The following is a 228762-nucleotide window of genomic DNA, read 5'->3' as shown; positions in this document are numbered from 1 at the left end:
CGTCCTCGGTCTCGGCGAGACCGCGGTGGCCGTCTGGAACATCGCCAAATGGCCGGTCCTGGTGATCGCCGTGATGCTGGTGCTCGCCCTGCTGTACTGGCTGGCGCCCAACGTCGCGCATCCGGGGTTCCGCTGGATCACCCCGGGCAGCGCGCTCGCCGTCGTGCTGTGGATCGTCGCCTCCCTCGGCTTCGGGTTCTACGTGGCCAACTTCGGCTCCTACGCCAAGACCTACGCCGCCCTCGCGGGCGTCGTCGTCTTCCTGGTCTGGTTGTGGATCACCAACATCACCGTGCTGCTCGGAGTGGAGTTCGACGCCGAGCTCGCCCGCGCCCGGGCCATCGAGGACGGGCACCCTCCCGAGGAGGAGCCCTACGTCGAGCCGCGCGACACCCGCAAGATGGACGGCGAATGATATGAACACGGCCAAGACCGAGGAGTTCCACCTCCAGATCACGCAGGAAGGTCACGCCGCCGCGCTGGACGAGCCGGAGTCCCGGTGGCCGGACGCCGCGGTCTCCCGGCCGTCCGGTGCGGCGGCCAGCTCGACCCGGTCGCGGCCGCCGCGCTTGGCGGCGTAGAGCGCCTCGTCGGCGGCGTGCAGCAGGTCCTCGGGGTCCTGCCCGCCGGACAGGCAGGCGACGCCCGCGCTGAAGGTGACGTGCAGCGTGTGACCGCCGACGTGGACGGGTTCGCCCGCCACCCGCGCGCGCAGCGCCTCCACCATGTCGCGGGCCCGGTCCCCGGGGACGCCCGGCAGCACCACGACGAACTCCTCGCCGCCGTAGCGGGCGACGACGTCCTGGGGCCGGGCCTGCCCGGTGAGCAGCCCGGAGAGGCGGACCAGGACCTCGTCGCCGGCGCCGTGGCCGTAGCCGTCGTTGACCTGCTTGAAGTGGTCGACGTCGAGCAGGGCGAGGCTGAGCGGGGAGCGGTCGGCGACGGCCCGCGCCGCCTCGCGCCGGAGCGCCTCCATCAGGTGGCGCCGGTTGTGCAGCCCGGTCAGGGCGTCCCGTACGGCCTGCTCCGCCAGGTCGGCGCGGAGCGTCTCGATGGTGCGCAACTGCTCGTGCAGGCGGGCGTTGGCCTGCTCCAGCTCGTGCCGTTGCTCGTGCAGGCGGGCGTTGGCCTGCTCCAGCTCCCGCCGCTGCCGGTTGAGCGCGGTGACGTCCCGCATGACCATGACCCAGCCGACGCGCCCGCCCCGGCTGTCGAGGAGCGGGCTGCTGCGCACGTTCAGCTCGATCCTGCGCCCGTCGCGGTCGGCGAGGGCCAGGTCGGTCTCCCCGCCGTCGGCCGAGGGCAGCCCGCCGAACTCCTTCTCGAACGAGAGCCCGACGATCCGGTCGGGCAGGCCGTACGCCATCCGGCGCAGCAGGCGCTCGCCGGCGGAGTTGAGGTCGAGGACCCGGCCGGAGGCGTCGATGGTGGCGACCGTGTCACCGATCATGTCGAAGACGTGCCCGCGCGCCACCGGGATCAGCTCGGGCAGCGAGTGGTGGACGAGCGCCCAGTAGGTGACGACCGCGGTGACGCAGAAGCCGACGGGCGTCAGGTCGGTGGCGTAGTCGCCCCACCACAGGGCGATGATGTTGGCCACGGCCGGCAGGATGGCGCCGAGCAGGATGGCTCCGTACAGCTTCCGCTGGGCGCGCGGGCCCCGCACCCACGCGCGGATCAGGCGGGTCACGCCCACGGAGAGCAGGAGATAGCTGTAGGCGGTGTGCACCCAGAACAGCGGGCCGAAGTCGGGCCTGGTGAGGGTCATCGGGTCGGCCGGATCAGGCGGCAGGAAGAACAGGTGGTGCCAGGGGTCGGTCACGGAGGCGACCAGGACGAGCACCGGTTCGACCGCCAGCAGCAGGGCGGTGCGGCGTGAGAGCCGCCACATGCGGTCGACCACCGCCAGGGACAGGCAGAAGAACCCCGCCGGGATGGCGCACACGCCGATGAACTTGGTGACCCTCAGCAGGTGCCCGACCACGGCGTCCTGGACGAGGAAGGCCAGGGCGTCCGCCGCCGACCACACCACGATCGCCGCCGAGAGAAGCGCCAGCGCGCCGACCGCCGGAGCCGTCCGCCTGCGGCGCCAGCCGACGGCGGTCACCGCGGCGGCCACGGACGTGGCCAGCATGAAGAGCAGGACCAGGAACGGCAGCCCTAGCATCCTGCTCCCTCCGCGCGCTGTCTCGTGAACGTCCTGGCTTCCATCGGCACGGTGACCGTCCGACATGAGGGAATCACATTGCGCGTTCGTCTCGGACGCGGCGGATTCCCGTCGATGAGATGGTGAACCCTTGTCGAAAAGTAATGGCTTACTTATGGTGCTTGCATGAGCAACGGACTGTTCAAGGATGACGACCTGATCCGCGTGGTCGCGCGCGAGGGCATCCTGATCGCCGCCGGAGGGGCGGCGTCGCTGCTGCAGACGGCTCACCCCAAGGTGGCCCAGGGCGTGTACGACCACAGCTACACCGCCGACGACCCCCTCGGCCGGCTCCGCGGCACGATGCAGTGGGTCTACGCCGTCTCCTGGGGCACCCGCGAGGAGGCCGAGCGGCTGAGCGCCATCGTGACGCGGATGCACGACCGGGTGACCGGGCCGGACTACCGGGCCAACGATCCGGAGCTCCAGGTCTGGGTCGCCGCCACCCTCTTCGCCACCGGGGTCCAGGTCTACGAGAGCCTGTTCCGCCGGCTGGACGAGGCCGAACGCGCCGCGTACTACGACCAGTCGAAGGTCTTCGCCACCATCCTCGGCTGCCCGCCCGAGCTGGTCCCCGCCACCTACGACGACTTCCGCGCCTACTACGCGGACATGCTGGCCACGCTGGAGATCAGCGACGCCTCACGGGCCGTGGCCGAGCAGGTGCTCGACCCCGACCTGCCCTGGTACCTGCGGCCGGGGCTGCCGATGATCCGGCTCCTCACCGCGGGGCTGATGCCCGAGCCGATCCGCCGGCAGTACGGCTGGCACTGGTCGCCCGCCAGGCAGGTGCGCTTCACCGCGCTCATGCGGACCCTGGCCGCGGTCTACCCCCGCCTGCCCATGAGGCTGCGCACCCTGCCGCGCGACTACTACCTGCACGAGCTGCGCAAGCGGATGGCCAGGGGAGGCCCGCGGCCGGGCACGGCATGAGAGCGCAGGCGCCGGGTAGGGATCTTCTGACGGCTTCGGAGGCTGCGGCCCCGGAACGCGTGACCGGAGCCGCGCGGAGGAGGCGGAGATGGGTCCCGACGAGATCAGAAGGTCGGCACTGCCGCTGGACGCCCCGGACGACCTCGACCCCCTCATGGAACGCATCGGCGATGCCCGCTACGTCCTGATCGGGGAGGCCAGCCACGGCACGCACCAGTTCTACTCCTGGCGCGCCGCGCTCACCTGCCGGTTGATCTCGGAGAAGGGCTTCCGGTTCGTCGGCGTCGAGGGCGACTGGCCCGACTGCGACCGGGTGCACCGGTCCGTCACCCGTCCCGGAGCCGAGGACCCCTACGCCGCCCTGTACGGCTTCGCCCGCTGGCCCACCTTCATGTGGGCCAACGAGGAGGTCGTGAAGTTCTGCCGGTGGCTGCGCCGGTGGAACGAGGCCCTGCCGGAGGGCGAGCGTTGCGGCTTCCACGGCTTGGACGTCTACAGCCTGTGGGACTCGCTGCGGGCCGTCCGCCGCTACGCCGCCCGGCACCTGCCCGGGCAGGTGGACGCCGTCCTGCGCGCGGTCGACTGCTTCGAGGCCTACGGCCACGACCCGCAGCAGTACGGGATGGTCGCGCGGCTGATGCCCGAGTCCTGCGAGAAGGAGGTCGTCGGCCTGCTCGCGGCGGTGATCGAGGCTGCCCCCGGGGACGAGGAGGGCTTCGCCATACGGCAGAACGCCCAGGTGGTGGCCGGGGCGGAGGAGTACTACCGGAGCATGGTGGGCGGCGGCGCGCAGTCGTGGAACGTCCGCGACATCCACATGGCCGACACCCTCGACCGGTTGGCGGACTTCTACGGTGGCGCCGACGGGGGCGCGAAGGGGGTCGTCTGGGCGCACAACACCCACGTCGGCGACGCCCGTGCCACCGACATGACCGCCGCCGGGATGACCAACCTCGGCGAGCTGGTCCGCGAGCGGCACGGTGACGACGTGGTGCTCGTCGGCTTCGGAACCCATCGCGGCACCGTGGTGGCGGCGGAGCGGTGGGGTGCCCAGGCCGAGGTCATGCAGGTGCCGCCGGCCCGACCGGCGTCGCTGGAGTCGCTGCTGCACGCCGCGGAGCTGGAACGGGCGCTGTTCATCGTGCCTCCGGCCGCCGACCGGCCCGGCTGGTACGACCAGCCGCTGGGTCACCGGGCCATCGGCGTGGTCTACCGGCCCGACCGGGAGCGGTGGGGGAACTACGTTCCCACCGTGCTCGGCCGGCGCTACGACGCCTTCATCTGGCTGGACCGCAGCGAGGCGCTGCACCCGCTGCACGGGGAACCGCCCGAGGAGGAGGAGCTGGAGACGTTCCCGACCGCGGTGTGATCCGGGGTGGCTGGCAGAAAAGTCCCTTTCATGGTGGTTCGTCGAACCGAGGGAAAGCCATTGCTATTTGTCGGCATCTAGCGCGTCATCCGGCAGGCGGCGGGAACGGAAGGCCCGGAGAGGGGAGCGGGAACCGGCACGCCGGGCTCGCGACCCGCATCTCGGCGGCGCGGCCGTGACCGGCCTCGCGCGGTAGCCGTACCGGATGCCGTACAGACAGGAGAACACCATGACCGACCGTTCCGACCCGGACCTCGACCGGCTGTGGCAGGAGTTCCACGACTTCGTGAACATGACGTCGGAGGAACTGAGGGCCTTCCTGATGGCCTCCGGCTCAGGAGAGGACGCCTCTCCCTCCGACCCCGGCGAGTGGATGCCCGGCCTCGGCCGGGACGTGCTGAGGATCCTCGGAAAGCGCAAGGTCGACCTCACCCCTGACGACATCGAGACGATGCGGCGCGTCGTCGGCGTCGCCGAGGACGCCGAGGCCCACGCCTCCTCCAACGCCAGGGACGACGAGCGGCGGCGCGCCCTGATGGCGGTCGGCCACGACCCGCTCCGGCCGCCCAGGACGGAGGGCTGAGGCACTCGGCCTCGACCGGAGCCCACCGCGGCGCCCTGCTGCCCGGACCGGGCCGGTCCGGGCAGCAGGGAAGCGGTGACGGAACAAGCCCCTACCCGTCACGATGGCGTCGTCGTCGCGAGCGACCGGACCGCCACCGCGATCAGGCACCGGCTTGAAGGGACTGGGTCAGGTTGACCTTGTTTCCGTCGGGGTCGTGGACGTGGGCCACGCGTTCTCCCCACGGCATATCGGTTGACGGGCCGAGCACGCGCCCGCCGGCCGCCTCGACCCGGCCCAGCAGGCCGTCGACGTCGTCGACCCGCACGCTCAGCAGGATCCGCTGCGGTGCGGACAGGTCGGTCGCCGCCTTGTCGACCAGTCCGAGCTCCGAGTCACCCAGTTTCAGGCTCACGAAGAAGGTGGGGCCGTCGTCCGGGAAGCGGTTCGTCTCCACCGCCCCGAGCAGGCGCTCGTAGAAGGCCTGCAGCCGATCCAGGTCGGGTGTGGTGATGATGGGCTGGACAGTCGTCATGTCTCCGCTCCTCAGGTTCGCTTCGGGTCGCGTCCACGGTGATACGTGGTGGCGTCGTGAAACTCATCGGTGTGACGGAAGAACGCGTGGCGGCAGCGAGGAACGCGGCGGCAGCGAGGAGTCAGCGGGAGCGCCGAAGAGCGGGATCAGCCGGTCGGCATCCAGATATACGGTGATGCCGCCGATCAGACCCTCGGACACGTCGAGGATGACCAGCCCGAAGGGGACGTGGACACCGTCGGGGCCGGGTCTCGTCTGCCAGAACGCCGGCGAGCCGTTCGCCGCGGCCGGGACGAGACACGCGCCCGCGCAGGACGCGTCCGGGTCCAGGAACGCCTGCCTGATCCGGTCACGGCCGCGGAGCCACCAGGCGAAGGGGGGCATCGACATCGTCGCGTCCTCGTGCAGCAGGGCGACGAGCGCGGCGATGTCGTGACGCTCGAACGCGGTGCAGTAGCGGGTGAGCAGCTCGCGCTGGGCGGAGTCGGACGGCCGGAACGGCTCGCCGGGCGTGACGTCGACCGCTCTGAGCGTCGACCTCGCCCGCTGCAACGCGCTGGTCACCGACGCGACGGTGGTTTCCAGGAGGTCCGCGACCTCCTCGGCCTTCCACCGCAACACGTCGCGCAGGATCAGCACCACCCTCTGCCGGGGCGGCAGGTGCTGCAGCGCGGCGACGAACGCCAGGCGGATCGTCTCACGCTGCACGACCAGCTCCTGCGGATCACCGTCCACCGGCAGCACGCGACCGTCCGGAACCGGCTGGATCCAGCTCCGCTCCGACACCGGCTCGCCGATGCTCGACCCCACGTCCGCCACCCGGCTGATGTCCATGGCCAGGGCCCGGCGTTGCGAGCTGCGCAGCATGTCGAGGCAGATGTTGGTGGCGATGCTGTAGAGCCACGTCCGCAACGACGCCCGCCGCTCGTCGTAGCGGTCGAACGACCGCCAGGCGCGCAGCAGCGCTTCCTGCACCGCGTCCTCGGCCTCGAAGCCGGAGCCGAGCAACCGGTAGCAGTAGCCGGTCAGCTCGGCTCGGAACGGCTCCAGCAGGGAGCCCTCGCCGGTCAGCGTCTCCACCATCCCCCGACCATATGCGCCGTCACCGACACATCACGGGGGCACGGGACCGATGACTTTTCGGCTCTGCGCCCGTACTCCGTACAGGGATCGCATCGCGAACGGATGCGACGGACGGCATGGACAGGAGGTCGTGATGACCGGAGACCGCCTTCGGGACGCCGTGATCGCGGAACGCGGCGAACAGGTGGAGTTGCTCGCCGCCCTGCGGCCGGAACAGTGGGACGCGCCCACGTTGTGCGACGGCTGGAGGGTACGAGAGGTCATCGCCCACACGACGATGCCCTTCCGCACCTCACTCGGAAGGATGCTGGTGGAGCTGGTGAAGGCACGCGGAGACTTCAACCGCATGGCCGACCGGTGCGCGCGGCGCGACGCCGCCAGGCTGCCGCCCGAGGAGCTGCTCGCCTCGCTGCGGGACAACGTCGCGCACCCGTGGACACCCCCCGGCGGGGATGTCCGCGGGGCACTCTCGCACGACGTCATCCACGGACTCGACATCACGGTGGGCCTGGGGCTCGACCGCGGGGTGCCGCCCGAGCGCGTCGCCATGGTGCTGGCCGGGATGCGGCCGAAGAACATCGCGTTCTTCGGGGCCGACCTCGCGGGGGTCGCGCTGCAGGCGACCGACCTCGACTGGAGCCACGGTGCGGGAACACCGGTCCGGGGCCTGGCGCAGGACCTGCTGCTCGTCGTCTGCGGGCGCCGCCTGCCGGCGGGCCGGCTCACGGGTGAGGCCGCGGCGCGGTTCTCCCGACGCCCGTGATGACGATGCCCGCCAGCCGGGCGGCCAGCTGCGGGGTGACCGGCTCGCAGGCCAGGCCCACGTGGAAGAAGACCGCCCCGGCCAGCGTGTCGAGGACCAGGTCGACCGGGACGTCCCGGCCGATCTCGCCGCGCTCGGCGGCGCGGTCGAAGATCTGGACCATCCGCGCCCTGGCCGGAGCCAGGAAGCCCGAGCGCAGCCGCGTCCGCAGAACGGGGTCGGCGGCGAAATCGGCCAGCAGGCCGGGCAGCGCGGCCACGGCGGCCGGTGCCGCGAACTCCTCGATCAGCGCCCGGGCCAGCTCCGTGACGTCGCCACTCAGTGTGCCGGTGTCGGGCACCGGGCCGGTGTCGACCGTGGTGAACAGCGCCTCGTACACCAGCTCGGGCTTGCCCGACCAGCGCCGGTAGACGGCGTCCTTGCCCACCCGGGCCCGGGCGGCGATGGCGCTGATCGAGGCGCTGCCGTACCCCACCTCTCTGACCAGCTCTTCGGCGGCCCGGAGGATGGCCTCGTGGGTGCGCCGGTCTCGCGGCCGGCCCGGCGGGGAGTGCGTGGGTGCCATCCATTAACCTTACGGGACTACCCGTTTTGTAATCAAAGCGGAAGATGTTCCAAGGAGGCCGACCATGCCCGATCTCACCCGCTCCGCCGCCTTCGTCACTGCGACGGCTCTGCTGGCCGTCTCCGGTCTTCACGCCGTCTGGGCGACCGGCCGATACTGGCCCCTGGAGGACGCCACCGCATTCGCCCGCGGCGTGGTCGGCGTCGAGAGCACCGGCCTGCTCCCCTCCGGCGGCGCCACCGCCGGAGTCGCCGTCCTGCTGTGCTGCGCGGCGGTGCTGCTGCTCATCCGGGCCGACGCTCTGGGCCCGGGCGTCCGGCGGCTGGCCGTACGGCTGCCGCGCCGCCTGATCGCCGTGGGGTGCGGGGTCGTCGCCGCGGTCCTGCTGGCCCGGGGGGTCGGCGGCCTGGCGATGCACCTTCTCGGCGGGAGCGGTCAGACGCCGGAGGAGTTCGTCGCCTGGGACCGGGCCCTGTACTCTCCGCTCTGCATCGGACTGGGGATCGGGGCCCTGCTGGTGCTCCGCGGCAGGCGGGCGTGAGCACCGGCCGCGCCGGGTGACACGCGGTCCGTCATGGCGGGGGGAGGCGGCCTTCCCGGTGCCGGGGACGCACGCCGTCCAGGACGATCCGCGTGAGGCGCCGCGCGTCGGCCTCGTCCATCGGCGCCCCGAGCACGATCGACCGGAAGAAGACGGTGCCGCCGAGCGCCTCCACGAGGAGATCGGCGGGCGCATCGGCGGAGACCTCCCCGCGGACCGCGGCGCGGTGCAGCACCTGCCGGAGCGCGGCCGTGGTCGGAGCGAGGAACCGGTTCCGCACGTGGGCGCGGAAGGCCTCGTCCGCGGCGAAGTCGGCGAGCACGCCGTTGACCGCGGCCATCGCGGCCGGTGCCGACAGCTCGGCCCGCAGCGCGTCGACCAGCGCGGCCAGGTCCGCCTCCAGACTGCCGAGGTCCGGCACCGCATGCGGCCCGAGCTCGGTGAAGACCGTCTCGTACACCAGGTGCGCCTTGGTCCGCCAGCGACGGTAGATCGATGCCCGGGCGACTCCGGCCCGGCGGGCCACCAGGTCCAGCGACATGGTGCGGTAGCCGACCTCTGTCAGCAGCTCGACGGTCGCGGCGGCGATCGCCCGGTCCAGCGCCGGGTCGCGGGGCCTGCCTCGCGGGGCTGTCGTCATCGTATTAATATACGATACGTCTTGTATATTAATTACATGCGATCTACCCCGATCCGCCTGTCCGATCTGTGGCCGCGCAGGCCGGCCGGTACGGCGCTGCCTCCCGGCCAGCGGGAGCTGCAGGTGTTCCCCCGTTTCGCCGACGACCCCCGGCGGCCGTTGCCGCCCGTGCCGGCGGAGGCCACCCTGACCGTCGCCGGCGCCGTGCGCCGCGAGGTGACCTTCGCGGTCGCACAGCTGCCCGAGCTGGTGCCCACGACCTCGCTCACCGCGGACTTCCACTGCGTGACCACCTGGTCGGTGCGCGACCTCACGTGGGCCGGCGTGCTGTTCGCGGAGTTCTGGCGCGAGGTGGTGGTGCCGCGCTGCGAGCCGGAGGACGACGTCCGGGGCATCGTCGTGCGCGGCCTCGACGGCGTTCAGGCGGTCGTCCGGCTCGACGACGCGCTGCAGCCGGACGTCCTGCTCGCCGACCGGTTGGAGGGTGCGGCGCTGAGCGCGACTCACGGCGCGCCGCTGCGCTTCGTCTCCCCGGGACAGTACGGCTACAAGAGCATCAAGCACCTGTGCCGGATCGAGCTCTACCGCGACACGCCGCCGAGCACATACGGCGCCAAAGAGCATCCCCGGGCCCGAGTCGCCTTCGAAGAACGGCATTCCAGGATCCCCGGCACCGCCCTGCGCTGGCCGTACCGGCTGGCGGTGCCGGTGACCGCAGCCCTGGCCGAACGCACCGGCCGCCGTTCCTGACCCGGCCGCGGGGCGGGGACGAAGAGCCGGAATCGCCGATGAGGTTCTTCCGGCCCGCCGGGGTGAGCGGGGATCGGCGGCGCACCGCCGCCGATCCCGTGGGGTGACTACTACCGCCGGACCGGTGGTGCGGCGCGGTACCGGGCGGTGTTCTGCTCGGTGCCGGTGTGCGATCGCTGGAAGCCGGCCTTCTCCAGCACCCGGATCGAGGCGGGATTCGACAGCTCCACATCGGCGTGGACCGTGTGGACGCCCGGCGCGGTGAGGGCGAAACCGGTCAGGGCGCGGGCCGCCTCGGGAGCGTAGCCGCGCCCCCGCCGGGAGGCCACGATGCCGTACCCGATTTCGAGAGCGCCGTCGAGGGGCGGCCAGAACAGGCCGATCGATCCGACCACCAGGCCGCCGTCGCGCTCGATGACCTGACGGTGGCCGTACTCGCCCAGCCAGGCGGGGTGCTCTGCGAACAGGCCGGCGATGACACGGTCGCCCTCGGCGGGGAAGTCCTCGGCCCAGTGCACCGGCCGGGCCCCGTCCAGGACGGCGGTGACCTCATGAGAAGTCCACGACCGCAGGATGAGGCGGTCGGTGGTCAGATCGGCGGCGGTCGCCGCGAAGAAGGAAGACACGTGAGACTCCTGGTCGTTCGAATGACCCGGACCGCGGCTCTAGGCTCGCGCGGACCGGATGAGGGCATGCTGACGAGGGCTGCTCGCAGCCATATTCATCAACCTCCTCGTCACGTGACCGATCAGGCGCTCTCACGCCGGGCGCGACCTTAGCAACCCCGCACAGGCCGGGCAATCCGTTTCGACACCTCCCGGCGCCCATCACGACCTGATGGCGGCCAGTACGTCGCGGACCATGACGGGTATGGGGCCTTCGACGGTGACACCGTCCGGAAACCGGATCGTTTGTCCCCTGGCGGAGCAACATTTGGGGATCAGCGCCCATCTCGATATCTGACTCCGAACCCATGCGCCATCCTGGGTAGAAAGATCCACGCACATCCCCTCGCCTTCTGCAGGAGTCGCCGATGTCCGTCCGCCGGATCGTCCCCGACATCCAGTCCGAATCCCTGGAGGAGAGCGCAAAGTTCTACGGCCTCCTGGGCCTGGAGGAGGTCATGAACCACGGCTGGATCGTGACCCTCGCCTCCCCGTCCGATCCTGCGGCGCAGGTCAGCATCATGACCGGCGACAAGACGGCACCCGTCACTCCGGACCTGAGCATCGAGGTGGACGACGTGGACGCCGCCTATGCGGTCGTGCGCGACAGCGGTGCCGAGATCGTGCACCCGCTGCAGGACGAGGAGTGGGGCGTCCGCCGGTTCTTCGTCCGCGACCCGAACGGCCGCGTGGTCAACGTCCTGGGGCACCGCTGATCGCGGAGGTTCGATGGCGCTGGAACCCGCCGACGGCCCGTCGCCGCCGGCCGGGTGGTGACCCGATCCGAAGGCGCACCCACCGGTCCATCGTCAGCGCATCAACCCGGTCGCGCGGTACCCAGTGCACGTCCCGGGGCTCGTCGCTCGGCGTCGGCTCGCCCTCGACCGGGCGGTCAGCACGATGGAGAACTCCTGTCGCGCCGTGGCGGAGGTGTATGTCGCAGTGCTCAGAGGGCGATAGGGAGATCTCTCCGGCGGGCGGTCGCGGGGCCTGCCGAGGTGAGGTCTTGCTACGAGGGGTCGGCCGTTGGGAAGAGGGATCCCTGGCGTGCCCGGCGGTACCGGGCGCTTGAGCTCCTCGGCGAGCTTCCGACCAGTTCCACCGTGCCTTCCTCTCTCATGAGCGAGAGCCAGCGCCGTACTGTCTGATCGGTGAGCCCGGTACGGCGGGCCAGCTCGGCTCTCGAGAGAGTCTCGTCGCCGAGGGCATCCAGCAACTGCGGACGCCGGTCGGTCCGCGTGGAGGTCGGTGTTTCCGCAGAGGCACGGCGGCGCAGCCGCGGGGACAGCTCGTAGCGCGCCCATCGCCTGCTCCCTGTCTGGATGACGAGTTCGCGGGCTACGAGATCCTGCAGTCCGGCCGTGGCGACACGCGAGTCCACGCCGGCCGTATTCCGATAGGAGCGGTTGTCCAGGATCTCTCCGTCTCGAAGCATCGCCAGCGCGATGCACTGGCTGTCGGAGAGGCCTCTCTCACCGAGACTCTCGATCCATCTCACGGCCTCCTCGCTTAGCAGCGCATGGTTGGGGATGGTGACGGTGAAGGAGGCGACCCGGTCATCGAACTGCGGTGGGCTCATCCCGGCGGCTCGGAGGGCGGAGACCATCGCGCGGATTCCGGACCCGCGGTTCTCGCAGACGGTTCGCGTCTCGCCCGGGATGGGAACGTCTTCGAGGATTCTCATCAGGGTCGCGTTACGCGTGGAGGAGATTCCTTCGTCGGCGAGGTTGTCGATGGTCACCGGGCCGAACAACCCGCCTGGGCTCCGGATCGTCAGCTTGTCCGGGTACATCTCGATCTGGACCTGTGTGCCGCGGGCAGCGCTGGAGAGGTCCCTGTGTACGAGCGCGTTGACCACGGCCTCCCGGAGCGCAGTCTCCGGATATTCCCAGACGTCCTCCCGACCGGCTCCTCCGATGATCGCTCTGCGGGACATGTTCCGCCGTATCGCGGCCAGTGCGTCGCGGACCATGACGGGTATGGGGCCTTCGAGGGTGACATTGTCCAAGAACCGGGTTTCCGTTGCCGGTGCGTCACCGGCGGGCGGGGGATAGTGGACGAAGCTGATCATCAGCTGTGGGAAGTGCTCCTGAGGGTAGGAACCGAGCGCGATCAGTGCCGCCAGGGAGAGAACGCCGGCACCGTCAGGTCCGGTCACCAGTATCCTGGCCCGCCTGAGGAGAGCATCCCGATCAAGATCCTTGAAGGCGTACGGCCTGCTGATCCGGAGCCGCGCAATGAAGGTCTCCAGGATGACCGGATCGAGGAGTTCCAGACCGGTTCCTGGAACACCCTGTTCGTCCTCACGGGGCTGGCCTCGCGAGGACAGCATGATCTGGACCTCATAGCTGGACAGACGCCGGTCGCCGTCACCGACGCGGACGAAACTGCCTTTGGTCATCCCGGCGCCCCGGTAGAAGCACGGCCTTTGGGCCGGATCCAGCTCGGGAACCTCCGCGACGACGAGTTTCACGCCTTCGAAATCGTGGACATTGATCAACGGCCGCAAGGCGGGTTCCATGTCGGTGGAACAGAGTGAGGCCAGGTCGTTGGAGAGCTTCAAGGCATCGTGCACGCCGGTCGCCGCGAACCCCGTGGTCTCGTCCAAGCCGAGGATGAGCACTCCGCCATGGGTGTTGGCGAAAGCCGAGAGGGTCTCCCGGACCGTTTTCGGCAGCTCACGCTGGGACTTCTTCACCTCCACATCGGAGACGTCCCCACCCAGCGCGCGGAGGTTCGCGATGATCTCGAAGAGCTCCTCGCCCTGCATCGACATCCCCTGACCAGCTCAGACGGGACATGCTAACTAGCATGCTAACTAGCATGCTAGTTAGCATGTTGGCGGACGGGGCGGGAAACGCTCCAGCAACGTGGCTCCATCCGACTCGGGGCGCATCAGGCGGTGACCGATCCACGCGGTCCATTTCGGCCGGCCGCGTGCGGAAGGACTCACGCGAGAGGTCCTGACCAAGGAGGGCGAGGTCGGCGAGCGCCTCACCCCGTGCCTCGACTATGACCGGCTCGTCCAGGACGAGGAGATCAACGGCTCCTGCGACCTCGTCAGTCAGGCACGACGACCTCATCCCCGTCCTGTGGAAGAGGCGATGAGACGCCCCGCGGACTCCTCTCCGGCGCCCGCGGGGGCTTCCGATCAGGCCCGGCGCAGGTCGTCGAGCCTGGTCCGGGCTCGTTCCCGGTCTTCGTCGGTGAACAGCTCGGCGAACTCCTCCTTGACCACGTGGGCCTCCACGGAGAGATCGAGCCGCCCGTGACGCCAGAGGGTCTCGAACCCGTCCGAGGGCTGGTCGCTCCAGAGGAGCTGCCTGGCCGTCGCCAGCCCGCCGCGCTCGCTGACCATCTGCATGAAGCGGGTGGCGTTGTAGCCGAGTTCGCGCTTGGCGGTGAGGTAGATGTCCACCATGGCGCGCTCGAACCGTCGCTCGGTGTCGTTCATGGCTCAGGATCCCCCAGCCGGAGGAAGGCGTCCATGATCGAGATGTTCCCATGCCCCGCCGGTTGAGAGGCTGGCACCGGCGGGCGGCCATGAGCGTGATCGGATCATCGGGAGCCTCGCGGCGGTGACCGCTCGACGGGAGCGCCTAGTCTGACGGTCATGAGCGCGGGGAACGCCCACTACGTCGTCGTCGACCGCGGAGGGCACCGGGTCTGGTCGCGGTACGGCGGCACCGCCACGCTCTCCTCCCGTCAGGAGGAGGCCACCGGGTCCGCGGTACTGGAGTCGATCCCCTGGAGCGGGGCCTTCCTGGACGTCCCCGGCCGCCGCCTGGACTGGTGGTCGCTGGACTGCCTCCTCGATCCGGAGTGGCCGGCACACCTCTGGCGTGACTGGAGGCTGACCGATCACGGAGACGCCTTCGAGGAGGTCGCCGCCCTCGTCGGTCCCGAGTTGCTGCTGGACGCGGGCACGGACGACGACGCCCTGCGGCGGGTCGCGGACTGGTTCGCCCACGGCACCGCGGACCCCGGTGATCGCGAGCGCCTGCTCCGGATCCACCCGACCGGTTCCACCTCGACGTCGCCGAGCGCCTGACCGAGATCCACTCACGCCACGGGCCCGAGCACCTCGTCTCACGATCGATCACGGCGTCAACGCCCTGCATCCTGGCCGCGGTCCGTGCCGTAGAGGCGGCATCGATCGCTCGGGCATGATGGTCCGGTGCGCCTGCCGACTCCTCCGGACTATCAGATGATGGCGCTGGCCAAGCGCTACGTATTCCCCGACATGGGCAAGATCCGCCGCTACCTCAAGCTGCTGCACGGAAACTTCCTGAGGCTGCCTGAGCCGGTCTTCCTCTGGTTCGCCTGGTCACTGGCCAAGGACGCGCGAAAGATCACAGACGATGAGCTGCGGGTCCTGCTGGACAGCGAGTGGCGGGCACGGATGACGGCGGCGTGGCTGATCGGCCTGGATCGGCGAACACAGTTCCGCGAACAGCTCGGCACACTCCTCTTGGAGAGCGAACTCGTCTACGCCGGGGAGGGGTACTGCTTCGCGCTGGCCCGCTTCGGCGAAGAGCGTGACGCGGAGATTCTCACGGCGTACCTGGACCGGTGGCTCCCGGAGAGGTCCTGCCACTACAACCAGGACGACGCGATGGGGACTCTCCTGTACCTGGACGAGCTGCACGCGACCGAACACGCGGCTCGCTTCCTCACACCCGGCGGCCTCTGGGACAACTCGGCCATGGCGGGCTTGGACCCCACGGAACAGAAGGGGCACGTGGAGCTGATGTGCGAGTTCGCCGAAAACTGCATGAGCGGCAACCTCGTTCACTGGCTTCCGAAGAGACGGCTCGTCCTCGACCGGCGTTGATTCAGCCGATGTGCGGCGCTGCCCGGCCGGGCAGCGGCCGTTGCCGCTGCGGCGGATCGTCAGGATCTCGCCGACCTCGTCGGTGACCACGACGTTCACCGAGGGGACCCGGCTGCTGAGCGCGGTGGGGGCGTCGTAGAAGTCGATGCGGCGGACCGTGATCAAGACTCCAGGGGCTTGGCGCCGGCCCAGACGGCTTCGAAACTCTCCAGATAGGTCGAGACCATGTCCCCGCCCGCCACCTTGCGCAGGTGCATCACCGGGGCGTCGGCGGCGAACTTGCCGTAGATGTGGCTGTTGACGAGAAGCTGGTCGTCTCCGCGGTAGATGGAGTTGTAGAGGATCGTGTGATGCAGCCGGATCTCGACGCCCTCGGCCTGCCGTAGCGGCTGATACAGCATCAGGGCCATTCTGGTCTGCGCGGTCATGCCGTCGCCGACGCCTTCGTCGGCCCCACGCGGAGCGACTTCGAGCGCATCCGGGTCACCGAGCAGGATGCGCACCCTCACACCCGCTTCGGCCTTCTCTGCGAAGGTGCGCATGATGCCGGTGTCCTGGGCGATGAAGATGCCGCTGTAGACCAGCACGCCGATCTCTTGCCGGGCCTCCGTGAACAGCCGTCCCCAGGCGTCCCGGGGCACGGCCCAGCGGTGGGGGTAGACGGTGACGATCTCGCTCTCGGACGCGGCAGCGACCTGCTGCGGGGTCAGCGCCTCCGGCCACAGGTACGCCTCGTCCATTTTCAGGAACGACGCCACTGCGTAACGGTGCTTCCGGTACGGCTGGCGGCTCTGAGTGATCCACCGCTCCACGGTTTTCGGGTCGACCGCAATCGCCTCGGCCAGCTCGGCCGGAGACACCCGGCGCATCAGAAGGGCCGCGCGCAGCCGCTCGTTCGCCATTCCACCTGCCCAGAGGGGGACGTCCAGGGACGCGGCAATCGTAGACCGGACGTCCTGGACATGTCCCGTCCTGTAGTGATCTCGTCCCCCTCGATCGGCGCACTCTCGGTATCGCACGCCGTACCCGGCAACCGACCGAGAGGAGCGACGCCAATGACCACCAGCCTCAGCCCGATCGACGAGACCCCGACCTGTGAGTGCGGCGCGGCCCCGGAAGAGGGGCAGAGCCTGTGCCGCAAGTGCCGCGCCCGGGACCGTCGGACGCGCCGCCGGCTCGCCAGGCGGCGGACGAACACCCGAAGCGGTGAGATCCGGCGTCCGATCGGTCGTCCCGGTGACCGCACCGGGTCGCGGGTGAGGTGGTCATGAGCGCGATCCCCCTGGTCATCGGCCTCGTGCTCGGGGCGGCCGTGTTCGCCGGCTACGTGCTCGTCCTGGTCGGCATGCACCAGGAGGACCGGCGGATGCGTCTGGCCGCGACGCCGCCGAGTCGCGCGGCGGGCCTGGCGCGCCGGGTCACCGGCTGCCACGTCCGGGGCGAGAGCATCACCTACGGTCGGCCGGCGTCTGCGCGGCCTTCGCGAGTCGTCCCGGCAACTCGCACAGTGATGCGGATCTCGGCGAGCTCGTCCGAAGCCGGCGGGGCCGGCGAAGCGTCCTCCCGGACGAACACCCCTTGCCCTGCTGGCCGATGACCAAGCCCTCGTTGCGCAGGATCCGGACGGGTCATCTTCACCGCGCCCGGCGAAGCGTCATACGTGGCCGAAAGCCGCGCGGCCGTACGACCTGGGCCGCCCTCCGGGGTGCCGCTGTCGGCGGGTCAGCGACCGGATCGTGTTCGACGAACGGGTGAAGGTCCCGCAGTTCGGCCGGTTCGTCTCTGGCGAGTGCGGTGACATCAGCTGAGGCGCAGACCTCATGTTTCGGCGCGACGCCTACTGCGAGGACCGGCCGCCCCCGTTGTCCTCGAACAGTTCCCGGGTACGGCGCAGCAGAGCCTCCCGGACGTCGTCCGGGGAGAGGACCCGTAGTGGGGTACCCAGGCCGAGGAGGTACTGGGCGAGCTGCTCGGCGTCGTTGGCGCCGATTTCGACGATGGTGGCATCGGGCCCGTCCGGGTGATGGGTGCCGATCGTCGGTGGAACCAGCCGCAGGGCCTGGTCCATGGGGTGCGGGAGCCGGACTCTCCCGTAGAGGGGGTACACGACGCCCGCGATGCCTCGGGAGACGAGGAGAGCCGGGTCGGGCGGGTCGACGAGTTCGACCGGCTGCCCGGTCGGCTGTACTTGCACCACCCGGTCGGCCCGGAACGTCCGCCACTGGTCCCGGGCCACGTCCCGGGCGACGAAGTACCAGCGGAGGCCCGTGTGTACCAGGCGGTAGGGGTCGACGTCCCGGACACTGGCCTTGCCTGCATGGTCGCGGTACGACAGACGGGCGCGCTCACCACGGCGACAGGCGGCGGCCAGTTCCAGCAGCACGCCGGGGGAGATCTGACGCCCCTCGGGCCTGGGAGTGTGTACGAAGGTGGCGTCCATCTCACCCAGCCGGTTCGCGATCCGAGGCGGCAGGACCTGCCGCAGTTTCAGCAGCGCCGATACTGCCGCCTGGTCGCTGCCGAGGACGCCGCTGAGCGCGGCCTCGCGCAGTGCGACGGCCACGGCGAGTGCCTCCTCGTCGTCGAGGATCAGCGGCGGCACCCGGTTACCGCCACCGAGGCGGTAACCGCCCCAGGGCCCGGGGTCGGACTCGATGCAGTAGCCGAGTTCCCGCAGCCGGGCGACGTCCCGCCGCACCGTGCGACCGGTGACCGCCATCCGCTCGGCCAGCTCGTGGCAGGTCCAGGCCGGCCGTGTGGACAGCAGCGAGACCAGTCGCAGCAGGCGGGCGGAAGTGCTGATCACATTCCGTAGTGTTCCTCATGACCAGGACCGGATCTGTCCTGGTCTCGTCCTAGTGTCCCTCCCATGAGTACTGGAACCACAACCGCACCGGCGATCCGTTTGCTGTCCATCGACTTCGACTGCCCGGACCCCGTCGAGCTGTCCCGTTTCTACGGCGAGGCTCTCGGCCTGCCCGTCGTCTACTCCAGCGACGACTTCGTCCTGCTCGGCCGGGAGGGTTCACCGGGACTGGGTTTCATCCGGGTCGCCGACTACCGGCGTCCGACCTGGCCGGACCCTTCGCAGGGGAAGCAGGCACACATGGAACTGGGCGTCGACGACCTGGAGGCAGCCCAGGCACGGATGCTGGCCCTGGGCGCTGTGGAGCCCCCGGCCCAACCGCATCCCGAGGAGCGGAGGGTCCTGCTGGACCCCGCCGGCCACCCCTTCTGCATCTCCACGCAGAGCTGAGCGTCATCGGCCGACGAGAGCCACGATCACGCACCCCGCAGGACGGCGAACCCACCGTTGTCCCCATGGGGTTGTGACGGGCCGTAGGACTTTCCGAGCTGTGAGATCTGTCTGATCAGCCAGGACGGCGCCGAGCGGGCCGCGTATTCCCGTTGCCGCTCGGCGCGGTGGCCGTCACTCCGGACCGGCAGGCTGGCGGTGGGGTTCGGCCGGGAGACGGTGGTGCCGGTCCGCTGGTGACCGGATACCCGCGCCGCAGGTACGCCTCGGGGTGTCCGCCGAGTGGAGGCCGGTTCCCGGGGTGTGCCGGCGTTGCCTTTCAGGGGCGGCGGGGTCGGGTGTGCCAACGGTGGGTGATCCACGCCCGGCGGATCAGGCCGCGGATGGTGATGACGGTGTCGGCGAGGCCGAAGCAGGCATCGACGACGCACGGCGTTCAAAGCAGCCCGTGAGGCGGCGGAAGGCGTTCTGCCAGCCACGGGTTCGCTCGATGTGCTGGGCTTGATCCGGTGTGACGGACACCCGAGATCAGGGGCTCGTCCCCGGAAGGATGTCCATGATGGAGCACATGGGGAAGGAGAAACCGCGTCCTCGCCGCTCGTTCACCCGTGAGTTCAAAGTCGAGCGCCTGCTCAGTTCACCTTGCGGCCTTCGGCCGCCGCCACCACATCAACCGCTGCCACCACGACCGGGCGAGCCACTCCCGCTGCATCCCGAACACCTCCACCGCAGCTTCCATCCGCTGCTGACCGTCTCGCCCTCCGCGGAAATCCAATGCCGCGGTCGCCACCTGATAGCCGGCTGCGACGAGTTGCTCGTCGCCGCACATGCTCAGCTCCAGGAAGAGCGCGGCGATCCGTTCACCCTTGTCCAAGACGACCTGCAGCAGCTCTTTAGAGCCGGCGGCGTCCCGAGCGATGACTTGCTGGGAGGCGTTCCCGAGGCCTGCACACCACTCGCCCGTCCATGCTCGGCCCTGCAAGGTATGGGCGGTGAACGACGCTATTGTCAACCACCTGGACCGCGGTGACTCCCACGCCGCATGGTGTGCCGCCACGTAGCCACACAAGCCGATCGCCGCCACCAGCAGCCGATCACCTGTCTCGATCTTCCGTTGCCGCTTCACTGACTTCTTCACTCCGGCGTCGCTGGCCACCTTTAGGAGCGGTCCAAGCGATGAGGCGGCGACCTTGATCGCTAGAGCTTCAACGGGGGGCATCCTGGCATGTTCCCAGACCGCATCAGCTTCCGGTGGGCGATTACACGGCGTTCCCTGATCAACAATCTTGCGCGCCATGGGGCCCGGGTCGCCCCGGGGCTTTTCGTATTCTCAGGATGACCTGGGCAAGCGCTGGCGGGTCTGGTTCGCGCATGGCTCGCGATTCACTGCCCTACGGCTGCACGCGACGGCATCCGGCTGCACGTGATCGTCAGAAGAGGCCGCGCTGAGCCCCTGGTCGGGGGCCTAACGGCTGGTCAAGAGAGTGCCCCCGGCATGATTCGAACATGCGACACCCGCTTTAGGAGAGCGGTGCTCTATCCCCTGAGCTACGGAGGCAGGGACTGCATGTAAGAGTAGCGAAAATGGGGCGTGTGTGCGCGGTCGGGAGGGCTTCCAAGCAGAGGAACAGGTCATCGCTTCCCTGAACTGCGGCAAAGGGGTGGTAAGCAGGTGGGTGTCCGGAGTGTCGAGGTGACTAGCGTCACGGTTTGTGATCAGAGGACGGCAGGGGCGGGTCCGGGGGCGGCGGGTGCTGCGGCCGGTGGTGCTGGGCGTGGCCATGTGCGCTCCCGCGCTTCTGGCGGGCGGCCTCTTCGTGGCGGAGCTCGCCGGCTACGACATGGCACCGACCGGGATCGTCGCGAGCGAGAAGCCCCGCGAGGAGAGCGCGAGGACCTGGGAGGGAATCGCCGCTGCGATGTCGGTCACGATCGTGCCCGCCCGGGCGGAGTTCACGGAGCCGAGGCTGGTGCCGCCGCCTCCGCCTCTCTCGCCTGACCAGTGGTACGGCGGCTGGGTGCCCTCCGCCGGGACGGGCGGTTCTTCCCCGGGCTCGGCGGATGCGGTGCCCGACGGGAGCCTTGGGACGCCGTCCTCGTCCCAAGGCTCCCAAGGGTCCCAAGGGTCCCAGGCGCCCTGGGCGCGGTCGGTGCGGCGGGACACCGGATCCTCGAGCGCTGCGGAGAACGGGCCGGGGCAGCCCTCGTGGTGGGGTGAGCGGCAGGGGGAGAGGCCGTTCGAGAACTCGGCGGAGGCCCGTACGGGGGCGAAGCCGGGGACGAGGGCGGGGGCCGGATCGGACGGCGCCCGGACCGGGCCGGACGGCGCGAAGGCGGGGGCGGGAACGCAGGTGGAGACGGCCCCGGGGGCGGACGCGGAAGCCGAATGCTCGGCGGAGTGGCGGGACACCTGGTTGTGGGAGGTCTGCATGGAGAACTCCCGTAAGGAAGTGTGAAAAGCGCTGCCGGAAGGTTTGCCGGAAAAGTTGGCGTAATGGGGCGTTCGGCGCATAGCGGCTGGGCGGAGTGTGGCTCATGCACCCGTTGAGCTGTAGTAGCGTGCGTGGCTGACCCAGGTCACGAGTTCGCAAACGGAGGGGTCGAACGTGCTACCTCGTCGATCAGCGGGTCTGATCGCCGTCGTCGCGACGATGACTTCCCTATCGCCGGGAGCCGCCGCAGCGGAGCGGGCACCGGTGGAGGTCCAGACCGTCCTCACCCGGGATCCGGTGAACCTCGTGGAGCTCCGCCGGGAGGCGGAGAAGGCGGCGAAGGACCTCGAGGTCGCGACCAAGGCACTGGAGCAGCGGCGGGCCGAGATCCAGGCGTCCGAGAAGGTGCTCACCGCCAAGCTGCGGGAGCTGCAGGCCGCGGAGAGGTCCTTCGCGCAGGTACGGCAGCCGCTTTCGGACCTCGTCGGCCTGCTCTACCAGCAGCCGATCGGCGGTGACGCGGCGAGTTTCCTGTCCGGGGGCTCCGACGTCTCCATGCTGCGGGCCATGACCGACGCGACCCAGATCGTGGCGGAGCGGGAGCGGGTCCTGGAGGAGAGCAGCCGCCTGCACGCCGAGCGGGAACGGCTCGCCGCCGAGGCGCAGGAACTCCGGGCGGGCAACCTGCTCTCCGAGGCGCAGATGGGCGCCGAGATCCAGACGCTCCAGGCGCGCTCCGACAAGATCGTGAAGTCGCTGACCCGGGCGCTGGTGAAGCTGGGCGTGAAGGTCGACAAGACCGGCCAGGCGGCGGGCGGCTGCAACCCGACCAAGGCGGCCTCGATCGGTGACCTGCCCAACGGCCTGATCCCGAAGCTCTATCTGTGCCCGCTCCAGCAGCGCGGCCAGGAGCTCCGGGCCGACGCGGCGATCGCGTTCATCAGCATGAACGAGGCCTACCGGAAGCGGTTCGGCAAGCCCATCTGCGTGACGGACAGCTACCGGAGCCTGGCCGAGCAGCAGTCGGTCTACTACCGCCGTCCGGGGCTGGCCGCCATCCCCGGTCGCAGCAACCACGGGCTCGGGCTGGCGGTGGACCTGTGCGGAGGCGTGCAGAACTTCCGCTCGGTGGAGTTCAACTGGGTGGAGGCCAACGGCAAGAAGTTCGGGTGGATCCACCCGAAGTGGGCCTACATCAGCCCCTTCGAGCCCTGGCACTGGGAGTACGACCCGAAGCTCGGCTCACTGCTCTAGCCGTTCGCTCCCGATCCGGCCGGCGCCCCGCCGCGCCCGGTCAGGTCATCGGCGAGATCTGGGCGGTGCAGTGCGAGCAGCGGACCGCGGCCTTGGGGACCTCGGAGAGGCACTCCGGGCACTCGCGCAGCGTGGTCTCCTCCGGGGTGGAGAACCGGGCGGTCAGCTTCTCGTAGGGGGTGATGACGAAGAAGTAGACGACCGCCGCCACGATCAGGAACGAGATCAGCGCGTTGAGGAAGACGCCGTACTTGATCTCGCTGGAGCCCACGTGCACCACCAGATCCTCGAAGTGCGGCTGGCCGCCGATCGCCGCGATCAGGGGGGTGAAGACGTCCTTGACGAGGGACTGCACGATGGCGTTGAAGGCGGTGCCGATCACCACGGCGACGGCCAGCTCCAGGACGTTTCCTCGCAACAGGAACTTCTTGAATCCGCTCAGCATGCTCGCTCCTTACTCGGGGGTTCCGGTCCCGCACGTCTTCCCGCCCGTACGGCGAGGCTCTCATTACCCGGATCCGACCGGGTCATCACCTGGGCGTGGAGATGGTGATCGACAGCTTGCCTCCGGCCTGGGCGGAGGCCAGGTCGGCCGCCTGCTCCGGGGTGGTGGCCAGCACGATCAGCGCTCCTCCGCCGGACTCGCCCGCGGGCAGGGCGAGGACCGGGACCCCCTCGGCCACGGTCCTGGCCGGGGCGGAGCCGTCCCAGCCGTCCTGCGCGGCCAGGACGTTCACGACGTCGCCGGGGGACAGCAGGCGGGCGCTCTCGGGGTCGGCCACGCGGACCGGGGCGGCGACGGTCCCGGGGCGGTGCGCGGCCAGCAGGCCCGGACCGAGCAGGCGGACGTCGGTGAGGGGCTCGCCTCTGCGCACGGGGCCGGTCAGGACCCGTCCGGCGACAGGCGTGCCGGGTCCCAGCGCGCCGTCGGGAGCCGTGCCGGGCCGCAGGGCCACGGGTCTGACGTCGGCGGCGGCCAGGACACCCCCGGGGAGATCGCGGGCCGCCGCGAGCACGGTCACGGACGCGCCGCCGTCCGGCCGCGACCCGATCACGGCGCACGCCGTGGCCAGGGAGGCGAGGACGGCGGCGAGCATCCGGCGGCGCCGGCGGAGGAACCCGGGACGGAGGAACCAGGGACGGGCGAGCCCGGAGGGCGCCGCTCCGGGACGGGAAAGGTCCCGGCCCAGTGAACCACGGCCCGCTGAACCACGGCCCAGTGGACTCCGGCCCGGCGGGTCCGGGTCCGGAGACACAGGGTCCGGAGAGAGACGGAAAGCGCGCATGGCTGACTCCATGGCAGAGCAGCCGGGCGGCGCGGAGCCCGGGGACGGACGGGGGACAGACGGCGGGCGTGAGCCCGGGGCTTCGGCGCCCGGCCTCCGCGGCGGGCGGAGGCCGGTCTCCCGGAACCCCATGGCCCTCCGGGAGAGAGGGGCCGGGGTCGCGGGGGATTACTGGGGGAGCTCGAAGGGGAGCTTCAGCCCGTCGAGGGCCTCGCCGCAGGGACACGTGCGGTCCCGCGGGAGGGCGGTGATGAGGTCGGTGACCAGTGAACGCATCCGGGTGACGTTGGCGGCGAAGAAGGCCAGCACCTCCTCGTGGGTGACCCCCTCTCCCGCCTCGACTCCGGCGTCGTGGTCGGTGACCAGGGACAGTGACGTGTAGCACATGGCGAGCTCGCGGGCGAGGACGGACTCGGGGAAGCCGGTCATGCCGACGATCGTCCAGCCGTTCGCGGTGAACCAGCGGGACTCGGCCCGGGTGGAGAACCGGGGGCCCTCGATGACCACCAGGGTGCCGCCGTCGGCCACCTCCCAGCCGACACCGCGGCCGGTCGCCACGGCGGCGGCACGGCCGGTGGGGCAGTAGGGGTCGGCGAAGGAGACGTGGACCACGCCGCCGGCGTCGTAGTAGGTCTGCACGCGCCCGGAGGTGCGGTCGACGAGCTGGTCGGGGACGACCAGGGCCCCCGGGCCGAGCTCGGGGCGGAGCGAGCCCACGGCGCTGGGGGCGAGGACCTGGCGGACGCCGAGGGAGCGCAGGGCCCACAGGTTGGCGCGGTAGGGGATGCGGTGGGGCGGGAAGCGGTGATCGCGGCCGTGGCGGGGGATGAAGGCCACCGGCCGGGAGCCGACGTGGCCGACGGTGACGACGTCGCTGGGCGGGCCGTACGGTGTGGAGACCTCGATCTCCGTGGCGTCGTCGAGCAGGGAGTAGAAACCTGAGCCGCCGATGACTCCGACGTCCGCGCGAGTGACCATGGCGCAGACATTAGCGCCATGCGCCGCCCCTCATCGAGGGCGGAGCGCGAACCTGTGGATAAGCGTGTCCGCAATGTGACTGTTCGGTCGCTCTGGGTATGGAACGCCGTGCTGTCGATCGGGGGGCGGGATGAGCGTTCAGGAGTCCCAGCGGGATACGAGGAGTCTGGGTCTCATCCTCGGAGCCCTCATGCTCAGCATGCTTCTCGCGGCGCTGGACCAGACGATCGTCTCCACCGCGCTGCCGACGATCGTGGGTGATCTGGGAGGGCTGGACCACCTGTCCTGGGTGGTCACCTCCTACATGCTCGCCTCGACGGTCTCGACCCCCCTCTGGGGAAAGCTCGGCGACCAGTACGGCCGCAAGAGGCTGTTCGAGAGCGCGATCGTCATCTTCCTGGCGGGCTCGGCGCTGTGCGGCCTGTCCCAGGACATGGGGCAGCTCATCGGGTTCCGCGCGCTGCAGGGGTTCGGCGGCGGCGGGCTCATGGTGCTCGCCCAGGCGATCGTCGCGGACGTGGTGCCGCCCAGGGAGAGGGCGAGGTACCAAGGGCTGTTCGGGGCGGTGTTCGCCGTCTCCAGCATCGCCGGGCCGCTGCTCGGCGGACTGTTCGTGGACCAGCTGTCCTGGCACTGGGTCTTCTACGTCAACCTGCCGATCGGCGTCCTCGCGCTGGCCGTGGTCGCGGCCGTCCTCCCGGCCGGGGGCCGGCGCACCAGGCACAGCATCGACTACTTCGGCATCGTCTTCCTCGGCGGGGCCGCCGCCTGCCTGGTGCTGGTGACCACGTGGGGCGGGGGCGTCTACCCGTGGGGCGACCCCGTCATCATCGGGCTGGGGGCCGGAGCGGTGGCGCTGGGCCTGCTCTGGTGGCTGGCCGAGCGGCGGGCCGCGGAGCCGGTGCTGCCGCTGCGCCTGTTCCGGATACGCGCCTTCAACGTGGCGTCGCTGATCGGTTTCATCGTGGGCCTGGCGCTGTTCGGGGCGCTCACGTACATGCCGCTCTTCCTGCAGGTCGTGCAGGGGATCTCGCCCACGCTGTCGGGGCTCCACCTGCTGCCCATGATGGCCGGCATGCTCGCCACCTCGATCGTCAGCGGGCAGATCATCTCGCGGACCGGGCGGTACAAGCCCTTCCCGATCGCCGGCAGCGCGGTCGCGGCGTTCGGGCTCTACATGCTCTCGCACATCCACGCCGACATCTCGACCGCAGAGCTGAGCGCCTATCTGCTCGTCCTGGGCATCGGGCTGGGCCTGGTCATGCAAGTCCTGGTGATCGTGGTGCAGAACGTCGTGGACTTCGACGACCTGGGGGTGGCCACCTCGGGCGTCACGTTCTTCCGCTCGATCGGCGGCTCCTTCGGCGTCGCGCTCGCCGGATCGATCTTCACCTCGCAGCTCACCGACGACCTGGCGCGCCTGTCCCGGACGGTACGGCTCCCGCCGGGTCTCGCCGACGCCGTCCAGGGGGACCCGACCGTCATCCGGCGGCTGCCGCCGGAGACCGTCCGGGCCTTCCTGGAGGCGTACGCCGACGCGACCGCCCGGGTGTTCCTGTTCTGCGCGCCGGTGGCGCTGGCCGCCTTCGCCGTGGCCTGGCTGCTGCCCGAGGTGCCGCTGCGGGAGACCACCAAAGCGGCCGACCTGGGCGAGGGGTACGGGGCGGTGCCCACCGAGCGGTCGTCGCTCGACGAGGTGGAGAGAGGGCTGTGGCGGCTGGCCGACGCCGGGATGCGCGAGGACTACTACCGCAGGCTCGGCGACGCCTCGGGCCTGCCCGACCTGCCGCCCGGCTCGGTCTGGCTGATCACGCGCCTGGGCGCGCAGGGCCGGCAGGCCGGCGCCGAGCTCGCCGAACGGGCGGGCGTGACGGTCGAGGAAGGCCGGCCGTACGCCAGGGAGCTGATGGAGCGCGGCCTGATCCGCCGGACGGAGGACGAGTCCTGCCTGGAGCTCACCGCGGACGGGGAGCGGGCGGCCGACCGGCTGGTCGCCGGAGCCCGCGGCAGCCTGGCCCGGCTGGTCGAGGACTGGAGTCCTCGGGAGCATCCGGAACTGCGCGAGCTGCTGGACCGGCTCCCCCGGGAACTGCTCGGCGCGAAGGCCGACCGTCCCGGGGGCGGGTGACTCAGGAGGCCGCGGCGGCGGGGGCCGGGGCCGCGGCGGGCTTGGACTCCGCCGGGGTCGACGTCGACGTCGAGGACGCCGATGTGGTGGAACTCACCGTGCTGGACGAGCTCGACGACCGGTTGTCGGTCCGGTAGAAGCCGGAACCCTTGAAGACGATGCCGACCGCCGAGAACACCTTTCGCAGCTCGCCCTGGCAGCTCGGGCACACGGTGAGCGCGTCGTCCGTGAACTTCTGGACGATCTCGAACTGGTTGTCACAGGCGGTGCAGGCGTACTGGTAGGTGGGCACGCTCTCCTCCTCGTTCGGGCCGCGCCGATTGGCACTCGACTGACGCGACTGCTAATGGTAAGGCGTCGACAAGCATAAACGCGAGTGGGAGCCTTCACATTCCGTCCGAAGCCATCGGAGACCGGACGCCGCGTCACCGGGATCTCACGCACCGCGCTCGCCGAACCATCCGGCGAGCTTGCCCCTGCGGCTGATGGCGCGCATCCGCCGCTCCACGACCTCCCTGCACGCGGCGGTCGTCACCACGAGGAGCTGGTCGTCGGTCCTGATCCTGGTGGAGTCCGACGGCACGAACGTCCTGCCGTCCCGGACGATGAGCGTGACCTGGGCGTCGGAGGGCAGCCGGAGCTCGAAGACCTCCACGCCGTGCAGCTTGGACGTCGGCGGCACCTTGATCTGGAGGAGCTCGGCCTTGAGCTCCTCCAGCGGCGCCGACTCCACCTCCAGGTCGCGCGCCTCGTCCAGGACCGAGACCCCGAGGACCCGCGCGGCCCACGGCAGCGTGGGCCCCTGCAACAGGGTGTAGACGACCACGATGACGAAGACCTCGTCGAAGACGAACCTGGCGACGGCGTCATCGATCGAGGTGGCGGCCCAGGGAATGGTGGCCAGCACGATCGGCACCGCGCCGCGCAGCCCGGCCCACGACAGGAACGCCTGCTCCCGCCAGTTCAGCCGGTCGACGCCCGTGAGCCGTACGAGGAGGGCCGAGGCCATGATGGACAGCGGCCGCGCCACCACGACCAGGATCAGTCCCGTGACCAGGCCGGGGACGAGCGCCGACGGCATCTCCGAAGGGCTGGCCAGCATCCCGAGCATGACGAACAGGCCGATCTGGGCCAGCCAGGCGACGCCCTCGGCGAAACTCCGGCTGGCGGCGCGGTGCGGCATCTTGGAGTTGCCCATGACCAGCGCCGCCAGATACACCGCGAGGAATCCGCTGCCGTGCAGTTGCACGGCCCCCGCGTAGGCGACGAAGGCGAGCGCGAGCACTGCGATGGGGTAGAGGCCGGAGGCCGGCAGCGCGACGCGGCGCAGCGCGTAGGTGCCCAGCGGCCCGACCGCCAGGCCGACGCCCGCGCCCACCGCGAGCTCGAAGAGCACCTGGGCCAGGGCGGTCCAGAGGCTGGGCGAGGCGCTGGTGCTCAGCAGCATCACGGCGATGACGACGGGAGCGTCGTTGAAGCCGGACTCGGCCTCCAGGGTGCCTGAGAGCCTCCGGGGCAGGGGCAGGCGGCGCAGGACGGAGAAGACGGCCGCCGCGTCGGTGGAGGCGAGGATCGCGCCGAGCAGGAGCGCGGTGCGCCAGTCCGCGCCGAGCAGGAAGTGCACGGGCAGCGCGACGGCGGCGATGCTCACCCCGACGCCCGCGGTGGCCAGCACGAGCGCGGTGGGGATGGACTTCCTGACGTGGCTCCAGGTGGTGGTCAGGCCTCCCTCGGCCAGGATGATCGCCAGCGCGACGAGGCCGAGCTGCTGGGCGAGCTCGGCGTCGTCGAACTGGAGCCCGAAGCCGGACTCGCCGATGATCAGGCCGAAGCCGAGGAAGATGAGCAGGCTCGGCAACCCGCTCCAGTGGGCGACGCGCACCGCGACGACGGCGGCCATGACGATGCCCGCGCCGAGAAGCAGCCAGATGTTCCAGTCCATCAGGATCTAGTGAGAGAGCTGCCGAGTTCGTCCAACGGGTGAATCGCCTTCTTGCCGGTCTTCCAGTGTTCGGGGCGGGCGGGGCTCGTCCGCCGCCCACTCCGAACGGGGAGCGGGAAGCGCTCCCTTGCGGGGAGTGGAGGAGTCGCCTCGTCCCCTCCCTGATGCCGGGGAGCGCTCTGGCCCGGTGGACGGATCAGGCTGCTCCCACCCGGACGATACCTCCGGGTGACGCAGCGTAGCGAACCGGCCTGTCGTGGGGCTCGGCGGGAACCTCGTCGAGCAGTTCGCCCTGGTGGAGCAGCGCGACCGTCGGCACGTTCGGCCCGACCCGGGCCAGGGCGCGATCGTAGGATCCGCCGCCCATGCCGAGCCGTACCCCGGTGGACCGGCCGACCGCCAGGGCGGGGGCGATCACCAGGGCCGCGGTCCTGATCGCGTCGACGCCGCGCCGGGCGTCCACCGGTTCCATGATCCCGAAACGGCCGGGGGTCAGCGTGTCGGGGCCGTCGTACACCGCCCAGTCGAGGTCGAAGTCCTCGCGGAGCACGGGGAGGATCACGGTCGCGCCGTGCTTCCACAGTGCGAAGACCAGCCCGTGCGTCGCGGGTTCCGCCCCGGTCGACCAGTAGCAGGCGACCAGCCCGGCCATCTGCACCCACGGCTGGTCGAGCAGGGTCTCGCGAATCCGGATGGAAGACGCATACCTCTCCTCCTCCGGGATAGAGGCGCGCCGCTGCCGGATCAACGACCGCAGCTTCCGCTTATCCACAGGTCCCTCCACTAAGGTTTCGGTATGGCCGACTTCGATCCCGTGACGAAAGCCGTCGTTCCAGCGGCGGGTCTGGGCACCCGCTTCCTGCCGGCGACCAAGGCGACGCCCAAGGAGATGCTGCCGATCGTCGACAAGCCCGCGATCCAGTATGTCGTCGAGGAGGCCGTCTCCGCCGGGCTGCTCGACGTGCTCATGGTGACGGGCAAGAACAAGCGCTCGATCGAGGACCACTTCGACCGGGCGATCGAGCTTGAGGACGTGCTGGAGGCCAAGGGCGACGACGAGCGCCTCTCCCAGGTGCGCGAGCCCGCCGACCTGGCGACCCTCCACTACGTACGGCAGGGCGAGCCGCGCGGTCTCGGCCACGCGGTGCTCTGCGCCAAGCAGCACGTGGGCCGCAACCCGTTCGCCTGCCTGCTCGGCGACGACCTGATCGACCCCCGGGACGAGCTTCTCAAGCGCATGATCGAGGTCCGCGCGACCCACGGCGGCAGCGTCATCGCGCTGATGGAGGTCCCGCGGGAGCAGGTCTCCCTGTACGGCTGCGCCGCCATCGAGGCCACCGCCGAGGACGACGTGGTCCGGGTGACCGACCTGGTGGAGAAGCCCCCCGCCGAGGAGGCGCCGTCCAACTGGGCGATCATCGGCCGGTACGTGATCGATCCGGCGGTCTTCGAGGTGCTGGAGAACACCCCGCCGGGCCGCGGCGGCGAGATCCAGCTCACCGACGCCCTGCGCACGCTGGCGGGCCGGGGTGTCGAGGAGGGCGGGCCGGTCCACGGCGTGCTGTTCCGCGGCCGCCGCTACGACACCGGCAACAAGCTCGACTACCTGCGCACGGTCGTGCAGTTCGCCGCGGACCGCCCCGACCTGGCACCGGAGTTCATGCCCTGGCTGAAGGACTTCCTGGCCTCCCGATGAACCAGACGATCCCGATGAGGTCGGTCGACGACCACCTCGCCGACATCCTGAACACCGTGCGGACCCTCGCGCCGCTGGAGCTGGAGCTGGAGCAGGCCCTCGGCACCACGCTGGCCGAGGAGGTGACCTCCCCGGTCCCGCTGCCGCCGTTCGACAACTCCGCGATGGACGGCTACGCCGTACGGGCCGAGGACGTCGCCGGAGCCCCGGTGACGCTGCCGGTGATCGACGACATCGCGGCCGGCGACGGCCGCCTGCACGCCCTCGGCCCGGGCATGGCCATGCGGATCATGACCGGCGCGCCGATGCCCGCCGGGGCCGACACGGTGATCCCGGTCGAGTGGACCGACGGCGGCACCGCCCGGGTCGTGATCGGCAGGTCCGCGCCGAAGGGGAACGCGATCCGGACGGCGGGCGAGGACGTGCGCCCGGGCGAGCCGGTGCTGCCGGAGGGGAGCGTGATCGGCCCCGCCCAGCTCGGCATCCTGGCCGGCGTCGGCCGGCGGCGGGTGCTGGTACGGCCCCGCCCCCGGGTCGTGGTGATCTCCACCGGGGCCGAGCTGGCCGAGCCGGGCACCCCGCTGGCCCCCGGCCAGATCTGGGAGTCCAACAGCTACACCCTGATCGCCGCGGTCCGCGAGGCGGGCGGCGAGGGCTACCGGGCCGGGATCGTCGCCGACGACGCCGCCCGGTTCATCGACCAGCTCGACGCCCAGCTCGTCAGGGCCGACGCGGTGATCACCAGCGGCGGCGTCTCCATGGGCGCGTACGAGCCGGTCAAGGAGGCCCTCGGCCCACTCGGCACGGTCCGTTTCGAGCGCGTCGCCATGCAGCCGGGCATGCCCCAGGGGTTCGGCGTCGTGGGCGAGGACCAGGTGCCGGTGTTCACCCTGCCGGGCAACCCCGTCTCGTCCTTCGTCTCGTTCATGCTGTTCGTCCGCCCGGCCCTGCGGAAGATGCGGGGCCTGCCGTCGGGACCCACCCCGACGGTGCCGGCCGTGACCAGCGCCCCGCTCCGCTCGCCTGCGGGCAAGCGGTCATACCTGCGCGGCGTGCTCGGCCCCCAGGGCACCGTGGCCCCGGTGCTCCGCCAGGGCTCCCACCAGCTCGCGGCCCTGGCCTCGGCCAACGCCCTGATCGTCGTCCCCGAGGACGTCACCGAGCTGCCCGAGGGGGCTTCCGTGGAGGTCATCCCGCTGTGAGCGAGCGATTCGACGGGCACGGCGCACGCGCCGTGCCGCTGGGTGAGGGGGCGGTGTGACCGGGTTCACGCACATAGACGAGACGGGCGCGGCCCGCATGGTGGACGTCTCGGCCAAGGACGTCTCGGTCCGTACGGCCGCCGCCACCGGCAAGGTGCTGCTGTCGGCCGAGGCCGTGGGCCTGCTCCGGTCGGGCGACATCCCCAAGGGCGACGCGATCGGCACCGCGCGGATCGCCGGGATCATGGGGGCCAAGCGCACCCCCGACCTGATCCCGCTCTGCCACCCGATCGCCCTGCACGGGGTGAAGGTCGAGCTGACCGTGGCCGACGACGGGGTGGAGATCGCCGCCCGGGTGAAGACCGCCGACCGGACCGGCGTCGAGATGGAGGCCCTGACCGCCGTCACGGTCGCCGCGCTCGCGCTGATCGACATGGTGAAGGCGGTGGACCCCGCGGCCGTGATCACGGATGTCCGGGTCGAGGAGAAGACCGGCGGCAAGACCGGAGTCTGGACCCGGCCGTAGGGACGGGGCCGGAGAGCACGGCCAAGGCCGCCGGGCCCCGGGGCGGGGAAGTTCCGCAGGGCTCGATGCCCGCGGCCGGGAGACTGAGAAGATGGCCCCATGAGAGCTCTGGTGATCACGGCGTCCAACCGGGCCTCCGCCGGGATATACGAGGACAGGTCGGGAAAGCTGCTGGCCGAACTGCTCGCCGGGGCCGGGTGCGAGGTGGACGGCCCGCGGGTGGTCCCCGACGGCGACCCCGTGGAGGAGGCGCTGAGGTCCGGAGTGGCCGAGGGCTACGACGTGATCGTCACCACCGGCGGCACCGGCCTGACCCCCGCCGACCTGACCCCGGAGATGACCCGCCGGGTGCTCGACAGGGAGATCCCCGGCATCGCCGAGGCCGTCCGCCAGGCCAATCGCGACAGGGTGCCGACCTCGATCCTCTCCCGGGGCCTGGCGGGCCAGGCGGGGAGCACCCTGATCGTGAACCTCCCCGGCTCCTCCGGCGGGGTCCGCGACGGCATGGCCGTCCTCGCTCCCGTCCTGGCGCACGCCGTGGACCAGATCCGCGGCGGAGACCACACACGCTGACCTGCACCGTGGCACGGCGCCGGGTCTTCGGGAGATGATGAGGGCGTGGATCGACTTCGTGGCTGGCCGGTGACCCTGACGGAGGGCCCGGTGGGACTCCGGCCGCTGCGTCTGCGAGACGTGCGCGTCTGGCGTGAGACGCGGCTGCGGAACGCCGCCTGGCTCCGTCCCTGGGAGCCGAGCAATCCGGAGACGCCCCTGTTCCGGACCGGCCTGGGCCCCTACCTCTCGATGGCGAGCTCGTTGCGCCGGGAGGCCAGGCAGGGGCTCGCGCTGCCCTGGGTGGTGACCTACGAGGGCGCCTTCGCCGGTCAGCTCACCGTGGGCGCCATCGTCTGGGGCTCGGCCAGGTCCGCGCAGATCGGCTACTGGGTCGACGGCGCGCTGGCGGGCCGGGGGATCACCCCGACCGCGGTGGCCATGGCTGTCGACCACTGCTTCTTCACCACCGGCCTGCACCGGGTCGAGGCCAACATCCGGCCGGAGAACCACGCCAGCCGCCGGGTGGTGGAGAAGCTCGGCTTCCGGGAGGAGGGCGTCCGCCGCCGGCACCTGCACATCGACGGCGCATGGCGTGACCACATCTGCTACGCGCTCACGGTCGAGGACGCGCCGCGAGGCCTGCTCGCGCGGTGGCGACGTGATCGCGAAGCCGCGTCCCGCGGAGGCGCTTCCCACGAAGAGGTTTGAAGATCTCACGACACACCGCATTGGATGCTCGTCAAATAGTGACACGCGGTCTTACGGTGCGTGAGGTGAGCATATCGAGGGCGCCGAGGGATCCGGGGCGTCTTCGTGCTGCCCGGAGGTGGCCGTGAGCAGCGTCGTCCTGTATCTGGCCATCGTCGTCATGTGGTTGTGCGTGCTCGTGCCCATGTGGCTGCGCCGGGACCGCGCCGCCTTCGACGAGCCCCACAACATCGTGGATCCCTACGGCCAGGACGAGCAGCCCGCCGCGGCCGGGCCGGAGGACGACTCCGGAGCCGAGCCGGAGACCGGCTCGGAGCCCGAGACCGGGCCGCAGGTCAAGCTCGTGCCCGGCCGGGTGGAGCGCCGCCGGGCCGAGATGCGCCGCAGGGCGGTTCTCGTGGCCAAGCGCAGGCGGCTGACCTTCTGGTGCGTGCTGCTGCTGGTCGCCTCGGTGGTGACCGCGGCCGTCCGGGTGATCCCCTGGTGGGGCGTGACGCCCTCGGTGATCCTCCTGGGCTCCTACCTGGCCGTCCTGCGCGCCTCCGTCCAGATCGACGCCGAACGCCGCAGAGCCGCAGCCCAGGCCCGTGCGGAACGTGCCAGGCGCGCCCGCCGCCTCGCCGCCGAGCGGGAGGCGCAGCGCCCGGCGGCCGAGATCATCGATCTCACCGCGGCCCGCGACGAGATCTTCGACCAGTACGCCGAACCCCCGGCTCGCGCGGTCGGAGACTGAGTCACATGATCGGCGGGCCTATGGCGCGAACGCCCTTGGATGTTTGCTAACCTAGAGCACGTCTTGGGGATGTAGCGCAGTCCGGTAGCGCACTTCGTTCGCATCGAAGGGGTCAGGGGTTCGAATCCCCTCATCTCCACCCAGGTCAGAGGCCGCTTCCGAGAGATCGGGAGCGGCCTTCTGCGTCGCCGGGTAACCGCTTGAGTGACTACCGCTCACGGAGTGGCTGCGGCCTCCCAGCCGTCGTACTCGCCGTGATGGCGAGCGGCCAGGTCGTCGAACAGATCACCCGTCTCCCGCACGAAGCCGGGTGAGATCACCGCGTTCGCTTCACAGGTCACCGGCCAACTGCCCGGAGTCTCCGGAGAGGGCTTCCCGACCTCGGCGTACAAGCCGTAGCCGGCGCCGTGGGCCTCTTTGGCGATGCTCTGAGCGGCATCGAGGGTGGGGGCGTACAGGTAGAAGATCACATGACGCGGTTGCTCAAGATCGGCTCCTGCCTTGGTGAGCCGATGCATCACCATCAAGTCCTTGTACTTGATCCCCAGTTGCGGTGACCGCTCCTCCAGATCAACTTGGTCATGCCTTTTTCTTCTAAATGGCCACATTTTTAACCCTTTGGGTGCTTTGTTCGGATCGTGGCGATCCTAGCCTCCGTCGGGAAGGGCTTGTCCATGGCCTCTGCGCCTGCCGGAAGCACTGAGCGGAGCTGCTTGCGGCAGACGGTTTCCGCCGCCGGGGTGTTGCCGCGGCCGACCAGGCGGGAGATGTTCTCCGGGGGACACCGGAGTCGTACGGTTTCCCGGGGGTGCCCGCGGGCCGGAGCCGGCGAGGAGTCAGTCGCCGGGCAGGGCGAAACCGCAACCGGCCCGGAGTCACGGCCTCCGACGGTGAAGCTCGCGCCCCCGACGTCACGGCTGGGGGCGCAGGTGGCGCAGGTAACGTTCGGGTGCGTCGAGGAAGCCCCTGGTGATCTGGTAGCTGTCGGTGTCGGTGTAGCCGATCCGCTGCATGTCGGTGACGTCGTAGATGTCAGCGCCGGGCAGGGCCATCAGGATGGGCGAGTGCGTGGCCACGATGAACTGGGAGCCTTGCGCGGTCAGCTCCATGATCCGAGCGAGCAGGGTGAGCTGCCCGCCTGCCGACAGCGCGGACTCCGGTTCGTCCATCAAGTACAGCCCGCGCGGCTCGAACCTGCCCAGAACCACGTCGAGAAAGCTCTGACCGTGGGAGCGCTCGTGCGGGCTGTGGCCGTTGTAGGTCAGATGGCCGAGATGGCGCTCCATCTCGGTGGCCACGTTGTAGTAGGTCTCGGCGCGAAGGAAGAAGGCGAACGCCGGGCGGTTGCCCGGTACGGTCGACCACGCCAGGCGTAGGTGCCGGCCGAGATCGGACTCGCTGGCCCGGGTGGCGAAGTCGAAGTCGCCGCTGCCGCCCTCGGGGTTGAGCCCGGCCGCGACCGCGATGGCCTCAATGAGCGTGGACTTCCCCGTGCCGTTGTCCCCGGCGAGGAACGTCACGGGGGTGCGGAGCACGATCCCGCCCCGCTGTCGCAGGGCCTTGACCACCGGCAGGGCGAAGGGATAGAAGTCGCCCCGTGGAGCCGTGTCCTCGTCGACGGCCACCAACTGCATGAACAGGTCCGGATCGCGCATCTCCTCAGGCTATCGATCAAGGTGGGCTGAATTTAGTGATTCCTCCAATGTCATGACGCCCCGGTCTCGGTTCTCCTCTGACGCGTTCGCCCCGGAGGGGCCGGAGGCGCGGAGCCCTTCGTCTCCGCTAGGGTCAAGAGCCGTTCTCGGCGGCCGGGAGTGGCTCTTCCGATCTTCCGGGGACTGCGGACATGCGGCGGTGGAAGGGAGACCGCGATGGGCGAAGGGGTCCTCGAACTCATCCATCTGGCTGATGAGGAGAACGGTCTCGTCGTGAAGGTCCTCGGCCGGCACCGGGCCGGTGCGCTGTCCGGCCACGACTACCTCGATGCCGAACTCGTCGTGACGAGCGGGTTCGCCGGTGGGAGCCTGGCCCTCTGCCTCCTCCCCGAGGACCTGGACGACTGGGTGAGCGCCCTCGATTCGCTGGCCGCCGGGCAGGAGATCTGCTGGATGGACGGCGGCCGCACCCCCGAAGTCGTGATCCAGCCGAGCGGGCAGTCGGGCGGGGCGGTGGTGACCGTGAAGGACCATCCCGCGTCCGGAGCCTGGGTCCGCATACCGGTACGGCTGGCCGAGGGATGGGTCTCCGATCACCGTGACCGCCTCGAGCGGGTCCGGCAGACCTGGCCGAGCGAAGTCGAGGAGACCTCGCCGGGCGTGTCCGTCTGGCGCGACCACCGAGGCTGACTCCGGATCGGGCGTCAGGAAGGCTCAGGAAGGATCCGACCGGGTTTCGGCCCCGCCCGTCTGGTCCGGGCGGGCGGTCTGGAGGAACTCGGTGCAGCGGCCCAGCAGGGCGATCAGCGTCTCCCGCTCCTCCGCGCTGAACTCCGCGGCGAGCCCCCGCTCGACCCGCACCGCGCGGACGTCCCCGTCGGCCAGTATCCGCTCGCCCTTCTCGGTGAGCCGGGTCTCCAGGATGTTCTTGTGCCATTCGTGCGGGGTGCGCTCGATCAGGCCGTTCTCCTGGAGGTTCTTGAGCACGGTGTTCATGGTCGGCGGGGTGACGGCGCACGCCCGGGCGAGCGCGGCGGCCGAGATGCCGGGATTCTGCGACAGGTACAGCAGCGCCGCGTATTGCGACACCGTCAGGTGAGCCGGCTTCAGTGCGGCGTGCTTGGCCGCGCTGAGCGCCTGCTCGGCGCGCTTGAGATGGGAGCCCAGGCGCTCCGGGAGCGGCATCGAGGTCATCTCTGCATGTTAACGGCCTAGAAGGTTCGTACGTTGACGGATATTAGAGGTCTAATGCTAGTGTGACTTCATTGTATAGATAGACCTCTATCGTCAATGAGTGGTTGAACGGAGAAGTACCATGCCTCGAGCCCGCCATTCCGTCGCCCTCGCGACCGCCGCTCTCGCCGCCGCCCTCTTCTGCGCCCCGGCCGCCCAGGCGGCCCCGGTCGCCACGGCCACCGGGGTCACGGCCACCGGGGTCACGGCGGCCGTCCCGTCCGTGCCGGCAGGCCTCGGGACGCGCCCCCGCGTCTCCACGGCGTACGAGCTCCCGGGTGACCGCGTCTACCCCGAGGGCATCGCCGTCGACCCGCGTACCGGCGACCTCTACGCCGGGTCGTTCGCCGACGGCACGGTCTTCAAGATGACCCCGGGGCGGCGAACGGCCCAGATCTTCCTGCCTGCGGGCGCGGACGGCCGCCACACCGCGAACGGGCTGAAGGTGGACCGGTTCGGACGGCTCTGGGTGACCGACTCCACCACCGGAGTCTCCGTGTACGACACGCGCAGCCGCCGCCTGCTGGCCCGCTTCGAGGTGCCCGGGAAGGACGCGCGCTTCGTCAACGATCTCGCCGTCACCCCGGACGGCGGCGCCTACCTGACGGACAGCGTCCGGGCCCTGGTCTACCAGGTCACCCCCGACCAGCTGGCCGGGGCGGGCGGCGAGTCCGTGGAGCTCACCCCCCGTTTCGACCTGGGCGGTGTCCTCGACGCGCACGCGCCCGACGCGTTCACCCTGAACGGGATCGTCGCCGACCCGTCCGGACGCCACCTGCTGACCGTGGACATGACCGGCGGCGACCTCTACCGCCTCGACCTCGTCTCGGGCGCGATCCGCCGGGTCGCCCTGCACGGCGGCGACATGATCCACGCCGACGGGCTGGAACTGCAGAACGGCAGGCTCTGGGTCGTCCACAACACCACCAACACCATCAGCCGGTGGCGGATCGCCGGGGACAGCTCCTCGGCCCGGGTGGAGCGGCGGGTGACCGACGAGGCGCTGCAGATCCCGACGACGCTGGTGCGCGCCCGCGGGACGCTCTACGTGGTCCGCTCGCAGTTCGACAAGGGCGGCCCCCTGGGGGAGGGCACCCCGCAGACGCCGTTCACCGTCGCCGCCGTGCGCGGCGTCTGAGCCGCTGCGGGCCCGGACGGTCCGCCCTCGCCGGCCGTACCGCCTCTCCTCGGCCGGAAACGTCGGTGTCGGCCGGGTCTGCCAGGATGCGTAGCCATGGAACCCTCGCGAATTGTTCATCAACTGTGGGACCGCATGCAGGCGCGCGACTGGCAGGGGCTCGGTGAACTGCTGGCCGACGAGCTGGTCGTGGAGTGGCCGGCCAGCGGCGAGCGGATCGTGGGCCGGGAGAACTTCGTGCGCGTCAACGCGGAGTACCCGGAAGGGTGGTCGATCAAGGTGCTGCGCGTCGTCGCGGACGGGGAGACGGTGGTCTCCGAGGTCGAGGTCCCGCACGAGGAGATGGGCGTGCACCGGGTGGCGTCGTTCTGGACGGTCCGGGACGGGAAGATCGTCACCGGCCGGGAATACTGGACGGAACTGAACGCGGATCCGTCGCCGGAGTGGCGGGCCGAATACGTGCAGCGGATGTGACCGGCCGACGCGGATCGCCGCCTTCCCCGCCCGGCACCCCGCTCCCGAGGCGGGGCAGGCGGCGAACACGCGGGTACGACCGGAGGCGGTCATCGGCCCGGCGGCTCCGCTATGGGTGACCGGCCGCCCGGACCTCGTCGAGGTCGGCCTGTACGGCCACGCTGAGCGGATGATCGGATCCCAGCACCCGCCGAAGGTGCTCCGGCTGAGTTCGGTGTCGGGGTCGCCGGGGCCCAGGATCCGCTCCCGCATGGCGAGGTTGCGCTCGAACAGCACGAAGGCGAGGTCGTGGCGCCCCACCGTTGAGGGCTTCTTGCAGTTGACTTGTGCGCTTCGGCCCTCGGCCCGGCAGGCTCCGGACGCGGACGCGGACGCGGACGCGGACGCGGACGTGGTGGCGCGGGCCGTCTCCGGCGAGGGGCGCCTGCGAGCCGCCGTGTCCGCACCGGGTCAGAGGCGTTCCTGGCGGGGCAGGACCACCTCGCGCAGGATGAGCAGGACGGCGGCGGCCATCGGGATGCCGAGCAGCGCGCCGACCACGCCGAGCAGCGCGCCGCCGAGCAGCGCGCTGACGACCGTGGCCAGCGGTGGGACGTCCACCGAGCTCAGCATGACCTTCGGGGCGATCAGGTAGTTCTCGACCTGCTGGTAGAGGGTGAAGAAGACGACGCACACGATGCCGACCGTGGGGGAGACGAAGAACCCGACGAGCGAGGCCACGCCCGCGCCGATGAAGGCGCCCACCATCGGGATCAGGTCGGTCAGGGCCACGATCAGGGCGAGGGCCAGTGCGTACGGCACCCGCATGATGCTCAGGAAGGTGAAGGTCGTCACCCCGGCGATCAGCGAGACGATCAGGTTCCCGGCGACGTAGCCGCCGATCCGCTGGATGATCTCGTCGCCGAGCAGCCGGGTGCGGGTCCTGCGGGACCGGGGGACCAGGCGGTAGCCCATCTCCTTGATGGAGGTGAGCGAGCCGAGGAAGTAGAGGGTGAGCACCAGCACCGTCAGCGAGTTGAAGACCGCGCCGAGCAGGACCGAGCCCAGGCCGAGCACGCCGCCGAACATCTGGGTGCCGAAGTCGCCGCTGGTGACGTACTGCTGGAGCTTCTCCAGCAACTGGAAGCGCTGGTCGAGGTCGCGGATGATCCTGTTGTTCTGCAGTTCCTGGACGTACTGCGGGACGTTGTCCACGAACTGGGTGAACTGCGTGGTCAGGGGAGGTACGACCGCCAGCCCGAAGACGACGAAGAGCGCGATGACGCCGAGGAAGACCACCGTGATCGCGAGCAGGCGTGACAGGTTGCGCCGCTGGAGGGCCTCGACGGCCGGGTTCAGGCCGACGGCGAGGAAGAGCGAGACCACGATCAGGATGATCATCGAGCCCGCGCTCGCGACGGCCTGCACCAGCCACCAGGCGGTGAGCACGCCCAGGGCTGCGGTGAAGCCGAAGACGAACGGGCTGCCCCGCAGCGACCGGCCCGGGCGCCCGAAGGGCCCGTCGGCGACGGTCATGTCGAAGGGGGTTCCCGAGGGGCCGGGCAGAGGGGCCGCGGGGGCCGGGACCGACTCGGCCTCGCCCGGAGCGGGCAGGGGGCCGGCCGAGGTGAGGGTCGGTCCGGCGGCCGGCCCGGGGATCGGGGCGGGAGCCGGTTCAGCGGAGGGGGCGGGGGACTCCGGAACGGAGGCCGTGGAGGCTTCCGACGGCTCCGGTGCGGGAGCTCCACCGGGGGTGATGGGTTCGGGCACGATCTTTCACTGCCCTCGTCTCGGGGGAAACAGTCGGACAAGAGGGAAACCACGGTGCGGGTGGCGGCACGCTCCCGGCGGGCGGATCGCGCGGCCTGCTCGCCACGTGATCCGCTCACTGTACGGCCTGCCCGCCGTACGGCCCGCTTCGGAGAGGCGCGGCACGGCTTCAGCCCATGCTGACGTACCGGCGGGGGCGCAGGGCGTGGCCGCGCAGGGCGGCCAGGGCAGCGGAGCGCCCCACGGAGGTGAGCCCGGCTCCCGACCGCAGGCCGAAGGCGCCCAGCCGGCGGGTCAGCTCGGCCAGGGAGGCGTCGAGGTCCTGCCGCCGCCACTCCTCGCAGCCGATCACGGAGATCACGCTCTCGCTGTCGGCGGGCCGGCCGTCCGCCAGCAGCATGAGCGCCACCTCCCGGGCGGAGGCCCCGAAGTCGTGCTCCCGGGCCACCGGCGCCAGCAGCGTGGCCGTGGCGGCCTCCCAGAGCAGTTCCGGGTCGTCGAGCAGCCGCCGCCCGCCTGCGGTGGTCGCCAGCGCGTGGCCGGTGCGGTGCAGCGCCTCCATCTCCTGCGCGGCCTCCAGGGCCGCGTCCAGCTCCTCGTCGCTCCACCGGTCCCCGGAAAGCACCGGGCGGACGGGGTCGCCCTCCGGCGTCAGCGGGATCCCGCCGGGCCGCAGGCCCAGCCGGAGCACGCGGCGCAGGGCGTCCAGGCAGTCGCCGTCCGGAGCGGGGATCGGAGCGTGCAGGCGGACCTCGAACGGCTGGGCCAGCTCGCGCCAGGCCGTGCCCCGGCCCAGCACCCAGCGGTTCAGCCGCTCGCCCTGCACCCGGTGGAGCCAGTTGTCCCCGCCCAGTTCGGCGCGGGGCGTGGTGAGCCAGTGGCGGGTCAGGATCGCGCGGTCGTCGGAGGACTCGGGGGCGAGCTCGCCGGAGACGATGGCGAGCTCCAGCGCGGCTGAGCAGGCGCCGTGCGCGCCCAGCTCCTCCGGGCCCATGATGGAGCTCCACCGCAGTTCCGGCACGTCGGGCGGGAGCACCCCCGTGGCGTCCAGCGCCGCCTGGTAGGCGGCCAGGCCCGCGTCCTCACCGGAGCGGGCGTAGGTGCGCAGGATCTGCGAGGTCACGGGGGCGACGCAGAGCGCGGCGTAGCGCTCCAGCCCGCCGCGCAGCAGCAGTCTTCCCAGCGCGTGGGCGATCACGGGGCGGTCGCCGCTCACCTTGGTGGGCAGCGTGTACCACAGGAACTCGCACACGTTGAGCTCGGTGATCGTCTCCAGCGGCTCGCCGCCGGTGAGCCACTCGATCGCGCTCCGGGCGTGTTCGGCGTAGTCGGGTTCGGAGCGCTCCATCTCGAGCAGGAGCACAGCCACGTCCGGTGCAGGCATGCCCCGCAGTCTGCCGTATGACGGCCTGCCCTGACGATGAACGTGACGTAGTGGATCGCGCACGTCGCCTACCCTACGAAATCAGCTCTAAGCGGCTCGTATGCGAACGGTCAGATCCAGCCCTTCTTGAAGAGCATGCGAGCGTGCCAGTCCACGTACGGGATGCTCTCCGCGGTGAGCACCGGGTAGAGCCACCAGAAGTTGACCAGCGCCAGGAGCATGAACGCCCCCGCGACCCCCGCCCCGATCATGCGCCGCCGCGGCGGGGCGCCGGCCGGGCCGATGACCAGCCCGGCGGCGAGCACGATCGCCAGGATCATGAACGGGATCATCGGGACCGCGTAGAACAGGAACATCGTCCGGTTGTGCGCGATCGCGTAGTAGAACCAGGGCAGCCAGCCCGCGGCGTAGGCCAGCAGCACGGCCCCGGCCCGCCAGTCGCGGGTGGCCACGTACCAGGCGATCATCGCGATCAGCGCGGCGATGGCGCCGAACCAGATGACCGGGGTGCCGACCCCGAGCACCGCCTGGGAGCAGCCGTTGGCGTCCCCGCAGCCGGGCTTGACCGACTCGTAGTAGAACGCCACCGGGCGCAGCAGCAGCGGCCACTGCCAGGGCTCGGACTGGTAGGCGTGCGGGGTCGACAGGCCGTTGTGGAAGTCGAGGATCTGGAAGTGGTAGGCCAGCCACGAGCGGGCCGAGTCGAAGACGAAGAAGAACGGCCCCTGCGAGGTCGCCTGCGCCCAGTTGCGCCCCCATCCGTTCGGGGTGGCGAACCAGCCCGCCCAGGAGGCGACGTAGGTGACGGCGGGGATCAGGCTCATCGCCAGGAGCGCGGTGGGTGCGTCCTTGTTCAGCGCCCCGGTGTACGGCCTGCGCAGGCCGACGGCGCGCCGGGCGCCGGCGTCCCAGACCAGGGACATGACGGCGAAGGCGAGCAGGAAGAAGACGCCCGACCACTTGACGGCACAGGCCGCGCCCAGCATGGCCCCGGCCGCGATCCGCCACGGGCGCATGCCCAGCCAGGGCCCCTGCTCGCTCGGCGGGGAGGCGACGTACCAGTCGGCGAGGCGGGCGCGGGCACGGTCGCGGTCGACCACCAGGCAGGCGAAGCCGGCCAGCACGAACAGCATCAGGAAGATGTCCAGCAGCGCCGTACGGGAGAGCACGAAGTGCAGTCCCTCAAGGGCCAGCAGCAGTCCGGCCAGGCAGCCCAGCAGGGTGGAGCGGGTCATCCGGCGGGCGGTCCTGGCCAGGATGAGGATCGACAGCACCCCGGCCACCGCCACGGCGAACCGCCAGCCGAAGGGGTTCATGCCGAACAGCTGCTCCCCGCCCGCGATCAGCCACTTGCCCAGCGGCGGATGCACGACGAAGGAGGCGCACTTGTCGAGTTCCTCGGGGGCGCACTGCTGCCAGATGTTCAGGTTGTCCTGCATCAGGAGCTTGTCGGCGTCCTTGACCGTGTTGTGCTCGGACCCGAAGTTCAGCTGCGCGAAGGCGTCCTTGGCGTAGTAGGTCTCGTCGAACATGACCGCGTGCGGCTGCCCGAGGTTGACGAAGCGCAGGACCGCGCCGAACCCGGCGACCAGGAGCGGGCCGAGCCAGCCCCACAGGACGCTTCCCGGCATGGGCGGCACCAGCCGGTCGTGCACGGAGTCGGTGACGGCCTTGTGCGAGGACGCCTTGGGCTCCGGCTGCTCGAACGCCTGGTCAGGAAAGTCGGTCACGGCCACCGGGACATCGTACGGGCCAGTCGACCTCTGTCGCCCGGGAAACGCCCCTGGGGTCCTAATTAGGGAGTTTCTCCTCGACGGCGTCCGCGGTCCGCGCCGGACGCCCGCCGTCCGCGGCGGGGGCCCCGTCCCGGACGGCGGTGGCCGCGCCGCCGGGGCCCGCCCGAGATGGGGGAGGATGGAAGGGTGACGGAGAGCGGGACTGAGAACGGCAGGCTGATACTGGCGGGGGCGCCGATCGGGCAGGCGGGTGACGCCTCCCCGCGGTTGCGCCGGGCACTGGAGACGGCCGACGTGGTGGCGGCCGAGGACACCCGCCGCCTGCGCCGCCTCGCCGCGGACCTGGGCGCGGAGATCGGCGGCCGGATCGTCTCCTACTACGACGCCAACGAGACCGGCCGGGCCGCCGAGCTCCTGGAAGTGCTCCTGGCCGGCTACACCGTGCTGGTCATCACCGACGCGGGCATGCCCGGCGTCTCCGACCCCGGCTACCGCCTGACCCGCCTGGCCGTCGGGGCCGGGGTCGCGGTCACCTCGCTGCCCGGTCCCTCCGCGGTCACCACCGCGCTGGCGATCTCCGGACTGCCCAGCGACCGGTTCTGCTTCGAGGGCTTCCCGCCGCGCAAGCCGGGCGAACGGGCGCGCAGGCTGGCGGCCCTGGCCGCCGAGGAGCGCACGATGGTCTTCTTCGAGGCGCCGCACCGGCTGGCGGCCGCGCTGGCGGCGATGGCCGAGGCGTTCGGGGCCGACCGCCCCGCCGCGGTCTGCCGGGAGCTCACCAAGACCTACGAGGAGGTACGGCGGGGCGGGCTGGGAGAGCTCGCCGAGTGGGCCGCCCAGGGCGTCAAGGGCGAGATCACCGTCGTCGTCGGCGGGCACGTCGCGGACGAGGCGGAGCCGGTCATCGAGGATCTGGTCGCCGAGGTGGAACGGCGCGCGGAGGCGGGCGTGCCGCGGAAGCAGGCGATCGCGGACGTGGCCAAGGTCGCGGGCATTCCCAAACGCGATCTCTATGATGCTGTCCACCGGGGCTGATTTATCACCATAATTTCCCGAATGGGATCGACGCGGGAGCGGCTGGTGCCGCCCATGCCGGGAAGCGTCCTGTGGGGCTGGCTCGGCCCGCTCCTGGTCGCCGGGTTCGGCGCGGTCCTGCGCTTCGTCAACCTCGGGCAGCCGCACGCGGTCATGTTCGACGAGACCTACTACGCCAAGGACGCCTTCGCGCTGCTCACCTTCGGCGTGGAGCGCAAGGCGCTCGGCAGCGCCGAGGACCCGGTCGCCGACCGCATGCTCGTCGCCGGGGACACCCGTATCTGGGAGACATGCTCGCCCGCGGACGCCGATCCCTGCCCGCTGTTCGTGGCCCATCCGCCGCTGGGCAAGTGGCTGATCGCGGGCGGGGAGCAGCTGTTCGGCATGAACCCCTTCGGCTGGCGGTTCGCCGTGGCGGTGGCCGGGGTGCTGTCGATCCTCATCCTGGCCAGGACCGCCCGCCGGATGACCCGCTCCACCCTGCTGGGCTGCCTGGCCGGACTGCTGCTGGCCCTTGAGGGACTGCACTTCGTGCTCTCCCGTACGGCGCTGCTGGACATCTTCCTGATGCTGTTCGTGCTGGCCGGCTTCGCCTGCCTGGTGGTCGACCGCGACCGTGCCCGCGCCCGCCTCGCCGACTGGTACGTCGCCTCCCCGCCGAGCGAGCAGGGGCCCTGGCTGGGCATGCGCCCGTGGCGGATCGCGGCCGGGGCCATGCTGGGCGCGGCCTGTGCCGTCAAGTGGTCGGGCGTCTTCTTCCTGCTCGCCTTCGCCGTCATGTCCCTGGTCTGGGACGCCGGCGCCCGGCGCGCCGTCGGCCTGCGCAGGCCGTACACCGGGGCGCTGAACAAGGACGCACCCACCGCACTGCTCGCTTCGGCCCTCGTGCCCGCCGCCGTCTACACGATCTCCTGGGCGGGCTGGTTCGCCTCGCCCCTGGGCTGGGGGCGCAACTGGGCGCAGGCCGTCAGCCAGGGGCCGGTCTTCTTCGTCTTCGACTCGCTCCGCTCGTGGCTGTCCTACCACGTGCAGGTTCTCGGTTTCCACAACGGCCTGTCGACCCCGCACGACTACCAGTCCGAGCCCTGGCAGTGGCCGCTGCTGCTGCGCCCGGTGGCGTTCCACTGGGAGACTCCGCAGAGCGGGTGCGGTGCCGACCGGTGCGCGCAGGAGGTGCTCGGGGTCGGCACCCCGGTCATCTGGTTCGGCGCCATCGCCGCGCTGATCGCGATGATCGTCAGGTATGCGGCGGTCCGCGACTGGCGGGCCGGGGCCGTGCTGCTGGCCTACGCCGCGGGCTGGCTGCCCTGGTTCTACTACGCGATCGCGCACAACCGGACGATGTTCCTGTTCTACGCGGTCCCGATGATCCCGTTCATGATCCTGGCGATCGTGCTCGCCGCCGGGCTGGTCATCGGCCCGGCCGGCGCCCCGCCCAACCGCAGGGCGGTGGGGGCCGCGCTGGTCGGCACGTTGACCCTGCTCGCGGTGGCGAACTTCTGGTGGCTCCACCCGGTGCTCGCCGCGGAGGTCATCCCGTACGGAGAGTGGTGGCGGCGGATGCTGACGCGGGGGTGGGTCGGCCCCGGGTGAGCCGGCCGGGCAGCCTGACCCCGTGGCGCAGTGAGATCGCCGCGGCGAGGCACGCCAGCGGCACCGCGGGCAGCAGGTAGCGGTAGTCGAACTCGGCGGTCGCCGCCGGGGCGAGGATGAGGCCGAAGGCGGCCAGCCACGGCAGCAGCACCGGCCCGCCCAGCGCGCGCCTGCGCGCCGCCACTCCGGCCAGGCCGACCAGGAGCAGGGCGCCGAGCACGATGCCGGGCAGCCGGGCGACGCGCTGGTAGCCCTGCATGAAGGCGGCCCACGGGTCGTGGAGATCGGTGCCGATCACCCTCAGCTTGTCGCTGATCAGCGCGGTGGGCAGGTCCGGATCGTAGGTCTGCGCGTCGCGGTCGGTGGTGCTCCCCTTCGGGGACGACCAGGACGGCAGCACCTTCTTGTCCGGCAGGAACTCGTACTGCAGGTAGGTCTTGGCGTCCGGGAACTGCGGCCGTCCCCAGTGGAAGGCGCGGAAGAAGTCGCCGGCCACGAGCGCGAGGTAGTCGCCGGGCTGGGAGAGGATGGCCCGCTTGGCGAAATCACCGGCGGTCCGGTTCATCTCCGGGGTGAACGTGGTGCCCACCCCGAAGGCGTGGAAGCGCTGGCCGTTCTCCGCCCACCACAGGTACTTCTGCCCGGAGAAGTGGCGCTGTTCCGGCGGGTCGCTGATGCACAGCAGCGCCAGCTCCAGCTCCGTGCGCTTGTCGACCCCCATCTTCTTGCAGTCGGCGAACAGCGCGGTGCGCATGTAGAGGATCGCGCCGTCGCTGTTGGTCATCGCGAAGGGGCCGTGCGCCGAGGCGAACCAGGCCATGTAGCCGGCCACCGGCAGCGCGCACGCGGTCACCATGGCCGCGATCGGCTTCCACCCGGCGCGCTTGACCAGCATGTAGACCGCGACGAGCACGAGGATCGGCAGGCCGATCGAGCGGGTCAGCGCGGTGAGCGCGAGCAGCAGCCCGATCACCGCGCCCAGCTTCCAGGAGACCGTGCGGTGCCAGAGCACCAGTGTGACGACGCCCACGACCAGCAGCATGAACATGGTGTCGGACATGATCATGTGTTCGAGCTGGATCTGGTAGGCGTCGAACAGCACCGGCACCGCCGCCAGCGTCGCCGCCCAGCCCGGCAGCCGGAACCGCGCGTACAGCAGCGCGTAGATCAGCCCCGCCACGGCCAGCCCCATCAGGTGCTGGGTGAAGGCGACCAGGCTGAAGCTGTGGAAGGGGCGCAGCAGCAGGAGCCAGAAGGAGTAGCCGTTCGGGCGCAGGGCGCTGGGCCGGTCGGGGTTGACCGCTCCCGAGACGTATTCGTAGGAGTCGTTGAACCACAACGCCGGGCCGTACCCGAGCATGGTGATCACGCGGAGCAGGAACGCCGCCGCCAGGACGGCCGCGAAGACGCGATGGCGGCGAATGAACATGAGCACCCGGGCCCTCCTGCCGGCCGGGGGCGTGTCCAGGCGTGGTCGATCCGCGACGGTCACCATGCATTACAGAATGCCAGCCGTTTGGCCGAGACGACGCGGGCACCTGAAGGTAGGGGGCATGATGGTGGGATTGCCTGTGCTGTGACTGAAGGGTTCGAGACGTGGAACTGACCGTGGTCATGCCCTGCCTCAACGAGGCGGAGACCGTGGAGACCTGCGTGCGCAAGGCCCTGGCCTGCATGCGCGAACACGGCATCGACGGGGAGGTGCTGATCGCCGACAACGGCAGCACCGACGGCTCCCAGCAGCTCGCGCGCGACGCCGGGGCCCGGGTCGTGCACATCGATGCCAAGGGGTACGGCAACGCCCTCATCGGCGGCATCCGCGCCGCCCGCGGCACGTACGTCATCATGGGCGACGCCGACGACTCCTACGACTTCACCGCGCTGCTGCCCTTCGTGGAGCAGCTGCGCGACGGCGCCGACCTGGTGATGGGCAACCGGTTCAAGGGCGGGATCGCGCCGGGCGCGATGCCCCCGCTCCACCGCTATCTGGGCAACCCGGTGCTCTCCTTCATCGGCCGGCTGTTCTTCCCCAGCGCCATCGGCGACTTCCACTGCGGCCTGCGCGGCTTCCGGCGCGACTCGATCCTGAAGCTGGGCCTGCAGACCGGCGGCATGGAGTTCGCCAGCGAGATGGTGGTCCGCTCGACCCTGTCCGGGCTGGACGTGCGCGAGGTCCCCACCACCCTCTCGCCCGACGGCCGCTCCCGTCCGCCGCACCTGCGCTCCTGGCGGGACGGCTGGCGCCACCTGCGCTTCCTGATGCTCTACAGCCCGCGCTGGCTGTTCTTCATCCCCGGTCTGGTCATGATGACCCTCGGACTGGCCGCGGGCACCGCGCTGACCTTCGGCCCGGTCTACATCGGCAAGCTCGCCTTCGACGTCGACACCCTGGTCGGCGCCTCGGCCATGCTGGTGATCGGCTTCCAGGCGGTGCTGTTCGCCCTGTTCACGAAGGTGTACGCCGCCGAGGAGGGCTTCCTGCCCGAGGACAGGCGGGTGCGCAAGCTCGTCGACATCGTGTCCCTGGAGAAGGGCCTGGTCGCCGGCGGCCTGCTGGCCCTGGCCGGTCTGGGCGGTCTGGTGGCCTCGCTGGTCCACTGGCAGACGCGCAGCTTCGGCCCGCTGATCCCGTCGGAGTCGCTGCGCATCGTCGTGCCCTCGGCCACGGCGCTGATCATGAGCTTCCAGACCATCTTCGCGTCGCTGTTCATCAGCATCCTCGGCATCCGCCGTACCAAGGAGACCCTCATCGACGTGGCCGCCTCCGCCGCCGAGGAGGCCGCCGAGGCCGTGACCCGGGAGAGCCGGCAGAGCACGAAGGCCAGGGAGAGCGAGGACGAGGCGGAAGGCCGGGAGATCAGCCCCGCCTGACCCGTGATCGGTCCGCCTCGCGGGCGGGATTCGGCCGTGTGGCGGGTAGGCACAAGATTCACAGGCGACCGGCACTAGGCTTAGGGCCATGTCCCAGCAGTCCCAGCACATCCTGACCGCGGTCGCCTGGCCCTACGCCAACGGCCCCCGCCACATCGGGCACGTCTCCGGATTCGGCGTGCCGTCCGACGTCTTCAGCCGCTACCAGCGGATGGCGGGCAACAAGGTCCTGATGGTCTCCGGGACCGACGAGCACGGCACGCCCATCCAGGTGCAGGCCGACAAGGAGGGCCGGGGCGTCCGCGAGGTCGCCGACCGCTACAACCGGGTGATCGCCGAGGACCTCACGGCCCTGGGGCTCTCCTACGACCTGTTCACCCGGACGACGACCGAGAACCACTACGCCGTGGCGCAGGAGATCTTCAAGGGCCTGCACGCCAACGGCTACATCTTCCCGAAGACCACGATGGGCGCGATCTCGCCGTCCACGGGCCGGACCCTGCCCGACCGCTACATCGAGGGCACCTGCCCGATCTGCTCCTACGACGGAGCCCGCGGCGACCAGTGCGACAACTGCGGCAACCAGCTCGACCCGATCGAACTGATCAACCCGGTCAGCCGGATCAACGGCGAGACGCCGATCTTCGTGGAGACCGAGCACTTCATGCTCGACCTGCCCGCCTTCGCCGAGGTGCTCGGCACGTGGCTGCAGTCCAAGCAGGGCGAGTGGCGGCCCAACGTGCTGAAGTTCTCCCTCAACCTGCTCGGAGACCTGCACCCCAGGGCGATCACCCGGGACCTCGACTGGGGTGTGCCGATCCCGCTGGAGGGCTGGAGCGACCAGGCCAACAAGCGGCTCTACGTCTGGTTCGACGCGGTCATCGGCTACCTCAGCGCCTCCATCGAGTGGGCCCACCGCTCCGGAGACCCGGACGCCTGGCGGCAGTGGTGGCAGAACCCCGAGGCCCGCGGCTACTACTTCATGGGCAAGGACAACATCGTCTTCCACTCGGAGATCTGGCCGGCGCTGCTGCTCGGCTACAACGGCCAGGGCGCGCGCGGCGGCACGCCGGGCTCGCTCGGCGCGCTGAACCTGCCCTCGGAGGTCGTCTCCAGCGAGTTCCTCACCATGGAGGGGCGCAAGTTCTCCTCCTCCCGCCAGGTCGTCATCTACGTGCGCGACTTCCTGGAGCGCTACGACGCCGACGCGCTGCGCTACTACATCGCGGTGGCCGGGCCGGAGAACCAGGACACCGACTTCACCTGGTCGGAGTTCCTCAACCGCAACAACGGCGAGCTGGTGGCGGCCTGGGGCAACCTGGTCAACCGCTCGATCTCGATGGCCGCCAAGAACTTCGGGGCCATCCCCGAGGCGGGCGAGCTGACCGACGCCGACCGCGCCCTGCTCGCCAGGTCCCGCGCGGCCTTCGGCCCGGTGGGCGCCGAGCTGAACCGCTCCCGGTTCAAGAACGCGGTCACCGAGGCGTTCGACGTCGTCCGCGACGCCAACCGCTACCTCGCCGAGCAGGAGCCCTGGAAGATCAAGGACGACCCCGAGCGGGTCAAGTCGATCCTGCACGTCGCCCTGCAGGTGGTCGACGACGCCAAGACCCTGCTCACCCCGTTCCTGCCCAACTCCTCCAACAAGATCCACGCGATGCTCGGCGGCACCGGTCTCTGGTCGGGCATGCCGGAGCTGCAGGAGGTCGAGGAGGGCGGCCGGAGCTACCCCGTCATCACCGGCTCCTACGAGGGCGGCGCCCGCTGGGAGTCCACTCCGATCCAGAGCGGCACCCCGCTCGCCCCGCCGACCCCGCTGTTCCGCAAGCTCGACCCCAAGATCGTCGACGAGGAGCTCGCCCGCCTGGGCGAGTAACCCGCCGGAGCCGCCCGGAGCCCTTCGGGCCCGGGCGGCTTTCCGCTGAGGCGGAGATCTGCTCTCACGTTCGCCTGCGGTGCGCTCTCAGGACGCCCGCCGGCCGTCTGGCGGTAAGTTTGGCGGCGTGACCACGATGCCCGTTGCGCCGGAGCCTTTGACCGGCGAAGTGTTCGACAGCCACTGCCACCTCGACATCATGGTGGGCAACCGCCAGGCGTCCTCGGGCGACCCCGTGGCGCAGGCCGCGCAGGCGGCCGGGGCGAGCGTGGAGAAGATCGTCGAGGAGTCCCGGGCGGTCGGGGTGACCCGGCTGGTCACGATCGGATACGACCTGGCCTCCTCGCGGTGGAACGCCGACGTGGCCCGGGTCCACCGCGACGTCTACGCCGGCGTGGCGATCCACCCCAACGAGGCGCACGCCGCGACCTCCGAGGTCCTGGCGGAGATCGAGGAGCTCGCCGGCGAGCCGCAGGTCCGGGCGGTCGGGGAGACCGGTCTCGACTACTACCGCGACTGGGCGTCCAAGGACGACCAGCACGCCTCCTTCCGGGCGCACATCGAGATCGCCAAGCGGACCGGCAAGGCCCTGGTCATCCACGACCGGGAGGCGCACGACGACGTGCTCCGCGTGCTCGCCGAGCAGGGCGCGCCCGACGCGGTGGTCTTCCACAGCTACTCCGGCGACGCGGAGATGGCCAAGAAGTGCGCCGAGGCCGGCTACTTCATGTCCTTCTCCGGTCCGGTCACCTACAAGAACGCCGGCTACCTCCGCGAGGCCGCACAGGTGGCGCCCAAGGAGCTGCTCCTGGTCGAGACCGACGCGCCCTACCTCCCGCCGGTCCCGCACCGGGGCAAGCCGAACGCGCCCTACCTCATCCCGCTGATCGTGCGCTGCCTGGCCGAGGTCAAGGGCATGGAGGCCGGCGAGCTCACCGCCGCGATCAGCGCCAACGGGGAGGCCGTCTTCGGCGCCTGGTGACCGTCAGCCCGTGGCCGCGCCGAAGTCGGCCGAGACGCCGCGGTCGACGGCGGGGACCTGCCCCGATCCGGGAGCGGCGGGAGCGGCCGCGCCGTCGTTGCGGCCCAGCAACGTCACTCCTCCCGAGGTCCCCCGGTCGGGGGCACCGACGACGATCTTGTTCCCGCTGGCGGCCACCGCCCAGCCGAAGCGCTCGCCGGCACCGCTCCCGTCGACCAGCCGGGCCTTGCCGGAGGCGCCGCCCACCGGGAACAGGCTCACCCGGCCGCGCTGGTCCCCGCGGAACGGGACGCCCACGACCAGGCGGAGTCCGCCGCCCTCGGAGAAGGCCACCGCGAAGCCGTACCCGTCGCCGGCCCTGCCCTCCTGGCCCTGGCCGAACGTGGGCCCCGGGGTGATCTCCGCCGTGCTGGAGGCCTGGAAGAGCTGGACCAGGCCGGAGTCCTTCACCGAGTCGCCGTCGCCGAGCGGCGCGCCCACGGCCAGGTAGCCGGTGTCCCCGTCCTCCCCGTAGGCGAGGGCGTAGCCGAACCGGTCACCGGCGTCGGCGTCGGTGATCTCGCGCAGGTCCCACTTCTTGCTGACCTGCTCATCCCGGTTCTCGCGCACGTCGAACAGGACGCCGATCGCTCCGGAGTCGAGCTTCCCCTCGCCGGCCTGCACGCCCGTCCCGTCGTCGTTCTCGTACGGCAGGCCGATCGCGAGGTCGAGCTCGCCTGCCTCCCCGCCCAGCCTGCCCAGTTCGACCGCCCAGCCGAACATGTCCCCGACCTCGCTGTTGCCGGTGACCCCGTCGGTGCTCTGGGAGATCTTCCAGGGCCGGTCGAGGGCGGAGGTCTCGAACAGGTAGGTCGCGCCGGAGTCGGCGACCCCGTCGACGTTCTCGTGCGGCGCCCCCACCGCGACCAGGGGGCCCCGCGCCGCCAGGGACCAGCCGAAGTGGGCGTCGCCCTCCGGCTCGGTGGCCGTCAGCCGGACGGGTTCGCGCGGAGCCCCGCCGTACACCACGTAGGCCGCCCCGGCGTCCTCCCCGCCCGGCAGGTCCGCGTACGGCGCGCCGACCAGCAGATCGGCGCAGCGGTCGCCGTCGACGTGGGTCAGCCGCACCGACCAGCCGAAGCCGTCGCCGGCCGCGGGCTCGGCGGCGGTCACGACCCTCCCCTCGCCGCCCCGGCCGGACAGCACGTGAACCGTGCCCGCGCCGTTGACGTCCGCCGCGTCCGCGAACGGGTCGCCGACCACGGTGTCGTCGACCCCGTCTCCGTCGAAGTCGCTCTCGCCCGCCGAGGCGCAGGGGTCGGGGGCGGAGACGGCGGAGGTGAGGGCCGCGGGGGCGGCGCCCGCGGGCAGCACCGGAAGCGCCGCCGTGAGGAGCGCCGAGAGGAGGACAGAGCGCAGGAACCTCATGACAGCCGCACCTCGATCTCCTCGCCGCCCTCGATCAGCCGGCCGGTCAGCCGGGCCGGCGTGCGCGGCGGGGGCAGCTCGTAGACGAAGACGCCGTCGACCCTGCCCCCCGGGGCCAGGGCGCTCGGCGGGCCGGGGGCGAGCGGTTCGGGGCTGTGGGCCGCGCCCTGGCTGTCCACCAGGGTGAGCGGGGTACGGCCGAGCGGGACCAGCTTGCCTCCGGTGTTGACCAGAGTCCAGCGGACCACGCAGAACCTGCCCCGTTTCGGGGTGGCGCCCTGGTAGGAGGTCAGGCCGCAGGCGGGGGGCCGGGGGATGATCAGTTGCGGGTCCTCGATGGGCGAGCCGAGCGCGATCCGGCGGCCGACGTCGGTCGTCCCGGCCGGCGCGGAGGCCCCCGGAGGGAGCGTCGCCCGCCCGGCTCCGTCACCGATGTTGGCCAGCACGATGCCCGTCACCGTCAGCGCCGCCACCGCGGCCAGCCCGGCGATCACCCAGCGCCGCCGTTCCCGGCCGGGAGCGGCGGCCCCCGGAAGAAGGCGGCCGGGGGCCGGGGAGTGGATCTCCCGGCCCGGCGGAAGGGTCCCCCGGTCCGGCGGCCGGGGACCGGGGACCGGGGACCGGACGCCCGGTGCCGGAGAGCCGTTGCCCGGCCCGGACTGCGGGGCCCCCGCTCCACCTCTCGGGGTTGCTGCTCCGGCTTCCCGGGAGGGAGGGGCGGAACCGGTCTCGGGGCGGAGGGCCTGACCGCGGACCGGCGAGGCGCCGGACGCCGGAGCACCGGACGCCGGGGAGCCCCCGGACCCCGGAGACGTTCCGGGCGCGGACGTCTCCGCCGGGGAGGTCCCGGACGCCGCGGAGGTCCGGCCCGGTGAGGTGTCGGTCCCGGAGGCCCGTCCTGGCGAGGTCACGGCTCCGGAGCCGGGGGAGCCCGGCGTCCAGGGGTACGGGGGCGGCGGGGTGGCGGCCTCCGTGCCGAGCACGTCGATGGCGCCGAGCGTCTGGGTGGAGTCGGGCTCGACGTTGGGCGGGGGCTGCCACGACTCGGTGAGCAGGTCGGTGGCGACCAGGGTGGGCGGGTCCGTCCGGCGCCGCGCGGACGGGCCGGCGGACGGGGCCGCGATCCCGCCGCCGACCAGGGCGATCAGCAGGTCCTGGGCGGTGGGGCGCTGGTAGGGGTCCATCGTGGTGGCACGGCGGGCCAGGTCGTTCAGCGGGGCCGGGAGCGCGCCGAGGTCGGGCGGGCTGTTGAGCAGCCGGGTGGCCATGGTGATCATGTCGCCCCGGCCGTAGGGGTGACGGCCGTTGCCCGCGTAGGCGACCAGACAGCCCCAGGCGAACACGTCGGCCGCCGGAGTGATCTCCTGGCCGCGCACCTGCTCGGGGGCCCACCAGCCCGGGCTGCCGAGGACCTCGCCCGACTTGGTGAAGCCGGAGGTGGAGTCCAGCGCGCGGGCGATGCCGAAGTCGATCACCCGGGGCCCGGACATCGACAGGATCACGTTGGCCGGCTTGAGATCGCGGTGGACCAGCCCGGCCACGTGGATCGCGGCCAGCGCGGCGGCCACGCCGAGCGCGACGCCGTGCAGCGGCCCCGGCTCGAGCGCCCCGTGCTCGGCGATCTGGCGGGAGAGAGGGGTGCCCGCGATGTACTCGGTCACCATGTACGGCCGGCCGTCGCCGGCGTTGCCGTTGTCGAGCACCTGGGCGGTGCAGAAGGAGGCCACCCGCCGGGCGTTGTCCACCTCCGCGTGGAACCGCGCGGCGAACCCCTCCTCGATGGCGAACTCCGCCTTGACCACCTTGACCGCCACCGGCCGGCCGGTCGGCGCCAGCGCCATGTAGACGGTGCCCATGCCGCCCTCGCCGAGACGGCCGAGCAGGCGGTAGGGCCCTATCTGCTCGGGGTCGCCGGCACGCAGCCCCCCGACACCGGGCTGGTTCACGTGCTGCTCACGGGGGAGCTCCCCTTCCTCGTCGGCCATCCCCCGTGGGGTAACCGTATCCACAACCGGACCTCTCGTCTTCATGATGCGTCGCCGCATCCTGTTCGATGCGCGAAACTTGATGGATGTCGTGGGGAGAGAACGTGATCGAGCGGGGCGGGTGCGGCTGCGGGCGGGCCCGCAGGTGCGGCGGCCCGGCGAACGCCGGTTCCGAGCCGTCGGGCAAGGAACAAGCATGAGCCTTCTCGGACCCGTGGAAATACGTAATTTGGCGGAGAGGCTCGATATCCGGCCGACCAAGAAGCTCGGCCAGAACTTCGTGATCGACGGCGGCACGGTCCGCCGGATCGTCCGGGTCGCCGGGCTGCGCCCCGACGACGTGGTCATCGAGGTCGGCCCGGGCCTGGGCTCCCTGACGCTCGCGCTGCTGCCCGAGGTCCGGGCGGTGGTCGCGGTGGAGATCGACCCGGTTCTCGCCGCCCAGCTCCCGCTGACCGTCGCCGAGCGCGCTCCCGAGCTGGCGGAGCGGCTCACCGTGGTGCTCGCCGACGCCATGCGCGTCCGGCCGGAGGAGCTGCCGCCGGACAAACCGACCGCGCTGGTCGCCAACCTGCCCTACAACGTCTCGGTGCCGGTGGTGCTGCACCTGTTGGAGACCCTGCCCTCGCTGCGGAACGTGCTGGTCATGGTCCAGTCGGAGGTCGCCGACCGGCTGGCCGCCGCACCGGGGTCGAAGATCTACGGCATCCCCTCGGTCAAGGCCGCCTGGTACGCCGACGTCCGCCGGGCCGGCCCCGTCGGGCGCACGGTCTTCTGGCCCGTCCCCAACGTGGACTCCGGTCTGGTCGCCATGACCCGCCGTGAGCCGCCGTCCACCCGGGCCACCCGCGAGGAGGTCTTCGCCGTCGTGGACGCCGCCTTCGCCCAGCGCCGCAAGACCCTGCGGGCCGCCCTGGCCTCCTGGGCCGGTACGGCCGCCGCCGCCGAGCAGGCCCTGCGCGCGGCCGGGATCGACCCCTCGGCGCGCGGAGAGCAGCTCACGGTCGAAGACTTCGCCAGGATCGCCGAGAGCCGCCCGTAGTGCGACTTGTCGATCTGTTGGCGTAGAGGGGAAGGCGGTCCCGTTACGATCGGACATCGTGACCAACGAGCGTTCCGAGGGGAATCCATGGACTCGGTGACCGTGCGCGTCCCCGCCAAGGTCAACCTGCAGCTGGCGGTGGGACCGCTCCGCGAGGACGGTTACCACGACCTGGTGAACGTCTTCCACGCCGTCTCGATCTTCGATGAGGTGACGGCCGCGGCGGAGAGCGGGATGAGCGTCCGGGTCGAGGGCGAGTCCGCCGACCAGGTACCCGAGAACGACGACAACCTCGCCATCCAGGCCGCCGTCGCGCTGGCCCGGCACGCGGGCCGCTCGTACGGCGTGAGCCTGGCCATCCGCAAGACGATCCCGGTGGCGGGCGGAATGGCGGGCGGCAGCGCCGACGCCGCCGCGGCCCTGGTCGCCTGCAACGAGCTGTGGGGGCTGGGCCTGCCGGTCGAGGACCTGATGGAGATCGCCGCCGACCTCGGCAGCGACGTGCCGTTCGCGCTGCTGGGCGGGACCGCCGTGGGCACCGGCCGGGGCGAGCGGCTGACCCCCCTCGAGGTCGGCGGAACGTTCCACTGGGTCTTCGCCCTCGCCGACGAGGGGCTGTCCACGGCGAAAGTCTACGGAGAGTGCGACCGCGTCCGCGAGACGGCCGGCGAGCAGGCCGCGCCGCCCCGGACCAGCGAGCCGCTGCTGGCCGCGCTCCGTGCCGGCGACGCCAAGGCCCTCGGCGCCGAGCTCACCAACGACCTGCAGCCGGCCGCCCTGTCGCTGCGCGGCTCCCTGGCCCGCACGCTGGACACCGGGCGCCAGCACGGCGCCCTGGGCTCCCTGGTCTCCGGCTCCGGCCCGACCTGCGCCTTCCTGGCCGAGTCCGAAGCCCACGCCGCCGCCCTGGCCGCCTCCCTCAGGGACGCGGGCGTCGCCCGTGACGTCCTGGTCGCCCACGGCCCGGTCCCGGGCCCCACGGTGGTGTGAGCGCGTCCCGGCGGTCCCGGCTCTGAGCGAGCGCCGGAGTGAGCGTGTGCGGTCGTTGGATACCCTTGTCCCACGATGAATCTGGTCAACCTTGAGTCCGTCTCCCACTCCTACGGCCCCAAGCCGCTGCTGAAGGACGTCTCCCTCGGCATCGAGGCGGGCGACCGCATCGGCGTCGTCGGCCGCAACGGCGGCGGCAAGACGACGCTGATCTCGGTGATCGCCGGGGATCTCAAGCCCAACTCCGGGCGGGTCACCCACAACCGGGGCCTGCACGTGGGCACCCTGTCCCAGGGCGACGACCTGGATCCGGCGCGTTCGGTGGCGGACATCGTCCTCGGCGGCCGGGCCGAGCACGAGTGGGCCGGTGACGCGGGCGTCCGGGAGATCCTCGCCAACCTGCTCGGCGACATCGACCTGACGGCCCCGGCCCGGAGCCTGTCGGGTGGTGAGCGCCGCCGTACGGCCCTGGCCAGGCTGCTCATCGGCGAGCACGACCTGATCATCCTCGACGAGCCCACCAACCACCTCGACATCGAGGCCATCGACTGGCTGGCCAGGCACCTGTCGGCCCGGAAGACCGCGCTGCTGGTCGTCACGCACGACCGGTGGTTCCTGGACGCGGTCTCCACCCGCACCTGGGAGGTCGTCGACGGCGCGGTCGAGCGCTACGAGGGCGGTTACGCCGCGTACGTGCTGGCCAAGGCGGAGCGCGCCCGCATCGCCGCCGCCTCCGAGGCCCGGCGCCAGAACCTCATGCGCAAGGAGATCGCCTGGCTCCGGCGCGGCCCGCCCGCCCGCACCTCCAAGCCCAAGTTCCGTATCGACGCGGCCCAGGCCCTGATCGCCGACGAGCCCCCGGTCCGCGAGAGCGTCGAGCTGGTCAAGTTCGCCGCCGCCCGGCTGGGCCGTACGGTCTACGACCTGGAGGACGTGACCCTGCACGCCGGAGGCCCCGGCCAGGGCCCGCTGGTGCTGGACCACTGCACCTGGCAGTTCGGCCCCGGTGACCGGATCGGCCTGATCGGCGTGAACGGCTCGGGCAAGTCCTCGCTGCTGCGCCTGCTCGCCGACACCGTCCAGCCCGACTCGGGGAAGATCGTGCGGGGCAAGACGGTCCGCCTGGCACACCTCTCGCAGGAACTCGCCGAGCTCGACCCCACCCGCCGGGTGCTGGAGACGGTCGAGGAGATCCGCAAGTTCGTCCAGGTCGGAAAGAAGGAGTGGACCGCCTCCCAGCTGCTGGAGCGGCTCGGCTTCAAGGGCGAGGCGCAGTGGAAGGTCGTCGGCGACCTGTCCGGCGGCGAGCGCCGCCGCCTGCAGCTTCTCCGGCTGCTCATGGACGACCCCAACGTGCTGCTGCTCGACGAGCCGACCAACGACCTCGACATCGAGACGCTCAACGAGCTGGAGGACCTGCTCGACGGCTGGCCGGGCACGCTGATCCTGGTCAGCCACGACCGCTACTTCCTGGAGCGGGTCGCCGACCGCTGCGTGGCCCTGCTGGGCGACGGCAGGCTCTCGATGCTCCCCGGCGGGGTGGACGAGTACCTCCAGCGGCGCGCCTCCGGCGGGGCGCTGTCCGCCCGCGCGGCCTCCGTCTCGGGCACGGGCACCGGCTCGGGGGCGGGCGCCGCTTCCGCCACCGCCCCGGCGGCGGAGCCCGGACTCTCGGCCAAGGAGGAGCGCGAGCTGCGCAAGGAGCTCTCCCGGCTGGAGCGCCAGCTCGACAAGCTGGGCGCCCGCGAGGCCAAGCTGCACGACTCCATGGCCGGGGCCGCCGCCGACTACGGCCGTCTGGCCGAGCTGGACGCCGAGCTCAAGGCCGTCCACGCGGAGAAGGACACCGTCGAGGCCGAGTGGCTGGAGGTCGCCGAGCGCCTCGGCGAGTGACTCCTCGCCGTACGGCGAGAGCCTCGGCCTCGGTGACGGCTTCGACGGCGGCCTTCGCGGTCTGAAGGCCGCCGAGAACCCGCCGGACGACCTCGGTCCGGCGGCCCCTCCCGTGCGGCGGCCCCTCCCGTGCGGCGTCGCGGGCCTCGTGGCGCCGCTGGACCGCGGCCGACCGTCCGAGCCGGCGGAGAACGAGACGCAGCGCGTCCTTCGACCCTCGTGCGACCGGACCGGCAGGAGCCGATGCGGGAGAGGACCCCTCGACTCCCCCGGGCCGGAGGCTTGCCCTCACCAAATATCTCTGTTAGATATATCTGATAGAGAGAGGGGTGTCGATGGCACGGCGGAGCCAGACGGAGACGGCGGTCCTGGGGGCGCTGAGCATGCAGCCGATGACGGCCTACGCGTTGCGTGAGGCCATCCGGGACGTGCTCGGGCATTTCTGGAGCGAGAGCTTCGGGCAGATCTATCCCACGCTCGGCGCCCTCGAACAACAGGGACATGTGGAACGCCGCGAGGGGCCGCGCTCCGGCTCGTCGACTTTCGTCATCACCGACTCCGGCACCGCGCGCCTGCGAGAACTGCTGAGCGAGCCGATCACGGCGGTGCCTCCGCGCAACGGGCTCCTGCTGCGGCTGTTCTTCGGCCGGACCCTGGGCGTGCGGAAGTGCCGGGAGCTGCTGCTGGAGGCGAAGGCGGACGCCGAGCGGAGCCTGGCCGAATACGACGCCCTGGCCCGCACGCTCTCCGCCGAGGAGGAGGGCTCCGCGGACCTGCCCTACGTCCTGACGACCGTCTCCGCCGGCAGGCACGGCGCCGAAGGCGTCATCGCCTGGGCCGACGAGGCCCTCGCCCTCCTCGAGGAAACCCCTGCGAACGGAGAATCATGACGACCGCGTCAGCCGATGTCGTGGACGCCGCGGAGCCGCGCCGTCCGGTCCCGCGTCTCCGCGCCTGGATCAACTTCGCCGTCTTCTCGGCCGTCACCGTCGGCGGCGGCTGGCTCTTCGTCGCCCTGGACCGGGCCACCGGGGAAGCCGCCGGCACCGGGAGCGTGACCTCCGCGAGCGGCGGCACGAACGGGCAGGGACTGTGGATCGCCGTCCCGGCGCTGACCGCGCTCGCCTTGTACTTCCTCAGCCGGGACGGCGCGGGACCTCTGGGGCTCACGTTGCGGTTCGCGGACCGGACCCGCTGGTTCGCGTTCGCGGCGGTGTTCTCCCCGGTCACGGCCGCCGTCTCGGTGGCGGCGGCGACGGCCGCCGGTGTCGCGACGTTCTCCGTGACCCCGTCCGCCGGTGGACCGTCCCTCCCCGTCGCCTTCGCCACCGCGCTCGGTTTCCTGGTGGTCAAGAACCTGCTGGAGGAGTTCATCTTCCGCGGCTACGGCACGCGTACCGCGATGGCCCTCGGCCTGCGCGGCGTCGCGCCGCATGCGCTCGTCGGGCTGGTCTGGGGGCTGTGGCACCTTCCGCTGTACACGGTCTGGATGTCCCAGGCGGACTTCCGCCGGAGCACGACGCTGCCGTGGTCGTGGTACCTGCCGACCTTCCTCGCGGGCATCGTGGTGATGGCCGTCCTCTACGGTGAGATGCGCGTGCGGACCGGTTCGATCTGGCCCGGTGTGGTGCTCCACACGGTCGGCAACGCGCTCACGACCCCGCTGCTGGTCAACGGCCACCTGGACTTCGAGGGCCACGGCGACGCGCTGTTCGGCGTCGCCGGGAACTCGGTCGTCTCGATCCTCCTCTTCGGAGGGGCCGGACTCTTCCTCCTGCACCGCCGGAACCGGGGCGGCGGTCCCGCCGGGACGTGAGCACGGAAGGCGACCGGTTCGTTCTCGATCGCGTTTAGACCCGGGCGATCGGGCAGAGTACTTCAGTGCGCTCCGGTGTCGGTCGCGTCAAAAGGGATGAGTAGCGTGCGCAGCAGGCCCGCCAGGGTCTGCTGTTCATGCTGTCCGAGGCCTGCCAGCAGCTCGCGCTCGCGGCGCAGCAGGTCGGTGAAGGCGTCGTCCACGCGCTCGCGCCCGGCCTCGGTCAGCGAGACCAGGACGCCGCGCCGGTCTTCTGGGTCGGGGCGGCGCCGCACGAGGCCGGCCGCGGCGAGGCGGTCGATCCGGTTGGTCATCGTTCCGGAGGTGACCAGGGTGGCGCGGAGCAGGGCTCCCGGGCTCAGCTCGTACGGCTTGCCGGCCCGGCGCAGGGCGGTGAGCACATCGAACTCCCAGGGCTCCAGCCCGTGCTCGGCGAACGAGGCCCGGCGGGCGCGGTCGAGGTGGCGGGCCAGGCGGGAGACGCGGCTGAGCACCTGGAGCGGCTCGACGTCGAGGTCGTCGCGCTCCTGCCGCCAGGCCGCGACCAGGCGATCGACTTCGTCCTCGGCCTGGTCGGGGTGGTGCGGGGTCATGACACGCAGTCTAGCTTTCTTGACATCGAGATATCTCCGGGGATATCAATTATCTTGATGTCAAGAGATATGTGGGACCCAGAGATCTACGACCGCTACGCCGACGAGCGGTCGCGTCCGTTCTTCGATCTCGTCGGCAGGATAGCCGCCCGGCATCCGGCATACGTCGTCGACGCGGGTTGCGGCACCGGAGACCTCACCGCCGAGCTGGCCCGGCGCTGGCCCGAGGCAGAGGTGCACGGTTTCGACTCCTCACCCGCGATGGTCGACAAGGCGCCGGCGGGAGAGCGGCTCTCCTTCTCCGTCGGCGACGTCATGGAGTGGACCCCCGAGCGCCCGGTCGACGTCCTGGTCTCCAACGCCGTCCTGCAGTGGGTGCCCGAGCACCGGGAGCTGCTGCCGCGCTGGGTCGGGGCACTCGCCCCGGGCGGGTGGCTGGCCTTCCAGGTGCCGGGCAACTTCGACGCTCCGAGCCACGTGCTCCTGCGCGACCTGTGCCGGACGAAGTGGCTCGAATGGCTCGGCGACCTGGTCCGGCACGAGCCGGTGGGCAGCCCGGCCGAATACCTCGAGCAGCTCGCCGCCCTCGGCTGCGAGGTGGACGCCTGGGAGACGACGTACATGCACGTCCTGCCGGGAGAGAACGCCGTGCTCCGCTGGGTCAGCGGCACGGCCCTGCGCCCCGTGATCGACCGCCTGCCCGCCCCCGAGCGCAACGAGTTCCTCGCCGACTTCGCGGCCCTGCTGAACGACGCCTACCCGCGCAGGCCGTACGGGACCGTCTTCCCGTTCCGACGGATCTTCGTCGTGGCGCGGAAACCGGCTCTGGACGGGTAGGAGAGCAGCAATAAATACTGCGGTGACGCAGTAGATGTCTGTGCAAATGGGGTTGACCTGTGGCGCTAGAGATCGAGGACAAGTTCGACGTCCCGGCGGACTACGAGCTCCCGGACCTGTCCGGTCTGCCCGGCTGCGACGAGATCGCCGGCCCCAGGTCCCACCAGCTCGTCGCGGTCTACTTCGACACCCCCGACCTCAGGCTCGCCGCCCGCGGCATCACCCTGCGCCGGCGCAGGGGCGGCACCGACCCCGGATGGCACCTCAAGCTGCCCAGGGCCAAGGGCGTCCGGCAGGAGATCACCCACCCGCTCACCCGGAGCGTCAAGATCGTCCCGCCCGAGCTGGCCGACCTGGTCCTCGCCTTCACCCGGGGCGCCCCCCTCACCCCGGTCGCCGAGCTCGACACGCGCCGCTCGGTGACCGTGCTGCGCAACGGCGCCGGCGTGGCGCTGGTGGAGATCGCCGACGACCGGGTCAAGGGCACCGTGCCGGGCCAGGAGCCCCACGTCGAACGCTGGCGCGAGGTCGAGGCCGAGCTCGTCGAGGGCGACGGGCAACTGCTGGCCAAGGTCGGCAAGCGGCTCCGCAAGGCCGGGGCGAGCCCCGCCGGATCGGCCAGCAAGCTCGCCCGCCTGCTCTCCGCCGCCCGCGAGATCCCCGGCGTCGAGGTCGCCAGGACCGGCAAGGGCAGCGCGGGAGAGGTCGTCATCGGCTACCTCTCCTCCCAGGTCGCGGCGGTGCTCTCCCAGGACCCCCGGGTACGGCGGGCGGAGCGGGACGCCGTCCACCAGATGCGCGTCGCCTGCCGCCGGATGCGCAGCGCGCTCAAGTCCTTCAAGACGGTCGTCAAGGACACCGAGACGCTCCAGGACGAGCTCAGGTGGCTGAGCGGGGTCCTCGGCGAGGCACGCGACCTGGAGGTCATCCGGGAACGCTTCTCCCGCACCCTCGACGGCCTGGACGGCGAGCTGATCACGGGTCCGGTGCGGGCCCGGCTCGGCTCCGACCTGCTCGACGGCGAGCACGAGGCCTACGACCGGATCAGGCAGGCGCTCGGCGGCGAACGGTACTTCGCCGTGCTCGACGCCCTCGACGACCTGGTCGCCACGCCCGTCCTCACCAAGGCCGCCTCCAGGCCCGCCGCGACCCTGGAGGCCGTCGCCGCCAAGAGCTGGCGGCGGGTGGTGCGCGCCTACCACGCGGTCCAGGAGATCGCCGACCCCGGTGAGCGGCGGACCGCCATGCACGAGGTCCGCAAGAGCGCCAAACGCGCCCGCTACACCGCCGAGGTGCTCGGCATGTCCAAGCTGGCCAAGAGGGCGGAGGCCGTACAGGAGGTCCTGGGCGTCCACCAGGACGGCGTGGTGGCCCAGGAACGGCTGACCGCCGAGGCCGGGCGGGCCAGGCTCGCGGGGGAGGACACCTTCACCTACGGCGTCCTGACGGGCATCGAGAGGGCCAGGGCCGACCGCGCCTACCAGGAGTTCCCCCGAGTGTGGGAGAAGACCGCCAAGGCCGTCGCCAAGCTCCTCTGAGCGAGGCCCGCGGAGCTCAGGCGCCACATGCCCCGGCCGGCACCCTCAGGTGAGGTGGCGGTCCAGGCCGACGACCCGGCCGGCGGCGTGGTGCAGCACCAGGAACGCGCCCTTGCGCAGATGCGCGTCGCCCGGACGGCCGATCACCTCCGCGATCAGCTCCGGGAGCACCTTGCCGTGGCTGCACAGCACCATCGCGCGGTCCGAGGCGAGCGCCTCGCGGACCAGGCGCAGTGAGGCACGCGGCTCGTGGCCGGTCTCCGAGAGCAGCCGCTCCCGGCGGATCTCCAGCCCGGCCCGGCCGGCGTACGGCTCCAGCGTCTGCACGCAGCGCAGGCTCGGGGAGCTGACCAGTTCCGCCGGGCGGTAGCCGTACAGCGCCTCCGCAAGCACCTCGGCCTGCGACCGGCCGGTCTCGTCCAGCGGGCGGAGGTCGTCGTCGCCCTTCCAGTCCTGGCGGGACCCGGCCCTGCCGTGCCGGGCCAGGACCAGCGGCGTGGTCACCAGCGGGACGGCGGCGAGCGCGCCCAGCAACTCGGCGTCCCAGGCGTAGGTCAGCCGCCGCCGGGCCTCCTCCGGCGGCAGCCAGACGACCTGGTCCACCTCCCCGACCGCGGTGCGCGGCCCGTCGGCGACCGCGCGGGCCAGCCAGTAGTCGACCCGCTTGAGCCGCCCGCCCTTCATGTAGTGGACCGGCGGGAGCGACCGGCCGAGCACCGCGGAGACCCCCGTCTCCTCGGCCACCTCGCGCAGCGCCCCGCCGATCACGTGCTCGCCGGGCTTCAGCTTGCCCTTGGGGAAGGTCCAGTCGTCGTACTTCGGCCGGTGGACCAGCGCGACCTCGGGCGCGGACTCCGGACCCCGCCACACCACCGCCCCGGCGGCACGGGTCATGCCGGCCGGGCGGACGCCGGTCTCAGTCATCGATGGTCCTCCACCTGCGGGTGCCGACCAGGTGGCTCTGCAGGTCGTCACCGTGGTGCCGGGTCCAGGACCCGTCCGGGTTGAGCCACCATGTGGTCGTACCCTCCGCCATCGCCCGGTCGAGCAGATCGCTGAGATAACTCCGGTGCTGCTGGCTGACCACCTTGACCAGCGCCTCCACCCGGCGGTCCAGGTTGCGGCGCATCAGGTCGGCGCTGCCGATCCAGATCTCCGGCCTGCGGCCGTGGCCGAACTCGTAGATCCGGGAGTGCTCCAGGAACCGGCCCAGCACGCTCCTGACCCGGATGTTCTCCGACAGCCCCGGGACGCCCGGCCGCAGCGTGCACACCCCGCGTACCCACAGGTCCACCGGGACGCCCGCGCGCGACGCCCGGTAGAGGGCGTCGATGACCGGTTGGTCCACCAGGGAGTTCGTCTTGATCCTGATCCTGGCCGGACGGCCCGCCTCCTGGTGCGAGATCTCCCGCTCGATCCTGGCCAGCAGCCCGCCCCGGAGGGAGTGCGGGGCGACCAGCAGCCGCCGGTAGGCCGAGTGGTTGGAGTAACCCGTCAGGTGGATGAACAGGTCCGTGACGTCCTCGCCGACCAGCGGATCGGCGGTCAGCAGCCCCAGATCCTCGTACAGCCGGGCGGTCTTCGGGTTGTAGTTGCCCGTGCCGATGTGGCAGTAGCTGCGCAGTTCCCCCGAGGGCTCCTGCCGTACCACCAGGGCCAGCTTGCAGTGCGTCTTCAGCCCGACCACGCCGTAGACCACGTGGCACCCGGCCCGCTCCAGCTTGCGCGCCCAGCTGATGTTGGCGTGCTCGTCGAAGCGGGCCTTGATCTCCACCACCACGACGACCTGCTTGCCCGCCTCGGCGGCGTCGATCAGCGCGTCCACGATCGGGGAGTCGCCGCTGGTCCGGTAGAGCGTCTGCTTGATGGCCAGCACGTCCGGGTCGGCGGCGGCCTGCTCGATGAAGCGCTGCACGCTCGTGGCGAAGGAGTCGTAGGGGTGGTGCAGGAGCACGTCCCGCTCGCGCAGCACCGCGAAGATGTCGTCCTCGACATGCACGACCTCCGCGGGCACGAACGGGCGGAAGCTCAGCTCGCCCCGGTCCAGGTCGGCGATGGCGTGCAGCCCCGTCAGGTCCAGCGGGCCGGGCAGCCGGTAGATCTCGTGCTCGGCCACCCCCAGCTCCTCCACCAGCAGCTCCAGCACCCCGGGCGTGATGGTGTCCTCCACCTCCAGCCGGACCGGCGGGCCGAACCGCCGCTTGAGCAGCTCCTTCTCCAGCGCCTGCATGAGGTTCTCGGTGACGTCCTCGTCCACGTCCAGGTCCTCGTTGCGGGTGACCCGGAAGACGTGGTGCTCGACGATCTCCATGCCCTTGAAGAGCTGGCCCAGATGGGCCGCGATCACGTCCTCCAAGGGGACGAACCGGTCCTTGGAGGCCGCGACGAAGCGGGGCAGCCGGCTCGGCACCTTCACCCGGGCGAACACCGTGTGACCCGTCGACGGGTTGCGCACGGTGACGGCCAGGTTGAGCGAGAGCCCGGAGATGTAGGGGAACGGGTGGGCCGGGTCGACGGCCAGGGGCGTCAGCACCGGCCGGATCCGCTCGCGGAACAGCCTGCGCAGCTCCGTGCGCTCCTCGCGGCCCAGGTCGTCCCAGCGCACGACTCCGATGCCCTCCGCCGCCAGCTGCGGGCGGACCAGCTCGTGGAAGCAGGTCGCGTGCCGCTGCGCCAGCCCGTCGGCTATCGCGGCGATCCTGGCCAGCTCCTCGCGGGGCTTGAGGCCGCTCTTGGTGCGCAGCAGCAGACCGGTGGCCATCCGCCGCTTCAGCCCGGCCACCCGTACCCGGAAGAACTCGTCCAGGTTGCTGGCGAAGATCGCCAGGAACCTGACCCGTTCCAGCAGCGGCAGCGCCGGATCCTCGGCCATCTCCAGGACGCGTTGGTTGAACTGGAGCCAGCTCTCCTCACGGTTGAGGAAGCGGTCCTGTGGAAGGGGTGGCCCTTCTGGCGTGGGATGCACGGGTTCGGCGGACATATGACCACAATGCCCGCTTTTGTTGAACAGAACGTTAATTTCGGCTCAACGGGCGCTGTTGCTTACTCGGGAAGGTGAAGTTTTTCCTGTTCCAGGCCCCGATCGACCAGCCTCGCGCGCCGTGCGGCCTCCCGCTCGGCCGCCTTGGCCTCGCGCAGGCGGATCTTCTCCGCCTCGCGCAGCTCGCGTTCCCGGGCCTTCTCCTGCTCGCGCAGCAGCCGCTCCTGCTCCTTCAGCTCGCGCTCGCGGATCTTCTCCCGCTCACGCAGCTCCCGCAGCCGGGCCTTCTCCTGCTCCCGCGCCAGCTTCTCGGCCTCGCGCAGCTCGCGCTCGCGGATCTTCTCCTGCTCCTTGAGCTCGCGTTCCCGGGCCTTCTCCCGCTCGCGCAGCTCCTTGTCGGACGGGCGGGGCGGGGGCACCGGACGCCGCTCCTCGATCGTCCGGGAACCGGCGGTCAGCCGGGGCCGCGGGTCCAGGCCGGTCAGCCCGTTCCACGCCAGGTTGACCAGGTGCGCCGCGACCTCCTCGCGAGGGGGCCTGCGCACGTCCAGCCACCACTGGCCGGTCAGCGCAACCATCCCGACGAGCATCTGGGAGTACATCGGCGCGAGTTTCGGGTCGTAGCCGCGCCCGACGAACTCGTCGACCATGACGTCCTCGACCTGGCTGGCGATGTCGTTGATCAGGCTGGCGAACGTGCCCGTCCCCGAGGCCGCGTGCGAGTCGCGCACCAGGATCCGGAAACCCTCGCTGTTCTCCTCGACGTAGGCCAGCAGCGCCAGCGCGGCGCGCTCCAGCTTCACCAGCGCGTGCGAGGCCGCCAGCGCCTCGGTCACCATGACGAGCAGCTTCTGCATCTCCCGGTCGACGACGACCGCGTAGACGCCTTCCTTGCCGCCGAAGTGCTCGTAGACCACGGGCTTGGAGACGTTGGCGGTCGCCGCGATCTCCTCGACGGACGTGCCGTCGAACCCCTTCTCCGCGAACAGGGTCCGGCTGATCTGGATCAGCTGCTCGCGGCGCTCCTTGCCGGACATGCGTCGTCGGGGTTGGCTCACACGTCCCATAATGGCGGCACCCGCCGACGAAACGGCAACAGTGGCGGTCCCGGTCGCCGGAACGGCCGGTGCGGGGACGGCCGGTGCGGGCGTCGCGAGGACCGCCGCGGCGGCCCCCGCGGTGTGATCAGACATCGGATCGGTCAGGCATTGACGCGCTTCGCCGCCAGCCGCTCGGGCGTCGGCCAGCGGACGTCGTAGGCCCAGCCGAGCTTCTCGAAGATGCGGATCAGGCCGGCGCTGAGGTCGATCTGGCCCTTGAGCGCGCCGTGCCGGGCGCAGGTCGGGTCCGAGTGGTGCAGGTTGTGCCAGGACTCGCCGAACGACGGGATGGCCAGCCACCACACGTTGCGCGACTTGTCACGCGACTCGAAGGCCTCCTCGCCGAAGACGTGGCAGATGGAGTTGATCGACCAGGTCACGTGGTGCAGCAGCCCGATGCGGATCACCGTGCCCCAGAAGAAGCCGGTCAGCATGCCCCACCACGACCAGGTCAGCAGTCCGCCCAGCAGCGCCGGGGCCACCAGCGAGGTGATCGCCAGCGTCGGGAACCACTTGTGCAGCTTGATGATGTCGGGGTCCTTGACCAGGTCCGGCGCGTACTTCTCCCGGTTGGCCCGGGTCGTCTCGAACAGCCAGCCCATGTGGGCCCAGAGCAGCCCCTTGGCCATCGACCAGAAACCCGGTCCGAACCGCCACGGCGAGTGCGGGTCGCCCTCCTTGTCGGAGAACTTGTGGTGCTTGCGGTGGGTGGCCACCCAGTCCAGCACCGACATCTCCAGCGAGATGCTGCCCGCGATGCCCAGGGCGAGCTTGAGCGGGCGCTTGGCCTTGAACGAGCCGTGCGTGAAGTAACGGTGGAAACCGACGGTGACGCCCAGACCGGAGACCAGGTAGAAGACGGTGGCGATCGCGACGTCGCTCCAGCCGAGCCCCCAGCCCCACGCGAACGGGACGGCGGCGATCAGAGCGATGATCGGAGCTGCCACGATCACACCGAACGTGATGAGTTCGGGGACGGTCTTCGGCTCCGGGTCGATGTCGGGTTTGGGTCCGGGGGCAGAGCGCTCCGCGGTGACTGTCATGCGCTACCTCGTGAGGTTGGGAAAACGATGGACCTTTTGTCCGGCTACGCCACCGTAACCTACGCTAGGGTAAGTTAGGAATCCCTCCGCGGCCAACACAGTGAAAAATGGCTGTTCCGGGAGGGGATCATGGCGTGGCCGGGCCCGGCGCCCCCCGCTTTTGGCCTGGTGGAAGCCTGGCGGTGTACGAGTGCCCGCCCGAATGATCGCTAATCCCCCGGTTCTCCGCGGAGGAGCCGCCAATCGGAAGAGGCCGGTGTCCGGGGGCTTCGGTATGGTAGGGATCGAAGACGTCCGGGCCTCGTCCGGGCCGTCAAGGCGATCCGGCATTGGGTAATTGGCAGCCCCCAAGGTTTTGGTCCTTGTTGTCCAGGTTCGAGTCCTGGTGCCGGAGCTGTTGGTTTTGTCTGGTTTGCTGCCTGTCTGGTCGGCTGGGTGGGTTCCCGTACGGGAAGGTATCCTCACGTTGTCGGGCGGGTGACGGTGCGGTGCCCTGGCGGTAGCCGTACGTCATCCCGTTTCGTCATGTCTAAGCCGCGATGCCGAGGGAGCCTCGTCCGTGAGTGTGCCGCGCCCGGCCGCCGTCATCGTCCTCGCCGCAGGTGAGGGCACCCGGATGAAGTCGAAAACGCCGAAGATCCTGCACGAGCTGTGCGGTCGCGCCCTGGTCGACCACATGCTCGCCGCCGCTCGAGGTCTCGAACCCGAGCGGCTCATCGTTGTGATCGGTCACGAGCGGGAACGGGTCGGGGCGCATCTGGCGCTCACCGCTCCGGACGCGCAGACCGTGGTCCAGGCCGAGCAGAAGGGCACGGGGCACGCGGTCAGGATCGTCCTGGAGGCGGTCGGCCCGATCGCGGGCACGGTCCTGGTGACGTACGGCGACACGCCGATGTTGCGCACCGGAACTCTCGCGGGGCTGCTGGAGCGGCACGCGGAAGACGGCAACGCCGTGACGGTGCTGACCGCGGAGGTGCCGGACCCCTATGGATACGGGCGGATCGTCCGTGATGCGACCGGGGCCGTGCTGGCGATCGTCGAGGAGAAGGACGCCACCGCCGAGCAGCGGGCGATCCGGGAGATGAACTCGGGGGTCTACGCCTTCGACGGAGCGCTGCTGGCGGACGCGGTCAAACGGGTCTCCACCTCCAACGCCCAGGGCGAGGAGTACCTCACCGACGTCCTGTCGATCCTGCGCAAGGACGGCCACCGGGTGGGCGCGCACATCGCCGCCGACCACGTCGAGGTGGAGGGCGTCAACGACCGGGTCCAGCTGGCCGCCGCGCGCAGGGTGCTCAACTCCCGGCTGCTGGAGGGGCACATGCGGGCGGGCGTGACGGTGGTGGACCCGGACAGCACGTGGGTGGACGTGGACGTGGTCCTGGAGCAGGACGTGGTGCTGCACCCGGGCACGCAGCTGCACGGCCGTACGTCCGTGGCGGAGGGGGCCGAGGTCGGGCCGGCGACGACGCTGACGGACACGGTGGTCGGCGAGGGCGCGGTGGTGCGCAACGCCGTCTGCGTGGAGGCGGAAATCGGCCCCGAGGCCGCGGTGGGGCCGTACGCCTACCTGCGCCCGGGCACCGTGCTGGCCCGCAAGGCGAAGGCCGGGACGTACGTGGAGATGAAGAACGCCAGGGTGGGCGAGGGGTCGAAGGTCCCCCACCTGTCGTACGTGGGCGACGCCACGCTCGGGGCCGGGGTGAACATCGGAGCCTCGTCGATCTTCGTCAACTACGACGGGGTCAACAAGCACCACACGACCGTGGGGGACCATGCGTTCGTGGGGTGCGACACCATGCTCGTCGCGCCGGTGAACATCGGCGACGGCGCGTACACCGCCGCGGGCTCGGTCATCGACGGCGACGTCCCCGCGGGGGCGATCGGCGTGGCACGGGCGCGGCAGCGCAACATCGAAGGGTGGACGGCGCGCAAGCGGCCGGGCACCAGATCGGCCGAGGCGGCCCAGCGTGCCGCCGAGGCCGGAGATCAGCAGGGGAGCACCTCCACATGAGCAGCATCAAGCAGACCGGCGAGAAGAAGATGATGTTCTTCTCGGGGCGCGCGCACCCGGAGCTGGCGGAGGAGGTGGCCAGGCATCTCGGAGTGGAGCTCACGCCGACGACGCTGCGCGACTTCGCGAACGGTGAGATCTACGCCCGTTACCAGGAGTCGGTCCGCGGAAGCGACGCGTTCGTCATCCAGAGCCACACCGAGCCCATCAACCAGTGGATCATGGAGCAGCTGATCATGGTGGACGCGCTCAAGCGCGCCTCCGCCAAACGGATCACCGTGGTCATGCCGTTCTTCGGCTACGCCCGCCAGGACAAGAAGGGCCGGGGCCGCGAGCCGATCACGGCCCGGCTGATGGCGGACCTGTTCAAGACGGCGGGTGCCGACCGGCTGATGTCGATCGACCTGCACACCTCGCAGATCCAGGGCTTCTTCGACGGCCCGGTGGACCACCTGTTCGCCATGCCGGTGCTGGTCAACTACCTCAAGGACAAGATCGACCTGGGCAACACCACGGTCGTCTCGCCGGACACGGGCCGGGTGCGGCTGTCGGAGCGCTGGGCCGACACGCTGGGCACCCCGCTGGCCTTCATCCACAAGCGCCGCGACCTCGACGTCGCCAACCAGGTGAAGGTGAACGAGGTCGTCGGCAAGGTGCGCGGCCGTACCTGCGTGCTGATCGACGACATGATCGACACGGCGGGCACGATCTGCAAGGCCGCCGACGCGCTGTACGAGCAGGGCGCGACCGATGTGATCGTGGCCGCCACCCACGCGGTCTTCTCCGACCCGGCGGTGGACCGGCTGAAGAACTCCCGGGTCTCGGAGGTCATCGTCACCAACACGCTGCCGCTGCCGCAGGAGAAGAAGTTCGACAAGCTGACCGTGCTCTCGATCGCCCCGGTCATCGCGCGCGCGATCACCGAGGTGTTCAGCGACGGCTCGGTGACGAGCATGTTCGAAGGCGACTGCTGACCGGTCGCGTGACGTGCCCGGCGGCCGGTTCGGCGCCGCCGGGCGAAGCGTGCGGCGGGGCGCGATAGGCTGTACAGGTTGCGCGCGCTCGTAACGCCTTCCGCTAGGGCGGGTGAGGGGGAGCGCGCTTCTCCACCGTCGACGATCCCTAGGAGATCCGCCGTGTCTGAGGTAGTCATCACCGCCGAGTCGCGCACCGACTTCGGCAAGGGCGCCGCCCGCAAGATCCGCCGCGAGCACAAGGTGCCCGCCGTCCTCTACGGGCACGGCACGGACCCGCAGCACCTGTCCCTGCCGGGCCACGAGCTCCTGCTCGCCCTGCGCACGCCGAACGTGCTGATCCGCCTCCAGGGCGCGGTCACCGAGCTGGCGCTGCCCAAGGGCGTGCAGCGTGACCCGATCAAGGGCTTCCTGGAGCACGTGGACCTGCTGCTGGTCAAGCGCGGCGAGAAGGTCACCGTGGACATCCCGGTCACCGTCGTGGGCGAGGTCGCCGACGGCATCCTGGACCAGCAGATGGTCTCGGTCTCGGTCGAGACCGAGGCGACCCACATCCCCGAGGGCGTCGAGGTCAGCGTCGAGGGCCTGGAGGTCGGCACGCAGGTCACCGCCGGCGAGCTGAAGCTGCCCAAGGGCACCACGCTGATCGCCGACCCGGAGGCGCTGGTCCTGATCGTCGCCGGTGCCCCGGCCGCCGAGCCGGAGGGCGAGACCGAGGCCACCGCGGGCGAGGTCGCCGAGGCGTCGGCCGAGGACGAGGCCGCCGAGGCGTCCGCCGAGGCCGGCGAGTAGTTCTTCCGTCAGGGGGTGTTCTGCGGATCCTCGCCACGGCGAGGGCCCGCGGGGCACCCCCTGCCTGTCGGGGCAGTCCGGGTCCGGGCTGCCCTGACGCGCATCCGCGGGCTGACGCGGGTAGGACTGGATACGAGTTGAATGCGGAGGGGTGCCGACCGTGGACCGCTGGCTGGTCGTGGGCCTGGGGAACCCCGGGCCGGAGTACGCCGGTAACCGGCACAACGCGGGTTTCATGGTGCTGGACGAGCTGGCCGCGCGGGCGGGAGGGCGGTTCAAGGCCCACCGGTCGCGGGCCGAGGCGCTGGAGGGCCGGCTGGCGGGGGTCCCCGCGGTGCTGGCCAAGCCGCTGTCGTTCATGAACCTCTCGGGCGGCCCGGTCAAGGCGCTGGCCGACTTCTACAAGGTCGCCCCGGCGCAGGTGATCGTCGTCCATGACGAGCTGGACGTCCCGTACGGCGCGCTCCGGGCCAAGCTGGGCGGTGGTGACAACGGCCACAACGGGCTGAAGTCGATCACGAAGTCGCTGGCCACCAAGGACTACCTGCGGGTGCGGTTCGGCATCGGGCGCCCGCCGGGCCGGATGGACACCGCCGCCTACGTCCTGCGGGACTTCGCCACGGCAGAGCGCAAGGACCTGGCCTTCCTGGTCGACCGGGCCGCCGACGTAGTGGAGTCGCTGATCAAGGTAGGCCTGGAGCCGACCCAGAACGCCTTCCACGCCGGCGACCTGAAGCTCTCCGGACCGCCCCGGTAGGGCTCCCGCCGGACCGGACCGGGGCGTCCGGTCCGGCGTCCGCGGAGGTAAACGTTTCAGGCTTCCGCCCTCGACGCCGACTCCCCGTCGCTACCATTCCATGACTGTACGCATACGAATGGTTACACAGGGGGAGCCGGTGCGCGACGCGACCGTCGTCCACATAAGGCCTAGGCCTGTGACCGTGGTCCGCCCGCGGGTGCCTGGCTGGGTCGGTGGGCACCGGATGCGAGCCGTGGTCTCCGACCTGTGCTGCGCGTCCTTGGCCGGGACCCTCGCGTTCTTCGTGCGGTTCGGGGAGGTCACGCCGTACGTCACGCCGTACGTGGTGCTGAGCGCCGCGCTGCCCGTCGTATGGGTCTGCCTGGTGGCGCTGAACCGGGCGTACGAACCCCGTCTGATCGGCCTGGGGTCCGAGGAGTTCCAGCGGGTCATCCAGTGCGGGTTCATGCTCACCGCGGCCCTCGCCATCGGCGCCTACGCGACCAAGACCGAGGTGGCGCGCGGTTACGTCGTGCTGGCGATCCCGCTGACCACGGTCCTGGCCCTGCTCGCGCGGTACGGCCTGCGCCGGTTCCTGCACCGCATGCGGGCACGGGGCGGATGCATGCGGCGGGTCGTCGCGGTGGGTCACCGCGCGGCCGTCGCCGAGCTGGTGGAGCGGTTCCGCCGGGAGCCCCACCACGGGATGGAGGTCGTCGGGGCCTGCACACCGTACTCCGGCAGGGGTGACGTCGCGGGGGTGCCGGTCCTCGGCGGATTCTCCGACGTGCCGCTGGTGGTCGGCCAGGCGGAGGCGGACACCGTGGCGGTGCTGGCCTGCCCGGAGATGGACGGTACGGCGCTGCGGCGGCTGGCCTGGCGGCTGGAGAAGACGCGCACGGACCTGGTGGTCGCCCCGGCGCTGATGGAGGTGGCCGGGCCGCGGACCACGATCCGCCCGGTGGCGGGCCTGCCGCTGCTGCACGTGGACCATCCCGAGCTCGTCGGCCTGCGGCAGGTGGTGAAGAACCTGTTCGACCGGCTGGGCGCGGGAGTGCTGCTGGTCGCGCTGACGCCGCTGCTGCTGGCGCTGGCGCTGGCGGTCCGGCTGTCTGGCCCGGGTCCCGTGCTGTTCCGGCAGACCCGGGTGGGCCGGGACGGAGCGATGTTCACGATCTACAAGTTCCGGACGATGGAGGCCGACGCCGAGAGGCGGAAGATCACTTTGGTGAGCGACGGGCGGGGCGTGCTGTTCAAGATCCGGGAGGATCCGCGGGTGACCCCGCTCGGGGCCTGGCTCCGCAGGCGCTCCCTGGACGAGCTGCCGCAACTGATCAACGTGATGCTCGGCGACATGTCGCTGGTCGGCCCCCGGCCCCCGCTGCCGGAGGAGGTCGCCAGGTACGGGGACGACGTGCGGCGCAGGCTGCTGGTCAAACCCGGCATGACGGGCCTGTGGCAGGTGAGCGGGAGGTCCGACCTGACATGGGAGGAATCGGTGCGTCTGGACCTGCGTTACGTGGAGAACTGGTCTCTCACGCTGGACCTTCAGATCCTGTGGAAGACTTGGTCGGCTGTCGCGCGAGGGGCTGGAGCGTACTGATGACGATTCGCGACGATCATGACCTTGCCAGGGACCTGGCGGCGGAGGCGGGCGAGAGGCTGCTGGCGCTGCGGGAGCGGGAGGGGTTCGGCGATCCGTCCGCCCTGCGCAAGGAGGGCGACGCGGCCTCGCACCGGTTCCTGATGGAGGCGCTGACGAGGCTCCGCCCGGGTGACAGCGTGCTGTCGGAGGAGGCCACCCAGCAGGAGCGGCTCGATCCCCGGCGGCTCCGCGCCGACCGGGTGTGGATCGTCGACCCGCTGGACGGCACGCGGGAGTTCGCCGAGGAGGGCCGGGCGGACTGGGCGGTCCACGTGGCGCTGTGGGAGCGCGACGGGGAGACCGGCGGGGAGACCGGCGGGCAGGGGCGGCTCACCGCGGGGGCCGTGGCGCTGCCCGCCCAGGGGCGCACCCTCTCCACCGGGGAGCCGCCCGTCCTGCCCCGGTGGCGGGAGCAGGGGCAGGGCCCCCGGATCGCGGTCAGCAGGACCCGGCCGCCGGAGTTCGTGCAGAAGCTCGCCGAGCTCGCCGGCGCCGTCCTGGTGCCGATCGGATCGGCGGGCGCGAAGATCTCCGCGGTGCTGACCGGTGAGGTCGAGGCGTACGTCCACGCCGGTGGCCAGTACGAATGGGACTCGGCCGCGCCGGTGGCCGTGGCGCTGGCCTCCGGAGCCCACGCGAGCAGGATCGACGGCTCAACCCTGACCTACAACCAGGGTGACCCTTCACTACCGGATATTCTTATTTCCCTACCGGAACTGGCGTCAACGTTGCTCGCCGGCATCCGGGATCTGCACCGATAGAGGGACATCCCCACATCCCCGCCTAGGAGAGCCAGATGCTTCAGCGCGACTACACCACGTCGCAGCTCGACGTCCTCGAAGCAGAAGCCATTCACATCATGCGTGAGGTGGCGGCGGAGTTCGAGCGTCCGTGTCTGCTCTTCTCCGGGGGCAAAGACTCCATCGTCATGCTCCGCATCGCGGAGAAGGCGTTCTGGCCCGCGCCCATCCCGTTCCCGCTGATGCACGTGGACACCGGGCACAACTTCCCCGAGGTGATCGAGTTCCGCGACCGCCGGGTGGCGGAGCTGGGAGCGCGCCTGATCGTGGCCAGCGTCCAGGACTCCATCGACGCCGGGCGGGTGGTCGAGGAGACCGGGCGCCGGGCCTCCCGGAACCGGCTGCAGACCACCACCCTGCTGGACGCGATCGAGGACAACGAGTTCGACGCGGTGTTCGGCGGCGCTCGGCGCGACGAGGAGAAGGCCCGGGCCAAGGAGCGGGTGTTCTCCTTCCGCGACGAGTTCGGCCAGTGGGATCCGAAGAACCAGCGGCCCGAGCTGTGGAACCTCTACAACGCCAGGCTCCGCAAGGGTGAGAACATCCGGGTGTTCCCGCTGTCCAACTGGACCGAGCTGGACATCTGGGACTACATCCGCCGCGAGGGCATCGAGATCCCGTCGATCTACTTCGCGCACACGCGCAAGGTGTTCGAGCGCGACGGCATGCTGCTGGCCGACAATCCGTGGATCACCCGCGGCGAGGACGAGCCGGTCTACGAGGCCGTCGTCCGCTACCGCACGGTGGGCGACGCGACCTGCACCGGGGCGGTGGAGTCGGCCGCCGCGACGGTCGAGCAGATCATCGAGGAGATCGCCGCCACCAGGATCACCGAGCGCGGCGCCACCCGGGCAGACGACCGCGCCTCCGAGGCCGCGATGGAAGACCGCAAGAGGGAAGGCTACTTCTGATGGACATTCTCCGCTTCGCCACGGCGGGAAGCGTCGACGACGGGAAGTCGACCCTGATCGGCCGGCTGCTCTTCGACTCCAAGGCGATCTTCGAGGACCAGCTCGAGGCCGTGGAGCGCACCTCCCGCGACCGCGGCACCGAGTACACCGACCTGTCGCTGCTCACCGACGGCCTGCGGGCCGAGCGGGAGCAGGGCATCACGATCGACGTGGCCTACCGCTACTTCGCCACGCCCCGGCGCAAGTTCATCATCGCCGACACCCCCGGGCACATCCAGTACACCCGGAACATGGTCACCGGCGCCTCCACCGCGGACCTGGCGATCATCCTGATCGACGCGCGCAAGGGCGTGCTGGAGCAGTCCCGGCGGCACGCGTTCCTGACGACGCTGCTGCGGGTGCCGCACCTGGTGCTGGCGGTGAACAAGATGGACCTCGTCGACTACTCCCAGGAGCGGTTCGAGGAGATCCGCGAGGAGTTCACCTCCTTCGCCTCCAAGCTGAACGCGCCCGACCTGACGTTCATCCCGATCTCGGCGCTGCACGGCGACAACGTGGTGTCGCGGTCGGAGAACATGCCCTGGTACAACGGCTCGTCCCTGCTGCACCACCTGGAGAACGTGCACATCGCCTCCGACCGCAACCTGGTCGACGTGCGCTTCCCGGTGCAGTACGTGATCCGCCCGCAGCGGGCCACCGATCCGGCCTTCCACGACTACCGCGGCTACGCGGGACAGGTCGCCGGAGGAGTGCTGAAGCCCGGTGACGAGGTCACGCACCTGCCGTCCGGCCTGAGCACCCGCATCGCCTCGATCGACACCTTCGACGGCCCGGTGGACGAGGCGTTCCCGCCGATGTCGGTCACCCTCCGGCTGGAGGACGACATCGACATCTCCCGCGGTGACATGATCTGCCGCCCGAACAACCAGCCGCAGGCCGCCCAAGAGCTGGAGGCGATGGTCTGCTGGATGACCGACGCCAGCAAGCTGGGCCCGCGCACCAAGCTGACCATCAAGCACACGACCCGTACGGCCCGCGCGCTCGTGCGGGACCTGCACTACCGGCTGGACGTCAACACCCTGCACCGGGACGAGTCGGCCCAGACGCTCGGTCTGAACGAGATCGGCCGCGTCTCCCTGCGCGTCACCCAGCCGTTGTTCGTTGACGACTACGCGCGCAACCGCCTCACCGGCGGCTTCATCCTGGTGGACGAGGTCACCAACAACACCGTCGGCGCCGGGATGATCGTCGAGGCCCGGTAACCCCGCGGCTCCACGGCCGGTCGCGGACCCGGCTCCCGGACGCCCGCCGCCCCGCCCCTCGTGACGCCCGTCTCTCTCGCGCCCCGCGGCACCCGTCGCGATGGGGGCGAGAGCGGCGGGCGTTCCGCCGTACGGGAGGCTGGTGCCCTCCCGTACGACGGGGACCGGGCGGTTCCCCGGTGGACGCTCCGCCACACGGGACGTAGGTAGATCGTTTGACCGTTCTCTGACTGACAAGTTACTCTCCGCGCTAATGTCGGCACGTTCCGTATCCATCTCGGTGAGGATTCGTGCCTGTGCCTACCAGCCCGTCCCCTGCCCGGGTCGTTTTCCTGGGCGGGCTCGGCCGTAGCGGGACCACGCTGCTGGAGCGACTGCTGGGCGAGGTTCCCGGCGTCGCCGCCCTCGGCGAGGTGGTCCATCTGTGGGCCAGGGGTGTCCTGGCGGACGAGGCGTGCGGGTGCGGTGAGCCGTTCGGCGGGTGCCCCTTCTGGCGGAAGGCCGGAGAGAGGGCGTTCGGCGGGTGGTCCGCGGAGCGGGCCGAGCGGATGCTCGCGCTGGGGCGGCGGGTCGACCGCACGCGGCGGATTCCCGCGCTGGCGCGCCTGCTCGCCGAAGAGCGCGCGGGCGCCGGGCCGGGGCCCATGGCGCCGGGCGGCGAGGCCGTGGCACCGGGCGTCCGGACCTGGCCGTTCAGGGAGGTCGACGAGCTGGGTGAGTACGTCACCGCCTACCGCCGCCTCTACGACGCGGCCGGCGAGGTCGCGGGCTGCCAGGTCGTCGTCGACTCCAGCAAGCACGCCTCCCTGGCCTTCTGCCTGGCGGCGGCCGGGGTCGACGTGCACGTCGTGCACGTCGTGCGCGACCCCCGCGCGGTCGCGCACTCCTGGCAGCGGAGGGTCACCCGCCCCGAGGACGGGACTCCCATGACCCACTGGTCACCCGTTCGGACCTCACTGCACTGGCTGGCCCAGAACCTCGGCCTCGAACTCCTGGCCCGCAGGGGGGTCCCGGTCACCAGGATCCGCTATGAGGACCTGCTGGCCGACCCCGCCCGCACGCTCAGGCGGCTGGCCGCCGAGGTCGGCGTCCTGCCGAAGCTGGACTTCCTCGGTGACGGGGTGGCCGAGCTGTCGGCGGCGCACACCGCCTCGGGCAACCCCATGCGCTTCACGGCCGGCCGCGTCGAGCTGGTCCGGGACGACGGCTGGCGCACCGCGGCCTCTCCCCGCCAGCGCCGCCTGGTCACCGCGCTGACCTGGCCACTCATGATCAGATACGACTATTCCTGGAGGTTCGTGTGAGCCCATCGGTGGGCGTGGTCATCCCCACGCGAGGACACCGGCCCGACCAGTTGCGCGCGGCCGTACGCGCCGCGCTCGCGCAGGACTACCCGGGTCCCGTCGAGATCGTCGTGGTCGTCGACGGCGGCGACCCGGCGCCGGTCGCGGGTCAGGTGGCCGATCTCCTGGCCGGCCGGGCCATGGCGGTCCGGGAGAAGAACCCGGAGGCCCGCGTGGTCCGGGTGCTGGGCAACCGGTTCAGCCCGGGCCTGCCGGGCACCCGCAACACCGGCATCGCCGCCCTCGGCACCGACCTGGTCGCCTTCTGCGACGACGACGACCGGTGGCTGACGGGCAAGCTGACCGCCCAGGTCGCGGCGCTGGAGGCGGAGCCGGGAGCGGACTTCGCGAGCTGCGCCATCGAGGTGGAGTACGGCTCCCGCCGCGTCCCCCGCCTCGCGGGGACCCGCCTGGTGACCCACGAGCAGCTGGTGCGCTCGCGCATGGTGATGGTCCACTCCTCGACGTTCCTGTTCCGGCACGGCTCGTCGTGGGTCGACGAGAGCGCCCCCGCAGGCCAGAACGAGGACTGGGACCTGGCCCTGCGCGCCGCCGGGCGCCACCCGATCGTGCACGTGGACCGCCCGCTGGTGCGGGTCCGCTGGGGCGGCTCCGCATACGCCACCCGCTGGGCCGACCGGATCGCCGGGCTCGAGTGGATGCTCGCCCGCCATCCCGAGCTGGCCGCGGACCCGCGCGGCGCGGCGCGGATCTACGGCCAGCTCGCCTTCCACCACGCGGCGCTCGGCCACCGCAGGGAGGCGGGCCGCTGGGCCTGGCGGGCGTTCACCGCCAGGCACGGTGAACCCCGCGCGCCGCTCGCGCTCGCCGTGGCCATCGGCCTGGTACCGGCGCGGACCGTGCTCAGCCGGTTGCACCACCGCGGACACGGCATCTGATGCGGGCAGGAATCAGCCGCGGCTCCACGGTCGTCGGCGACGGTTCCCGGGCCACCGGCCGGGCGGCCACCTCCGCCGCCCGGGTGACCACGTCCACTGGCCGCAAGAGCATGCCCGCCACGCACAAGAGCGCGGTCGCCGGACGGGACGCGGCGATCCCGCGGCCTCGGCCGCGGCCGGACAAGGCCACCCGCAAGCGGCTCCGCCGGCGCGTGTGCGTGGCGGGGGTCGCGATCGACCCGATGACCGAGAGCGAGGTGGTCGACCATGTGGTCGCCGCGCTGAAGCGCGGGGAGGGCGGCCACATCGTCACCCCGAACATCGACATCAGCCGGGCCGTCGCCCGCGACGCCGGGCTGCGCGAGCTCATCGCGGGAGCCGACCTCGCGGTGGCCGACGGCATGCCGCTGGTGTGGGCGGCGCGGTTGCTGCGCACGCCGCTGCCCGGCAGGGTCACCGGGGCCGACCTGATCTGGTCCCTGTCGGAGGCGGCGGCCTTCTACCGCTACCCGGTCTACCTGCTGGGCGGGCCGCCCGGCATGGCCAGACAGGCCGCCGCCCGGCTCATCGCCCGCAATCCCTCGCTGATCGTGTCCGGGGTGGACGCTCCGCCGTTCGGGTTCGAGAACTCCCCCGAGAGCTGTGCCAAGGTCAGGGACGCCGTGCTGGCCGCCGCGCCCCGCGTGGTCTTCGTCGGGCTCGGCTTCCCCAAGCAGGACCGGCTCATCGCGACGCTCCGCGAGGACCTGCCCGGCACCTGGTTCATCGGCTGCGGGTCGGCCATCTCCTTCACCGCCGGCGCGGTGCCCCGGGCGCCCGAATGGATGCGGCGATCCGGCCTGGAATGGCTCTTCCGGTTGCTCAGCGAGCCGCGCAGGCTGGCCAGGCGCTACCTGGCCGACGACCTGCCGTTCGCACTGAAGCTGCTCACCGTCTGCCTGGTGAAGCGGCTGTTCTCCTGAGCATTGAGCCTCTCCCGAGCATCGCACGCCTTTCGGGCCCTGCCCGTCTCGTGACCACTGCCCGTCTCCCGGGTGCCGTACGGCGGTACGCCGGGGAGCGCCTCAGGAGTAGGCCAGCTCCATGACCCGGCGAGCCTCGTCCGGGGTCAGGCGGGCACGGGCCTCGGCCAGGGCGCGGCGGGAGTCCATCGGGCGGTAGGCCGTGCGGGACAGGCCGTGCCAGGCGAAGCCGCCGGGGCGGGAGGCGGGAGCCGTACAGGCGCGGGTGACGCGTGATTCGGCGCGCGGAGTCCAGGCCAGGCCCGCCCAGTCGTACAGACGGCGGAAGCCCGCCAGCGGATCGGCGGCCAGGTCCTCGTACCGGACCAGCAGGATCGCCGGGTGCCGGGCGGCCAGGTCGGCGGCGACGGCGGCGGCGACCCGCCACAGCGCGGCGGCCTTGGCCAGGCGATCCTGGGAGCCCACCAGCGCTCGCAGCTCCTCCACGCGCGGATGGTCGCGGACCAGCCGCGGCTGCTCCAGCAGCTCGTGGAAGTAGACCGTCCAGCCGAGCCGCTGCCAACTACCGGTGAACGCCACCGGGTCGCGGAGCAGGACGACCACCCGGCAGCCCAGCCGCCCGGCGAACCAGCCGGCGGAGAACAGCGCGAACGGGTCGTCGAGCAGCGCGCGGCGGCCGGTCAACCGCCCGAAGGTGAACGCGGTGCCGTACCGGACCATCCGGGCCAGGTCGTACGGCGCGCGGTTGCGGCGCAGTTCCGCCAGGAACCGGTAGCGCAGCGCCACGGTGTCGGTGAACGCCCGCAGCCATACCTCGTCGTCGTCGGCGCTGATGTACTGGAAGCGGTGCGTGACGTCGGCGTTGAGCACGCCGGGAGAACGGCCGGGGCGGGGCAGCGGGTTGAGCGGCTCGTTGACGTAGACCAGCTCGCCGCCGGCCGCGAGCATCTTCCCGGTCCAGCTGGTCCCGCTTCTGGGCAGGCCGGTCACGAGCAGGGGAGTCGTCATCGCGGTCTCCGGGGTGCGGACCCGGCGGGGACCGCCCCGCCGGGGATGTCAGGGATGCGTGGACGCCGCCAGGGCAGGCAGGCGGCCCGGGTGTGAGCGCCGAAGGGACGCAGGCCGTACCGGCGGTGGATCTGCCAGAGCGGCAGCAGGTTCTTCACCAGAACGCCTCCCGACCAGCCGAGGGCGGCGCCGAGCGCGCCGTGCACCGGGATCAGCGCCATGTCCAGCGCCACGGTCACGGCCACGGCGGACAGCAGGTTCGCGAGGCTGAGCCGGGTGTGCCCGGCCGAGGTCAGGATCACGTCGGCCATGCCGCAGGCGGTGGCGAGCGCCATCGTGGCGGCCAGCACGAGCGCGACCGGGACGCCGGAGGTGTAGTCGCCGGAGCCGCCGCCGAGCAGTCCGAGCAGCCAGGGCGCCAGGGCGGCGTATCCCAGCCAGACCGGCCAGGTCAGCAGGACCAGCCACGCGGTGGTGCTCTGGTAGAGCTCCCGGGCGTGCGGCAGGTCGCCCTCGGCCAGCGCGCGTACCAGGCGGGGCTGCGCCGCCTGCGCCAGGCCCTGCCCGGCGAGCTGGCCCACGATCTTGAACCGGGTGGCGGCGGTGTAGACCGCCGCCTCGACCGGCCCGGCGAGCACCGCGACGATCACGATGTCGACCCGCTGGAACACCGCCTGGACCGCCGAGGCCGCCGACCGCGGCCAGAGATGGCACCACAGGTCCCGCGCGGTGCCGGGCCGGTACGGCATGCGAGGCGACAGCCGGCGCAGCCGGACCGCGGCCAGCAGCAGGACCGGCAGGTACGGCAGCGCCCAGGCCGCCGCGAGCAGGACGGGAAGGGGGGCCTCGGACCACGGCGCGTCCCAGCCCGTTCCGGAGGCCGGAGCGGGACGACCGGGATCGGGGGCGTCCGCCGGGGCGGCGGTCACGATCACCAGGCCGACGAGGAGCAACTGGCCCACCGGGCGCAGGATCCCGTCCAGCAGGACCGTCGGCCGCATCTCGCCGAACCCGCGGGTCGCCGCGACCAGGACCTCGGCACACGTCACGACGGGGAGGGCCAGGGCCAGCACCCGGACGGCGCCGGACGTGCCCGCCGGCACGGCGATCTCCTCGGCCCAGGCGAGGGCGGCGGCCGCGGCGGCGATCGAGAGCGCGAGGACCGGCAGGAGGGCCGCGCGGACGTGGCCGGAGGGCTGCGGAGGAGCGGGCGGGTCCGGGGGCCGCGGGTGGTGCGGCGGGCCGGGGCGTCCCGGGAGGACGGGCGGGCGGGATCGGGCGATGACGTAGACCAGTCCGTTGCCGGTGTCCAGCCGGAGGATTCCCGCGGCCATCAGGCAGAGCGCGGTCGCGGCGAAGAATCCGCCCGCCACGGCCTGGCCGGTTTCCCGGGTGACCAGCACGACCAGCAGGAACTGCGCGGCGGCGCTGGTCCCGGCTCCGGCGAGTCCTGCCAGGCCGTGTCTGGCGATCCCGCCCAGCCGGTGCGGTGCGGCCGTCACCGCCGCCACGGGAGTCGCGTGACGGGCCGCGCCGCCATCGCCGACATCGGCGCTGCCGCCATCGGCGTCACCGCCGATGTCACCGCCGCCATGACGGCTCCGCACCGAGCCACCGGGCCAGCAGGGCGTCGGACTCCTCGAAGTGCCCGGCCAGCTCCCGCCGGAGCGACTCCGGCATGGGCGCGGGCCGGGGCCGGGCGTTGTGCCGCTCGAACACCGGGTCACCGATGTGCGGCAGCCCGAGGAACTCCAGCACCCGGTCGTGGACGACCTCCGGCCGGGTGAAGAACAGCCCGCTGTCCAGCACGAGCAGCCGCTCCCGGCCGACCAGCCGCTCCAGCCTGGTGAGCTGCTCGGCGTAGCGACCTCTGGCCAGATAGGCGTGGTGGCGGTGGGCGTGGCTGGCCGAGTGGGGGGAGGAGACCAGGGCGTCCGCCGCCCCGGCCAGCCGCTCCTCCTCCAGCTCCACCGCCCTGGCGAAGGAGGGTTCGGTCTCGAACCCCCGGGCCAGCTCGTGGGAGTGGGCGGAGAACGCGCGCTCGACCGGGTCGCGGACCAGCGCGATCAGCTTCACGCCCGGCAGGTCCTCGGCGATCCGGGAGGCGGCCAGCGGGTGGAAGAGGTAGTAGGGCGCGGATTCGAAGGCCTGGGGGCGGCAGCCGTACCTGTGGGAGAGGCGGGAGGCCGTCGCGCGCAGCGGGAAGTGGGCCCGGTACCACGGAAGGCCGCGATCGTAGGCCATGTCGAAGTAGTGCACGCCCTTGCGCAGGACGGGCTTGAGGATCAGCGGGTGCTGCGCGAGCGCCCGGTAGAGCGAGGTCGTGCCGGAGCGCTGCGCCCCGGTGACCAGGAAGGACGGCAGGACCCGGCCGCCGGTGGTGAGGCGTCCCGTGGCCAGTGACACGGCGTGGACGGAGCGCTTCAACGTGCTTGTCACACCAAGACCTCCTGGGCGTCGACGACGGGACTGAGCCAGCGGGCGGGCGGGCCGAGCGGCTCGTGGCCGTCGGCGGCATGCCGCTCGGCCAGCACGATCAGATAGTGGATCGCGGTCAGCCGTGCCTCGGCGGCCGACAGGCCGAACGGGGCCAGGATCGGCAGTGCCTGCGCGAGGCACGCCCGGGCCGCGACGGCGGGTCGCATCCGCCGCAGGGCCCGCTGGAAGAAGTGGTGCAGGGCGTCGAAGCCGAGCGGCACCCCGGTGGCGAACCGCTCCCAGTCCCAGACCAGGAGCCGCCCGTCCGGGCCGCGTGCGATGTTCCACGGGCAGAAGTCACCGTGCCAGGCGGACCTGTCGCCGGAGAGGGCGCCGATCTCGCGGATCGCCTCGGTGAGCAGGCCGGGCGGGATCGCGCCGTGCCCGACACGGAGGCGGGAGGCCCGGTCCGGCACGGGCAGCGGGGACAGGGCGAGCACGGACAGGCCGTGCCAGGAGCCGTGGTGGAGCACGACCGGCGGAACGACGGTCTTCAGCGACGCCCCGGCGAGCATGTCGAGCGTGCGGGCCTCGTTGGCGATGAGCTCGCGGGCGCGGTCGGTGTCGCCGATCTTCACGAAGGCGACCAGCCCGTCGGGGCCGTGCGCCTCCAGGATCGGCTTGCGGTTGACCCGCCGGGCCGGGCGGACGTGGAGCACCACCCGGACCGGGAGGTCCAGCACCTCGCTCAGGTAGGTCTCGACGGTGTCCTCCCCCGAGGGCACCATGACCTTCCCGCACGGATGCCACCACGTCCGGGGGGCGAGCCTCCTCGGGAGCAGCGGGTGCGGGAGCAGGCTGTACGGCCTGGCTTCACCGGGGCCGGGGAAGAGCAGGCTGATCGTCTGGCGAAGATAGCGCAGACGGACTCGGGCGTCGTTCATCCGGTGCGTTCCTCCAGAGCAGCGCGAACGAGATCAGGTAGAGGCTGAGCGGTGTGACCAGCCCGTCGTAGACGAACATGTAGAGAAGGGTGAGGATCATCACCAGGACCCCGGCCATGCCGATCGGCGAGCGGTCGCGCCAGTGGCGGCGGGCGGCCCCGGTGAAGAAGGCGATGTAGAGGCCGGCCCCGACGAACCCCTGGGTGATCATCAGGTGCCAGAGCTGGCCGTCGCTGCCCAGCGGGGGGTGGCCGCAGGTCTCGCACCAGTCGCTCTTGCCGGTGGTGATGGTCTTGTGGTTGCCCATCGCGTTGCGGGTATTGCCGTAGCCGATGATGGGGGAGGTGCCGGCCGCGGCGACGGTGGAGGTCACCGTGAACGCGCGGATGTCGTTGCTGTGCGGGTTGTCCAGCCGCTGGGAGACCATCGCCTGCAGCGGGCTGAGAACGAACGCCAGCACTCCCGTCGCGACGGCCGCGCAGACCGCGACCCGGCCCCGCGGGCTCAGGCGCAGCACCAGGTAGGCGGTGGCGACGCCCAGCCCGATCCAGAGACCGCGGTTGAGCGAGTAGACGATCGGGACGGCGGCGAGCGCGAGCAGCGCGACCACGGCCAGACGCCTGCGCGGCCCGCCGTACACCCACCAGCCGACCACGAACCAGACGAGCAGCACCGAGATGTTGCTGCCCCAGGCGTTGGCCCACTCGAAGGGGGCCTCGGGGCGGGGGGAGGCGTGGCCGAGGACTTTCTGGATCTGGGCGGCGGTGGGGTGGATCAGGTTCTGGACGAAGGAGTTGCCGCTGATCCACTCGGGCAGGAGCCGTTCCACCGGCGAGGTGAACTCCGTCTGCGGGGCGAGCACGCCCAGCAGGCCGCCGGCGACGGTCGTGAGGAACAGCACGCCGAGCATGCGCACCAGCGCGAGCTGCGGCAGCTCCCGCTCGGTCAGGTTGCCCAGGTAGAGGACCATGACGGTCAGCGAGAGGTAGAGGGACAGGCGCATGAGGTAACCGGTCAGCCGGCCCACCCCGAACTCGCCGTAGGTGCCCGGCGGCATCTCGGCGAGCATGATCGAGCTGACCAGGTAGCCCGCGAGCAGGAGCAGCCACAGACCGAATCCGCGCGGCACCCTGACCGGCCGCCGCCGCCACAGGATGACCGCCATCGGCGGCGCGAGCACGACCACCGCGAGCCCGCCGAAGCCCAGGGCCCACCACACGGGATATCCCACGAGGAGCGCGGCGATCGGCCACGCCGCCCGGTCCAGGCCCCTCACGGCGGGAAGACCTTCTTGCCGATCGCGGGCAGCTGCATCAGCGGGACGGTCTCCGGCGAATCCGCCGGGGATTCGCTCCTGCCGGTGGTGACGGCCAGGCCGGCCGAGGGCGGGCGCTTGTCGTCATGGGCGGCCCCGGGGAAGCCGGAGACCGCCGCGGGGCCGGGGGCCTCGCCCCGGTGACCGTTGGCGGCGCCGGACCGGGCCGCGCTCTCGCGTACGGCGGCCCGCACGTCGGCGACCGGGATCTCGGTGGTGACGACGTCCGGGCCGGCCGGAGCCGCGGACGCCCGGCGGCCGGCGCGGGAACCGCGGAGGCCGGTGTCCCGAGGGGCCCGCGGGCCGGTGACGGCGGGTGCGGGCGCGGGCGCCGGTGCGGGGGACGCGGTCGTGACGGCCGCGGCGGCGCGCGCGTCGGCGGGCCGCGGCAGCGGCGGGGCGGCGGCCCTCTCCCACGCTCCGTCCGGCTTCTCCCGGTCCGGGCCCTTGCCCGGATCCCCGTCGCACGCGGTGACGACCGCGCCGAGCACCGGCACGCGCCCCTCGCGCAGCTCCCGTACGGCCCGCGCCACCTCGCGGGAGGAGCTCCCGGGCAGCGGGACCAGCACCACGGCGCCGCCGGTGCTCGACAGGTCGCGGATCCGCTCGCCGCTGACGATGTCGAGTCCGGTGAGACGCGTGACGTCGGAGGCCGTACGGAGCCTGGTGTCGAGCCGGTCGCGGAGCCAGGCGAGGCCGACCCCGGCCAGCAGGCCGACCATGAAGCCGCTGCCGAGGTACAGGGGAGGGCTGGGCGCGCTGGGGTCCGTGGGGGCGACCGCCTCACTGATCACCGAGCCGGGGGTGATCGCGATGGTCTTGAGCCCGTCGTACTTGACGGTGAGGTTGTAGACCTGGCGGCTGAGCACGCTGCGCCGTTGCAGCGCGATGGTGCGCTCCGCGCCGCCCTTGGCCAGGCCGGGCAGGTCGGCCACCACCTTGGCCAGGGACGTGTTGACCTGCCTCAGCTTGTCCAGGAGCGTTTCGAGCTGGACGGCCAGCGCCTGGGTGGCGGCCTCGCCGCGGTGGGCCAGATAGGCCTGGGCGTAGGCGCTGGCCCCGGCGGCGGCGCTGTTGGGGTCGGCGGCGGTGTAGGAGATCTCCAGGACCGAGGTGTTGGGCGGCACCGAGACCTCGACGGGGCCGGGGGTGCTCTTGAGCGCCGCCTGCGCCTTCCTGGCGACCACGGCCGACTGGGCGATCTGCGCCTCGGTGTCGAGGTTGAGCGGCTCCCGCTGCCGGTTGGTCACCTGGTTGGTCTGGTCCTGGACGCCGGTCGCGGTCACCAGGACGTGCGCGGAGGCGGTGTAGGAGGGCGGGGTGCGGTGCAACAGGCCCGCGCCGCCGCCGGTCCCGGCCAGGAGGCAGAGCAGCAGGGTGGGCCAGCGCCTGCGGAGCAGAGCCCCGTAGTCCGCGAGGTCCCCGCCGGAGCGGCGGACGGCGGTGTCCGGCGACAGGCTCATGGGAATCCCTCTCGGGCCGGGCCCCTCAGGCGAGGCCGCTGCTGGAAACCCTAGGAACTATAGGCTGAGTCGTCGTTTTCCCGATCGAATACACAAGATTTCTTCACGATGACTGCGGCAATCACGGCGAGATAACGGTGGTTTATCCGATATTTCCTCTCCGCCACCCCGCAGGTGCGGAACGGAGCGGCAAAGTGTGCGGCACCGCATGTCCGGATGGTGGGATGGTGTGCTCTGCGGAAAGTCAGGAAACGCGCGGACGGATAATCTGTGAGGGACCGTTGTATCGGACAAATGCCGATTTAATGTCAGCGCTGAGGATGCGGGGAATCACCGCCGCCGGTATCGCGCTGATGCTGGGGCTGAGCGCGTGCAGCCAGGCCTCGGGAGTCTCCAGGGACTCGGCGCACGACCCCGCGACGGGCAAGAGGCTGCTGGGACTGCGCTCGTCGGCGCCGGGCTGCGAGGTCAGCGCCAAGCTGATCCCCTCCTGCGGCGCCTGGTGGGGGATGGCCCCGGAGATCTTCACCGGGAGACGGCCCGCCCTGGCGCTGCGCCGGGCCGAACAGCGCATGGGCCGTACGGCCGACATCATGCACGTCTACCACCGGGGCTCCGAGCTCTTCCCGACCGCCGAGGAGCAGGCGATCGCCCGTCCCCCCGGGGGGCGCAGGATCCTGCTGGTCAACTGGAAGCCGTCCCTCGACCACACCTGGGCGCAGATCGCCCGGGGCGCGGTGGACCGGCGGATCGACCGGCTGGCCGCCCACATCGTGCGGAACTTCCCCGAGAGGTTCTTCCTGACCGTGCACCACGAGCCGGAGAACGACGTCAGAGAGAGCGCCGGCTCCGGGATGACGGCCCGGGACTATGCGGAGATGTACCGCCACGTCGTGCAGCGCCTGCGCGAGAAGGGCGTGCGGAACGCGGTCACCGTGATGACCTACATGGGAGCGCCCAACTGGGCGGCCAGCTCCTGGTTCGAGCGGCTCTACCCCGGTGACGACGTGGTCGACTGGGTGGCCATGGACCCCTACGTCGACGACAGGGTCCAGAGCTTCGAGGGACTGATCAACAAGACCCGCGACGACATCGCCCAGTGGCCGGGCTTCTACCGCTGGATGCAGTGGCGCTTCCCCGGCAAGCCCATCATGCTCGCCGAGTGGGGGGTCTTCGAGCGGCGGGGCCAGCCCCGCTTCAAGGAGTCCTTCTTCGCCTCGGTCCGCCGGGACGTGCGGCGCTATCCGCAGATCAAGGCGCTGGTCTACTTCGACTCACCGCGAGCCCCGAGGGGGGACACCCGTTTCGACACCTCTTCCGGCTCCCAGGCGGCCTTCCGCGCCCTCGCCGGCGACTCCTACCTGCGTTCCACGGCGGTTCCTCGTCAGTGACCAGGCGGCCGCCCCGGCGAGCGCCACGCCGCCCAGGACCCACAGCAGGGCCGAGTTGCCCACGCCGAGCAGCTTGAGCGCCGAGGCGAGCAGTACCACCACGAGCAGTGCCCGGATGACGTCGCCGTGCGCCCGCGACGAGATCCGCGCGCCGAGGTAGACGCCGGGGATCGAGCCGGCCAGCAGCGAGGTGGTCACGTCGAGCTGGAAGTCGCCGAAGAGCAGGTGGCCCACGGCGGCCGAGGTGACCAGGGGGACCGCCTGGACCAGGTCGGTCCCGACGAGCTGGTTGGCCTTCAGCGTGGGGTAGATCATGAGCAGCGCCACGATGATCAGGGATCCCGAGCCCACGGAGGAGATGCCCACCACGACGCCGCCGACTATACCGATCAGTACGGTAGGAATCGGGCGCACGACGATCTCGCCGGAACCCACCGCGACGGGTCCCTCGCGGTGGGCGAGATAGGCCTTGGCGAGCAGGCCCGCCACGGCCAGCAGCAGCGCGACGCCCAGGGCGTACTTGACCGCCTGCTGAACCTGCTCGCCCTCTCCGAACGCCCGGATCAGCAGCACCCCGCAGAAGGCCGCCGGGACCGAGCCCACGCACAGCCAGCCGACCAGCCGCAGGTCCACCGTGCCCCGCCGCATGTGCACGATCCCGCCGACGGGCTTCATCACGGCCGAGGCGACCAGGTCGCTGGAGACCGCGGCGAGCGGCGGCACGTTGAAGAACAGCAGCATCATCGGCGTCATCAGAGCGCCGCCGCCCATGCCGGTCAGCCCGACGATGATCGCGACGAAGAACGACCCGGCGACCAGGGGGAGATCGAGGTCCATCAGCCGTTCACCGTTCCCTGTCCGTCTCTCCGCCTGTCATCGCGACCCCTTCCCCGTGCCGGGGCCTCCGCACCCGGACCTGCGCGCCGTGACCTCTGCCCGGCCGCGGCGAGATCTCTCCTCAACGGACCCAGCCTCCCTGCACGAGCGGGTTCAGGACGGCGTCCACGGCCTGCTCGACCGCGATGCCGGTGGTGTCGACGACCAGGTCGGCGTCGTCGGGCTCCTCGTAGGGGGCGGAGATCCCGGTGAACTCCGGGATCAGCCCCGCCCGGGCCTTGGCGTAGAGCCCCTTGCGGTCGCGGCGCTCGCACTCGGCGAGCGGGGTGGCCACGTGGACCAGCAGGAAGTCGGCGCCCACGGCCTCGACCATGGTTCTGACCTCCTCGCGGGTGGCGGCGTACGGGGCGATGGGCGCGCAGATCGCCAGTCCGCCGTGGCGGGCCGCCTCCGCGGCGACGAAGCCGATCCGCCGGATGTTGAGGTCGCGGTCCTGGCGGGAGAAGCCCAGCCCCGCCGAGAGCAGGTGGCGGACCACGTCGCCGTCGAGGTAGGTGACCGTACGGCCGCCGCGCTCCAGCAGCGCGTCCCGCAGCCCCCGGGCGACGGTCGACTTGCCCGAGCCGGACAGGCCGGTGAAGAAGACGACCAGTCCGCGCCGGTGCGGCGGGCCGGGGAGCGTGACGGGCTCGGGGCCGGCCAGGTGCTCGGTCGCACCGTAGGCCTCGGCCACGTGCTCGCGCAGTTCCAGATCGACGGCGTGATCCTCGCGCGGGGCGAGCGGCACCACGGCCAGAGCGGTGACGGCGCCCCTCTCGCCGAGCCGGTCGCGGGCCTTCAGCGCGGCGCGGACCACCGCGGGCCCGCCCTCCCCGAACGCCAGCGGAAGCAGCAGGACCGTCGCCTCCATCTCCTCGGCGGTCGCGGCGATCTCCTCCAGGTCGTCCAGGGGTCCGCGCATGGTGACGGCCAGGACCTCGTGCCCCGCCAGCTCCTTGCGGACCTCCGCGGGGCTGCGGCGGAGCCGGGCGAACGGCCCGTGCTCGGCCGCGCCCAGGGCCTCCACCGGCCCGGCGGCTCGGCCGCCGGACCGGTCGGTGACGGTCAGGACGGCCAGTGGAGCGCCCTCGGGGTCGCGGAGCGTGATCCGGTCGCCGGGGGCGGCCGGATGGTCGTCGGGGAGGGTGAGCGTGACGGGGGCGGGCCACCGCGTGCCGTCGGCCAGCGTGCCGTGCTCCTCCACCGCGTGCGCCTCGGCCGAGCTCATGAAGCCCGTCAGGGGGTGGTACGCGCCGGAGAGCAGCAGCTCCAGATCGGCGAGCTCACGGGTGTCGGGGGTCCACTCGAAGGGCGCCGTCATCTGCTCCACATTCCCGATCGACTTAGTCGGATATGGTCACTCTAGCCATTCCAGTTGTGCCACATCAACCGAGTGACGTCAGACGAGTCGCGCGAAATGGTTCTCCGGCTTGCGGATGACCATGCTGATCTCGTCGTGCGAGGCGGGGAAGCGCCCGCCGGAGGCGGCCTCGACGGCCGAGCAGGCGGCGCGCCCCAGTGACCGGGCCGCCGCGGGGCCGCTGGACTCCAGGATCTCGTCGGTGACCATCAGCCCCCGGGCCAGGCAGAAGGCGTGGATCCCCTCCCTGGTGATGGCCGGGCCGTACACCGTGGGCAGCGGCCCGACCGTGCCCTTCGGCACGAGGCTGCGCCACAGCAGCCGCCGCACCAGCGAGGGGGTCAGCCGGTCGCACATCCCGTAGGCCGAGGACCGGTCGCGCATGCGCAGCAGGGCGAGGCCGCCCGGGCGCAGCCCGGCGAGCAGCCGGTCGAGCACGAGCTCGGGGTGGCGGACGCGCTCCAGCAGGAACGATATGCAGGCGACGTCGAACGAGCGCGGCGGCACCGGAACGGTGCGCAGGTCTCCCAGCGCCCAGGAGTCGAACTCCTTGCGGCCCGGCATGCTCGCCCGCACCGCGGGGAGGTCCTCGTCGACCCCGACGACCCGGGCCTGCGCCCGGTCCAGGGTCAGGCCGCTGGGGAATCCGCAGCCCGCGACCAGGACGTCGAGTCGCCGGCCGGTCACCTCGGCCCGGCGCTCCCGGATCCGTTGGTCGAACAGGTCGCTTCGGGTCATGGCGGATCGCACTTCAGTCATATCACCTAGAGTAGTGGAATAGATACAGTTCGTCACCTCTCCCCACTTCTTACGGATCCGGGGAGCGGGCGAAGTACCCTTGACCGATAACCCCCGTGCCCCGGCGGCCGGGGGCCTGTCGTGTTGCCGTCGTGGGGCTGTGGGCGAAACTGATGAGCCTTTCCGGATTGCTTGACCTTGTCGCGGGCGAGCCGAAGCTGGCCTCCGTCCTGGCGGATGCGCGGGGGGACGGCGTCCCCGGCGCTCCCGACGTGTCGCTCGTCGCCCCACCCGCGCTGCGGTCCTTCGCCGCGGCCGCGCTGGCCAGGGAGGCGGGCAGGACCGTCCTGGCGGTGACCGCGACCGGCCGCGAGGCGGAGGACCTCGCGGCGGCGCTGTCCAGCCTTCTCGACTCCGGCGGGGACAACACGGTCGCCGTCTTCCCCGCCTGGGAGACCCTCCCGCACGAGCGGCTCTCCCCGCGCAGCGACACCGTCGGCCAGCGCCTGGCCGTACTGCGCCGCCTGGCCCACCCCGTCGAGGGCGACACCGCGGCCGGACCGCTGAGGGTCGTCGTCGCCCCGATCCGGGCCGTGCTCCAGCCGATCGTGCGCGGGCTCGGCGACCTGTCGCCGGTACGGCTGCGCGCCGGCGACGACGCCGACCTGGACGCCGTCGTCCACAGGCTGGTGGAGAACGGCTACCACCGCGTGGACATGGTGGAGAAGCGCGGCGAGGTCGCGGTCAGGGGCGGGCTGCTCGACGTCTTCCCGCCGACCGAGGAGCACCCGCTGCGCCTGGAGTTCTGGGGCGACTCGGTCGAGGAGATCCGCTGGTTCAAGGTGGCCGACCAGCGATCGCTGGAGGTCGCGGGAGACGGGCTGTTCGCCGCGCCCTGCCGCGAGCTGCTGCTGACCGAAGACGTCCGGGACAGGGCCGCGGCGCTGTCCGCCGAGCATCCCGCCCTGGCCGAGATCCTCGACCAGCTCGCCGAGGGAATGCCGGTGGAGGGCATGGAGGCGTTCGCCCCGGTGCTCGCCGGCGAGATGGACCTGCTGATCGACCACCTGCCCGCACGGGCGGCGGTGTTCGTCTGCGATCCCGAGCGCATCCGGAGCCGGGCCGACGAGCTCGTCCGCACCAGCCAGGAGTTCCTGGAGGCCTCCTGGATCAACGCCGCCGCCGGGGGAGAGGCCCCGATCGACCTGGAGGCGGCGGCGTTCCGCACGCTGGAGGAGATCCGCGACCACGCCCGCGAGCTCGGGCAGCCGTGGTGGTCGATCGCCCCGTTCGGCGGGGACGACCCGGGCGGTGACGATCCGGGCGGGGCGCTGGTCCTGGACGCCCGGGAGTCGGAGGCCTACCGGGGCGACACCCAGCGGGCGCTGGGCGACATCAAGGGCTGGCTGGCCGACGAGAAGGTCGTCGTGCTGCTCAGCGAGGGCCACGGCCCGGCCGAGCGGATGGTCGAGCTGCTCAAGGGCGTCGACCTGCCCGCCCGGCTGGAGGCGACCCTCGACCGGGCGCCGGACCCGAAGGTCGTGCACGTCACCACCGGACTGGTGGACCACGGGTTCGTCAGCCCGTCCCTGGCCGTCCTGACCCACCTGGACCTGGTCGGCCAGAAGGCCTCCACCAAGGACATGCGCCGGCTGCCCAGCCGGCGCCGCAACATGGTGGACCCGCTCCAGCTCAAGCTCGGCGACCACGTGGTGCACGAGCAGCACGGTGTGGGCCGCTACGTCGAGATGATGCAGCGGACCGTGCAGGGAGCGACCCGCGAGTACCTCGTGATCGAGTACGCCAAGGGCGACCGGCTCTACGTCCCGACCGACCAGCTCGACGAGGTCACCCGCTACGTCGGCGGCGAGTCGCCCACGCTCAACCGGATGGGCGGCGCCGACTGGGCCAAGGCGAAGACCAGGGCGAAGAAGGCGGTCAAGGAGATCGCCGGAGAGCTGATCCGGCTCTACAGCGCGCGGATGGCCTCGCCCGGGCACGCCTTCGGGCCGGACACGCCCTGGCAGCGCGAGATGGAGGACGCCTTCCCCTACGCCGAGACCGGCGACCAGCTGGAGGCCATCGACGAGGTCAAGCGCGACATGGAGCGCCCGATCCCGATGGACCGGCTGATCTGCGGCGACGTCGGCTACGGCAAGACGGAGATCGCGGTGCGCGCAGCCTTCAAGGCGGTGCAGGACGGCAAGCAGGTGGCGGTGCTGGTGCCGACCACGCTGCTGGTCCAGCAGCACCTGTCCACCTTCGCCGAGCGCTTCTCCGGCTTCCCGCTGAACGTGCGGCCGATGTCGCGCTTCCAGACCGACGCCGAGGTCAAGGTCACGCTGGAGGGCATGCGTGACGGTTCGGTGGACGTGGTGATCGGCACCCACCGGCTGCTCTCCTCCGAGGTCCGGTTCAAGAACCTCGGTCTGATCATCATCGACGAGGAGCAGCGCTTCGGCGTCGAGCACAAGGAGGCCATGAAGCACCTGCGCACCCAGGTCGACGTACTGGCCATGTCCGCCACGCCGATCCCGCGCACCCTGGAGATGGGCCTGACCGGCATCCGCGAGATGTCCACGATCCTCACCCCGCCGGAGGAGCGCCACCCGATCCTCACCTTCGTCGGGCCGTACGACGAGAAGCAGATCGCCGCCGCCGTCCGCCGCGAGCTGATGCGCGACGGCCAGATCTTCTTCGTGCACAACCGGGTCGCGAGCATCAACAAGGTGGCGGCTCGCCTGCACGAACTCGTCCCCGAGGCCCGCATCGCCGTGGCGCACGGCCAGATGAACGAGCAGCAGCTCGAAAAGATCATGGTGGGGTTCTGGGAGCGCGAGTTCGACGTGCTGGTCTGCACCACGATCGTCGAGTCCGGTCTCGACGTGCCCAACGCCAACACGCTCATCGTGGACCGGGCCGACAACTACGGCCTGTCCCAGCTCCACCAGCTGCGCGGGCGGGTCGGCCGGGGCCGCGAGCGCGGCTACGCCTACTTCCTCTACCCGCCGGAGAAGCCGCTCACCGAGACCGCCCACGAACGCCTGGCCACCATCTCCCAGCACACCGAGATGGGCGCGGGCATGTACGTGGCGATGAAGGACCTGGAGATCCGCGGCGCGGGCAACATCCTGGGCGCCGAGCAGTCGGGCTTCATCGCGGGCGTCGGCTTCGACCTGTACGTGCGGATGATGGCGGAGGCCGTACAGGAGCAGAAGGCCAAGCTGACCGGGGCGGCCGAGCAGGAGGAGCGGCCGGACGTCAAGGTCGAGCTGCCGATCAACGCGCACATCCCGCACGACTACGTGACCTCCGAGCGGCTGCGCCTGGAGGCGTACAAGCGCGTCGCGGCGATCTGCACCGACGACGACATCGCGGCCGTGCGCGCCGAGCTCGTCGACCGGTACGGCAGGCCGCCCCAGGAGGTGGAGAACCTGCTGGCCGTGGCCCGCTTCCGGATCAGGGCGCGCAAGGCGGGGCTCACCGACGTCACCCTGCAGGGCCAGAACATCAGGTTCGCCCCGGTGACCCTGCGGGACTCCCAGCAGGTGCGGCTCCAGCGGCTCTACCCGAAGGCGCTGCTGAAGCAGGCCGCCGGCACCCTGCTGGTGCCGGTGCCCAAGACGAAGCCGCTCGGCGGGCAGCCGCTGCGCGACCTCGACCTCCTGCGGTGGTGCGGTGATCTCGTCGAGGCGATGTTCCTCGAGAACATGCCGGTAAAGTAATACGGCCTCTGTCGTGAAGGGATCGTAAGTGAAGTCGACTCGAGTGCGCGTCATCCTCGCGGTCGTGGCCGCGGGTGCCGCGCTGACCGCCTGTTCTCCGTCGCAGGCCGGCGCCGCAGCCATCGTCGGCGACCGGCGGATCAGCACCAGCGAGCTGAACGCCGACGTCAGAGAATACGAGAAGGCCATGAGCGAGGCCGGCGTCTCCCGGGGGCAGCTGCGCCTGCCGGGGTCGATCCCGCAGGCGGTGCTGGGCAACAAGATCTTCATCAGCCAGATCGACCAGATCGGCGCGCGCAGCGGCATCACGGTGACCGCGGCGGAGGTCGAGGCGCTCATCGCCCAGGTCCTCCAGCAGCAGCAGGGCGCCACGGTCGACCAGCTCGCCCTCAACAACGCCGTGCCCCCCTCGGAGCTGAACGCGCTGGTCCGCGCCTCCCTCATCCAGCAGAAGCTGATGGCCAAGTACGGTGCCGGGCAGGACGAGGCGTCCCAGCAGGCGGCGGGCCAGAAGCTGGCCGCCGAGGTGCAGAAGATCGCCCCGGTCACCCGCAGCCCCCGTTACGGCGAGGCCAACCCGCAGGCGCAGGCGCAGGACGGGTCCGACTCCTTCATCGAGAGCGACCGCTTCGGCGCGCTCCCCGGAGCCGCCGAGTCCCGGTAGCGCCGTGTTCCCGGCAGCGGACCGGAGCCGCCCACCGGCGCGCTCCGGGCCCGGGAACCCGGGTGGTGCCCGGCGGCCCCGGTAGCCTCGGGGGCATGCCGCTGATCGTCGTCACCACCTCGCCCCGGGTCGCGCCGGGGCTGCTCAGCCACCGCGCCTGGCAGGCCCTGTCGGAAGGGCCGGTCCGCACCGCCGCGCCGGACCATCCGCACCTGCCCTACCTGGCCGAGGCCGGGGTCGCCGTCGAGGTCGTGGCGCCCGACCCGGCCGCCCTGGTCCGTGAGGCCCAGGGCGGGACCGTGGTGTGGCTGGAGGCCGACGAGGCGCTGATGCGCTCGATCGGCCACGCCGCGGTGGCCCTGGAGGACCCGCCGGTGATCGAGGTCGTGCCCGGCTCCTACGACCTGCCCGGAGCGCGGCTGCTCGACCTCGTCGCGGTGATGGACCGGCTCCGCACGTCCTGCCCGTGGGACGCCGAGCAGACCCACGAGTCGCTGGCGCCGTACCTCATCGAGGAGGCCTACGAGGTCCTGGAGAGCATCGAGGAGGGCGACCACGACGCGCTCCGCGAGGAACTGGGCGACCTGCTGCTGCAGGTGGCCTTCCACGCGCGCGTCGCCCAGGACCGGGCCCGGGACCGCGACAAGGGCGGGTTCGACGTCGACGACGTGGCCGACGGCATCGTGGACAAGCTGGTCCGCCGCCACCCGCACGTGTTCGCCGCCGTCGAGGTGGACGGCGCCGACGAGGTCAGCGACAACTGGGAGACGATCAAGGCGGCCGAGCGCGCGGCCAAGAGCGGCGGCGACGCCGGCTCCGTCGTGGACGGCGTGCCGATGGGCCAGCCCGCGCTCTCCCTCGCCGCCCAGCTCCTGCGCCGCGCCGAGCGGGTGGGGATCCCGGCGGAACCGCCGGTCGAAGGGCTCGGCGGGCGCCTGTTCGAGCTCGTACGGCAGGCGCACGCGGAGGGGCTCGATCCCGAGGCCGAGTTGCGCGCCGCGGCCCGCGTCTACCGCGAGCGGATCCGCGCCGGTGAGTCCGCCCCCGGGGACGCCCCGTCCGGAGGGTAGCCGTCCGGGACCGGGACGGGCGCGGGCCGGGTGCGGACGCCACGCCCGGGAACGTCCGCTACGGGTGGCAGCCGTACCGGGAAGTAGGTCTCGATAGGCTTTTGCGGCAAACTGTCCTGCGACTTTAGGAGCGCTTCGTGGCTTCCATCGAGGGCGTACACGCCCGCGAGATCCTTGACTCCCGGGGCAACCCGACGGTCGAGGTCGACATCCTTCTGGACGACGGCAGCGAAGGCCGCGCGGCGGTGCCGAGCGGGGCCTCCACCGGCCAGTTCGAAGCCGTCGAGCTGCGCGACGGCGACGAGCGGTACGGCGGCAAGGGCGTGGAGAAGGCCGTCCTCGGCGTGACCGACGAGATCGCCGACGAGATCATCGGGTTCGACGCGGCCGAGCAGCGCAGCATCGACCAGGTCATGATCGACCTGGACGGCACGCCGAACAAGGCGCGGCTGGGCGCCAACGCCGTCCTCGGCGTCTCCCTGGCCGTGGCCAAGGCCGCCGCCGAGAGCGCCGAGCTGCCGCTCTTCCGCTACCTGGGCGGGCCGAACGCGCACGTGCTGCCGGTGCCGATGATGAACATCCTCAACGGCGGCGCGCACGCCGACACCAACGTGGACATCCAGGAGTTCATGATCGCGCCGATCGGCGCCGAGTCGTTCCGCGAGGCCGTGCGGATGGGGACCGAGGTCTACCACGCGCTCAAGGCGGTGCTGAAGGAGAAGGGCTACGCCACCGGCCTGGGCGACGAGGGCGGCTTCGCGCCGAACCTGCCGTCCAACCGCGACGCGCTGGACCTGATCCTGGTCGCCATCGAGAAGGCCGGCTACGCGCCCGGCCAGGATGTCGCACTCGCCCTGGACGTGGCCGCCTCCGAGTTCCACAAGGACGGCGTCTACACCATCGACGGCAAGGGCCTGTCCGCCGCGGAGCTGATCGCCTTCTACGAGGACCTCGTCGCGAACTACCCGCTGGTCTCCATCGAGGACCCGCTGGACGAGAGCGACTGGGAGGGCTGGAACGCCATCACCAAGGCCCTCGGCGACAAGGTCCAGCTCGTCGGCGACGACCTGTTCGTGACCAACCCCGAGCGGCTGTCGCGCGGCATCGCCGAGGGCACCGCCAACGCGCTGCTGGTCAAGGTCAACCAGATCGGCACCCTGACCGAGACCCTCGACGCCGTGGACCTGGCCCACCGCAACGGCTACCGCTGCATGATGAGCCACCGCTCCGGCGAGACCGAGGACACCACGATCGCCGACCTCGCCGTGGCCACCAACTGCGGCCAGATCAAGACCGGCGCCCCGGCCCGCTCCGACCGCGTGGCCAAGTACAACCAGCTGCTGCGCATCGAGGAACTCCTCGACGACGCCGCCCGGTACGCGGGTCGCGCCGCGTTCCCGCGCTTCCAGCGGTAGTTTCGCACCGTACGGCCTGCGCCCGCCCCGGCGGCGGGCGCACGCCGTACCCGCTACCGGACCTGAGGAGTGAGGGGGCGCCGGTGCGCTGGACCGAGGAGCGAAGGAGCCTGCGAGGGGGCGCCGGTGCACTGGACTAAGGAGCGAAGGAGCGCAGCGGATGAGTGACGAGGGAAGGCGCCGGTTACCGGCCCCCGAGCCGCGACGCGCAGCGACGCCATGAGCAGGGCGAGGCCGCAGCTGACGGGACGGGCCGCGGTGCTGGCGGTCGTCGTGTGCGCCATCGCCATGAGCCTGGCCTACCCCGTCAGGGAGTACATCGCGCAGCGCCGCAACGTCGCCGAGCTGGAGCAGCAGAAGGCGAAGCTGCTCGCCGAGATCAAGGCGCTGGACGACGAGAACAGGCAGCTCAGCGACCCCGCCTACCGCAAGCGGGTGGCCAGGGAGAGGCTGTTCTACTGCGAGCCCGGCCAGAAGTGCTACGTCGTCATGGACGACAAGCCCGCGCAGGACAAGGACGCCGCCCAGGAGAAGCAGGTCGTCGCCAGGCCGCCGTGGTACCAGACGCTCTGGGAGTCGGTCGAGGCCGTGGACAAGGGCAAGGGCAGGAAAGCGTCCGGGGGCTGACGGCCGATACCCTGGAGGCCGTCTCGCAGAGGGGGCCGGAGATGGTGGACGACCGTGACGTGGCGGCGGTGGAGCAGCAGCTCGGCCGGACGCCGCGCGGGCTGCGCGGGGTGGCGCACCGCTGCCCGTGTGGATTGCCCGACGTGGTGGAGACCGCGCCGCGGCTGCCGGACGGCACGCCGTTCCCGACGTTGTTCTACCTGACGTGCCCCCGGGTCAACTCGGCCGTCGGAACCCTGGAGACCTCCGGGCTGATGAAGGACATGCGGGCCAGGCTCGACGCCGACCCCGAGCTGGCCGCCGCCTACCTCGCCGCCCACGAGGACTACCTCGCGCGCCGCGACAAGGCGGCGGCCGAGGACGGCCTGGAACCACTGCCCCGCGGCATGCAGAGCGCCGGGGGCATGCCGGACCGGGTGAAGTGCCTGCACGCCCTGGTCGGGCACGAGCTCGCGGTGCCGGGGATCAACCCCTTCGGGCGCGAGGCGCTCGACGCGCTCGGCGAGTGGTGGGCCGACGGGCCGTGCTGCCAGGCGGACGAGGCGGGGACGACCGGCTCCGCAGACCCGGCCGGTCGGGAGAAGCAGCGTACGACCAGCACAGAGGAGAACGACCAGTGACCCGCGTCGCCGCGATCGACTGCGGCACCAACTCCGTCCGCCTGCTGATCGCGGACATCGAGCACGACTCCCTGCACGACGTCGAGCGGCTGATGGAGATCGTCCGGCTCGGCGAGGGAGTGGACCGGACCGGACGGCTGGCCCCCGAGGCCCTGGAGCGCACCTTCGCCGCGATGCGGAAGTACGCCGGGCTGATCGAGCGGCACGGGGCCACCTCGGTCCGCGTGGTGGCGACCAGCGCCACCAGGGACGCGGCCAACCGTGAGGAGTTCACCGGCGGCGTGCGGGAGATCTTCGGGGTCGAGCCCGAGGTGGTCAGCGGCGCGGAGGAGGCCGAGCTGTCGTTCTCCGGCGCCACCCGGGGCCTGGTGCGCCTGTCTCCCGAGACCGGCCTCCCCGCTCCGGACGGCACCCGCCCGCCGTACCTCGTGGTCGACATCGGCGGCGGTTCCACCGAGTTCGTGGTCGGCGCGGCGCATGTCGACGCGGCGCTCTCGGTGGACATCGGCTGCGTCCGGCTGACCGAGCGGCACCTGCGCGGGGCGGGCGACCCGCCGTCGCCCGAGGCCGTCGAGGCGACGGTCGCCGACATCGACGACGCGCTCGACCGGGTCGCGCAGGAAGTGCCGGTGGAGCGGGCGCTGACCCTGGTCGGGCTCGCGGGCTCGGTGACGACCGTCGCCGGAATAGCACTTGAGCTGGATGAATACGACCCGGATAAAATCCACCACTCCCGAATTCCGATAGGACAGGTAGAGAATGTCTCCCGCCGCCTGCTGAAGATGACGCACGCGGAACGGGCGGCGATCGGGGTCATGCATCCCGGCCGGGTGGACGTCATCGGGGCCGGCGCGCTCATCCTTGACCGGCTCATGGAGCGGTACGGCTTCGCCGAGGTCGTCGTCAGCGAGCATGACATTCTCGACGGGATCGCGTGGTCGCTGGCTAAAGCGTAACAACATCTGGACAAAGCGCCCTTAGTCAGGGTATTGGAGATCGTTCTGTTTTATGGTTAGGTAAAGAGGCTTTAGCGAGGCTTTGCCGTGGGGCCCGGCACAGCTGGTGTCGGGGCGGCAACCGTCTCCGGAGCGCACTTTGCTTCCTAACGAAACGGAGCACCCCCTCATGAAGTCCGGACTAGCACGCAGGCTAGCCGCGATGGGAGCCGGCGCGGCCATGCTGGCGACCATGGCAACGGGCCTGCTGGCCACCCCCGCAGCGGCGGCCAGCGGTTCCGCCCAGGCCGGGAAGACGACCTCCTCGGCCGCCCCGAAGCCGGCGGTCTTCGCCGGCACCCCCAAGGCGTCCTACAAGGGCGACTGCCCGACCCGGGTCACCTTCTCCTCGACGATCAAGGTGAAGGCCGTCAAGGGCAAGACCACCGTGGCCTACCGCTGGCTGCACGGTGACGGCTCCAAGAGCAAGGTCAAGACCTTCACCGTGGGCAAGGGCGTCAAGAGCGTCACGGTGAAGGAGACGACCACCTTCAAGGGCGACGTCAAGGGCTGGCAGGCTCTGCAGGTCCTGGCGCCGCGCAAGGCGACCTCGAAGAAGGGTTACTTCAAGGTCTCCTGCGGCGGCGGCGACCACGGCGGCAAGGAAGAGATCCGCCCGGTCATCGGCGCGCAGGCCTGGGTCGACGAGGGCAACTGCGAGGCCGCCCTGATCGGCCGCATCACCTCCTCCTCCCCGCGCCTGGTGCACTACCGCTGGGTCGTCAACGGCCACGTCGTCGAGCGTGACGCCGTCAAGGTCGACGGTTCCCGCAAGGTCGTCCACGTGATCCGCCCGGGTGAGAACCTGCGCGGCTGGGCGGTCCTGGAGATCGTGGACCCGATCCGCAACGAGTCCAACCGCGTCGGCTTCAAGATCTGGTGCAAGGACTGGTCGCCGAAGGTGACCGCGTCCGTGAACCACCTCGGTGACTACGAGGGCGGCTGCCCGGTCGACCGCACCTTCACCGGCACGATCAGCGTCTCGCACGGTCGCGGCCACGTGAAGTACCGCTGGATCCGCAACGGCGTCCCCGGTGGCTGGGAGAGCGTCTACGTCCACGGTTCCAGGACCGTGACGGACCCGTGGCGCGCCACGGAGTCCGGTACGGCCAGCCGCGCGATCGAGCTGTACCACGGCCCGACCACCGGCACCGTCACCAGCAAGGTCACCTGCAAGGCTCCGGTGACCGCGGTTCTGGACCTGAACGTCGTCCAGGACAACAGCACCTGCGGCGGTGTCGTGGGCAAGCCCTCGGCCAAGGTGACCGGCACCATCACGGTCTCCGGCGCGTCCGAGCTCGTCTACAGCTACACCTCCGGCGGCGTTCCCACCAAGGTCACGAAGACCGTCGGCGCGGGTGGCGGCACCTTCTCCCTGAGCGAGTCGGTCGTGGCGGCCAAGGGCTCGTTCACGGTGACCGTCTCCAGCCCGCAGTCGGTTTCCAAGACCGTCCAGTGGGACTACTCCTGCCCGGCCGCCTAGTCGAGCAGAAGTCCGAGAGCGCCTGATCACCAGGCCGCTCTGAAGCAGTGGGCGGCGCCCGCTCCGTGCGGGCGCCGCTTTTTTCGTGCCCGCGTTCCTCCACGGCCTCGGTGGCCCCGGTTCCTCCCCGGTGGCCCGCGCCGCGCATGTGCGGAGTGGTGGCACGATCTGGAGCATGACCTTCGTTCCTCCGGGCTCCGGGTGGCCGGGTGACCCCGCCCAGCCGGACACGCCCGTCGCGCACGACCCCGCGGAGGTGAGGGAGCTCGCGGCTGCGAGCCGTACCCTCGCCGAGCTCACGGCCCGGCAGTCGGTCTGCCGGGCCTGCCCGCGTCTGGTGGAGTGGCGCGAGGAGGTGGCCGCGGTCAGGCGGAGGGCGTTCGCCGAGGAGACCTACTGGGGCAGACCCATAGCCGGGTGGGGCGAAGACAGGCCGGAGGTCCTGATCGTGGGACTGGCCCCGGCCGCGCACGGCGGCAACCGCACCGGGCGGATCTTCACCGGCGACCGGAGCGGGGACTGGCTGTTCGCCTCGCTGTACCGGACGGGCCTGGCCGTACAGGAGACCAGCGTCCGCGCAGGGGACGGGCAGCGGCTCGTCGGCGCGCGGATGGTGGCCGCGGTCAGGTGCGCACCGCCCGACAACAAACCGCTGCCGGAGGAGCGGTCGGCGTGCTCCCCGTGGCTGGCCAGGGAGATCGAGCTGGTCGCCGCCGGCCTGCGGGTGGTGGTGGCGCTGGGCGGCTTCGCCTGGCAGGCGGTGTGGCCCGCGCTGAGGGAGGCCGGATACCTCCTGCCGCGTCCGCGGCCCGCCTTCGGGCACGGGGTGGAGGTGGAGATCGCCCGGGACGGAACTTCCGCCCGTCTTCTGGGCTGCTACCACCCGAGCCAGCAGAACACCTTCACGGGCAGGGTGACGGCGGAGATGCTCGACCAGGTCTTCATCAGGGCAAACGTACTGCGGGACGTGTGAATTCAATCACAAAGGGGAATATTTTCCGAACTTTCCTCTGAAATAGAGACAACTTCTCGCTAAATGAGCAAATTCACACCAAGTTAACGAGGGGTGGCCTGGCGCGAGCCGGAAGGCGGGACGTATGCTTGTGAAAGCTTTCACAAAGTCTCGGACCGTAAGGGGCGCCGAAGTGGACCGCAACTCCAAGCACATCGTGGTCATCGGTGGGGGCTACGTCGGCCTCTACACGGTGCTACGGCTCCAGCGCACGCTCCGCAAGGAGCTGCGCGACGGCAGCGTGCGAATCACCGTCCTCACTCCCGAATCCCACATGACCTACCAGCCGTTCCTTCCCGAGGCTGCGGCCGGCAACCTCTCCCCCCGGCACGTGGTCGTGCCGCTGCGGCGGGTCCTGTCGAAGGCGACGATCCTCAACGGCAAGGTCACCAAGGTCAACCACGGCGCCAAGACCGTGCTGTTCGAGCCGAACGTCGGCACTCCGCACGAGATCGAGTACGACCTCGTGGTGATGGCCGCCGGCTCGGTCTCCCGCACCCTGCCGATCCCCGGCCTCGCCGACGCCGCGATCGGCTTCAAGACCGTCGGTGAGGCGATCGCCCTGCGCAACAGGGTCCTCGGCCTGCTGGACCGGGCGGAGAGCGACGACGACGAGGTCCTGCGCCGCCGGGCGCTGACCTTCGTCGTGGTCGGCGGCGGCTTCGCGGGCATCGAGGCCCTGGCCGAGCTGGAGGACATGGCGCTCGACGCGATCCGCTACTACCACAACGTCTCCGCCGCCGACCTGCGCTGGGTCCTGGTCGAGGCCACCGACCGGATCCTGCCCGAGGTCGGCCCGGAGATGGGCCGCTGGACCGCCGAGCAGCTGCGTGAGCGCGGCATCGAGGTCAAGATGAACACCCGCCTGGAGTCCTGCGAGGGCGGTCTGGTCAAGCTCTCCGACGGCGAGGAGTTCGAGTCGGCGACCATCGTGTGGACCGCCGGGGTGAAGCCCAGCCCGGTCGTCAACGCGGGTGACCTGCCACTGGACGAGCGGGGCCGGATCAAGACGACCACCCGGCTGACCGTGGTCGGGGCCAAGGACGCCTTCGCCGCCGGAGACGTGGCCGGGGTGCCCGACGTGACCAACCCGGGCCAGTACTGCGCCCCCAACGCCCAGCACGCGGTCCGCCAGGCCAAGGTGCTGGCCGACAACATCACCCGCCACCTCCGCGGGCAGGAACTGGTCGATTACCGACACAAGTACGTCGGATCGGTCGCCGGACTGGGCCTGCACAAGGGCGTCGCCAACGTCTACGGCGTCAAGCTTCGCGGATTGCCTGCGTGGTTCATGCACCGCACCTACCATCTGTCGCGGGTGCCTACCTTGAATCGCAAGGTCCGCGTCATGGCGGACTGGACTCTGGCGCTGTTCTTCAAGCGGGAGACCGTCTCGCTCGGGGAGATCGAGGAGCCCCGTGCGGAGTTCCGCGCGGCGGCGACGACCTGAGTCCCGGCACCCGAGGATAGGGAGTCGCTGGGGTCTCCTCGGGGTTCGTCACTGATTCTCGTGTCCGCCCCCGGCCCCGGCCCGACCGGGAGGGGCCAGGGATGGGCTTGTCCGCGATCGCGGTGCTGGGAGTCGCCAGGCCGGGGGTGGTCTCCGAGGTGACCTCGGTGTTCACCCGGTACGGCGCGAACATCGAGGACTCGGCGATGACGCTGCTCGGCGGTCACGTCGCGATGATGCTGCTGGTCTCCGGACAGGTGCCGCCCGTCTCCGCCTTCCCCGGCCTCACCGTCACCGCCGCCGAGGTGGGCTCCCGCCGGGACCACGGCTGCGAGGCGGGCCTCGACTACGTCCTCACCGTCCACGGCCCCGACCGGCCCGGCATCGTCTCCGCGTTCAGCGGGGTGCTCGCCGAGGTCGCGGGGATCATCACCGGCATGACCACCCGCCTCTGCGGGCGGCTGTACGTCCTGATCGCCGACGTGTGGTTGCCGGCGAAGGTGGACGTGGCCGCCCTGATGCGCCGCCTGGCCGCAGTGGGGGCCGGTCTCGGCTGCGCGATCACCTTCCGCCCCGCCGAGGCGGAGGTGCTCTGATGTGCGGCACGGCGCGCGCCCGGCTGGACGGCGTCCTGGCGAGCGGCGTCTCCCGGCATCTGATCGGGGCTCCACACCCCGTGCTGACCACGCGGACGGTCCCCGTCGACCCCGCCGACCCCCAGGTCGTCGCCGGGGCGGCCGATCTGCTCGCCACCATGCGCCGCTCCCACCGCTGCATGGGCCTGACCGCCCCCCAGATCGGCCTGGGCTGGCGGCTGCTCTCCGTCGACGTCTCCCGGCACCCCAGGACCCGGTCCTGCGCCGGCGAGCTCGTCGTGGCCAACCCCCGCCTGGTGGCCGCCTCCCGCTGGGAGCCGGGCCGGGAGGGCTGCCTGTCGGTCCCGGGCCTCGTCGCGGAGGTCTCCCGCGCCACCCGCATCACCGTTCACGGCGAACACCCCGGCAGCGGCGCCCCCCTCACCGTCCACGCCGACGCCTTCGAGGCCCGCTGCCTCCAGCACCAGCTGGACCATCTCGACGGCGTGCTGTTCCTGGACCGGGTCGCCGGAACCCGCGCCGTCCACCACACCGGCCGTGGGCGATGAGGTGAGTGACATGACTAGTTACACACGAGTGTTCCGTTACGTATGATTGCGGCGCCCCCGTAGCCCAATGGCAGAGGCAGACCCCTTAAAAGGGTCGGAGTGCGGGTTCGAGTCCCGCCGGGGGCACTCCTGCCTCTCCCTCTAAAAGGGCCCTTGACCAGGGAAGACTTAACAAGAGATCATTTTTCGCTGTCCGGCTGCCCACGGTCGGCCCCGACCGGCTGCGGCCCCTTCGGCCGGATGCAGGCGCAAGACTCCGAGGGTTACCCAACTGTGATCGCCCTGCGAGAGCCTCCGTGACACACTGCCGGACGATCTCCTCTCGCGGTATCCACCGTTCGGTGGATTCTCGGATCAGCATCGTCGGCGGATGAGTATGACCGGCAGGTCGATTCGCCCCGGACGCGGGCGGAAGATCCTTGATCCATGGCAGTCATCGAAGTCACAGACCTCCGCAAGAAGTACGCGGACCTGACCGTTCTGGACGGCGTGTCGTTCTCCGTGGAGGAGGGCGAGATCTTCGGCATCCTCGGGCCGAACGGCACCGGCAAGACCACCACCGTGGAGTGCGTGGAGGGCCTGCGACGGCCCGACGGCGGATCGATCAGGGTCCTCGGGCTCGACCCGGTCAGGGACGCGCGCAAGGTACGCGAGCAGATCGGAGTGCAGCTCCAGCAGACCCAGCTGCCGGAGAGCATCAGGGTCTGGGAGGCCCTCGACCTGTACGCCTCCTTCTACGCCAACCCGCGCGACTGGCGGGAGCTGCTGGAGGAGTGGGGGCTGGCCGACAAGCGCGACGCCCGCTTCGGCAAGCTGTCCGGCGGCCAGCAGCAGCGGCTGTTCATCGCGCTGGCCCTGGTCGGCAACCCGCGGGTGGCGTTCCTGGACGAGCTGACCACGGGCCTGGACCCGCAGGCCCGCCGTACCACCTGGGAGCTGGTCAAGCGGGTCCGGGCGAGCGGTGTGACGGTGGTGCTGGTCAGCCACTTCATGGACGAGGTGGAGGAGCTGTGCGACCGCGTCGCCGTCTTCAACCGCGGCAAGGTCGTGGCGATCGACACCCCGGCCGGACTGGTCGGCGGCGAGCACCGGATGCGGTTCACGCTGATGGCCGGGGACGCAAGCGGCCGGGGGGACGCAGCCGACCTGGAGAACCTGCCCGAGGTGACCGACGTGTCCCGGGAGGGGAACCGGGTCGTCGTCACCGGCCGGGGCGACTTCGCCACGGCGGTCACCGCGCACCTGGCCCGCCACCACGTCCTGGTCAGCGATCTCCGCATCGACAAGCGCACCCTGGACGACGCGTTCACCGCCCTGACCGGCCGGTCCTTCGAGTAAAGGAATATGATCATGATGAAGCTCGCCGTCGTCGAGACCAAGCTGCTGACCCGGGAGCCCGGGGCGCTGTTCTCGCTGCTCATCCCGCTGTTCATCCTGGTGGTGTTCGGAAGCTCGATCGAGCCGGGGGACACCGTGCTGCTGCCGATGGCGCTGGCCATCGCGGTGGGGATGGTGGGCCTGTACCTGCTGCCCACCACCCTGGCCACCTACCGCGAGCGGGGCATCCTGCGCAGGTTGTCCGCCACGCCGGTGCGCCCAGGGAACCTGCTGGTGGTGCAGCTGATCCTGCAGCTCGTCCTCGCGATGACCGCCTGCGGGCTGCTGCTGGCCGTCGCGGGCACCGTCCTCGGCGCCCACCTGCCCGCCGGGGTGCTGTCCGCCGTGCTGGTCTTCCTCCTCGGTACGGCGAGCATGTTCGCGATCGGCCTGCTCATCGCGGCACTGGCGCCCAACGGCCGGACCGCCAACGGGATCGGGGTCCTGCTGTACTTCCCGATGGCCTACCTCGCCGGGCTCATGCAGCCCAAAGATCAGATGCCCGCTATGGTGGCCCGCATCGGGGAGTACACCCCCCTGGGCGCTTTCGGGCAGAGCATGCGGGAGGTCTGGGCGGGCGGTGCTCCCAGCCCCCTGCTGCTGGGAGTGCTGGCGGCCTACGCCCTGGTCGTCAGCATCGCGGCGGCCAAGTTCTTCCGCTGGGAGTGACGGATGACCGGCCGGCTCGACCGATGGGAACGCCTGCTGGAGCGCCAGATGGCGGCCCTGCCGTACGTCCTGCTGGCGGCCTCCGTGGTGCTCTCCCTGCTGACCGGCGCGACCCCCTGGATCACGCTCGGCCTCGCCGCTCTCGCGACCGTCTGGATGTGGCTGGTACCGCGGGGCGCGGTCTACGTGGCCGGGCTGGTGGTCCTGATCGGCGCCCTCTGCACGCAGGAGGTGTGGTTCGCGAGCTTCTTCGGCTTCATCGGCTTTCTCCACTCCTGGCAGTACCTGAACGGGAAGTGGCGGCTGGCCGGGGTGAGTGCCACGGCGGCGATCAGCGTCGCACGGTACAGCGGGGGCCTGCCCGAGCCCACTCCGTCCGCGATCTTCACCTACCTGTTCTTCACCGCCGCCATCGTCGTGGCGGTGAGCCTGTTCAGCTTCGTCGGGGAGGTCACCGCCGAACGCAGCGACGAGCGCAGGCGCATGGTGGCGCGGCTCGAAGAGGCCATGCGGGAGAACGCCGGGCTCCAGGCCCAGCTGCTGGTCCAGGCCCGAGAGGCGGGGGTACTCGACGAGCGGCAGCGGATGGCGGCCGAGATCCACGACACCCTCGCCCAGGGCCTGACGGGCATCATCACCCAGCTCCAGGCGGCGAAGCAGGCCGAGGACTGGCGGAGTCACGTGGACAACGCGGTACGGCTGGCCCGCGAGAGCCTCGCCGAGGCCCGGCGCTCGGTGCACGCGGTGGGCCCCGGCCAGCTGGAGGCGGCGCCGCTGCCCGAGGCACTGGAGGACGTCGTGGTCCGGTGGGGCGAGCTCAACGGGGCGCGCGCGGATTTCACCGTCACTGGTACGGTCCGTCCCATGCATCCGGAGGTCGAGGAGACGCTGCTGCGCACGGCGCAGGAGGCTCTGGCCAACACGGCCAAGCACGCCGGCGCGTCCCGGGTCGGGCTGACCCTGTCGTACATGGAGGACGTGGTCACCCTGGACGTGCGCGACGACGGCGCCGGATTCGACCCGGAGCGCGTCCCCGACGCCGGGGGGTTCGGCCTGACCGCGATGCACAGGCGGGTGAGCCGGCTGGCGGGCACGCTGGAGATCGAGTCCGAGCCCGGCGCGGGCACCGCGATCTCCGTGAGCGTCCCGGCGGTGACCCGTGCCTGAGACTCCCGCGACGCCTCCCCCGACCCCGATCCGGTTGCTGATCGTCGACGACCATCCCATCGTCCGCGACGGCATCCGCGGCATGTTCACCGGCGATCCGGGCTTCGAGGTCCTCGGCGAGGCCGAGGACGGCGCCCGGGCCGTCGCGCTCGCGGGGACGCTGAACCCGGACGTGATCCTCATGGACCTGCGCATGCCCGGGATGGACGGCGTCGCGGCCATCAAGGAACTCGCCCGGGCGGGAAACGCGGCCCGCGTCCTGGTCCTGACCACCTACGACACCGACCGGGACGTCCTGCCCGCCGTCGAGGCCGGGGCCACCGGCTACCTCCTCAAGGACACCGGCCGCGACGAACTCGTCCGCGCCGTGCGCACGGCGGCGCGGGGAGAAGCCGTGCTCTCCCCGTCGGTCGCCACCCGCCTCCTCGGCCAGGTCCGCACTCCCGCCGACCCGCTCAGCGCGCGGGAGCTGGAGATCCTCCACCTCATCGCCGAGGGCGGCACCAACCGGGAGGTCGCCGCACGCCTGTTCATCAGCGAGGCCACGGTCAAGAGCCACGTGCTGCACATCTACACCAAACTCGGCGTCAACGACCGCGCGGCCGCCGTCGCCGCCGCCTTCCGGCGCGGCCTGCTCACCACGGACGGCGGCTGACCGGACCGGCCGCCGGTCTCCGCGGAACCCGGGATGCGGAGGGCGAGACGTCGGGGAGAACGGCGGGGGCGGCAGGACGGGAGCCGCTCGTCCCGGCCCGGGAGGGTGTCAGGGTCGGTCCGGGTCGCTCGGAGCCGCCGGGAGCCGGTCGAGCGTGATCCCGAAGTGCTCGAGGTAGGCGGAGCGGAGTCCGGCCTCGTGCAGAACGTGTTCGGTGCGTTCGCCGTGTTCGGTGCGGATCAGCTTGTCGCCGCTGATCGTGATCCTCCCCCGGGCCGTTCGCATCGAACAGATCGTGGACCTGGTGAAGTGCGACCGGGGAGAGGTCGCCTGCCACCAGCACGTCGGAACGAAGTCCGCCAGTTCGTAGGGCCGCGTGATCAGCCGGTAGCCCTGGTCGCCTCTGTGCAGGACGTCGAGGTCTCCGTGGTCGCCGGGAGCGGGCACGATCTGGAACACGCCTCCGCCGTCCTGCTGTTCCGCGCGTTCGTCGAGCCGGATCGGCTCGTCGGCGAATTCGCCGAAACCGATGTCGACCAGCCACGGTTCGCCGAGATCGACGCGCAGCGCCAGGTGATCGAAGAGAGGCCCCGGCCGGGTGCCGTGGAAGACCCGGGCGGCCAGCATCGTCACCCGGTAGCCGAGAGCGGTCAGCAACTCGGCGAACAGCCCGTTCAACTCGTAGCAGAGGCCGCCGCGCCGACGGCTGACGATCTTGTCGAACAGGGCGTCGGGTTCGAGAACGATCGGCTCGCCGAGGTGGATGTCCAGGTTCTCGAACGGCACCGCCTGCAGATGGGCGAGCTGCAGGGCTCGAAGGCCCTCGACACCCGGCTCGGCGGGTCGGGCCGCGCCGATCCTCTCCAGGTATCGGATGATCTGTGATTCGTCCACGTGGCAAGCGAACCATGCGCCGCGCATCCGTCGGACCCTGTCACCGCCGGGACCCCGCAGTCGACGCACCGGCATCCGCAGCGGGCAGGCACCCGGACCAGGTCGGGGCCTGAGCTCCCGCCCGTGGCCGGACGGTGGACCGAAGCCGTCCGCGGCCCGCCGGTCAGGCGCGGGTCCCGGACTCGGAAAGTCAGCCGTCGGTGATTCCTGCCGGAAGGGCGGATCTGCCAGGAGAGCGGGCGGACCGGTCCGGTCGTCGCTCGCGCCTCCTCAGCGAATCTGCTGTACGGCGACCGCCCCCGCGACCAGCAGCACGGTCAGCAGCACGGTCAGCAGGACCGCCGGAGCGGTGAGCGGCAGGCCGCCCCGCCGGACCCGGCCGGCCTCCCGGCTGCCCCGAGCCAGCAGCCGCGCCGTGTCCAGCCGCTCGTCGCCGCCGACCAGGGCGAGCAGCAGCTCCCTGGAGGTGGGCCTCGCGTGCGGATCCTTGGCCAGAGCGGTGGCGGCCAGGCCGCGCAGCGAGGCGGGCAGCGGGCTCAGATCGGGATCGACCGACAGCACCCGGTGCATCAGCCCGCCCAGGCTTCCGGCCCCGAACGGATCCTCTCCGGTCGCGGCGAACAGCAGGACGCCGCCCCAGGCGAACACGTCCGCCGGGGCCCCGGCCCGCCGCCCGGTGAACACCTCCGGCGCCAGGTAGGCCGACGTCCCGGTCTCCAGCCCGGTCGCGGTCAGGGGTGCCTCGAACGGGCGGGCCGCCCCGAAACCGACCACCCGCGGACCCTCCGGGCCGAGCATCACGTTGTCCGGCCGCACGTCCCGATGGACCATCCCGGCGTCGTGGATCGCGGTCAGCGCGGTGGCGACGGCCGTGCCCAGCCGGCGCAGGTCGTCACCGGAGAACCGGCGGCCGTCGGCGACGGCCCGGCGCAGGCTCATCCCCTCGACGTACTCGCTGACGATGTACGGCCTGGCCCCGTCGAAGCCGGCCGCGATCACGCTCGCCGTGCAGAACGGGGCCACCCGCTGCGCCGCAGCCGCCTCCAGGTCGAAGCGCCGCCGCAGCTCCGGACCGTGCTGCGGGCCGGCGCGCAGCACCTTGACCGCGACCCGGCGGCCGTCCTCGGCGTAGGCCTCGTAGAGGACGCCCCGGCCGTCCGCGCCCAGCCGGCCCGCCAGCCGGTACGCGCCCAGCCGCCGCGGATCGCCGTCGATCAGTCCCCCCGCCAATGCCGTCCCCCGTCACGTGGATCCGTACCGCATCGTTGGATGCGCGGAGCGGCGACAAAGTTGCGCGGAAGATGGGTGAGACTGGAGGGGAGCCGGGAACTCCTGGCACTCGCCGTGCGTTGATGATGTCGGCGGTGGCCGTACGGCCACTCGCACGGGAAGATAGATACGAGCACGATACGGCCGTGTGATAACCGATCTAATAGTCTGATCGCGTAGGTCGCAGCGTGGAGGCAGCGATGGATAGTAAGAACCCCGTATTCGGCCGGATGTCGAAGGGGCAGCCCTCGGGTTATCCGACCCCGACCCCTGAGCAGCTTCAGGGAATGTACGACACCCCGTCGTACGCACCGCCCGCGCAGCGGACCATGACCATCGACGACGTGGTCGTGCGCGGCTTCATGACCCTGGGCACGCTGGTGGTCTCGGCCGCCGCGGCCTGGGTGCTCAACCTGGGCTGGGGCGCGGCGATCGTCGGCGTGCTCGTCGGTCTGGTCCTGGCCCTGGTCATCACGTTCAAGCAGAGCACCAACCCGGCGCTCATCCTCGGCTACTCGGTCGCCTACGGCGTCGCCGTCGGCGTGATCAGCCACATGATGGAGAGCCGATTCCCCGGCATCGTCATCCAGGCGGTACTCGGTACGGCCCTCGCCTTCGGCGGCATGCTCACCGTCTACTCACTGCGGATCATCCGGGTGACGCCGAAGTTCACCAAGTTCGTCGTGGCGGCCTCTCTGGGCCTGCTCGCCGCGCTGCTGGTCAACATGGTCGCGAGCTTCTTCATCCCCGGCGGGTTCGGTCTGCGTGAGGCCGGCTGGCTCGGATACGCGGTCAGCATCGCGGCGATCCTGCTCGGCTGCTTCTTCCTGCTCCTCGACTTCGACGAGGTCGAGCGGGGCATCCAGAACGGCGCGCCGGCGCGTTACTCCTGGCTGATGGCCTTCGGTCTGACGATGACCCTGGTCTGGATCTACCTGGAGATCCTGCGTCTGCTGAGCTACTTCTCGGGTGACGACTGATCGTCCGTGGAAAGACCCCGCCGGAGCCGCTCCGGCGGGGTTTTTTCTTGGGCAAGGCGGGGCATTGATGCACGAAAAGCGACCGAAGATCGACAACCTGTTACAGGCGCCTGTCGTCGGGTCTTGCTATCTGCGGTTCCGTGATGCACTGTCGAGCAAAGGAGCCCTATCCGTGGAGGTGCCCATGTCGTTGAACCACTCACCGGAGACGCAGAGCAAGCTGATCGCAAGGGTCCCGTCCATAACGGGACGCGCACTCCCCGAGTGGTTTCAGACCATCGACAACGGCCCGTCGTTCCTTCGCTGTGACGAGCGCGCCAACTGGCTCGCCGACGAGCACGGGCTGACCCACGGCTACGCCGCCGCCATCGTGCACGAGCACGAGCGGCAGCGCCGCCACTACTTCTAGCCGCCGCCCGCTGTCCTCATCCGAAGGCCCGTGCCGCCGGTCGGCGGTGCGGGTCTTCGGCGTGCCGGACCCGGAACGACCCCTCGGCGGGGCGGTCCCCGCACGCCCCGGCCCATGGTCCGCCGTGGCCCTGAGAACGCCGGAATGATAGGGGTTCCCCACCGGGCGAACCCGGTGTTCTCCGCGCCGGACGCGTGGGAGCATGGGGCCATGGATCTTGAAAAGGCGCGCGCCTTCATCCGCGACAACCACCGCGCAGTCCTGCTGACCTGGCACGCCGACGGGCGGCCCCAGATGTCCCCGGTGACGGTGGGGCTCGACGCCGAGGGGTACGCGCTCATCAGCACCCGGGAGACCGCGGCCAAGTTCCGCAACGTGCGGCGGGACCCCCGGGTGGCGCTCTGCGTGACCACGGACGCGTTCTTCGGCGACTGGATCCAGATCGAGGGCACGGCCGAGATCGTCCCGCTGCCGGAGGCGATGGAGCTCCTGGTGAACTACTACCGGGACATCTCCGGCGAACACCCCGACTGGGACGACTACCGGGCCGCCATGGAGCGGGACCGGCGGGTGATGATGCGGATCGATATCACCCGGGCCGGCCCCGACGTCCACGGCTGACGGGTTAGCCCAGGCGCTCCAGGACCATGGCCATGCCCTGGCCGCCGCCGACGCACATGGTCTCCAGGCCGATCGACTTGTCGTGGAACTGGAGGCTGTTGATCAGCGTGGAGGTGATGCGGGCACCGGTCATGCCGAACGGGTGGCCCACCGCGATGGCGCCGCCGTTGACGTTGAGCCGGTCGAGGTCGATGCCCAGGTCCTGGTAGGACGGGATGACCTGGGCGGCGAAGGCCTCGTTGATCTCGACGAGGTCCACGTCGCCGATGGACATGCCCGCCCGGGCCAGGGCCTGCTTGCTCGCCTCGACCGGGCCCAGGCCCATGATCTCGGGAGAGAGGCCGGTCACGCCCGTGGAGACGATCCGGGCCAGCGGGGTGATGCCCAGTTCCGCGGCCTTGGTGTCGCTCATCACGATCACTGCGGCGGCGCCGTCGTTCAGCGCGCAGCAGTTGCCCGCGGTGACCGTGCCGTCGGGGCGGAAGACCGGCTTGAGCTGGGAGACCGCCTCGTAGGTGGTGCCGGCGCGAGGACCGTCGTCCTTGCTGACCACGGTCCCGTCCGGCAGGGTCACCGGGGTGATGTCCTTCTCCCAGAACCCGTTGGCGATGGCCTTCTCGGCCAGGTTCTGGGAGCGCACACCGAACTCGTCCTGCTCCTGGCGGGAGATGCCCTTGATCCCGGCGAGGTTCTCGGCGGTCTGGCCCATCGCGATGTAGACGTCGGGCAGGGCGCCGTCCTCGCGGGGGTCGCGCCAGGCCGGGGCGTTGCCCGCCTCGGCCTGCTTCGAGCGGGCGTGGGCCTCGCTGAACAGCGGGTTCTGCGTCTCGGGCAGCGAGTCGGAGTTGCCCTTGACGAAGCGGGAGACGCACTCCACGCCGGCCGAGATGAACACGTCGCCCTCGCCCGCCTTGATCGCGTGCAGGGCCATCCGGGTGGTCTGCAGCGAGGACGAGCAGTAGCGGGTGACGGTGGTGCCGGGAACGCCGTCCAGGCCGAGCAGTGTGGCCACCACGCGGCCCATGTTGAAGCCCTGCTCGCCGCCCGGCAGGCCGCAGCCCAGCATCAGGTCGTCGACGGTGTTCGGGTCGAGCTGGGGCACCTTGGCCAGCGCGGCCTTGATCATTTGCGCGGTCAGGTCGTCCGGGCGGATGTCCTTGAGCGACCCCTTGAAGGCGCGTCCGATGGGCGAGCGTGCGGTCGCGACGATGACTGCCTCGGGCATATGGCTCTCCTGTGCTCATGGCGACGCTGCGCGTCGCGGCTCGGGGGCTTCGGTGACCGGCTCCTCACAGGTCGCGGGCGTTCCTCGGGCGGCCCACCGGTGCCCCTTCGCGGGTCTTCGTTAATCGCTCCTCTTGCGGAGATTACCGCGCGGTAGCCGGGAAGCCATGACCCGGGGGGTAAGAAACAGAACTTTGTTACGGAATGCCAAAAGACCCCGCCATACGGCGGGATCGTGGCACAGCCGTACATACCCGGGCGTCAGCCGTACATGCCGGGAGAGGTGATGGTGGCGTCGTTGACGCCGTGCAGGCCGCCCTTCTCGTCGCGCCATATCCGCCAGCCGCCCTGGCTGCCGGTGAACCACCCGGGCGGGATGCTGGAAGTGGTCGTGCGCTTCCCGGTGGCCAGGTTGAACTCGCACAGCGCGGCCACCGAGTAGAACCCGGCGCTCTCTCCCTTGAGCGGGAGCGGCTTGGGGTCGGTGACGCAGAAGGACCAGCCGCGCTCGTGCTCGAGCTCGAGGTCGTGGCCGGTGGCGAGGTCGAAGGCGGCCCCGGCCTTGCCGTGCCTGAGGAAGCCGATCGTCTCCATCCGCGCGGGGAAGGCCAGCCACCAGCCCGAGCCCGGGACCTGGGCCGCGGGGATCTGTCCGAGGACCCGGCCGCTCTCGGCGTCCAGGCGGGCGAACCCGCCGTACTGGCCCTGCTGGTCGACCGGGCGGACCACCGGCGCGTGACCGGGGCTGCCGCTGGGGTAGACGCGCACCACCGAGGGGCGCATCCAGTTGATCGAGCCGTCGGAGAGCTTCACGGAGAACATTCCGAAGGCGGAGACCATCTTGGTCCTGGGGTTGGTGTAGGGGGCGACGTAGCCGACGAGGTCGTCCGCGGTCGCGCCGAAGGACCAGCCGCCCGACACGTCCACACCGGCGCCGAGGGCACGCTCGACCGGCTGCCGCCAGAGGGGCTTGCCGGTCTTCAGGTCGTAGGCCTCCAGGACGGGGTTGCGCGCGAGGCGCAGGAAGACCACGCGCGAGGCGTCGGACCACTCCACCTCGGCGATGCCGGGGAACTTCCACATCACCTTGCCGGTGGCGGGGTCGAGCACGACGACCCGGGCCGCGGACAGGGCGGTGTGCTCCGACAGGCACACGAACTCTCCGCACCGCTGCGGCCCGAAGGTGGAGTGGACCGGACGGGTCCATTTCTGCGCCCCGGTCCGCGCGTCGCGGCCGACGAGCCTGCCGTTCCACCGGCCCTTGCGGAACGGGTCGACGGAGACGGCGACGGCCTGGCCCTGGCCGGTCTCGACGACCGCCGGAGCGGGCACCCCCATCCCGGGCAGGCGGCCCGCCAGGGTCGCGGGAGCGGCCCAGAGTTTCTTGCCCGAGGCCAGGTCGATGGCGACCGCCTCCAGCATCCCGTCGGGCTTCATGGACGTCGTCATGGCGACGCCGCCGCCGGTGACGGTACGGCTGACCGCGTTCACCTGGGAGTTGTGCCAGGTGGGGTACTCCTGGGTGGCCGCTTCGCTGCCGGAGCAGCCGGCCAGGATCAGGGTTCCGGCGAGCACCAGAGCCGGTTTCGCATGAGGCCGGATCACGGGCATTGCACTCCAATAGGACGAGATGTGACGATCTCGCCGCGGAGCGTGACCGAGCTCAGGCGTCGTGAGGCAGCGCTCCAGGCCGCCGACGGAGCAGTGTCACCCACCGTCCGTGGGGACCTGTTGCTCGGCCGGCGACGCGGGTCGCGGACACCTCGGCGCCGGGCTCCTCCGCGGCTCTGGCCGCCGCGAGGTAGATCGACTCACCGCGTACGGGCTGGGGTTCGGGCCACAGCTCCAACGCGGTGCAAACAGACGGTAGCACCGCGTAAGCGGCCTGTAGATAGCCTTGGCGAGATGGGTGGTAACGGTCGGGTCCGAACATCTCGACCGGATTTGTCTCGAATTCCGGTCCCAGCAGGTCGGCGAACGCCACGGTCCGCCCGCCCGCCTCGATGACCGCGACGGTCTGCGCGGCGGCGAGCTGCCGGCTCCAGCGCCGGGCCACCCAGCGCAGCGGCTGCGCGATGGGCCGGACCGTGCCGAGGTCCGGGCAGGTGCCCACGACCACCTCCGCGCCGGCCGCCCGCAGGCGCCGCACGGCCTTCTGCAGATGCCGTACGGCCTGCGCCGGGAGCGTCTGGGTGGTGATGTCGTTGCTTCCGATGAAGATGACCGCGATCTCCGGCCGCGCCTCGACCGCCTTGTCGACCTGCTCGCCGAGCTCGGCGGAGGACGTCCCCGACACGCCGAACACGGAGAGCCGCACCGGGCGCTCGGCCACGGCCGCCAGGCCGCAGGCGATCAGCACCCCGGGAGTGTCGGCGGGGTCGGTCATGCCCAGGCCGATCACGGTGGAGTCGCCGAGCAGGGCCAGCCGGATCGGCTCACCCTCGAAGTCGCCGTAGACCCCGTCCGAGGGCGGTCCCTCCAGTCCGTGCGGGCGGCCGATGACCCGGCGCGCCAGCACGCCCTCGGCGTACAGCAACCCGTAGGTCGCCATGCCGAGCGCGGTCAGGCCGCCCCCTCCCACTGCCGCTGCGGCCGCGATGCGCCGTGCCGTCCGCGCCGCCCCGGGTGTCCAGATCACGGGCGTCACCTTTCTCGACTCGTCCCAGGTTCACCGGTATATCTTCGATACTTCGGCTCGGCGGTAGCGTTTGTTATAGAAAACCAGCCGAGTCCCGGCGACCCTCTGGGGACCCAGGCATTCCAAACGACAAGCTGACCCAGCTTTGGCAATTCGAGGTGATCGTCGCGATGCGCGTATACAACTCGCTCGTGGAGCTGATGGGCAACACCCCGCTCGTCCAGCTGCACAAGGTGACGGCGGGAGTGCCCGCCCAGGTGCTCGCCAAGGTCGAGTACTTCAATCCCGGCGGCTCGGTCAAGGACCGGATCGCGGTCCGGATGATCGACGCCGCGGAGAAATCGGGAGAGCTCCGTCCCGGCGGCACGATCGTGGAGCCGACCTCGGGCAACACCGGCGTGGGGCTGGCCATCGTGGCCCAGCAGCGCGGCTACCGGTGCCTGTTCGTGGTGCCGGACAAGGTGGCCCAGGACAAGATCGCGGTGCTCCGGGCCTACGGCGCCGAGGTCGTCGTCTGCCCCACCGCGGTCTCCCCCGACCATCCGAACTCCTACTACTCGGTCTCCGACCGGCTGGCCAGGGAGACACCGAACGCCTGGAAGCCGGACCAGTACTCCAATCCCAATAACCCGGAGAGTCACTATTACTCCACCGGGCCCGAGATCTGGGAGCAGACCGAGGGCCGGATCACCCACTTCGTCGCGGGTGTCGGCACCGGCGGCACGATCAGCGGCACCGGCCGCTACCTCAAGGAGGTCTCCGGCGGCCGAGTCAAGATCATCGGAGCCGATCCCGAGGGTTCGGTCTACTCCGGGGGCACCGGCCGGCCGTACCTGGTGGAGGGCGTCGGCGAGGACATCTGGCCGGCCACCTACGACACCACGATCTGCGACGAGATCATCGCCGTCTCCGACAAGGACTCCTTCGGCATGACCCGCCGCCTGGCCCGGGAGGAGGCCCTCCTGGTGGGCGGCTCCTGCGGGATGGCCACGGTCGCGGCCCTGCGCGTGGCCAAGCAGGCCGGGCCGGACGACGTGGTCGTGGTGCTGCTGCCCGACGGCGGCCGCGGCTACCTGTCGAAGATCTTCAACGACGACTGGATGGCCGACTACGGCTTCCTGACCACTTCCTCGGAGGAAGGACTGGTCAGGGACGTGCTGCACCGCAAGGGTTCCGGCCTGCCGGAGTTCGTGCACACCCATCCCCACGAGTCGGTGGACACCGCCATCGCCATCATGCGCGAGTACGGCGTCTCGCAGCTCCCGGTCATGAAGGAGGAGCCCCCGGTCATGGCGGCCGAGGTGGTCGGCTCGATCGTGGAGCGCGACCTGCTCGACGCCCTCTACCGCGGCCGGGTGCGCCCGCAGGACCCGCTGGCCGACCACATGTCCCAGCCGCTGCCCATGATCGGCGCCGGAGAGCCCATCTCCCACGCCGTCGACGCCCTGGAGAAGGCCGACGCCGCGGTGGTCCTCGACGACGGCAAGCCCGTCGGCCTGCTCACCCGCCAGGACCTGCTGGCCTTCCTGGCGAACCACTAGCTCCAGGCCGCGACGACTTGTCGTCGCCGTGGACAGGCAGCTCGGCGAGCACCTGCCAGGCTCCGTCGGGTGTGGGACCGGCTATGAGACGGCCGCCGAGCGCCTCGACGCGCTCGGCCATGCCGACCAGGCCGAAGCCGCCCCCGAGACCGGAGACCCTGGGGTCCGAGAGCGAGCCGTAGTTGCGCACGCGCAGGTACACCACCCGCTCCACCAGGCGAAGGTCGGCCTCGACCCACCCGGTGCCCGGGGCGTGGCGGCGTACGTTCGTCAAGGACTCCTGCAGGACCCGGTGGAGGGTGGTCATCACCTCCGGAGCCAGGGTGTCGTCGGCGATGCCCTGGCCGATGTCGAATGCCACCTGCGGGCCGCTCGACGAGAAGCGCTCCACCAGCGTGCGCATGTCCGCCAGGCGCGTGCCGGGGGAGCGCGCGGCCTCGTCCTCGGCGCGCAGGACGCTGACCAGGCGCCGCATCGAGGTCAGCGCGTCGACGCCGGCGCCGGCGATCGCGTCGAGCGCGGGGAGCACGGCCTCGGGCTTCTGCTCGGCGACGACCCGGGCGGCCTGGGCCTGCACGACGATCCCGGTGATGTGGTGGGCGACCAGGTCGTGCAGCTCCCTGGCGAGCTCCAGGCGTTCGGTCCGCCGTACCGAGTGCACCGCCTCTCTGCGGCGCTCCAGCTGGAAGCGCAGGTAGGCGCCGACGCCGGCGGCGACGGACCAGGCGACGAAGAGGAGGAAACCGGCCGCCAGGGACGGTTCGTCCTGGCCCGGCCGGGCGGCTGAGATCTCCAGTACGAGCATCGAGGCGACGGAGAACAGCGCGGCGTTCCTGAGCGGCTCGATCCAGCGCAGTCCGCCGATGGTGAGGACGAGCAGCGCCCCCGTCTCGGCGAACCCGGGGATGCCGTCGCCCCCGATCACCGCCATGGTGATGGTCACCGTGAAGGACAGCGCCATCATCACCGCGAAGGGCCGGATCCTGCTCCGGCCGCGCCGCCACACGGCGTAGATCCCGTAGACCCCGCAGACGGGGACCAGGAATTGGCCGTCCACCGAGGTCGTGGCCGCGATCACGATGTCGAAGAGCAACAGCAACCCGAGCCAGCACAGCAACGCGATCTCGCTGAGCCGCTGGATCCAGTAGACAAACCGGTTTGCATCCCCCACGGGCATCGAGCCTAATCCTGATGGCCGAGGGGGGATATCAACCGTTCGGCCGAGCGGTCCCCCTTCGAACCGGTCCTTCAGCGGAAGCGCGGCACAGGCCCTGGAACCGATGCTTGGAGTGTCGAAGGGAAGAGGAAAATGACCATCATCGGGATCGTGCTGCTGGCCATCGGGCTCGTCGTCGTGGTGTTCCTGACGCTCGCCGATCCGGTGCTGCTCTCGCGCATCAACGGGGAGTCCGCCGAGGGCCGCAGCGGCCGCCACATCCGGGCGCCGCGCGTCACCGCCGAGGGTGCCGAGGTGGTCGCGCTCCGGCCGCGCTCCGCGGACGGCCGCGGGTCGCGGGCCGCGTAGGGCGGATCCGCGCCCGCGGGGGTCCCGCCGCCCCGGTGCGGGGCGCGAAGCGGAGTAGCGTGGGCCGTATGACTGAAGGATTCGAGACCCTGGCCATTCATGCCGGTCAGGAGGCCGACCCCCTGACCGGGGCCGTCGTGCCGCCGATCTACGCGGTGTCCACCTACAAGCAGGACGGCGTGGGCGGGCTGCGCTCCGGATACGAGTACAGCCGGTCGGCCAACCCGACCAGGACCGCGCTGGAGGAGGCCATGGCCGCCGTCGAGGGCGGCGTCCGGGGCCTGGCCTTCGCCTCGGGGCTGGCGGCCGAGGACACCGTGCTGCGCACGATCTGCAGGCCGGGCGACCACGTGATCATCCCGAACGACGCCTACGGCGGCACCTACCGGCTCTTCGCCAAGGTGCACGAACGCTGGGGGCTGCACTACGACCCGGTGGCGCTGGACAACATGAACGCGGTCGGGGCCGCCATCACCCCGAAGACGAAGGCCATCTGGGTGGAGACGCCCACCAACCCGCTGCTCGGCATCTCCGACATCGCCGCGCTGGCAGAGCTCGCCCACGACTGCGGCGCGCTGCTGGTGGTGGACAACACCTTCGCCTCGCCGTACCTTCAGCAGCCGCTGGCGCTCGGCGCGGACATCGTGGTCCACTCCACCACGAAGTACGTCGGCGGCCACTCCGACGTGGTGGGCGGCGCGCTCGTCGCCCGGGACGCGGAGCTGGGCGAGCGGCTCGCCTACCACCAGAACGCGATGGGCGCGGTGGCCGGCCCGTTCGACGCCTGGCTGACGCTGCGCGGCCTCAAGACGCTCGCGGTGCGGATGGACCGCCACTGCGACAACGCCGAGCGGGTGGTCGACCTCCTGCTCGCCCACCCGAAGGTGATCTCGGTGCTCTATCCGGGCATGCCCGAGCACCCCGGTCACGAGGTGGCGGCCAAGCAGATGAAGCGCTTCGGCGGGATGGTCTCCTTCCGGGTCGCCGGAGGCGAGGCCGATGCGGTCGAGATCTGCAACCGGGCCAGGCTGTTCACCCTGGGCGAGTCGCTCGGCGGCGTGGAGTCGCTGATCGAGCACCCCGGCCGGATGACGCACGCCTCCGCCGCCGGTTCGCCGCTGGAGGTCCCCGGTGACCTCGTCCGGCTCTCGGTCGGCATCGAGTCGATCGACGATCTGCTCGCGGACCTCTCCCAGGCCCTGGGGTAACCGGACCGGCCGGTCCCGGGCCGTCCGGCCCGGGACCGGTCAGGCGGGGTTGCCCCAGACCATGAGCACCAGGATGACCAGCCAGATCAGGGAGACGACACCGGAGAGCGCGGCGATCCGGCCGGTCTGCGCCTCGGTGGTCGCGGGACTCCGGCCGGCCTGCTCCCCGGAAGTCTGGGCGGGTTCGGAGCCCGCATCCGTCCCGGTGTCGGCGTCACCGGCCGGTCCTGCGCCGCCGAGAATCCGGATGGCGGACCGCTGGTCCCGCTCCACGATGGCCAGCAGCACCGCGGCGACGATGAAGAGCGTCATGGAGACCGAGAGGTAGGGCTTGCCGAGGTACTCCCGGCCGAGCAACACGCCGAACACGAAGACGCCCACCGCGGAGATGGCGTAGGCGCGCGTCGTCCTGTGCAGGTAGCGCAGGACGTCGACGTTGCGGGCGCGGATGAACCGGGGCGTGGAAACGGTCGCGGCGGTGACCGGGCCGAGGGCGAAGATGGCGAAACCGATGTGCAGCCAGAGCAGCAGGTCGTTCATGCGCCAGACCCTAGCCTTCGGTGATCTCGTCTGGATACGGCTTCGGGAACCCCGGCGGGTTGGGCGTGTCCGCCCCGCCCTCTTTCAGCCTGCCCTCCTTCTGGAGGAGGTGCCGGCAGAGCGGGCAGGCGTCCTGCGGCCGGGCCCGGCAGGTGCTGTGGTCGACCCGGACGCCGAGCAGGCGCCGGGCGCCCGCCGCGGTGGCCCCCGGCGCGCGGCCCGTGATCGAGGTGCGGTTGTCCTCGACGTGAATGCTGATCACGACGAGCGCGAGGACGACCAGAAAGGCGACGAGCAGGATTCCGGCTGTTATCAGGGCCGCGATCCACATGCGCTCCTCCGGGGAAGGGGAAAACCAGCCTTCCCCGGATGCCGTCGCGTTTCAAGACGGGCGGCTCACTCCTGTCCGGAGGCGTCCCGCCGGTCGCGGGGGTGGGAGCCGAGGAACAGCTCGAAACCCACGACGGCGGCGGCCATCAGCACGATGAGGACGACTGCGATCATCCGGCTCACTCCCTCCGGTCTCTTGACGGAGAAGGTCCTCTACAAGAGAGACGGAGGGGCCGGCGGAAGAGTTGTCACCGGGAGATTACATTTCGGAGGCGGACCGGTTCCGGGGAGATGGTGATGGATCTTCACATTTGCGCCCTGAGCACTCGGGTGGTGTGAGTAGGATCACTGGGAAGCCCGTCCCCGTGCGATGAGGCCGCGCGATCAGGACCGCGGCCGTGCCGGGCGGGCACCGGATCCATGATCGTGCACGAAGGCACAAGGGAGTGCCCGCTGTGGCTGTGAAGCATGTCGAGCCGTACACCGTCGAATGGCACCGCCAGCCCGCTTTCTACCTGCGCCTCGTCGCGGAGGCGCTGGGCGGGCAGGTCGAGACCTGGTGGGAGGGTCCCTGCGACCCGCGCGCCGGCACCATCCGCCTGACCGGCGGGGACGCGCTGGTGTGGGACGAGGAGAGCGGCTGGCGCTGGGGCCGGTTCGTCTCCGGCGATCCGGGGGCCTGCACCGTCCTGGCCGAGGCCCGCTATCTCGGAGGCGGCCTGCTGCTCCGCCCCGACCGGGTCCCGGCCGCCGTCGCGGAGGCCAGGGCCGGAGTGGGCAACAGCACGGCCTGGCGGCCCTGCTACCGCTCCTACCGGCACTACCGCGACGGTTTCGACCTCGCCCTCAACGGTTACGTCGCCCACGCCGACGCCTGAGGGCTCCTTCCCGGCTCCGGGCGCTCAGCGGGCGCGGCGGGCGCGCAGGAAGTCGCTGACGACATACTCCCCGAGCCGGTCGGGGCTGGGGGAGAAGACCCGGCCGCCGTTGCGCCGGGCGACCTCGTCCACGAACTCCTTCAGCCGCTCGTCATCGGCGAGCATGAACACGTTGAGCGTCGCCCGGCGCCGGGTCATCTTGTCCACCTCGGCGAGCGTCAGCTCCAGGGTCTCGGGCGTGGGCGGCCACTCGAAGGCGTAGGAGCCGTTGCGGCGCAGGTGCGAGGTGGGCTCGCCGTCGGTGACCACGAGCACGACCGGCTCGAAGTCGGGGTGGCGGTCCAGATGGCGGCCGGCGATCAGCAGGGCGTGGTGCAGGTTCGTGCCCTGGACCATGTCCCACTCCAGCCCGGCGAGCTCGTCGGGCTGCAGGACCCGGGCGTAGTTGGAGAAGCCGATGATCTGCACCGAGTCCTGCGGGAACTTCGAGCTGACCAGCGCCTGCAGCGCCATCGCGGTCTGCTTGGCAGCCGCCCAGGTGCCACGCAGCGCCATCGAGTAGGACAGGTCGACCAGCAGGCAGACCGCCGCGGCGGTGCGCCGCTCGGTCTCGGCCACCTCGAAGTCGTCCACCGACAGGGTCACGGCGCCGGTACGGCTCGCGCCGCGCCGTACGCCGTTGACGACCGTGCGGACCACGTCGATCGGCTGCTCGTCGCCGAACCGCCAGGGGCGGGTGGAGCCGGTGAGCTCGCCGGCCGCGCCCGCGTCGACCTGCTCGTGCTCGCCGCGGCGGCCGGAGTCGAGGGAGGCGAAGACCCGGCGCAGCGCGGTCTCGCCGAGCCTGCGGACGGCCTTGGGGGTGAGCTCCAGCCTGCCGCGCTGGCGGCGGAGGTAGCCCTGCTGCTCCAGTTCGCGCTCGATCTGCTTGAGCGCCTCCAGGTCGTCGACGGCCGAGCGGCCGAGCGCGCGCCGGATCGCGGCCTCGTCGACGTCGTCCAGCCTGGCGCCGGGGTAGTCCTGGCGGAGCGCGGCCTCCAGCTGGGTCAGGTCGGCGAGCTCGTCCAGCGCGGTCACCGCGTCGCCCATCCCTATGGGCTGCTCGCCGGTGAGCCGTTCGGGGGTGTTCCAGGCGAGGTCGGGGCGGCGGGCGTGCAGGGACTCGCCCAGCCTGCGCATCTGCTCGGCCAGTCCGGCCTGCTCCAGGGTCTGGTTGATCAGGGCGGCGAGCTCCTCGCGCTGGCGCGGGGTGAGCGAGGCCAGCAGGCGCTGGGTCGCGGCGGCCCGGCGGGCGAGGGCGTCGACCAGCTCCTCCAGGTTCCGGGGCGACTCCGGGAACATGTCACCGTATTCCGACATGAAGCGGTCGAAGTCATCCTGGGTGTGCTCTCCCCGGGCGTCCCGGTCGAGCATGTCGTTCAGCTCGGACATCATCTGGCGGACCCGCTCCAGCGCGGCCGGATCGGGGTCGGCCAGCGCCTGCTTCATGCCGCGGAACTGGCTGTCGAGCACCTCCCTGCGGAGCAGGTCGCGCAGCTCCTCGAAGGTCCGCCGGGCGGCCTCGGAACGCCACTGGTAGGAGCTCAGCGACTGGATGGCGCTGGCCGGGTCATCCGGCACGTCGTCCAGCTGCGTCTCGCGGAACCGGGCGTCGTCCGAGGGGTCGGGGAACAGCTCGGCCCGCTCCTGGCCGATCGCCTTGTCGAGCAGTGCCCTGGCCCGCTCCAGTGTCCCGTCGAGGCGGCCCCGCTCACGCAGCTCACGGCGGCGGCGCCGTACCTCGCGGAGCAGGTCGTCCAGGCCGCGCCGGTTCTGCGCCCCGGGCAGGCCCTGCTTGAGCAGGTCGCGCAGGGCGTGGCCGGGGTTGGAGCCGGACAGGATGGAGTCGCCCATCCTGTCGAGCGCCGACCGCACGTCGTACGGCGGAGCGAGCGGGTCGGGCCCGTCCCGGTACTCGCCATAGCGGTAACTCATCCACCCCACCTCTCGCAGTTCACCTGGGCGGTCGCGCCGCTTGCCGGGCCGCTCAGGTGCGGTAGACCGCCGTGCCGTCCGCCTCGTCCTTGGACAGGCGGCGCAGCAGGTAGAGCCCCTCCAGGGTGAACTCCAGCGCGGCCGCCGCGTGCCCGGGGGACTCGTCGCCGATGCCGAGCCGGGACATGATCTTGGCCAGGCCGGTCACCGGGCCGATCCTGTGCAACAGCTCGGCGGCGGGGACCAGGGGCCCGGACTCGACCTGGACGCCTTCGGAGAACTTCTCCAGCAGCGCCGACAGGTCCATGCCGCCGAGCGTGCCGCGGAACGTCTCGGCCACGGCCCGGCGGAGCAGGTGTGCCAGGACCTCGGTCTCCCGGCCCTCCTCGCTGACCTCGAACTCCACCTTGCCGCGCAGCGTGTGCACGATGCCGGGCAGGTCGGCCACCCGCGCCACCGCGCGCTCCTCGCCGGTCAGCGCGGCCCGCCGCAGGGCGGAGGCGGCCGCCGTCTCGGCGGCGGCGATGGAGAAGCGGGCCGACACCCCGGAGCGCGAGTCCACCGCGGTGGACTCGCGGACCAGCCGCGTGAAGCGGGCGATCACCTCGATCAGGTGGTCGGGCAGGTCGGCGCCGATGTGGCCGAGGGCCGCCTCCTGGCGGATGAGCGCGAGCTCCGTCTCGGCCGAGAGCGGGTAGTGGGTGCGGATCTCGGCGCCGAAGCGGTCCTTGAGCGGGGTGATGATCCGGCCGCGGTTGGTGTAGTCCTCGGGGTTGGCGCTGGCGATCAGCAGGACGTCCAGCGGCAGCCGGAGGTTGTAACCGCGGACCTGGATGTCGCGCTCCTCCAGCACGTTGAGCAGCGAGACCTGGATCCGCTCGGCGAGGTCGGGCAGCTCGTTGACCGAGAAGACGCCGCGGTTGCTCCGCGGGACCAGGCCGTAGTGCACGGTCTCGGGGTCACCGAGCGTGCGCCCTTCGGCGATCTTGATGGGGTCGATGTCGCCGATCAGGTCGCCCACGGAGGTGTCGGGGGTGGCGAGCTTCTCGCCGTACCGCTCGTCACGGTGGCGCCAGGAGACCGGCAGCTCCTCGCCCGCGGACTCCGCCAGGCGGCGGCAGCGGACGCAGGAGGGGGTGTAGGGGTGGTCGTTGATCTCGCAGCCCTCCACGACCGGGGTCCACTCGTCGAGCAGTCCGGTGACGGTGCGGATGAGCCGGGTCTTGCCCTGGCCGCGCTCGCCGAGCAGGACCAGGTCGTGACCGGCGAGCAGGGCCCGCTCCAGCTGGGGGAGGACGGTGTCGTCGAAACCCACGATGCCGGGGAACCTCGGCTCCCCCGATCGGAGGAGGGCCAGGAGGTTCTCGCGGATCTCGGCCTTTACCGTGCGGTGGATATGGCCGCTCGCGCGAAGTTCGCGCAGAGTCCGTGGCTCTGGAATGTGGCGCACGGGATCGAGACTACGTCGCCGGAGCCGAAACCGGCAGCCTCATCACACTCATCCCGGTTTCGGATCTTGACCATCGTCTGGCACTCGGTATGCGTGCCCGCCCTCTCAGTGGGGAGAATCGCTCAGGAAAAGGCTTCGGAATTCAGGGAAGACACTCCGGATACGAAGACTTCGGACAAGAGGGGAGGCGAGACACGTGGCGCTGTTGACAAGCCGCTTCGCCGATGGTCTCGCCGTGGGCACGGACCTGGTCGCGGCGGCGGAGTCCGCGGTCGGGCAGGCCCTGCACGGGTTGAGCGGCCCGCCGGACCTGGTCTGTTTCTTCGTCTGCGGTGACGACCCCGACGAGGTCACCCGGGCGGGGCAGCGGGCGATGAGCCTGGCCGCGGGAGCCACGGTGATCGGCTGCAGTTCCACCGGCGTGATCGGCGACGGGCAGGGGATCGAGGTCACGCCGTCGGTGAGCGCCTGGGCCGCGACCCTGGACGGAGCCCGGCTGACCACCTTCGCGCTGGACAGCCTGCGCGCCGACGACCGCTTCGTCGTCGTCGGCCTGCCGGAGCGCGGTCCCGACGACCGGGTGGCCATCCTGCTGGCCGACCCCTACACCTTCCCGACCGACGGCTTCGTCGAGCGGTCGGCGGAGGTCCTCGGCGACCTCCCCCTGGTCGGCGGCCTGGCCAACGCCTTCCTCGGCCGGGACGCGGTGCGGCTGTTCGTCAACGGGGAGGTGCACACCGAGGGCGCCGTCGGGGTGGTCATCGGAGGCGAGGTCAACGTCAGCACCGTGGTCAGCCAGGGCTGCCGTCCGATCGGCCCGTCCATGACCGTCACCGGGGTCGAGGAGAACCTGCTGCTCGAACTCGCGGGTCAGCCCGCCCTGGCCCGGCTGGAGGAGATCGTCAGCGCGCTGGACGAGGAGGACCGCGAGCTGGTCGCCTCGGGGCTGCAGATCGGCATCGCCATCGACGAGTACGCCGAGCGGCACGAGCACGGCGACTTCCTGATCCGCGGGGTGCTCGGGATCGACCCCGACCGGGAGGCCGTGGCCATCGGCGACGTCGTCGAGATCGGCCGCACCGTCCGCTTCCAGGTCCGCGACGCCGCCACCGCCGACGAGGACCTCTACGAACTGCTCGACGCCCACCGGGAGGAGTTCGGCCGGGTGGACGGCGCACTGCTGTTCTCGTGCAACGGCCGGGGTTCGGCCATGTTCGGCACCGCCGACCACGACACGATGGCGGTCAGCGACACCATGGGGCCCATCGGCGTGGCCGGGTTCTTCGCGGCAGGGGAGATCGGCCCGGTGGGGAGCCGCAACCACGTGCACGGGTTCACCGCGTGCCTGCTGGCCTTCTCCTCCTCCCGCCCACCGGCGGGGCAGTCCTATGATCGTTGAATGTCCGAGTCTGTGCTCGCCGTCGACATCGGCGGGACGAAGTTCGCCGCCGCGCTGGTAGGCCCCGACGGAGACGTCCGGAGGGCCGAGCGGGTCGCCACCCCGCCCGGCGGCGACGCCGCGACCCTGTGGAAGGCGCTCGACGAGCTGGTCGCCGGCGTCACCGGCGGCTCCCCGGTCGCCGGGGTGGGAATCGGCTGCGGGGGCCCGATGTCGTGGCCGGACGGGGCCGTCTCGCCGCTGAACATGCCCGGCTGGCGTGCCTTCCCGCTGCGGGACCGGCTGGCCGGACGGTTCCCCGGGGTGCCGGTCCGCATCCACAACGACGCCGTCTGCGTGGCCGTCGCCGAGCACTGGCGCGGGGCGGGGCGGGGCAGCGCCAACATGCTGGGCATGGTCGTGTCCACCGGGGTGGGCGGCGGGTTGGTCCTCGGTGACCGGCTGATCGACGGCGGCAGCGGGAACGCTGGGCACATCGGGCACATCGTGGTCGATCCCGGCGGCCCCGTCTGCGGTTGCGGCGGCCGCGGCTGCCTGGAGGCCATCGCCCGCGGGCCCGGCCTGGCGGCCTGGGCGGTCGAGCAGGGCTGGACCCCGGGCCGGGTCCAGGGGCGGGTCACGGGCACGGGCACAGACGAAGCCACGGGCGGGGCCACGAGCGGGGCCATGAGCGGGGCCACGGGACAGGGGGCCGGGACCGCCGGTGACGCACCGGGACCGGACGCCCCGGCATACGTCGAGGCAGCGGCCGCCAGCGGGCGGCAGCTCGCGCTGGACGCCGCCGCCGGGGACGGGATCGCCCTGGCCGCCATGGGCAGGGCCGGGCGGGCGCTCGGCCTGGCCATCGCCTCCGCCACCCATCTGTGCGACCTCGACGTGGTCACCATCGGCGGCGGCCTCTCGCAGGCGGGACCCCTGCTGTTCGACCCGATGGAGGAGACCCTCCGGGCCCACGCCAGGCTGGACTTCGCCCGGCGGGTCCGCGTCGTCCCCGCCTCCCTCGGCCAGGACGCCGGTCTCGTCGGCGCCGCCGCCCTCGTCCTCGCCGCCGACCGCTACTGGTCGCCCGGGGACTAGTGAGCCGGTCTTGAGATCCTGTCGCAGTAGCGGCAGATACGGTCGATGATCTGGTCGGCAGTCTTGGTCCACCGGAACGGCTTGGCATTGTCGTTCCAGAACGCGATCCATTCCTCCAGAGCGGTCGTCAGCGCCCCCAGGGAGCAGAACACCCCACGCTCCAGGCAGCGTCGCTGCAACTCGGCGAACCAACGTTCGACCTGGTTGATCCACGAGGCATAGGTTGGGGTGAAATGCAGCGTGAAGCGTGGATGGGCCAGCAGCCAGCGGTGCACCAGCGGCGCCTTGTGCGCCGCGAGGTTGTCGCAGATCACATGGACCTGCAGGTCGGGTTCGACCTGCAGGTCCATCTCGGCCAGGAAGTCGCGGAAGTCGATCGCGCGGTGCCGGGCCGACAGTTTGCTGATCACCTGGCCGGTTGCGGTGTTCAGCGCGGCGAACAGGTCCACAGTGCCGTGCCGGATGTAGTCGAAGCTGCGCCGCTCCGGGGTCCCGGGCAGCATCGGTAGGACGGGCGCAGTCCGTTCCAGGGCCTGGATCTGGGGTTTTTCATCCATCGAGAACACCACCGCGCCGGCCGGCGGGGCCAGATACAGTCCGACCACGTCCCGGATCTTGTCGATCAGCAGCGGGTCCGGGGAGATCTTGAAGTCCTCGGTCCGCCACGGTTGCAGGCCGAACGCCCGCCAGATCCGCAGCACACTGGTCGGGGAGATGCCCACCTTCCGGGCCAGCTCGCGTTTGGACCAGTGGGTGGCTCCGGCAGGGACTTCTTCCAGCGTGCGCACTACCACCTCCTCGACCTGGGCGTCGGTGATGGTGCGCGGCACGCCGGGCCGGGGCTCGTCATGCAGTCCGTTCAGCCGGGCGGACAGGAACCGGCTGCGCCAGCGGGCCACGGTTTTACGGTGGATCCGTAAGCGTCCGGCCACCGCCATGTTGCTGCCGCCCTCGGCGCAGGCCAGCACGATCCGTGCCCGCAGTGCCAAGCCCTGCGCGGTCGTACGGCGTTTCACCCACCCCTGCAACGTCGAGCGTTCGAGCTCGGTCAGCACCAGCGGCTCCAGTCGTGGATCACTCATCCCTCCAGCAGAACGCGGCGCGGAGGTCTCGTCACCTCGCGCTGCGGCCTGAAACACAATTCACCTCATGTGGTGACACCACAGCTCAAGACCGGCTCACTAGGTACGGCTTCGCACACCCGCCGCGCCGTACGGGCCGGGCCCTCGGCCTGGCCTGGTCCGCGCCCGCCGGGTGGGAGGATAACCCGCATGTCAGCGCAGCAGGTGACCTTCGAGGACGTGGTCGCCGCCCGTGAGCTCCTGGCCGGCGTCGCCGTGCGGACCCCGGTCCTCCACTCCCACGTGCTCTCCGACGCCATCGGCGGGCCCGTCCATCTCAAGTGCGAGAACCTCCAGCGTTCCGGCTCGTTCAAGGTGCGCGGCGCCTACGTCAGGATCGCCCGGCTGACGCGGGAGGAGCTGGGACGGGGCGTGGTCGCGGCCAGCGCGGGCAACCACGCGCAGGGCGTGGCGCTCGGTTCCGGCCTGCTCGGGGCCAAGGCGACGGTCTACATGCCCGAGGGCGCGCCCCTGCCCAAGGTGGCCGCGACCCGCTCCTACGGCGCCGAAGTGATCTTCGCCGGGCACACCGTGGACGTCGCGCTGGCGGAGGCCCGGGAGCACGCCGAGCGGACCGGAGCGGTGTTCATCCACCCCTTCGACCATCCCGACGTCATCGCGGGGCAGGGCACGATCGGGCTGGAGATCCTGGAGCAGCTCCCGGAGACCGGCACGATCGTGCTCTCCGTGGGCGGCGGCGGCCTGGCCGCGGGGGTCGCGCTCGCGGTCAAGTCCCTCCGGCCCGGTGTGCGGATCGTCGGGGTGCAGGCGGAGCGGGCCGCCGCCTACCCGGTCTCGCTCTCGGCCGGGCACCCGGTCATGGTCCAGCCCGCCGTCACGATGGCCGACGGCATCGCGGTGGGCCGGCCGGGCGAGCTGCCCTTCGAGCTGATCCACTACCTGGTCGACAGCGTGGTCACGGTCACCGAGCAGGAGATCTCCCGGGCGCTGGTGCTGTGCCTGGAGCGAGCCAAGCAGGTCGTCGAGCCCGCCGGGGTGGCGGGGGTGGCGGCCGTCCTGGCCCACCCGCAGGTCTTCGAACCGCCCGTGGTGGCCGTGCTCTCCGGGGGGAACATCGACCCGCTGCTCCTGGCCAAGGTCCTGCGGCACGGCCTGGCCGCGGCGGGGCGCTACCTGACCCTGCGCGTCTCGCTGCCCGACCGGCCCGGCACGCTGGCGGCGCTGACGGCCGAGGTGGCGCGGCTGCGGGCCAACGTGCTGGACATCGCGCACGAGCGGGTCGGGGTGAACCTGGGCGAGGTCGAGGTCCAGCTCCAGTTGGAGACCCGGGGGCCCGAGCACGCCGAGGAGGTGCTGGGCTCCCTGCGCGGACACGGCTACCGGCCCGTCTCCGGCTGAGCCGTACGGCGCCGCCCGCCGGGCCGGACGGTCCCGCGCTCCCCGGACGGCACCGTGCTCCGGTGGTTCTACCAGGTGGTGGGCTTGCGCTCCTGGAACAGCCAGGCGTCGAAGAGCGCGTCGAGCCGCTTGCCGGAGAGCTTCTCGGCCAGCGCCGTGAACTCCTCGGTCGTGACGTAGCCGTACTTGTGTTCCCCGCTCCACGTCTTCAGCAGCTCGAAGAAGACCCGGTCGCCGATGCGCTGCCGGAGCGCGTGCAGGGTCATCCCGCCCCGGGTGTAGACCGAGCTGTTGAACAGGTCGTCCGGCCGGGCCCGGCCGGGGGCGTACTTCCAGATCGCGTCGTCCTGCCCGGCCGCGTAGTGGCGGCGGAAGAGCTGCTCGGCGGTGGAGTCGCCCTCGTGCTCCGACCAGAGCCATTCGGCGTAGGTGGCGAAGCCCTCGTTGAGCCAGAGATCCTTCCACCGCCGGATGCTGAGGCTGTTGCCGAACCACTGGTGGGCGAGCTCATGGGCGATGATGCCCTCATCCGGGTCGAACCCGCCGTACATGGGCTTGGTCTGGTTCTCCAGCGCGTAACCGGCGGAGAAGTCGTCCACCACGCCACCGGTGGAGGAGAACGGGTAGGGGCCGAACACGGTGGCCCAGTAGTCGGTGATCTTCCCCGAGAGCGTGTAGAGGTCGTCCAGAGAGTCGCGGAAACGCGGATCCACGGCGGCCAGGTTCTTGATGCCGGAGGCCGTCGTCCCCTCGCGCAGCTCGAACCTGCCCAGGGTCATGGTGGCCAGGTAGGTCACCATCGGGTGGTCCTCCCGCCAGCGGTAGGTGGTCTTCCCGCCGGTGGTCCGCGGCCTGTCGGTCATCTCCCCGTTGGCCAGCGCGGTCAGCCCGGCGGGAACGGTGATCTCGAAGTCGTAGCGCGCCTTGTCGGACGGGTGGTCGTTGCCGGGGAACCAGGTCTTGGCGCCGTTCGGCTCGCAGGTGACGAAGGCCCCGTCCCGGGTGGGGATGAACCCGTAGGTGCCGAGGTTGGAGGAGTTCTTGACGGGCCGGGGCTCCCCGGCGTAGGCGACCTCGACGGTGAACGCCGTCCCGGCGGGGATCGGGTCGGAGGGGGTCACTGTCAGCTCGTCCCCGGTCCGCTCGAACACGAGGCCCTGCTGCCACGTGGTGGGGCCGCCGGCCACGGCGACCCGCTCGACCGTGAACCCGGACAGGTCGAGGTTGAAGCTGGACAGCTCCTGGAGGGCCTTCGCCCTGATCGTGGCCACGCCGGACAGGTGCTTGGCCCCCGGGTTGTAGTCGATCTTCAGGCCGTAGTGTTCGACGTCGTAGCCGCCGTTGCCGTCGGTGGGGAAGTCGGGGTCTCCGATCCCGGGCGCACCCGGGCCCGCGGCGGGCGGGGTGCTCGCGGGCGAGGCGATGCCGGGCGGCGCGCTCCCCGTGACGGGGGTGCCGGTCTCGCCGGACCCGGAGCAGCCCAGCGCGAGCAGAAGGACGGTGGTTGCCGCGATGGCGGGCCGACCCGACGCCATGGTGAGCTGTCCCCTTTCCGGCCCGGGCCGTGCCGTGCCGGGGCGCAGGTTCGCAAGACTACGCGAGCCGGAAGGGGCCGGCACTGACAGTGACGGATTCCGGGGTCGTCGGGTCGTCGACCGGACGGGGCCGGTCCGCCGCGGCGGACCGGCCCCGTCCGGAGGGAGGCCTGGCGGCTCACAGGTTGCCGCGGAGCTCCTGCTCACGCTCGATGGCCTCGAACAACGCCTTGAAGTTGCCCTTGCCGAAGCCGAGCGAGCCGTGGCGCTCGATGAGTTCGAAGAAGACCGTCGGGCGGTCCTGGACCGGCTTGGTGAAGATCTGCAGCAGGTAGCCGTCCTCGTCGCGGTCGACCAGGATCCTGCGCTTCTTCAGCTCCTCGATCGGCGCGCGGACCTCGCCGATGCGGGCCCGCAGCTCCGGGTCGTCGTAGTAGGAGTCGGGCGTGTCCAGGAACTTCACCCCGGCCGCGCGCATGTGGTCGACCGTGGTCAGGATGTCGTTGGTGGCCAGCGCGATGTGCTGCACGCCCGGGCCTCCGTAGAAGTCCAGATACTCGTCGATCTGGGACTTCTTCTTGGCGATCGCCGGCTCGTTGAGCGGGAACTTCACCTTGCGGGTGCCGTCGGCGACGACCTTGGACATCAGCGCCGAGTACTCGGTGGCGATGTCGTCGCCGATGAACTCGGCCATGTTGGTGAAGCCCATGACCCTCTTGTAGAACTCCACCCACTCGTCCATCTTGCCGAGCTCCACGTTGCCGACGCAGTGGTCGACGGCCTGGAAGAGCCGGCCGTTCTTCACGTCGGGCGGGGCGACGAGCGGCTCGGCCGCGGCGTATCCGGGCAGGTACGGCCCGCTGTAGTTGGAGCGGTCGACCAGGGTGTGCCGGGTCTCGCCGTAGGTGGCGATCGCGGCGAGGACCACCTTGCCGTGGTCGTCCTCCATCGTGTACGGCTCCGCCAGCCCCCTGGCGCCCTGGGCAAGGGCGTGGGCGTAGGCGGCCTCCACGTCCGGGACCTCGATGGCCAGGTCGATCACGCCGTCGCTGTGCTCTGCGACGTGCCGGGCGAGGTCGGTGCCCGGCCGCAGGGATCCCCGCAGCTCGAACCGGGCGCTTCCGGAGGTGAGGACATAGGCGACCTCGTCACGGCTGCCGTTCTCCGGGCCCTTGTAGGCCACCAGCCGCATGCCGAAGGCGGTGGAGTAGTAGTGGGCGGCCTGCTTGGCGTTGCCCACGGCGAAGACGACGGCGTCCATGCCGTTCACGGGAAAGACGTCACTCATAGCCCCACTTTCGGTTTCGGTGGGCTGTCTGTGCAACAGTTACTTATTCAGGTAGACAACCTGTATAGCTACTGGCTGGTAATGACGGTTACCCTGTACACCATGACGATTGATCAGCTCGACGCCCGGCTCATCGCCCTGCTCGCGGAGGAGCCCAAGCTGGGCGTACTGGAGTGCTCCCGGCGGCTCGGCGTGGCCCGGGGGACGGTCCAGGCCCGCCTCGACCGGCTGGCCGCCCGAGGGGTGATCACCGGATTCGGTCCCGACATCGCGCCCGCCGCGCTCGGCTACGACGTGACCGCCTTCGTCACCCTGCAGATCCGCCAGATCAGCGGGCACGACCCGGTCGCCGACCAGCTCGCGAAGATCCCGCAGGTGCTGGAGGTGCACACGATCACCGGCGGCGACGACATGCACTGCCGGGTGGTGGCGCGCAGCAACGCCGACCTGCAGCGGGTCATCGACCTGATCGTCGAGGTCCGGGGAGTCGTCAGGACCTCGTCGGTGATCGCGCTGGACACCCCCGTGCCATACCGGATCCTTCCCCTGGTGGCGGACCTCCCCCACCAGGGCGGACGCTAGCCGTACCATCCAAAGATGGGAATCAGGTTTCGTTATCCATCGTTTACCCTTAACGGTTCGCCCAGCTGACGGGGGTCGCTGCGGCCTGAAACGGGGGTGTCGTCAGGTGGGGAAGGGCAGTCGCGGGAGAAGGGTCCTGCGGGCCGCGCTCGTCGTCTTCGGCGTCGGCTTCGTCGCGTCGCTCGCGCTGTTCGCGGTGGCGTGGGCGATGACCCCCATCCCGGACAGCACCCAGGCCGGCGCGACCGCGCAGGGGTCGGTGATCTACTACCGCGACGGCAAGACCGTTCTCGCCAAGCAGGGCGTCAACCGCCGCGTCGTGAAGCTGGACAAGGTCGCCGACAGTCTGAAGGACGCGGTCATCGCGGCCGAGAACCGCTCGTTCTACTCCGACAGCGGCGTCTCCCTCCGGGGGACCGCGCGGGCGGTGTGGTCCACGGTCACCGGGCGGCAGCTCCAGGGCGGCTCGACGATCACTCAGCAGATGGTGCGCAACTACTACAGCGGCCTCAGCCAGGAGCGCTCCGCCGTCCGCAAGCTCAAGGAGATCATGATCTCCTTGAAGGTGGACCGCTCCCAGTCCAAGAACTGGGTCCTGGAGCAGTACCTCAACACGATCTACTTCGGCCGGGGCGCCGACGGCATCCAGGCCGCGGCCGACGCCTACTTCCGCAAGGGCGCCGACGAGCTGACCGTGGCCGAGAGCGCCTATCTCGCCGCGGTGATCCAGCAGCCCTCCCGCTTCGCCGACCCCAAGGGCCCCGACCTGGAAGCGGCCGAGGCGCGCTGGCGATGGGTGCTCGACGGCATGGTGAAGACCGGAGCGCTCACCCCGGCGGAGGCGGCCAAGACGAAGTTCCCCGCGCTGCGGGAGCCCAAGGCGGTCTTCACGCCCGAGGGCCAGAAGGGCTACATGCTCGACCAGGTCATGGCCGAGCTCAAGAGGCGCGGCTACACCGACGAGATGGTCAACCAGGGCGGGCTGAAGATCGTCTCGACCTTCGACAAGAAGCTGATGGAGGCCGCCGAGCGGGCGGTCACCTCGGTCCTGCCCGAGGACACCCCGAAGCAGGTTCGCACCGGCCTGGCCGCCGTCGACCCCGCGACCGGCGAGGTCCTCGCCTTCTACGGAGGGCCCAGCTACAGCGCCAACAAGTTCGACAACTCCTTCTCCGCCGAGGTGCAGGCCGGCTCCACCTTCAAGGCTTACGTGCTGGCCGCGGGCCTGGAGAACGGCTTCGACCTCGGAACCCGGGTGGAGGGCAACTCGCCCATGCGGGTCGCCTCCGCCCCCAGGGGAATCCCCAACTCGGGCGGCAGGTCTTACGGCCAGGTCGATCTGGTCAGGGCCATGCGGCACTCGGTGAACACCGCGTTCGTCGACCTCGGCCAGCGCGTCGGCCTGCACGAGGTCGTCGAGACCGCCGAAGCCGCGGGCATCCCCGTCGACCAGCTCACCCCCCACCAGAACGCGGCCACCCTGCCGCTGGGCGTGGCCTCGGTGAGCGCCGTGCAGAACGCCTCCGGCTTCGCCACCTTCGCCGCGAACGGCGTGCGCCGCCCGGCCCACGTGATCCGCTCGATCGCCGACGGCAAGGAGAAGACCAAGGTCGTGGAGAAGGGCGAACAGGTCTTCTCCACTCAGACCGCCGCCGACGTCACCTACGCGCTGACGGAGGTCGTCACGGGCGGCACCGGTACCGCGGCCCGTCTCTACGACCGCCCGGCGGCCGGCAAGACCGGCACCACCGACAAGTCGGCATCGGCCTGGTTCACCGGGTTCACCCCGCAGCTCTCCGTCGCCGTGAACATGTTCCGCGACGACAACAAGCCGGTGGTGGTGGGCGGGAGCGCCCAGTCCGGCGGACAGTACCCGGCCCAGATCTGGCGCGCCTTCATGTCCGAGGCGATGGCGGGCAAGCCGGTCGAGCAGTTCCCGGAGCCGTCGGGCGACGATCGCTCGGATCCGTACGGTGACGGCCCCCACGACGGCGGCTACGGCGGGGGCAGCGAGATCGTCGATCCCCGGCCGGTCCCCGGGGAGACGGCCGTCCCCACACCGGCCCCGGAGGAGACGGCCGTCCCCGTCCCCGACCCCGGCCAGACCGGCGTCCCCGACCCCGACGGCTCCGGCGACGGAGAGGGCGACGGGACCGGGGACGGAACCGGCGGGGACGGGACGGGGGACGGCGGCGAGACCGGTGACGGCGGGACCGGCGGGACCGGCGGGACCGGCGGGACCGGCGGGACCGGCGGAGGCGGCGACGGCTCCGGGACCGGCGGGACCGGCGGAGGCGGCGAGGGGGGCGATCCCAGCACCACCGATCGCCGCGCGGAGCCCGGGAACAGTACCCGGCCTGTCGGCTAGCCGAACCGGTGGCGGAAGCCGCCTCCGGGATGATCGTGCGGCCCAGGGGGCTGTGGCAGAACGCGTACGGCCAGAACAGGCGGACGGATCCGTGACGGAACCGCCGACCCTTTTCGTGGGGATTGCTGAGAGCAATAGATATTGCTCTCAGCAATCCCCGCGGAACACGTCTGCCCAGGGGCGGGGCTTGTCCGAGTGCTCACGGATGGGAGCGGCCGGGGTCCCGGCGACCGGACCGGCGACGGCCGTCAGGAGACCAGCTCGATCTCCAGGGCGGCCGGGGTGGTCACCGGCATCCTGCAGGTGAAGCCCCGGCACACGTAGGCGGCGGGGGAGCCGTCCACCAGCCCCCGGCCGTCGAGGAGCGGCACACCGGACACACCGGGCGAGCCGGGCTCTCCGAGGGCGACGACCAGGCCAGGGACCGGGGAGCGCAGGGCGGTTCGGTGCAGCGCGGCGGTGGCGGGGTCATCCACCGGACCGACGACGGCCACCTCGACAGGCCCGGAGACGGCTGCCTGCGCCACGGCCAGGCCCCAGCCGGCGAAGCGGGCGTGCTGGGCCGCGAGGACGCTGACCGTGCCGAGGGCCGCCTCCGCCGCCTCCCGGTGGCGGGCCGAGCCCGTCAGAGCGGCGTAGGAGAGCAGGGCGCCGGCGGCGGCGAACTGGCCGGAGGGGGTGGCGTTGTCGGTGGGGTCCTGCGGGCGCTGGAAAAGCCGCTCGGCGTCGTCGGCGGTGTCGAAGAACCCTCCGGAGCCGTCGGAGAAGTGGGCGAGCACGGTCTCCAGCAGCGCCCCGGCGCGGTGGAACCAGCGAGCCTCCCCGGTCACCCCGTACAGGGCGAGCAGACCCTCGGCGAGGTCCGCGTAGTCCTCCAGCACCCCGGCGTTGCCGCCCGCCCGCCCGTCGCGCGAGGTGCGCAGCAGCCGGACGCCCGTGCCGCCTGCTTCGGCCCCGGCCTCGTCGGCGCCCCGCGTGTGGACCTCGTCCAGCAGTACGGCGGCGGCCCGGGCGGCCTCGACCAGGTCGGGCCGGTCGAACAGGGCGCCCGTCTCGGCCAGGGCCGCGATGGCCAGGCCGTTCCAGGCGGCGACCACCTTGTCGTCCCGGCCCGGCCGTACCCGGCGGGAGCGGGCCGCGAGCAGGGCGGAGCGGACCCGCTCGAACCGCTCGGGATCGTCCGGGCCGGACAGGAGCTGGAGCACCGAGGTGCCGTGCTCGAACGTCCCGAAGCCGGTGACCTCGAACACCCCGGCCGCCCAGTCGCCGTCGTCCTCGCCGAGGATCTCCTGGAGCTCGTCCACGGTCCAGGCGTAGAACTTGCCCTCCACCCCCTCGCTGTCGGCGTCGAGCGCCGAGGCGAAGCCGCCCTCGGGGGTGCGCATCTCGGCCAGCAGGAAGGAGGCGGTCTCCAACGCCACCCGCCTGCCCAGCTCCGAGCCGGTGGACCGCCACCAGTGCGCGTAGACCCGCAGCAGCAGGGCGTTGTCGTAGAGCATCTTCTCGAAGTGCGGCACGACCCACTCGGCGTCCACGCTGTAGCGGGCGAACCCGCCGCCGAGCTGGTCGTAGATCCCGCCCCTGGCCATGGCCTCCAGCGTGCGCCCGGCCATCGAGACCGCCGTCTCCGCCTCGGGACCCCCTGCGGCGCCGTACCGGAGCAGGAACTCCAGCGCCATCGAGGGCGGGAACTTGGGGGCCCCGCCGAAGCCGCCGCGCGCCGGGTCGAAGGAGGAGGCGAGGCTCCGCACGGCCTGGGTGAGGGTCTCCGGTGTGGGCAGCGGGCCCGGCGGGAGGGAGGAGCGCCCGCCCAGCGCCTCGACGATCTTCGAGCTCTGGGTCAGCACGGCCTCGCGGTCGCCGTTCCAGGCGTTCGAGACCCCGGCCAGCAGGCGCTGGAACTGCGGCCGGGGGAAGTAGGTGCCGGTGTAGAAGGGATGGCCCTCCGGGGTGGCGAAGACCGTCATCGGCCACCCGCCGTGGCCCGTCATCGCCTGCGTGGCCGTCATGTAGACGGCGTCCACGTCGGGGCGTTCCTCACGGTCCACCTTCACGTTGACGAAGTGCTCGTTCATCAGCGCGGCCGTGCCCTCGTCCTCGAAGGACTCGTGCGCCATGACATGGCACCAGTGGCAGGCCGAGTAGCCCACGCTGATCAGCAGCGGCACGTCCCGCCGCCTGGCCTCGGCGAACGCCTCCTCGCCCCACTCGAACCAGTGGACCGGGTTGTCGGCGTGCTGGAGCAGGTAAGGACTGGTGGCGTCCTTCAGCTTGTTCAACGGGAACTCCTGGGTCGGTGCGTTCTCAGAGCGCGGGACGCGAAGGGCCCGGCACGGTGGGTCCTACCCCGCGTGGCCCCGCCCCAGTAAACCGGGGGAGGGCGGACGGAGGGCGCGCGGGTGGCGGGGGCTCCGACCGGCCACGCTCCGGAGGGTGCGATCACCTCACGGTGGAAATTCGCAGATTCGGCAAAGTGTCCCTCGGTTATCCATGAGGGTAACTGAAGTGTAAGAAGACACGGTGGACCTGATTGAGGCATAAAACGGTACATAGCATTTTGAACCTTGCTTCCGGGTGACTTTGATCTAACGGCTGTGCAATACTTCTCTGCCTGCGGCTCGTTCAGGCCTCAGTGCGCGCATCGCGGGGAGCTAGAATCGCCTCAGGGTCGGTGTAACTCTCCGTTCTCCGTCCAATCAACAGGCTCCAGCGAGCCTGCCAGCACATAGAGCGGTTTGAGGCCCATGAACGCAACGGGTGAGAAGCAGGCCGAAGTCACGTCGGACATCAGGGATCTCCGTGATGTCCCGCTCTCCCTCGTCCGCCAGGCCGAGTTCGACGAGATCGTGCGCAGGATCCTTCCTGACTCGCCGGATGTCCGGCGGGTGCACGTGGCCGCGTTCAACTCGTCCATCTGATTTCCGGGAGGGCCGCCGTGAGCAGGCCCTTCGTGCCGTTCCGGCAGTTCGTTCTCAAGGTCCACAGCAGGTGCGACCTCGCGTGCGACCACTGCTACGTCTACGAGCACGCCGACCAGAGCTGGCGCGGCCGTCCCAAGGCGATCTCCGACGAGGTCGTCTCCTGGACGGCCGTGCGCATCGCCGAGCACGTCAAGCAGCACGGTCTCGACCGGGTGCACGTGGTCATGCACGGCGGTGAGCCCCTGCTCGCCGGACCCGCCAGGCTCGGCCGCATCGCGGCGGAGCTGCGCGGCCACCTCGACGGGCTCTGCGAGCTCGACCTGCGGATCCACACCAACGGCGTCCTGCTCGACGAGCGCTTCTGCGAGGTGTTCGCCGAGCACGGCGTCAAGGTCGGGGTCTCGCTGGACGGCGACCGGGCCGCCAACGACCGGCACCGGCGCTTCGCCGACGGGCGCAGCAGCTACGACCGGGTGATCCGGGCCGTCGAGCTGCTGCGCACCCGTCCCGAGCTGTACGCCGGGCTGCTGTGCACCGTCGACGTCGCCAACGACCCGATCGCGGTCTACCGCGGGCTCGTCGCGCTGGAGCCGCCCCGCATCGACTTCCTGCTCCCGCACGCGACCTGGGACGACCCTCCGCCGCGCCCGACGCCCACGGCGTACGCCGACTGGCTCATCACGGTCTTCGAGACCTGGGCGGCGGAGGGCGGCACCACGCCGGTCAGGATGTTCGAGTCGATCATCAGGACCACGGCGGGCGAGCCGAGCCTCACCGAGTCGCTCGGGCTGCAGCCGTCCGACCTGGTCGTCGTCGAGACCGACGGCGGCTACGAGCAGGCCGACTCGCTGAAGACCGCCTTCGACGGGGCTCCCGAGACGGGTCTGCACGTGCTGCGGCACACCCTCGACGAGGTGGCCCGGCACACCGGCATCCTCGCCCGCCAGCAGGGCCTCGACGGCCTGTGCGGGGAGTGCCGCGCCTGCCCGGTCGTGGACAGCTGCGGCGGCGGACTCTACGCCCACCGCTACCGGACCGGCTCGGGGTTCGCCAACCCCAGCGTGTTCTCCGCCGACCTGTTCAAGCTCATCACCCACGTTCGCCGCAGGATGAAGATGCACGCCCCGACCCACACCGTGCCGTCCGCGACCATCGACACCCTCGCCTCCGGGCTCGGCGGCTCGGACGAGGTGAGCCACCTGGCCCAGTCGCAGCGGAGCCTGCGGAGGGGCCTGCTGGCGGCCGTCAACGCGGCCGTCAACGCACCCGTCGCCGGGAACGCTCCCGGGAACGCCCCCGTGACCGCCGGCGGGGGCGCGGCGGCGGCCTGGGAGCTGATCTCCACGCTGGACGGCACGCATCCCGAGGTGGTCGCCGCCGTCCTGGCGCACCCGTACGTCCGGGTCTGGGCCACCGAGTGCCTTCGCGACGGCCGCCACGCGGGCCACCTGGCCAACATCGCCGCCGCCATGGCGATCCGCGCCGGCGTCACCGCCGCGCTCGACGTCCAGGTCATCGCGGGCGCGGTCCACCTGCCCACGCTGGGGGTCCTGGAGACGGATCCCGGCGGTGCGGCACCGGAGGCGGGCGGCACGGCACGGCTGGAGACGGCGGGCGGAACGTTCGCGCTCGCCGGGGACGGCACGCCGGGCACGGTCACGCCGGTCGACGGGGAGAACGGCGACGGCCGGGGCGGCGCCGGCCGTCCCGGCTGGCACCCCGTGAGACGGGTCTCCGCCGGAGACTTCTCCGTCGCGATCGAGGACACCGATCCGTTCCGGGACTGCCACCAGTGGCCGGCTGCGAGCCGGCTCACCGACGACCAGGCGGCCGCCTGGCAGCGGGCCTTCGAACAGGCCTGGGCGCTGGTCGAGTCCGACCACCCCGACTACGCGCCGGGTCTGCGCGCCGGGCTCACCACCTTGATGCCGCTCACCCCCGGGCCCGAGGGCCGGGAGGTGAGCTCGACCGCGCGGCACGCGTTCGGCGCCGTCGCGGCGGCGCTGCCCGACGACCCCGCCACTCTCGCGCTGCTGCTGATCCACGAGTTCCAGCACGTCAAGCTGGGCGCGATCCTGGACATCCTCGATCTCTACGACGAGCAGGACACGCGGCTGTTCTACGCCCCCTGGCGGGACGACCCCCGGCCGCTGGAGGGCCTGCTCCAGGGGACCTACGCCCACCTCGCGGTCACCGACTTCTGGCGGGTCCGCCGCCGTGCCGTACCGGGACGGGGGAACGAGCAGTTCGCCCGCTGGCGGCGGCAGACCGCGGATGCGGTCGAGACACTCGCCTCCTCGGGCGCGCTGACCCCGCTCGGCGAGAGGTTCGTGGCGCAGATGCGGAGGTCGGCCGCGGCGTGGTGGGACGAACCCGTTCCGGAGGCGGCCTCGGCACACGCCGACCGCTCGGCCCGTGACCACCGGGAGAAATGGGCGGCCGAAACGGCCTCGCCGCGTCCGTGATATCCCCTAAAGCGGCCGGACGCCTTCCGTCGTTTCCGATCCCGGGCTGCCCGCGGCATAAATCTGCTCTTTCCCAATAAACCCTGCGTTTCTATAGTGTGTATTCACAGGGGAAGGGAGGCGGATGGCAGCGCCGTACCCTTCGGGGGGTTACCAAGGGCCTTATTTCTTCCTCAGCTACGCGCATGTCCCGTCGCATGACGGTACGGACTCCAGTGATCCCAACCAGTGGGTGGAAAAGCTCTTCCGTGCGTTGTGCGACTACATCCTGCACCACACGGGCCTGCCGGCCGGTGCGGCCGGATATATGGACCGGGGTCTGAGGACCGGGGAGAACTGGCCGCGCACGCTCTCCGAGCAACTCTCCACCTGCCGGGTGTTCGTCCCGCTCTACTCGCCGCGCTATTTCGAGAGCGAGGCCTGCGGCAAGGAATGGGCCTCATTCCTGGAGCGGGCCAGTGATCACATCGCGGCCGGAGGGCTGATGCCCAACGCGATCGTCCCCGCGCTCTGGACGCCGGTCAGGCCCGAGTCGATGCCCCAGGTGGCGCGGGACATCCAGTTCAACCACACCGACCTCGGCCGGCACTACGCCGACAAGGGCTTCTACGGGATCATGAAGCTCAAGAAGTACCGGGACCACTACCAGAACGCCATCCACGAGCTCGGGCAGCGGATCATCGAGGTGGCGGAGAGCACCCCGATGCCGCGCGGGGACATCCCGAACTTCACCGAGGCCAGGAGCGTGTTCGCCGACAGCACGCCCGAGCGGCCGATCACGGTGACGGTCGTGGCGCCCGACACGGAGACCCTCCCGCCGGGGAGGAACCCCGCCTACTACGGCGACACGCCTCCCCGGTGGAACCCCTACCGCACGGACGACGACGGCAAGACGCTGGCGGCCTGCGTCGCCGAGGTGGCGCGCTCCCGGGGGTTCCTGCCGGAGATCGGCTCCCTGGACGAACACGCCGAGATGCTCGCGGCCGACGACTCCCACGCCCCGGGGGTGATGCTGGTGGACCCGTGGGCGACCTCCATCGAGGAGTGCAAACGGGCGCTGCACCCGGTGGACAGGTCGGGACGGCCGTGGGTGACGGTCATGGTCCCGTGGAACCGGGACGACCCCGAGACGATGGAGAACCAGGAGCGGCTCCGGGGCCACCTGCGCGCGGCCCTGGCCAGCAAGCTCGCCGAGCCGGAGGCCAGGCCGTACATCCCGACACTCGACGACTTCCAGACCGTGCTGCCCGACGTCCTGCGCAGGGCGGAGCAGCGGTTCCTGAACCGCGCCCCCGCCTACCCCCCCGACGGCGACAAGATCGACCGTCCCAAGCTGACCAGGCCGGAGGATTGACCATGAGCGAAGGACAGGTCGTCACCTTCTACTCGTACAAGGGCGGCACCGGCCGCACCATGGCGCTGGCCAACACGGCGTGGATCCTCGCCAGCGCGGGCAAGCGGGTGCTCGTGGTGGACTGGGACCTGGACTCCCCCGGGCTGCACAAGTTCTTCAACCCGTTTCTCGCGCCGGGGGTGGCGACCACCACGGCGGGCGTCATCGACCTGATCTCCGACTACCAGTGGGCGGCGATGCGCAACGAGCCTCGCCCCGGAGACTGGCACAAGGAGTACGCCAGGGCGGAGAAGCATGCGATCTCGCTGGACTGGGAGTTCCCCGACGGCGGGACTCTCGACTACCTCTCGCCCGGCCGTGCCAACCGTGACTACTCCTCCCCGGCCTCCGGGTTCAACTGGGACAACTTCTACGACCGCCAGGGCGGCGGCCAGTTCTTCGACGCGCTGCGCGCCGACATGAAGGCGTGCTACGACTACACGCTCATCGACAGCCGCACCGGCGCCAGCGACATCGCGGGCATCTGCACCGTCCAGATGCCCGACATCCTCGTCGACTGCTTCACCCTGGCCAACCAGGGCATCGACGGCGCCTCGCAGACGGCCAGGGACATCAGCGAGCGCTACCGCGACAGGAACATCCGCATCTTCCCCGTCCCCATGCGCATCGACATGGGAGAGAAGGAGCGGTGCGACGTCGGGCGCGCCCTGGCCAGGCGGAAGTTCGACGGCTTCCCCAAGGGGCTGACCCAGGGAGAGGCCGATGAGTACTGGGGCGCGGTCGAGATCCCGTACACGCCCTTCTACGCCTTCGAGGAGATCCTCTCCACGTTCGGGGACGACCCGGCGCGGCCGGGCTCGTTGCTGGCCGCCTTCGAGCGGCTCACCTCGGTGATCAGCGACGGCGAGGTGAGTTCGTTCCCCCGGCTGGAGGAGTCCGTACGCCTGCGGCACCTGGACAAGTTCGTGCGGCGGCACCCCACGCTCCAGACCGACGTGCACATCAGCTACGCGCACGAGGACCGGATGTGGGCGGACTGGATCGCCGCGGTACTCGACCGGCAGGGGTACCGGGTCGCGATGCGCGGCGTCGACATGATGGAGGAGGGGGCCGGGGAGCCCGAGGGGGAGGCGCCCAGGACCGTGGCCGTGCTCTCCGGCGCCTACCTGCGCACGCCCCGGGCCCTGGAGGTGTGGTCGCGCCTGACGGCCGCCGAGATGGCGGGGCGGGGCGAGCTGGTCCCGGTGCGGATCTCCGAGGCGCGTTTCCCGTCGCCGTTCGGGGACAGGGCGCTGGCCGACCTCACCAGGCTCGGCGAGCGGCCGGCCGCCGAGACGTTGCTGAAGGCCTTCGGCAGGACCGACGAGGTGCCGACCGTGGACGTGTCGGCCGTGGGCGCGCGCTTCCCGGGCAGCGTCCCCCGGGTGTGGAACGTCTCCACCAGGAACGCCGCCTTCACCGGGCGGGGCACCGTGCTGGAGACGCTCCGGCGCCAGCTGGTGGGCGGCAGCGCGGCCGTGGTGCTGCCGCAGGCCCTCTACGGCCTGGGCGGGGTGGGCAAGACCCAGGTCGCCCTGGAGTACGCCCACCGCTTCAAGGCCGACTACGACCTGGTCTGGTGGGTCTCGTCGGAGGACCGCGAGCGCATCAACGCCGCGTTCGAGGATCTGGCCCGCGAGCTCGGCATCCGCGTCGGGGAGAACATCGCCGAGGTCGTGGGGGCCGTACGGGAGGCGCTCCGGGTGGGCAACCCGCACTCCCGCTGGCTGCTGGTCTTCGACAACGCGGGCGACCCGGACGAGCTGAGGGACTTCTTCCCCGGCGGGACCGGCCACGTCGTGATCACCTCGCGCAACCAGGCCTGGTCGAGCGTGGCGGCCCCTCTGGAGGTCGACGTCTTCAGCCAGCAGGAGAGCCTGGAGCACCTGAGCCGCAGGGTGCCCGGCCTGGCGGCGGAGGACGCGCTGGAGGTCGCGGCGGCCCTGGGCCACCTGCCGATCGCGGTGGAGCAGGCGGCCGCCTGGCTCGCCGAGACGGGCATGCCCGCCGCCACGTTCGTGGAGCAGCTGGAGTCGGAGACCGCCCGGGTGCTGTCCATGGGCCAGCCCGCCGACTACCCCCACCCCGTGGCGGTCACCTGGAACCTCTCGCTGGGCCAGCTCCGTGAGAGTTCCCCCGCCTCGGTACGGCTCCTGCAGCTCTGCGCGTTCTTCGCCCCCGAGCCGGTCTCGATGTCCCTGCTCTACAGCGACGAGATGATCCGCTCGCTGCTGCCGTACGACGAGACGCTGCGCGAGAAGCTGGTGCTCGGCCGGGTCATCCAGGAGATCGGCAGGTTCGCCCTGGCCAAGGTGGACCAGGGCAACAACACCATCCAGGTGCACCGCCTCGTCCAGTCCGTCATCCGCAGCCAGATGACGCCGGAGGAGCAGGCCGAGGCCTGCCACGAGGTGCACCGCATCCTGGTCGGCGCCCGGCCGCGCCAGGGCGAGGTGGACGACCCGGAGAACTGGACGAGGTACGACCTCATCTGGCAGCACCTGCAGCCCTCCCGCGCGACCGAGTGCACGGAGGAGGAGACCCGGCAGCTGCTCACCGACCGGGTGCGCTACCTGTGGAAGCGCGGTGACTTCGACAGCGCGCTCACCCTCGGCGACCTCCTCGCCGGCTACTGGGAGGAGATCTTCGGCACCGACGACCGCCAGCGGCTCCACCTGCTGTTCAACGTGGCCAACGTCAAGCGGTACCAGGGCAAGTACCAGGAGGCCCGGGAACTGGACGAGTGGGTCAGGGACATGCAGCGCAGGGTCGTCGGCGACCGGCACCCCCACACGCTGCTGACCGCCGGCGGGCTCGGCGCCGACCTGCGCGGGCTCGGTGAGTACGGCGAGGCGCTGGAGCTGGACAAGTCGACCTTCGAGCGGTGGAAGACGCTGTACGGCGAGGACCACCCGCGGACCCTCGCCGCCGCCAACAACCTGGCCCTGTCGTACCGGCTCGTCGGCGACAGCCACAACGCCCGCGAGATCGACGAGGACACCCTGCTGCGGCGCAGCCGCGTGCTCGGTCCCACCCACCCGTACACGCTCTACTCCGCCACCCAGCTCGCCCGCGACCTGCGGGAGATCGGAATCTACCGGGAGTCGGTCGAGATGCTGCGGACCACGCTGCAGCACTACAAGGAGACCCTGGGCGAGAACTTCGTGGACACCCTCCGGGCCGCCAAGAGCCTGGCGGTCTCCCTGCGCCGGGCGGGCGAGCAGCAGGAGGCGTGGCAGCTGGCGAAGGAGACCGAGGAACGCTACCGGCAGCGCTATCCGGGAACCCCCGACGCGCTGGCCGCCACCCTGGAGCTGGCCTGCTGCGAGTCGGCGCTGGAGGACAAGGCGGCGGCGCGCGACCGCGCGGCGAGCATCGTGCGCGTCTACTGGGAGAACCTCGGGGAGACCCACCCCGGCACGCTGATCGCACGTAACAACCTGGCCATCTACCTGCGCGGGACCGGTGAGGTGGGCAGGGCGGCGGACCAGGCGGAGGAGGTGCTGGAGGGTCTGCGCCGTCGGCTCGGCGAGAGTCATCCCTTCGCCCTCTCCGCCTCCGTCAACCTGGCCAACTGCCTGGGCGACGTGGGCCGGACCGCGGAGGCGGAGGCGCTGGAGCGCCGGACCCTCGAAACGCTGCGGACCGCGCTCGGCCCGGAGCATCCGGACACGCTCGCGTGCGAGGCCAACCTGGCGGTGACCCTCCAGACGATGGGGCGCACGGCCCAGGCCGAGCGGGTGCGGGAACGGGTGCTCGTGGTCAAGGCCCGCGTCCTGGGCGAGGACCATCCCACCCTGGCCCATCTGCGGCAGTGGCGGCGGATCAACCGCGACCTCGAACCACAGCCGTTCTGACCGCCGTACTGCGGGGCGCGGCCGCCGGGGTCACCGGTCGGCGAGCCAGGTCAGGACGTCGGGCAGGACGCGCAGCGAGCCGAAGTGGGCCGCACCCTCCTGGATGACCACCGTGGCGTCGGGGATCTGCCGGCCCAGCCAGCGCGCGTGGCCGACGGGGGAGAAGACGTCCTCGTCACCGTGCCAGAGCATGGTCGGCACGGTGATGCGGGCCGGGTCGAAGCCCCACGGCGCGTTGAAGGCCAGGGCGTCGTCCACCCATCCGGCCGCCGAGTCCCTGAGGGCCTCGGCGAAGGTCGTGGCCAGCATCCGCCGGATCCCGAAATCGGCGACGATGTGGCGGTCGGGCTCGGGGAGGTCGGTGTCGAGCGCCGGGACGAGCCGGGTCGGGTCGGCCCTGACCTCGTCGGCGACGGCGTCCAGCAGCGCGCTGAGCGCGTTGTGCCCGTGGGCCGCCGCGGTGTACTCGATCACGTTGGAGCGCGACATGCCCTCGAACCAGTCCAGCCCCTCGGCGTAGCGCGGGGCCAGGGGGACCAGCGCGGCCAGCCGGGTCGTGCGGTCCGGCAGCAGGGCGGCGCAGGCCAGCGCATGAGGGGCGCCGCCCGAGCGGCCGATCACCGCGAACCGCTCGATGCCGAGGGAGTCGGCTATCGCCGCCACGTCGCCCGCCACGTCGGCGACGCTCCTGCCGGGGAACCGGTCGGAGAGGCCGTAGCCCGGGCGGTCGTAGGTGATCAGGCGGATGCCCATGCGGTAGAGGATCGTGGGCCGGGGGGCGGGGCCGACCCTGCTGCCGGGCGTGCCATGCAGCAGGATGATCGGGATTCCGTCCGGCACCCCGCTCTGGTCGACCGCGAGAGTTCTTCCGTCCGCCGTCTTCACCAGTGCCGTCAAGGCCGACCTCCCCCTCACCCGCCCACCAGAATGGTTCCCTGTTTCAGGGCCGCTGTCCCCTGCGGTTTACTGATCCGTACGTCTTTTTCCGGCTTTTCCAGACGCGCTTCTCCGGTTCTCCGGGTACGCCCCTCCTCCCGCGCGTCCCCGAAGAGGCGTAGGCTCCCGGGGCGTGGATCTCGACTTCGTCTGTGCGCACGCCGGCCGCCCGGCCGCCGAGTTGACCCGGCGCGATGTGGCCCGTGCCCTCCTCGCCGTTCCTTCGGGGGTGGCACTGGTGGCCCTTCCCGACCTGCGGCGGGCCCTGCTGGCGGTGGGCAACCCGCTCTCCGCGCCCTTCTGGGAGTCCGCCAAGGCGACGCTCGGCGCGATCGAGTCGGGCAACGCCACGGTGGGCGACGTACAGCGGTGGCTGGAGGCCACCGGGACCGAGCCGCTCCTGCTGACCAGGAGCTTCTTCGTCTGGCCCGAGGAGGACGAACGAGGGCCGGCCGCCGGGGAGATGTACCGCCGGCTGGTCGCCCACCTGGAGGAACGGCTCGCCGCCGGGGAGATCGACCCGGACGCGCTCGCCCGCGGGGAGGAGGCCGCCCGGGAGGCCTACGAGGATCTGCAGGAGCACTGGCTCAACAGCCCGCTTCCCGACGGGCGGGTTCCCCTGGTCGCGGTGGGCGACGAGCAGGACGAGGAGCTCTTCGCGACCTGGGACGAGGAGGAGGCGTTCGCGCTCGGCGAGCTCCGGCGCATCCTGGCGGAGCTGCCGGAACCCGTGCGGCCCGTGGCGGAGCTGCGGGCGGCGAGCGCGCGGCTGCGCCAGGTGCTGGCCGTCCCCGGTTATCCGGGCAACGTGCTGCGTGCCTGCGCCGGATACGAGGGCGGGCCGCTGCCCGACGACGACGAGGAGCTCTGGCTGACCGTCACGGCGGGCATCGCGGGGCCGGTCGCCGACCTGTCCGGGGACGACACCCCGGAGGAGTTCGCCGACGTCGACGGCGAACTCGGGCACGAGGACGGAGTGCTCGCGGCGCTGTGCGCCATCCACCACGCGGACTGGCTGGCCGTGGTCGCGGCCCTGGCCAGGCGCGGGCCCGGGGTGCTGGCCTCGCCCGAGCGGATCGCCCGCCTGATCGCCGAATCCGACGACATCGACGTCGACCTGGACGATCCGGAGGACCTGGAGGCCGCGGAGATGCTGTTCGGGTCGGTCACCCCCCTGTGGGCCTCGCTCGGAATCGTCGACAGGAACGAGATCCTCACGTCACTGGGGCACTGGGGGCTGCCCAGGGCGCTGGAGCGGGCCTGGTCCCCCTCCTGAGGGGACGCGCCCGCGGGGCGGACTTTAGTCCGCCCCGCCGTCGCCGTCCGTCTCGCGCGTCTCGGCCTTGTGGGCTTCTGCCGTGCGCGCTTCGGTCTTGAGCGCCTCCGCCTTGCGGGCCTCGGCCTCGGAGGGGACCTCGATCTTCGAGATCTGCTTCCTCATGGACCTGATGAGAAGGAAGAGGGCGAACCCCAGCGCCGCCACGACGAGGAACCCCAGCAGGCCCGGACTGACGTCACCTTCGGTGACGGTGTCAAATGCAATCACGTGCCAAGTTTGCCACCGTCACCTCATGGTCCCGTCAGGGGCAGGCGTGTGAGACCTCGTCGGCGTGGATGCCGGCGAACAGGTCGTTCTCCGGCAGCTCGGTGTCGACCAGGGAGCGCGCCAGGTGGTAGTCCTCGGTCGGCCAGACCTCGCGCTGCAGCTCCCGGGGGCAGACGAACCAGAACCCGTCGGGGTCGACCTGGGTGGCGTGCGCCAGCAGGGCGGCGTCCCGGGTCTCGAAGTAGTCGCCGCAGGCGACGCGGGTGGTCACCGGCCACTTCTGCGGGCGGTCCTCCCAGCGGGAGATCCAGTCGGCGTACGGCGAGCCGATCCCGCGGGCGGTCATGGCCTCGTGCAGCGCCTCGAAGCGCTCCTTGGTGAACCCCATGTGGTAGTAGAGCTTCAGCGGCTGCCACGGCTCGCCGGCCCCGGGGTAGCGGTCGGGGTCGCCCGCGGCCTCGAACGCCTCCACCGAGACGCGGTTGGTCATGATGTGGTCGGGGTGGGGGTAACCGCCGTCGTCGTCGTAGGTGAGGATGACGTGCGGCCGGAACTCCCGCACCGCCGCGACCAGGGGGGCGGAGGCGACCTCGATGGGCTGGAGCGCGAAGCAGCCCTCCGGCAGCGGCTCGCTCTCGTCGTCCGGCAGGCCGGAGTCGACGAAGCCGAGGAAACGCTGCCGCACGCCGAGGATCTCTCGCGCGCGCTCCATCTCCAGGCGGCGCACCTCGCCGATGTTCTCCAGGATCTCGGGGCGGTCCATCTTGGGGTTCAGGATCGAGCCGCGCTCTCCTCCGGTAAGGGTGCAGACGAGCACGTCCACACCTTCGGCGACGTAGCGCGCCATCGTGGCGGCGCCCTTGCTGGATTCGTCGTCGGGATGGGCGTGAACGGCCATCAGCCTCAGTGGTGCACTCACGGCTCGTCGTCTCCTCTTCGCTCCCCTGATGGTGCCGGTCACTCCGGGGAGAGGTTAGTTTCTAAGGCGGTGGCGGGGGCGAGGCCCCCGCGGGGGACAATTGTCTCGGATAACGCCGAGGTAGTGCAGGGAGATTCCGTCATGGCCACCAGCGAGGCAGAGCAGGGCCGGTTCGAAGGCCCGGTCCTCGGCACCCCCGGCGACTTCCCCGACCGCCCGCAGAGCAGGGGACGTTTCGTGGTGCACGGCGTCATCGCCATCCTGTGCGCCGTGCTGGCGGGCGGATGGGGCTATGTCATGTGGGCGTCCAAGGGGAATCCCGAGGTCATCGACCAGGTGGTCGCCTTCGACACGAGGCGTGCCGATTCCGTCGAGATCGTCTTCGAGGTGATCAAGCCGTCCGACCGGGTGGCCCGCTGCCGGCTGCGCGCCATGGACGTCGGGCATGTGGAAGTCGGGAGCCGGGAGGTCGATATTCCGGCTGGTGAGGGATATGTCCGGCTTACTGAACGGCTAGAGACCAGTGCCCAGGCCACTTCTGGTGACGTCGAGTACTGCCATCTCGTATAGTGAGACATTTGGGGAAGCGCTCGGGCGGTTAACTTGTTAGCCTTTCGAAATTCAACCGACCGCCGTCCCCGGCACGAAGCCCCACAGCACCATGCCCCACAGAGGAAGCAAGGAGAACCCGTGGCCGACTCCCACAACGAGAGCGTCACCTGGCTCACTCAGGAGGCGTACGACCGCCTGAAGGCGGAGTTCGAATACCTCTCGGGGCCCGGGCGTGTCGACATCGCCAAGAAGATCGAGGCCGCCCGCGAAGAGGGCGACCTCAAGGAGAACGGCGGCTACCACGCGGCCAAGGACGAGCAGGGCAAGATGGAGGCCCGCATCTTCCATCTCCGCCAGATCCTGGACAGCGCCAGGGTGGGGGAGGCGCCGCGCACCGAGGGCGTCGTCGGTCCCGGCATGACCGTCACCGTCCGCTTCGAGGGTGACGACGAGGAGGTCGCGTTCCTGCTGGCCTCCCGCGAGGAGAGCGGCGCCCCGATCGACGTCTACTCGCCCAAGTCCCCGCTCGGCGCGGCGATCAACGGCAAGAAGATCGGCGAGAAGGCCACCTACACGATGCCGAACGGCCGCTCCAACACCGTGGAGATCCTTGAGGCCGTGCCGTACACCGGCGGCAACTGATCCAACCGGCGGTACGGCCGCACGACGACAGATCCGCCGGGACCGCGAGTCCCGGCGGATCGCTGCGTTGTACGGGCTCCGTACGGACTCTGTGATCACGCACTCCACGGTCGCGGACGCCGTGTAAGGGACGAATCGTGCCAAGGATGAAGACCGTTCGGGCGGGTTCACGTGCATCCGCGTGCGATGTACGGCAGGCTCGTGGAGCCGGATTTCACCGGGACGCCCCGTGGCCGGACGGACGGAAGGGGAGCTGAGGTGTTCGAACGGCGGACGCGCCTCTCCGGCCTGCTCCGGGAGGCCCGCCGCGATCTGGCCTACCGTCCGCGGCTCGCCCACCGGCCCTGGCCCCCCCGCCGCCGCCCGGTCCACTACGACGACGCCGCCGCCCGCACGACGCGGCAGGTGATCCCGGCCGTCGCGGCCCTCCTCGTCGCGGTCCTCACGGCCGACATGGTGGTCCTGTCCCAGATGCCGGAGCGGGGACCGGAGACCGTCGCCGTGCGCCGGCCCGCGGACCGGACGCCGGCGGCGGGCGTCCGCCCGGCCGGAGAACCGACGGGAGAGCCTGCCGGGGAATCGCCGGGAGGGCGGGTGGAGGCGTCAACGGAGCCGGTCGCCCCGCTGACCGCGATGCGCAGGCCCCACCTGTTCGTGGTCGCGGACCGGACGCTGAGCCCGGCCGTGGTGGCGAAGGTCGCCCGGATCGACGGAGTCCGCGCGATCGAGCGCGCCGACGCGGCCGAGGTGATCCTGGACGGCAAGCGGGTGCAGACGCTGGGGGTGAACCCTTCGACGTTCCGGTCCTACACCCCCCGTCCCACCGCCAGGTCCGACCGGCTCTGGCGCAACCTCGCCGCCGGGGAGGTCGCCGTCTCCTTCGTCCTCGGCAACGACGGGGGCATGCCGCTGGGAAAGATCGTCACCGCCCCCGGCCACGCCCTGAAGGTGGGCGCCTACGCCACGATGGGCATGGGCGCGATCGACGCGGTGGTCTCCCGCCCGACGGCGCGGGCCCTGGGCATCCCGGAGAACAACGCGCTGGTGGTGAGCGCTCCGGGCGCCGACACGGCCGGGTTGCGCCGGGCGCTGCTCAGGGTCCTGCCCAGGGGCAGCCAGGTCGCCACGGTCAACCCGGTCCTCAAGGCCGCCCCGCGGGCCGTCTGGCCGGCGGAGGCCTTCATGACGGCCCCGCAGGTGCAGATCGCGCTCGCCGCGGCGGTCGGCAAGCTCGGCCGGCCGTACGTATGGGGCGCTGAGGGTCCGGACAGCTTCGACTGCTCCGGGCTCGTCCAGTGGGCCTACGCCCAGGCGGGAGTACGGGTGCCCCGCGTGACGCACCAGCAGTTCGTCGCCGGCCCGCAGGTCCCGCTCTCCCAGGTCCAGCCGGGCGACCTGCTGTTCTGGCGCCACGACCCGACCAATCCCGGCTACGTCTCGCACGTGGCGATCTATTGGGGCGACGGCAAGATGCTGCACGCCCCGAGGACCGGTGACGTGGTCAAGCTCGTCCCCGTCACGACGAGGAACTTCGCCGGGGCCGTCCGGATCAGCCCCCAGATCGCCGCCCAGGTGCGCTGAGCGGCGTCCCGGGGGGCCGGGTGGATCAGGGGCGCAGGCCCGTCTCCAGGAGGGCCAGGGCCTCGTCGACCATGTCGGCCATGCTGCGTGCGCCGTCGCTCTCGGCCCACGAGAACAGCACGGGGATCATGGCGCCGACGACCGCACCGGCGGTCGTGCGGCTGAGCGGGTCCGCCGCGTCCCGGCCCAGGCGGGCGGCGACGCCCTCGGCGATCCTGTCGATCGTGCCGATGAGGTTGTCGACGGTCCGGGCGCGCAGGAGGGGATGGCCGAGCCGGAGCTTGGTGCGGGCGAGAATCTGCCGCTCGTCCTCCGGGGGGATCTGCGCGAACGCCTCGCGCATCGCGGCGCGCAGTGCCGCCACCGGCTCCAGCTCCGGTGGCTGGACGGCCGGCAGGGCCGTCAGGAGCGGGTCGTACTCCTCCTGGAGGACCACGTCCTCCTTGGTGGGGAAGTAGCGGAAGAACGTGCTGGGGGAGACCTCCGCCGCCTCCGCGATCTGCTCGACCGTCGTCGCCTCGTAGCCCTGCTCGGCGAACAACCGCAGGGCCTGCTCCTGGATCGTCCGCCGGGTCCTGGCCTTCTTTCGTTCACGCAGTCCTTCAGCGCGCGGAGGTGAGCTCATCCGTCGATTCTCGTCCCTCGGGGGACCAGGTAGGCGTCCGTGATCCACCGCGGCTCGCCGGTCGCCGGTCGCCGAACCGCACGGCCCGCGGGCGGGGCCGCGTCGGGAACCGGCTCTGGCTCCCCCGAGAATTGAGATGTAATCTCAATTACATGGAAAATGATGAAGCACGGGAGCAGCTGCGGGGCTGGTTCGCCGGCCGCCTGCCCGAGGGCTGGTTCGAGGGACCGCCGGAGATCGTGCTCGACCGCGAGGAGATCTCGGTGATCGGGGTCCTGCGGGGGCCCGCGCTCGCCGAGGACGCCTCCGAGGCGGAGCGGGCCGCCGCCGTGGAGGGCGGGATGCAGCGCTTCCGCGAGGAGACCAGGGAGCGGCGCATCGAGATCGCCCTGGAGGCGGAGCACCGCTTCCGGCGGAAGGTCTCCTGGGGCGTCACCGTGGGCGATCGGACGGTGATGTTCACCACACTGTCGGTACCCGTCATGACGCGGTTGCGGCAGACGGAGCGCCGTGTTCTGGACACCCTCGTGGCCGCCGGGGTGGCCCGCAGCCGCAGCGACGCGCTCGCCTGGTGCGTGCGCCTGGTGGGCAACCACACCGACACGTGGCTGGCCGACCTGCGGGACGCGCTCCAGCACGTCGACCGGGTGCGCGCGGCCGGTCCGGACGTGAGTTCCTGAGGCTGGGCAGGGAAAATCATCGCATGATTGGTCTGAACCTTTGCCGCTATTGGTTTAGACCTCTTCGACTGGCCTATACCACTGCCGTAAACGGTCCCTTTAATTTCGCTTTCTCGGGGTAGGTCCTTCCGGACGCCATGGTCCCTGCCAGCCGATATGCCTGTCGGCATGGCTCGGGCCGGGGTCGCGACGGTGTTCTTCCGGACGCGTTCACTGGTCTACGCCAATTGGATTAACTCCGGTTCCGTCGTCAATGATGATTTGGCCCTGAGAAGCGTGAGGAGCTGCCGCAGTGACCGCAACCGTTGACGTATCCGCCCCCAGCCCGACCACCCACGAGGGACTCGTCGCCTGGGTCAAGGAGATCGCCGAGCTGACCCGGCCCGACAGGATCGAGTGGTGCGACGGCTCCGAGGCCGAGTGGACGCGACTGACGAACCTGCTGGTCGAGCAGGGCACCCTCAAGCGCCTGGCCAAGCGGCAGAACAGCTTCTACGCCGCCTCGGATCCCAGCGACGTCGCCCGCGTCGAGGACCGCACCTACATCTGCTCCGAGAAGGAGGAGGACGCGGGCCCGACCAACAACTGGATCGCCCCCGCCGAGATGCGCAAGACCTTCGGCGAGATCTTCGCCGGCTGCATGCGCGGCCGCACGATGTACGTGGTCCCGTTCTGCATGGGCCCGCTCGGCGGTGAGATCTCCCAGCTCGGCGTGGAGATCACCGACTCGCCGTACGTGGCCGTCTCCATGCGGATCATGACCCGCATGGGCGACGCCGCCCTGCGGCTCATCGAGGAGCGCGGCGACTTCGTCAAGGCCGTGCACTCGGTCGGCGCCCCGCTGGAGCCCGGCCAGGCCGACGTGCCGTGGCCGTGCAGCTCCACCAAGTACATCAGCCACTTCCCCGAGACCCGTGAGATCTGGTCCTACGGTTCCGGCTACGGCGGCAACGCCCTGCTCGGCAAGAAGTGCTACGCGCTGCGCATCGCCAGCACCATGGCCCGCGACGAGGGCTGGCTGGCCGAGCACATGCTCATCCTCAAGCTCACCCCGCCCACCGGGGAGACCCGCTACGTCGCCGCCGCCTTCCCGTCGGCGTGCGGCAAGACCAACCTGGCGATGCTCCAGCCGACCATCCCCGGCTGGAAGGTCGAGACGATCGGCGACGACATCGCCTGGATGCGCTTCGGCGAGGACGGCCGCCTGTACGCCATCAACCCCGAGGCCGGCTTCTTCGGCGTCGCGCCCGGCACCGGCGAGTCCACCAACGCCAACGCGATCAAGACGCTCTGGGGCAACAGCATCTTCACCAACGTGGCCCTCACCGACGACGGCGACGTGTGGTGGGAGGGCCTGACCGACGAGCCCCCGGCGCACCTGACCGACTGGAAGGGCCGCGACTGGACCCCGGACAGCGACGAGCCCGCCGCCCACCCCAACGCCCGGTTCGCGGTGCCCGCCGGGCAGTGCCCGACGATCGCCCCCGAGTGGCAGGACCCCAAGGGCGTGCCGATCTCGGCGATCCTCTTCGGCGGCCGCCGCGCGACCGCGGTCCCGCTCGTCACCGAGGCGCTGAGCTGGAACCACGGTGTCTTCATCGGGGCCAACATCGCCTCGGAGAAGACCGCCGCCGCCGAGGGCACGGTCGGCGAGCTGCGCCGCGACCCCTTCGCGATGCTCCCGTTCTGCGGCTACAACATGGGCGACTACTTCGCCCACTGGGTGAAGATCGGCCGGCGTGAGGGCGCGAAGCTGCCGCGCGTCTACTACGTGAACTGGTTCCGCAAGAACGCCGAGGGCGCGTTTATCTGGCCCGGCTTCGGCGAGAACAGCCGCGTGCTCAAGTGGGTCGTGGACCGCCTCAACGGCGAGGCGGAGGCCGTACGGACCCCGATCGGCCTGCTCCCCGCCGAGCTGGACACCGAGGGCCTCGACATGCCCGCCGAGGATCTGCGGACCCTGCTCAGCGTGGACACCGAGGTCTGGAAGGAGGAGGCCGCGCTGATCCCGGCCTTCTTCGAGACCTTCGGCGACCACCTCCCCAAGGAGCTCTGGGACGAGTACAACGCCCTGGTCGAGCGTCTGAATTGAGACATTGAGGGTGCAACTTCCGTGCCGCTCCGTACGTCTATCTGACAGCGGGGCGCGTGCCCCCGTCTTTCCGGGAGGCCGACATGGGAGTCGCACTGGTCGTCATAGCGGCGGCGTTCGCCGTGGTGGCCCTCACCACGGCGACGGCGCTGAGCGCCGAGCACCGCAGGGTCCGCGAGGCGGGCACGGGTCATCGCGGCGGCCGGCTCACCCCCTATGAGCTGGCCTACCTGTCCGGCGGGCCGCTCCGCACGGTCAACACCGCACTCGGCATGCTGGCCAAGGGCGGTGGCATCCGGGTCTCGCGGGGCGGCCAGATCAGCCTCGTCGCCGGGGCGCCGCCCTCCCCCGACCCGATCGAGCAGGCCGTCCTGGAGGCGCTCGCCGCCCGCGGCGGCACCTGCGCCGTCGGCGAGCTGCGCCGTACGGTGGCCGACGGGCAGGCCATGAGCGGCCTGCGCTACCACCTGCTCGGTCAGGGCCTGCTGCTGCCCGACGGCGCGCTCGGCCAGGCGTGGAAGCTGCTGAACCGCCTGCTGACCGTCTCGGTGCTCGCGGCGGTCTTCACGATCGGCACGCTCGTCGTCGGCCTGTCGGTCGATCTCGTCCCGATCGCGTTCCTGATCGGCCTCGTCACGGCGGGGGCGGGGCTGCTGTCCTACCGGCGGCGCAAGCGGGCCATGCGCGGCGTGGTCAGCAAGGCAGGGCACGACGTGCTCGACTCCGCCCGCCGGGTCCACGTCCGCGGCGCCCATCCCGTGACCGGTGACCTGGCCTTCGCCGTCGGCGCGCCGGTGGCCCTGTACGGCCTCGGCGAGCTCGGCGACCCCTACCTGAGCGACGAGCTCCAGCGCAACGACTCGTCGGGCGGCTCCGTGGGCGGAGCCTGCGGCGGCGGTTCCGGCGACTCCTCCTCCGGCGGCGGCGACTTCGGCGGCGGCTGGGGGTCGGGTGACTCCGGCGGCTCGGGTGACTCCGGCGGAGGCTCCAGCTGCGGCGGTGGTTCCAGTTGCGGTGGCGGTGGCTGCGGAGGTGGTTGCGGTGGCGGCTGACGGAAGAACCTGCTGCGGCGGAGGCGGTGGTGACTGATCCGCTGACCGGGCCGGCGGCCGCGTCGCTGGGGGTCGGCATCGGCTGGCGGCCGGAGATCGATCTCACCGTGGAGCGGCTGCCCGGTGTGGACTTCGTCGAGGTCGTCGCGGAGAACATCCGCCCCGACCGGCTGCCCGAGTCGCTGCGGGTGCTCCGCGCCCGGGGGGTGCCGGTGATCCCGCACGGGGTCGGGCTGGGGGTCGGCGGCGCCGAGCCGCCGGACCCGGACAGGCTGGCGCACCTGGCGGCGTGCGCGGAGGCGCTGGGGTCGCCGCTGGTCAGCGAGCACCTGGCCTTCGTGCGCGCGGGCGGCCTGGAAGCCGGTCACCTGCTCCCGGTCCCGCGGACCCGGCGGGCGCTCGCGGTCGTGACGGAGAACGTACGGCGGGCGCAGGACGCGCTCGACGGCGTGCCCCTGGCCCTGGAGAACGTGGCGGCGCTGTTCGGCTGGCCGGAGGACGAGATGACCGAGGCGGAGTTCCTCGGCGAGCTGGTCGCCGCGACCGGGGTCAAACTCCTCGTCGACGTGGCCAACCTCTACACCAACCAGGTCAACCTGGGTCTTCGGGCCGTGGACGCGCTGGACGTCCTCCCGCTGTCCGAGCTCGCCTACGTGCACGTCGCCGGGGGCCATTCGCACGGCGGCGTCTGGCACGACACCCACACCGCGCGTGTCCCGGACGACGTGCTCGACGTCCTGGCGGAGCTCTGCGCCCGGGTGGACCCGCCCGGCGTGCTGCTGGAGTGGGACGCCGACTACCCCAGCGACGAGGCCCTGGAGGCCGAGCTCGGCCGGATCCGCGGGGCGATGGCCCGTGTCTGAGCTCCGTCCCGCGTCTCCTTCCGCGCTCCCTTCTGTGCCCCCTTCCGCGTCCCCTTCTGTGCCTCTTTCCGTGTCCCCCTCCGTGTCCGAGGCCGGCCCTGACGTCCGAGCCGAGCTGGCCAGGGCCCAGGCCGAGCTGCTGGCCGCCCTGGTGGCGGGCGGGCAGGCGCCGCCGGGGTTCGACGAGGAGCGGCTGCGGATCCAGGAGTCCAGCCTGATCGCCAAACGGCGGGGGGCGGTGGCCCGGCTCCGTCCGGACCTCGTCCGGACGCTGGGCGGCGAGTTCGCGGCCGAGTTCACCGCCTACGCCCGGGGTCGTCCCAAGCCTCCGGGGGGCTCCCGCGCCGACGCCCACGACTTCGCCGAGGCGCTCAGGGCGGCGGGCCGCGTCTCCGGACAGACCGCTCCGCCCCCGGCTCCGGGACGCCGGTCGCGGGTGAGAACGTTTTGGCGAGCGGTATGGGGATACCTTCACTGACGTGGGTGGACTACGCTGCGTAGACGGATCGTATCTAACGGTTACTCCCGTCGCGTGCCGGGACAGTGTGGGCTCGCCCTACGAGGTCACCCTCGAACTCCATCGTGACGGCGCGCCCTACGGCACGGTGGGGGAGCGATGCGGATGGTTCCTCACCCGGCTGGCCAGGGGCGTCGCGAAGGCCCGCGCGGAGGGAGGCGGGCCGTGGCCCGATCCGGACGACCGCTTTCCCGATCTGCCGGACGAGGAAGAACTGTTCGCTTTTCGTTATCGGACGAGGAACGGCCTGGTCGGCGGGGGTGAGCTCCGTTGCCGGCTGCGGACGATCCCCGTCTGGATCCCCGGCGGGCGAGGGCCGTCCGGAGAGTGGCGGCTGACCAGAAGGGCGTTCCTGGAGGCATGGGGGAGTGGTGGGGTGGGGCTGCGCGCCGTACTGACCTCGGCCGAGCTGGGCGGATTCGTGGACGCGCTCGTGGCCGAGGCCGAGGAGTGCCTGAGCCCGCAGAAGCCCGGCAACTCCGTCAGAACGAGTTAGAAGGGGCGGGCAGCCTCCACGGGCGGTGATAATTGCCTGTCAACGCCCGCAGGCGCCGGGCGCTTGAGGGGAGGGGCTCCACATGGGCGTGCGCGATCTCGTCTACCGGTTGTACGAGCGGCGACTGGAAACCAAGCTGTCCCGTCAGCAGGACATGGTGCCCCGCCATGTCGGCGTGATCGTCGACGGCAACCGTCGCTGGGCTCGCGCGATGGGCATCGAGGACGTCAGTCGCGGGCACCGCAAGGGGGCCGACAAGATCTCCGAGCTGCTGGGCTGGTGCCGGGAGGCGGGTGTCGAGGTCGTCACGGTGTGGTTGCTCTCCAGCGACAACATCAACCGGTCCAAGGACGAGCTCGAGCCCCTCATGAAGATCATCGAAGACGTGGTCCAGGAGCTCGTGGCCGACGGGTGGCACATCAAGCCGATGGGTGCGCTCGACCTGCTGCCCGATCGCACGGCACATGTCCTGAAAAATGCAAAAGAAGCAACATCGCACCGTCCAGGTTTGATTGTGAACGTTGCGGTTGGGTATGGAGGAAGGCGTGAGATCGCTGATGCGGTGCGCTCTCTCCTCCTGGAGCACGCCAGCAGGGGAGCGAGCATCGAGGACCTGGTCGAGGTCCTCGATGTGGAGCACATCGCCGAGCATCTCTACACGCGCGGCCAGCCCGATCCCGATCTGGTCATCCGGACCTCGGGAGAGCAGCGCCTGTCCGGCTTCCTGCTCTGGCAGAGCGCCCACTCCGAGTTCTACTTCTGCGAGGCCTACTGGCCTGACTTCCGCAGGGTCGACTTCTTGCGGGCACTCCGCTCGTACGCCGCGCGGCACCGTCGGTACGGAACCTGAAACGCAACGTGAACACCCCCTTTCGGTCAGGTATGAACCATTGGATCGGGGGAATTCACGACGTACCGTAAGAAGTAGACGGGCACGGCCCGTCTACGCCGGAGAGGGCCCGCCTTTGCCTCACGACCCGCCGAGGAGGGCCGGTCTCCGGTCCCCGTTCGGCGAGCCGCGAGCGTGGGCCCGGGGCCGGTCCGCATCCCAGCTCATGGCAGGGCGCCACCCTGGGCGCCCGGGGGAGAACGCGTGGCAAACCCTTCGTCCTCACCCACGTCTCCGGCCGTCGGCCGGCGGACGTACGTCCTGGACACCTCGGTCCTCCTGGCGGATCCGGCTGCCATAAGCCGCTTCGCCGAGCACGAGGTCGTCCTCCCGATCGTCGTCATCACCGAGTTGGAGGGCAAGCGCCACCATCCGGAGCTCGGCTACTTCGCGCGCAAGGCGCTGCGGCACCTCGACGACCTGAGGGTGACACACGGACGTCTGGACGAGCCCATGCCGATCGGCGAGGGCACCATCCGGGTCGAGCTCAACCACAGCGATCCGTCCATCCTGCCGGTCGGCTTCCGGCTCGGCGACAACGACACCCGCATCCTGACCGTCGCGCGCTCCCTGGCCGCCGAAGGTCTCGACGTGGTGCTGGTCTCCAAGGACCTCCCGATGCGGATCAAGGCCGCCGCCGTCGGCCTCGCCGCGGAGGAGTACCGGGCCGAGCTCGTCGTGGAGTCCGGCTGGACCGGCATGGACGAGATCCAGGTGACCGCCGAGGACATCGAGGCGCTCTTCGAGCACGGCACCGCGGAGCTGGCCGAGGCCCGTGACCTGCCGACCCACACCGGTCTGCGGCTGCTGTCCGGCCGGGGCTCGGCGCTGGGCCGCGTGCTGCCGGACAAGTCCGTGCGGCTGGTCCGCGGCGACCGCGAGGTGTTCGGCCTGCACGGCCGCTCCGCCGAGCAGCGCATCGCCCTGGACCTCCTCATGGACCCCGAGGTGGGGATCGTCTCGATGGGAGGCCGGGCGGGCACCGGCAAGTCCGCGCTCGCGCTCTGCGCGGGCCTGGAGGCCGTCCTGGAACGCCGCCAGCACCGCAAGGTCATCGTCTTCCGCCCGCTGTACGCCGTGGGCGGCCAGGAGCTCGGCTACCTGCCCGGCTCCGAGAACGAGAAGATGGGCCCGTGGGCGCAGGCCGTCTACGACACCCTCGGGGCGATCACCACGCCCGAGGTGATCGAGGAGGTCATGGACCGGGGCATGCTGGAGGTGCTGCCGCTCACCCACATCCGCGGGCGCTCGCTGCACGACGCCTTCGTGATCGTGGACGAGGCCCAGTCGCTGGAGCGCGGTGTGCTGCTCACGGTGCTGAGCCGGATCGGGGCCAACTCCCGGGTGGTGCTCACCCACGACGTCGCCCAGCGCGACAACCTGCGGGTGGGCCGGCACGACGGCGTGGTCGCGGTGGTGGAGAAGCTCAAGGGCCACCCGCTGTTCGCGCACGTCACGCTGACCCGCTCGGAGCGCTCCCCGATCGCCGCGCTGGTCACCGAGATGCTGGAGGACGTCACGATGTGAGCCTCGACGGCGCCCGGGGCGCGGATCACGCCCCGGGCGCCGTCCCGGCGGGACCGGGACCGCCTGTCACGGCGGGAGCCGTACCCCTTCGGCGGCCAGGTCCCGGAACTCGAAGCAACTGTGGTCTCCCAGCGAGGCCGGGGTGCCCGGGAACAGCCGGGTGACCTCGACGCTCCAGATGCTCTCCTGCTTGTTCTGCCGGACCGTGCAGGTGATCTGGGCCAGGCCCAGCCGGGAGAGCCTGCCCTGGCCGGAGAGCACCACGTTCAGCCGGTATCCCAGCTCGCCCGCGGGCTCGCCGCGCTGGGAGACGCCGTCGGTGTACCGGGTGGTCTTGCTGTCGTAGTGGCTGAAACCGTTCAGCTCGCTCGTCAGTCCCGGCCGCGGCGGCTGCCTGCCGGCCCGGAACAGCGTGTCGACGATGTTCTTGGCGGAGTCGGAGGCCACCGGGACCTGCGCGGGTTCCAGCCGTCCCTGGCGGACCAGGTAGACCGTCACCCAGGTGGGGCTGTAGCTGATCACAGGAGGGCGGCCCCAGTCCCGCACCCCGCTGGGCGCGATTCCGCACCCGCCGAGGGCGAGGGCGAGGGCGAGGGCGAGGGGGGCCGCGACCGGGCGGGCGGTCCTGTTCATGCCGGGGGCAGCCAGACGGTGAAGAGCGTGCCGGGCTCCTGCGCGCGCACCGAGATCGTGCCGCCGTGCAACTGGGCGTTCGACCGCGCGATGGAGAGCCCGAGCCCGCTGCCGTCCCCTCGCGTGCCGGCCTTGTAGAAGCGGTTGAACACGTGGGGCAGGTCCGTCGGGGGGATCCCCCGGCCGTGGTCGCGCACCTTCACCTCCAGACCGTGCGGGGTGCTGCGGGCGGCCACCACGACGGGCGGCTCGCCGTGCCGCAGCGCGTTGCCCACCAGGTTGGCGACGATGACGTCGAAGCGCCCGGGGTCGACGGAGAAGCTCAGCCCCTGGGAGACGTTCACCCGGACCTGGTCCGACCAGCCGCGCGTGTCCAGGCAGTCGAAGATCGCGTCGGCGATGTTCACGGTGTCCAGGTTCAGTCTGGCCGTCCCCGCGTCGAACCGGCTCGCCTCGATGAGCTGCTCCACCAGGGTGCGCAGCCGTTCGATCTCGCGCAGCACCAGCCGTACGGCCGCCGCAGGCTCCCCGGGCAGCCGGTCGGCCTCCTCGGAGAGCATGTCGGTCACGGCCGTCATCGCGGTCAGCGGGGTGCGGAGCTCGTGGGAGACGTCGGCCACGAACCGGCGGGACATCGCCTCCAGGGAACGCAGCTCCGACACGCTCCGCTCCAGGGCGGCGGCGGTGTCGTTGAAGGTCGCGGTGAGCTCGGCCAGCTCGTCCTGGCCGTGCACGGGCAGCCGGGTGTCCAGGTGCCCGGCACCGAGCGCCCGGGCGGCGGATCCGAGCCGCCGGACCGGCAGCAGCACCCGCTGGGCCGAGACCAGGGCCATGGCGAGGGCGACGGCCAGCATGACGGCCCCGGCGGTCGCCAGCGGCCGCCTCAGCCCGGTCAGGAGCTGCTCCTCCTCGGCGAGCGGGACGAAGACGAAGACGCTCATCCCGGTCGGCCGCGCTATGTGGATGGGCTCTATCCGCCAGACCGGGGTGCCGATCACCAGCCACATGCTTCCGCGGATCTCCTCGCGCCTGGAGACCGTGCGGTCGGTGGCGTACGCCCGCAGGTCGGCGGGGACGTCGTTCATGCCGAACCCGCCGTCGGCGTACAAGTACTCCTCGTAGCGGACCACGACGGCCCCGTTGTGCACCCGCAGGCTCTTCTGCAGCGCGGTGATCTCCAGGTCGGTGGGCGGGCTGTCTCCCGGCCAGAGCGCGCCGATGGGCAGCCTCGACCCCGTCAGGGTGTCGCGCACGTCGGTCACGGCCACCTGCTCGGCGCGCTCGATCACCCGGCGCTTGACGAGTTCGTAGCCGATCCCCGCGACCAGCGCGGAGGCCGTGACGGCGATCAGGGTGAAGGTGAGGACCAGGCGTCCGCGCAGGCCGGTGTAGATCCGCCTCACGGTGGACTGAAGCGGTAACCGAAGCCGCGCACCGTGTGGATGAACTCGGGCTCGGCGGGCACCGGCTCGATCTTGGCGCGGACCCGTTGCACGCAGGCGTCCACCAGGCGCGAGTCGGCGGCGTGGGCGTGGTCCCAGACGGCCCGCAGCAGGTACCGGCGGTTGAGGACCTGGCCGGGGTGGCGGACCAGCTCCAGCAGGAGCCGGAGCTCGGTGGGGGTCAGGTGGACCTCCCTGCCGGCCAGGGAGACCTTGAGCGCTCCCCGGTCGATCACCAGGTCGCCGAAGGTGATGCGGTCGGAGGCGACGGACTCCGCCCGGCGCAGGACCGCGCGGATGCGTGCGTCCAGCACGCGCGGCTCGACCGGTTTGACCACGTAGTCGTCGGCTCCGGCCTCCAGGCCCACGACCACGTCGAGGTCGTCTCCCCGGGCGGTGAGGAGGATCACCGGGAGCTGGTCCATCCTGCGGATCCGGCGGCAGACCTCGACCCCGTCGATCCCGGGCAGCATGACGTCCAGGATGGCTATCTCGGGCCGGCGGGACCGGATGTGGTCGAGCGCCTCCTCGCCCGTGCCGTAGGAGGTCACGGAGTGGCCCTGGCGGGCCAGCGCCAGCTCCAGGGCGGTCCTGACCGAGGGATCGTCTTCAACGAGGAGGATGCCGGCCACCTGGTCATTATTCTTCTAATGCTTAATAAGCCTTGCTATGTCATGAAACTGTGACATGGGGCGTATGCCATCGTCACGGTGCCCGGAGACCCTGGTCGGGGCTCTCCCCCCGGACTCAAGGGGCACGTGGGGCGGGTCCCACCCGGCAAGTGTGACGAAAATCACATCGGGGGGCCGGGGTTGGGGAAAGTCCCTGTAAGCAGGCGGTCGAGCGCCGGTAAAGCCGGGAGACCGCCGTGAGGCGCCATGCGAATCCCCCGTTCCGGTTGCGCAGCACCCCCCCGCGCACGGCAAGCTCATAGGTCGTGAGTGCAGGATCGCCCCCCGTGAAGGAGCGCCAGCCCCTTGAGGGGCGCCCGGCGCCAGGCTCCCGTCGTACGGCTCGTGCGGCCAAGCGTCCGGCGAAGGCCCCGGCCGAAGGGAAGCCCGCGAAGGCTCCCGGCTGGCTGACCCCCAAGCGCGCCCTCGTCCTCGGCGCGGCGGCGATCGTCGCCGTCGGCGGCGGAGGCTTCACCGTCTACACCGCAGTCCAGAACGCCTCCACGCCGCCCCAGGAGCCGGTCCCCCTCGACGTGCTGGCCGAGGCGTTCGGCGGCGGAGACCCCTTCGGGCCCGACCCCGCGGCCGACGCGCTGAAGGCCCAGGCGGTCCAGGCGCTGGCGGCCGACGCGCTCAAGCGCAAGCGCCAGGGACGCAAGCCGCTCGACCCGATCGAGATCGCCGACACGGCGCCCGGCGGCGGCGGGTTCGACCCCCAGCAGCTCCCGCCCGGCACCGCCAACCCGACCGGCAACAAGGCGCTGGGCAAGCAGATGCTGGAGGCGCGCGGCTGGGGCGACCAGTGGGGCTGCCTGGAGAAGCTCTGGATGAAGGAGAGCGGCTGGAATGAGCGGGCGATGAACCGCTCCAGCGGCGCCTACGGCATCCCGCAGTCGCTGCCCGGCCACAAGATGGCCAGCGCGGGCGCCGACTGGCAGACCAACGCGGCCACCCAGATCGAATGGGGTCTGACCTACATCAAGGGGCGGTACGGCACGCCCTGCGGCGCGTGGGCCCATTCCCAGCAAAAGGGCTGGTACTGAAACCCTACAGATCGGCAGGTCGGGCCGGCTGAACGCGCTGGTTGCCGCATCCTGGGCGGTATGGGGATAAAGGTCAGCGTGGTGGTGCCGGTCCACAATCCCGGTGATGCGGCCGACGGGTGCATCTGCTCGGTGATGGAGCAGTCGATGCCCCCGGAGGAGTACGAGGTCATATTCGCCGACGACGGGTCCGACGACGGAATCGAGAAGCGTCTCGACGCCATCGCCGAGACGCACGCCAACGTCCGCGTCCTCCATTTGAAACACATCGGCTCGCCGATGCGCGGCCGCAACGCCGCCCTGGAGGTCGCCACCGGCGAGTACGTCTACTTCCTCGACCAGGGAGACCGCCTGGAGCGGACGGCGCTGGAGCGGATGTACGAGCGCGCGAAGCAGACCGGCGCCGACGTCCTGGTCGGGCCGCTGGCGAGCGGGAATGCGCCGCCCGCGGCGGTGTTCAGCAAGGACCGCGAGCACGCCGACATCCTCGGCGACCGGCTGCTGTCCGCGCTCACGCCGCACAAGCTCTACCGCAGGGCGTTCCTCGCGGCCGAGGGGATCGCCTTCCCCGGCGCGGGCGGGAGCCTGGCCGAGCAGCTCTTCGTCCTGCGGGCCTACCTGCGGGCCTCGGCGGTCACCGTCATGTCCGGCGAGGTGTGCTGCCGCCTCGGGGCGCGGCCGGAGCCGTCCGGCAGCCCGCACGCCCATGTGACCGAGCTGCGCAAGCTGCTCGACGTCATCGACGAGTCGGTCCCCCGGGGACGCAGGCGCGACCACCTGTACGCGCACTGGTTCCGCACCGCGGTCCTGCGCCGGCTCGGCGGGGCGGAGTTCGTGGCCTCCTCGACGGACCGCTCCGTCACCTTCACCACCCTGCGCGAGCTGGTCGCCCAGCGCTTCCCCGAACGGCTCGACCACTACCTCCCCGTCCACCTGCGGGTCCGCGCCGCGATGCTGCGCGCGGGCCGGCTCGACCAGCTCGTCGCGCTCTCCCAGGCCCTGCGCGACACCCACCTGAAGGCCGACGTCAAGGACGTGGTGTGGCGGGACGGCGCGCTCGTGATGAGCCTCACCGGAGAGATCATGTGGGGTGAGGGCAACCCCACGCGCTTCCTCCCGCACGGGGAGGACCGCCTGCTCTGGACGTCCCCGCTCTCCCTCGGAGACCTCCGCCTGCCCCCGGAGGTGGCCGACGTCACCGCCGCGGTCTCCCGCGCCCGGTTCCAGGTCTACGCGCGGCACGAGGGCACCGGGGTCGTCCACCAGCTCCCGGTGAGCTGCTCGGTGGTCCGCGTCCGGCACGGCGACTACGTCAGGGTGCAGGTCACCGGGACGGCCACGCTCGACGCCACCTCGGCGGCGCACGGCCGCTCGCTCCCGCCCGGCCTGTGGGAGATCCACATGCGGATGAACGGCGGGCTCTGCCAGGCCCGCGCCCGGGTCACCGGTCCGCCGGTCGACTGCGACGGGACGCTGGCCGACCACGCCAGGCGGCTGGTCGTCCCCTGGTGGTCCGACCGGGGCGAACTGGGCGTGTGCGTGGAGCCCCAGTCGTTCCCCGAGTCGATCGTCCTCGTCTCGCCGGGGACCACGGTCACCCGCCAGCGCGACCACGTCTTCGTCGTCGTGCCCGTGCCGTACGTGCCGCCGAGCGGGGGGCCTCCCGCCGAGCTGGTGCTGCGCCAGGCGCCGGGCGGGACACGCGAGGTCTCCGTGCCCGCCCTGGTCGAACCGGGCGTACCCGGCCGGGCGGCCGGGCGGCTGATCGCCAGGATCCCGATGAAGCGCCTGCCCCGGCAGGGGTTCCTGGCCCCGGGCGCGTGGATGCCGTTCCTGCGGATGGACGACCGGGAACTCGGGCTCCGCTTCGGCGTGGAGATGAGCCGCGGCGGCCGGGTGGAGATCCGCAGGGCCGCCGCGCCCGCCGTGCCCGTGCGCCGGTACCCGCGGTTGCGGCGGTTCGCCCTGCGGATCCCCGGCGCCCGGAACGTGGTCCGGGTCACCCGGACCGTGCAGCAGCGCTACATGCCGAGCTGACACTCGTTGACGAGGTCACCGCCGGCCGGGCGCGGCAGGGTCGCGCTCGGCGGCGGGCTCTGCCGCCGCTCCACCCAGCCCTCCATGGCCTCGAACGCGCTGCGGAAGCACGGCAGCATCGGGCGGAGCCGGTCGGGGTAGGAGGCGTAGAGGCCGTCGGTGTGGGTGCCGTCGGTGATCCGGTAGTACCGGAAGGGGCGGCGGTCGCCGACCATGCCCGCGTAGACGTCCCCGGTGCGGGAGATCGGCAGCAGCGTGTCCAGCGTGCCCTGGATCGTGATCAGCGGCTTGCCGATCCGGCCGGTCAGCGCGATCTTGCGCAGGGCCCTGTACGGCTTGCGCGCGTCGTAGTCGTAGTCCGCGTCGCAGGCCGGGGTCCCCGGGGCGCAGTACGGCGTGCCCGCCTCGGCGTCGCCGTCGAAGCCCGGGTCGAGCTCCTCGCGGTAGATCCGCTGGGTGAGGTCCCAGTAGTACTGGTGGTGGAACGGCCACAGGAACTCCGAGCCTCTGGCGAAGCCGGCGTCGTACATCGCCTGGGCGTCGCCCTCGGGATAGGCCCGCAGCGCCGGGGGCAGGAAGTTGATCAGGTTGTCGCCCCTGACCCGCCAGAGCGTGCCCTCCCAGTCGATCCCGCCGTCGTAGAGCTCCGGCCGGTTCTCCAGCTGCCAGCGGACCAGATAGCCGCCGTTGGAGATGCCCGCGGCGTAGGTGCGCCCGGGAAGCCTGCCGTACCGCTGCCGCACGACGGCCTTGGCCGCGACGGCGATCTCGGTGACGCGGCGGTTCCACTCGGCGATCGCGTCCCCCGGCCGGCGCCCGTCCTTGTAGAAGGCCGTCCCGGTGTTGCCCTTGTCGGTCACGGCGTAGGCGTAGCCCCTGGCCAGCGCCCAGTCGGAGATGACGAAGTCGTTGGCGTACTGCTCGCGGTTGCCGGGGGTGCCCGCGACGACCAGCCCGCCGTTCCACACGTCCGGGAGGCGGAGCACGAACTGGGAGTCGTGGTTCCAGCCGTGGTTGGTGTTGGTCGCCGAGGTGTCGGGGAAGTAGCCGTCCACCTGGATGCCGGGCACGCCCTTGGGGTTGACCGCCCCCGCGGGGTGCAGCCCGGCCCAGTCGGCGGGATCGGTGTGCCCGGAGAGCGAGGTTCCCGCCGTGGTGAGGTCGTCGAGGCAGGCCACGACCTGCTTCTCCGCGCCGGGGACCGCGATCCGCCCCTGACGGGCGCAGTGCCCGCCCGCTGCGCCGCTCCTCGTGGTGCCGGCGGCGGTGCTCCCCGTGCTGCGCGCAGCGGGGTCCTCCGCGCCCGTGCGGGCGGCGCTCGCCCCCGGCGCCACCGCCGCCAGCGCGGTGGTGGCGAGCGCGAGCCCGGAGGCGAGGACGGCCAGCCTGCGCGGCCCGGTCGCCGCGCGCCGCGTGGACGCCTTTCGGCTGTCGATGTGCATCGGGTGGTCTCCGTACGGCTCAGGGCTTGACGCCGGTGGTGGCGGTCTCGGGAACGTCGAGGGTGACGAGGTCGCGGCCCCGGGTCTCCTTGGCGAAGAAGACGGTGGCCAGCGTCAGCACGGCGCCGCCCGCCACGTAGAGCGTGACCGGGAAGGCCGAGCCGTAGGCCTGGAGCAGGGCCACCGCGATGATCGGGGCGAGGGCGCCGGCGACGATCGAGGAGAGCTGGGCGCCGATGGACACGCCCGAGTAGCGCATCCTGGTGGCGAACAGCTCGGAGAAGAACGCCGCCTGCGGGCCGTACATCGCGCCGTGCAGCACCAGGCCGACCGTGACCGCCAGGGTGATCGCGCCGAAGTTCCCGGTGTCGACCAGCGGGAAGAACGCGAACGCCCACAGGCCGACGCCGGCGGCGCCGAGCAGGTAGACCGGACGGCGGCCCAGCCGGTCCGACAGCGCGCCCCACATCGGGATCGAGGCGAAGTGCACGGCCGAGCCGATCAGCACCGCGTTGAGCACGAAACCCTTCTCCAGCTTCACCGTCCCCGTCGCGTAGGTCAGGACGAACGCGGTGATCACGTAGTAGGAGACGTTCTCGGCGAAGCGGGCGCCGATCGCGGTGAGCACGTCGCGCCAGTGGTACCGGAAGACCTCCACGATCGGCAGCCTCTTGACCGGCTCGGCCTTGGCGACGGCCTGCTGGAAGATCGGCGACTCGTCGATGGACATCCGGATCCACAGGCCGACCAGGACCAGCACGCCCGACAGCAGGAACGGGATGCGCCAGCCCCAACTGGAGAAGGCCTCGTCGGACTGGACCGCGGCCAGCACCGCGAGCACCGCGGTGGCCAGCAGGTTGCCGCCGGGGGCGCCCGCCTGCGGCCAGGAGGCCCAGAACCCGCGCCGCCTGGCGTCGCCGTGTTCGGAGACGATGAGCACCGCGCCGCCCCACTCGCCGCCGAGGGCGAAGCCCTGCACCAGCCGCAGCGCGGTCAGCAGCAGCGGGGCCGCCGAGCCGATCGCGGCGTAGGTGGGCAGGCAGCCGATCAGGAAGGTCGCGCCGCCCATCAGCACCAGGCTGATGACCAGGAGCTTCTTGCGGCCCAGCCGGTCGCCGTAGTGGCCGAAGATCAGCGCGCCCACCGGACGGGCGGCGAAGCCGACGGCGTAGGTGAGGAAGGCGAGCAGGGTTCCGGTGAGAGGGTCGGACTTGGGGAAGAACAGCGCGGGGAAGACCAGCGCCGCGGCCGAGCCGTACAGGAAGAAGTCGTACCACTCGATCGTGGTGCCGACGAGGCTGGCACCGACGATCTTTGCGATGGGGGTGCGGGATTTCTCTGTCATCTCACTCACCAATGGGAATCGCTGTTGGGGGGATGTCGGCTCACCGTATGTAGTGACCGGCGTCACTCCTATGTGGGAAACCTCCACACCCTGTGGATGAGATGTATGGGCTGTCCGCGGGCGGCGGAACGGTCTCAGCCGCGCAGCCGGTGGAGCCGCAGGGCGAGCTGGATCTCCAGGGCCCGCTCGGGCTCCTGCCAGCCCGCGCCCAGGAGCTGGGAGATCCGGTCCAGGCGCTGGGTGACGGTGTTGACGTGGATGTGCAGGGCGTCCGCCGTACGGGAGAGCGACCCCCCGGCGCCGAAGTAGGCGGTGAGCGTGCGGATCAGGGCGGTGCCGCGGCGGGCGTCGTAGTCGACCACCGGGCCGATCGCCGAGCCGAGGAAGGCCTCGATGTCGCGCCCGTCGCCGACCAGCAGCCCGACGAAGCCCAGCTCGGCGGCTCCGGCGCCCTCCCCGGCCCGGCCCAGCGCCCGCAGCGCGTCGGCGCAACGCCGCGCCTCGCCGTGGGCGGCGGCGACCTCGGCGGCGCCGCGGACCGGGCCGCAGGCGCCCGCGGTGGCAGGGCGGCCGAGGGAGGCGGTCAGCTCGGACGCCACCCGTCTGGCGAGCGGTCCCGGCTGGTCGCCGGGGAGCAGCAGGACGAGCTCGTCCCCGCGCTGGGCGGCCAGGCCGTGCTCCAGCGCGGCCCGGGACGAGGCCCAGAAGGCGGCCCGCTCGCGCTGGCCTTCGTGGCGGACCACGACCACCACGTGGTCGCGGTCCAGGTCCACGCCGACCCGCCGGGCCCGATCGCCCAGCCCGTCGAGGCCCGGCCGGGAGATCAGGTCGTCGAGCAGCTCACCCCGGACCCGGCTCTCCGCCTCGGCCACCGTGCGGCGGAAGAGCAGCAGCAGCGCGGTGACCAGCGCGGCCCGCTCCAGGATGCGCTGGTCGGTGTCCGCCACCCGGCCGCCGGCCCGCAGTACGAGCGTGCACAGGGGTTCGGCCGCGACGTCCACCGACGCGACCAGCAGGTTGCCCCTGCGGACGGTACGGCCCAGCGCCCGGGACGACTGCGCGGCGTCCGCGATCGCCGCCGCGGTCGCGTCCGGAGTCGCAGCGGGGCCGTGCCGGTCCGCCCGCGCGTCCCGCGGCCCGGCGGCTTCCAGCTCGTCCAGGTCGCCGGCTATCGGCCGCCCCGCGCCGTCCAGCACGGCCAGCGAGCCGCCGAGCACCTCGGTGACCACGGCGGCCACGTCCTCGACACCGCCGCCGCGCAGCACCAGCCCGGTCATCCGGTCGTGCGCGAGCGCGGCCCGCTCCACCGCCGCACTGTGCGCGTTGACCTGCCGGTTGGCCTCGCTGAGCTCCTCCAGGGCGTTCCTGGTCTCCTGCAGCAGCCGGGCGTTGTCGATGGCGACCGCGGCGTGGGCGGCCAGCGAGCCGAGCAGCACCACCTCGTCCTGGGTGAACGGCCGCACGCTCCGGTTGGCCGCGAACAGCACCCCGATGACCCGCGCGCCGAGCTTGAGCGGCACGCCGAGGATGGCGACGAGGCCCTCCTCCTTCACGGCGTCGTCGATGTCGGTCTTGTGGCGGAAGCGCTCGTCGGCGAAGTAGTCGGCGGTGGCGTAGGGGGTGGCGGTCTGGGCGACCAGCCCGCCGAGCCCGGCCCCCATGGCCAGGCGCAGGGCCCGGAACTTCGCCGAGACCGAGCCGTCGGTGACCCGCATCCAGGTGTCGCCCCGTTCGGGGTCGTGCAGGGTCATGTAGGCGGCGTCGGTGCCGAGCAACTGCCTGGCCCGGCGCACGATGGCCTCCAGCACGGCATCCAGGTCCCGGAGCCCGGCCAGGTCGCCGGCGGTGTCGAACAGGGCCGAGAGCTCGGCCTCGCGCCTGGCTCTGCGCCGCAGCAGCGCCCGCACCTTCAGCGCGGCGAGCTTGGCCTCCTCCAGCTCGGCCAGGGCGGCCGCGTCCACCCCGGCGGTCCTGGCGGCCAGGACGGGCCCCTCGAACTCGACGGCCGAGGCCTCCCTGGCCAGCAGTTCGAGAAACACCCGCGCGTCCATGCCGTCCATTCTCCTTGTGGCCGCGCCCGCCGGAGCCGCCCGGGGAACCGTACCCGGCGTCCGGCCGGGAGCGGGCCGGGGACGGTCAGCGGGCGGTCCAGCCGCCGTCCACGGGCAGCGAGGTGCCGGTCATGAAGGAGCCGTGCGGGCCGCACAGGTAGGCGACCAGCTCGGCGACCTCCTCGGGCTCGACCAGCCGCTTGATCGCGGCGGGCGCGAGCATGATCTGCTCGACGACCTCGTCCCTGCCGATGCCGTGGGTCTCGGCCTGGGCGTCGATCTGCCGCTCCACCAGCGGGGTGCGGACGTAGGCGGGGCTCACGCAGTTGGAGGTGACGCCGTGCGGGGCGCCTTCGAGGGCGATGACCTTCGACAGCCCTTCCAGGGCATGTTTCGCAGTGACATATGCGGATTTGTACGGCGAAGCGCGCAGGCCGTGGATCGAGGAGACGTTCACGATCCGCCCCCAGCCCCGTTCGTACATCCCCGGCAGGACCGCCCGCGCCAGCAGGAACGGCGCCTCGACCATGACCTTGAGGATCTTCGCGAAGACCTCCGGGGGGAACGCCTCGACCGGCGCCACGTGCTGGAACCCGGCGTTGTTCACCACGATGTCGGTGCCGCCGAGCAGCTCGCGGGGGAGCGCGTCCAGGAAGTCCGGGACCGACAGGTCCGCGACGACCGGGATCCCGGCGACCTCGACGGCAACCTTCGCGGCGGCCTCGGCGTCCACGTCGACCACCACCACGTGCGCTCCGGCCTCGGCCAGCCGCCGGGCGCAGGCCCGCCCGATCCCGCTGCCCGCCCCGGTCACCACGGCCCGTCGCCCTGTCAGGTCAATCATGCTGACGAATCTAGGCAATCACGTGAATCCCGGCCCATGTCGTCGGCCGACATACTCTCCTAGCGGGTTATGTGTGGGAGACCCGCGGTCCGTTCGCCCGGTGCGGTCGGCGGGCACGGGGGTTCCGTCCGCGGAGCGGTCCTCCCCGGACGGGCGATCCGCGGCGCGGAAACTGTCGCCGGCCTGATCTAGTCTCGGAGAGGTCCGCCCGACATCTACCGACACGAGGATGCGAATGACCGCGAACCCCCTGAGGCTGATGGCGGTACACGCCCACCCCGACGACGAGTCCAGCAAGGGGGCTGCGACCATGGCCCGCTACGTCGCCGAGGGGGTCGACGTCCTGGTGTGCACCTGCACCGGCGGGGAGCGCGGCGACATCCTCAACCCGGCGATGGACCGGCCCGGCGTGCTGGAGAACATCGCGGAGATCCGGCGCAAGGAGATGGCCGAGGCCGCCGCGATCCTCGGCGTCGGGCACCGCTGGCTCGGCTTCGTCGACTCCGGCCTGCCCGGCGAGGGGGAGCCGCTGCCGGAGGGGTGCTTCGCCCTGCAGGACCTCGAGGTCGCCTCGCGGCCGCTGGTGGCGGCGGTGCGGGAGTTCCGGCCGCATGTGATCATCACCTACGACGAGACGGGCGGCTACCCGCACCCCGACCACATCATGACCCACCGGGTGGCCGTCGAGGCGTTCGAGGCGGCGGGCGACCCGGCCCGCTATCCCGGCACCGGCGAGCCGTGGCAGCCGCTCAAGCTCTACTACATGGTGTCGTTCTCCCGCGAGTGGTTCACCTCGATCCACGAGGGGCTGCTCGCCAGGGGGCTGGAGTCGCCGCTGGCGGAGATGCTGACGGAGGACTGGTTCGAGGGCATGCCCCAGCTGACCGCGACCACCCGGGTGACCTGCGACGACTACTTCGAGGTCCGGGAGCGGGCGATCAAGGCGCATGCCACCCAGATCGACCCCGAGGGGCCGTGGTTCTCCACTCCGCGCGACCTGGAGCGGGAGGTCTGGCCCACCGAGGACTACCAGCTCGCCCGCTCCCACGTCGAGACGGAGCTGCCGGAGACCGACCTGTTCGCCGGGATCAGGCGGTGAAGCCCGGACCGCAAGTGCCCCGGGGTCAGACGGTGACCGGGTAGGTCAGTGCCAGCTCGTCGCCCGGGACCCCGCGGATGCCCCAGTTCACCTGGGGCGACTCCAGGATGACGATCTCCAGGTCCTCGGCGGGGAGGCCGAGCGCCTCCCCGGTCCGGGCGAACAACGTCCGGATCAGGTCGCGCTTGGCCTCGTCCGACCGGCCCGCGAAGCAGACGATCTCCACGATCAGATAGCGCTCGCTCCGCTGCGGGCAGAGCAGGTCGTCGGCGTCCAGCAGCAGGAAGCGGTGGAACCGCTTGTCCTCCGGGAGCCTCCAGACCTCGGCCAGGCAGCCGTGCACGACGTCCGAGACCTCCCGGCGGAGGGGGGCCCAGACGTCGCGGCGGCCGTAGAACTTGATCTGAGTCATGGGGCCGAGTCTTCCACGGCGCCGATCTACGACGGAGGACGGGTCATGGAGAGCACGTCCAGCAGGGCGTCGAGCTGCTCCTCGGTGAGAGTGCCGTTCGCGACGTGGCCGCGCTCGACGACGACCTGGCGGATGGTCTTCCGCTCGGCCAGCGCCTGCTTGGCGATCTTCGCAGCCTCCTCGTAGCCCACGTGCCGGTTGAGCGGGGTGACGATGGACGGCGACGACTCGGCGTACTCACGCAGCCGCTCGGTGTTGGCGGTGATGCCGTGCACGCAGCGGTCGGCCAGCAGGCGGGAGACGTTGGCGAGCAGCCGCACGGACTCCAGGAGGTTGCGCGCCATGACCGGCAGGGCCACGTTGAGCTCGAAGCTGCCCGACGCCCCGGCGAAGGCGATGGCCGCGTCGTTCCCGACGACCTGGGCGGCGACCATGCAGACGGCTTCGGGGATGACCGGGTTGACCTTGCCGGGCATGATCGAGGAGCCGGGCTGGAGGTCCGGGAGGTTGATCTCGCCGAGCCCGGTGCGCGGGCCCGAACCCATCCAGCGGAGGTCATTGGCGATCTTGTTGAGGGAGACCGCGACGGTCCGGAGCTGACCGGAGAGCTCCACCACGGCGTCCCGGGCGCCCTGGGCCTCGAAGTGGTCGGGGGCCTCGGTGAACGGCAGGTCGGTGGCCTCGCCGAGCTTCTCGATGACCTTCCTGGCGAAGCCGGGCGGGGTGTTGACGCCCGTCCCGACCGCGGTCCCGCCCAGGGGCAGCTCGGCGAGGCGGGGCAGCGCGCTCCGCACCCGGGCGACGGCGTTGTCGACCTGGGTGGCGTAGCCGCCGAACTCCTGGCCGAGGGTGACCGGGGTGGCGTCCATCAGGTGCGTACGGCCCGCCTTGACCACCTGGTCGAACTCGATCGACTTCTCGCGCAGCGCGGTGGCCAGGTGCCGCAGGGACGGGATGAGGTGGTAGGTCACCTCGGTCAGCGCGGCGACGTGGATGGAGGTGGGGAACACGTCGTTGGACGACTGGGAGGCGTTGACGTGGTCGTTGGGATGGACCGGGCGGCCCAGCCGCTCCTCGGCGAGGGTGGCGATCACCTCGTTGGCGTTCATGTTGGAGGAGGTGCCGGAGCCGGTCTGGAAGACGTCGATGGGAAACTCGCCGTCCCACTCGTTCTCCGCGATGTCGGTGGCGGCCTCGGCGATCGCCTGGGCCAGCTCCTTGTCCAGCACCCCGAGCTCGGAGTTGACCTCGGCGGCGATCGCCTTGATCAGTCCGAGGGCCGCGATGTGCGGGCTCTCCAGGCCGCGTCCCGAGATCGGGAAATTCTCCACCGCCCGCTGCGTCTGGGCCCGCCACTTCGCACCCGCCGGGACGCGCACGTCGCCCATCGAGTCATGTTCGATCCGGTACTCGCTCATGGGATCAGTCTGCAACGCGGGAGATAAGCCCGCTGTTCGGCGCTCCCGCCGGTCCCGGGAAGACTCCGGGCCGCCCGCTCAGGAGCCGCCCGGAGCCTTCTCCCGCGCCGGCTGGAAGGAGGCGAGCACCGTGTCGCGGATGCCGGCCTCCTCCTCCCAGGAGGCTTCCGGAACCGCCCAGTAGATGACGTAGTCGTTCTCCCCGGGAAGGCTCACGAAACGGGCCAGCACGTGGATCGTCTTCTCGCCCGTGACGTAGGTGAACTCCCAGTCGGCCGCGTTCGCCCCGGCGTACGGGTCGACGTCCAGCTCGGTGACCCCGACCAGCCGGTAGCCGGGGTAGCTGCCGGCCTCGGCCGCGGCGTTCTGGATCGCCGTGACGGTCTTCCCGACCTCGTCGGAGACGTGCGTGGAGGTGTTGACCCGGAGGTAGCGCGGGTCGCCGGCGCTCTTGAAGACGACGTCGTCGCCGTTGACGCTCTTCTGCAGCGGGGCGGGGAAGTCGATCGTGAACCCCTTGGGGTCCTTGTGCCTGCGGAACCCCGGAGAGGGGGTCGAGCCGGGTGCGGGGCCGCCCGCGCTGCTCGACCCGGACACCGGCGCGGTGGCGACGCCGGCCGCGGCGGTGGTGCTCCCGCTGCTGTCGGCGAAGGCCGCCACCACCAGAATCATGATGATCACCAGGGAGACGGCCGCCACCCCGATCAGGACGAGCGTGCCGACCCGGTTCCCGTGCGGCCCGGCCTTCTCCGCGCCCTGCGCCTGAGCGATGGAGAACAGGTCCGTCCCCAGCCCGCGCGAGGGGGGAGGGGCTCCGTCGGACGCCCCCGGGAGCAGGTGCTGCGCTCCTTCCGCCGCCCCGGGCAGCGGCGCGCCGGGGGCGCCCGGCCTTGCGGATCCGTTGAAGCCGGGCAGCATCCCGACGGCCGTCGACACGTCGTCGGGGGAGGGTCCCCCCGGCCGTGCGGCCATCGGGGCGCCCTGAGCCGGCACCATCGGGAAACCGTGCGGAGGCGTCGCTGCGGAGTCCTCGATCGACGGAGCGGCAGGGGACCCGCCCTCCCCGCCTCCGGGTGCGGCCGGGGACTTCGGCTTCCCCGCCACGTGGATCCCCAGCTCGGAGGAGTCGGCCACAGGGCGGGGACGGGCCGGCGGAGCAGGAGGTGCCGCAGGAGGCGTCGCGGCGACGGGCGTCTCCACGGTCCCGGGGAGGCGGAGACCGTTCTTGGGCCGGATGACCAGCATGGTGCGGTCGGCGTCGAACTCCTCGTCCGGCGCCGCGTCGGCCCCGGGCCCGGTGCCGCTCTCTGTGCTGCTCTCTGCGCCGCTCTCTGTGCCGGTCACCGCGCCGTCCGCCGCGCCGTCCGCGGTGCCGTCCCCAGCGCCGTCCCCAGCGCCGTCCCCAGCGCCGTCCTCGGGGCCCCTCCCGTCCTCGGCGCGGGCGTCGCTCCCGGGGGCCGGCGCAGGAGGCTCCGCCGGGATCGCCGGGGGCACCGCCTCGGACGAAGGGGTGTCCGCCACGGCGCGGAGCATCGCGGTCGCCTGGGAGGCGGTGAGCCGTACCGTGTAGTCCTTCTCCAGGAGGTGCTCGAGCACGGGGCGGAGCGGGCCCGCCTGGGCCGGCGGGTCGGCGCTCTCGGTCATCAGCGCGGCCAGGGTCTCGGCGACCGAGGAGCGCTCGTAGGCCGGCCGTCCCTCGACCGCGAAGTACAGGGTGGCCCCGAGGGACCACAGATCCGACTCGGGCCCGGTGTGCTCGCCCCGCGCCCGCTCGGGTGCGGTGTATCCCGGGGAGCCGATCACCATGCCGGTCTGGGTGAGGCTCGTGTCGCCTTCGGCCTTGGCGATGCCGAAGTCGGTCAGCACCACCCGGCCGCTCTCGGTGATCAGCACGTTGCCGGGCTTCACGTCGCGGTGCAGGATCCCCTGGGCGTGGGCGGCGCGCAGCGCGCTCAGCAGGTCCACGCCGATCTCGGCGACCAGGCGGGGCGGGAGCGGACCCTCCTCCTCGATCACCTGTTCGAGGGAGCGTGCCTGCACCAACTCCATGATGATCCACGGGCTGCCGTCCTCGATGATCGCATCATGGACGGTGGCGACCGACGGGTGGCTGATGCGGGCTGCCGTACGACCCTCACGGATCATGCGTTCCCGCAGTTCGGCGCGCTGTGCCTCGCTGAGCCCGGGCTCCTGGCGGATCTCCTTGATCGCGACGTCGCGGCCCAGGGAACGGTCGTGAGCACGCCAGACGGTGCCCATCGTCCCTCGGCCGAGCGGCGCGATCAGCTCGTAGCGATCAGCGAGCACGCGCATCTGCTGTTCCGGCATGAGAAGAAGATAGCGATTCCTGCTTGATGAACGCTTTACCCACGCTTGCGGAGTTCCTTAGGCCACAAGCGACGGGGAAGCATAAAACGGATAAAAGGTGACATTAGGCGTATAAAAGGGTGCGGAGTCGGCCACGGGTCCAGCGGTTTGCGATGTACTCCCTCCATGGGACGGCGATGCCCCCGGGGCATCGGCACCGGCGTCGCGAGGGGAGGCGGAGGCGCGACCGGGGCCGAGCCCGCGCGGTGCAGGCCCCGGTGGTGCGGCCTGCGGCTGAACGAGGGCGCGGCCGTCGCCTGGGCGTTCCGGATGGCCCTGCCCGCCGCGCGGGCGAGCGGCTCCTCGGCCGAGCCGCCGGCCGCCACCCGGGAGAGCATCAGCGAGGCGCGGACCGCGTCGAGCCGGGTGGCCGGGTCGATCCCGAGCAGGCCTTGGAGCACCGGGGCGAGCGGTCCGGCCTTCTCCATGGGGATCGGCTCGCCGCTGGTCAGGGCGGCCAGGGCGGCGGCGGCCGTGCGGCGGCCGTGCAGGCCCCGGCCCTCGACGGCGGTGTAGAGGGTCGCACCGAGCGACCACAGGTCGGCGGCGGGGCTCGCCTTGGAGCCCAGCACCCGCTCGGGCGCGATGTAGCCCGCCGAGCCGAGCACGATGCCCGCCTGGGTGATCGACACCTCCCCCTCGAGCGCGGCCAGGCCGAAGTCGGTGAGCACCGCCCGGTCCTCGGTCACCAGGACGTTGCTGGGCTTCACGTCGCGGTGCAGGATGCCCTTGGCGTGCACGGCCCGCAGCGCGCCCAGCACCTGCCGCCCGATCTCGGCCACCCGCTGGGGAGGCAGCGGGCCCTCCTGCTGGATGACCTGCTCCAGCGACCTGGCCGGCAGCAGCTCCATGACGATCCAGGGACGGTCGTCCTCGGTGACGACGTCGAAGACGGTGATCACGGACGGGTGGGTGACCATCGTGGTGGCCCGCCCCTCCCGCTCGGTCCTGGCGCACAGCTCGGTCCTGAGATCCTCGTCGAGGACCAGGGGCAGCCGGACCTCCTTGACCGCCACCTCGCGGCCGAGCAGCTCGTCGTGCGCTCGCCAAACGGTGCCCATGCCGCCGCGCCCGACCGGCTCCACGAGCCGATAGCGCGCGGCAAGTAGGTATCCGGACGGCGCACGCATGATGGGCAGCTTACCTATTCGCCCGATGCGACCAGTAGAGACAGGCATGAAGTTTCTTGTCTAATGCAGTCAGATTTTCTGGCCGGTGAGTGTCCGGATGCACTCCGTCATGGAGATCCGGCCGAATCGCGACCTCGTGTCCGGGCGGGCCGTCGGTTCGGAAACCGGATCGACCGTTCGGAAGGCAGGCCGAACGGGACGGCCTTCCGGACTTCACCGCGTCCCCGCACTCGTCCACGGTCGCCGCAGGCGGGACAAGACGCCCGCGCTGGGACTCCCGGCCACGAAGACCTACGGCCCGCGCTCCGGAGATCTGCCCGGGGATCGGTGCTTGCGCCATGCCGATCCCGGGACACCCGGCCGGACCGCGGCAGCCGTACGGCCCGCGGAGACCCCTGCCGTTCGTCCCGGGCCGGTCGCGGGAACGCCCTCAGGCCGGGAGCGGGAGTGCGCCGGCGGCCGCCGTTCCGGAGGTCACGGAACGGCAGCCGCCGGCGCTCGACGAACGGACCCGCGTCAGCGGCGGCCGACGGACAGGACCGGGCCGGTCGTGTCGGTGAAGAAGTCCTCGCCCTTGTCGTCCACGACGATGAAGGCGGGGAAGTCCTCGACCTCGATCTTCCAGACGGCCTCCATGCCGAGCTCCGGATATTCGAGGACCTCGACCTTCCTGATGCAGTCCTGGGCCAGGCGGGCGGCGGGGCCCCCGATCGAGCCGAGGTAGAAGCCGCCGTACTTCTGGCAGGCCTCGGTGACCTGCTTGGAGCGGTTGCCCTTGGCGAGCATCACCATGGAGCCGCCGGCGGCCTGGAAGCGCTCCACGTAGGAGTCCATCCGGCCGGCGGTGGTGGGGCCGAAGGAGCCGGAGGCGTAGCCCTCGGGGGTCTTGGCGGGGCCGGCGTAGTAGACGGCGTGGTCCTTCATGTACTGCGGCATCTCGCCGCCCGCGTCGAGCAGCTCGCCGATCTTGGCGTGCGCGATGTCGCGGGCGACGACCAGCGGGCCGGTCAGCGACAGGCGGGTCTTGACCGGGTACTTGGTCAGCTCGGCGAGGATCTCCGGCATCGGCCGGTTGAGGTCGATCTTCACGACGTCGTCCGACAGGTGCTCGTCGGTGGTCTCCGGCAGGAACCGCGCCGGGTCGGTCTCCAGCTTCTCCAGGAAGATCCCCTCGGGGGTGATCTTGGCCAGGGCCTGGCGGTCGGCGCTGCAGGAGACCGCGATCGCGACCGGGCAGGAGGCGCCGTGCCGGGGCAGGCGGATCACGCGGACGTCGTGGCAGAAGTACTTGCCGCCGAACTGGGCGCCGATGCCGAGCTTCTGGGTGAGCTCGAAGACCTTGGCCTCCAGTTCGGTGTCGCGGAAGCCGTGGCCGCTGGGAGAGCCTTCGGTGGGGATGGAGTCCAGGTATCGGGCGCTGGCGTATTTCGCCGTCTTCAGGGCGAACTCGGCGGAGGTGCCGCCCACGACGACCGCCAGGTGGTACGGCGGGCAGGCGGCGGTGCCCAGGGAGCGGATCTTCTCCTCCAGGAAGGCCAGCATGCGCTTCTCGTTGAGGACCGCCTTGGTCTCCTGGTACAGGAACGACTTGTTGGCGCTGCCGCCGCCCTTGGCCATGAACAGCAGCTTGTACTCGTCGGGGTGGCCGTGCGGGTCCTCGGCGTAGAGCTCGATCTGGGCGGGGAGGTTGGAGCCGGTGTTCTTCTCCTCCCACATGGTGATCGGGGCCATCTGCGAGTAGCGCAGGTTGAGCCGGGTGTAGGCGTCGTAGACGCCGCGCGAGATGTGCTCGGCGTCGGCGCCGTCGGTCAGCACGTGCCGGCCGCGCTTGCCCATCACGATCGCGGTGCCGGTGTCCTGACACATCGGCAGCACGCCGCCGGCCGAGATGGAGGCGTTCTTGAGCAGGTCGAGGGCGACGAAGCGGTCGTTGCCGCTGGACTCCGGGTCGTCGATGATCTTCCGGAGCTGGGCCAGGTGAGACGACCGGAGATAGTGGGAGATGTCATGGATCGCCGTCTCGGTGAGCAGGCGCAGCGCCTCGGGCTCGACCTCCAGGAACCTGCGGCCCGCGGCCTCGACGACACGCACCCCCTCGCTGCTGACCAGACGGTATTCCGTCTCATCCGATCCCAGCGGGAGCAGGTCGGTGTAGTCGAACTCGGGCATCGTCCTCGATCCTCCGTGCCGGGGGTCTTCTCCGGTCCTCCTAGAGGGTACGGCCTCCTATCGCACGCCCGGGAAGGACGCCAACCCTTCGAGCCGTCCGGCGCCCGAACGCGGACGAAAGCTTTGCCGTCCCATTGACGGGAGAGCGGGTTTCCGTGATCTCGGTGGGCGAGGATGGTGTGAAGGACCAGATCCGCTCCGGAGTTCCTGCCGGAGGGAGGAATCATGGAAGCCGGCTACATCGTTCTGTACGCCATCGGAATACTGATCATCGGCGGCCTCGTGGGCTCACTCCTCACGATCGTGCTGCACATGATCGCCGACGAGAGCAAGTTCGGGGGACCTCTGCACCACTGACGTCCCGCACGCCTCGTGCCGGTCCCGGCGGGTGCCCGCCCGGGACGCTCCCCCCGTGCCCGGACGCTCTACGGGTACAGGCACTCCTCGAAGCCGAGCGAAGGATAGTCCTCCTCGGACAGCTCCCCGCCCCCCTCTCCCTCGAACGCGACCAGGCAGGTCACGTCCCCGTGCGGGTCTCCCACCACGACGCTGAAGACGTTCAGCAGGAGCTCGCTCCCGAGGCGTATGCGAAGCCCGGGGAAGGGAGGGAAGGGCAGGCCGTACTCCCTGAGCCAGGTCCCGTCGCCGGCGAAGACGAGCGCGGCCCTCAGCGGTGCCGCCTCGGTCTCCGGGTCTCCGGGCTCCGGGCGGGCCGATCCCGGCGGGGGCGGCGGGTAGGCACCCTCCGCGAACCCGTAGGCCGCGCACTTCTCCGCGACGGCCCCGGCCGGGGGAGGGGTCTCGAACTCCACCAGGCAGGTCGCGTCGTACCCGGGGTCGCCGATCGTCACGGCGACGACGTTCAGCATGTCGTAGACGTCGACGCGGATGCCCAGGCCCGGAGCCGGGGGCGTCGGCAGGTCCATCTCCCTGACCCAGGTGACGTCAGCCGCCCGCATGACCATCAGGGTCCTGAACGACTCGGCCGTGCCTGCCATGGGCTCTCCGCTCCTCGCCTGCGCCCCGCCCGGCGGAGTTTCGCGACGGGCTCCCGGCCCTCGCTTCCCGCCGTGGCCACCGGATCCCGAAGTACGGTAGCAGCGGATCCCGGCTCCTTCCGGCGCGGTCCGCTCCCGGGTGCCGAGAGCCCGATGACGATGCCGGTGACGACGAGCGCGGCCCCGGCCAGGTCGGCGGCCGAGGGGGTGCCGAGGCCGAGCAGGGCGCCCGTCGCGATCGCGCCGACGGGGATCAGACCGGCGAACAGGCCCGCCCTCCCGGGGCCGAGCCGGGGCAGCGCATCGTACCAGAGGAAGAACGCCACGGTGGTCACGATGATCGACTGGTAGCCGAGGCCCGCCGCCTCGGCCGCGGTCGGCACACGCACCATCGCGGTGCCGTCGACGATCAGGCCGATCACCGCGAGAAGCGGTACGGCCAGCGCCGCCGAGTAGGCCGAGACCCGCACCGCGCCCAGCTTGGGCAGGAGCGGCAGGGCCAGCAGCGAGAAGCAGACCTCGCAGGCCAGCGCGCCCAGCGACCACAGCAGGCCGGGCAGGTCGCCGCTGCCCAGGCCGGTGGCCACCGTCGCCCCGGTCACCACCACGGCCGCCGCCCCGATCACCCGGGGCGAGGGGCGTCCGTCCAGCAGGGCGAGCGCCAGCGGGACGGTGCCGAGCACGGTGCCGACCAGGGCTGGTCCGCCGTGCCGGGCCGCCTCGATCACGCAGACGTTGAAGATGACCAGTCCCGTCAGGGAGAGCGCGACCAGCAGGGCGGTCTCCCGGGGCGTCAGCCGTACGAACCCCAGGCCCGCCAGGCGGGTGACGGCCAGCAGGACGGCGGCGGCCAGGAGGTAGCGAAGCGCCTGGCCGCCGTAGAGGGGATAGTCCTGGATCACGCCGGCGATCCCCGCGAGGGTGCCCACCAGGAACATTGCTCCGGCGGCCTGGGCAAGACCCCGGGTCTCGACCTGCCGGGTGATGACATCGGTGCTCATGTCGGGAATGCTAGGAAGCAAATGGCTCGCTCGGTCAGTCCAATCGGCGAGTGGAACAGAGGACCAATCCTGATCGCCGGAAGGCGGGCTGCTCGCCCTCCGGGTGGTTCGGGCCTTTGGACGCGAGCCTTCCGCAGGGCGGTCACCCGCCCATGGTCCGGGACGGGGGAACGGTTGGCGGATCTGCATCTGGCCGTCGACAGGGCGGCGGGGGGCATCGCCGGGCAGATCGCCCGCGAGCTCCGGGAGGCCGTACGGCACGGCAGGCTGGCGGCCGGGGAGCGGCTGCCCGCGAGCAGGGAGCTGGCCAGGGACCTCGGGCTCTCGCGCGGCGTGGTCGTGGAGGCCTACGAACAACTGGTCGCCGAGGGCTTCCTGACCTCGAAGGTCGGCGCGGGGACGCGGGTTGCCCCCATGGCCCGCCGCGTCCCGGCCGTGAGCCCTCCGGCTGCAGGGAACGCGTCCGGCGCTCCCGGTGCGGAGACGCCGGGCCACGAATGCGACTACGGCCGCCGGCCCACCTCACCCGACCTGGGATTCTTCCCCCGCGGGCGGTGGCTGGCCTCGACCCGCCGGGTGCTCGCCGCACTGCCCGCCGACGCCCTGGACTACGGCGACCCCGGCGGCGTGCCGGAGCTGCGCGAGGAACTGGCCGCCTACCTGCGCAGGGTGCGCGGGGCCGACATCGCGCCGGAGAACCTGGTGATCGTCGGCGGGGTGGCCCAGGGGCTCAACCTCACGGTCCAGGCGCTGGCCGGGCGGCTGCCCGGGGCCGGCCGGACCGGCGAGGACCTGGGCTGGTTCGTGGACGGGACCGCTCACCCGCCGCGTCCCGGGCGGGTCCGGCTCGCGGTCGAGGACCCGACCGGTCTGCGCCAGCTGCCGCTGCTCAGGTCGGCCGGGGCCGACCTGGTCGCGGTCCCGGTGGACGGGGAGGGCGTCGACGTCGGGGCCCTCGCTGCGACGGGGGTCCGCGCGGTGCTGCTCACCCCGGCCCACCACTACCCGACCGGGGTCGTCCTCTCCCCGCGCCGCCGCGCCGAGCTGATCGAGTGGGCCGCCGCGACCGGTGCGACCGTCCTGGAGGACGACTACGACGCCGAGTTCAGGTTCGACCGGGATCCGGTGGGCTGCCTGCAGGGGCTGGCCCCGGACCGGGTGGTGCTCGCGGGGAGCGTGAGCAAGTCCCTGGCCCCCGGCCTCAGGCTCGGCTGGGTGGCCGCCCCGCCGGAGATCGCCGCGGCGGTACGACTGGCGCGGGCGGAGCTGGACATGGGCTCCCCGGTGCTGGAGCAGCACACCCTGGCGGACTTCGTGCGCTCCGGGGCCTACGACCGGCACCTGCGGCGGATGCGCCGGGAGTACCGGACCCGGCGCGACACCCTCGTCCGAGCCCTGGCCGAGCACCTTCCCCAGATCACCGTGCACGGCGTCTCCGCCGGTCTCCACCTGCTCGCCGAGCTGCCTCGGGGCTGGGACGAGCGGGCCGCCGCGCGGGCGGCGCAGGCCCGGGGCCTCGCGGCCGAGCCGGTGGGCCCGATGCGGCGCCGGCCGGGGCCGCCCGCGCTGGTCATGGGTTTCGCCCGGCTGCCGGTCCACCGTGCCGACGAGGTCGTCCGGGGTTTCGCGCGCGGCCTTCACCGGTGAGGGCGCGGTCGCGCCGTACGATCACGGCGGGTTGACAGTAAGTACATATGTCCTTACAAACCTTGACGGGGTCTGGGCCGTCGCCTAGAACTGAGACCAGCCGCTCTCTCCGCCGGAGGCATCATGCGCGTCGGTCTGCTGGGTCTTGGACGAATAGGTGCTTTCCATGCGATGACGCTGGTCGCCCATCCCCGGGTCGACGAGCTGGTGGTGGCCGACGCGGACGCCGCGCGGGCGGCCGAGGCGGCTGCGGGGCTGGGGGCGAAGGCCAGGGTGGGCGAGGCCTTCGAGGCCGACGCCGTGGTCATCGCCACCCCCACGGCCAGCCACGCCGAGCTCCTGCTGAGAGCGTGCGCCGGCGGGATCCCCGCGTTCTGCGAGAAACCCGCCGCCTCCGGGGTGGACGAAACGGTCCGGGTCCTGGAGGCGGCCAAGCAGACCGGGACGATCGTGCACATCGGCTTCCAGCGCCGCTTCGACGCCGGTTACGCCGAGGCGCGCAGGGCGCTGCGCGCCGGCGAGCTGGGAGGGCTCCACCGGGTCCACCTGATCACCGCGGATCCGAGCCCGCCCGCCGCCGAGTACATCGCGACCTCCGGCGGGATCTACCGCGACTGCCACATCCACGACTTCGACATCCTGCGCTGGGTCACCGGCCGCGAGGCCGTCACCGTCTACGCGACCGGCTCCAACCGGGGCGAGGCGTTCTTCGCCGAGGCCGGAGACGTCGACACCAGCGCCGCGCTCATCACCATGGACGACGGCACGCTGGTCACCCTGCAGGGCTCCCGCTACAACGGAGCCGGATACGACGTGCGGATGGAACTGGCCGGAACGCTGCGGACCCAGGCGGTCGGTCTCGGCCCGCGCGCCCCGCTGACCGGCGCGGAGGGCCTCCAGCCGGGCGGGGAGCCATGGCCGGACTTCGCCACCAGGTTCGCCCCGGCGTACACGGCGGAGCTGGACGCGTTTCTCGCCGCCGCGGCCGGGGAGACGGACAGTCCGTGCACGGTCGAGGACGCGCTGGCCGCGCTCTACCTCGCGGAGGCGGCCGACCTGTCGCTCCGCGAGGGGCGCGTGGTCCGCGTGGCGGAGGTGGTCCGGTGAGCGGGCGGGAGGTGGTGCCCGGAGGGCCGCCGGAGAGCGGTGCCCCGGGAGGGCGGCAGGGCGGTCCGATCAGGACGGCGGGCGCCCCCATCTCGTGGGGCGTCTGCGAGGTGCCCGGCTGGGGACACCAGCTCGACCGGTCGCGGGTACTGGCCGAGATGCGGGATCTCGGCCTGACCGCCACCGAGTTGGGTCCCGCCGGGTTCCTGCCGCCCTCGCCGTCGCGGCGCCGCTCCCTGCTCGGCGGGTACGGCCTGCGCGCGGTCGGCGGCTTCGTCCCCGTGGTCCTGCACGAGCCCCGGTACGACCCGCTGCCGGAGGTCCGCGCCACCATGCGGGCCTTCAGGGAGGGGGAGGTGGAGGTCGTCGTGCTGGCCGCGGCCACCGGAAGGGAGGGCTACGACGCCAAGCCCGAGCTGGACGCCGGGGGCTGGAAGACCCTGCTCGCCAACCTGGGCCGGATCATCAGGACCGCCAGGGAGTTCGGCCGCACCCTCACCCTGCATCCGCACGTCGGGACCATGGTGGAGACCCGCCAGGAGGTGGACCGGGTGCTCGCCGGCAGCGCGGTCCCGTTCTGCCTGGACACCGGCCACCTGCTCATCGGCGGCACCGACCCGCTGGACCTCGTCCGCGAGGCCCCCGGGCGGATCGCCCACGTCCACCTCAAGGACGTCGACGCCGCCCTCGCCGAGCGGGTCCGGGTGGGCGGGCTCACCTACACCGCGGCCGTGCGGACGGGGATCTACCGCCCGCTCGGCCGGGGGGACGTGGACGTCGCGGGCATCGTCACCGGCCTGGCGGCGTCCGGGTACTCCGGCTGGTACGTCATGGAGCAGGACGTCGTCCTCGCATCAGAGGACGAGGACCCCGCCCAGGACGTCCGTACGAGCCTGGCCTATCTCGGGAGCCTCGCGTGACCTCCTCCTCCGCGGCCGGAGGGAGCGCGGGCGGGCCCGCCGAGGTGCTGACGATGGGGCGGGTCGGGGTGGACGTCTACCCGCTGCAGGTGGGGGTCTCGCTGCGGGAGGTGGAGACCTTCGGCAAGTATCTGGGCGGCAGCCCGACCAACGTGGCCGTGGCCGCCGCCCGGCTGGGCCGCTCCAGCGCGGTGATCACCCGGACCGGGGCCGACCCGTTCGGCGCGTTCGTCCACGACGCGCTGCGCGGGTACGGCGTCGACGACCGCCACGTCATCGCGGTGCCCGGCCTGCCGACCCCGGTGACGTTCTGCGAGATCCGGCCCCCGGACGACTTCCCGCTCTACTTCTATCGCTACCCCAAGGCCCCCGACCTGGAGATCCTCCCCGAGGAGCTGGACCTGGAGGCGATCGCGGCGGCGCGGCTGTTCTGGACGACCGTGACCGGGCTGTCGGCGGAGCCGTCGCGCAGCGCGCACCTGGCGGCCTGGCGGGCCAGGGGGCGCACGCCGTACACGGTGCTGGACCTGGACTACCGGCCGATGTTCTGGCCGGACGCCGAGCAGGCCCGCGAGCGGGTGCGCGAGGTGCTCGGACAGGTCACCGTCGCGGTCGGGAACCTCGACGAGGCCGAGATGGCCACCGGCACGCGCGAGCCCCGCACGGCGGGCCGGGCGCTGCTGGAGGCGGGGGTGGAGCTGGCGGTCGTCAAGCGGGGGCCGGACGGGGTGCTCGGCATGACCGCGACCGAGACGGTGGAGGTGCCGCCGGTCCCGGTCGAGGTCGTCAACGGGCTCGGCGCGGGCGACGCCTTCGGCGGGGCGCTCTGCCACGGACTGCTGGCGGGCTGGCCGCTGGAGCGCACGCTGAGGTTCGCCAACGCGGCCGGGGCGATCGTGGCCGGCCGGCTCGCCTGCGCCCCGGCCATGCCCACGGTGGACGAGGTGCTGGACGTCCTCGGCGAGGGCCGGAACGCGTACGAGAGGGCGGGCGATGAGTGAATCCGGCGCCGGGCGGGTCCCGGATCCGGGCCGGGAGGCCGCCTCCGGGAGGACGGGCGGGCACGGGGAGGCCGGACCCGGCCTCGGCCAGGGCCTGGGGGAGGAGGAGCACCGGAGGTTGCTGGAGACCCGGGCGCGCTTCCCCTGGCGGATCGCCGAGGCGGCCGCGGCCCGGCAGCGGCGCGGCATGCTGGAGGGCCGGGGCCAGCTTCTGATCATCGCGGCCGACCACGCGGCCCGGGGCGCGCTCTCCGCCGGGAGCCGTCCCCTGGCCATGGGCAGCCGGCTCGACCTGCTCCGGCGGCTCCGCGTGGCGCTGGCCCGGCCGGGCGTGGACGGGTTGCTGGCCACCCCCGACGTCGTCGAGGACCTCCTGCTGCTCGGCGCGCTGGAGAACAAGATCGTCATAGGTTCGATGAACCGCGGCGGCGTGCAGGGCACCGCGTTCGAGTTCGACGACCGCTTCACCGCCTACGATGCCGCCACCATCGCCCGGATGGGCCTGGACGGGGGCAAGATGCTCTGCCGGATCGGCGTCGACGAGCCCGCCACCGCCGCCACCCTCGAAGCGTGCGGCCGGGCCGTCACCGAGCTGGCCGCACGCGGCCTGGTCGCGCTGGTGGAGCCGTTCTGGTCGCGGCGGGTGGGCGGGACGGTCACCCACGACCTGTCCGCCGAGGGCGTCATCCGGTCCGTGCACGTCGGCCAGGGCCTCGGCGCGACCTCCGCGCACACGTGGCTGAAGATCCCCGTGGTGGACGACATGGAGCGGGTGATGCGCGCCACGACCCTGCCCACGCTGCTGCTCGGCGGCGATCCCGGTGACACGCCCGGCCCGGCGTACGCCGCCTGGCGCAAGGCGTTGCGACTTCCCGGCGTCCGGGGGCTTGTGGTGGGCCGCGCGTTGCTGTACCCCTCCGATGACGACGTGGCGGCGGCGGTGGACACCGCGGCGGCGATGCTGGAGGAGATCCGATGACGTTCATCCCGGCAGGCAGCACGGCAAACGCCCCCTGGGCGCTGTGGATCACCCCCGAGACCGCCGGATGGGCCCGCAGCGGGCTCCGCCTGCTCCACCTGTCCGGTGAGACGGTGGAGTTCGCCACCGGCGGCGAGGAGATGGTGGTCCTGCCGCTCTCGGGCGGGTGCGCGATCGAGTGCGACGGGGTACGGCTCACGCTCCACGGCCGGACCTCGGTCTTCCACGCGGTCACCGACTTCGCCTACCTCCCGGTGGAGGCGACGGTCCGGATCACCGGAGAGGGCCGCTTCGCCTTCCCCTCGGCCCGGGCCTCCCGGCGCCTGCCCGTCCGGTACGGCCCCGCCGACCGGGTCCCGGTCGAGGTGCGCGGGGCCGGGCAGTCCAGCCGCCAGGTCAACAACTTCTGCGCCCCGGACGCCTTCGACTGCGACAAGCTCGTCGCGGTCGAGGTGCTGACCCCCGGCGGGAACTGGTCGTCCTACCCGCCGCACAAACACGACACGGCCTCCGAGCACGAGGCCGTGCTGGAGGAGATCTACTACTTCGAGGGCGGTCCCGGCTACCAGCGGGTGTACGGCACGCACGACACCCTGACCGAGGTGAGCGGCGGCGACGTGGTGCTCGTCCCGCACGGCTACCACGGCCCGTCGATGGCGGCCCCCGGTTACGACCTGTACTACCTGAACGTGCTGGCCGGGCCCGCCGAGAAGCGGTCCATGGCCTTCTGCGACGACCCCCGGCACGCGTGGGTCCGCTCCTCCTGGGCGGACCAGCCGGTCGACCCCCGGGTCCCCATGACGAGAGCGCCGCGCTGACCGGGCGGACCGCCCGCCGGGAACGCCCGCGCCAGACCCGCCCCGGGACGCGACGTCCCGGGGCCGCTCCGGAAGGAGTCAGGATGAGGCTCACGGTGGCACAGGCGCTGGTGCGGTTCCTCGCCGGCCAGTGGTCGGAACGCGACGGCGTCGAGCAGCGCCTGGTGGCGGGCGTCTTCGGCATATTCGGCCACGGCAACGTGGCGGGCATCGGCCAGGCCCTGGCCGAGCGGGGCGCGGGCACCGGTGACGCGCTGCCGTACTACCTCGCCCGCAACGAGCAGGCCATGGTGCACACCGCCGTCGGCTACGCCCGGATGCGCGACCGGCTGTCGGCCTTCGCCTGCACCACCTCCATCGGCCCCGGCGCCACCAACCTGGTCACCGGCGCGGCGCTGGCCACGATCAACCGCCTCCCGGTGCTGCTGCTGCCCGGCGACGTCTTCGCCACCCGGGTCGCCAACCCGGTGCTGCAGGAGCTGGAGGACCCGCGCTCCTACGACGTGACGGTCAACGACGCGCTGCGCCCGGTCTCCCGCTTCTTCGACCGGATCAACCGGCCCGAGCAGCTGCCCTCGGCGCTGCTGGCCGCGATGCGGGTGCTGACCGACCCGGCCGAGACCGGCGCGGTCACCCTGGCGCTCCCCCAGGACGTGCAGGCCGAGGCCTGCGACTGGCCCGAGGAGCTGTTCGCCAGGCGGGTGTGGCACGTGGCCCGGCCGGTGCCCGAACCCGCCGCGCTGGACAGGGCGCTCGGCCTGATCCGGACCTCGCGCAGGCCGCTGATCGTGGCCGGGGGCGGGGCCGTCTACAGCGGGGCCTGCGGCGAACTGGCCGCCTTCGCCGCGCGGTACGGCGTGCCGGTGGCCGAGACGCAGGCGGGCAAGGGCTCCGTGCCGTACGACCACCCCTGCGCGGTCGGCGCGATCGGCCACACCGGCAGCGCCGCGGCCAACGCCCTGGCCCGGGAGGCGGACCTGGTCATCGGGATCGGGACCCGCTACAGCGACTTCACCACCGCCTCCCGGACCCTGTTCGGGCGGGCGAGGTTCCTCAACGTCAACGTCGCGGCCTTCGACGCGGCCAAGAACGCCGGGGAGATGCTCGTCGCCGACGCCCGCGAGGCCCTGCGGGCGATGGAGGTGCCCGGCTGGACGGCCGACCCCGGCTGGACCGCCCGGGCGACCGCGCTCACCCACGACTGGCAGGAACAGGTCTCCCTGCTCACCACGGGCGACGCGCTGACCCAGCCGGTCGTGCTCGGCATGGTCAACGAGGTGGCGCGCCCGGCCGACGTGGTGGTCAACGCGGCCGGGTCCATGCCGGGCGACCTGCACAAGCTGTGGCGGGCCCGCGATCCCAAGGGCTATCACGTGGAGTACGGCTACTCCTGCATGGGCTACGAGATCGCCGGAGGGCTCGGGGTGAAGCTCGCGGCCCCCGAGCGAGAGGTGTTCGTGCTGGTGGGGGACGGCTCCTACCTGATGATGGCGCAGGAGATCGCCACCGCCGTGCAGGAGGGCGTCAAGCTCGTGATCGTCCTGGTGGACAACCACGGCTTCGCCTCGATCGGCGGGCTGTCGGAGTCGGTCGGCGCGCGCCGGCTCGGGACCGCCTACCGGATGCGAGGCCCGGAAGGGGAGCTGGACGGCGCGTTCGTCCCGGTTGACCTCGCCGCCAACGCGGCCAGCCTGGGCGCGGACGTGCTGCGCGCCGACGGCCCCGAGGCGCTGCGCGTGGCGCTCACCAAGGCGCGGGAGTCCGCCCGGACCACCGTCGTGTACACCGAGACGGTCCCCGGTCCGGGACCCGCGACCACGGCCTGGTGGGACGTGCCGGTCGCGGAGGTGTCCGGCCGCGAGGACGCGCGGCGGGCCCGCGCGGCCTACGAGGCGGCCAGGCGGGAGCAGCGGCCCTACCTCTGAGGCGCCCCGTCCCCGGGACGGGCCCGCCCGCGGCGCGGTGCCCGCCCACCCGCACGGCGCCGGTACGGCGATGCGGTCAGGGAGCCGCCGCCGTGGTGGTGACCGCCCTGGGCTGGAACCCCCCGGCCAGGAAGACGATCAGCGCCACCAGGACCGCGGCGGGCAGGAACGCCACCCGCGCGTTCACGGTGTCGTTGATCGTCCCGACCACGGCCGCGCCGACCAGGAAGCCGACGTAGTTGAACAGGTTGACCCGGGCGATCGCCGTCTCGGCTCCGGCGCCCAGGCGGCCGGCGGCCGAGAACGACTGCGGGGCGATGATCGACAGGCCGATGCCGACGAGGCCGAAGGAGGCGACGGCCACCACGGGGCCGGGGGCGACGACGACGCCGAGCGTGCCCAGCGCCGCGATCACCGCGCCCGCGCGGACCACGGGGGCCGGGCCGTACCGGCGCACGGCGAGGTCTCCGGGGACCCGCGCGACGAGCATCGCCGCCTGGTAGGCGAGGTAGGCGAAGGGGACCAGCCAGCCGGTCGCCAGCAGCGCCTTCTCCATGTAGACCGTGCTGTAGTTGGAGACCGCCGCGTCGCCGACGTAGAGGAAGGCCATGGCCAGGCAGAGCGGGATGATCGGCCGCCACGGCACCCGGGCCGCCGTCTCCACGGCCCGCGCCGTCGCCCGCTCCTCGTCACGCGTGTAGAGGCGGGGGAGCATGGCCGCCGAGACGACCGCGCCGATCACCACCGGGACGGAGAACGACCAGGCCAGCTCCACTCCGAGCGCGCTGAAGGCGGAGTTGAAGGCGGCTCCCAGCATCGAGCCGACGCTCCACACCGCGTGGAAGCCGGTCAGCACGCTCATGCCGTAGGTGCGTTCGACCGCGACCGCCTGCATGTTCATCGCCGCGTCGACCGCCCCGACCGCGAGGCCGAACGCGGCGCTCAGCGCGTACAGGCCGGCGAGGGAGCCGTTCCAGCCCTGCAGGACCACGACGGCGCACACGGCCAGCTGGGAGACGCGCAGCACGGGGGCGCTGCCGTACCTGGAGGCGAGGGAGCCCGCGAGCACGCTCCCGACGCCGGCGATCACCGGTACCAGGAGCAGGACCAGGGTGAGGTCCGTGTCGCTCAGCCCGAACTCGTGCTGCAGGTCGATCACGTGAGTGAGCAGCGTGGCGAAGCACAGGCCCTGGACGAAGAACGCGGCCCAGGTCGCCACCCGGGCCTGCCGGTCGCGCGGGGCCGGCACCTGGGTCTGCTCGCCATGCGGGGTCGGCACCACGACCTCCAGGAACATGAGGGGGGTTCAAGTTCCCGCCAGGGTAGGCGCGCCGTTCTCCGGGGTCAATGGCCCGTCACCGCTGCGGGCCCGCCCGCTGCGGTGCCTCCCCCGCGCCCGCGCGACGCCGCGTCTCCTCCGGTGTCCTCGTGGCCTCGTTCCCTCGGCGGGCGCTAGGGTGCTTCACGTGCGAGCGGCAGGGGAGCGGCGCGGGGGATACGCGGCCGGGCAGGCGCGCCGGGAGCGCATCCTGGCGATCGCGTTGCAGGAGTTCGCGGAGAACGGCTACCGGGGAGCCTCGCTCGCCCGCATCGCCGAGCGGGCCGAGATCTCCCAGGCCGGGCTGCTCCACCACTTCCGCAGCAAGGAGCGGCTGCTGATCGCCGTCCTCGAATACCGCGACGAGCTCGACATGCGCCGATACGACGGCGGAGCCCCGCCGGCCGGAGGCCTGAGTTTCCTGGACGACATGGTCGACCTGGTCGAGCGGAACTCCCGCGTCCCCGGCCTCGTCCAGCTCTTCACCGTGATGAGCGGCGAGGCCGTCACCGCCGACCATCCCGGCCACGAGTGGGCCCGCGAGCGCTACCGGCGGCTCCGCGAGGAGGTGAGCCGGGTGCTGAGCCGGGCGGTGGAGTCCGGCGAGCTCCGGGCCGGCATCGACCCCGAGGCCCACGCCGCCCGGCTGATCGCCGTGATGGACGGCCTGCAGAGCCAGTGGCTGCTCGACCCCGACCGGGTGGACATGGCCGCCCTCTTCCGGGGGCACGTCGACGACCTCGTCGCCTCGCTCCGCCCCGAGGGCTCCCCGCGTCCTCAAGGACCGTCCTGCGACTCATGAGAGCCGGTCCGGCGTCCGCGGCTTTCACGGTTCGCAGGACGGCCCCGGGGCTCCCGTCCGCCGCGTCTCGGCGGATCCCGGCGCTCCACCCGCACACGCGTGGCAGGGCTTATCGTCGAGGGGTGGACTTCTCCTGGCCTCCCGCGATCCGTGACGACACGCCTGCGCCGCGCCCCGGCGACCTGCGGGCCGGAGACGCCGACCGGGAGAGGATCGCCGCGGTCCTCAACGACGCGCTCGCCGACGGGCGGCTGACCCACGACGAGCACGAGGAGCGGATTGAGCGCCTCTACCGCTCCCGCACGCTCGGCGAGATCGCCGCTCTCACCGCCGACCTCCTCCCGCCCGAGGCCCAGCCGCTGCGGACCGACGTCCGCCCGGTGACGGCCTTCTTCGGCTCGGAGGAGCGCTCGGGGCGCTGGGTGGTGCCGACGCGCTTCTCCGCCACCGCCGTCTGCGCCAACGTCACCCTCGACCTCCGTGAGGCGCTGCTCCAGTCCGGCCGCGTGACCCTCCAGGTCACCGTGCTGGGAGGGACGCTCACGCTGGTCGTCCCGGAGGGCGTGCGGATCGAGATGCCGGCCTCGGCCTTCATGGGCGGCAAGAAGAACCAGGTCCCGCCCTCCCCGGACGGGCCGATCATCGAGATCACCGGGACCGTCGCCCTGGGCAGCATCGTGGCGAAGTCCCCCAAGCGACCCCGCCGATCCTGGTTCCGCCGCTGAGGCCGGCCGGGGTCCTCGGAGAGCCGGTCACCGGGAGTCCTGCAGGCGCGCGGTCAGGTCCCACAGCCGCACCGCCGTGTCGTACCCACCGGACACGGCCACCAGACCGCGCGGAGACGGGCCGGGGACGTACTCGCTGACCAGGTAGGGCCGCCACCGGCGATGCCCGCGCCCGGCCCGACGGGATCGGGAACCGTGCACCTCCTCACCCGCCACCGGCCGCCCGCGCCGGTGGCGATCGGGAAGATCTCTATATGAACTTTGTCATATTCGGGCGATCCGGGCGTGGCGTCAGACGGCGGTGTCGAAGTTGATCGCGCTGTAAGCGCGGAGCTTCCAGAGCTGGTGCTCGCTCTCGATCTTCCGGATCGTGCCGGACCGGCCGCGCATGACCAGGGAGTTGGTCACGGCGTGGCCGCCCCGGTAACGCACCCCCTGCATGATCTCGCCGTCGGTGATCCCGGTGGCCGCGAAGAACACGTCGTCGGACCTGACCAGGTCGTCGGTGGTCAGGGTGGCGTCCAGGTCGAGCCCCGCGTCCAGCGCCCGGCGGCGCTCGGCGTCGTCCTGCGGCCAGAGCCTGCCCTGGATCACACCACCCAGGCACTTGAGCGCGCAGGCCGCGATGATGCCCTCGGGCGTGCCGCCGATGCCGAGCATCAGGTCGACGCCGGTGCCCCCCCGGGCCGCCATGATGGCGCCGGCGACGTCACCGTCGGTGATGAGCTTGATCCGCGCGCCGGTCTCCCGGATCTCTCTGATGATCTTCTCGTGGCGGGGCCGGTCGAGGATGACCACGGTCACGTCCGAGGACGCGCATCCCTTGGCGCGTGCCACCGCGGCGATGTTGTGGGCGACCGGGGCGTTGATGTCCACCGAGTCGGCCGCCTCGGGGCCGGTCACCAGCTTGTCCATGTAGAAGACGGCCGACGGGTCGTACATCGAGCCGCGCTCGCTGACCGCGATGACCGAGATCGCGTTGGGCATGCCCAGGGAGGTGAGCCGGGTGCCGTCGATCGGGTCCACGGCCACATCGCACTCGGCGCCGCTGCCGTCGCCCACGGACTCGCCGTTGTAGAGCATCGGGGCGTTGTCCTTCTCACCCTCGCCGATCACCACCACGCCGTTCATCGAGACCGTGTTGATGAGCTGGCGCATCGCGTTGACCGCCGCGCCGTCGGCGCCGTTCTTGTCACCGCGCCCCACCCAGCGGGCCGCGGCCATCGCGGCCGCCTCGGTCACCCGGACCAGTTCGAGGGCCAGGTTGCGATCAGGCGCGTGCTCGCCTGTGGCGAGGGCGGCGGGAACGGACGTCTGCTCGGACATGGCGGAAAGCCCCTCTCGTGGATTCTGACGACGATCGTAGTTGTCTCCTCCTTGCCGGGCGGGGGAGGATAATGTGTGGCCACTATGAGCAGCGACACGGAACGGCCGGTAACGAAGGCGACCGCACGAACCTCCGAACGGGGTGCCGCCACACGGGTCGCGCTCCTGGCGGCGGCCAGGGAGACCTTCGTCACAAGCGGTTTCGCCGAAGCGGGCGTCACCGACGTGGTCGCGCGCGCGGGCGCGAGCGTGGGCAGCCTCTACCACCACTTCTCCGGCAAGGCCGATCTCTACCTCACTCTCTTCGAGGAGTTCCAGGCCCGGCAGACCCAGCGGACCAAGCAGGCGGTGCAGGAGGCCAGGGCCGGGGGCGAGAGCGACCCGATGAGGCTGTTCGTCGCCGGCGCCCGCGCCTACCTGGAGGGCTGCCTGGCCGAGCGCGAGCTCGCCGCGCTGTTCCTGCGCGGCGACGGTCCGCCCGGGTTCGAGATCATCATGCGTGACCGGCTGCGCCAGTGGGCCAAGCGCAACGCCACCCTGTTCGAGGGCGACGAGGGGGCACTGGTCGTGGTCCTCACCGGGGCGCTCGCCGCCGCGGTCTCCGAGGTCGCGCTCTCCGAGGACGAGGACGCCTCCCGCAGGCTCGCCGACGACGTGCTGGCCATCATCGGGCAGATCCGCCGCCCCACGGAGCGCCCCTGACGGCGGACCGCCCTCCCGGGCGGGTAGTCTCGCCACTCGTGCAACGGTTCACTCAGGGTTTCTACGGCTACGTCGTCGCGATGGCCGTCTGCCTCGCCGGCGTCCTCGCCGTCCTGTTCTTCGCCCCGTACAGCACCACTCCGCACATCCCGAGGGTGGACTACTCGATCGACGTGGCGAACATGCGCCGCGCCGCGCCGTACCAGGTCTGGACGCCGGAGCCGGTGCCGGCGGGCTGGGTCCCCAACAGCTCCCGGATGACGGATGCCAAGGGCGTGGTGACCTGGCGGCTCGGCTTCGCCACGGCCGAGCAGAAGCACGCCATGCTCATCCAGAGCGACGAGGGACCCGCGGCGGAGTTCGCCAACCGGATGGCCAACAGCAACCAGGCCACCGGCACCGTCCAGATCGCCGGCGTGACCTGGGAGCAGCGCTACCGCGAGGACAAGAACCAGCGCTCGCTGGTACGGCTCCTGCCCGACACCACCCTCGTCGTCACCGGCACGGCCGAATGGGCCGAGCTGACCGCCCTGGCGACCTCCCTCAAGCAGCAGCCCAAGGGCGCCTCCGGTCCGACGCCCACGACCAGTCCGGCACCTGCGGCCAGCCCGGCCCCCACGGACTAGCCCGGCCGCCGGGGGCCGGTTCCCGGTCCTTCCCGGCGGCCACCGGAGGGCGGGGCCGTACGGCTCAGAAGGGCCGCTCTTCGCCGGGGTCGGCCTGCCCGCGCTTGGCCATGGCAGCCGCGAGCTTCACCCGGGCGCCCTGGAGCCACTCCTCGCAGAGCGCGGCCAGCTTCTCGCCCCGCTCCCAGAGCTCGATCGACTGCTCCAGGGTGAGCCCGCCCGCCTCGAGGCGGCGGACCACCTCGGTCAGCTCCTCGCGGGCCTGCTCGTACGACGGTGTCTTCTCCTCAGCCACGCACCAACCCTAGAGGGTGGGACGGACGGGACGGGTGGGAGAATGGGGTGATGAGCGTGCGCGGTGCGACCCCCGACGACATCCCCGAGCTGATCCGCCTCCGTCAGATCCTGGCCGACCGCATGGCCCAGGACGGCAACCTCCCGGTCGAGAGCCGCTGGCAGGAGGCCTACGCCGAGAGCCTGAGGGAACGCATCGACTCCTCCGACACGGCCGTCTACGTCGTGGACGCCACGGACGGCCGCCTGGCCGCCTGCGGGATCGGCCTCATCTTCGACCGGTTCCCGGGGCCGAGCCTGCCCAGCGGCAAATACGGCTACATCCAGGGCATGACCACCGACCCCGGCCACCGGCGCCGGGGGCACAGCCGGGCCATCATGGGCGCGCTCATGGACTGGTACCGGGCGGAGGGCATCCGCAAGGTCGACCTGCACGCCACCTCCGACGGGGAACCGCTCTACCGGGAGTTCGGCTTCGTCGAGGACGGCTACCCCTCGCTCACGTGGCGGGATCTCTCCTGACCGGGATCTTCCCGTCGGGGAGGCGGACCGTGAGCTCGTCCCCGGGGGCGACCTCGGCCGCGCGCCGTACGACCTCGCCCGAGGGGCGCTGCACGATCGCGTAACCGCGTTCCAGGGTGGCGGCGGGGGAGAGGGCGACCAGACGGGCGTGCAGGTGCCCCAGGGAGTCCTGGGCGCGGTCCAGGGAGACGGTGAGCGAGCGCCGGGCCCGGTCCCGCAGTTGCTCGGCCTGCTCGGCCCTGCGCTCGATCTCCCGGACCGGGTCGGCGAGGGACGGCCGGGAACGCGTCGCGGCCAGCCAGGCCGTCTCGCGGTCCAGCCAGCCGGAGGCCACCCTGCGGCCCCGGTCGCGGAGCTGGCGGATGAGCGTGAGCTGTTCGCCCACGTCCGGCACGACCTTCTTGGCCGCGTCGGTGGGTGTGGAGGCCCGCACGTCGGCGACCAGGTCCAGCAGCGGGCTGTCCTGCTCGTGGCCGATCGCGCTGACCACCGGGGTGCGGCACGCGGCCACCGCCCGCACCAGCGCCTCGTCGGAGAAGGGCAGCAGGTCCTCCATCGATCCGCCGCCCCGCGCGATCACGATCACGTCGACCTCGGCGTCCGCGTCGAACTTCCGCAGCGCCTCGGTGACCTCGCCGACGGCGTACGGCCCCTGCACGGCGACCGGCTCGACCTTGAACCGCACGGCGGGCCAGCGTCGCCGCGAGTTCTCCAGCACGTCGCGCTCGGCCGCCGAGTCCCGGCCGCAGACCAGCCCGATCGTGGCGGGCAGGAACGGCAGGCGGCGCTTCCGGTCGGTGGCGAAGAGGCCCTCTGCGGCGAGCACCTGGCGCAACCGCTCCAGCCGGGCCAGCAGCTCGCCGACGCCGACCGGGCGCATCTCCAGCGCGGTGAACGCGAAGGAGCCCCGGTTGACCCAGAAGTCGGGCTTCAGGTTCATGACGACCCGGGCGCCGTCCACCGGCCGGGGAACGGTCGCCTCGTAGACTCCGCGCGGGCAGGTGACCCGGGCCGACACGTTGGCCACCGGGTCACGCAACGTCAGGAACACCGTGCCGCCGCGCGCGGTCAGCTCGGTGATCTGCCCCTCGGCCCATACGGTGCCGAGCTTGCCGATCCAGCCGCCGACCATCTGCAGCACGGTGCGGACCGGCAGCGGCTGCTCCGGTGTGGTCTTCGCGCTCATGCCGAAGACCATACGCGCAGGCTCCGGCTATTCGGCGCCCTCCAGCTTGGCCAGCCGGTTCTCGTACATGCGCACGACCTCGGGCCGGGCCGCGGTGGCCTGCTCGTAGGCGATCAGATCCTTGATCTGCTCGGCGCTCTTGCCGCGCATCCGGGCACGGAGCGAGGCGACGGTGAGGTCGGCGTAACCGGGCAGCGGCTCGGCGGGCACGGCCGCGCCCCCGGCCTTGGCGGTCTTCGTGGTCTTGGCGGCTTCGGCGGTCCCCGTCTCGGTCCCCGTCTCGGTCACGGCGGCCTTCGGCTTGGCCGCCTTGGCCGCCTTGGCGGTCTTCGGCGCGGCCTTCGGCTTGGCGGGTTCCGCGGCCTTCGGCCTGGCGGTCCTCGGCTTGGCGGGCTTGGTCTTCACGACCTCGACCGCGGCGGCGTCGGCCGTCTCCGGCTTGGCGACCTCGACCTCGGCCACCGCGACCTCCACGGCGGCGGGCTCGGCGATCCCGGCCTCCGGTTCGGCGGCGGCGCCGGGCCTGACGACGGCTTCGGGCGTGACGGCGGTCTCCAGCCCGGCGGCCTTCACGGTCTCCGGCTCGGTCTCATCGGCCGCGGCCGCGTCCCCGGCCTTGGCGGTCTCGGGCGCGGCGGCCTTGGACTCAGTGGTCTCGGGCGCGGTGGTCTCGGGCGCGGTGGCCTTGGGCGCGGTGGCCTTGGTCTCGGCGGTCTTGGACTTGGCCGGGGCGAAGATGACCGGCTCCGGCCGGGTCTTGGACCCGTTGGCCGAGATCTCGGCCTTGGCGGCGGCCTCGGGTGCGGCTTCGGCGGAGGTCTCGGCGTCCCCGGTCTTGGCGGCCTTGGACTCAGTGGTCTCGGGCGCGGTGGCCTTGGACTTGGCCGGGGCGAAGATGACCGGCTCGCGCCTGGCCGGCTTCTCCTCGGCCGGCTTCTCCGCCTCCTCGCCGGACTTCTTCCCGGTCTCGCCCAGTTGGTCGGCGGCGGTGGGGCGCGTCTCGTCGAGGGCCTCGTCGTTGCCGCCGAGGCGCTTGATCCGGCTGCGGACCCGGTCGCCGAGCAGCAGCGCCTGGCCGACCCCGCTCAGCGTGGCCTGCAGCATGTGGAGCGGTAGGTCCTTGGCCTTCCCCGCGATGGTACGGAAGAGATCGGGGACTGACATTTCGTCTCCCTGGGAGGTCTGTATTGGACGTATAGTCTGGCAAGATCAGGGCTTGCGAGGTCAAGGGGCACATGAGCGGACCCCATGGGCACTCCACGTAGCATAAGAACATGACTTCAAAGACCCGCGCGACCCGTCGTGTACTTGTGGCGAAGCCCCGCGGTTACTGCGCGGGAGTCGACCGGGCCGTCCAGGCCGTCGAGAAGGCTCTGGAGCAGTACGGCGCACCGATCTACGTCCGCAAGCAGATCGTCCACAACACCCATGTGGTGAAGACGCTGGAGGAGCGCGGGGCAATCTTCGTCGAGGAGACCGAGCAGGTCCCCGAGGGCGCCATCGTAGTCTTCTCCGCGCACGGGGTTTCCCCGGCCGTCCACCAGGAGGCCGCCCGGCGCAGCCTGAAGACGATCGACGCCACCTGCCCGCTGGTCACCAAGGTCCACAACGAGGCCAAGCGTTTCGCCTCCCAGGACTACGACATCCTGCTCATCGGGCACGAGGGTCACGAGGAGGTCGAGGGCACCGCGGGCGAGGCGCCCGACCACATCCGGCTCGTGGACGGCCTCGACGCGGTGGGCTCCGTCCAGGTCAAGGACCCCGACCGGCTGGTGTGGCTCTCGCAGACCACCCTCTCGGTGGACGAGACGGTCGAGACGGTCTCCCGGCTCAAGGAGCGCTTCCCGAACCTGCTCGACCCGCCGAGCGACGACATCTGCTACGCCACCCAGAACCGCCAGGTCGCGGTGAAGGAGATCGCCGCCGAGGCCCAGCTGGTCATCGTCGTCGGCTCGGAGAACTCCTCCAACTCCAAGCGCCTGGTCGAGGTCGCCCTCGACCACGGGGCCGACGCCTCCTATCTGGTCGACAACGCCTCCTTCATCAAGGACGAGTGGCTCGACGGCGTCACCACCGTCGGCGTCACCAGCGGGGCCTCGGTCCCCGACGAGCTGGTCGCCGACGTCCTGTCCCGCCTCGCCGAGCACGGCTTCGCCGACGTCGAGGAGGTCCACTCCGTCGAGGAGAACGTGCGCTTCGCCCTTCCCCACGAGCTCCGCAAGGACCTGCGGGCCACCGTCTGACCGGGCCCCTCACGCCGTCCGGCGCCGCCGCCCGCTTCGCCGTACGGCGAAGCGGGGTGGGGGCGGGGCTACTGGCCCTCGCGGGGCGTGCCGTAGATCCGGGGCTCGAAATAGCCCTCCGGCTCGGGAGCGAACTCCGAGTCGTCGCCGTTCCTCGGGCGGGGCACGGGGGTGGGGCCCGCGGTGCGGATCTCCTCCCGCAGTTCGCGGACGCACCGGGTCAGTCCGCGCCGCCAGGCGATGAGCAGGACCAGCGCCGAGCCGGCGAACAGCCACGGGGCTCCGCCGGACAGCGCCGTGAACATGCCCAGGCCGAAGGCCTGGACCGGCGAGGGCGCGACCAGGGCCCGGAACGTCTCGACGGTCACGGTGGCCGAGAAGAAGACCAGGGGCGGGGAGACCACCAGCGAGAGCAGGTCACGCGGGTTCACCAGGAGGACCGCGCCCACGCAGCCGGCCACGAAGGCCAGGCCGACCAGAGCCGGAAGCCCGAACAGGGCGTGCAGCAGGCTCCCCGACAGCGTGACCGCCAGCACGAACGCCACCGCGCCCCGTGCGGTCAGCCGGATGCCGGATTCCCGGTTCCGCTCACTCATGCGATCACCTCGCCAGTCGCCCCCCTCGAACCCGCCTCCGGCTTCCGGTGTCCGGCTCCCCCCGGCTTCGGGAAACACCTTTCATGGCAGGTCATTGGCCAACTTACCGTTCAACCGGGAGATGGGGGACGAGCTTGACTCCTCTTCTCCCAGCAATTCGGGCGAGGTGAGGGCGCGGGGCAGCTCCTCGACCGCAGAGGGGCCGTCGAGCTCGGCCTCGACCAGGCCCAGGTCGTTCAGTTTCCGGGCGCTCACCAGCACCCGCGTCTCCAGGGAACCGACCGTCCGGTTGTAGGACTCGACGGTCCGGCTCAGTGAGCGGCCCATCGCCTCCATGTTCCGCCCCATGGTGCCCAGCCGCTCGTAGAGCTCCTTGCCGAGCTCGAAGACGGCGCGGGCGTTCTCGCCGAGCGCGGCCTGCTGCCAGGCGTACTGCGCGGTGCGGAGCATGGTGATCAGCGTGGTCGGGGTGGCGATGTGGACCCGGCGGCGCATCGCGTGCTCCAGCAGGCCGGGGTCGCGTTCCAGCGCGGGGGCGAGGAAGGCCTCTCCCGGGATGAAGAGGACGACGAACTCCGGGGCCGGGGTGAACGCCTGCCAGTAGGCCTTCGCGGCCAGCCGGTCCACGTGCTCGCGCACGTGCCGGGCGTGGGAGTCGAGCCGTTCGGACCTGTGGTCGGGGTCGGCGGACTCGGCCGCCTCCAGGTAGGCGGCCAGGGAGACCTTGGAGTCGACCACGATGTTCTTGCCGCCCGCGAGCCGTACGACCATGTCGGGGCGGAGCGTCCCGTCGGCGGTGGACGCGCTCGCCTGCTCGTCGAAGTCGCAGAAGCGCTGCATCCCGGCGATCTCGGCGACCCTGCGGAGCTGGAGCTCGCCCCACCGGCCCTGGGCGTCGGGCCGCTGCAGGGCTCGGACCAGGGCGGTCGTCTGCGTGCGGAGCCGGTCGTTGCTCTCCCGGACGATGTCGATGTGCTTGGTCAGCTCGGCGTGGGCCGCGCGCTGGCCCGCCTGCGTGTCGCGCAGCTGCGCCTCGACCCGGGCCAGGGTGTCCTTGAGCGGCTCGATCAGGTGCTCGACGGCCTGTTTGCGCTGCTCCAGCTCCCCGGCCGCCTCGGCGCGCCCGGCGGCCATCCGGGTCTCGGCCAGCTCCAGGAAGCGCAGATTGTTGACGTCGAGCGCGCGGGCCGACAGCGCCTGGAACCGCTCGGCGAGCTGCCCCTCGACATAGGCGACCTTCTCCTCGGCGGCCTTGGCGCGGGCCTCGGCCTCGGCCAGGCGGACGACGGCGTCCGAGGCTCCGGCCGCGGCGCGCGCCCGGCCCAGCAGGAACCCGATCGCGAGCCCCGCGGCGAGTCCGACGGCGAGCTGGAAGACGAGTGCCATGACGTCCATTCCCCGCATGATCCCAGGCCCGGACGGTCCCGGCGGCCCGACACGCCTTCGAACCGGCTGCCCTATTCCACTTGTGCTCAAGCATCCTGTCACTCAAAGTTCTGTATTGAACACGGAAAGTGGGGGATCTGCGGTGAGCGCACGCAGCTTGGGGTCTAAGGCGGTGCCGGCGCTGGGGGTGACGGCCGTGGTCACGGTGGTCGTGGTGGCGGTGACGGGGGTGTTCATCGCCGGGCGTGCCGATCCGAAGCCTGCGGAGGTGTGGGTGAAGGAGGCCGCCTCGGTCCGGCTCGCCTGGAAGAAGGACGCCTGCATCGGCAGGGACGGCTCGGTCTTCCGGCTGGTGGCCTGCGAGGATGCCGACGGGAGGGTCGTCGCCGTGGTCGGCGACCGCCCGGCGGACTGCCCCCGTGAGACCGACGAGCTCGTCAGGATCAAGGTCGTGCCGGTGGACGGCCGCACGGCCCTGGAGCCGATCCCCCACCGCCGTCAGGCCGGCCGTACGGCGTGCGTGCGCAACTTCTGGCAGCCGCACCCCGGGGACCCGGGGAAGGGCGGAGGGGTGTTGCGCGCCGGCGACTGCCTGGCCCTGCGCGGCGGAGAGCTGCCCTGCTCCACGGAGGGGTGGTACGGCAGGGTGCTGGCCGTGCTGGACCGTCCGGCGGAGTGCCCGAAGCGCGCGCTCGACGCGCTCATCGTCGACGACCGGACGATCGCGTGCCTGGGGAAGGGGGGTCGGATGCTCGCCGTGGGGGACTGCGTGGTCAGGCCCGGAGGGCGCAAGGTGAGCCGCGAGGCGCTCGCCAGGACGTCGTGCGGCTCCTCCCGTGCCTGGGCGGAGGTGACGGGCAGGGTCATCTCCCGCGGACGCTGCCCCGAGGGCTCGGACCGCTACCTGAAGGTGCGTGAGCCGGGACTTCGGCGTCCCGTGACCTGCCTGCGGCGAGTGGCACTTCGCAACTCCCCGTAAACTCGGGTCACGTGAGCCTGAGCATCGGTATCGTCGGACTGCCCAACGTCGGCAAGTCCACGCTTTTCAACGCGCTGACCAAGACCGCCAACGCACTGGCGGCGAACTACCCGTTCGCCACCATCGAGCCCAACGTGGGCATCGTCGGCGTGCCCGACGCGCGCCTGGAGAAGCTGGCCGAGATCTTCGGCTCCGCCAAGATCCTGCCGGCGAAGGTCGAGTTCGTCGACATCGCCGGGCTGGTCAAGGGGGCCTCCGAAGGGCAGGGCCGGGGCAACCAGTTCCTCGCCAACATCCGCGAGACCGACGCGATCTGCCAGGTCATCCGGGTCTTCAGCGACCCGGACGTGACCCACGTGGACGGCGCGGTCGCCCCCGAGCGCGACATCGAGACGATCAACACCGAGCTGATCCTCGCCGACCTGCAGACCCTGGAGAAGGCGATCCCGCGCCTGCAGAAGGAGGCCCGGACCAACAAGGACCGCAAGGCCGCGCTGGACGCCGCGGAGGCGGCGGTCAAGCTCCTCGACGGCGGCACGACGCTGTACGCCGGGGCCAAGGGCGCGGGGATCGACCCGGCGGACCTGCGCGACCTGCACCTGCTGACCGCCAAGCCGTTCCTGTACGCCTTCAACCTCGACGCCGACGAGCTGGTCGACACGGAGCTGCGGGAGAGGCTGTCGGCGCTCGTCGCCCCGGCCGAGGCCGTCTTCCTGGACGCCAAGATCGAGTCCGAGCTGGTCGAGCTCTCCGATGAGGAGGCGCTGGAGCTCCTCCAGTCCGTCGGCCAGGAGGAGTCCGGCCTGGCGCAGCTCGCCCGGGTCGGGTTCGAGACCCTCGGCCTGCAGACCTACCTGACGGCCGGCCCCAAGGAGACGCGCGCCTGGACGATCCGCAAGGGCGCGACCGCTCCGGAGGCGGCCGGGGTCATCCACACCGACTTCCAGCGCGGCTTCATCAAGGCCGAGATCGTCTCCTTCGACGAGCTGGTGGAGGCGGGCTCCATCGCCGCGGCCCGGCAGGCGGGCAAGGCGCGCATCGAGGGCAAGGACTACGTGATGCGCGACGGTGACGTGGTGGAGTTCCGCTTCAACGTCTGACGTGCTCCCGGGAACGGGCGCGGCCGAGTCGGCCGCGCCCGTTCTTCGCGTTGTGACGCCGGGTCATGACCGTTCCCGGCCAAAGGGGCAGGTCGCGACAGTCCCGGCGCTTTACCGATACCAAGGGGTGGCGTTTGGGTAACCGGAGCCCGCGCTGGCCAGGTGTAACACGCGGCCTTCCGCCGTTGCGGGGCCGATGCCCGGCCTCAGATCCGGTTTGCTCAGGGAAGACGATGCCTGCAGCATGGGCGTGGTTTTCCTGGAACAATCAGCAAGGCGGTTAAGGTAATCACTTCACCATGGCTAACGGGATCGGGAGTAATACGACACCGCGCCAGCCGGGGGAATCGGCGCGAGCGGAGGCGTGATGGTTCGGAGGTCAACCGTCCAGCAGGACCCGCGGATCGCTGGCGACCCTGATCTTTCGGCATACCCAGAAGCGTTCGACGATCCCGAGCCCGGGCGTGCTCCCGCGCGCGGTCGGGGGGTGCCGCGCCGAGGCCGGTGGTCCGGAGGGGGCGGGCGCTGGCTGGTGTGGACCGGCCGTGCCGTTCTCTGGGCGTTAATTATAGTTATCGTGGTAAATGGGGTTCGTGCACCTTTTGAGCGATTTACTCGGCAGAGTACGACGGGCCAGCCCGCCTCCACCCCCACCGACCTGGGATTTCCGGTAACGCAGGGCACCTCTTTCGCCAGCCAGTTCGCCGCCGTCTATCTGAATTTCGACGCCGTACGCCTCTCCGAGCGGGCCGGACGGCTGGCGCCCTTCCTGCCCGACGGGGCCGATCAGCAGTTCGGCTGGGACGGCCTCGGCAGGATGAGCGCCGGGGCGATCCAGCCGTACGGCATCGAGGTCACCGATGCCGAGAACGCCGTCGTGACGCTGATGTTCCAGGCGGGCAACCGCCGGCAGCTCCTGTCCGTGCCGATCTTCCATGACAGCCGGACGGGGAGACTCGTCGTCTCCGGTCGTCCGGGCATCCTGCCGGCGCCGTCGTCGGCGGCCCTGCCCGCCCTGGCGGAGCCCGAGCGCGACAAGGCCGCGGAGCAGGAGCTGCGCACGCCCATGGCCAACTTCTTCAAGGCCTACGCCGCGAGCGACGCCGCCTCCCTGCAGCAGTACGCCGCCGACGGGGTCACCCTGGAGGGGTTCGGCGGCGCGTTCACCTTCGTGGAGCTCAAGGAACTGGTCGTGCCCCTCCCCGCCGGGACGACCAGGAAGGTCACCGCCACGGTCGTGTGGGGTGTGCCCACCGGGGCGGCGCCGTCCGCGGAACCCGCCTCCGGCGACCCCGGCGACATGAGCGGGAAGCTGGAACAGTCGTACGTCCTCACCGTGGTCGAGCAGGGCGGCAAATGGTTCGTCAAGAGCATCGGCGGCGCGGGACGGTCCGTGGGGTGACGCATGATCGAACGGTGCCAGTCCACAGCGAACAGAGCCCCCCTGATCGACGGGCCGGCGGCGCGGCCGTCGCGGGCGCCCCGCCCGCGACCGGTCGCCCGGCATCCGCGATCATGAGCACGGAGGACGAGAAGTGACCCTGAAGACCATCCTGCTGAGCGTGATCGACCTCGCGCAGCAACAGCCGACCGGCCAGCCCACCGCCCCGCCGGCCGGCGTGAACACCGAGGGCCTGGCCGACTTCCTCCGCCGCTTCTTCGCCCCCCTCTTCCTCGTCATCGTCTCGGTGGTGGCCCTGTTCTTCCTGTTCACCCGGGAGATCACCCGGTTCGTGCAGTTCATCATCCTGGCCATCGCCATCGGTGTGATCTTCTATGTGCCCAACATCATCGAGGTGACGGCCAAGGCGATCGCGGGAGCCCTGGGGATCACCGGAAGCTGAGATCGCAGAACACGGACAGAGAGCGAGAGGTGGAGAGGAGGACGCGTGGACCTGCCCACATATACCAATATCTGGCGCATTGAGAAGCGGCTCTACAAGCTGTACGATCTACGGCTGCCGATGCCGCTTCCGATTGTCTGGATCGGTGTGTTCGTGGGTGTGATCGCGCCCTGGTCGCTGCTGCTCGCGCTGGTCGGCCTGCCCTTCGACGCTCCATGGCACGTGGTCTACCTGGTGCCGCCCGGAGTGGTGACCTGGCTGTCCACCCGGCCGGTGATCGAGAGCAAGCGGCTCACCGAGCTGCTCCAGTCGCAGGCGCGTTACCTGGGTGAGCCGCGGACCTGGTGCCGGATGGCCCCCGCGGCGGAACCCGCGGAGATCACCTTGACCGGCCGGGTCTGGCGGGCCGCCCCCCAGCCGGCCGCGCAGGTACGCGTCAAGGCGGCCAGACGGGCCCGTCACGCCCAGCCCAAGCGGGCCACCGCCAAGCGCGTCCCCGTGTCTTCCCGGGCGGTCCGTCCCGCGGTGGCGGCCGCCGCCGCGGCGGCCGCCACCGCACCGGTCACCCGGGACCGGGCCGTCTGGGACGCGGCCCCCACCTCCCGCGCCGGAACCGCTCCGGCCCTGGGACAGGCGGTCCCGGCCATCGAGGCCCCACTGCCCGTCGAGAGGCCCGTGCCCGTCGCTCGGGTCGAACCGATCGCACCCGCCGATCCCGGACCTCCACCCGCCGAGCCTGAGACCGCTCCTGCGACGCCGGCCGGATCTGAGACCGCTCCTGCGACGCCCATCGAGCCCCAGGCGGCCTCCGCCGCATCGGCCGGGCAGGAGGACGCCCCCGCCGCGGACGCCGTCCCTGAGCGCGTCCCGGCGGCGTCGGCCGAAGCCGCTTCCGCCGTGCCGGCCGGGCCCGAGCCGGCCCCCGACCCCCCGCCCGCCGAGCGGGAGGCCGCCCAGGCCGGGCCCGCTCCCGTCACCTCGCCGTCCGGGGAGCCCGCGGAACAGGCCGCCCCCGGTACGGTCACACCACCGGAGAAGACCGGGGCGGAGAAGACCGGGGCGGAGAAGGCACGGACCGCGCGCGGCGCCCCGATCGACACCGAGGCCCTGCGCCGCCTCCGCAAGCTGGCCGTCTCCGCCGAGAGGGCCGCGGAGCCGGCGGAGCCCGCCGGGCAGCCCGAGCGGCCTCCCGCGCCGCGGATCATGCCGCAGTTCGTCGCGCCCGCCCCGACCGGACCGGGCACCACCGGGGTACGGGCCGATACGGACGAGGATCTCCGGGCCCAGCACCGGAAGGGCCAGCCGCCGCCGGCGGGGCAGCGGACCGGCGAGGACCGCGCGGAGCGGCGGTTCCCGGCGGCACGGGATGCGGGCACACGACCCGCGGAGCAGGCGTCCCCGCAGCGGCGCGACACAGGGGCGAGACCTGCGGAGCAGGCGTCCCCGGCGGGGCGGGGAACCGGCCGGGACGAGAAGGCGTGGCCGCCGGAGCGGCCGGCGATCGTCCCGGGGAACACCTCCGGGAACGTCTCGATCCGGGCCGTTCCCTCGGGTCCTGCGGCTCATGCCGATCCGGGGGTGCCGGTGCCCGGGCCGGGGCGGGACGAGGCCGGGCCCGCCCGGGAGGCCAGGGTCCGCAGGGTGGAGGCGGTCGTCGGCCGGGACTCCGAAGGAGGATGGCGGCGGTTGGCCCAGGTGGTGATGGGACCGGGGAGCGGAGGCCGTACGGACGGGTCGGAGATCGACGAGGCCCGGGCCCGGGGGGTCTTCAGCGGCAGCCGCCGAGTGATCGTCCTGGGGTGCACCGGCGGCGCCGGACAGACCACGACGGCTCTCATGCTCGGCCACACGCTCGCCCGCTACCGCGAGGACCGGGTGCTCGCGATCGACGCCGCCGCCGGGCCGCACTCCCTGTCCGGCCGGGTCCGGGGCGAGTCGCCCGAGACGCTGGGCTCCCTGCTGGCCGGCCTGGGCAACGTCCACGGTTACCTCGGCATGCGGGCCTACACCAGCCGCTGCGCCTCGGGCCTGGAGGTCCTGGCGGGCGACGCCGGTCCGGACGCCGAGCAGCGGCTGGCCGACCGCGCGCTCTTCTCCGACCAGCGGCTCGGCCAGGCCTTGGACGTGCTGGACCCGCACTACAAGCTGGTCGTGGTGGACCCCGCCGCGGCGCTCGCCGCGCGTTTCCTGCCCCATGCCGACCAGCTGGTCCTGGTCGTCCCGGCCAGCGAGGACGGGCCGGACGCGGTCGCGATGACCTACGAGTGGCTCGACGGGCACGGCTGCGCGCACCTGCGCCGGAGGGCGGTCATGGTCGTCAACGGCGTGAGCCGACGCAGCATGGCCGACGTGGAGCAGGCGGAGGCGGTCGCGCGCGGCAGGTGCCGGGCGATCGTCCGGGTGCCGTGGGAGGACGAGCTGGCTCCCGGCCGGTCCGACCGGGTGGAGCCGTCCCACCTGCGGGCGCCGGGGCGCCGGGCGTATCTCGCGCTGGCCGGGGTGGTGGTGTCCGGCTTCGGCGCGGCGCGGACGGCTCGGACGAGCGAGGAGGAAGTGGCCCAGTGATCTCCAGGGCGCGAGAAGACACGGAGGGGGCCGCCGGTGGGCACAGCGGCCGGAGGCCCCCGCGGCCGGCGGAGGGGGCCGCATGAGTAGCCGTGCGTCCCGGGCGCGCAGCCGTCTCGCCGTCCGGTACTTCGACGACCGGATCCTGCTGACCGACTCGGCGGCGTGGGCCTACTTCCGGCTGCCGACCGTGAGCTACGAGTTCATCACGCCCGAGGAGCGGGAGGCGCTGGCGACCAACGTCACGATCGCGCTCGCCGCGATCAGGATGCCGGACGCCGAGGTGCACCTGCGGGTGGCGCACCGCACCTATCCCGCGGCCGAGTGGGCGATGGCGCTCAACGCCACCTCCGACGAGGGCGCGGGCTGGCGCGACTACCTGGAGGAGATGTACCGGCACGTCTGGGCCAAGGACTTCTGGAGCAAGGAGGTCTACCTGGGCGTACGGCTCGGCCCGCGCGGCGCGCAGCTGGGCACCGGGGTGCTCGCCCAGCTCTTCGGTTTCTACCAGCGCAGCGAGAAGGCCCTCGGCATCGACGACGACCAGATCCCCAAGAGCGACATCGCCAAGTGGACCGACCAGGCCGAACGGCTCGGCAGGGCGCTGGGGGCCAGCGCCCTGTACGCCCGGCACGCCACCTCCACCGAGATCGCCTGGCTCTTCCAGCATGCCGCGACCGGCTCCCTCGGCGACCCGCCGGCCTCGGCCAGCCCGAAGCGGCGCTGGGGCAAGGGGGAGATCGAGTCGCTGGTCGAGGGGCAGATCCACAACGGCAGGTCGCTGCTGCGGATCGAGCAGCCGTACGGCGACTCCTACGTCGCCCACCTGTCGTTCGCCCGCTTCCCCGACCTGATGCCGTTCCCCGACGGCGAGCCGTGGATGCACTTCGCCGACCAGCTGCCCTTCCCCGTCGAGATCAGCTCCCGGATGCGGCTGATCTCCCCGGTCAAGGCGAGCAAGGACGTGGCGCGCAAGCTGGCCCACGCCCGTGACATGGACATCCACATCCGGGAGGCGGGAGCGGAGGCGCCGCTGGCGCTGGCCGAGCAGATCGACGCCGCCCGGATGCTGGAGCACGGCATCACCAAGGAACGCCTGCCGTTCGTGTACGGCTGGCACCGGCTGATCGTCTCCGCGCCGACCGAGGAGATCTGCGTGCAGCGGGTCGAGGCGGTCGTGGAGCACTACCGCGACATGGGCATCGACATCGTCAACTCCACCGGTGACCAGTTCTCCCTGTTCTGCGAGGCGCTGCCCGGCGAGCGGGTGCGGGTCAACGCCTACGCCCAGCGGCAGCCGCTGCGCACCATCGCGGGCGGCATGGCCACGGCCACCGTGGACCTCGGCGACAGGGTGGACGAGGCGAACGCCGGATGGATGGGACCGTACGTGGGGGAGACCCTGGGCCGGGCCCGCAGCATCGTGCACTTCGACCCGCTGGTGGCGGCGGCGCGCAACCGGCCGACCGCGATCGCGATCACCGGGGAGCCGGGCGGCGGGAAGACGACGCTGGCGCTGCTGATGATCTACCAGATGGCGCTGCGCGGGGTCACGATCGCGGTGATCGACCCCAAGGGCGACGCCGACTCGCTGGTCGAGCTCCTGAAGCAGCGGGGCAGGAAGGCGCGGATCATCCCGCTCGGCTCGGCCGCGCCCGGGCTGCTCGACCCGTTCTCGTTCGGCGACGACCTCGCGGCCAAGAAGACGATGGCCACCGAGACCTTGCGGCTGCTGCTCCCGCGCATGTCGGAGGAGCGCGAGTCCGCGATGATCCAGGCGGTCGCGGCGGTCTCCAACGGCGACGACCCCTCGCTCGGCAAGGTCGTCGACTATCTGGAGCAGGCCGAGGACGCCGCCTCCAAGAACCTGGGGGCCGTGCTCCGCTCGATGTCGGAGATGCACCTGGCCAGGCTCTGTTTCGACCCCTCCGGGGGTGACCAGATCGACACCGCGGGCTGGACCACGGTCTTCACCCTCGGCGGGCTGACCCTGCCGGACGCCTCCACCGGCCGCGACGACTACTCCTACGAGCAGCGCCTGTCGGTGGCGCTGCTCTACCTGGTCGCCCAGTTCGCCCGGGGGCTGATGAACGGCCTGGACCGGCGGACGCCCAAGGCGATCTTCCTGGACGAGGCGTGGGCGATCACCTCCACGCAGGAGGGCGCCAAGCTGGTGCCCGAGGTGAGCAGGATGGGCCGCTCGCGCAACACCGCGCTCGTCCTGGTCTCGCAGAACGCCGGCGACCTGCTGAACGAGCAGGTCACCAACTGCCTGTCGTCGGTGTTCGCCTTCCGCTCCACCGAGCGGGTCGAGGTGGAGAACGTGATGGCGCTCCTCGGCGTCGACCCCTCCGAGGAGCACAAGGCGGTGCTGCGCTCGCTGGGCAACGGCGAGTGCGTCTTCCGCGATCTGGACGGGCGCGCGGGCCGCATCGGGGTGGACCTCATCTCGGGTGAGCTGCTGCGCTGGCTCGACACCAATCCCACCCACGACAAACCCATCGAGAACGTGCATGATCTTTCCGGGGGCGGCAGAGTCGGCAGGCCGGGGGCTTCGGCGCTGGAGGTGCGGTCATGAAGGGCTCTGACGAGGAGCTGGGGCGTTCCCGCGGAGGCACGCCCGCCGGCGGCCGGGCAGGCCGGCGAACCGGCGGCCGGCGGCTGCGCAGGCGGATCATCGTCGCGCTCGTGGCGTTCACGGCGTTCACGGCACTGCCGCTGGTGTTCCCGGCGGGCGGCTCCATCGCCGCGGCGGCCCCCTGCGACCTCTCGCCCGACCTCGCCCCCGAGATCGTCGGCGGCGGAGTGGACGGCCTGGTGAAACCGCCGCCTCCGGAGGGCGCGGCGGCGCAGGCCCCGGCCGCGCAGCCGGGGACCCAGACGAATTACGCCACCTACGGCATGAGCGGCCTGTTCTGGCACACCCACGAGCTCGGCTGCGACGACGTGACCGCGGTGCTGGGCAACGCCTGGGCCAACACGGTCTTCTCCTGGGCCAAGGCCCTGGACCGGCTGACCATCACGACCTACCAGGCGGCGGCCACCGAGGGCCCGCTGGAGTCGATCAAGAACGTCGCCGACGACATCGTCAAGCGGCTCTCCGAGGCGATGTACTGGCCGTACCTGCGGCCGATCGTGATCCTCGCGGCCATCTGGCTGGCGTGGTACGGGCTGATCCGCAAGCGCGCGACCACGACCGCCGAGGGCGTCATCTGGATGGTCCTCGCGGTCACCGTCGCGGTCTGGTTCTTCAGCCGTCCGGGCGACCTGACCGGCCTGGGCAAGGTCGTCACCGACAAGACGGGCGAGGTCGTCAACTCGGCCTTCTCGGGCCTGCCCGGGGCGGGCGGGGCGTCGTGCCTGCCCGCCAAGGGGGAGGCCAGCCCGCAGGCGATGCCGGGCGGCTACGGCCGCGACGGCGTCCCGGCCGTGGAGCAGAACGCCGACGCGCTCTGGTCCACCCTGGTCTGCAAGCCGTGGCTGATGGGCCAGTTCGGCACCGCCGACTCCGAGGCCCCCATCGTGAAGACCTTCGGCGCCAAGATGCTGGACATCCAGGCTCTCGACGCGACCGAGCAGCGGGCCGCCCAGACCCCCAGCAGCAGCGCCCACCAGGCCCGCTACGAAGAGGAGATCGCCAAGTACCTGGAGACCAACCCGGTCTACTTCCTCTTCCAGGGCAAGGACTGGACCAGCAGGCTGGGCGTCGCGATCGGCGCGCTCATGGCCGCGATGGTCGCCGGACTGCTGATCTTCCTGGTGGCGGTCTCACTGCTGGTGCTCAAGGTCGGCTTCCTGCTGCTGCTGATCCTCGCCCCGGTCTTCCTGCTGATCGGCGTGCATCCGGGCTCGGGCCGGATCATCGCGATGCGCTGGGTGGAGATGCTGGTCGGCACGCTGCTCCGGCAGGCGGTGCTCGCCCTCGTGCTGGGCGTGCTGGTGTACGGCTACGCGTTGATCATCTCCACCGCCATGCCGTGGGGCATGCAGGTCATGTTCATGGCGCTGCTGACGATCGCGGTGTTCTTCTACCGGCGGCCGTTCCAGCACCTGTTCGCCTCCATGGACGGCCACACGTTCACCACCCGGATGCTCGGCGAGGCGGCCAGCGCGCCCACCCTGCAGCGTACGGCGGGCATCCTGCCGCCGGTCGCGGCGGCCAGGGTCGGCCGCTGGGGCATGCGCAAGGCGGAGCCCGTCCTGCAGGCGGCAGCGCTCGCCGGGGGCGCGTCCGCCGGCGCGGCGGCCGCCGTCGCCCAGGGCAAGGTCCGGGGCGAGGAGGGCGGCGCGGCGGGCACGCCCTCGGGAACCCGGGTCCCGGTGGCAGCGCAGCCCGCGCCGCTGGACACCGACGCCCAGGCGGGCGGGCGGCGCAAGGGCGTGGGCCGTCCGGTGACCGCTCCGCGCACCGGCGCGGCGCCGCCGCTCAATCTCTCCGGAGGCCGTACGGCGGGCGGGGTGCCTCCCGCGCGGACCGGCGGGTCCGCCTCGCGCGGCGGAAGCGGCGGCTGGTTCGGCGGCAGGTCCGGTGGAGGCTGGGCCTCCCAGGGCGGTTCGGGTTCGGGCGGCGCGGCACGCCCCGCTTCCTCCTCCGGAGGTTCCCGGGCGTCCTCGGGATCGGGCGGGAGCATCTTCGGCGGCGGTTCCGGCGGCTCGCGCGGCGGGAGCGCCCCGCGGAGCTCGTCGAGTTCGGGTGGGAGCATCTTCGGCGGCTCGCGCGGTTCGGGCGGTTCCGGCGGTTCCCGGAGCTCGTCGGGGTCGGGTGGGAGCATCTTCGGCGGCTCGCGCGGTTCGGGCGGCTCCCGCGGCGGCGATTCCCGCGGGGCGGGCCGCCCGTCCGAGGCGCCTCCGCTCTGGCTGTCGGGCCGGTCCGACCGGGGCCGGCGGGCCGATGAGGCCCCGGCGCCGTTCTGGCTCCGCCCGTCCGGTCCGGACAAGGACTGACGATGGCCGACAACGGTGGGCGCCGGGGAGCCGTCTTCGCGGTTCTCGTCGGGCTGCTCGCGGCGGTCGGGATCTATCTGACCATGTCGGGACCCGAGGGCGGCGAGGACATCAGGTCCGATCCAGCGGGCGCCAGCCGTACCGTGCCGGGATCGCCCGCGCAGACGGTCGCGGAGCCGTCGCGCCCGGCGGCGACGGCGAGCGACGCGCCCTTCGACGTCTACTCCTACCTGCCGATGACCAAGCAGGAGCTGGCCGCCGCCGCCGACTACGCCGAGCGGTTCACCGCCGAGTACGGGACCTACCGCCACGACGAGGACCCGGTGGCCTACGGGGAGCGGCTGCGCGGCTACGCCACCGCGGAGTTCGCCGACGCGCTGGTGCGGGCCCGCACGTCACCGGGGTTCGTGGAGGCCAACCGCGCCGACGAGGTGGTCTCCAGCGGCTCGGCGACGGTGAAGGAGATCCGGCAGGTCCAGGACTCCTCGGTGGTGTTCGTGGTCGTCGCCACCGAGCGGATCACGGCCAAGAGCGGGCCGAAGGACCGCACCGACGAGTACGCCGTCACGCTCATCCCGGTCGGCTCCGACTGGCGGGTACACGACCTCCAGCCGGCCGCCGACGGCCAGGAGGGGGACGACCGGCTCACGGAGACCGGCGGATGAACGGCGACAGGAGGATCCGGATCCCGCTGGTCATCGCGGTCGCCGGGCTCTGCCTGCTGACCCTGATCATGGCGCCGATGATGATGGTGAGCACCTTCCCCTCCTTCATCGGGGGCGGCGGCCTCCCCGACTGCGAGGAGCCCGCGGAGCAGGCGGACGACCAGTCCGACACGGCGGCCTCCGACATCCCCGAGGAGTACCTCGAGCTCTACCGCGAGCACGGCGAGAAGATCGGCGTGCAGTGGAACGTGCTCGCAGGGGTCGGCAAGCGGGAGACCGACCACGGACGTTCCACGCTCCCGGGCGTGCAGAGCGGGACCAACCACGCAGGGGCCGCGGGGCCGATGCAGTTCCTGATCAGCACCTGGGGCGGCGCGGCGAAGATCAAGATTCCGTCGGAGTTCAACGGCTACGCCTCCGACGGCGACGGCGACGGCTGGGCCGACGTCTACAACCCGGCCGATGCCATCCTGGGCGCGGCGAAGATGCTCAAGCGCAACGGGGCGCCGGAGAACGTGCGGCGTGCGTTGTTCGTCTACAACCGGGCCTGGTGGTACGTGGACCAGGTCATGGAGATCGCCGCGAAGTACGCCAGGAGCGGCGAGGTCGGCGTCCCGCCGGAGGCGGAGCCCGCCTGCGACCCGTCACTGGTCGCGGCGGCGCCCAACGACGTGGTGGCCCGGATCCTGGACTACGCGCTGGCCCAGCGCGGCAAGCCGTACCTGTGGGGCGGCACCGGGCCGGACGCGTTCGACTGCTCGGGGATCATCTACATGGCCTACCGGAGCGTCGGCCTGAGCATCCCGCGCACCACCTTCGGCCAGTGGCCGTTCGGGGTGAAGATCACCCCTGGTGAGGAGCAGGCCGGGGACCTGGTCTTCTTCAATTCCGGTCCCGGCACCGGTCCCGACCGGCCGGGGCACGTGGGCATGGTGGTCGCGCCGGGCAAGATGATCGAGGCCAGGTGCCGTCTGTGCGGTCCGATCAAGGTCACGACCTACCGGGACCGTGAGGCGATCATGGGCTTCACCCGGCCCCTGCAGAACCCCTCCGTCCTGGCCCAGCTCAAACTGAAGGAGCAGGGCTGAGCGACGCGCCCATGAGACAGAATCAGGGCTCATGAAGAGAGTCGTCGTGGGGGCCGCGATCGTCGACCGGGAGGGCAGGCTGCTGGCCGCGCAGCGTGCCGAGCCGCCCGAACTGGCCGGAGGCTGGGAGTTTCCGGGAGGAAAGGTCGATCCGGGAGAGGACGACCACGCGGCACTGGTCCGGGAGTGCCAGGAGGAGCTCGGCGTCCTGATCGAGGTGGGGGAGCAGGTCGGCGGCGACTGGCCCCTGAGCGGGGGCTACGTGCTCCGGGTCTGGCTGGCGGCGATCGTGCGGGGGGAACCGGAGGCCAAGGAACATCTCGACCTGCGCTGGCTCGCGATGGACGAACTGGACGACGTGACCTGGCTCCCGGCGGACCTGCCGATCGTGTACGCCGTGCGAGACCGGCTCGGCGAGGATTGAAAGGTAGCTCATCGTGACATAACAGCTACTGGGTGTGCTCGTGTCGTACGCCTGAATCGGGGGATCGGAGACGTGCGGTGATCAGGATGACCGGATGGCTGAGGTGCGCCGTGCTCGCATCGGCCGTGGGGGCCGGGGCGCTCGTTCCGGGGGACATGCCGGCGGCGAACGCGTCCGGCCCCGGTGTGCTCGCCGCATCCGGCCTCCCGGGCGCCGAGGGCCTTCCCGCATGGCTCCGCGTGCGGATGAGGGTCGAACCCTGGCCGGGGCCGCCGGAGCAGGGATGGCCCGAGCAGGGAGAGGGGCACGCGGAGTCGGGGGAGCCGGTGACCGGCGCCTCGCCGACCCCCTGGCCCGTCCCCTCTCCCGGCCTGTCCGGCTCCGAGCCGCCCTCCCCGGCGGAACTCGGCGGTCCGGTCTCGGTCTCCCACATCCTCGGATGCCTCTACGCCCTGGCGCAGGGCGGTGCGGACGCCGTCCCGCCCGTCCCCCCGGTCACGCCGGTGCCACCCGTGCCGCCGGTGCCACCCCTCCCGCCCAAGCCGCCCCACAAGCCGGGCCCGCCTCCGGGCAAGCCGGGCAGGCCGCCGGCGAAGCCCGCGCCCCCGGAGAAGCCGGAGCCGCCCACGCTCTCCTCCGGGGCGGAGACCTGGTCGTTCCCTTCGGACCTGGCCGGACTGCTGGAGGCGTGCGAGCACACGGCCCCGCCGTCCCCTTCCGCCGGTGAGCCGTCGGCCGCACCGAAGCAGGAGCGACCGGCGAAGAAGGCACGCAAGAAGGGGCCGAGATGGCGGGGGGAGATAAGGCAGGATCGGGTGAAGAAGGAGAAGAACGGGCGCGGCCGTTCCCGCCCGGAGGAGTCCCGGGGGGACGCGCTCACAGGCCCCCGTGACGGCGGGAGCAGCGGGATCGGGAACGGGTCCGGTGAGGGCGGCCCGAGGGCCGCCGGAGGTCCGCAGATCCTGGACCGCGGGGCGATCGAGGGCCTTCAGGGCAACCCGGCGACCGTCGCGCCGACGCTCGCGCCAGGCGCCGTGCCGCCGTTCGCTCTCGCCCCCGCGCCGGTCTACGTCATCCCGACGGCCGCCGCGGGCCAGGCACCCGGATCCTGGAACGCCCCCCAGATCCAGTTGCCGCCGGCGGCGCCCACTCCGCTGCCCACTCCGGTGGCCGCGCCCGTCTTCCCCGAGCCGGCGCAGCCCTCGGCCGCCCCGCTGCCCCGGGACACCGGCGCCCCGGTTCTGGAGACTCCGGAACGGGAGGTGGAGACCGTGGGCCAGTCAAGTCCGGTCCTGACAGGAATGCAGGGCCTACCGGCTGCCGGGATCGCGATCGGAGGGCTACTCTGTCTGCTGTGGCTGCAGGCGCGGATCCAGCGGAGGCGCGCGTCGCGATCCGTATGGTAAAAGGTGCTTTACTGTTACTTTTACCCCGCTAGGATTTTCTCGACCTGAGTCGCGCGGGGAGTGCACGGAGGCACCGGTGACGAGATCTCGCCGTACGGCAGCCATCTCGGCCGTGCTCGTGTCCCTGGGACTGTCGGGTGTGGTCACCCTCGCCGCCGCGTCGCTCACCGGCTCCCGGCCCGCCGACGCGGCCACGCGTGCCGTCGCCGCCGATCCGTCCATGATCCCGGGGTGCGAGGTCGACCCCTCGGCCGAGTGCACCGAGCCCACGCCGATCGTCACGGTCACGATCACCCACACCCCGGGTGAGCCGGCGCCCCAGCCCACGACCACGTCGACGGGCCAGGTGACGGTGACCGCGACGGTCACCGTCCCTCCGAAGACGACCGCTCCCGCGACGACCCAGGCCCCGCCGCCGACCACCGCGCCGCCGGTCCAGACGCCGACCTCCGCGCCCGTCGTCGTCCCGCCGCCGGTGACCCCGACGACCACCGACCCCGAGGTGGTGTTCCCCACCACCGAGCAGACGCCGACCAGCCTCCCGACCGCCTCTCCCGAGCCGAGCACCAGCACGTTCGTCGAGCCCGATCCCGCGACGGCTCCCTACGTGATCCGCAACGCGAACTCGGACTACAACACGACCGCGCTGAGCCGGCAGCTCGGGGTCCTGGCGCTGATCCTGGTGCTGCTCGTGGTCTTCGCCATCCTCATCTTCGAGGGCAGGCTGCGCCGTCTGGCCCACGCCGCCGCCGTCCGCCGGGCGGGTCCCCGCTCCGCCGACCCCTCCGGCTACCCGGCGGGTCCGGGGTACGTCTCCACGCCCGGCTTCCCGCACGCGGCCTACCAGGGCGGCGCGGCGTACGCCCCGATCATCAGCTTCGTCCCGATGCAGATGTATCCCCCGGTCTACCCGGAGAGCTACGTCACCGAGCAGTATCCCCAGCCGCACGAGCAGCCCACGGCCTACGCCCCGCCCCCCGGGCCTTTCGACCACCCCCACCCCCAGGACGCTCCTCCGGCCTTCGACCAGTACCCTCCGGGTGCCCCGACGGCCTTCCACGACCAGCCGCCGATGCCGTACGGCGGCACGCAGGGCCACCCCGGCGACCTGCACGGAGCTCCGCCTCCCCCTGCTTTCGGCGATTTCCCCGCCGACCCCTTCCCCCGGGATCCGGCGCTCCAGGGGCCGCCTCCCCAGGAGGCCCCCGACCGCTTCCCGGAGGATCCCGGCCTCGCCCAGCCCTCCCCGGGCCTGGCCGTCTCGTCCCCGGCGCTCCACAACCAGCCCCCCTTCGGCCCCGCCCCCCACGGCGGCCCAGAAACCTACGGCGGCCCCGCCCCCCACGGCGGTCCGGAACCCCACGGCGCCTTCGGCCCTCCCGGAGACCTTCCACCTCACGGCGGCTTCGGAGCCCACGGCGGCCCGGGATCTCACAGTGGCCAGGGCCCCCAGGACGGTCCCGGATCGCTCGGCGGATTCGGGGCCCACGGCGGTTTCGGGGCCCACGGCGGCCCGGAACCTCATGGCGGCTTCGGCCCTCCCGGAGACTTCGCACCCTACGGTGGTCCGGGACCCCACGGCGGCTTCGGCCCTCCGGGAGACTCCGGTGGCCCGTACGGCGCTCCGCCTCCCCCGCCGGGGCCTCCGATGAGCCCCACCGGTACGGCGGTCTACCCCCTTCCCGGAGGAGAGGGGGCCGCGGCCCCCGAGCCGGGCGCCGGACCGAAGGACGGGAAGCGCGGGCTCTTCCGCCGCAAGCGCGGCTGACCGCCCTGCGGCGGCCCGCCCTGAGCTCCTTCCCGACAGCGTGGCCGCCAGGCCGCCGCCCCTGAAGCACCGCCCGGCCCCGGACAGCGGAAACGGCCGGCCACACCGGAGTGCGACCGGCCGTCCGGAACCACGGTCCCCGAGCCGTCAGGGCATCACCCCTCAGGCGCGGAAGCGGGGCGTCACCCCTTCGACCCGGACCCGGAACGCTTGAAGATCTTGCTGCCCAGCCAGACCAGCGGGTCGTACTTGCGGTCGACGACGCGCTCCTTCATGGGAATCAGCGCGTTGTCGGTGATCTTGATGTGCTCCGGGCAGACCTCGGTGCAGCACTTGGTGATGTTGCAGTAACCGAGCCCGTGCTCCTCCTGCGCGGCGTCCTTGCGGTCGGCCACGTCGTAGGGGTGCATGTCCAGCTCGGCGATCCGCATCAGGAAGCGCGGTCCGGCGAAGTTGGTCTTGTTCTCCTCGTGGTCGCGGATCACGTGGCAGACGTTGTTGCACATGAAGCACTCGATGCACTTGCGGAACTCCTGGCTCCGCTCGACGTCGATCTGCTGCATGCGGTATTCGCCCGGCTTCACGCTCGCCGGAGGCGTGAACGACGGGATCTCCCGGGCCTTCTGGTAGTTGAACGACACGTCGGTGACCAGGTCCTTGATCACCGGGAACGTCCGCATGGGTGTCACGGTGATCGTCTCGTCCTCCGTGAAGGTGGACATCCGGGTCATGCAGCCCAGCCGAGGCTTGCCGTTGATCTCCATCGAGCACGACCCGCACTTGCCCGCCTTGCAGTTCCACCGTACGGCCAGGTCGGGGGCCTGGGTGGCCTGAAGCCTGTGGATGATGTCGAGGACGACCTCGCCCTCGTTCACCTCGACGGTGAAGTCCTCCAGCTTGCCCTCGCCGCCCTCGCCGCGCCACACGCGGAACTTCGCCTTGTAACCCATGGCTCTACTCCCTCACCAGCGCGTCGAAGTCGGCCAGCTCTTCCTCGGTGATGTACTTCTTCAGCTCGGCCCGGTCGAACAGCTTGATCAGGTCGCCGCGCATGGCGGGCTGGACCTTCTCCTCGACGGTGATCGACGACCCGTCGGGGGAGGCCCCGCAGACCAGGAGCTTGCGCCGCCACTCGGCCGACATGCCGGGGAAGTCGTCGCGGGTGTGGCCGCCCCGGCTCTCCTCGCGCAGCAGGGCCGCGCGGGCCACGCACTCGGAGACCAGCAGCATGTTGCGCAGGTCGAGGGCGAGGTGCCAGCCGGGGTTGTAGATCCGGCCGCCGGCCGCGCCGACGCCCTTGGCGCGCTCCTTGAGCTTCTCCACGGCCTCCAGCGCCTGGCTGACCTCGTCGGCGTTGCGGATGATGCCGACCAGCTCGTTCATCGTGCGCTGCAGCTCCTGGTGGACCTCGTAGGGGTTCTCCCCCGCGCGCTCCAGCGGAGCCAGGGCCTCGGCCTTCGCCGCGGCCACGGAGTCCTCCGAGACCGCGGGCCGGGCCTTCAGCCCGTCCACGTACGCCGCGGCTCCCGCCCCGGCCCGGCGACCGAACACCAGCAGGTCGGACAGCGAGTTGCCGCCGAGCCGGTTGGAGCCGTGCATGCCGCCGGAGACCTCGCCCGCGGCGAACAGGCCGGGTACGGCGGCCGCACCGGTGTCGGCGTCGACCTCGACGCCGCCCATGATGTAGTGGCAGGTCGGGCCGACCTGCATGGGCTCCTTGGTGATGTCGACGTCCGCCAGCTCCTTGAACTGGTGGTGCATCGAGGGCAGCCGCCTGACGATCTCGGCGGCCGGGAGCCGGGTGGAGACGTCCAGGTAGACGCCGCCCTGGGGTGAGCCGCGACCGGCCTTCACCTCGGCGTTGATGGCGCGGGCCACCTCGTCACGCGGGAGCAGCTCCGGAGGGCGGCGGTTGTTGGCCTGGTCGGTGTACCAGCGGTCGCCCTCCTCCTCGGTCGTGGCGTACTTGTCCTTGAACACGTCCGGGATGTAGTCGAACATGAAGCGCTTGCCCTCGGAGTTGCGCAGCACGCCGCCGTCACCGCGGACCGACTCGGTGACGAGGATGCCGCGGACCGACGGCGGCCAGACCATCCCGGTCGGGTGGAACTGGATGAACTCCATGTTGATCAGCTTCGCCCCGGCCAGCAGCGCCAGCGCGTGGCCGTCCCCGGTGTACTCCCAGGAGTTGGAGGTGACCACGTAGGACTTGCCGATGCCGCCGGTGGCCAGCACGACCGCGGGGGCGTCGAACAGGATGAGCCTGCCGTTCTCCCGCCAGTAGCCGAAGGCCCCGGAGACGGCGTCACCGCTCTTGAGCAGACGGGTGATCGTGCACTCCTGGAAGACCTTGATGTACGCCTCGGCGTCGCCGTGCAGCTTCTCGTCCTCCTGCTGGAGCGCGACCACGCGCTGCTGCAGGGTGCGGATCAGCTCCAGGCCGGTGCGGTCACCGACGTGGGCCAGCCGGGGGTACTCGTGCCCGCCGAAGTTGCGCTGGCTGATCTTGCCGTCCTTGGTGCGGTCGAACAGCGCGCCCCACGCCTCCAGCTCCCAGACGCGGTCGGGCGCCTCCTTGGCGTGCAGCTCGGCCATCCGCCAGTTGTTGAGGAACTTGCCCCCGCGCATGGTGTCACGGAAGTGCACCATCCAGTTGTCGTCGCTGTTGACGTTGCCCATGGCCGCGGCGGCACCGCCCTCGGCCATGACGGTGTGCGCCTTGCCGAACAGCGACTTGCAGACGATCGCGGTGCGCTTGCCCTGCTGCCGGGCCTCGATGGCCGCCCGCAGTCCTGCCCCGCCGGCGCCGATGACGACGACGTCGTATTCGTGACGCTCGATTTCCATGTGAGGTTCCACGGGTCCCTTATGCGAACGTGAAGGTGAGGATGCCCTTGGCGACCAGCCGTACGTACAGGTCGGCGCCCATGACCGAGAACATCGAGATCAGCGCCAGCTCCTGGTGCTTGGCGTTGAGCTTGGAGACGAATCCCCACGCGCGGTACCGGACCGGGTGCTTGGAGAAGTGGTTCAGGCGACCGGCCGTGATGTGGCGGCAGGAGTGGCACGACAGCGTGTACAGGTTGATCAGGATCGCGTTGCCGATCAGGACCCAGGTGCCGATGCCGCCCGGCTTCTCGATGAGCGCCTTCACCGCGTCGTAGGCGAGGATCAGGCCGATCACGATCGCCGCGTAGAAGAAGTAGCGGTGGATGTTCTGGAGGATCAGCGGGAAGCGGGACTCACCGGTGTACTTGCTGTGCGGCTCGTTGACGGCGCAGGCCGGGGGCGAGAGCCAGAAACCCCTGTAGTAGGCCTTGCGGTAGTAGTAGCAGGTGAAGCGGAAGCCCGCCGGCAGACCCAGGATGAGCAGGCCCGGCGGCCAGGTGTACCAGTCGCCGAGCGGGGCCCAGCCGAACAGCCGCGCGTCTTCGGGGCAGACCGCCTCCGCGAGGCACGGTGAGGCGAACGGCGCGTGGTACGGCGCCGCGAAGAAGCTGTTATCGAAGATCGCCCACGTGGCGTAGACGAGGAACGCCGTGAAGATGATGAAGGTGACCAGCGGATAGCGCCACCACTGGTCGGTTCGCAGGGTGCGCTCTTTGATCTGCGCGCGCTGCCTTCTGGCCGGGGCCGGACTGTCGGCCGCTGTCTGGGTCATCGGTGACCTCTCCACCTCCCGCGGACCCTGTTCGCCGAAGGGGTCCGGGTCGCTTCAGTCGTGCCGCGCGCCGGGCGAGACCGGAGCCGGCTCACATGCGCGCGCCTATTGGTGGGGGATACGTTACGACGCTGCCCAGCGGTTATGTGAGAAGCATCACTCACATTTTCGTCGACCCGGTGTGATTCCTGTCACGTCGAGGGCGAAAGGTCCCGAAAAGGTCAGATGGAGGTGGGCAGCTTGACCACCGTCACGAAGAAGTCGTCGATCCGCCGGACGACGCTGATGAACTGGTCGAAGTCCACGGGCTTGGAGACGTAGGCGTTGGCGTGCAGGTCATAGCTGCGCAGGATGTCCTCCTCGGCCTCCGAGGTGGTCAGCACGACCACGGGGATCCGGCGCAGGTGGTCGTCGGCCTTGATGTCCTGGAGCACCTCGCGGCCGTCCTTGCGGGGCAGGTTGAGGTCGAGCAGGATCAGATCGGGCGTGGGCACGTCGGCGTACCCGTCCTCCTTGCGGAGGAAGGCCATGGCCTGCTCGCCGTCGTTGACGACGTGCAGCTTGTTCCTGACCTTGTTGAGCTCGAAGGCCTCCCGCGTCAGCAGGACGTCTCCCGGGTCGTCCTCCACGAGGAGGACGTCGATCCAGCGAAGCTCATTCATTCATGTCTCCAGGGAGAAGGGTCCAGCGGAACGTCGTACCGTTCGTATCTGGTCTATCGCTGTGTGCCGCATCATGGCGGCCGAGGCCGGGATTCTCAGTGTCCACCCAGATTCGTCCGCCGTGGTACTCCACGATCTTCTTGCACAGCGCGAGCCCGATCCCGGTCCCGGGATAGACGTCACGGCCGTGCAGGCGCTGGAAGATCAGGAAGATGCGGTCGGTGTACTTGCTCTCGATGCCGATCCCGTTGTCCGAGCAGGAGAACTCCCATACGTCCCCGTCTCTGCGGACCCCGATGTGCACGGCCGGCGCCCGGTCGGAGCGGAACTTCACCGCGTTGCCGATGAGGTTCTGGAAGAGCTGGGTGAGCTGGGCGTGGTTACCGTACACCACAGGCAGCTCGTCGAAGGTCACCGTGACGGCGGCGTCCTCGATCGCCGCGGACAGGTTGGCCAGCGCGTCCCTCAGCGGCAGGGAGGCGTCGAGGGGGGAGCGCTCCCCGCCCATCCTGCCGACCCGGGAGAAATCGAGCAGGTCGCTGATGAGCGACTGCATGCGCTTGGCGCCGTCGACGGAGAAGGCGATGTACTGCTTGGCCCGGTCGTCGAGCTTGTCGCCGTAGCGCTGCTCCAGCATCTGGGTGAAGCT

At 71.5% G+C, this 228762-nt stretch carries 207 protein-coding genes, 4 tRNA genes and 1 pseudogene (1 of these 212 only partly in view); 124 read left to right on the top strand and 88 right to left on the bottom strand.

What is annotated here, in order from left to right; translation table 11 throughout:
• Positions 1-415: the end of a YihY/virulence factor BrkB family protein gene (locus HS041_RS01045; protein WP_196438644.1), read on the top strand. 596 nt of this gene lie to the left of the window's left edge; the window shows 415 of its 1011 coding nt (coding positions 597-1011); its start codon lies off the left edge, out of view; the stop codon is at positions 413-415.
• 51 nt (positions 416-466) lie between these two features.
• On the opposite strand, the gene HS041_RS01040 is transcribed toward HS041_RS01045, so the two are convergent.
• Positions 467-2167 (bottom strand): histidine kinase N-terminal 7TM domain-containing diguanylate cyclase, encoded by a 1701-nt coding sequence (locus HS041_RS01040; protein ID WP_196438643.1) that lies wholly within the window; start codon positions 2165-2167, stop codon positions 467-469.
• A gap of 165 nt (positions 2168-2332) precedes the next feature.
• Between HS041_RS01040 and HS041_RS01035 the strand changes: the two genes are divergently transcribed.
• From HS041_RS01035 to HS041_RS01025, 3 genes are all read left to right on the top strand, one after another.
• Positions 2333-3139, top strand: coding sequence for an oxygenase MpaB family protein (locus HS041_RS01035; RefSeq protein WP_196438642.1), 807 nt, complete (start codon positions 2333-2335; stop codon positions 3137-3139).
• Between the two features lie 88 nt (positions 3140-3227).
• Positions 3228-4508, top strand: a complete 1281-nt coding sequence (locus HS041_RS01030; protein ID WP_196438641.1) for an erythromycin esterase family protein — start codon at positions 3228-3230, stop codon at positions 4506-4508.
• A gap of 229 nt (positions 4509-4737) precedes the next feature.
• A complete protein-coding gene (locus tag HS041_RS01025) occupies positions 4738-5091 on the top strand; it encodes a DUF3140 domain-containing protein (RefSeq protein ID WP_196438640.1) in 354 nt (117 codons plus the stop codon).
• Between the two features lie 142 nt (positions 5092-5233).
• Here HS041_RS01025 and HS041_RS01020 read toward each other — a convergent pair whose 3' ends face one another.
• Together HS041_RS01020 and HS041_RS01015 are read right to left on the bottom strand one after the other, a co-directional pair.
• Positions 5234-5605 (bottom strand): VOC family protein, encoded by a 372-nt coding sequence (locus HS041_RS01020; RefSeq protein ID WP_196438639.1) that lies wholly within the window; start codon positions 5603-5605, stop codon positions 5234-5236.
• A 63-nt stretch (positions 5606-5668) separates the two neighbouring features.
• On the bottom strand, positions 5669-6688 hold the full coding sequence (locus HS041_RS01015) for a sigma-70 family RNA polymerase sigma factor (protein WP_196438638.1): 1020 nt from the start codon (positions 6686-6688) through the stop codon (positions 5669-5671).
• 133 nt (positions 6689-6821) lie between these two features.
• Here HS041_RS01015 and HS041_RS01010 point away from each other — a divergent pair, with 133 nt between their 5' ends.
• Complete coding sequence (locus HS041_RS01010; protein WP_196438637.1) at positions 6822-7451, top strand: maleylpyruvate isomerase family mycothiol-dependent enzyme; 630 nt, start codon at positions 6822-6824, stop codon at positions 7449-7451.
• Here the strand turns inward: HS041_RS01010 and HS041_RS01005 are convergent.
• A complete protein-coding gene (locus tag HS041_RS01005; RefSeq protein WP_196438636.1) occupies positions 7411-8016 on the bottom strand; it encodes a TetR-like C-terminal domain-containing protein in 606 nt (201 codons plus the stop codon). The two genes, HS041_RS01010 and HS041_RS01005, sit on opposite strands and share 41 nt — an antisense overlap.
• Before the next feature lie 64 nt (positions 8017-8080).
• On the opposite strand from HS041_RS01005, the gene HS041_RS01000 reads away from it, so the two are divergent.
• Positions 8081-8557 (top strand): DUF3995 domain-containing protein, encoded by a 477-nt coding sequence (locus HS041_RS01000; RefSeq protein WP_196438635.1) that lies wholly within the window; start codon positions 8081-8083, stop codon positions 8555-8557.
• A 31-nt stretch (positions 8558-8588) separates the two neighbouring features.
• On the opposite strand, the gene HS041_RS00995 is transcribed toward HS041_RS01000, so the two are convergent.
• Positions 8589-9197, bottom strand: coding sequence for a TetR/AcrR family transcriptional regulator (locus HS041_RS00995; protein ID WP_196438634.1), 609 nt, complete (start codon positions 9195-9197; stop codon positions 8589-8591).
• A 36-nt stretch (positions 9198-9233) separates the two neighbouring features.
• Here HS041_RS00995 and HS041_RS00990 point away from each other — a divergent pair, with 36 nt between their 5' ends.
• Entirely contained in the window at positions 9234-9947 is a 714-nt protein-coding gene (locus HS041_RS00990) for a molybdopterin-dependent oxidoreductase (RefSeq protein WP_196438633.1), read from the top strand.
• A gap of 110 nt (positions 9948-10057) precedes the next feature.
• Here HS041_RS00990 and HS041_RS00985 read toward each other — a convergent pair whose 3' ends face one another.
• A complete protein-coding gene (locus tag HS041_RS00985) occupies positions 10058-10573 on the bottom strand; it encodes a GNAT family N-acetyltransferase (protein WP_196438632.1) in 516 nt (171 codons plus the stop codon).
• Positions 10574-10980: 407 nt separating this feature from the next.
• On the opposite strand from HS041_RS00985, the gene HS041_RS00980 reads away from it, so the two are divergent.
• Positions 10981-11328 carry a VOC family protein gene (locus HS041_RS00980; RefSeq protein ID WP_196438631.1) on the top strand — a complete coding sequence of 116 codons (348 nt, stop codon included), beginning with the start codon at positions 10981-10983 and terminating at the stop codon, positions 11326-11328.
• Between the two features lie 293 nt (positions 11329-11621).
• Here HS041_RS00980 and HS041_RS00975 read toward each other — a convergent pair whose 3' ends face one another.
• Together HS041_RS00975 and HS041_RS00970 are read right to left on the bottom strand one after the other, a co-directional pair.
• A complete protein-coding gene (locus HS041_RS00975) occupies positions 11622-13388 on the bottom strand; it encodes an ATP-binding protein (protein WP_230878377.1) in 1767 nt (588 codons plus the stop codon).
• Positions 13389-13763: 375 nt separating this feature from the next.
• Positions 13764-14066, bottom strand: coding sequence for a hypothetical protein (locus tag HS041_RS00970; protein ID WP_196438630.1), 303 nt, complete (start codon positions 14064-14066; stop codon positions 13764-13766).
• Positions 14067-14225: 159 nt separating this feature from the next.
• Here HS041_RS00970 and HS041_RS00965 point away from each other — a divergent pair, with 159 nt between their 5' ends.
• The 3 genes from HS041_RS00965 (at position 14226) to HS041_RS39085 (ending at position 15585) form a co-directional block, all read left to right on the top strand.
• The gene (locus HS041_RS00965; RefSeq protein ID WP_196438629.1) at positions 14226-14663 is read left to right on the top strand and encodes a hypothetical protein; all 438 of its coding nucleotides are present in this window, start codon (positions 14226-14228) and stop codon (positions 14661-14663) included.
• A 126-nt stretch (positions 14664-14789) separates the two neighbouring features.
• On the top strand, positions 14790-15446 hold the full coding sequence (locus HS041_RS00960; RefSeq protein ID WP_196438628.1) for a DUF6000 family protein: 657 nt from the start codon (positions 14790-14792) through the stop codon (positions 15444-15446).
• Positions 15447-15456: 10 nt separating this feature from the next.
• Complete coding sequence (locus HS041_RS39085; protein WP_255529533.1) at positions 15457-15585, top strand: hypothetical protein; 129 nt, start codon at positions 15457-15459, stop codon at positions 15583-15585.
• Positions 15586-15607: 22 nt separating this feature from the next.
• On the opposite strand, the gene HS041_RS00955 is transcribed toward HS041_RS39085, so the two are convergent.
• On the bottom strand, positions 15608-16348 hold the full coding sequence (locus tag HS041_RS00955; protein ID WP_196438627.1) for a helix-turn-helix domain-containing protein: 741 nt from the start codon (positions 16346-16348) through the stop codon (positions 15608-15610).
• Between the two features lie 365 nt (positions 16349-16713).
• Between HS041_RS00955 and HS041_RS00950 the strand changes: the two genes are divergently transcribed.
• The gene (locus HS041_RS00950) at positions 16714-17043 is read left to right on the top strand and encodes a hypothetical protein (RefSeq protein ID WP_196440909.1); all 330 of its coding nucleotides are present in this window, start codon (positions 16714-16716) and stop codon (positions 17041-17043) included.
• Positions 17044-17283: 240 nt separating this feature from the next.
• On the opposite strand, the gene HS041_RS00945 is transcribed toward HS041_RS00950, so the two are convergent.
• Positions 17284-18252 carry a helix-turn-helix transcriptional regulator gene (locus HS041_RS00945; protein ID WP_196438626.1) on the bottom strand — a complete coding sequence of 323 codons (969 nt, stop codon included), beginning with the start codon at positions 18250-18252 and terminating at the stop codon, positions 17284-17286.
• 63 nt (positions 18253-18315) lie between these two features.
• On the opposite strand from HS041_RS00945, the gene HS041_RS00940 reads away from it, so the two are divergent.
• Complete coding sequence (locus HS041_RS00940) at positions 18316-18702, top strand: VOC family protein (protein ID WP_196438625.1); 387 nt, start codon at positions 18316-18318, stop codon at positions 18700-18702.
• 319 nt (positions 18703-19021) lie between these two features.
• Here the strand turns inward: HS041_RS00940 and HS041_RS37970 are convergent.
• The 4 genes and pseudogenes from HS041_RS37970 to HS041_RS00925 form a co-directional block, all read right to left on the bottom strand.
• A pseudogene (locus HS041_RS37970) lies at positions 19022-19197 on the bottom strand (IS5/IS1182 family transposase); the annotation flags it as partial.
• A 142-nt stretch (positions 19198-19339) separates the two neighbouring features.
• A complete protein-coding gene (locus tag HS041_RS00935; protein WP_196438624.1) occupies positions 19340-19999 on the bottom strand; it encodes a hypothetical protein in 660 nt (219 codons plus the stop codon).
• A 188-nt stretch (positions 20000-20187) separates the two neighbouring features.
• Positions 20188-20260 (bottom strand) — tRNA-Arg (locus tag HS041_RS00930).
• 276 nt (positions 20261-20536) lie between these two features.
• A complete protein-coding gene (locus HS041_RS00925) occupies positions 20537-21133 on the bottom strand; it encodes a hypothetical protein (protein WP_196438623.1) in 597 nt (198 codons plus the stop codon).
• Between the two features lie 220 nt (positions 21134-21353).
• On the opposite strand from HS041_RS00925, the gene HS041_RS00920 reads away from it, so the two are divergent.
• Positions 21354-22388: a M15 family metallopeptidase gene (locus HS041_RS00920; protein WP_196438622.1), complete on the top strand. Its 1035-nt coding sequence runs from the start codon at positions 21354-21356 to the stop codon at positions 22386-22388.
• Between the two features lie 40 nt (positions 22389-22428).
• Here HS041_RS00920 and mscL read toward each other — a convergent pair whose 3' ends face one another.
• From mscL to HS041_RS00905, 3 genes are all read right to left on the bottom strand, one after another.
• Positions 22429-22833: a large conductance mechanosensitive channel protein MscL gene (gene mscL, locus HS041_RS00915; RefSeq protein WP_307845118.1), complete on the bottom strand. Its 405-nt coding sequence runs from the start codon at positions 22831-22833 to the stop codon at positions 22429-22431.
• Positions 22834-22918: 85 nt separating this feature from the next.
• The gene (locus tag HS041_RS00910; RefSeq protein WP_196438621.1) at positions 22919-23485 is read right to left on the bottom strand and encodes an RcpC/CpaB family pilus assembly protein; all 567 of its coding nucleotides are present in this window, start codon (positions 23483-23485) and stop codon (positions 22919-22921) included.
• A gap of 357 nt (positions 23486-23842) precedes the next feature.
• A complete protein-coding gene (locus tag HS041_RS00905; protein WP_196438620.1) occupies positions 23843-24652 on the bottom strand; it encodes an S-methyl-5'-thioadenosine phosphorylase in 810 nt (269 codons plus the stop codon).
• A gap of 130 nt (positions 24653-24782) precedes the next feature.
• Here HS041_RS00905 and HS041_RS00900 point away from each other — a divergent pair, with 130 nt between their 5' ends.
• Complete coding sequence (locus tag HS041_RS00900; RefSeq protein ID WP_196438619.1) at positions 24783-26780, top strand: MFS transporter; 1998 nt, start codon at positions 24783-24785, stop codon at positions 26778-26780.
• A gap of 1 nt (position 26781) precedes the next feature.
• On the opposite strand, the gene HS041_RS00895 is transcribed toward HS041_RS00900, so the two are convergent.
• The 3 genes from HS041_RS00895 to HS041_RS00885 form a co-directional block, all read right to left on the bottom strand.
• The gene (locus HS041_RS00895; RefSeq protein ID WP_196438618.1) at positions 26782-27072 is read right to left on the bottom strand and encodes an FmdB family zinc ribbon protein; all 291 of its coding nucleotides are present in this window, start codon (positions 27070-27072) and stop codon (positions 26782-26784) included.
• A 144-nt stretch (positions 27073-27216) separates the two neighbouring features.
• Positions 27217-28722 carry a potassium/proton antiporter gene (locus tag HS041_RS00890; protein ID WP_196438617.1) on the bottom strand — a complete coding sequence of 502 codons (1506 nt, stop codon included), beginning with the start codon at positions 28720-28722 and terminating at the stop codon, positions 27217-27219.
• A 196-nt stretch (positions 28723-28918) separates the two neighbouring features.
• Positions 28919-29494, bottom strand: a complete 576-nt coding sequence (locus HS041_RS00885) for a 5-formyltetrahydrofolate cyclo-ligase (protein ID WP_196438616.1) — start codon at positions 29492-29494, stop codon at positions 28919-28921.
• A gap of 24 nt (positions 29495-29518) precedes the next feature.
• Between HS041_RS00885 and galU the strand changes: the two genes are divergently transcribed.
• The 7 genes from galU (at position 29519) to HS041_RS00850 (ending at position 34281) form a co-directional block, all read left to right on the top strand.
• Positions 29519-30418: a UTP--glucose-1-phosphate uridylyltransferase GalU gene (gene galU / locus HS041_RS00880; protein ID WP_196438615.1), complete on the top strand. Its 900-nt coding sequence runs from the start codon at positions 29519-29521 to the stop codon at positions 30416-30418.
• Between the two features lie 14 nt (positions 30419-30432).
• Entirely contained in the window at positions 30433-31620 is a 1188-nt protein-coding gene (gene glp, locus HS041_RS00875; RefSeq protein WP_196440705.1) for a molybdotransferase-like divisome protein Glp, read from the top strand.
• 97 nt (positions 31621-31717) lie between these two features.
• Entirely contained in the window at positions 31718-32146 is a 429-nt protein-coding gene (gene moaC / locus HS041_RS00870) for a cyclic pyranopterin monophosphate synthase MoaC (RefSeq protein WP_230878575.1), read from the top strand.
• 99 nt (positions 32147-32245) lie between these two features.
• Positions 32246-32719: a MogA/MoaB family molybdenum cofactor biosynthesis protein gene (locus HS041_RS00865; RefSeq protein ID WP_196438613.1), complete on the top strand. Its 474-nt coding sequence runs from the start codon at positions 32246-32248 to the stop codon at positions 32717-32719.
• A 45-nt stretch (positions 32720-32764) separates the two neighbouring features.
• On the top strand, positions 32765-33409 hold the full coding sequence (locus HS041_RS00860) for a GNAT family N-acetyltransferase (protein WP_196438612.1): 645 nt from the start codon (positions 32765-32767) through the stop codon (positions 33407-33409).
• A gap of 124 nt (positions 33410-33533) precedes the next feature.
• On the top strand, positions 33534-34142 hold the full coding sequence (gene sepX / locus HS041_RS00855) for a divisome protein SepX/GlpR (RefSeq protein ID WP_196438611.1): 609 nt from the start codon (positions 33534-33536) through the stop codon (positions 34140-34142).
• 65 nt (positions 34143-34207) lie between these two features.
• Positions 34208-34281, top strand: a tRNA-Ala gene (locus HS041_RS00850).
• A 76-nt stretch (positions 34282-34357) separates the two neighbouring features.
• Here the strand turns inward: HS041_RS00850 and HS041_RS00845 are convergent.
• On the bottom strand, positions 34358-34666 hold the full coding sequence (locus HS041_RS00845) for a ribonuclease E inhibitor RraB (protein ID WP_230878375.1): 309 nt from the start codon (positions 34664-34666) through the stop codon (positions 34358-34360).
• A gap of 387 nt (positions 34667-35053) precedes the next feature.
• Positions 35054-35797, bottom strand: coding sequence for an AAA family ATPase (locus HS041_RS00840; protein ID WP_196438609.1), 744 nt, complete (start codon positions 35795-35797; stop codon positions 35054-35056).
• 216 nt (positions 35798-36013) lie between these two features.
• Here HS041_RS00840 and HS041_RS00835 point away from each other — a divergent pair, with 216 nt between their 5' ends.
• Complete coding sequence (locus HS041_RS00835) at positions 36014-36487, top strand: DUF5959 family protein (protein WP_196438608.1); 474 nt, start codon at positions 36014-36016, stop codon at positions 36485-36487.
• A 24-nt stretch (positions 36488-36511) separates the two neighbouring features.
• On the opposite strand, the gene HS041_RS00830 is transcribed toward HS041_RS00835, so the two are convergent.
• Positions 36512-36991 (bottom strand): MarR family winged helix-turn-helix transcriptional regulator, encoded by a 480-nt coding sequence (locus HS041_RS00830; RefSeq protein ID WP_196438607.1) that lies wholly within the window; start codon positions 36989-36991, stop codon positions 36512-36514.
• Positions 36992-37112: 121 nt separating this feature from the next.
• Between HS041_RS00830 and HS041_RS00825 the strand changes: the two genes are divergently transcribed.
• On the top strand, positions 37113-38168 hold the full coding sequence (locus tag HS041_RS00825) for an SMP-30/gluconolactonase/LRE family protein (RefSeq protein ID WP_196438606.1): 1056 nt from the start codon (positions 37113-37115) through the stop codon (positions 38166-38168).
• A gap of 96 nt (positions 38169-38264) precedes the next feature.
• Positions 38265-38642 (top strand): nuclear transport factor 2 family protein, encoded by a 378-nt coding sequence (locus HS041_RS00820; protein ID WP_196438605.1) that lies wholly within the window; start codon positions 38265-38267, stop codon positions 38640-38642.
• Between the two features lie 450 nt (positions 38643-39092).
• Here the strand turns inward: HS041_RS00820 and HS041_RS00815 are convergent, their stop codons facing one another.
• The 3 genes from HS041_RS00815 to HS041_RS00805 form a co-directional block, all read right to left on the bottom strand.
• On the bottom strand, positions 39093-40391 hold the full coding sequence (locus HS041_RS00815) for an AI-2E family transporter (RefSeq protein WP_196438604.1): 1299 nt from the start codon (positions 40389-40391) through the stop codon (positions 39093-39095).
• Between the two features lie 169 nt (positions 40392-40560).
• A complete protein-coding gene (locus HS041_RS00810; RefSeq protein ID WP_196438603.1) occupies positions 40561-41775 on the bottom strand; it encodes a hypothetical protein in 1215 nt (404 codons plus the stop codon).
• Positions 41776-41885: 110 nt separating this feature from the next.
• Positions 41886-43406 carry a dolichyl-phosphate-mannose--protein mannosyltransferase gene (locus HS041_RS00805; RefSeq protein WP_196440704.1) on the bottom strand — a complete coding sequence of 507 codons (1521 nt, stop codon included), beginning with the start codon at positions 43404-43406 and terminating at the stop codon, positions 41886-41888.
• Positions 43407-43679: 273 nt separating this feature from the next.
• On the opposite strand from HS041_RS00805, the gene rsmI reads away from it, so the two are divergent.
• Both rsmI and HS041_RS00795 read left to right on the top strand, forming a co-directional pair.
• The gene (rsmI, locus tag HS041_RS00800) at positions 43680-44546 is read left to right on the top strand and encodes a 16S rRNA (cytidine(1402)-2'-O)-methyltransferase (RefSeq protein WP_196438602.1); all 867 of its coding nucleotides are present in this window, start codon (positions 43680-43682) and stop codon (positions 44544-44546) included.
• A 21-nt stretch (positions 44547-44567) separates the two neighbouring features.
• The gene (locus HS041_RS00795; protein ID WP_196438601.1) at positions 44568-46139 is read left to right on the top strand and encodes a dolichyl-phosphate-mannose--protein mannosyltransferase; all 1572 of its coding nucleotides are present in this window, start codon (positions 44568-44570) and stop codon (positions 46137-46139) included.
• On the opposite strand, the gene HS041_RS00790 is transcribed toward HS041_RS00795, so the two are convergent.
• Complete coding sequence (locus HS041_RS00790; protein ID WP_230878571.1) at positions 46078-47568, bottom strand: hypothetical protein; 1491 nt, start codon at positions 47566-47568, stop codon at positions 46078-46080. The two genes, HS041_RS00795 and HS041_RS00790, sit on opposite strands and share 62 nt — an antisense overlap.
• A 167-nt stretch (positions 47569-47735) precedes the next feature.
• On the opposite strand from HS041_RS00790, the gene HS041_RS00785 reads away from it, so the two are divergent.
• From HS041_RS00785 to HS041_RS00775, 3 genes are all read left to right on the top strand, one after another.
• Entirely contained in the window at positions 47736-49010 is a 1275-nt protein-coding gene (locus HS041_RS00785; protein ID WP_196438599.1) for a glycosyltransferase, read from the top strand.
• Positions 49011-49098: 88 nt separating this feature from the next.
• The gene (gene metG, locus HS041_RS00780; protein ID WP_196438598.1) at positions 49099-50886 is read left to right on the top strand and encodes a methionine--tRNA ligase; all 1788 of its coding nucleotides are present in this window, start codon (positions 49099-49101) and stop codon (positions 50884-50886) included.
• Between the two features lie 136 nt (positions 50887-51022).
• Complete coding sequence (locus HS041_RS00775) at positions 51023-51868, top strand: TatD family hydrolase (protein WP_196440703.1); 846 nt, start codon at positions 51023-51025, stop codon at positions 51866-51868.
• Positions 51869-51871: 3 nt separating this feature from the next.
• Here HS041_RS00775 and HS041_RS00770 read toward each other — a convergent pair whose 3' ends face one another.
• Together HS041_RS00770 and HS041_RS37965 are read right to left on the bottom strand one after the other, a co-directional pair.
• Positions 51872-53275, bottom strand: coding sequence for an FG-GAP repeat protein (locus tag HS041_RS00770; protein ID WP_196438597.1), 1404 nt, complete (start codon positions 53273-53275; stop codon positions 51872-51874).
• Complete coding sequence (locus HS041_RS37965; protein WP_230878374.1) at positions 53272-55260, bottom strand: serine/threonine-protein kinase; 1989 nt, start codon at positions 55258-55260, stop codon at positions 53272-53274. The genes HS041_RS00770 and HS041_RS37965 overlap by 4 nt, the downstream gene beginning before the upstream one ends.
• 196 nt (positions 55261-55456) lie before the next feature.
• Between HS041_RS37965 and rsmA the strand changes: the two genes are divergently transcribed.
• The 5 genes from rsmA (at position 55457) to HS041_RS00740 (ending at position 61001) form a co-directional block, all read left to right on the top strand.
• A complete protein-coding gene (gene rsmA, locus HS041_RS00760; protein WP_196438596.1) occupies positions 55457-56302 on the top strand; it encodes a 16S rRNA (adenine(1518)-N(6)/adenine(1519)-N(6))-dimethyltransferase RsmA in 846 nt (281 codons plus the stop codon).
• A gap of 87 nt (positions 56303-56389) precedes the next feature.
• Positions 56390-57292 (top strand): 4-(cytidine 5'-diphospho)-2-C-methyl-D-erythritol kinase, encoded by a 903-nt coding sequence (locus HS041_RS00755; protein WP_196438595.1) that lies wholly within the window; start codon positions 56390-56392, stop codon positions 57290-57292.
• 75 nt (positions 57293-57367) lie between these two features.
• Complete coding sequence (locus HS041_RS00750) at positions 57368-59185, top strand: ABC-F family ATP-binding cassette domain-containing protein (RefSeq protein ID WP_196438594.1); 1818 nt, start codon at positions 57368-57370, stop codon at positions 59183-59185.
• 335 nt (positions 59186-59520) lie between these two features.
• Entirely contained in the window at positions 59521-60075 is a 555-nt protein-coding gene (locus HS041_RS00745; protein WP_196438593.1) for a PadR family transcriptional regulator, read from the top strand.
• Positions 60072-61001: a CPBP family intramembrane glutamic endopeptidase gene (locus tag HS041_RS00740; RefSeq protein ID WP_196438592.1), complete on the top strand. Its 930-nt coding sequence runs from the start codon at positions 60072-60074 to the stop codon at positions 60999-61001. The genes HS041_RS00745 and HS041_RS00740 overlap by 4 nt, the downstream gene beginning before the upstream one ends.
• A 62-nt stretch (positions 61002-61063) precedes the next feature.
• Here the strand turns inward: HS041_RS00740 and HS041_RS00735 are convergent, their stop codons facing one another.
• A complete protein-coding gene (locus HS041_RS00735) occupies positions 61064-61594 on the bottom strand; it encodes a MarR family winged helix-turn-helix transcriptional regulator (protein ID WP_196438591.1) in 531 nt (176 codons plus the stop codon).
• A gap of 57 nt (positions 61595-61651) precedes the next feature.
• Between HS041_RS00735 and HS041_RS00730 the strand changes: the two genes are divergently transcribed.
• Entirely contained in the window at positions 61652-62431 is a 780-nt protein-coding gene (locus HS041_RS00730; protein ID WP_230878373.1) for a trans-aconitate 2-methyltransferase, read from the top strand.
• Between the two features lie 59 nt (positions 62432-62490).
• Entirely contained in the window at positions 62491-63969 is a 1479-nt protein-coding gene (locus HS041_RS39870; RefSeq protein ID WP_196438590.1) for a CYTH and CHAD domain-containing protein, read from the top strand.
• A 45-nt stretch (positions 63970-64014) separates the two neighbouring features.
• Here the strand turns inward: HS041_RS39870 and HS041_RS00720 are convergent, their stop codons facing one another.
• From HS041_RS00720 to HS041_RS00705, 4 genes are all read right to left on the bottom strand, one after another.
• The gene (locus HS041_RS00720; RefSeq protein WP_196438589.1) at positions 64015-64893 is read right to left on the bottom strand and encodes an NUDIX hydrolase; all 879 of its coding nucleotides are present in this window, start codon (positions 64891-64893) and stop codon (positions 64015-64017) included.
• A complete protein-coding gene (locus HS041_RS00715) occupies positions 64886-66949 on the bottom strand; it encodes an RNA degradosome polyphosphate kinase (RefSeq protein ID WP_196438588.1) in 2064 nt (687 codons plus the stop codon). The genes HS041_RS00720 and HS041_RS00715 overlap by 8 nt, the downstream gene beginning before the upstream one ends.
• Positions 66950-67011: 62 nt before the next feature.
• Positions 67012-68007, bottom strand: coding sequence for a TetR family transcriptional regulator (locus HS041_RS00710; protein ID WP_374058814.1), 996 nt, complete (start codon positions 68005-68007; stop codon positions 67012-67014).
• Between the two features lie 143 nt (positions 68008-68150).
• Complete coding sequence (locus HS041_RS00705) at positions 68151-69092, bottom strand: acyl-CoA desaturase (protein WP_196438587.1); 942 nt, start codon at positions 69090-69092, stop codon at positions 68151-68153.
• A 322-nt stretch (positions 69093-69414) separates the two neighbouring features.
• On the opposite strand from HS041_RS00705, the gene HS041_RS00700 reads away from it, so the two are divergent.
• From HS041_RS00700 to HS041_RS00645, 12 genes are all read left to right on the top strand, one after another.
• A tRNA-Gln gene (locus HS041_RS00700) sits at positions 69415-69486 on the top strand.
• A 165-nt stretch (positions 69487-69651) separates the two neighbouring features.
• Entirely contained in the window at positions 69652-71106 is a 1455-nt protein-coding gene (gene glmU / locus HS041_RS00695; RefSeq protein ID WP_196438586.1) for a bifunctional UDP-N-acetylglucosamine diphosphorylase/glucosamine-1-phosphate N-acetyltransferase GlmU, read from the top strand.
• The gene (locus tag HS041_RS00690) at positions 71103-72080 is read left to right on the top strand and encodes a ribose-phosphate diphosphokinase (RefSeq protein ID WP_196438585.1); all 978 of its coding nucleotides are present in this window, start codon (positions 71103-71105) and stop codon (positions 72078-72080) included. The genes glmU and HS041_RS00690 overlap by 4 nt, the downstream gene beginning before the upstream one ends.
• Before the next feature lie 162 nt (positions 72081-72242).
• Positions 72243-72872: a 50S ribosomal protein L25/general stress protein Ctc gene (locus tag HS041_RS00685; protein ID WP_196438584.1), complete on the top strand. Its 630-nt coding sequence runs from the start codon at positions 72243-72245 to the stop codon at positions 72870-72872.
• 151 nt (positions 72873-73023) lie between these two features.
• Positions 73024-73629 (top strand): aminoacyl-tRNA hydrolase, encoded by a 606-nt coding sequence (pth, locus tag HS041_RS00680; RefSeq protein ID WP_196438583.1) that lies wholly within the window; start codon positions 73024-73026, stop codon positions 73627-73629.
• Positions 73630-73855: 226 nt separating this feature from the next.
• Positions 73856-75214: a sugar transferase gene (locus tag HS041_RS00675; RefSeq protein WP_230878371.1), complete on the top strand. Its 1359-nt coding sequence runs from the start codon at positions 73856-73858 to the stop codon at positions 75212-75214.
• The gene (locus HS041_RS00670; protein WP_304609509.1) at positions 75214-76017 is read left to right on the top strand and encodes a 3'(2'),5'-bisphosphate nucleotidase CysQ; all 804 of its coding nucleotides are present in this window, start codon (positions 75214-75216) and stop codon (positions 76015-76017) included. Before HS041_RS00675 ends, HS041_RS00670 begins: the two co-directional genes overlap by 1 nt.
• 35 nt (positions 76018-76052) lie before the next feature.
• Positions 76053-76967: a sulfate adenylyltransferase subunit CysD gene (cysD, locus tag HS041_RS00665; RefSeq protein ID WP_196438581.1), complete on the top strand. Its 915-nt coding sequence runs from the start codon at positions 76053-76055 to the stop codon at positions 76965-76967.
• Positions 76967-78229: a sulfate adenylyltransferase subunit CysN gene (cysN, locus tag HS041_RS00660; protein WP_196438580.1), complete on the top strand. Its 1263-nt coding sequence runs from the start codon at positions 76967-76969 to the stop codon at positions 78227-78229. The genes cysD and cysN overlap by 1 nt, the downstream gene beginning before the upstream one ends.
• A 296-nt stretch (positions 78230-78525) precedes the next feature.
• Positions 78526-79533 (top strand): sulfotransferase family protein, encoded by a 1008-nt coding sequence (locus HS041_RS00655; RefSeq protein WP_196438579.1) that lies wholly within the window; start codon positions 78526-78528, stop codon positions 79531-79533.
• Entirely contained in the window at positions 79530-80471 is a 942-nt protein-coding gene (locus HS041_RS00650) for a glycosyltransferase family 2 protein (protein WP_196438578.1), read from the top strand. Before HS041_RS00655 ends, HS041_RS00650 begins: the two co-directional genes overlap by 4 nt.
• A complete protein-coding gene (locus HS041_RS00645) occupies positions 80471-81433 on the top strand; it encodes a WecB/TagA/CpsF family glycosyltransferase (protein ID WP_230878370.1) in 963 nt (320 codons plus the stop codon). Before HS041_RS00650 ends, HS041_RS00645 begins: the two co-directional genes overlap by 1 nt.
• A gap of 102 nt (positions 81434-81535) precedes the next feature.
• Here HS041_RS00645 and HS041_RS00640 read toward each other — a convergent pair whose 3' ends face one another.
• The 6 genes from HS041_RS00640 to HS041_RS00615 are packed head-to-tail and all read right to left on the bottom strand — an operon-like array spanning position 81536 to position 88581.
• Positions 81536-82441, bottom strand: a complete 906-nt coding sequence (locus HS041_RS00640) for a sulfotransferase (RefSeq protein ID WP_196438577.1) — start codon at positions 82439-82441, stop codon at positions 81536-81538.
• On the bottom strand, positions 82438-84048 hold the full coding sequence (locus HS041_RS00635) for a lipopolysaccharide biosynthesis protein (protein WP_307845117.1): 1611 nt from the start codon (positions 84046-84048) through the stop codon (positions 82438-82440). The genes HS041_RS00640 and HS041_RS00635 overlap by 4 nt, the downstream gene beginning before the upstream one ends.
• Positions 84023-84880, bottom strand: coding sequence for a sulfotransferase (locus tag HS041_RS00630; protein WP_196438576.1), 858 nt, complete (start codon positions 84878-84880; stop codon positions 84023-84025). Before HS041_RS00630 ends, HS041_RS00635 begins: the two co-directional genes overlap by 26 nt.
• Positions 84877-85803 carry a hypothetical protein gene (locus HS041_RS00625; RefSeq protein ID WP_196438575.1) on the bottom strand — a complete coding sequence of 309 codons (927 nt, stop codon included), beginning with the start codon at positions 85801-85803 and terminating at the stop codon, positions 84877-84879. The genes HS041_RS00630 and HS041_RS00625 overlap by 4 nt, the downstream gene beginning before the upstream one ends.
• Positions 85733-87079, bottom strand: coding sequence for an O-antigen ligase family protein (locus HS041_RS00620; RefSeq protein ID WP_307845116.1), 1347 nt, complete (start codon positions 87077-87079; stop codon positions 85733-85735). The genes HS041_RS00625 and HS041_RS00620 overlap by 71 nt, the downstream gene beginning before the upstream one ends.
• Positions 87076-88581 carry a YveK family protein gene (locus HS041_RS00615; RefSeq protein ID WP_196438574.1) on the bottom strand — a complete coding sequence of 502 codons (1506 nt, stop codon included), beginning with the start codon at positions 88579-88581 and terminating at the stop codon, positions 87076-87078. Before HS041_RS00615 ends, HS041_RS00620 begins: the two co-directional genes overlap by 4 nt.
• Before the next feature lie 305 nt (positions 88582-88886).
• On the opposite strand from HS041_RS00615, the gene HS041_RS00610 reads away from it, so the two are divergent.
• Entirely contained in the window at positions 88887-89972 is a 1086-nt protein-coding gene (locus HS041_RS00610) for a glycoside hydrolase family 26 protein (RefSeq protein ID WP_230878369.1), read from the top strand.
• Here the strand turns inward: HS041_RS00610 and HS041_RS00605 are convergent.
• From HS041_RS00605 to HS041_RS00595, 3 genes are all read right to left on the bottom strand, one after another.
• Complete coding sequence (locus tag HS041_RS00605) at positions 89856-90809, bottom strand: sulfite exporter TauE/SafE family protein (RefSeq protein ID WP_196438573.1); 954 nt, start codon at positions 90807-90809, stop codon at positions 89856-89858. The genes HS041_RS00610 and HS041_RS00605 overlap by 117 nt on opposite strands.
• 121 nt (positions 90810-90930) lie before the next feature.
• Positions 90931-92169 (bottom strand): adenylyl-sulfate kinase, encoded by a 1239-nt coding sequence (gene cysC, locus HS041_RS00600; RefSeq protein WP_196438572.1) that lies wholly within the window; start codon positions 92167-92169, stop codon positions 90931-90933.
• Positions 92170-92247: 78 nt separating this feature from the next.
• Entirely contained in the window at positions 92248-92967 is a 720-nt protein-coding gene (locus HS041_RS00595; RefSeq protein WP_196438571.1) for a class I SAM-dependent methyltransferase, read from the bottom strand.
• A 152-nt stretch (positions 92968-93119) separates the two neighbouring features.
• Here HS041_RS00595 and mfd point away from each other — a divergent pair, with 152 nt between their 5' ends.
• From mfd to HS041_RS00510, 17 genes are all read left to right on the top strand, one after another.
• A complete protein-coding gene (gene mfd, locus HS041_RS00590) occupies positions 93120-96671 on the top strand; it encodes a transcription-repair coupling factor (protein ID WP_196438570.1) in 3552 nt (1183 codons plus the stop codon).
• 28 nt (positions 96672-96699) lie between these two features.
• A complete protein-coding gene (locus HS041_RS00585) occupies positions 96700-97335 on the top strand; it encodes a SurA N-terminal domain-containing protein (protein ID WP_196438569.1) in 636 nt (211 codons plus the stop codon).
• 95 nt (positions 97336-97430) lie between these two features.
• On the top strand, positions 97431-98405 hold the full coding sequence (locus tag HS041_RS00580; protein ID WP_196438568.1) for a nucleoside triphosphate pyrophosphohydrolase: 975 nt from the start codon (positions 97431-97433) through the stop codon (positions 98403-98405).
• A gap of 137 nt (positions 98406-98542) precedes the next feature.
• Entirely contained in the window at positions 98543-99820 is a 1278-nt protein-coding gene (gene eno, locus HS041_RS00575; RefSeq protein WP_196438567.1) for a phosphopyruvate hydratase, read from the top strand.
• 219 nt (positions 99821-100039) lie between these two features.
• Entirely contained in the window at positions 100040-100447 is a 408-nt protein-coding gene (locus HS041_RS00570) for an FtsB family cell division protein (RefSeq protein ID WP_196438566.1), read from the top strand.
• Between the two features lie 41 nt (positions 100448-100488).
• The gene (locus tag HS041_RS00565) at positions 100489-101067 is read left to right on the top strand and encodes a DUF501 domain-containing protein (protein ID WP_196438565.1); all 579 of its coding nucleotides are present in this window, start codon (positions 100489-100491) and stop codon (positions 101065-101067) included.
• The gene (locus HS041_RS00560) at positions 101064-102023 is read left to right on the top strand and encodes a Ppx/GppA phosphatase family protein (RefSeq protein ID WP_196438564.1); all 960 of its coding nucleotides are present in this window, start codon (positions 101064-101066) and stop codon (positions 102021-102023) included. The genes HS041_RS00565 and HS041_RS00560 overlap by 4 nt, the downstream gene beginning before the upstream one ends.
• Positions 102024-102225: 202 nt before the next feature.
• Positions 102226-103545: a hypothetical protein gene (locus tag HS041_RS00555; RefSeq protein WP_196438563.1), complete on the top strand. Its 1320-nt coding sequence runs from the start codon at positions 102226-102228 to the stop codon at positions 103543-103545.
• Positions 103546-103720: 175 nt separating this feature from the next.
• Positions 103721-104518 carry a uracil-DNA glycosylase gene (locus HS041_RS00550; protein ID WP_196438562.1) on the top strand — a complete coding sequence of 266 codons (798 nt, stop codon included), beginning with the start codon at positions 103721-103723 and terminating at the stop codon, positions 104516-104518.
• A gap of 124 nt (positions 104519-104642) precedes the next feature.
• Positions 104643-106007, top strand: a complete 1365-nt coding sequence (locus HS041_RS00545) for an NAD(P)/FAD-dependent oxidoreductase (protein ID WP_230878368.1) — start codon at positions 104643-104645, stop codon at positions 106005-106007.
• Between the two features lie 101 nt (positions 106008-106108).
• On the top strand, positions 106109-106603 hold the full coding sequence (locus HS041_RS00540; protein WP_196438560.1) for a glycine cleavage system transcriptional repressor: 495 nt from the start codon (positions 106109-106111) through the stop codon (positions 106601-106603).
• On the top strand, positions 106603-107151 hold the full coding sequence (locus HS041_RS00535) for a peptide deformylase (protein ID WP_196438559.1): 549 nt from the start codon (positions 106603-106605) through the stop codon (positions 107149-107151). The genes HS041_RS00540 and HS041_RS00535 overlap by 1 nt, the downstream gene beginning before the upstream one ends.
• A 53-nt stretch (positions 107152-107204) precedes the next feature.
• Positions 107205-107277: transfer RNA gene (locus HS041_RS00530), tRNA-Leu, on the top strand.
• 300 nt (positions 107278-107577) lie between these two features.
• On the top strand, positions 107578-108489 hold the full coding sequence (locus tag HS041_RS00525) for an ABC transporter ATP-binding protein (protein ID WP_196438558.1): 912 nt from the start codon (positions 107578-107580) through the stop codon (positions 108487-108489).
• A 12-nt stretch (positions 108490-108501) separates the two neighbouring features.
• On the top strand, positions 108502-109197 hold the full coding sequence (locus HS041_RS00520; RefSeq protein ID WP_230878367.1) for an ABC transporter permease: 696 nt from the start codon (positions 108502-108504) through the stop codon (positions 109195-109197).
• Between the two features lie 3 nt (positions 109198-109200).
• Positions 109201-110364, top strand: coding sequence for a sensor histidine kinase (locus tag HS041_RS00515; protein WP_196438557.1), 1164 nt, complete (start codon positions 109201-109203; stop codon positions 110362-110364).
• Positions 110357-111019: a response regulator gene (locus HS041_RS00510; RefSeq protein ID WP_307845115.1), complete on the top strand. Its 663-nt coding sequence runs from the start codon at positions 110357-110359 to the stop codon at positions 111017-111019. The genes HS041_RS00515 and HS041_RS00510 overlap by 8 nt, the downstream gene beginning before the upstream one ends.
• 108 nt (positions 111020-111127) lie before the next feature.
• Here the strand turns inward: HS041_RS00510 and HS041_RS00505 are convergent, their stop codons facing one another.
• Together HS041_RS00505 and HS041_RS00500 are read right to left on the bottom strand one after the other, a co-directional pair.
• A complete protein-coding gene (locus HS041_RS00505; protein ID WP_307845114.1) occupies positions 111128-111913 on the bottom strand; it encodes an arylamine N-acetyltransferase family protein in 786 nt (261 codons plus the stop codon).
• A 270-nt stretch (positions 111914-112183) separates the two neighbouring features.
• Positions 112184-113143 carry a serine/threonine-protein kinase gene (locus HS041_RS00500; RefSeq protein ID WP_196438556.1) on the bottom strand — a complete coding sequence of 320 codons (960 nt, stop codon included), beginning with the start codon at positions 113141-113143 and terminating at the stop codon, positions 112184-112186.
• Positions 113144-113382: 239 nt separating this feature from the next.
• On the opposite strand from HS041_RS00500, the gene HS041_RS00495 reads away from it, so the two are divergent.
• The 3 genes from HS041_RS00495 (at position 113383) to HS041_RS00485 (ending at position 115192) form a co-directional block, all read left to right on the top strand.
• Complete coding sequence (locus tag HS041_RS00495; RefSeq protein WP_196438555.1) at positions 113383-114162, top strand: Bax inhibitor-1/YccA family protein; 780 nt, start codon at positions 113383-113385, stop codon at positions 114160-114162.
• A gap of 184 nt (positions 114163-114346) precedes the next feature.
• Positions 114347-114571 (top strand): DUF4287 domain-containing protein, encoded by a 225-nt coding sequence (locus HS041_RS00490; protein ID WP_196438554.1) that lies wholly within the window; start codon positions 114347-114349, stop codon positions 114569-114571.
• 210 nt (positions 114572-114781) lie between these two features.
• Positions 114782-115192, top strand: a complete 411-nt coding sequence (locus HS041_RS00485; RefSeq protein WP_196438553.1) for a PPOX class F420-dependent oxidoreductase — start codon at positions 114782-114784, stop codon at positions 115190-115192.
• A gap of 4 nt (positions 115193-115196) precedes the next feature.
• On the opposite strand, the gene HS041_RS00480 is transcribed toward HS041_RS00485, so the two are convergent.
• From HS041_RS00480 to HS041_RS00470, 3 genes are all read right to left on the bottom strand, one after another.
• Complete coding sequence (locus tag HS041_RS00480; RefSeq protein ID WP_196438552.1) at positions 115197-116417, bottom strand: acetyl-CoA C-acetyltransferase; 1221 nt, start codon at positions 116415-116417, stop codon at positions 115197-115199.
• A 260-nt stretch (positions 116418-116677) separates the two neighbouring features.
• Positions 116678-118027, bottom strand: coding sequence for an outer membrane protein assembly factor BamB family protein (locus HS041_RS00475; RefSeq protein ID WP_196438551.1), 1350 nt, complete (start codon positions 118025-118027; stop codon positions 116678-116680).
• A gap of 52 nt (positions 118028-118079) precedes the next feature.
• Positions 118080-119054 carry an SGNH/GDSL hydrolase family protein gene (locus HS041_RS00470; RefSeq protein ID WP_196438550.1) on the bottom strand — a complete coding sequence of 325 codons (975 nt, stop codon included), beginning with the start codon at positions 119052-119054 and terminating at the stop codon, positions 118080-118082.
• 170 nt (positions 119055-119224) lie between these two features.
• On the opposite strand from HS041_RS00470, the gene HS041_RS00465 reads away from it, so the two are divergent.
• The gene (locus tag HS041_RS00465) at positions 119225-120595 is read left to right on the top strand and encodes a cystathionine beta-synthase (protein ID WP_196438549.1); all 1371 of its coding nucleotides are present in this window, start codon (positions 119225-119227) and stop codon (positions 120593-120595) included.
• Here the strand turns inward: HS041_RS00465 and HS041_RS00460 are convergent.
• The gene (locus HS041_RS00460) at positions 120555-121766 is read right to left on the bottom strand and encodes a sensor histidine kinase (protein ID WP_196438548.1); all 1212 of its coding nucleotides are present in this window, start codon (positions 121764-121766) and stop codon (positions 120555-120557) included. The genes HS041_RS00465 and HS041_RS00460 overlap by 41 nt on opposite strands.
• Before the next feature lie 138 nt (positions 121767-121904).
• Between HS041_RS00460 and HS041_RS00455 the strand changes: the two genes are divergently transcribed.
• Entirely contained in the window at positions 121905-122120 is a 216-nt protein-coding gene (locus HS041_RS00455) for a hypothetical protein (protein WP_196438547.1), read from the top strand.
• 68 nt (positions 122121-122188) lie between these two features.
• Positions 122189-123328: a cystathionine gamma-synthase gene (locus HS041_RS00450; RefSeq protein WP_196438546.1), complete on the top strand. Its 1140-nt coding sequence runs from the start codon at positions 122189-122191 to the stop codon at positions 123326-123328.
• Between the two features lie 39 nt (positions 123329-123367).
• Here HS041_RS00450 and HS041_RS00445 read toward each other — a convergent pair whose 3' ends face one another.
• Together HS041_RS00445 and HS041_RS00440 are read right to left on the bottom strand one after the other, a co-directional pair.
• Positions 123368-123868 (bottom strand): hypothetical protein, encoded by a 501-nt coding sequence (locus tag HS041_RS00445; protein ID WP_196438545.1) that lies wholly within the window; start codon positions 123866-123868, stop codon positions 123368-123370.
• A 10-nt stretch (positions 123869-123878) separates the two neighbouring features.
• Complete coding sequence (locus HS041_RS00440) at positions 123879-124199, bottom strand: hypothetical protein (RefSeq protein WP_196438544.1); 321 nt, start codon at positions 124197-124199, stop codon at positions 123879-123881.
• 454 nt (positions 124200-124653) lie between these two features.
• On the opposite strand from HS041_RS00440, the gene HS041_RS00435 reads away from it, so the two are divergent.
• A complete protein-coding gene (locus tag HS041_RS00435) occupies positions 124654-125076 on the top strand; it encodes a DUF6292 family protein (RefSeq protein WP_196438543.1) in 423 nt (140 codons plus the stop codon).
• A gap of 24 nt (positions 125077-125100) precedes the next feature.
• Here the strand turns inward: HS041_RS00435 and HS041_RS00430 are convergent, their stop codons facing one another.
• Together HS041_RS00430 and HS041_RS00425 are read right to left on the bottom strand one after the other, a co-directional pair.
• The gene (locus HS041_RS00430; RefSeq protein WP_196438542.1) at positions 125101-127050 is read right to left on the bottom strand and encodes a vWA domain-containing protein; all 1950 of its coding nucleotides are present in this window, start codon (positions 127048-127050) and stop codon (positions 125101-125103) included.
• Positions 127051-127102: 52 nt separating this feature from the next.
• Positions 127103-128500, bottom strand: coding sequence for a sigma 54-interacting transcriptional regulator (locus HS041_RS00425; protein WP_196438541.1), 1398 nt, complete (start codon positions 128498-128500; stop codon positions 127103-127105).
• Positions 128501-128696: 196 nt separating this feature from the next.
• Between HS041_RS00425 and HS041_RS00420 the strand changes: the two genes are divergently transcribed.
• Entirely contained in the window at positions 128697-129899 is a 1203-nt protein-coding gene (locus tag HS041_RS00420; RefSeq protein ID WP_307845113.1) for an FIST signal transduction protein, read from the top strand.
• Complete coding sequence (locus HS041_RS00415; RefSeq protein ID WP_196438540.1) at positions 129900-130976, top strand: ROK family protein; 1077 nt, start codon at positions 129900-129902, stop codon at positions 130974-130976.
• On the opposite strand, the gene HS041_RS00410 is transcribed toward HS041_RS00415, so the two are convergent.
• A complete protein-coding gene (locus tag HS041_RS00410; RefSeq protein WP_196438539.1) occupies positions 130973-132058 on the bottom strand; it encodes an IS630 family transposase in 1086 nt (361 codons plus the stop codon). The genes HS041_RS00415 and HS041_RS00410 overlap by 4 nt on opposite strands.
• Before the next feature lie 189 nt (positions 132059-132247).
• Between HS041_RS00410 and ilvA the strand changes: the two genes are divergently transcribed.
• Positions 132248-133456: a threonine ammonia-lyase gene (gene ilvA / locus HS041_RS00405; protein ID WP_196438538.1), complete on the top strand. Its 1209-nt coding sequence runs from the start codon at positions 132248-132250 to the stop codon at positions 133454-133456.
• Between the two features lie 68 nt (positions 133457-133524).
• Here the strand turns inward: ilvA and HS041_RS00400 are convergent, their stop codons facing one another.
• Both HS041_RS00400 and hppD read right to left on the bottom strand, forming a co-directional pair.
• Positions 133525-134991 (bottom strand): M1 family metallopeptidase, encoded by a 1467-nt coding sequence (locus HS041_RS00400; protein ID WP_196438537.1) that lies wholly within the window; start codon positions 134989-134991, stop codon positions 133525-133527.
• Positions 134992-135169: 178 nt separating this feature from the next.
• Positions 135170-136279 (bottom strand): 4-hydroxyphenylpyruvate dioxygenase, encoded by a 1110-nt coding sequence (gene hppD / locus HS041_RS00395; RefSeq protein WP_196438536.1) that lies wholly within the window; start codon positions 136277-136279, stop codon positions 135170-135172.
• Positions 136280-136381: 102 nt separating this feature from the next.
• Here hppD and HS041_RS00390 point away from each other — a divergent pair, with 102 nt between their 5' ends.
• Both HS041_RS00390 and HS041_RS00385 read left to right on the top strand, forming a co-directional pair.
• A complete protein-coding gene (locus tag HS041_RS00390) occupies positions 136382-136861 on the top strand; it encodes an Lrp/AsnC family transcriptional regulator (RefSeq protein ID WP_196438535.1) in 480 nt (159 codons plus the stop codon).
• Between the two features lie 106 nt (positions 136862-136967).
• Entirely contained in the window at positions 136968-139229 is a 2262-nt protein-coding gene (locus HS041_RS00385) for a transglycosylase domain-containing protein (protein ID WP_307845112.1), read from the top strand.
• 248 nt (positions 139230-139477) lie between these two features.
• On the opposite strand, the gene HS041_RS00380 is transcribed toward HS041_RS00385, so the two are convergent.
• A complete protein-coding gene (locus HS041_RS00380) occupies positions 139478-141508 on the bottom strand; it encodes a thioredoxin domain-containing protein (RefSeq protein WP_196438534.1) in 2031 nt (676 codons plus the stop codon).
• A gap of 465 nt (positions 141509-141973) precedes the next feature.
• Here HS041_RS00380 and HS041_RS00375 point away from each other — a divergent pair, with 465 nt between their 5' ends.
• The 4 genes from HS041_RS00375 to fxsT all read left to right on the top strand — a co-directional run bounded on the left by HS041_RS00375 (position 141974) and on the right by fxsT (position 149865).
• The gene (locus tag HS041_RS00375) at positions 141974-142147 is read left to right on the top strand and encodes a hypothetical protein (RefSeq protein ID WP_196438533.1); all 174 of its coding nucleotides are present in this window, start codon (positions 141974-141976) and stop codon (positions 142145-142147) included.
• Positions 142148-142164: 17 nt separating this feature from the next.
• On the top strand, positions 142165-144615 hold the full coding sequence (locus tag HS041_RS37960; protein WP_307845111.1) for an FxsB family cyclophane-forming radical SAM/SPASM peptide maturase: 2451 nt from the start codon (positions 142165-142167) through the stop codon (positions 144613-144615).
• A gap of 124 nt (positions 144616-144739) precedes the next feature.
• A complete protein-coding gene (locus HS041_RS00365) occupies positions 144740-145969 on the top strand; it encodes a TIR-like protein FxsC (RefSeq protein ID WP_196438532.1) in 1230 nt (409 codons plus the stop codon).
• 2 nt (positions 145970-145971) lie between these two features.
• On the top strand, positions 145972-149865 hold the full coding sequence (fxsT, locus tag HS041_RS00360; RefSeq protein WP_196438531.1) for an FxSxx-COOH system tetratricopeptide repeat protein: 3894 nt from the start codon (positions 145972-145974) through the stop codon (positions 149863-149865).
• 30 nt (positions 149866-149895) lie between these two features.
• On the opposite strand, the gene HS041_RS00355 is transcribed toward fxsT, so the two are convergent.
• Entirely contained in the window at positions 149896-150762 is an 867-nt protein-coding gene (locus tag HS041_RS00355; RefSeq protein ID WP_196438530.1) for an alpha/beta fold hydrolase, read from the bottom strand.
• Positions 150763-150934: 172 nt separating this feature from the next.
• Between HS041_RS00355 and HS041_RS00350 the strand changes: the two genes are divergently transcribed.
• Entirely contained in the window at positions 150935-152077 is a 1143-nt protein-coding gene (locus HS041_RS00350) for a hypothetical protein (RefSeq protein WP_196438529.1), read from the top strand.
• A 24-nt stretch (positions 152078-152101) separates the two neighbouring features.
• Here HS041_RS00350 and HS041_RS00345 read toward each other — a convergent pair whose 3' ends face one another.
• Together HS041_RS00345 and mca (HS041_RS00340) are read right to left on the bottom strand one after the other, a co-directional pair.
• Positions 152102-152347, bottom strand: coding sequence for a hypothetical protein (locus HS041_RS00345; protein WP_196438528.1), 246 nt, complete (start codon positions 152345-152347; stop codon positions 152102-152104).
• Between the two features lie 34 nt (positions 152348-152381).
• Positions 152382-153266, bottom strand: coding sequence for a mycothiol conjugate amidase Mca (gene mca, locus HS041_RS00340; RefSeq protein ID WP_196438527.1), 885 nt, complete (start codon positions 153264-153266; stop codon positions 152382-152384).
• Between the two features lie 141 nt (positions 153267-153407).
• Here mca (HS041_RS00340) and HS041_RS00335 point away from each other — a divergent pair, with 141 nt between their 5' ends.
• The 3 genes from HS041_RS00335 (at position 153408) to HS041_RS00325 (ending at position 156041) form a co-directional block, all read left to right on the top strand.
• Positions 153408-153836 (top strand): DUF4307 domain-containing protein, encoded by a 429-nt coding sequence (locus tag HS041_RS00335; protein ID WP_196438526.1) that lies wholly within the window; start codon positions 153408-153410, stop codon positions 153834-153836.
• A gap of 120 nt (positions 153837-153956) precedes the next feature.
• On the top strand, positions 153957-154460 hold the full coding sequence (gene greA / locus HS041_RS00330; RefSeq protein ID WP_196438525.1) for a transcription elongation factor GreA: 504 nt from the start codon (positions 153957-153959) through the stop codon (positions 154458-154460).
• Between the two features lie 258 nt (positions 154461-154718).
• Complete coding sequence (locus tag HS041_RS00325) at positions 154719-156041, top strand: C40 family peptidase (RefSeq protein WP_307845110.1); 1323 nt, start codon at positions 154719-154721, stop codon at positions 156039-156041.
• A gap of 25 nt (positions 156042-156066) precedes the next feature.
• Here the strand turns inward: HS041_RS00325 and HS041_RS00320 are convergent, their stop codons facing one another.
• Positions 156067-156666: an acyl-CoA-like ligand-binding transcription factor gene (locus HS041_RS00320; RefSeq protein WP_196438524.1), complete on the bottom strand. Its 600-nt coding sequence runs from the start codon at positions 156664-156666 to the stop codon at positions 156067-156069.
• Positions 156667-156818: 152 nt separating this feature from the next.
• On the opposite strand from HS041_RS00320, the gene abmR reads away from it, so the two are divergent.
• The 8 genes from abmR (at position 156819) to phoH2 (ending at position 164782) form a co-directional block, all read left to right on the top strand.
• The gene (abmR, locus tag HS041_RS00315; protein ID WP_196438523.1) at positions 156819-157346 is read left to right on the top strand and encodes an ATP-binding transcription factor AbmR; all 528 of its coding nucleotides are present in this window, start codon (positions 156819-156821) and stop codon (positions 157344-157346) included.
• 292 nt (positions 157347-157638) lie between these two features.
• The gene (locus HS041_RS00310; RefSeq protein WP_196438522.1) at positions 157639-159438 is read left to right on the top strand and encodes a phosphoenolpyruvate carboxykinase (GTP); all 1800 of its coding nucleotides are present in this window, start codon (positions 157639-157641) and stop codon (positions 159436-159438) included.
• An 83-nt stretch (positions 159439-159521) separates the two neighbouring features.
• Positions 159522-160490: a TIGR04222 domain-containing membrane protein gene (locus HS041_RS00305; RefSeq protein WP_196438521.1), complete on the top strand. Its 969-nt coding sequence runs from the start codon at positions 159522-159524 to the stop codon at positions 160488-160490.
• Between the two features lie 29 nt (positions 160491-160519).
• Positions 160520-161353: an MbnB/TglH/ChrH family RiPP precursor modification enzyme gene (locus tag HS041_RS00300; RefSeq protein ID WP_307845109.1), complete on the top strand. Its 834-nt coding sequence runs from the start codon at positions 160520-160522 to the stop codon at positions 161351-161353.
• Positions 161354-161423: 70 nt separating this feature from the next.
• Positions 161424-161831 carry an SCO6045 C-terminal-like domain-containing protein gene (locus HS041_RS00295; RefSeq protein ID WP_196438520.1) on the top strand — a complete coding sequence of 136 codons (408 nt, stop codon included), beginning with the start codon at positions 161424-161426 and terminating at the stop codon, positions 161829-161831.
• Positions 161832-161898: 67 nt separating this feature from the next.
• Complete coding sequence (locus tag HS041_RS00290) at positions 161899-162366, top strand: hypothetical protein (RefSeq protein ID WP_230878365.1); 468 nt, start codon at positions 161899-161901, stop codon at positions 162364-162366.
• A gap of 82 nt (positions 162367-162448) precedes the next feature.
• Positions 162449-163216: an isoprenyl transferase gene (locus tag HS041_RS00285; protein WP_196438518.1), complete on the top strand. Its 768-nt coding sequence runs from the start codon at positions 162449-162451 to the stop codon at positions 163214-163216.
• A gap of 243 nt (positions 163217-163459) precedes the next feature.
• A complete protein-coding gene (gene phoH2 / locus HS041_RS00280; protein ID WP_196438517.1) occupies positions 163460-164782 on the top strand; it encodes an RNA 5'-3' helicase PhoH2 in 1323 nt (440 codons plus the stop codon).
• A 66-nt stretch (positions 164783-164848) separates the two neighbouring features.
• On the opposite strand, the gene HS041_RS00275 is transcribed toward phoH2, so the two are convergent.
• The 3 genes from HS041_RS00275 to HS041_RS00265 are packed head-to-tail and all read right to left on the bottom strand — an operon-like array spanning position 164849 to position 167489.
• Positions 164849-165415, bottom strand: coding sequence for a hypothetical protein (locus HS041_RS00275; RefSeq protein WP_196438516.1), 567 nt, complete (start codon positions 165413-165415; stop codon positions 164849-164851).
• The gene (locus HS041_RS00270) at positions 165412-166818 is read right to left on the bottom strand and encodes a sensor histidine kinase (RefSeq protein WP_196438515.1); all 1407 of its coding nucleotides are present in this window, start codon (positions 166816-166818) and stop codon (positions 165412-165414) included. Before HS041_RS00270 ends, HS041_RS00275 begins: the two co-directional genes overlap by 4 nt.
• A complete protein-coding gene (locus HS041_RS00265) occupies positions 166815-167489 on the bottom strand; it encodes a response regulator transcription factor (RefSeq protein ID WP_196438514.1) in 675 nt (224 codons plus the stop codon). Before HS041_RS00265 ends, HS041_RS00270 begins: the two co-directional genes overlap by 4 nt.
• 326 nt (positions 167490-167815) lie before the next feature.
• On the opposite strand from HS041_RS00265, the gene HS041_RS37955 reads away from it, so the two are divergent.
• Positions 167816-168571, top strand: coding sequence for an aggregation-promoting factor C-terminal-like domain-containing protein (locus tag HS041_RS37955; RefSeq protein ID WP_307845108.1), 756 nt, complete (start codon positions 167816-167818; stop codon positions 168569-168571).
• Between the two features lie 60 nt (positions 168572-168631).
• On the top strand, positions 168632-170608 hold the full coding sequence (locus HS041_RS00255) for a glycosyltransferase family 2 protein (RefSeq protein ID WP_196438513.1): 1977 nt from the start codon (positions 168632-168634) through the stop codon (positions 170606-170608).
• Here HS041_RS00255 and HS041_RS00250 read toward each other — a convergent pair.
• The 4 genes from HS041_RS00250 to HS041_RS00235 all read right to left on the bottom strand — a co-directional run bounded on the left by HS041_RS00250 (position 170593) and on the right by HS041_RS00235 (position 176290).
• Complete coding sequence (locus tag HS041_RS00250; protein ID WP_196438512.1) at positions 170593-172050, bottom strand: tannase/feruloyl esterase family alpha/beta hydrolase; 1458 nt, start codon at positions 172048-172050, stop codon at positions 170593-170595. The two genes, HS041_RS00255 and HS041_RS00250, sit on opposite strands and share 16 nt — an antisense overlap.
• 19 nt (positions 172051-172069) lie before the next feature.
• Positions 172070-173395, bottom strand: a complete 1326-nt coding sequence (locus tag HS041_RS00245; RefSeq protein ID WP_196438511.1) for an MFS transporter — start codon at positions 173393-173395, stop codon at positions 172070-172072.
• 134 nt (positions 173396-173529) lie between these two features.
• On the bottom strand, positions 173530-175446 hold the full coding sequence (locus HS041_RS00240; protein WP_230878364.1) for a helix-turn-helix domain-containing protein: 1917 nt from the start codon (positions 175444-175446) through the stop codon (positions 173530-173532).
• 85 nt (positions 175447-175531) lie between these two features.
• A complete protein-coding gene (locus tag HS041_RS00235; protein ID WP_230878363.1) occupies positions 175532-176290 on the bottom strand; it encodes a 3-hydroxybutyrate dehydrogenase in 759 nt (252 codons plus the stop codon).
• A gap of 235 nt (positions 176291-176525) precedes the next feature.
• Here HS041_RS00235 and mca (HS041_RS00230) point away from each other — a divergent pair, with 235 nt between their 5' ends.
• Positions 176526-177389 carry a mycothiol conjugate amidase Mca gene (gene mca, locus HS041_RS00230; protein WP_230878362.1) on the top strand — a complete coding sequence of 288 codons (864 nt, stop codon included), beginning with the start codon at positions 176526-176528 and terminating at the stop codon, positions 177387-177389.
• 25 nt (positions 177390-177414) lie between these two features.
• Here the strand turns inward: mca (HS041_RS00230) and HS041_RS39685 are convergent, their stop codons facing one another.
• The 5 genes from HS041_RS39685 to HS041_RS00205 form a co-directional block, all read right to left on the bottom strand.
• Positions 177415-177801, bottom strand: coding sequence for a tautomerase family protein (locus HS041_RS39685; RefSeq protein WP_196438508.1), 387 nt, complete (start codon positions 177799-177801; stop codon positions 177415-177417).
• A gap of 26 nt (positions 177802-177827) precedes the next feature.
• Entirely contained in the window at positions 177828-179219 is a 1392-nt protein-coding gene (locus HS041_RS00220; protein WP_196438507.1) for a class II fumarate hydratase, read from the bottom strand.
• Between the two features lie 78 nt (positions 179220-179297).
• The gene (locus tag HS041_RS00215; protein ID WP_196438506.1) at positions 179298-181547 is read right to left on the bottom strand and encodes a serine/threonine-protein kinase; all 2250 of its coding nucleotides are present in this window, start codon (positions 181545-181547) and stop codon (positions 179298-179300) included.
• A gap of 35 nt (positions 181548-181582) precedes the next feature.
• Entirely contained in the window at positions 181583-182716 is a 1134-nt protein-coding gene (locus tag HS041_RS00210) for a serine/threonine-protein kinase (protein WP_196438505.1), read from the bottom strand.
• Positions 182717-183232: 516 nt separating this feature from the next.
• Entirely contained in the window at positions 183233-184885 is a 1653-nt protein-coding gene (locus HS041_RS00205; RefSeq protein WP_196438504.1) for a fumarate hydratase, read from the bottom strand.
• A 225-nt stretch (positions 184886-185110) separates the two neighbouring features.
• Here HS041_RS00205 and HS041_RS39070 point away from each other — a divergent pair, with 225 nt between their 5' ends.
• On the top strand, positions 185111-185242 hold the full coding sequence (locus HS041_RS39070) for a hypothetical protein (protein ID WP_255529532.1): 132 nt from the start codon (positions 185111-185113) through the stop codon (positions 185240-185242).
• A gap of 68 nt (positions 185243-185310) precedes the next feature.
• Here the strand turns inward: HS041_RS39070 and HS041_RS00200 are convergent, their stop codons facing one another.
• Positions 185311-185883, bottom strand: coding sequence for a hypothetical protein (locus HS041_RS00200; RefSeq protein ID WP_196438503.1), 573 nt, complete (start codon positions 185881-185883; stop codon positions 185311-185313).
• Positions 185850-186884, bottom strand: coding sequence for a DMT family transporter (locus HS041_RS00195; RefSeq protein ID WP_196438502.1), 1035 nt, complete (start codon positions 186882-186884; stop codon positions 185850-185852). Before HS041_RS00195 ends, HS041_RS00200 begins: the two co-directional genes overlap by 34 nt.
• Before the next feature lie 174 nt (positions 186885-187058).
• Here HS041_RS00195 and pdxR point away from each other — a divergent pair, with 174 nt between their 5' ends.
• The 7 genes from pdxR (at position 187059) to iolD (ending at position 195281) form a co-directional block, all read left to right on the top strand.
• Positions 187059-188531, top strand: coding sequence for a MocR-like pyridoxine biosynthesis transcription factor PdxR (gene pdxR / locus HS041_RS00190; protein WP_196438501.1), 1473 nt, complete (start codon positions 187059-187061; stop codon positions 188529-188531).
• Between the two features lie 123 nt (positions 188532-188654).
• Positions 188655-189638: a Gfo/Idh/MocA family protein gene (locus HS041_RS00185; RefSeq protein ID WP_196438500.1), complete on the top strand. Its 984-nt coding sequence runs from the start codon at positions 188655-188657 to the stop codon at positions 189636-189638.
• Positions 189635-190558, top strand: a complete 924-nt coding sequence (locus tag HS041_RS00180) for a TIM barrel protein (protein WP_307845107.1) — start codon at positions 189635-189637, stop codon at positions 190556-190558. Before HS041_RS00185 ends, HS041_RS00180 begins: the two co-directional genes overlap by 4 nt.
• Complete coding sequence (gene iolC / locus HS041_RS00175) at positions 190555-191559, top strand: 5-dehydro-2-deoxygluconokinase (RefSeq protein WP_307845106.1); 1005 nt, start codon at positions 190555-190557, stop codon at positions 191557-191559. The genes HS041_RS00180 and iolC overlap by 4 nt, the downstream gene beginning before the upstream one ends.
• A gap of 94 nt (positions 191560-191653) precedes the next feature.
• On the top strand, positions 191654-192538 hold the full coding sequence (locus tag HS041_RS00170; protein WP_196440686.1) for a Cgl0159 family (beta/alpha)8-fold protein: 885 nt from the start codon (positions 191654-191656) through the stop codon (positions 192536-192538).
• A complete protein-coding gene (gene iolB, locus HS041_RS00165) occupies positions 192535-193356 on the top strand; it encodes a 5-deoxy-glucuronate isomerase (protein WP_196438499.1) in 822 nt (273 codons plus the stop codon). The genes HS041_RS00170 and iolB overlap by 4 nt, the downstream gene beginning before the upstream one ends.
• A gap of 83 nt (positions 193357-193439) precedes the next feature.
• Positions 193440-195281: a 3D-(3,5/4)-trihydroxycyclohexane-1,2-dione acylhydrolase (decyclizing) gene (gene iolD, locus HS041_RS00160; protein ID WP_196438498.1), complete on the top strand. Its 1842-nt coding sequence runs from the start codon at positions 193440-193442 to the stop codon at positions 195279-195281.
• Positions 195282-195357: 76 nt separating this feature from the next.
• Here iolD and HS041_RS00155 read toward each other — a convergent pair whose 3' ends face one another.
• Positions 195358-196560, bottom strand: a complete 1203-nt coding sequence (locus HS041_RS00155; RefSeq protein ID WP_307845105.1) for an MFS transporter — start codon at positions 196558-196560, stop codon at positions 195358-195360.
• A 187-nt stretch (positions 196561-196747) separates the two neighbouring features.
• On the opposite strand from HS041_RS00155, the gene HS041_RS00150 reads away from it, so the two are divergent.
• Positions 196748-197401, top strand: coding sequence for a TetR/AcrR family transcriptional regulator (locus HS041_RS00150; protein WP_196438497.1), 654 nt, complete (start codon positions 196748-196750; stop codon positions 197399-197401).
• Between the two features lie 122 nt (positions 197402-197523).
• Complete coding sequence (locus HS041_RS00145; protein ID WP_307845104.1) at positions 197524-198126, top strand: DUF1707 SHOCT-like domain-containing protein; 603 nt, start codon at positions 197524-197526, stop codon at positions 198124-198126.
• A 27-nt stretch (positions 198127-198153) separates the two neighbouring features.
• Here the strand turns inward: HS041_RS00145 and HS041_RS00140 are convergent, their stop codons facing one another.
• Together HS041_RS00140 and glpX are read right to left on the bottom strand one after the other, a co-directional pair.
• The gene (locus HS041_RS00140) at positions 198154-198327 is read right to left on the bottom strand and encodes a hypothetical protein (RefSeq protein WP_196438495.1); all 174 of its coding nucleotides are present in this window, start codon (positions 198325-198327) and stop codon (positions 198154-198156) included.
• A 90-nt stretch (positions 198328-198417) separates the two neighbouring features.
• Positions 198418-199452, bottom strand: a complete 1035-nt coding sequence (gene glpX / locus HS041_RS00135) for a class II fructose-bisphosphatase (protein WP_196438494.1) — start codon at positions 199450-199452, stop codon at positions 198418-198420.
• An 84-nt stretch (positions 199453-199536) separates the two neighbouring features.
• Here glpX and HS041_RS00130 point away from each other — a divergent pair, with 84 nt between their 5' ends.
• Together HS041_RS00130 and HS041_RS00125 are read left to right on the top strand one after the other, a co-directional pair.
• A complete protein-coding gene (locus HS041_RS00130; RefSeq protein WP_196438493.1) occupies positions 199537-200154 on the top strand; it encodes a TetR/AcrR family transcriptional regulator in 618 nt (205 codons plus the stop codon).
• Between the two features lie 38 nt (positions 200155-200192).
• Entirely contained in the window at positions 200193-200780 is a 588-nt protein-coding gene (locus HS041_RS00125; protein WP_196438492.1) for a DUF4245 domain-containing protein, read from the top strand.
• Between the two features lie 64 nt (positions 200781-200844).
• Here HS041_RS00125 and HS041_RS00120 read toward each other — a convergent pair whose 3' ends face one another.
• A complete protein-coding gene (locus HS041_RS00120; protein WP_196438491.1) occupies positions 200845-201075 on the bottom strand; it encodes an exodeoxyribonuclease VII small subunit in 231 nt (76 codons plus the stop codon).
• Between the two features lie 50 nt (positions 201076-201125).
• On the opposite strand from HS041_RS00120, the gene HS041_RS00115 reads away from it, so the two are divergent.
• Positions 201126-201596 carry a GNAT family N-acetyltransferase gene (locus HS041_RS00115; protein WP_196438490.1) on the top strand — a complete coding sequence of 157 codons (471 nt, stop codon included), beginning with the start codon at positions 201126-201128 and terminating at the stop codon, positions 201594-201596.
• Here HS041_RS00115 and xseA read toward each other — a convergent pair.
• Both xseA and HS041_RS00105 read right to left on the bottom strand, forming a co-directional pair.
• On the bottom strand, positions 201574-202782 hold the full coding sequence (gene xseA, locus HS041_RS00110; protein WP_196438489.1) for an exodeoxyribonuclease VII large subunit: 1209 nt from the start codon (positions 202780-202782) through the stop codon (positions 201574-201576). The genes HS041_RS00115 and xseA overlap by 23 nt on opposite strands.
• A gap of 27 nt (positions 202783-202809) precedes the next feature.
• Entirely contained in the window at positions 202810-203946 is a 1137-nt protein-coding gene (locus HS041_RS00105) for a hypothetical protein (RefSeq protein ID WP_196438488.1), read from the bottom strand.
• Between the two features lie 110 nt (positions 203947-204056).
• Between HS041_RS00105 and HS041_RS00100 the strand changes: the two genes are divergently transcribed.
• A complete protein-coding gene (locus HS041_RS00100; RefSeq protein ID WP_196438487.1) occupies positions 204057-205025 on the top strand; it encodes a 4-hydroxy-3-methylbut-2-enyl diphosphate reductase in 969 nt (322 codons plus the stop codon).
• Between the two features lie 68 nt (positions 205026-205093).
• Here the strand turns inward: HS041_RS00100 and HS041_RS00095 are convergent, their stop codons facing one another.
• Entirely contained in the window at positions 205094-205621 is a 528-nt protein-coding gene (locus HS041_RS00095; protein ID WP_196438486.1) for a DUF6542 domain-containing protein, read from the bottom strand.
• 81 nt (positions 205622-205702) lie between these two features.
• A complete protein-coding gene (locus tag HS041_RS00090; protein ID WP_196438485.1) occupies positions 205703-207016 on the bottom strand; it encodes a DNA recombination protein RmuC in 1314 nt (437 codons plus the stop codon).
• Between the two features lie 133 nt (positions 207017-207149).
• Between HS041_RS00090 and HS041_RS00085 the strand changes: the two genes are divergently transcribed.
• From HS041_RS00085 to HS041_RS00030, 12 genes are all read left to right on the top strand, one after another.
• A complete protein-coding gene (locus HS041_RS00085; protein ID WP_196438484.1) occupies positions 207150-207986 on the top strand; it encodes a hypothetical protein in 837 nt (278 codons plus the stop codon).
• Positions 207987-207997: 11 nt separating this feature from the next.
• Positions 207998-209086 (top strand): redox-regulated ATPase YchF, encoded by a 1089-nt coding sequence (gene ychF / locus HS041_RS00080; protein WP_196438483.1) that lies wholly within the window; start codon positions 207998-208000, stop codon positions 209084-209086.
• Positions 209087-209663: 577 nt separating this feature from the next.
• Positions 209664-210488: a conjugal transfer protein gene (locus tag HS041_RS00075; protein ID WP_307845103.1), complete on the top strand. Its 825-nt coding sequence runs from the start codon at positions 209664-209666 to the stop codon at positions 210486-210488.
• A gap of 163 nt (positions 210489-210651) precedes the next feature.
• Complete coding sequence (locus tag HS041_RS00070; protein WP_196440683.1) at positions 210652-210930, top strand: hypothetical protein; 279 nt, start codon at positions 210652-210654, stop codon at positions 210928-210930.
• Between the two features lie 45 nt (positions 210931-210975).
• Positions 210976-213495 carry a TcpE family conjugal transfer membrane protein gene (locus HS041_RS00065; protein ID WP_196438482.1) on the top strand — a complete coding sequence of 840 codons (2520 nt, stop codon included), beginning with the start codon at positions 210976-210978 and terminating at the stop codon, positions 213493-213495.
• Positions 213496-213577: 82 nt separating this feature from the next.
• Positions 213578-216073 (top strand): ATP-binding protein, encoded by a 2496-nt coding sequence (locus HS041_RS00060; protein ID WP_196438481.1) that lies wholly within the window; start codon positions 213578-213580, stop codon positions 216071-216073.
• The gene (locus HS041_RS00055; protein ID WP_196438480.1) at positions 216070-218439 is read left to right on the top strand and encodes a type IV secretion system protein; all 2370 of its coding nucleotides are present in this window, start codon (positions 216070-216072) and stop codon (positions 218437-218439) included. The genes HS041_RS00060 and HS041_RS00055 overlap by 4 nt, the downstream gene beginning before the upstream one ends.
• Before the next feature lie 2 nt (positions 218440-218441).
• A complete protein-coding gene (locus HS041_RS00050; RefSeq protein WP_196438479.1) occupies positions 218442-219104 on the top strand; it encodes a hypothetical protein in 663 nt (220 codons plus the stop codon).
• Entirely contained in the window at positions 219101-220192 is a 1092-nt protein-coding gene (locus HS041_RS00045) for a C40 family peptidase (RefSeq protein ID WP_196438478.1), read from the top strand. The genes HS041_RS00050 and HS041_RS00045 overlap by 4 nt, the downstream gene beginning before the upstream one ends.
• 31 nt (positions 220193-220223) lie before the next feature.
• The gene (locus HS041_RS00040) at positions 220224-220616 is read left to right on the top strand and encodes a (deoxy)nucleoside triphosphate pyrophosphohydrolase (RefSeq protein ID WP_196438477.1); all 393 of its coding nucleotides are present in this window, start codon (positions 220224-220226) and stop codon (positions 220614-220616) included.
• A gap of 86 nt (positions 220617-220702) precedes the next feature.
• Positions 220703-222022, top strand: a complete 1320-nt coding sequence (locus tag HS041_RS00035) for a hypothetical protein (RefSeq protein WP_196438476.1) — start codon at positions 220703-220705, stop codon at positions 222020-222022.
• 76 nt (positions 222023-222098) lie between these two features.
• The gene (locus HS041_RS00030) at positions 222099-223790 is read left to right on the top strand and encodes a hypothetical protein (RefSeq protein WP_196438475.1); all 1692 of its coding nucleotides are present in this window, start codon (positions 222099-222101) and stop codon (positions 223788-223790) included.
• Between the two features lie 182 nt (positions 223791-223972).
• Here HS041_RS00030 and HS041_RS00025 read toward each other — a convergent pair whose 3' ends face one another.
• From HS041_RS00025 to HS041_RS00005, 5 genes are all read right to left on the bottom strand, one after another.
• Positions 223973-224740: a succinate dehydrogenase/fumarate reductase iron-sulfur subunit gene (locus tag HS041_RS00025; protein WP_196438474.1), complete on the bottom strand. Its 768-nt coding sequence runs from the start codon at positions 224738-224740 to the stop codon at positions 223973-223975.
• Between the two features lie 4 nt (positions 224741-224744).
• On the bottom strand, positions 224745-226637 hold the full coding sequence (locus HS041_RS00020) for a fumarate reductase/succinate dehydrogenase flavoprotein subunit (protein ID WP_196438473.1): 1893 nt from the start codon (positions 226635-226637) through the stop codon (positions 224745-224747).
• Between the two features lie 19 nt (positions 226638-226656).
• Entirely contained in the window at positions 226657-227451 is a 795-nt protein-coding gene (sdhC, locus tag HS041_RS00015; RefSeq protein WP_196438472.1) for a succinate dehydrogenase subunit SdhC, read from the bottom strand.
• A gap of 221 nt (positions 227452-227672) precedes the next feature.
• On the bottom strand, positions 227673-228113 hold the full coding sequence (locus tag HS041_RS00010) for a response regulator (protein ID WP_196438471.1): 441 nt from the start codon (positions 228111-228113) through the stop codon (positions 227673-227675).
• Positions 228106-228762: sensor histidine kinase (locus tag HS041_RS00005; protein ID WP_230878360.1), on the bottom strand; the 657-nt coding region annotated here is incomplete at its 5' end. The genes HS041_RS00005 and HS041_RS00010, both read right to left, overlap by 8 nt.

It is taken from the genome of Planomonospora sp. ID67723 (genome assembly GCF_015711605.1).
Classification (GTDB): Bacteria; Actinomycetota; Actinomycetes; order Streptosporangiales; family Streptosporangiaceae; genus Planomonospora_A.
Note: the sequence above shows the minus strand (reverse complement) of the source record. Positions and strands in the feature narration are given on the sequence as shown.

Coding starts and splice junctions, on each gene's coding strand:
- HS041_RS01040 (WP_196438643.1), bottom strand. CDS start 2,167: ATGCTAGGGCTGCCGTTCCTGGTCCTGCTCTTCATGCTGGCCACGTCC.
- HS041_RS01035 (WP_196438642.1), top strand. CDS start 2,333: ATGAGCAACGGACTGTTCAAGGATGACGACCTGATCCGCGTGGTCGCG.
- HS041_RS01030 (WP_196438641.1), top strand. CDS start 3,228: ATGGGTCCCGACGAGATCAGAAGGTCGGCACTGCCGCTGGACGCCCCG.
- HS041_RS01025 (WP_196438640.1), top strand. CDS start 4,738: ATGACCGACCGTTCCGACCCGGACCTCGACCGGCTGTGGCAGGAGTTC.
- HS041_RS01020 (WP_196438639.1), bottom strand. CDS start 5,605: ATGACGACTGTCCAGCCCATCATCACCACACCCGACCTGGATCGGCTG.
- HS041_RS01015 (WP_196438638.1), bottom strand. CDS start 6,688: ATGGTGGAGACGCTGACCGGCGAGGGCTCCCTGCTGGAGCCGTTCCGA.
- HS041_RS01010 (WP_196438637.1), top strand. CDS start 6,822: ATGACCGGAGACCGCCTTCGGGACGCCGTGATCGCGGAACGCGGCGAA.
- HS041_RS01005 (WP_196438636.1), bottom strand. CDS start 8,016: ATGGCACCCACGCACTCCCCGCCGGGCCGGCCGCGAGACCGGCGCACC.
- HS041_RS01000 (WP_196438635.1), top strand. CDS start 8,081: ATGCCCGATCTCACCCGCTCCGCCGCCTTCGTCACTGCGACGGCTCTG.
- HS041_RS00995 (WP_196438634.1), bottom strand. CDS start 9,197: ATGACGACAGCCCCGCGAGGCAGGCCCCGCGACCCGGCGCTGGACCGG.
- HS041_RS00990 (WP_196438633.1), top strand. CDS start 9,234: ATGCGATCTACCCCGATCCGCCTGTCCGATCTGTGGCCGCGCAGGCCG.
- HS041_RS00980 (WP_196438631.1), top strand. CDS start 10,981: ATGTCCGTCCGCCGGATCGTCCCCGACATCCAGTCCGAATCCCTGGAG.
- HS041_RS00975 (WP_230878377.1), bottom strand. CDS start 13,388: ATGTCGATGCAGGGCGAGGAGCTCTTCGAGATCATCGCGAACCTCCGC.
- HS041_RS00970 (WP_196438630.1), bottom strand. CDS start 14,066: ATGAACGACACCGAGCGACGGTTCGAGCGCGCCATGGTGGACATCTAC.
- HS041_RS00965 (WP_196438629.1), top strand. CDS start 14,226: ATGAGCGCGGGGAACGCCCACTACGTCGTCGTCGACCGCGGAGGGCAC.
- HS041_RS00955 (WP_196438627.1), bottom strand. CDS start 16,348: ATGGCGAACGAGCGGCTGCGCGCGGCCCTTCTGATGCGCCGGGTGTCT.
- HS041_RS00950 (WP_196440909.1), top strand. CDS start 16,714: ATGAGCGCGATCCCCCTGGTCATCGGCCTCGTGCTCGGGGCGGCCGTG.
- HS041_RS00940 (WP_196438625.1), top strand. CDS start 18,316: ATGAGTACTGGAACCACAACCGCACCGGCGATCCGTTTGCTGTCCATC.
- HS041_RS00935 (WP_196438624.1), bottom strand. CDS start 19,999: ATGGCGCGCAAGATTGTTGATCAGGGAACGCCGTGTAATCGCCCACCG.
- HS041_RS00925 (WP_196438623.1), bottom strand. CDS start 21,133: ATGCAGACCTCCCACAACCAGGTGTCCCGCCACTCCGCCGAGCATTCG.
- HS041_RS00920 (WP_196438622.1), top strand. CDS start 21,354: ATGACTTCCCTATCGCCGGGAGCCGCCGCAGCGGAGCGGGCACCGGTG.
- mscL (WP_307845118.1), bottom strand. CDS start 22,833: ATGCTGAGCGGATTCAAGAAGTTCCTGTTGCGAGGAAACGTCCTGGAG.
- HS041_RS00910 (WP_196438621.1), bottom strand. CDS start 23,485: ATGCTCGCCGCCGTCCTCGCCTCCCTGGCCACGGCGTGCGCCGTGATC.
- HS041_RS00905 (WP_196438620.1), bottom strand. CDS start 24,652: ATGGTCACTCGCGCGGACGTCGGAGTCATCGGCGGCTCAGGTTTCTAC.
- HS041_RS00900 (WP_196438619.1), top strand. CDS start 24,783: ATGAGCGTTCAGGAGTCCCAGCGGGATACGAGGAGTCTGGGTCTCATC.
- HS041_RS00890 (WP_196438617.1), bottom strand. CDS start 28,722: ATGGACTGGAACATCTGGCTGCTTCTCGGCGCGGGCATCGTCATGGCC.
- galU (WP_196438615.1), top strand. CDS start 29,519: ATGGCCGACTTCGATCCCGTGACGAAAGCCGTCGTTCCAGCGGCGGGT.
- glp (WP_196440705.1), top strand. CDS start 30,433: ATGAGGTCGGTCGACGACCACCTCGCCGACATCCTGAACACCGTGCGG.
- moaC (WP_230878575.1), top strand. CDS start 31,718: ATGGTGGACGTCTCGGCCAAGGACGTCTCGGTCCGTACGGCCGCCGCC.
- HS041_RS00865 (WP_196438613.1), top strand. CDS start 32,246: ATGAGAGCTCTGGTGATCACGGCGTCCAACCGGGCCTCCGCCGGGATA.
- HS041_RS00845 (WP_230878375.1), bottom strand. CDS start 34,666: ATGGTGATGCATCGGCTCACCAAGGCAGGAGCCGATCTTGAGCAACCG.
- HS041_RS00840 (WP_196438609.1), bottom strand. CDS start 35,797: ATGCGCGATCCGGACCTGTTCATGCAGTTGGTGGCCGTCGACGAGGAC.
- HS041_RS00835 (WP_196438608.1), top strand. CDS start 36,014: ATGGGCGAAGGGGTCCTCGAACTCATCCATCTGGCTGATGAGGAGAAC.
- HS041_RS00830 (WP_196438607.1), bottom strand. CDS start 36,991: ATGACCTCGATGCCGCTCCCGGAGCGCCTGGGCTCCCATCTCAAGCGC.
- HS041_RS00825 (WP_196438606.1), top strand. CDS start 37,113: ATGCCTCGAGCCCGCCATTCCGTCGCCCTCGCGACCGCCGCTCTCGCC.
- HS041_RS00820 (WP_196438605.1), top strand. CDS start 38,265: ATGGAACCCTCGCGAATTGTTCATCAACTGTGGGACCGCATGCAGGCG.
- HS041_RS00810 (WP_196438603.1), bottom strand. CDS start 41,775: ATGCCTGCACCGGACGTGGCTGTGCTCCTGCTCGAGATGGAGCGCTCC.
- HS041_RS00805 (WP_196440704.1), bottom strand. CDS start 43,406: ATGCCGGGAAGCGTCCTGTGGGGCTGGCTCGGCCCGCTCCTGGTCGCC.
- rsmI (WP_196438602.1), top strand. CDS start 43,680: ATGGGGGAGGATGGAAGGGTGACGGAGAGCGGGACTGAGAACGGCAGG.
- HS041_RS00795 (WP_196438601.1), top strand. CDS start 44,568: ATGGGATCGACGCGGGAGCGGCTGGTGCCGCCCATGCCGGGAAGCGTC.
- HS041_RS00790 (WP_230878571.1), bottom strand. CDS start 47,568: ATGTTCATTCGCCGCCATCGCGTCTTCGCGGCCGTCCTGGCGGCGGCG.
- metG (WP_196438598.1), top strand. CDS start 49,099: ATGTCCCAGCAGTCCCAGCACATCCTGACCGCGGTCGCCTGGCCCTAC.
- HS041_RS00775 (WP_196440703.1), top strand. CDS start 51,023: ATGCCCGTTGCGCCGGAGCCTTTGACCGGCGAAGTGTTCGACAGCCAC.
- HS041_RS00770 (WP_196438597.1), bottom strand. CDS start 53,275: ATGAGGTTCCTGCGCTCTGTCCTCCTCTCGGCGCTCCTCACGGCGGCG.
- HS041_RS37965 (WP_230878374.1), bottom strand. CDS start 55,260: ATGGCCGACGAGGAAGGGGAGCTCCCCCGTGAGCAGCACGTGAACCAG.
- rsmA (WP_196438596.1), top strand. CDS start 55,457: ATGAGCCTTCTCGGACCCGTGGAAATACGTAATTTGGCGGAGAGGCTC.
- HS041_RS00755 (WP_196438595.1), top strand. CDS start 56,390: ATGGACTCGGTGACCGTGCGCGTCCCCGCCAAGGTCAACCTGCAGCTG.
- HS041_RS00750 (WP_196438594.1), top strand. CDS start 57,368: ATGAATCTGGTCAACCTTGAGTCCGTCTCCCACTCCTACGGCCCCAAG.
- HS041_RS00745 (WP_196438593.1), top strand. CDS start 59,521: ATGGCACGGCGGAGCCAGACGGAGACGGCGGTCCTGGGGGCGCTGAGC.
- HS041_RS00740 (WP_196438592.1), top strand. CDS start 60,072: ATGACGACCGCGTCAGCCGATGTCGTGGACGCCGCGGAGCCGCGCCGT.
- HS041_RS00735 (WP_196438591.1), bottom strand. CDS start 61,594: ATGACCCCGCACCACCCCGACCAGGCCGAGGACGAAGTCGATCGCCTG.
- HS041_RS00730 (WP_230878373.1), top strand. CDS start 61,652: ATGTCAAGAGATATGTGGGACCCAGAGATCTACGACCGCTACGCCGAC.
- HS041_RS00720 (WP_196438589.1), bottom strand. CDS start 64,893: ATGACTGAGACCGGCGTCCGCCCGGCCGGCATGACCCGTGCCGCCGGG.
- HS041_RS00715 (WP_196438588.1), bottom strand. CDS start 66,949: ATGTCCGCCGAACCCGTGCATCCCACGCCAGAAGGGCCACCCCTTCCA.
- HS041_RS00705 (WP_196438587.1), bottom strand. CDS start 69,092: ATGACAGTCACCGCGGAGCGCTCTGCCCCCGGACCCAAACCCGACATC.
- HS041_RS00690 (WP_196438585.1), top strand. CDS start 71,103: ATGAGCAGCATCAAGCAGACCGGCGAGAAGAAGATGATGTTCTTCTCG.
- HS041_RS00675 (WP_230878371.1), top strand. CDS start 73,856: ATGCGAGCCGTGGTCTCCGACCTGTGCTGCGCGTCCTTGGCCGGGACC.
- HS041_RS00670 (WP_304609509.1), top strand. CDS start 75,214: ATGACGATTCGCGACGATCATGACCTTGCCAGGGACCTGGCGGCGGAG.
- cysD (WP_196438581.1), top strand. CDS start 76,053: ATGCTTCAGCGCGACTACACCACGTCGCAGCTCGACGTCCTCGAAGCA.
- cysN (WP_196438580.1), top strand. CDS start 76,967: ATGGACATTCTCCGCTTCGCCACGGCGGGAAGCGTCGACGACGGGAAG.
- HS041_RS00645 (WP_230878370.1), top strand. CDS start 80,471: ATGCGGGCAGGAATCAGCCGCGGCTCCACGGTCGTCGGCGACGGTTCC.
- HS041_RS00640 (WP_196438577.1), bottom strand. CDS start 82,441: ATGACGACTCCCCTGCTCGTGACCGGCCTGCCCAGAAGCGGGACCAGC.
- HS041_RS00625 (WP_196438575.1), bottom strand. CDS start 85,803: ATGAACGACGCCCGAGTCCGTCTGCGCTATCTTCGCCAGACGATCAGC.
- HS041_RS00615 (WP_196438574.1), bottom strand. CDS start 88,581: ATGAGCCTGTCGCCGGACACCGCCGTCCGCCGCTCCGGCGGGGACCTC.
- HS041_RS00610 (WP_230878369.1), top strand. CDS start 88,887: ATGTCAGCGCTGAGGATGCGGGGAATCACCGCCGCCGGTATCGCGCTG.
- HS041_RS00605 (WP_196438573.1), bottom strand. CDS start 90,809: ATGGACCTCGATCTCCCCCTGGTCGCCGGGTCGTTCTTCGTCGCGATC.
- cysC (WP_196438572.1), bottom strand. CDS start 92,169: ATGACGGCGCCCTTCGAGTGGACCCCCGACACCCGTGAGCTCGCCGAT.
- HS041_RS00595 (WP_196438571.1), bottom strand. CDS start 92,967: ATGACTGAAGTGCGATCCGCCATGACCCGAAGCGACCTGTTCGACCAA.
- mfd (WP_196438570.1), top strand. CDS start 93,120: ATGAGCCTTTCCGGATTGCTTGACCTTGTCGCGGGCGAGCCGAAGCTG.
- HS041_RS00580 (WP_196438568.1), top strand. CDS start 97,431: ATGCCGCTGATCGTCGTCACCACCTCGCCCCGGGTCGCGCCGGGGCTG.
- HS041_RS00570 (WP_196438566.1), top strand. CDS start 100,040: ATGAGCAGGGCGAGGCCGCAGCTGACGGGACGGGCCGCGGTGCTGGCG.
- HS041_RS00565 (WP_196438565.1), top strand. CDS start 100,489: ATGGTGGACGACCGTGACGTGGCGGCGGTGGAGCAGCAGCTCGGCCGG.
- HS041_RS00555 (WP_196438563.1), top strand. CDS start 102,226: ATGGGAGCCGGCGCGGCCATGCTGGCGACCATGGCAACGGGCCTGCTG.
- HS041_RS00550 (WP_196438562.1), top strand. CDS start 103,721: ATGACCTTCGTTCCTCCGGGCTCCGGGTGGCCGGGTGACCCCGCCCAG.
- HS041_RS00545 (WP_230878368.1), top strand. CDS start 104,643: ATGCTTGTGAAAGCTTTCACAAAGTCTCGGACCGTAAGGGGCGCCGAA.
- HS041_RS00540 (WP_196438560.1), top strand. CDS start 106,109: ATGGGCTTGTCCGCGATCGCGGTGCTGGGAGTCGCCAGGCCGGGGGTG.
- HS041_RS00535 (WP_196438559.1), top strand. CDS start 106,603: ATGTGCGGCACGGCGCGCGCCCGGCTGGACGGCGTCCTGGCGAGCGGC.
- HS041_RS00525 (WP_196438558.1), top strand. CDS start 107,578: ATGGCAGTCATCGAAGTCACAGACCTCCGCAAGAAGTACGCGGACCTG.
- HS041_RS00520 (WP_230878367.1), top strand. CDS start 108,502: ATGATGAAGCTCGCCGTCGTCGAGACCAAGCTGCTGACCCGGGAGCCC.
- HS041_RS00515 (WP_196438557.1), top strand. CDS start 109,201: ATGACCGGCCGGCTCGACCGATGGGAACGCCTGCTGGAGCGCCAGATG.
- HS041_RS00495 (WP_196438555.1), top strand. CDS start 113,383: ATGGATAGTAAGAACCCCGTATTCGGCCGGATGTCGAAGGGGCAGCCC.
- HS041_RS00490 (WP_196438554.1), top strand. CDS start 114,347: ATGTCGTTGAACCACTCACCGGAGACGCAGAGCAAGCTGATCGCAAGG.
- HS041_RS00485 (WP_196438553.1), top strand. CDS start 114,782: ATGGATCTTGAAAAGGCGCGCGCCTTCATCCGCGACAACCACCGCGCA.
- HS041_RS00480 (WP_196438552.1), bottom strand. CDS start 116,417: ATGCCCGAGGCAGTCATCGTCGCGACCGCACGCTCGCCCATCGGACGC.
- HS041_RS00475 (WP_196438551.1), bottom strand. CDS start 118,027: ATGCCCGTGATCCGGCCTCATGCGAAACCGGCTCTGGTGCTCGCCGGA.
- HS041_RS00465 (WP_196438549.1), top strand. CDS start 119,225: ATGCGCGTATACAACTCGCTCGTGGAGCTGATGGGCAACACCCCGCTC.
- HS041_RS00455 (WP_196438547.1), top strand. CDS start 121,905: ATGACCATCATCGGGATCGTGCTGCTGGCCATCGGGCTCGTCGTCGTG.
- HS041_RS00450 (WP_196438546.1), top strand. CDS start 122,189: ATGACTGAAGGATTCGAGACCCTGGCCATTCATGCCGGTCAGGAGGCC.
- HS041_RS00445 (WP_196438545.1), bottom strand. CDS start 123,868: ATGAACGACCTGCTGCTCTGGCTGCACATCGGTTTCGCCATCTTCGCC.
- HS041_RS00440 (WP_196438544.1), bottom strand. CDS start 124,199: ATGTGGATCGCGGCCCTGATAACAGCCGGAATCCTGCTCGTCGCCTTT.
- HS041_RS00430 (WP_196438542.1), bottom strand. CDS start 127,050: ATGAGTTACCGCTATGGCGAGTACCGGGACGGGCCCGACCCGCTCGCT.
- HS041_RS00415 (WP_196438540.1), top strand. CDS start 129,900: ATGTCCGAGTCTGTGCTCGCCGTCGACATCGGCGGGACGAAGTTCGCC.
- HS041_RS00410 (WP_196438539.1), bottom strand. CDS start 132,058: ATGAGTGATCCACGACTGGAGCCGCTGGTGCTGACCGAGCTCGAACGC.
- ilvA (WP_196438538.1), top strand. CDS start 132,248: ATGTCAGCGCAGCAGGTGACCTTCGAGGACGTGGTCGCCGCCCGTGAG.
- HS041_RS00400 (WP_196438537.1), bottom strand. CDS start 134,991: ATGGCGTCGGGTCGGCCCGCCATCGCGGCAACCACCGTCCTTCTGCTC.
- hppD (WP_196438536.1), bottom strand. CDS start 136,279: ATGAGTGACGTCTTTCCCGTGAACGGCATGGACGCCGTCGTCTTCGCC.
- HS041_RS00390 (WP_196438535.1), top strand. CDS start 136,382: ATGACGATTGATCAGCTCGACGCCCGGCTCATCGCCCTGCTCGCGGAG.
- HS041_RS00375 (WP_196438533.1), top strand. CDS start 141,974: ATGAACGCAACGGGTGAGAAGCAGGCCGAAGTCACGTCGGACATCAGG.
- HS041_RS00365 (WP_196438532.1), top strand. CDS start 144,740: ATGGCAGCGCCGTACCCTTCGGGGGGTTACCAAGGGCCTTATTTCTTC.
- fxsT (WP_196438531.1), top strand. CDS start 145,972: ATGAGCGAAGGACAGGTCGTCACCTTCTACTCGTACAAGGGCGGCACC.
- HS041_RS00335 (WP_196438526.1), top strand. CDS start 153,408: ATGGCCACCAGCGAGGCAGAGCAGGGCCGGTTCGAAGGCCCGGTCCTC.
- HS041_RS00320 (WP_196438524.1), bottom strand. CDS start 156,666: ATGAGCTCACCTCCGCGCGCTGAAGGACTGCGTGAACGAAAGAAGGCC.
- abmR (WP_196438523.1), top strand. CDS start 156,819: ATGGAAAATGATGAAGCACGGGAGCAGCTGCGGGGCTGGTTCGCCGGC.
- HS041_RS00305 (WP_196438521.1), top strand. CDS start 159,522: ATGGGAGTCGCACTGGTCGTCATAGCGGCGGCGTTCGCCGTGGTGGCC.
- HS041_RS00285 (WP_196438518.1), top strand. CDS start 162,449: ATGGGCGTGCGCGATCTCGTCTACCGGTTGTACGAGCGGCGACTGGAA.
- HS041_RS00275 (WP_196438516.1), bottom strand. CDS start 165,415: ATGAACAGGACCGCCCGCCCGGTCGCGGCCCCCCTCGCCCTCGCCCTC.
- HS041_RS00255 (WP_196438513.1), top strand. CDS start 168,632: ATGGGGATAAAGGTCAGCGTGGTGGTGCCGGTCCACAATCCCGGTGAT.
- HS041_RS00250 (WP_196438512.1), bottom strand. CDS start 172,050: ATGCACATCGACAGCCGAAAGGCGTCCACGCGGCGCGCGGCGACCGGG.
- HS041_RS00245 (WP_196438511.1), bottom strand. CDS start 173,395: ATGACAGAGAAATCCCGCACCCCCATCGCAAAGATCGTCGGTGCCAGC.
- HS041_RS00240 (WP_230878364.1), bottom strand. CDS start 175,446: ATGGACGCGCGGGTGTTTCTCGAACTGCTGGCCAGGGAGGCCTCGGCC.
- HS041_RS00235 (WP_230878363.1), bottom strand. CDS start 176,290: ATGATTGACCTGACAGGGCGACGGGCCGTGGTGACCGGGGCGGGCAGC.
- mca (WP_230878362.1), top strand. CDS start 176,526: ATGACCGCGAACCCCCTGAGGCTGATGGCGGTACACGCCCACCCCGAC.
- HS041_RS39685 (WP_196438508.1), bottom strand. CDS start 177,801: ATGACTCAGATCAAGTTCTACGGCCGCCGCGACGTCTGGGCCCCCCTC.
- HS041_RS00220 (WP_196438507.1), bottom strand. CDS start 179,219: ATGAGCGAGTACCGGATCGAACATGACTCGATGGGCGACGTGCGCGTC.
- HS041_RS00215 (WP_196438506.1), bottom strand. CDS start 181,547: ATGCCGGAACAGCAGATGCGCGTGCTCGCTGATCGCTACGAGCTGATC.
- HS041_RS00210 (WP_196438505.1), bottom strand. CDS start 182,716: ATGCGTGCGCCGTCCGGATACCTACTTGCCGCGCGCTATCGGCTCGTG.
- HS041_RS00205 (WP_196438504.1), bottom strand. CDS start 184,885: ATGCCCGAGTTCGACTACACCGACCTGCTCCCGCTGGGATCGGATGAG.
- HS041_RS39070 (WP_255529532.1), top strand. CDS start 185,111: ATGGAAGCCGGCTACATCGTTCTGTACGCCATCGGAATACTGATCATC.
- HS041_RS00200 (WP_196438503.1), bottom strand. CDS start 185,883: ATGGCAGGCACGGCCGAGTCGTTCAGGACCCTGATGGTCATGCGGGCG.
- HS041_RS00195 (WP_196438502.1), bottom strand. CDS start 186,884: ATGAGCACCGATGTCATCACCCGGCAGGTCGAGACCCGGGGTCTTGCC.
- HS041_RS00185 (WP_196438500.1), top strand. CDS start 188,655: ATGCGCGTCGGTCTGCTGGGTCTTGGACGAATAGGTGCTTTCCATGCG.
- iolB (WP_196438499.1), top strand. CDS start 192,535: ATGACGTTCATCCCGGCAGGCAGCACGGCAAACGCCCCCTGGGCGCTG.
- iolD (WP_196438498.1), top strand. CDS start 193,440: ATGAGGCTCACGGTGGCACAGGCGCTGGTGCGGTTCCTCGCCGGCCAG.
- glpX (WP_196438494.1), bottom strand. CDS start 199,452: ATGTCCGAGCAGACGTCCGTTCCCGCCGCCCTCGCCACAGGCGAGCAC.
- HS041_RS00130 (WP_196438493.1), top strand. CDS start 199,537: ATGAGCAGCGACACGGAACGGCCGGTAACGAAGGCGACCGCACGAACC.
- HS041_RS00115 (WP_196438490.1), top strand. CDS start 201,126: ATGAGCGTGCGCGGTGCGACCCCCGACGACATCCCCGAGCTGATCCGC.
- xseA (WP_196438489.1), bottom strand. CDS start 202,782: ATGAGCGCGAAGACCACACCGGAGCAGCCGCTGCCGGTCCGCACCGTG.
- HS041_RS00105 (WP_196438488.1), bottom strand. CDS start 203,946: ATGTCAGTCCCCGATCTCTTCCGTACCATCGCGGGGAAGGCCAAGGAC.
- HS041_RS00100 (WP_196438487.1), top strand. CDS start 204,057: ATGACTTCAAAGACCCGCGCGACCCGTCGTGTACTTGTGGCGAAGCCC.
- HS041_RS00095 (WP_196438486.1), bottom strand. CDS start 205,621: ATGAGTGAGCGGAACCGGGAATCCGGCATCCGGCTGACCGCACGGGGC.
- HS041_RS00090 (WP_196438485.1), bottom strand. CDS start 207,016: ATGGACGTCATGGCACTCGTCTTCCAGCTCGCCGTCGGACTCGCCGCG.
- HS041_RS00060 (WP_196438481.1), top strand. CDS start 213,578: ATGAGTAGCCGTGCGTCCCGGGCGCGCAGCCGTCTCGCCGTCCGGTAC.
- HS041_RS00055 (WP_196438480.1), top strand. CDS start 216,070: ATGAAGGGCTCTGACGAGGAGCTGGGGCGTTCCCGCGGAGGCACGCCC.
- HS041_RS00050 (WP_196438479.1), top strand. CDS start 218,442: ATGGCCGACAACGGTGGGCGCCGGGGAGCCGTCTTCGCGGTTCTCGTC.
- HS041_RS00045 (WP_196438478.1), top strand. CDS start 219,101: ATGAACGGCGACAGGAGGATCCGGATCCCGCTGGTCATCGCGGTCGCC.
- HS041_RS00040 (WP_196438477.1), top strand. CDS start 220,224: ATGAAGAGAGTCGTCGTGGGGGCCGCGATCGTCGACCGGGAGGGCAGG.
- HS041_RS00035 (WP_196438476.1), top strand. CDS start 220,703: ATGACCGGATGGCTGAGGTGCGCCGTGCTCGCATCGGCCGTGGGGGCC.
- HS041_RS00025 (WP_196438474.1), bottom strand. CDS start 224,740: ATGGGTTACAAGGCGAAGTTCCGCGTGTGGCGCGGCGAGGGCGGCGAG.
- HS041_RS00020 (WP_196438473.1), bottom strand. CDS start 226,637: ATGGAAATCGAGCGTCACGAATACGACGTCGTCGTCATCGGCGCCGGC.
- sdhC (WP_196438472.1), bottom strand. CDS start 227,451: ATGACCCAGACAGCGGCCGACAGTCCGGCCCCGGCCAGAAGGCAGCGC.
- HS041_RS00010 (WP_196438471.1), bottom strand. CDS start 228,113: ATGAATGAGCTTCGCTGGATCGACGTCCTCCTCGTGGAGGACGACCCG.